218 protein-coding genes, 2 tRNA genes and 2 riboswitches are annotated in these 223,216 nt (G+C 57.6%); of the genes, 124 read left to right on the top strand and 96 right to left on the bottom strand.

What is annotated here, in order from left to right:
• Positions 1-97 precede the first annotated feature (97 nt).
• The 4 genes from ACN0TS_RS10490 to ACN0TS_RS10475 all read left to right on the top strand — a co-directional run bounded on the left by ACN0TS_RS10490 (position 98) and on the right by ACN0TS_RS10475 (position 2,345).
• Complete coding sequence (locus ACN0TS_RS10490; RefSeq protein WP_417259306.1) at positions 98-892, top strand: thymidylate synthase; 795 nt, start codon at positions 98-100, stop codon at positions 890-892.
• Between the two features lie 12 nt (positions 893-904).
• On the top strand, positions 905-1,426 hold the full coding sequence (locus ACN0TS_RS10485) for a dihydrofolate reductase (RefSeq protein WP_417259305.1): 522 nt from the start codon (positions 905-907) through the stop codon (positions 1,424-1,426).
• A 123-nt stretch (positions 1,427-1,549) separates the two neighbouring features.
• Positions 1,550-1,879 carry a hypothetical protein gene (locus ACN0TS_RS10480; RefSeq protein WP_417259304.1) on the top strand — a complete coding sequence of 110 codons (330 nt, stop codon included), beginning with the start codon at positions 1,550-1,552 and terminating at the stop codon, positions 1,877-1,879.
• Positions 1,880-1,940: 61 nt separating this feature from the next.
• Entirely contained in the window at positions 1,941-2,345 is a 405-nt protein-coding gene (locus ACN0TS_RS10475; RefSeq protein WP_417259303.1) for a DUF2177 family protein, read from the top strand.
• Here ACN0TS_RS10475 and ACN0TS_RS10470 read toward each other — a convergent pair whose 3' ends face one another.
• Positions 2,346-2,984: a GDSL-type esterase/lipase family protein gene (locus ACN0TS_RS10470; protein ID WP_417259302.1), complete on the bottom strand. Its 639-nt coding sequence runs from the start codon at positions 2,982-2,984 to the stop codon at positions 2,346-2,348.
• A 155-nt stretch (positions 2,985-3,139) separates the two neighbouring features.
• Between ACN0TS_RS10470 and ACN0TS_RS10465 the strand changes: the two genes are divergently transcribed.
• Positions 3,140-3,457, top strand: coding sequence for an arsenate reductase family protein (locus tag ACN0TS_RS10465; RefSeq protein WP_417259301.1), 318 nt, complete (start codon positions 3,140-3,142; stop codon positions 3,455-3,457).
• Here the strand turns inward: ACN0TS_RS10465 and ACN0TS_RS10460 are convergent.
• The 5 genes from ACN0TS_RS10460 to thrS all read right to left on the bottom strand — a co-directional run bounded on the left by ACN0TS_RS10460 (position 3,433) and on the right by thrS (position 8,090).
• On the bottom strand, positions 3,433-3,978 hold the full coding sequence (locus ACN0TS_RS10460) for a DoxX family protein (RefSeq protein WP_417259300.1): 546 nt from the start codon (positions 3,976-3,978) through the stop codon (positions 3,433-3,435). The two genes, ACN0TS_RS10465 and ACN0TS_RS10460, sit on opposite strands and share 25 nt — an antisense overlap.
• Positions 3,975-4,700 carry a DNA-binding domain-containing protein gene (locus ACN0TS_RS10455; protein WP_417259299.1) on the bottom strand — a complete coding sequence of 242 codons (726 nt, stop codon included), beginning with the start codon at positions 4,698-4,700 and terminating at the stop codon, positions 3,975-3,977. The genes ACN0TS_RS10460 and ACN0TS_RS10455 overlap by 4 nt, the downstream gene beginning before the upstream one ends.
• The gene (locus tag ACN0TS_RS10450; RefSeq protein ID WP_417259298.1) at positions 4,697-5,560 is read right to left on the bottom strand and encodes a DUF692 domain-containing protein; all 864 of its coding nucleotides are present in this window, start codon (positions 5,558-5,560) and stop codon (positions 4,697-4,699) included. Before ACN0TS_RS10450 ends, ACN0TS_RS10455 begins: the two co-directional genes overlap by 4 nt.
• A 67-nt stretch (positions 5,561-5,627) precedes the next feature.
• On the bottom strand, positions 5,628-5,927 hold the full coding sequence (locus ACN0TS_RS10445) for a DUF2282 domain-containing protein (RefSeq protein WP_417259297.1): 300 nt from the start codon (positions 5,925-5,927) through the stop codon (positions 5,628-5,630).
• 210 nt (positions 5,928-6,137) lie between these two features.
• A complete protein-coding gene (gene thrS, locus ACN0TS_RS10440; protein WP_417259296.1) occupies positions 6,138-8,090 on the bottom strand; it encodes a threonine--tRNA ligase in 1,953 nt (650 codons plus the stop codon).
• A 269-nt stretch (positions 8,091-8,359) separates the two neighbouring features.
• Here thrS and ACN0TS_RS10435 point away from each other — a divergent pair, with 269 nt between their 5' ends.
• Together ACN0TS_RS10435 and ACN0TS_RS10430 are read left to right on the top strand one after the other, a co-directional pair.
• On the top strand, positions 8,360-9,121 hold the full coding sequence (locus ACN0TS_RS10435) for an alpha/beta fold hydrolase (RefSeq protein ID WP_417259295.1): 762 nt from the start codon (positions 8,360-8,362) through the stop codon (positions 9,119-9,121).
• A gap of 93 nt (positions 9,122-9,214) precedes the next feature.
• Positions 9,215-9,928 (top strand): alpha/beta fold hydrolase, encoded by a 714-nt coding sequence (locus ACN0TS_RS10430; protein WP_417259294.1) that lies wholly within the window; start codon positions 9,215-9,217, stop codon positions 9,926-9,928.
• 74 nt (positions 9,929-10,002) lie between these two features.
• Here the strand turns inward: ACN0TS_RS10430 and phaZ are convergent, their stop codons facing one another.
• Positions 10,003-11,277 (bottom strand): polyhydroxyalkanoate depolymerase, encoded by a 1,275-nt coding sequence (phaZ, locus tag ACN0TS_RS10425; RefSeq protein WP_417259293.1) that lies wholly within the window; start codon positions 11,275-11,277, stop codon positions 10,003-10,005.
• Positions 11,278-11,422: 145 nt separating this feature from the next.
• On the opposite strand from phaZ, the gene phaC reads away from it, so the two are divergent.
• The 4 genes from phaC (at position 11,423) to ACN0TS_RS10405 (ending at position 15,568) form a co-directional block, all read left to right on the top strand.
• Positions 11,423-13,216: a class I poly(R)-hydroxyalkanoic acid synthase gene (gene phaC / locus ACN0TS_RS10420; protein ID WP_417259292.1), complete on the top strand. Its 1,794-nt coding sequence runs from the start codon at positions 11,423-11,425 to the stop codon at positions 13,214-13,216.
• A gap of 159 nt (positions 13,217-13,375) precedes the next feature.
• On the top strand, positions 13,376-13,852 hold the full coding sequence (locus tag ACN0TS_RS10415) for a phasin family protein (RefSeq protein ID WP_417259291.1): 477 nt from the start codon (positions 13,376-13,378) through the stop codon (positions 13,850-13,852).
• 149 nt (positions 13,853-14,001) lie between these two features.
• Positions 14,002-14,553, top strand: a complete 552-nt coding sequence (gene phaR, locus ACN0TS_RS10410) for a polyhydroxyalkanoate synthesis repressor PhaR (RefSeq protein WP_417259290.1) — start codon at positions 14,002-14,004, stop codon at positions 14,551-14,553.
• 55 nt (positions 14,554-14,608) lie between these two features.
• Entirely contained in the window at positions 14,609-15,568 is a 960-nt protein-coding gene (locus tag ACN0TS_RS10405) for a LysR family transcriptional regulator (protein ID WP_417259289.1), read from the top strand.
• 53 nt (positions 15,569-15,621) lie between these two features.
• On the opposite strand, the gene ACN0TS_RS10400 is transcribed toward ACN0TS_RS10405, so the two are convergent.
• The 9 genes from ACN0TS_RS10400 to ACN0TS_RS10360 form a co-directional block, all read right to left on the bottom strand.
• The gene (locus tag ACN0TS_RS10400) at positions 15,622-16,824 is read right to left on the bottom strand and encodes a DegT/DnrJ/EryC1/StrS family aminotransferase (RefSeq protein WP_417259288.1); all 1,203 of its coding nucleotides are present in this window, start codon (positions 16,822-16,824) and stop codon (positions 15,622-15,624) included.
• Between the two features lie 130 nt (positions 16,825-16,954).
• On the bottom strand, positions 16,955-17,659 hold the full coding sequence (locus ACN0TS_RS10395) for a type 1 glutamine amidotransferase (RefSeq protein ID WP_417259287.1): 705 nt from the start codon (positions 17,657-17,659) through the stop codon (positions 16,955-16,957).
• A 10-nt stretch (positions 17,660-17,669) separates the two neighbouring features.
• Positions 17,670-18,497, bottom strand: a complete 828-nt coding sequence (locus ACN0TS_RS10390; RefSeq protein WP_417259286.1) for an ABC transporter permease — start codon at positions 18,495-18,497, stop codon at positions 17,670-17,672.
• Positions 18,494-19,372 carry an ABC transporter permease gene (locus ACN0TS_RS10385; protein WP_417259285.1) on the bottom strand — a complete coding sequence of 293 codons (879 nt, stop codon included), beginning with the start codon at positions 19,370-19,372 and terminating at the stop codon, positions 18,494-18,496. The genes ACN0TS_RS10390 and ACN0TS_RS10385 overlap by 4 nt, the downstream gene beginning before the upstream one ends.
• A gap of 51 nt (positions 19,373-19,423) precedes the next feature.
• Positions 19,424-20,140 (bottom strand): transporter substrate-binding domain-containing protein, encoded by a 717-nt coding sequence (locus ACN0TS_RS10380; protein ID WP_417259284.1) that lies wholly within the window; start codon positions 20,138-20,140, stop codon positions 19,424-19,426.
• 23 nt (positions 20,141-20,163) lie between these two features.
• On the bottom strand, positions 20,164-20,967 hold the full coding sequence (locus ACN0TS_RS10375) for an ABC transporter ATP-binding protein (protein ID WP_417259283.1): 804 nt from the start codon (positions 20,965-20,967) through the stop codon (positions 20,164-20,166).
• 133 nt (positions 20,968-21,100) lie between these two features.
• Complete coding sequence (locus ACN0TS_RS10370) at positions 21,101-21,892, bottom strand: phosphate/phosphite/phosphonate ABC transporter substrate-binding protein (RefSeq protein ID WP_417259282.1); 792 nt, start codon at positions 21,890-21,892, stop codon at positions 21,101-21,103.
• Positions 21,889-22,332, bottom strand: coding sequence for a TerB family tellurite resistance protein (locus ACN0TS_RS10365; RefSeq protein WP_417259281.1), 444 nt, complete (start codon positions 22,330-22,332; stop codon positions 21,889-21,891). Before ACN0TS_RS10365 ends, ACN0TS_RS10370 begins: the two co-directional genes overlap by 4 nt.
• Positions 22,333-22,410: 78 nt before the next feature.
• Positions 22,411-23,004 (bottom strand): LysE family translocator, encoded by a 594-nt coding sequence (locus tag ACN0TS_RS10360; RefSeq protein WP_417259280.1) that lies wholly within the window; start codon positions 23,002-23,004, stop codon positions 22,411-22,413.
• A gap of 194 nt (positions 23,005-23,198) precedes the next feature.
• On the opposite strand from ACN0TS_RS10360, the gene ACN0TS_RS10355 reads away from it, so the two are divergent.
• A complete protein-coding gene (locus ACN0TS_RS10355; RefSeq protein ID WP_417259279.1) occupies positions 23,199-23,840 on the top strand; it encodes an FMN-binding negative transcriptional regulator in 642 nt (213 codons plus the stop codon).
• A 59-nt stretch (positions 23,841-23,899) separates the two neighbouring features.
• Positions 23,900-25,270, top strand: coding sequence for an L-serine ammonia-lyase (locus ACN0TS_RS10350; RefSeq protein ID WP_417259278.1), 1,371 nt, complete (start codon positions 23,900-23,902; stop codon positions 25,268-25,270).
• Positions 25,271-25,336: 66 nt separating this feature from the next.
• Here ACN0TS_RS10350 and ACN0TS_RS10345 read toward each other — a convergent pair whose 3' ends face one another.
• A complete protein-coding gene (locus ACN0TS_RS10345; RefSeq protein WP_417259277.1) occupies positions 25,337-26,980 on the bottom strand; it encodes a CTP synthase in 1,644 nt (547 codons plus the stop codon).
• Between the two features lie 157 nt (positions 26,981-27,137).
• Positions 27,138-27,503 carry a preprotein translocase subunit SecG gene (gene secG / locus ACN0TS_RS10340; RefSeq protein ID WP_417259276.1) on the bottom strand — a complete coding sequence of 122 codons (366 nt, stop codon included), beginning with the start codon at positions 27,501-27,503 and terminating at the stop codon, positions 27,138-27,140.
• A gap of 325 nt (positions 27,504-27,828) precedes the next feature.
• Between secG and ACN0TS_RS10335 the strand changes: the two genes are divergently transcribed.
• On the top strand, positions 27,829-29,124 hold the full coding sequence (locus ACN0TS_RS10335; RefSeq protein ID WP_417259275.1) for an adenylosuccinate synthase: 1,296 nt from the start codon (positions 27,829-27,831) through the stop codon (positions 29,122-29,124).
• A 9-nt stretch (positions 29,125-29,133) separates the two neighbouring features.
• Positions 29,134-29,376 (top strand): DUF2842 domain-containing protein, encoded by a 243-nt coding sequence (locus tag ACN0TS_RS10330; RefSeq protein WP_417259274.1) that lies wholly within the window; start codon positions 29,134-29,136, stop codon positions 29,374-29,376.
• Positions 29,377-29,464: 88 nt separating this feature from the next.
• Here ACN0TS_RS10330 and ACN0TS_RS10325 read toward each other — a convergent pair whose 3' ends face one another.
• Positions 29,465-31,975 carry a hypothetical protein gene (locus tag ACN0TS_RS10325; RefSeq protein ID WP_417259273.1) on the bottom strand — a complete coding sequence of 837 codons (2,511 nt, stop codon included), beginning with the start codon at positions 31,973-31,975 and terminating at the stop codon, positions 29,465-29,467.
• A gap of 139 nt (positions 31,976-32,114) precedes the next feature.
• On the opposite strand from ACN0TS_RS10325, the gene ACN0TS_RS10320 reads away from it, so the two are divergent.
• Entirely contained in the window at positions 32,115-32,777 is a 663-nt protein-coding gene (locus ACN0TS_RS10320) for a thiamine diphosphokinase (RefSeq protein ID WP_417259272.1), read from the top strand.
• Positions 32,778-32,789: 12 nt separating this feature from the next.
• On the opposite strand, the gene ACN0TS_RS10315 is transcribed toward ACN0TS_RS10320, so the two are convergent.
• On the bottom strand, positions 32,790-33,158 hold the full coding sequence (locus ACN0TS_RS10315; protein ID WP_417259271.1) for a YbaN family protein: 369 nt from the start codon (positions 33,156-33,158) through the stop codon (positions 32,790-32,792).
• 181 nt (positions 33,159-33,339) lie between these two features.
• Here ACN0TS_RS10315 and rpiA point away from each other — a divergent pair, with 181 nt between their 5' ends.
• The 5 genes from rpiA to ACN0TS_RS10290 all read left to right on the top strand — a co-directional run bounded on the left by rpiA (position 33,340) and on the right by ACN0TS_RS10290 (position 39,588).
• A complete protein-coding gene (gene rpiA / locus ACN0TS_RS10310; RefSeq protein ID WP_417259270.1) occupies positions 33,340-34,122 on the top strand; it encodes a ribose-5-phosphate isomerase RpiA in 783 nt (260 codons plus the stop codon).
• 140 nt (positions 34,123-34,262) lie between these two features.
• Positions 34,263-35,636 (top strand): glutathione-disulfide reductase, encoded by a 1,374-nt coding sequence (gene gorA / locus ACN0TS_RS10305; protein WP_417259269.1) that lies wholly within the window; start codon positions 34,263-34,265, stop codon positions 35,634-35,636.
• A 152-nt stretch (positions 35,637-35,788) separates the two neighbouring features.
• Positions 35,789-36,943: an FtsH protease activity modulator HflK gene (gene hflK / locus ACN0TS_RS10300; RefSeq protein WP_417259268.1), complete on the top strand. Its 1,155-nt coding sequence runs from the start codon at positions 35,789-35,791 to the stop codon at positions 36,941-36,943.
• The gene (gene hflC, locus ACN0TS_RS10295) at positions 36,943-37,824 is read left to right on the top strand and encodes a protease modulator HflC (protein WP_417259267.1); all 882 of its coding nucleotides are present in this window, start codon (positions 36,943-36,945) and stop codon (positions 37,822-37,824) included. The genes hflK and hflC overlap by 1 nt, the downstream gene beginning before the upstream one ends.
• A gap of 273 nt (positions 37,825-38,097) precedes the next feature.
• Positions 38,098-39,588, top strand: coding sequence for a Do family serine endopeptidase (locus tag ACN0TS_RS10290; protein WP_417259266.1), 1,491 nt, complete (start codon positions 38,098-38,100; stop codon positions 39,586-39,588).
• Between the two features lie 83 nt (positions 39,589-39,671).
• Here the strand turns inward: ACN0TS_RS10290 and ACN0TS_RS10285 are convergent, their stop codons facing one another.
• Complete coding sequence (locus ACN0TS_RS10285; RefSeq protein WP_417259265.1) at positions 39,672-40,244, bottom strand: peptidoglycan-binding domain-containing protein; 573 nt, start codon at positions 40,242-40,244, stop codon at positions 39,672-39,674.
• A gap of 254 nt (positions 40,245-40,498) precedes the next feature.
• Between ACN0TS_RS10285 and ACN0TS_RS10280 the strand changes: the two genes are divergently transcribed.
• The 3 genes from ACN0TS_RS10280 (at position 40,499) to purU (ending at position 42,567) form a co-directional block, all read left to right on the top strand.
• Entirely contained in the window at positions 40,499-40,822 is a 324-nt protein-coding gene (locus ACN0TS_RS10280; protein WP_417259264.1) for a 2Fe-2S iron-sulfur cluster-binding protein, read from the top strand.
• Positions 40,822-41,547 carry an FG-GAP repeat domain-containing protein gene (locus ACN0TS_RS10275; RefSeq protein ID WP_417259263.1) on the top strand — a complete coding sequence of 242 codons (726 nt, stop codon included), beginning with the start codon at positions 40,822-40,824 and terminating at the stop codon, positions 41,545-41,547. Before ACN0TS_RS10280 ends, ACN0TS_RS10275 begins: the two co-directional genes overlap by 1 nt.
• Before the next feature lie 135 nt (positions 41,548-41,682).
• Positions 41,683-42,567 (top strand): formyltetrahydrofolate deformylase, encoded by an 885-nt coding sequence (gene purU / locus ACN0TS_RS10270; protein ID WP_417259262.1) that lies wholly within the window; start codon positions 41,683-41,685, stop codon positions 42,565-42,567.
• Between the two features lie 448 nt (positions 42,568-43,015).
• Here the strand turns inward: purU and purD are convergent, their stop codons facing one another.
• Positions 43,016-44,278, bottom strand: coding sequence for a phosphoribosylamine--glycine ligase (gene purD, locus ACN0TS_RS10265; RefSeq protein WP_417259261.1), 1,263 nt, complete (start codon positions 44,276-44,278; stop codon positions 43,016-43,018).
• Between the two features lie 84 nt (positions 44,279-44,362).
• Here purD and xseA point away from each other — a divergent pair, with 84 nt between their 5' ends.
• Positions 44,363-45,811 (top strand): exodeoxyribonuclease VII large subunit, encoded by a 1,449-nt coding sequence (xseA, locus tag ACN0TS_RS10260; RefSeq protein WP_417259260.1) that lies wholly within the window; start codon positions 44,363-44,365, stop codon positions 45,809-45,811.
• Between the two features lie 9 nt (positions 45,812-45,820).
• Here xseA and ACN0TS_RS10255 read toward each other — a convergent pair whose 3' ends face one another.
• Both ACN0TS_RS10255 and ACN0TS_RS10250 read right to left on the bottom strand, forming a co-directional pair.
• Positions 45,821-46,216: a hypothetical protein gene (locus ACN0TS_RS10255; protein ID WP_417259259.1), complete on the bottom strand. Its 396-nt coding sequence runs from the start codon at positions 46,214-46,216 to the stop codon at positions 45,821-45,823.
• Positions 46,217-46,271: 55 nt separating this feature from the next.
• The gene (locus ACN0TS_RS10250; protein WP_417259258.1) at positions 46,272-47,330 is read right to left on the bottom strand and encodes an alkane 1-monooxygenase; all 1,059 of its coding nucleotides are present in this window, start codon (positions 47,328-47,330) and stop codon (positions 46,272-46,274) included.
• Between the two features lie 70 nt (positions 47,331-47,400).
• On the opposite strand from ACN0TS_RS10250, the gene ACN0TS_RS10245 reads away from it, so the two are divergent.
• The 5 genes from ACN0TS_RS10245 (at position 47,401) to ACN0TS_RS10225 (ending at position 51,508) form a co-directional block, all read left to right on the top strand.
• Positions 47,401-48,054 carry a lysoplasmalogenase gene (locus tag ACN0TS_RS10245; RefSeq protein WP_417259257.1) on the top strand — a complete coding sequence of 218 codons (654 nt, stop codon included), beginning with the start codon at positions 47,401-47,403 and terminating at the stop codon, positions 48,052-48,054.
• Between the two features lie 58 nt (positions 48,055-48,112).
• Positions 48,113-49,465, top strand: a complete 1,353-nt coding sequence (gene ftsY, locus ACN0TS_RS10240; RefSeq protein ID WP_417259256.1) for a signal recognition particle-docking protein FtsY — start codon at positions 48,113-48,115, stop codon at positions 49,463-49,465.
• Complete coding sequence (locus ACN0TS_RS10235) at positions 49,465-49,899, top strand: hypothetical protein (protein ID WP_417259255.1); 435 nt, start codon at positions 49,465-49,467, stop codon at positions 49,897-49,899. The genes ftsY and ACN0TS_RS10235 overlap by 1 nt, the downstream gene beginning before the upstream one ends.
• 78 nt (positions 49,900-49,977) lie before the next feature.
• Positions 49,978-50,880, top strand: coding sequence for an EamA family transporter (locus tag ACN0TS_RS10230; protein ID WP_417259254.1), 903 nt, complete (start codon positions 49,978-49,980; stop codon positions 50,878-50,880).
• A gap of 16 nt (positions 50,881-50,896) precedes the next feature.
• Positions 50,897-51,508, top strand: a complete 612-nt coding sequence (locus ACN0TS_RS10225; protein ID WP_417259253.1) for an inner membrane-spanning protein YciB — start codon at positions 50,897-50,899, stop codon at positions 51,506-51,508.
• Here ACN0TS_RS10225 and ACN0TS_RS10220 read toward each other — a convergent pair whose 3' ends face one another.
• Both ACN0TS_RS10220 and ACN0TS_RS10215 read right to left on the bottom strand, forming a co-directional pair.
• Positions 51,509-52,606 carry an alpha/beta hydrolase gene (locus tag ACN0TS_RS10220; RefSeq protein WP_417259252.1) on the bottom strand — a complete coding sequence of 366 codons (1,098 nt, stop codon included), beginning with the start codon at positions 52,604-52,606 and terminating at the stop codon, positions 51,509-51,511.
• A 50-nt stretch (positions 52,607-52,656) separates the two neighbouring features.
• Complete coding sequence (locus ACN0TS_RS10215; RefSeq protein WP_417259251.1) at positions 52,657-53,361, bottom strand: glutathione S-transferase N-terminal domain-containing protein; 705 nt, start codon at positions 53,359-53,361, stop codon at positions 52,657-52,659.
• A 167-nt stretch (positions 53,362-53,528) separates the two neighbouring features.
• Positions 53,529-53,605, top strand: a riboswitch (SAM riboswitch).
• A 43-nt stretch (positions 53,606-53,648) separates the two neighbouring features.
• On the opposite strand from ACN0TS_RS10215, the gene metZ reads away from it, so the two are divergent.
• The 3 genes from metZ (at position 53,649) to ACN0TS_RS10200 (ending at position 57,602) form a co-directional block, all read left to right on the top strand.
• Entirely contained in the window at positions 53,649-54,833 is a 1,185-nt protein-coding gene (metZ, locus tag ACN0TS_RS10210; RefSeq protein WP_417259250.1) for an O-succinylhomoserine sulfhydrylase, read from the top strand.
• 82 nt (positions 54,834-54,915) lie between these two features.
• A complete protein-coding gene (gene folE2 / locus ACN0TS_RS10205; protein WP_417259249.1) occupies positions 54,916-56,022 on the top strand; it encodes a GTP cyclohydrolase FolE2 in 1,107 nt (368 codons plus the stop codon).
• Positions 56,023-56,153: 131 nt separating this feature from the next.
• Positions 56,154-57,602 carry a TrkH family potassium uptake protein gene (locus tag ACN0TS_RS10200; RefSeq protein ID WP_417259248.1) on the top strand — a complete coding sequence of 483 codons (1,449 nt, stop codon included), beginning with the start codon at positions 56,154-56,156 and terminating at the stop codon, positions 57,600-57,602.
• Between the two features lie 92 nt (positions 57,603-57,694).
• On the opposite strand, the gene ACN0TS_RS10195 is transcribed toward ACN0TS_RS10200, so the two are convergent.
• Positions 57,695-59,455 carry a trypsin-like peptidase domain-containing protein gene (locus ACN0TS_RS10195; RefSeq protein ID WP_417259247.1) on the bottom strand — a complete coding sequence of 587 codons (1,761 nt, stop codon included), beginning with the start codon at positions 59,453-59,455 and terminating at the stop codon, positions 57,695-57,697.
• 386 nt (positions 59,456-59,841) lie between these two features.
• On the opposite strand from ACN0TS_RS10195, the gene ACN0TS_RS10190 reads away from it, so the two are divergent.
• The 8 genes from ACN0TS_RS10190 to glmM all read left to right on the top strand — a co-directional run bounded on the left by ACN0TS_RS10190 (position 59,842) and on the right by glmM (position 70,512).
• Positions 59,842-60,783 carry a glycine--tRNA ligase subunit alpha gene (locus ACN0TS_RS10190; protein WP_417259376.1) on the top strand — a complete coding sequence of 314 codons (942 nt, stop codon included), beginning with the start codon at positions 59,842-59,844 and terminating at the stop codon, positions 60,781-60,783.
• Positions 60,783-61,310, top strand: coding sequence for a DUF6446 family protein (locus ACN0TS_RS10185; RefSeq protein ID WP_417259246.1), 528 nt, complete (start codon positions 60,783-60,785; stop codon positions 61,308-61,310). The genes ACN0TS_RS10190 and ACN0TS_RS10185 overlap by 1 nt, the downstream gene beginning before the upstream one ends.
• A gap of 3 nt (positions 61,311-61,313) precedes the next feature.
• The gene (gene glyS / locus ACN0TS_RS10180; protein ID WP_417259245.1) at positions 61,314-63,542 is read left to right on the top strand and encodes a glycine--tRNA ligase subunit beta; all 2,229 of its coding nucleotides are present in this window, start codon (positions 61,314-61,316) and stop codon (positions 63,540-63,542) included.
• 88 nt (positions 63,543-63,630) lie between these two features.
• Positions 63,631-66,180 (top strand): putative PEP-binding protein, encoded by a 2,550-nt coding sequence (locus ACN0TS_RS10175; RefSeq protein ID WP_417259244.1) that lies wholly within the window; start codon positions 63,631-63,633, stop codon positions 66,178-66,180.
• Positions 66,181-66,374: 194 nt separating this feature from the next.
• Positions 66,375-67,064 (top strand): cell wall hydrolase, encoded by a 690-nt coding sequence (locus ACN0TS_RS10170; RefSeq protein WP_417259243.1) that lies wholly within the window; start codon positions 66,375-66,377, stop codon positions 67,062-67,064.
• A gap of 148 nt (positions 67,065-67,212) precedes the next feature.
• Positions 67,213-68,136 carry a dihydroneopterin aldolase gene (locus ACN0TS_RS10165; RefSeq protein ID WP_417259242.1) on the top strand — a complete coding sequence of 308 codons (924 nt, stop codon included), beginning with the start codon at positions 67,213-67,215 and terminating at the stop codon, positions 68,134-68,136.
• Between the two features lie 10 nt (positions 68,137-68,146).
• Positions 68,147-69,160, top strand: a complete 1,014-nt coding sequence (gene folP / locus ACN0TS_RS10160; RefSeq protein WP_417259375.1) for a dihydropteroate synthase — start codon at positions 68,147-68,149, stop codon at positions 69,158-69,160.
• Positions 69,157-70,512, top strand: a complete 1,356-nt coding sequence (gene glmM / locus ACN0TS_RS10155) for a phosphoglucosamine mutase (protein ID WP_417259241.1) — start codon at positions 69,157-69,159, stop codon at positions 70,510-70,512. Before folP ends, glmM begins: the two co-directional genes overlap by 4 nt.
• A 79-nt stretch (positions 70,513-70,591) precedes the next feature.
• On the opposite strand, the gene ACN0TS_RS10150 is transcribed toward glmM, so the two are convergent.
• Both ACN0TS_RS10150 and ilvC read right to left on the bottom strand, forming a co-directional pair.
• The gene (locus tag ACN0TS_RS10150) at positions 70,592-70,993 is read right to left on the bottom strand and encodes a hypothetical protein (RefSeq protein WP_417259240.1); all 402 of its coding nucleotides are present in this window, start codon (positions 70,991-70,993) and stop codon (positions 70,592-70,594) included.
• 88 nt (positions 70,994-71,081) lie between these two features.
• A complete protein-coding gene (gene ilvC, locus ACN0TS_RS10145; protein WP_417259239.1) occupies positions 71,082-72,104 on the bottom strand; it encodes a ketol-acid reductoisomerase in 1,023 nt (340 codons plus the stop codon).
• A gap of 160 nt (positions 72,105-72,264) precedes the next feature.
• On the opposite strand from ilvC, the gene ACN0TS_RS10140 reads away from it, so the two are divergent.
• Entirely contained in the window at positions 72,265-72,723 is a 459-nt protein-coding gene (locus ACN0TS_RS10140) for an Lrp/AsnC family transcriptional regulator (protein WP_417259238.1), read from the top strand.
• Entirely contained in the window at positions 72,720-73,175 is a 456-nt protein-coding gene (locus tag ACN0TS_RS10135) for an Lrp/AsnC family transcriptional regulator (protein ID WP_417259237.1), read from the top strand. Before ACN0TS_RS10140 ends, ACN0TS_RS10135 begins: the two co-directional genes overlap by 4 nt.
• Positions 73,176-73,186: 11 nt before the next feature.
• Here the strand turns inward: ACN0TS_RS10135 and ACN0TS_RS10130 are convergent, their stop codons facing one another.
• The 3 genes from ACN0TS_RS10130 to pepN all read right to left on the bottom strand — a co-directional run bounded on the left by ACN0TS_RS10130 (position 73,187) and on the right by pepN (position 77,083).
• The gene (locus ACN0TS_RS10130; RefSeq protein ID WP_417259236.1) at positions 73,187-73,798 is read right to left on the bottom strand and encodes a cytochrome b/b6 domain-containing protein; all 612 of its coding nucleotides are present in this window, start codon (positions 73,796-73,798) and stop codon (positions 73,187-73,189) included.
• Positions 73,799-73,821: 23 nt separating this feature from the next.
• Entirely contained in the window at positions 73,822-74,280 is a 459-nt protein-coding gene (locus ACN0TS_RS10125; RefSeq protein WP_417259235.1) for a c-type cytochrome, read from the bottom strand.
• 247 nt (positions 74,281-74,527) lie between these two features.
• Positions 74,528-77,083, bottom strand: a complete 2,556-nt coding sequence (gene pepN, locus ACN0TS_RS10120; RefSeq protein ID WP_417259234.1) for an aminopeptidase N — start codon at positions 77,081-77,083, stop codon at positions 74,528-74,530.
• Between the two features lie 245 nt (positions 77,084-77,328).
• On the opposite strand from pepN, the gene ACN0TS_RS10115 reads away from it, so the two are divergent.
• The gene (locus ACN0TS_RS10115) at positions 77,329-78,093 is read left to right on the top strand and encodes a gamma-glutamyl-gamma-aminobutyrate hydrolase family protein (protein ID WP_417259233.1); all 765 of its coding nucleotides are present in this window, start codon (positions 77,329-77,331) and stop codon (positions 78,091-78,093) included.
• Here ACN0TS_RS10115 and ACN0TS_RS10110 read toward each other — a convergent pair.
• Positions 78,090-78,554 (bottom strand): GNAT family N-acetyltransferase, encoded by a 465-nt coding sequence (locus ACN0TS_RS10110; RefSeq protein ID WP_417259232.1) that lies wholly within the window; start codon positions 78,552-78,554, stop codon positions 78,090-78,092. The genes ACN0TS_RS10115 and ACN0TS_RS10110 overlap by 4 nt on opposite strands.
• A 46-nt stretch (positions 78,555-78,600) precedes the next feature.
• Between ACN0TS_RS10110 and ACN0TS_RS10105 the strand changes: the two genes are divergently transcribed.
• The 6 genes from ACN0TS_RS10105 to ACN0TS_RS10080 all read left to right on the top strand — a co-directional run bounded on the left by ACN0TS_RS10105 (position 78,601) and on the right by ACN0TS_RS10080 (position 84,931).
• On the top strand, positions 78,601-79,059 hold the full coding sequence (locus ACN0TS_RS10105; RefSeq protein ID WP_417259231.1) for a methyltransferase family protein: 459 nt from the start codon (positions 78,601-78,603) through the stop codon (positions 79,057-79,059).
• A gap of 112 nt (positions 79,060-79,171) precedes the next feature.
• Positions 79,172-80,743 carry a Re/Si-specific NAD(P)(+) transhydrogenase subunit alpha gene (locus ACN0TS_RS10100; protein ID WP_417259230.1) on the top strand — a complete coding sequence of 524 codons (1,572 nt, stop codon included), beginning with the start codon at positions 79,172-79,174 and terminating at the stop codon, positions 80,741-80,743.
• Between the two features lie 13 nt (positions 80,744-80,756).
• Positions 80,757-82,184, top strand: a complete 1,428-nt coding sequence (locus ACN0TS_RS10095) for an NAD(P)(+) transhydrogenase (Re/Si-specific) subunit beta (RefSeq protein WP_417259229.1) — start codon at positions 80,757-80,759, stop codon at positions 82,182-82,184.
• A gap of 152 nt (positions 82,185-82,336) precedes the next feature.
• Positions 82,337-83,053 (top strand): cytochrome c biogenesis CcdA family protein, encoded by a 717-nt coding sequence (locus tag ACN0TS_RS10090; protein ID WP_417259228.1) that lies wholly within the window; start codon positions 82,337-82,339, stop codon positions 83,051-83,053.
• 19 nt (positions 83,054-83,072) lie between these two features.
• Positions 83,073-83,495, top strand: a complete 423-nt coding sequence (locus ACN0TS_RS10085; protein WP_417259227.1) for a thioredoxin family protein — start codon at positions 83,073-83,075, stop codon at positions 83,493-83,495.
• 146 nt (positions 83,496-83,641) lie between these two features.
• A complete protein-coding gene (locus tag ACN0TS_RS10080) occupies positions 83,642-84,931 on the top strand; it encodes a DUF3422 family protein (protein ID WP_417259226.1) in 1,290 nt (429 codons plus the stop codon).
• On the opposite strand, the gene ACN0TS_RS10075 is transcribed toward ACN0TS_RS10080, so the two are convergent.
• The 6 genes from ACN0TS_RS10075 to ACN0TS_RS10050 form a co-directional block, all read right to left on the bottom strand.
• Positions 84,864-85,928 (bottom strand): YeeE/YedE family protein, encoded by a 1,065-nt coding sequence (locus tag ACN0TS_RS10075; protein ID WP_417259225.1) that lies wholly within the window; start codon positions 85,926-85,928, stop codon positions 84,864-84,866. The two genes, ACN0TS_RS10080 and ACN0TS_RS10075, sit on opposite strands and share 68 nt — an antisense overlap.
• Before the next feature lie 221 nt (positions 85,929-86,149).
• Positions 86,150-87,073 carry an ABC transporter permease gene (locus ACN0TS_RS10070; protein ID WP_417259224.1) on the bottom strand — a complete coding sequence of 308 codons (924 nt, stop codon included), beginning with the start codon at positions 87,071-87,073 and terminating at the stop codon, positions 86,150-86,152.
• Between the two features lie 10 nt (positions 87,074-87,083).
• On the bottom strand, positions 87,084-88,091 hold the full coding sequence (locus tag ACN0TS_RS10065) for an ABC transporter permease (protein ID WP_417259223.1): 1,008 nt from the start codon (positions 88,089-88,091) through the stop codon (positions 87,084-87,086).
• Positions 88,092-88,173: 82 nt separating this feature from the next.
• Positions 88,174-89,874 (bottom strand): peptide ABC transporter substrate-binding protein, encoded by a 1,701-nt coding sequence (locus ACN0TS_RS10060; RefSeq protein WP_417259222.1) that lies wholly within the window; start codon positions 89,872-89,874, stop codon positions 88,174-88,176.
• A gap of 78 nt (positions 89,875-89,952) precedes the next feature.
• On the bottom strand, positions 89,953-90,945 hold the full coding sequence (locus ACN0TS_RS10055; protein WP_417259221.1) for an ABC transporter ATP-binding protein: 993 nt from the start codon (positions 90,943-90,945) through the stop codon (positions 89,953-89,955).
• The gene (locus ACN0TS_RS10050; protein WP_417259220.1) at positions 90,938-91,942 is read right to left on the bottom strand and encodes an ABC transporter ATP-binding protein; all 1,005 of its coding nucleotides are present in this window, start codon (positions 91,940-91,942) and stop codon (positions 90,938-90,940) included. Before ACN0TS_RS10050 ends, ACN0TS_RS10055 begins: the two co-directional genes overlap by 8 nt.
• A 298-nt stretch (positions 91,943-92,240) precedes the next feature.
• Between ACN0TS_RS10050 and ACN0TS_RS10045 the strand changes: the two genes are divergently transcribed.
• Entirely contained in the window at positions 92,241-93,401 is a 1,161-nt protein-coding gene (locus tag ACN0TS_RS10045; protein ID WP_417259219.1) for a M20 aminoacylase family protein, read from the top strand.
• A 175-nt stretch (positions 93,402-93,576) separates the two neighbouring features.
• Here ACN0TS_RS10045 and moaA read toward each other — a convergent pair whose 3' ends face one another.
• Genes moaA through glmU form a run of 4 tightly spaced genes read right to left on the bottom strand, consistent with a single transcriptional unit; the run spans position 93,577 to position 98,449 of the window.
• Positions 93,577-94,590: a GTP 3',8-cyclase MoaA gene (gene moaA / locus ACN0TS_RS10040; RefSeq protein ID WP_417259218.1), complete on the bottom strand. Its 1,014-nt coding sequence runs from the start codon at positions 94,588-94,590 to the stop codon at positions 93,577-93,579.
• A 40-nt stretch (positions 94,591-94,630) separates the two neighbouring features.
• Positions 94,631-95,275 (bottom strand): DNA alkylation repair protein, encoded by a 645-nt coding sequence (locus ACN0TS_RS10035; protein ID WP_417259217.1) that lies wholly within the window; start codon positions 95,273-95,275, stop codon positions 94,631-94,633.
• Complete coding sequence (glmS, locus tag ACN0TS_RS10030; RefSeq protein ID WP_417259216.1) at positions 95,272-97,095, bottom strand: glutamine--fructose-6-phosphate transaminase (isomerizing); 1,824 nt, start codon at positions 97,093-97,095, stop codon at positions 95,272-95,274. Before glmS ends, ACN0TS_RS10035 begins: the two co-directional genes overlap by 4 nt.
• A 1-nt stretch (position 97,096) precedes the next feature.
• Positions 97,097-98,449 (bottom strand): bifunctional UDP-N-acetylglucosamine diphosphorylase/glucosamine-1-phosphate N-acetyltransferase GlmU, encoded by a 1,353-nt coding sequence (glmU, locus tag ACN0TS_RS10025; RefSeq protein ID WP_417259215.1) that lies wholly within the window; start codon positions 98,447-98,449, stop codon positions 97,097-97,099.
• A 157-nt stretch (positions 98,450-98,606) separates the two neighbouring features.
• Here glmU and ACN0TS_RS10020 point away from each other — a divergent pair, with 157 nt between their 5' ends.
• The 25 genes from ACN0TS_RS10020 (at position 98,607) to ACN0TS_RS09900 (ending at position 122,125) form a co-directional block, all read left to right on the top strand.
• Entirely contained in the window at positions 98,607-99,272 is a 666-nt protein-coding gene (locus ACN0TS_RS10020; RefSeq protein ID WP_417259214.1) for an HAD-IA family hydrolase, read from the top strand.
• Positions 99,269-100,465, top strand: a complete 1,197-nt coding sequence (locus ACN0TS_RS10015; RefSeq protein ID WP_417259213.1) for a DegT/DnrJ/EryC1/StrS family aminotransferase — start codon at positions 99,269-99,271, stop codon at positions 100,463-100,465. The genes ACN0TS_RS10020 and ACN0TS_RS10015 overlap by 4 nt, the downstream gene beginning before the upstream one ends.
• A gap of 316 nt (positions 100,466-100,781) precedes the next feature.
• On the top strand, positions 100,782-101,147 hold the full coding sequence (locus ACN0TS_RS10010) for an NADH-quinone oxidoreductase subunit A (protein ID WP_417259212.1): 366 nt from the start codon (positions 100,782-100,784) through the stop codon (positions 101,145-101,147).
• A complete protein-coding gene (locus tag ACN0TS_RS10005; RefSeq protein ID WP_417259211.1) occupies positions 101,138-101,671 on the top strand; it encodes a NuoB/complex I 20 kDa subunit family protein in 534 nt (177 codons plus the stop codon). Before ACN0TS_RS10010 ends, ACN0TS_RS10005 begins: the two co-directional genes overlap by 10 nt.
• 11 nt (positions 101,672-101,682) lie before the next feature.
• Entirely contained in the window at positions 101,683-102,300 is a 618-nt protein-coding gene (locus ACN0TS_RS10000) for an NADH-quinone oxidoreductase subunit C (RefSeq protein WP_417259210.1), read from the top strand.
• A 162-nt stretch (positions 102,301-102,462) separates the two neighbouring features.
• Entirely contained in the window at positions 102,463-103,677 is a 1,215-nt protein-coding gene (locus ACN0TS_RS09995; RefSeq protein WP_417259374.1) for an NADH-quinone oxidoreductase subunit D, read from the top strand.
• Positions 103,677-104,831 (top strand): NADH-quinone oxidoreductase subunit E, encoded by a 1,155-nt coding sequence (locus tag ACN0TS_RS09990; protein ID WP_417259209.1) that lies wholly within the window; start codon positions 103,677-103,679, stop codon positions 104,829-104,831. Before ACN0TS_RS09995 ends, ACN0TS_RS09990 begins: the two co-directional genes overlap by 1 nt.
• 77 nt (positions 104,832-104,908) lie before the next feature.
• The gene (locus tag ACN0TS_RS09985) at positions 104,909-106,003 is read left to right on the top strand and encodes a hypothetical protein (protein WP_417259208.1); all 1,095 of its coding nucleotides are present in this window, start codon (positions 104,909-104,911) and stop codon (positions 106,001-106,003) included.
• A 22-nt stretch (positions 106,004-106,025) separates the two neighbouring features.
• Entirely contained in the window at positions 106,026-106,244 is a 219-nt protein-coding gene (locus tag ACN0TS_RS09980) for a DUF5337 domain-containing protein (RefSeq protein WP_417259207.1), read from the top strand.
• Positions 106,245-106,257: 13 nt separating this feature from the next.
• The gene (nuoF, locus tag ACN0TS_RS09975; protein WP_417259206.1) at positions 106,258-107,556 is read left to right on the top strand and encodes an NADH-quinone oxidoreductase subunit NuoF; all 1,299 of its coding nucleotides are present in this window, start codon (positions 106,258-106,260) and stop codon (positions 107,554-107,556) included.
• Positions 107,557-107,564: 8 nt separating this feature from the next.
• Complete coding sequence (locus ACN0TS_RS09970; RefSeq protein WP_417259205.1) at positions 107,565-107,822, top strand: hypothetical protein; 258 nt, start codon at positions 107,565-107,567, stop codon at positions 107,820-107,822.
• Positions 107,823-107,826: 4 nt separating this feature from the next.
• Positions 107,827-108,246, top strand: a complete 420-nt coding sequence (locus ACN0TS_RS09965; protein WP_417259204.1) for a DUF5333 domain-containing protein — start codon at positions 107,827-107,829, stop codon at positions 108,244-108,246.
• Positions 108,247-108,364: 118 nt separating this feature from the next.
• Positions 108,365-110,383 carry an NADH-quinone oxidoreductase subunit NuoG gene (gene nuoG / locus ACN0TS_RS09960; RefSeq protein ID WP_417259203.1) on the top strand — a complete coding sequence of 673 codons (2,019 nt, stop codon included), beginning with the start codon at positions 108,365-108,367 and terminating at the stop codon, positions 110,381-110,383.
• A gap of 14 nt (positions 110,384-110,397) precedes the next feature.
• Positions 110,398-110,817 (top strand): hypothetical protein, encoded by a 420-nt coding sequence (locus ACN0TS_RS09955; RefSeq protein WP_417259202.1) that lies wholly within the window; start codon positions 110,398-110,400, stop codon positions 110,815-110,817.
• Between the two features lie 11 nt (positions 110,818-110,828).
• Positions 110,829-111,869: an NADH-quinone oxidoreductase subunit NuoH gene (gene nuoH / locus ACN0TS_RS09950; protein WP_417259201.1), complete on the top strand. Its 1,041-nt coding sequence runs from the start codon at positions 110,829-110,831 to the stop codon at positions 111,867-111,869.
• A 3-nt stretch (positions 111,870-111,872) separates the two neighbouring features.
• Positions 111,873-112,364 (top strand): NADH-quinone oxidoreductase subunit NuoI, encoded by a 492-nt coding sequence (nuoI, locus tag ACN0TS_RS09945; RefSeq protein WP_417259200.1) that lies wholly within the window; start codon positions 111,873-111,875, stop codon positions 112,362-112,364.
• A gap of 30 nt (positions 112,365-112,394) precedes the next feature.
• Complete coding sequence (locus ACN0TS_RS09940) at positions 112,395-112,802, top strand: carboxymuconolactone decarboxylase family protein (RefSeq protein WP_417259199.1); 408 nt, start codon at positions 112,395-112,397, stop codon at positions 112,800-112,802.
• The gene (locus tag ACN0TS_RS09935; RefSeq protein WP_417259198.1) at positions 112,799-113,407 is read left to right on the top strand and encodes an NADH-quinone oxidoreductase subunit J; all 609 of its coding nucleotides are present in this window, start codon (positions 112,799-112,801) and stop codon (positions 113,405-113,407) included. The genes ACN0TS_RS09940 and ACN0TS_RS09935 overlap by 4 nt, the downstream gene beginning before the upstream one ends.
• Before the next feature lie 95 nt (positions 113,408-113,502).
• Entirely contained in the window at positions 113,503-113,808 is a 306-nt protein-coding gene (nuoK, locus tag ACN0TS_RS09930; RefSeq protein WP_062219307.1) for an NADH-quinone oxidoreductase subunit NuoK, read from the top strand.
• Positions 113,809-113,814: 6 nt separating this feature from the next.
• Positions 113,815-115,926: an NADH-quinone oxidoreductase subunit L gene (gene nuoL / locus ACN0TS_RS09925; protein ID WP_417259197.1), complete on the top strand. Its 2,112-nt coding sequence runs from the start codon at positions 113,815-113,817 to the stop codon at positions 115,924-115,926.
• A complete protein-coding gene (locus ACN0TS_RS09920; protein WP_417259196.1) occupies positions 115,926-117,491 on the top strand; it encodes an NADH-quinone oxidoreductase subunit M in 1,566 nt (521 codons plus the stop codon). Before nuoL ends, ACN0TS_RS09920 begins: the two co-directional genes overlap by 1 nt.
• Before the next feature lie 12 nt (positions 117,492-117,503).
• Complete coding sequence (gene nuoN, locus ACN0TS_RS09915) at positions 117,504-118,940, top strand: NADH-quinone oxidoreductase subunit NuoN (protein ID WP_417259195.1); 1,437 nt, start codon at positions 117,504-117,506, stop codon at positions 118,938-118,940.
• Positions 118,930-119,676: a biotin--[acetyl-CoA-carboxylase] ligase gene (locus ACN0TS_RS09910; protein WP_417259194.1), complete on the top strand. Its 747-nt coding sequence runs from the start codon at positions 118,930-118,932 to the stop codon at positions 119,674-119,676. The genes nuoN and ACN0TS_RS09910 overlap by 11 nt, the downstream gene beginning before the upstream one ends.
• Complete coding sequence (locus tag ACN0TS_RS09905; RefSeq protein ID WP_417259193.1) at positions 119,676-120,467, top strand: type III pantothenate kinase; 792 nt, start codon at positions 119,676-119,678, stop codon at positions 120,465-120,467. The genes ACN0TS_RS09910 and ACN0TS_RS09905 overlap by 1 nt, the downstream gene beginning before the upstream one ends.
• On the top strand, positions 120,464-122,125 hold the full coding sequence (locus ACN0TS_RS09900) for a ribonuclease J (protein ID WP_417259192.1): 1,662 nt from the start codon (positions 120,464-120,466) through the stop codon (positions 122,123-122,125). Before ACN0TS_RS09905 ends, ACN0TS_RS09900 begins: the two co-directional genes overlap by 4 nt.
• A 167-nt stretch (positions 122,126-122,292) precedes the next feature.
• On the opposite strand, the gene ACN0TS_RS09895 is transcribed toward ACN0TS_RS09900, so the two are convergent.
• The 4 genes from ACN0TS_RS09895 to ACN0TS_RS09880 all read right to left on the bottom strand — a co-directional run bounded on the left by ACN0TS_RS09895 (position 122,293) and on the right by ACN0TS_RS09880 (position 127,601).
• The gene (locus ACN0TS_RS09895; RefSeq protein WP_417259191.1) at positions 122,293-123,903 is read right to left on the bottom strand and encodes a DEAD/DEAH box helicase; all 1,611 of its coding nucleotides are present in this window, start codon (positions 123,901-123,903) and stop codon (positions 122,293-122,295) included.
• Positions 123,904-124,064: 161 nt separating this feature from the next.
• Positions 124,065-124,880: a hypothetical protein gene (locus ACN0TS_RS09890; protein WP_417259190.1), complete on the bottom strand. Its 816-nt coding sequence runs from the start codon at positions 124,878-124,880 to the stop codon at positions 124,065-124,067.
• A gap of 30 nt (positions 124,881-124,910) precedes the next feature.
• A complete protein-coding gene (locus ACN0TS_RS09885) occupies positions 124,911-126,518 on the bottom strand; it encodes a peptide chain release factor 3 (RefSeq protein ID WP_417259189.1) in 1,608 nt (535 codons plus the stop codon).
• A gap of 51 nt (positions 126,519-126,569) precedes the next feature.
• On the bottom strand, positions 126,570-127,601 hold the full coding sequence (locus tag ACN0TS_RS09880; RefSeq protein ID WP_417259188.1) for a Hint domain-containing protein: 1,032 nt from the start codon (positions 127,599-127,601) through the stop codon (positions 126,570-126,572).
• 341 nt (positions 127,602-127,942) lie between these two features.
• Here ACN0TS_RS09880 and ACN0TS_RS09875 point away from each other — a divergent pair, with 341 nt between their 5' ends.
• The 3 genes from ACN0TS_RS09875 to ACN0TS_RS09865 all read left to right on the top strand — a co-directional run bounded on the left by ACN0TS_RS09875 (position 127,943) and on the right by ACN0TS_RS09865 (position 131,018).
• The gene (locus ACN0TS_RS09875; RefSeq protein ID WP_417259187.1) at positions 127,943-128,722 is read left to right on the top strand and encodes an SDR family oxidoreductase; all 780 of its coding nucleotides are present in this window, start codon (positions 127,943-127,945) and stop codon (positions 128,720-128,722) included.
• 63 nt (positions 128,723-128,785) lie between these two features.
• Positions 128,786-129,829 carry a methyltransferase domain-containing protein gene (locus tag ACN0TS_RS09870; RefSeq protein ID WP_417259186.1) on the top strand — a complete coding sequence of 348 codons (1,044 nt, stop codon included), beginning with the start codon at positions 128,786-128,788 and terminating at the stop codon, positions 129,827-129,829.
• A 55-nt stretch (positions 129,830-129,884) separates the two neighbouring features.
• Positions 129,885-131,018 (top strand): ABC transporter ATP-binding protein, encoded by a 1,134-nt coding sequence (locus ACN0TS_RS09865; RefSeq protein ID WP_417259185.1) that lies wholly within the window; start codon positions 129,885-129,887, stop codon positions 131,016-131,018.
• A gap of 4 nt (positions 131,019-131,022) precedes the next feature.
• Here the strand turns inward: ACN0TS_RS09865 and ACN0TS_RS09860 are convergent, their stop codons facing one another.
• Both ACN0TS_RS09860 and ACN0TS_RS09855 read right to left on the bottom strand, forming a co-directional pair.
• A complete protein-coding gene (locus ACN0TS_RS09860) occupies positions 131,023-131,760 on the bottom strand; it encodes a helix-turn-helix transcriptional regulator (protein ID WP_417259184.1) in 738 nt (245 codons plus the stop codon).
• 3 nt (positions 131,761-131,763) lie between these two features.
• The gene (locus ACN0TS_RS09855) at positions 131,764-132,075 is read right to left on the bottom strand and encodes a hypothetical protein (protein ID WP_417259183.1); all 312 of its coding nucleotides are present in this window, start codon (positions 132,073-132,075) and stop codon (positions 131,764-131,766) included.
• A 215-nt stretch (positions 132,076-132,290) separates the two neighbouring features.
• Here ACN0TS_RS09855 and ACN0TS_RS09850 point away from each other — a divergent pair, with 215 nt between their 5' ends.
• From ACN0TS_RS09850 to ACN0TS_RS09835, 4 genes are all read left to right on the top strand, one after another.
• On the top strand, positions 132,291-132,506 hold the full coding sequence (locus tag ACN0TS_RS09850; RefSeq protein WP_417259182.1) for a twin-arginine translocase TatA/TatE family subunit: 216 nt from the start codon (positions 132,291-132,293) through the stop codon (positions 132,504-132,506).
• 81 nt (positions 132,507-132,587) lie between these two features.
• Complete coding sequence (gene tatB, locus ACN0TS_RS09845) at positions 132,588-133,235, top strand: Sec-independent protein translocase protein TatB (RefSeq protein WP_417259181.1); 648 nt, start codon at positions 132,588-132,590, stop codon at positions 133,233-133,235.
• Positions 133,232-134,152 (top strand): twin-arginine translocase subunit TatC, encoded by a 921-nt coding sequence (gene tatC / locus ACN0TS_RS09840; protein ID WP_417259180.1) that lies wholly within the window; start codon positions 133,232-133,234, stop codon positions 134,150-134,152. Before tatB ends, tatC begins: the two co-directional genes overlap by 4 nt.
• Positions 134,152-134,994: an ATP-binding protein gene (locus ACN0TS_RS09835; protein WP_417259179.1), complete on the top strand. Its 843-nt coding sequence runs from the start codon at positions 134,152-134,154 to the stop codon at positions 134,992-134,994. The genes tatC and ACN0TS_RS09835 overlap by 1 nt, the downstream gene beginning before the upstream one ends.
• Positions 134,995-135,070: 76 nt before the next feature.
• Here the strand turns inward: ACN0TS_RS09835 and ACN0TS_RS09830 are convergent, their stop codons facing one another.
• The 3 genes from ACN0TS_RS09830 to surE are packed head-to-tail and all read right to left on the bottom strand — an operon-like array spanning position 135,071 to position 137,743.
• On the bottom strand, positions 135,071-136,261 hold the full coding sequence (locus ACN0TS_RS09830; protein WP_417259178.1) for a LysM peptidoglycan-binding domain-containing protein: 1,191 nt from the start codon (positions 136,259-136,261) through the stop codon (positions 135,071-135,073).
• Between the two features lie 58 nt (positions 136,262-136,319).
• Complete coding sequence (locus ACN0TS_RS09825; protein WP_417259177.1) at positions 136,320-136,958, bottom strand: protein-L-isoaspartate(D-aspartate) O-methyltransferase; 639 nt, start codon at positions 136,956-136,958, stop codon at positions 136,320-136,322.
• Positions 136,955-137,743 carry a 5'/3'-nucleotidase SurE gene (gene surE, locus ACN0TS_RS09820; RefSeq protein ID WP_417259176.1) on the bottom strand — a complete coding sequence of 263 codons (789 nt, stop codon included), beginning with the start codon at positions 137,741-137,743 and terminating at the stop codon, positions 136,955-136,957. Before surE ends, ACN0TS_RS09825 begins: the two co-directional genes overlap by 4 nt.
• Before the next feature lie 91 nt (positions 137,744-137,834).
• Here surE and ACN0TS_RS09815 point away from each other — a divergent pair, with 91 nt between their 5' ends.
• Positions 137,835-138,230: a VOC family protein gene (locus tag ACN0TS_RS09815; protein WP_417259175.1), complete on the top strand. Its 396-nt coding sequence runs from the start codon at positions 137,835-137,837 to the stop codon at positions 138,228-138,230.
• 76 nt (positions 138,231-138,306) lie between these two features.
• Here the strand turns inward: ACN0TS_RS09815 and ACN0TS_RS09810 are convergent, their stop codons facing one another.
• The 14 genes from ACN0TS_RS09810 to pyrC form a co-directional block, all read right to left on the bottom strand.
• Positions 138,307-138,975 carry an SDR family NAD(P)-dependent oxidoreductase gene (locus tag ACN0TS_RS09810; protein WP_417259174.1) on the bottom strand — a complete coding sequence of 223 codons (669 nt, stop codon included), beginning with the start codon at positions 138,973-138,975 and terminating at the stop codon, positions 138,307-138,309.
• Between the two features lie 57 nt (positions 138,976-139,032).
• The gene (locus ACN0TS_RS09805) at positions 139,033-139,554 is read right to left on the bottom strand and encodes a DUF2199 domain-containing protein (RefSeq protein ID WP_417259173.1); all 522 of its coding nucleotides are present in this window, start codon (positions 139,552-139,554) and stop codon (positions 139,033-139,035) included.
• Entirely contained in the window at positions 139,554-141,023 is a 1,470-nt protein-coding gene (purF, locus tag ACN0TS_RS09800; RefSeq protein ID WP_417259172.1) for an amidophosphoribosyltransferase, read from the bottom strand. Before purF ends, ACN0TS_RS09805 begins: the two co-directional genes overlap by 1 nt.
• A gap of 123 nt (positions 141,024-141,146) precedes the next feature.
• Positions 141,147-141,767 carry a class I SAM-dependent methyltransferase gene (locus ACN0TS_RS09795; RefSeq protein ID WP_417259171.1) on the bottom strand — a complete coding sequence of 207 codons (621 nt, stop codon included), beginning with the start codon at positions 141,765-141,767 and terminating at the stop codon, positions 141,147-141,149.
• Between the two features lie 121 nt (positions 141,768-141,888).
• Entirely contained in the window at positions 141,889-142,443 is a 555-nt protein-coding gene (locus tag ACN0TS_RS09790; protein WP_417259170.1) for a CvpA family protein, read from the bottom strand.
• A gap of 81 nt (positions 142,444-142,524) precedes the next feature.
• Positions 142,525-143,895, bottom strand: a complete 1,371-nt coding sequence (gene radA / locus ACN0TS_RS09785; RefSeq protein WP_417259373.1) for a DNA repair protein RadA — start codon at positions 143,893-143,895, stop codon at positions 142,525-142,527.
• 79 nt (positions 143,896-143,974) lie between these two features.
• Entirely contained in the window at positions 143,975-144,412 is a 438-nt protein-coding gene (locus ACN0TS_RS09780; protein ID WP_417259169.1) for a paraquat-inducible protein A, read from the bottom strand.
• A gap of 99 nt (positions 144,413-144,511) precedes the next feature.
• Positions 144,512-145,327: a DNA repair protein gene (locus ACN0TS_RS09775; protein WP_417259168.1), complete on the bottom strand. Its 816-nt coding sequence runs from the start codon at positions 145,325-145,327 to the stop codon at positions 144,512-144,514.
• 185 nt (positions 145,328-145,512) lie between these two features.
• Positions 145,513-146,262, bottom strand: a complete 750-nt coding sequence (locus ACN0TS_RS09770; protein WP_417259167.1) for an ABC transporter ATP-binding protein — start codon at positions 146,260-146,262, stop codon at positions 145,513-145,515.
• Positions 146,259-147,050, bottom strand: coding sequence for an MlaE family ABC transporter permease (locus ACN0TS_RS09765; protein ID WP_417259166.1), 792 nt, complete (start codon positions 147,048-147,050; stop codon positions 146,259-146,261). The genes ACN0TS_RS09770 and ACN0TS_RS09765 overlap by 4 nt, the downstream gene beginning before the upstream one ends.
• Positions 147,047-148,087, bottom strand: a complete 1,041-nt coding sequence (alr, locus tag ACN0TS_RS09760; RefSeq protein ID WP_417259165.1) for an alanine racemase — start codon at positions 148,085-148,087, stop codon at positions 147,047-147,049. The genes ACN0TS_RS09765 and alr overlap by 4 nt, the downstream gene beginning before the upstream one ends.
• Positions 148,088-148,169: 82 nt before the next feature.
• A complete protein-coding gene (locus ACN0TS_RS09755; RefSeq protein ID WP_417259372.1) occupies positions 148,170-149,693 on the bottom strand; it encodes a replicative DNA helicase in 1,524 nt (507 codons plus the stop codon).
• Positions 149,694-149,937: 244 nt separating this feature from the next.
• Positions 149,938-150,618 (bottom strand): orotate phosphoribosyltransferase, encoded by a 681-nt coding sequence (locus ACN0TS_RS09750; RefSeq protein ID WP_417259164.1) that lies wholly within the window; start codon positions 150,616-150,618, stop codon positions 149,938-149,940.
• Between the two features lie 40 nt (positions 150,619-150,658).
• The gene (gene pyrC / locus ACN0TS_RS09745) at positions 150,659-151,699 is read right to left on the bottom strand and encodes a dihydroorotase (protein ID WP_417259163.1); all 1,041 of its coding nucleotides are present in this window, start codon (positions 151,697-151,699) and stop codon (positions 150,659-150,661) included.
• A 188-nt stretch (positions 151,700-151,887) separates the two neighbouring features.
• Here pyrC and ACN0TS_RS09740 point away from each other — a divergent pair, with 188 nt between their 5' ends.
• Positions 151,888-152,259: a lysozyme inhibitor LprI family protein gene (locus tag ACN0TS_RS09740; RefSeq protein WP_417259162.1), complete on the top strand. Its 372-nt coding sequence runs from the start codon at positions 151,888-151,890 to the stop codon at positions 152,257-152,259.
• A gap of 38 nt (positions 152,260-152,297) precedes the next feature.
• Here the strand turns inward: ACN0TS_RS09740 and ACN0TS_RS09735 are convergent, their stop codons facing one another.
• The 4 genes from ACN0TS_RS09735 to ACN0TS_RS09720 form a co-directional block, all read right to left on the bottom strand.
• Entirely contained in the window at positions 152,298-152,684 is a 387-nt protein-coding gene (locus ACN0TS_RS09735; RefSeq protein ID WP_417259161.1) for a hypothetical protein, read from the bottom strand.
• A 40-nt stretch (positions 152,685-152,724) separates the two neighbouring features.
• Positions 152,725-153,900 (bottom strand): hypothetical protein, encoded by a 1,176-nt coding sequence (locus tag ACN0TS_RS09730; RefSeq protein WP_417259160.1) that lies wholly within the window; start codon positions 153,898-153,900, stop codon positions 152,725-152,727.
• A 175-nt stretch (positions 153,901-154,075) separates the two neighbouring features.
• Positions 154,076-155,086, bottom strand: a complete 1,011-nt coding sequence (locus tag ACN0TS_RS09725; RefSeq protein WP_417259159.1) for a phosphoadenosine phosphosulfate reductase — start codon at positions 155,084-155,086, stop codon at positions 154,076-154,078.
• Positions 155,087-155,445: 359 nt separating this feature from the next.
• Positions 155,446-155,661, bottom strand: a complete 216-nt coding sequence (locus ACN0TS_RS09720; RefSeq protein WP_417259158.1) for a hypothetical protein — start codon at positions 155,659-155,661, stop codon at positions 155,446-155,448.
• A gap of 209 nt (positions 155,662-155,870) precedes the next feature.
• On the opposite strand from ACN0TS_RS09720, the gene ACN0TS_RS09715 reads away from it, so the two are divergent.
• Both ACN0TS_RS09715 and ACN0TS_RS09710 read left to right on the top strand, forming a co-directional pair.
• A complete protein-coding gene (locus tag ACN0TS_RS09715; RefSeq protein ID WP_417259157.1) occupies positions 155,871-156,140 on the top strand; it encodes a DUF2312 domain-containing protein in 270 nt (89 codons plus the stop codon).
• Positions 156,141-156,174: 34 nt separating this feature from the next.
• Complete coding sequence (locus ACN0TS_RS09710; protein WP_417259156.1) at positions 156,175-156,873, top strand: hypothetical protein; 699 nt, start codon at positions 156,175-156,177, stop codon at positions 156,871-156,873.
• Between the two features lie 21 nt (positions 156,874-156,894).
• On the opposite strand, the gene ACN0TS_RS09705 is transcribed toward ACN0TS_RS09710, so the two are convergent.
• The gene (locus ACN0TS_RS09705) at positions 156,895-157,770 is read right to left on the bottom strand and encodes a hypothetical protein (protein ID WP_417259155.1); all 876 of its coding nucleotides are present in this window, start codon (positions 157,768-157,770) and stop codon (positions 156,895-156,897) included.
• 138 nt (positions 157,771-157,908) lie between these two features.
• Here ACN0TS_RS09705 and ACN0TS_RS09700 point away from each other — a divergent pair, with 138 nt between their 5' ends.
• The 6 genes from ACN0TS_RS09700 to ACN0TS_RS09675 all read left to right on the top strand — a co-directional run bounded on the left by ACN0TS_RS09700 (position 157,909) and on the right by ACN0TS_RS09675 (position 164,233).
• On the top strand, positions 157,909-159,603 hold the full coding sequence (locus tag ACN0TS_RS09700) for an ABC transporter permease (protein ID WP_417259154.1): 1,695 nt from the start codon (positions 157,909-157,911) through the stop codon (positions 159,601-159,603).
• Positions 159,604-159,610: 7 nt separating this feature from the next.
• Positions 159,611-160,138, top strand: coding sequence for a gluconokinase (locus ACN0TS_RS09695; RefSeq protein ID WP_417259153.1), 528 nt, complete (start codon positions 159,611-159,613; stop codon positions 160,136-160,138).
• A 21-nt stretch (positions 160,139-160,159) separates the two neighbouring features.
• A tRNA-Thr gene (locus ACN0TS_RS09690) sits at positions 160,160-160,235 on the top strand.
• Between the two features lie 330 nt (positions 160,236-160,565).
• A complete protein-coding gene (locus ACN0TS_RS09685; protein ID WP_417259152.1) occupies positions 160,566-160,691 on the top strand; it encodes a hypothetical protein in 126 nt (41 codons plus the stop codon).
• Between the two features lie 194 nt (positions 160,692-160,885).
• The gene (locus tag ACN0TS_RS09680) at positions 160,886-162,178 is read left to right on the top strand and encodes an HlyD family secretion protein (protein ID WP_417259151.1); all 1,293 of its coding nucleotides are present in this window, start codon (positions 160,886-160,888) and stop codon (positions 162,176-162,178) included.
• A 3-nt stretch (positions 162,179-162,181) separates the two neighbouring features.
• The gene (locus ACN0TS_RS09675) at positions 162,182-164,233 is read left to right on the top strand and encodes a glycosyltransferase (RefSeq protein WP_417259150.1); all 2,052 of its coding nucleotides are present in this window, start codon (positions 162,182-162,184) and stop codon (positions 164,231-164,233) included.
• 56 nt (positions 164,234-164,289) lie between these two features.
• Here ACN0TS_RS09675 and ACN0TS_RS09670 read toward each other — a convergent pair whose 3' ends face one another.
• Positions 164,290-166,785 carry an ATP-binding protein gene (locus ACN0TS_RS09670; protein WP_417259149.1) on the bottom strand — a complete coding sequence of 832 codons (2,496 nt, stop codon included), beginning with the start codon at positions 166,783-166,785 and terminating at the stop codon, positions 164,290-164,292.
• Between the two features lie 4 nt (positions 166,786-166,789).
• Positions 166,790-167,527, bottom strand: coding sequence for a response regulator (locus ACN0TS_RS09665; protein WP_417259148.1), 738 nt, complete (start codon positions 167,525-167,527; stop codon positions 166,790-166,792).
• Positions 167,528-167,769: 242 nt separating this feature from the next.
• Between ACN0TS_RS09665 and phnD the strand changes: the two genes are divergently transcribed.
• The 10 genes from phnD to ACN0TS_RS09615 all read left to right on the top strand — a co-directional run bounded on the left by phnD (position 167,770) and on the right by ACN0TS_RS09615 (position 176,742).
• Positions 167,770-168,753, top strand: coding sequence for a phosphate/phosphite/phosphonate ABC transporter substrate-binding protein (gene phnD / locus ACN0TS_RS09660; protein ID WP_417259147.1), 984 nt, complete (start codon positions 167,770-167,772; stop codon positions 168,751-168,753).
• Positions 168,754-168,818: 65 nt separating this feature from the next.
• A complete protein-coding gene (gene phnC, locus ACN0TS_RS09655) occupies positions 168,819-169,592 on the top strand; it encodes a phosphonate ABC transporter ATP-binding protein (protein ID WP_417259146.1) in 774 nt (257 codons plus the stop codon).
• A complete protein-coding gene (gene phnE / locus ACN0TS_RS09650) occupies positions 169,589-170,380 on the top strand; it encodes a phosphonate ABC transporter, permease protein PhnE (protein ID WP_417259145.1) in 792 nt (263 codons plus the stop codon). The genes phnC and phnE (ACN0TS_RS09650) overlap by 4 nt, the downstream gene beginning before the upstream one ends.
• The gene (gene phnE, locus ACN0TS_RS09645; protein WP_417259144.1) at positions 170,377-171,174 is read left to right on the top strand and encodes a phosphonate ABC transporter, permease protein PhnE; all 798 of its coding nucleotides are present in this window, start codon (positions 170,377-170,379) and stop codon (positions 171,172-171,174) included. The genes phnE (ACN0TS_RS09650) and phnE (ACN0TS_RS09645) overlap by 4 nt, the downstream gene beginning before the upstream one ends.
• A 121-nt stretch (positions 171,175-171,295) precedes the next feature.
• Entirely contained in the window at positions 171,296-172,180 is an 885-nt protein-coding gene (locus ACN0TS_RS09640; RefSeq protein WP_417259371.1) for an HAD-IIA family hydrolase, read from the top strand.
• A gap of 125 nt (positions 172,181-172,305) precedes the next feature.
• A riboswitch (TPP riboswitch) is annotated at positions 172,306-172,412 on the top strand.
• A gap of 7 nt (positions 172,413-172,419) precedes the next feature.
• Positions 172,420-173,013 (top strand): YkoF family thiamine/hydroxymethylpyrimidine-binding protein, encoded by a 594-nt coding sequence (locus tag ACN0TS_RS09635; RefSeq protein ID WP_417259143.1) that lies wholly within the window; start codon positions 172,420-172,422, stop codon positions 173,011-173,013.
• A 38-nt stretch (positions 173,014-173,051) separates the two neighbouring features.
• Positions 173,052-173,819, top strand: a complete 768-nt coding sequence (locus ACN0TS_RS09630) for an ABC transporter permease (protein ID WP_417259142.1) — start codon at positions 173,052-173,054, stop codon at positions 173,817-173,819.
• Positions 173,806-174,540: an ABC transporter ATP-binding protein gene (locus tag ACN0TS_RS09625; RefSeq protein WP_417259141.1), complete on the top strand. Its 735-nt coding sequence runs from the start codon at positions 173,806-173,808 to the stop codon at positions 174,538-174,540. Before ACN0TS_RS09630 ends, ACN0TS_RS09625 begins: the two co-directional genes overlap by 14 nt.
• A 4-nt stretch (positions 174,541-174,544) precedes the next feature.
• Entirely contained in the window at positions 174,545-175,525 is a 981-nt protein-coding gene (locus ACN0TS_RS09620; RefSeq protein WP_417259140.1) for an ABC transporter substrate-binding protein, read from the top strand.
• Positions 175,522-176,742, top strand: a complete 1,221-nt coding sequence (locus ACN0TS_RS09615) for an NtaA/DmoA family FMN-dependent monooxygenase (protein WP_417259139.1) — start codon at positions 175,522-175,524, stop codon at positions 176,740-176,742. Before ACN0TS_RS09620 ends, ACN0TS_RS09615 begins: the two co-directional genes overlap by 4 nt.
• 36 nt (positions 176,743-176,778) lie before the next feature.
• On the opposite strand, the gene arsB is transcribed toward ACN0TS_RS09615, so the two are convergent.
• From arsB to ACN0TS_RS09600, 3 genes are read right to left on the bottom strand one after another with little or no spacing between them, the layout of a single operon-like run.
• Positions 176,779-177,846, bottom strand: a complete 1,068-nt coding sequence (gene arsB, locus ACN0TS_RS09610) for an ACR3 family arsenite efflux transporter (protein ID WP_417259138.1) — start codon at positions 177,844-177,846, stop codon at positions 176,779-176,781.
• A 25-nt stretch (positions 177,847-177,871) separates the two neighbouring features.
• A complete protein-coding gene (locus ACN0TS_RS09605) occupies positions 177,872-178,381 on the bottom strand; it encodes an arsenate reductase ArsC (protein WP_417259137.1) in 510 nt (169 codons plus the stop codon).
• A gap of 9 nt (positions 178,382-178,390) precedes the next feature.
• Positions 178,391-178,723 (bottom strand): ArsR/SmtB family transcription factor, encoded by a 333-nt coding sequence (locus ACN0TS_RS09600; RefSeq protein ID WP_417259136.1) that lies wholly within the window; start codon positions 178,721-178,723, stop codon positions 178,391-178,393.
• Positions 178,724-178,971: 248 nt separating this feature from the next.
• On the opposite strand from ACN0TS_RS09600, the gene ACN0TS_RS09595 reads away from it, so the two are divergent.
• A complete protein-coding gene (locus tag ACN0TS_RS09595) occupies positions 178,972-179,640 on the top strand; it encodes a MarC family protein (protein WP_417259135.1) in 669 nt (222 codons plus the stop codon).
• 184 nt (positions 179,641-179,824) lie between these two features.
• Positions 179,825-180,106, top strand: coding sequence for a hypothetical protein (locus ACN0TS_RS09590; RefSeq protein ID WP_417259134.1), 282 nt, complete (start codon positions 179,825-179,827; stop codon positions 180,104-180,106).
• A 129-nt stretch (positions 180,107-180,235) separates the two neighbouring features.
• Here the strand turns inward: ACN0TS_RS09590 and ACN0TS_RS09585 are convergent, their stop codons facing one another.
• Positions 180,236-180,517 carry a DUF2218 domain-containing protein gene (locus tag ACN0TS_RS09585; protein WP_417259133.1) on the bottom strand — a complete coding sequence of 94 codons (282 nt, stop codon included), beginning with the start codon at positions 180,515-180,517 and terminating at the stop codon, positions 180,236-180,238.
• A 123-nt stretch (positions 180,518-180,640) separates the two neighbouring features.
• Here ACN0TS_RS09585 and ACN0TS_RS09580 point away from each other — a divergent pair, with 123 nt between their 5' ends.
• Genes ACN0TS_RS09580 through ACN0TS_RS09565 form a run of 4 tightly spaced genes read left to right on the top strand, consistent with a single transcriptional unit; the run spans position 180,641 to position 184,196 of the window.
• Positions 180,641-181,519, top strand: a complete 879-nt coding sequence (locus ACN0TS_RS09580) for a siderophore ABC transporter substrate-binding protein (protein WP_417259132.1) — start codon at positions 180,641-180,643, stop codon at positions 181,517-181,519.
• Positions 181,520-181,535: 16 nt separating this feature from the next.
• Complete coding sequence (locus tag ACN0TS_RS09575) at positions 181,536-182,513, top strand: ABC transporter permease (RefSeq protein WP_417259131.1); 978 nt, start codon at positions 181,536-181,538, stop codon at positions 182,511-182,513.
• Positions 182,503-183,447 (top strand): iron chelate uptake ABC transporter family permease subunit, encoded by a 945-nt coding sequence (locus ACN0TS_RS09570; RefSeq protein ID WP_417259130.1) that lies wholly within the window; start codon positions 182,503-182,505, stop codon positions 183,445-183,447. Before ACN0TS_RS09575 ends, ACN0TS_RS09570 begins: the two co-directional genes overlap by 11 nt.
• A complete protein-coding gene (locus ACN0TS_RS09565) occupies positions 183,444-184,196 on the top strand; it encodes an ABC transporter ATP-binding protein (RefSeq protein ID WP_417259129.1) in 753 nt (250 codons plus the stop codon). Before ACN0TS_RS09570 ends, ACN0TS_RS09565 begins: the two co-directional genes overlap by 4 nt.
• A gap of 9 nt (positions 184,197-184,205) precedes the next feature.
• Here ACN0TS_RS09565 and ACN0TS_RS09560 read toward each other — a convergent pair whose 3' ends face one another.
• The 5 genes from ACN0TS_RS09560 to ACN0TS_RS09540 form a co-directional block, all read right to left on the bottom strand.
• Positions 184,206-184,718 (bottom strand): hypothetical protein, encoded by a 513-nt coding sequence (locus ACN0TS_RS09560; protein ID WP_417259128.1) that lies wholly within the window; start codon positions 184,716-184,718, stop codon positions 184,206-184,208.
• 151 nt (positions 184,719-184,869) lie between these two features.
• On the bottom strand, positions 184,870-185,904 hold the full coding sequence (locus ACN0TS_RS09555; protein WP_417259127.1) for a fatty acid desaturase: 1,035 nt from the start codon (positions 185,902-185,904) through the stop codon (positions 184,870-184,872).
• Positions 185,905-186,050: 146 nt separating this feature from the next.
• Positions 186,051-186,776 (bottom strand): glycosyltransferase family 2 protein, encoded by a 726-nt coding sequence (locus tag ACN0TS_RS09550; RefSeq protein WP_417259126.1) that lies wholly within the window; start codon positions 186,774-186,776, stop codon positions 186,051-186,053.
• On the bottom strand, positions 186,776-188,341 hold the full coding sequence (locus ACN0TS_RS09545) for an ArnT family glycosyltransferase (RefSeq protein WP_417259125.1): 1,566 nt from the start codon (positions 188,339-188,341) through the stop codon (positions 186,776-186,778). The genes ACN0TS_RS09550 and ACN0TS_RS09545 overlap by 1 nt, the downstream gene beginning before the upstream one ends.
• Positions 188,341-188,613, bottom strand: coding sequence for a lipid-A-disaccharide synthase N-terminal domain-containing protein (locus ACN0TS_RS09540; RefSeq protein ID WP_417259124.1), 273 nt, complete (start codon positions 188,611-188,613; stop codon positions 188,341-188,343). Before ACN0TS_RS09540 ends, ACN0TS_RS09545 begins: the two co-directional genes overlap by 1 nt.
• 116 nt (positions 188,614-188,729) lie before the next feature.
• Here ACN0TS_RS09540 and ACN0TS_RS09535 point away from each other — a divergent pair, with 116 nt between their 5' ends.
• Positions 188,730-189,389, top strand: coding sequence for a response regulator (locus tag ACN0TS_RS09535; protein ID WP_417259123.1), 660 nt, complete (start codon positions 188,730-188,732; stop codon positions 189,387-189,389).
• Entirely contained in the window at positions 189,386-190,750 is a 1,365-nt protein-coding gene (locus ACN0TS_RS09530) for a sensor histidine kinase (RefSeq protein ID WP_417259122.1), read from the top strand. Before ACN0TS_RS09535 ends, ACN0TS_RS09530 begins: the two co-directional genes overlap by 4 nt.
• On the opposite strand, the gene dhaL is transcribed toward ACN0TS_RS09530, so the two are convergent.
• From dhaL to ACN0TS_RS09515, 3 genes are all read right to left on the bottom strand, one after another.
• Positions 190,747-192,492 (bottom strand): dihydroxyacetone kinase subunit DhaL, encoded by a 1,746-nt coding sequence (gene dhaL, locus ACN0TS_RS09525; protein WP_417259121.1) that lies wholly within the window; start codon positions 192,490-192,492, stop codon positions 190,747-190,749. The two genes, ACN0TS_RS09530 and dhaL, sit on opposite strands and share 4 nt — an antisense overlap.
• A 1-nt stretch (position 192,493) precedes the next feature.
• The gene (locus ACN0TS_RS09520; protein ID WP_417259120.1) at positions 192,494-193,312 is read right to left on the bottom strand and encodes a sugar phosphate isomerase/epimerase family protein; all 819 of its coding nucleotides are present in this window, start codon (positions 193,310-193,312) and stop codon (positions 192,494-192,496) included.
• Between the two features lie 226 nt (positions 193,313-193,538).
• Positions 193,539-196,079, bottom strand: coding sequence for a Hint domain-containing protein (locus ACN0TS_RS09515; protein WP_417259119.1), 2,541 nt, complete (start codon positions 196,077-196,079; stop codon positions 193,539-193,541).
• A gap of 297 nt (positions 196,080-196,376) precedes the next feature.
• On the opposite strand from ACN0TS_RS09515, the gene ACN0TS_RS09510 reads away from it, so the two are divergent.
• Complete coding sequence (locus tag ACN0TS_RS09510) at positions 196,377-198,287, top strand: Hint domain-containing protein (protein WP_417259118.1); 1,911 nt, start codon at positions 196,377-196,379, stop codon at positions 198,285-198,287.
• Here the strand turns inward: ACN0TS_RS09510 and ACN0TS_RS09505 are convergent.
• The 7 genes from ACN0TS_RS09505 to ACN0TS_RS09475 all read right to left on the bottom strand — a co-directional run bounded on the left by ACN0TS_RS09505 (position 198,279) and on the right by ACN0TS_RS09475 (position 204,790).
• Positions 198,279-199,217: an AEC family transporter gene (locus ACN0TS_RS09505; RefSeq protein ID WP_417259117.1), complete on the bottom strand. Its 939-nt coding sequence runs from the start codon at positions 199,215-199,217 to the stop codon at positions 198,279-198,281. The genes ACN0TS_RS09510 and ACN0TS_RS09505 overlap by 9 nt on opposite strands.
• A gap of 1 nt (position 199,218) precedes the next feature.
• Entirely contained in the window at positions 199,219-200,013 is a 795-nt protein-coding gene (locus tag ACN0TS_RS09500; protein ID WP_417259116.1) for an MBL fold metallo-hydrolase, read from the bottom strand.
• The gene (locus ACN0TS_RS09495) at positions 200,010-200,801 is read right to left on the bottom strand and encodes a TatD family hydrolase (protein WP_417259115.1); all 792 of its coding nucleotides are present in this window, start codon (positions 200,799-200,801) and stop codon (positions 200,010-200,012) included. Before ACN0TS_RS09495 ends, ACN0TS_RS09500 begins: the two co-directional genes overlap by 4 nt.
• A gap of 38 nt (positions 200,802-200,839) precedes the next feature.
• Positions 200,840-202,000: a DNA polymerase III subunit delta' gene (locus ACN0TS_RS09490; RefSeq protein WP_417259114.1), complete on the bottom strand. Its 1,161-nt coding sequence runs from the start codon at positions 201,998-202,000 to the stop codon at positions 200,840-200,842.
• Positions 201,997-202,629, bottom strand: a complete 633-nt coding sequence (gene tmk, locus ACN0TS_RS09485) for a dTMP kinase (protein ID WP_417259113.1) — start codon at positions 202,627-202,629, stop codon at positions 201,997-201,999. The genes ACN0TS_RS09490 and tmk overlap by 4 nt, the downstream gene beginning before the upstream one ends.
• Positions 202,630-202,635: 6 nt before the next feature.
• Positions 202,636-203,802, bottom strand: a complete 1,167-nt coding sequence (locus ACN0TS_RS09480; protein WP_417259112.1) for a D-alanyl-D-alanine carboxypeptidase family protein — start codon at positions 203,800-203,802, stop codon at positions 202,636-202,638.
• Between the two features lie 70 nt (positions 203,803-203,872).
• Positions 203,873-204,790 (bottom strand): SPOR domain-containing protein, encoded by a 918-nt coding sequence (locus ACN0TS_RS09475; protein ID WP_417259111.1) that lies wholly within the window; start codon positions 204,788-204,790, stop codon positions 203,873-203,875.
• Positions 204,791-205,057: 267 nt separating this feature from the next.
• Between ACN0TS_RS09475 and ACN0TS_RS09470 the strand changes: the two genes are divergently transcribed.
• Together ACN0TS_RS09470 and ACN0TS_RS09465 are read left to right on the top strand one after the other, a co-directional pair.
• Positions 205,058-205,147 (top strand) — tRNA-Ser (locus ACN0TS_RS09470).
• Positions 205,148-205,294: 147 nt separating this feature from the next.
• Positions 205,295-206,629 (top strand): DUF6538 domain-containing protein, encoded by a 1,335-nt coding sequence (locus tag ACN0TS_RS09465; protein ID WP_417259110.1) that lies wholly within the window; start codon positions 205,295-205,297, stop codon positions 206,627-206,629.
• A gap of 55 nt (positions 206,630-206,684) precedes the next feature.
• Here the strand turns inward: ACN0TS_RS09465 and ACN0TS_RS09460 are convergent, their stop codons facing one another.
• Positions 206,685-206,951 (bottom strand): hypothetical protein, encoded by a 267-nt coding sequence (locus tag ACN0TS_RS09460; protein WP_417259109.1) that lies wholly within the window; start codon positions 206,949-206,951, stop codon positions 206,685-206,687.
• 596 nt (positions 206,952-207,547) lie between these two features.
• Here ACN0TS_RS09460 and ACN0TS_RS09455 point away from each other — a divergent pair.
• The 3 genes from ACN0TS_RS09455 (at position 207,548) to ACN0TS_RS09445 (ending at position 209,314) form a co-directional block, all read left to right on the top strand.
• Positions 207,548-207,682 (top strand): hypothetical protein, encoded by a 135-nt coding sequence (locus tag ACN0TS_RS09455; RefSeq protein WP_417259108.1) that lies wholly within the window; start codon positions 207,548-207,550, stop codon positions 207,680-207,682.
• Between the two features lie 4 nt (positions 207,683-207,686).
• Positions 207,687-208,928: an AAA family ATPase gene (locus ACN0TS_RS09450; protein ID WP_417259107.1), complete on the top strand. Its 1,242-nt coding sequence runs from the start codon at positions 207,687-207,689 to the stop codon at positions 208,926-208,928.
• A gap of 71 nt (positions 208,929-208,999) precedes the next feature.
• Entirely contained in the window at positions 209,000-209,314 is a 315-nt protein-coding gene (locus ACN0TS_RS09445) for a hypothetical protein (protein ID WP_417259106.1), read from the top strand.
• Positions 209,315-209,476: 162 nt separating this feature from the next.
• Here ACN0TS_RS09445 and ACN0TS_RS09440 read toward each other — a convergent pair whose 3' ends face one another.
• A complete protein-coding gene (locus ACN0TS_RS09440) occupies positions 209,477-211,447 on the bottom strand; it encodes a hypothetical protein (protein WP_417259105.1) in 1,971 nt (656 codons plus the stop codon).
• Complete coding sequence (locus tag ACN0TS_RS09435) at positions 211,444-212,184, bottom strand: hypothetical protein (RefSeq protein WP_417259104.1); 741 nt, start codon at positions 212,182-212,184, stop codon at positions 211,444-211,446. The genes ACN0TS_RS09440 and ACN0TS_RS09435 overlap by 4 nt, the downstream gene beginning before the upstream one ends.
• A gap of 1,065 nt (positions 212,185-213,249) precedes the next feature.
• On the opposite strand from ACN0TS_RS09435, the gene ACN0TS_RS09430 reads away from it, so the two are divergent.
• Both ACN0TS_RS09430 and ACN0TS_RS09425 read left to right on the top strand, forming a co-directional pair.
• Complete coding sequence (locus tag ACN0TS_RS09430) at positions 213,250-214,032, top strand: 2-oxo-hepta-3-ene-1,7-dioic acid hydratase (protein WP_417259103.1); 783 nt, start codon at positions 213,250-213,252, stop codon at positions 214,030-214,032.
• Positions 214,033-214,048: 16 nt separating this feature from the next.
• Complete coding sequence (locus ACN0TS_RS09425) at positions 214,049-215,500, top strand: NAD-dependent succinate-semialdehyde dehydrogenase (RefSeq protein WP_417259102.1); 1,452 nt, start codon at positions 214,049-214,051, stop codon at positions 215,498-215,500.
• A 58-nt stretch (positions 215,501-215,558) separates the two neighbouring features.
• On the opposite strand, the gene ACN0TS_RS09420 is transcribed toward ACN0TS_RS09425, so the two are convergent.
• The gene (locus ACN0TS_RS09420; protein ID WP_417259101.1) at positions 215,559-217,499 is read right to left on the bottom strand and encodes a glycoside hydrolase family 127 protein; all 1,941 of its coding nucleotides are present in this window, start codon (positions 217,497-217,499) and stop codon (positions 215,559-215,561) included.
• A 197-nt stretch (positions 217,500-217,696) separates the two neighbouring features.
• Between ACN0TS_RS09420 and ACN0TS_RS09415 the strand changes: the two genes are divergently transcribed.
• The 5 genes from ACN0TS_RS09415 (at position 217,697) to ACN0TS_RS09395 (ending at position 223,082) form a co-directional block, all read left to right on the top strand.
• The gene (locus ACN0TS_RS09415) at positions 217,697-218,977 is read left to right on the top strand and encodes an ABC transporter substrate-binding protein (protein WP_417259100.1); all 1,281 of its coding nucleotides are present in this window, start codon (positions 217,697-217,699) and stop codon (positions 218,975-218,977) included.
• Positions 218,978-219,263: 286 nt separating this feature from the next.
• Positions 219,264-220,139 (top strand): carbohydrate ABC transporter permease, encoded by an 876-nt coding sequence (locus ACN0TS_RS09410; protein WP_417259099.1) that lies wholly within the window; start codon positions 219,264-219,266, stop codon positions 220,137-220,139.
• A gap of 5 nt (positions 220,140-220,144) precedes the next feature.
• On the top strand, positions 220,145-221,038 hold the full coding sequence (locus ACN0TS_RS09405) for a carbohydrate ABC transporter permease (protein WP_417259098.1): 894 nt from the start codon (positions 220,145-220,147) through the stop codon (positions 221,036-221,038).
• Positions 221,039-221,064: 26 nt separating this feature from the next.
• Complete coding sequence (locus ACN0TS_RS09400) at positions 221,065-222,141, top strand: ABC transporter ATP-binding protein (protein ID WP_417259097.1); 1,077 nt, start codon at positions 221,065-221,067, stop codon at positions 222,139-222,141.
• Positions 222,138-223,082 (top strand): DMT family transporter, encoded by a 945-nt coding sequence (locus tag ACN0TS_RS09395; protein ID WP_417259096.1) that lies wholly within the window; start codon positions 222,138-222,140, stop codon positions 223,080-223,082. Before ACN0TS_RS09400 ends, ACN0TS_RS09395 begins: the two co-directional genes overlap by 4 nt.
• The last annotated feature ends 134 nt before the right edge of the window (positions 223,083-223,216 follow it).

Below are 223,216 nucleotides of genomic sequence, written 5' to 3'. Positions count from 1 at the left end.
CCCTATCAGGCAGGTGCAGTCCCGATATAGTAGGGTTTGATTCGACACCGAAATCCTCGCATGTGCGCGATTTTAGGGACTGACAAAGGGCGACGCCATGAAACAATACCTCGACCAACTGCGCACCATTCTTGACCACGGCGTCGAGACGTCTGATCGCACGGGCACGGGCACGATTTCATATTTCGGGATGCAGGCACGTTATCCCTTGGCCGAGGGCTTCCCGCTTGTCACAACCAAAAAACTCTATCTGCGCGCCATTATCCATGAGCTGTTGTGGTTTATCGCGGGCGACACCAACATCAAGTATCTCAAAGACAATAAGGTCACGATCTGGGATGAGTGGGCCGATGAAAATGGTGATCTTGGTCCTGTCTACGGGCGTCAGTGGCGCAAATGGCCCGGAGGTGAGCGCGGCACGATTGACCAAGTGGCGAACCTGATTGAGGCGATCAAGGCCACGCCCGACAGCCGCCGTTTGATTGTGTCGGCATGGAATCCCGCCGATGTGCCCAATATGGCGCTACCGCCGTGTCATACGCTCTGGCAGGTGAAAATCCTGGGCGGGAAACTGCATCTGCAGCTCTATCAACGTTCTGCCGATATGTTCCTCGGGGTGCCGTTCAATATCGCTTCCTATGCGCTCCTGCTCAAAATGCTGGCGCAGGTGACTGGGTATGAGGCGGGGAATTTCATCCACTCCATTGGCGACGCACACATCTATTCCAATCACTTGGATCAGGTGAACCTGCAACTCTCACGCACGCCAAAGGCGCTACCGCAGATCCGTCTCAATCCCGATGTGAAAAGCCTGTTCGATTTTACCTTCGATGACTTCGAGATCGTGGACTATGATCCCGATCCCGCGATCAAAGCCCCCGTGGCTGTATAAGGAGCATCAGACATGATTTCGCTCATCGTCGCCCGTGATCGCAACGGGGCTATTGGCAAGGGAAACGATATTCCGTGGCATCTGCCCGCCGATTTGCGTTTTTTCATGCGAGAGACCTTGGGCGGGGCCGTCATCATGGGGCGCAACACGTGGGACAGTTTGCCTGTCGTTGCAAAGCCGTTGAAAAACCGCCTCAATATCGTGGTGTCGTCCCAAGGCGTCGAGCATGACCACGTTGTCTCAACGATTGAAGAGGCCGTGGCATTGGCGCGAACGCAGGGGCGGGCGCGGATTTATGGTATGGGCGGCGCAGGGATTTACAAGGCGATGTTGCCTCTGGCGGATCGCCTGTTGATCACCGAAGTGGACCTTGCCGTCGAGGGGGCCGATACGTGGTTTCCGTCCTTTGACGAGAGCGAATGGCGCGTCTCGGACCGGATCGCATTGGCGGACGTCGCGGGTGAGGGTGGTGGCGCAAGTGCGCCGCGCTGTGAGGTAGTTGAGCGCATCCGTGTGTCCAATTGGCAGAGATAATCGGTATTGTTCTCAAATTCGTAACAATCCAAGTCCTTGTGGAATGTCTGTTTGACCACACAAGCCCTCGTGGGTTAACCTTGCGCAAAGACACATTTGGCGGTCTGTTCAGGAGTTTTCAATATGGTTAAATCCGCACTTGCCGCGGCAGTTTTGGTGGCCTTCGCAAGCCCCGTTTTCGCCGCTGATTATCAGCCCGCACAGCGCGGCGTGACACAGTTTGCCTATGAGCAAAACGTCGACAACTACTGCCCTGCAGGGCTTCAGCCGATCCGCTACAACGGCGTTGTGTGTTGCGGTGAGCCAAATGCGACGGGCTATTCCGAAGCCCCCGTTGTGCGCCATCGTGCCGTGACACGGAGCTACGCGCAGTCCACAGATCCCAAATCCCCCGGTTACGTGCCTGAGCGTATCCCTATGGGAAAATCGCCGGACTCTATGGACGGTAGCTAATTCAGCGCCTGATGTGATCCAAACCTGTGTCACGCGCGTAGTCTTATTAAAGGAGACGCGTGTGTTACAGCTTTTGACCCTCTACCTATCGACAGCCCTTGTTTTTCTCGGTGCGGATGCCGTATTCCTGAAAAACGTCATGCGTCCCGTGTTTGAACGCCACATTGGCGACTGGCTGCTCGATGAGTTCCGTATTCTTCCTGCGGCTGTCTTCTATCTCTTTTACATCGCGGGTGTTTTGGTCTTCGTCTCGGTTCCAGCCTTGGCGGGCGGATCATTGTTCGCCGTGGCCGCAAAAGGGGCGTTGTTGGGCGCCTTGGCCTACGGAACCTTTGAGTTCACATCCTACGCCGTGTTGGAGCGGTGGTCGGCCGAGATGGTCATCGTCGACGTGGCTTGGGGCGCTGTGGTCACGGGATTGGCGGCTGTGGCGGGCGTGATCATAACGCGCGCCATTCACGGCTAATCAGCCCCGCTCAATCTCCGATGATATAAAATCCGCCACAGCGCGTCCGAGGGTCTCATGAGCAGCGGCGTCGAAATGGATGCCGTCCACGTCCGAGCATGAAATCATGGTGCCTGCGTCAAAGAACCCGACATCGCGTTTTTCGGCCTCGGCGGCGTAGAGCGCAGCGAGGTTACGGGCTTTCGATTTCGCCCCTTCAAATTCGTCGATGAAAACACCCGTCTCAAACGGTGCAGGTGGCGCAATGAGAAACGGCTCGAACCCGCCGTGCTTCGACTGCATATCCTCCGATAAGGCAATATCGAGCAAAAAGCCGACATCCTCAGCGATCTGCTCTGCACTCGCCTCAAAATGTGCTTTGAAATCATTGGTGCCAAGCATGATGGCAAGCGCATCAATCGGCCCGTGGCTTTCGAGCGCAATGAATAGCCCGATACGTCCGTCCATATGCGGCCCCATGATGGGGCAAGGACGTGCTGTGGTGCGCCCGGGCAGGCCCTCTTCGGTCAGCTCCCACTCTAAAGCATCGGCGCAAACCACGGGCCACCGCCGCTCGATACGCGGTAGACCTGCGTCAAACGCGGGCAATGGCTGTGTGCCGTAGGTATTGCTGTCGCCAAAGCAGAGCAGTCGGGGCATCGGGCATCCTTCCCTGAGACAGGGATCATAAAACAGCTTCCAGCTTGGGGCGAGAAACCTGAAATTACAAGTGGAATTGGTTGGGGGCTTTCGGGGTGCCATTTCGGAGCCAATCGCGCAAACTAGGCGCAACAATGACCAAAGGCGAGAATGATATGACAGTGATTTATGGCATTAAAACCTGTGACACCTGCCGCAAAGCGGTGAAGGCGCTTGGCGCACCGTTGCATGACATCCGCGCCGACCCGCTATCCCCCGCGCAGCTGGCGCAGTTCTATGAGACTTTCGGCGCGGCGCTCTTGAATACGCGCTCGACCACATGGCGCGGGCTATCAGAGAGCGAGCGTGCGCAGGCGCCGCTTGATCTCTTGGCGTCGCATCCGACCTTGATGAAACGCCCCGTGATTGATGTCGACGGGACGCTGTATCTCGGGTGGGGCAAAGACGTTCAGACGGCACTTTCGGGCGCATAGCCTTTGCGCGTCAGGCGCGATTTAAGGGCGGAATCCAGCGAGAACATCCCTCCGCCCATGCCGACCAAGGTGATAAAGACAAACACCCAAAACGTGCGTTGATCCATGATGAGCGCATCAGAGGCACGGTCGAACCAAGCGCCGACCGTGACCGCATCTGCCTTGTGCCCTATGATGTCGGTGAGGGACTGCACGACAGTAAAACCGATCATGCCTAGGGCTGCGAGCCGTGTGAACAGGCCGACGACGATAAGGGCGGGTAGGATGAACTCCGCGTAGGTGCCGCCCATGACGACAAGCCAATGAAACGCCCCGAACTGGCTCACGTCATAGCCTGCGGCCTCCATTTGGCGTGGAAAAATTTGGGCGTAAGCGCCAAGCGAGGGAGTGAACAGCCCGTCGAGTTTGGTCAGGGCCGAGCCCCAGAAATAGCGCAGCAAAACGGCGGCAAAGGTGAGGCGGGCGAGAAGCGGCAAAAAGCGTGTTGAAGCCAAGGTGATGCGATCAAAGATGTCAGTCAAGCTATGTCCTCCAAATGGGTGATTGCGCCGCCCGACAGGAGTGCGCCGATAAAAGAAGTAAGATCAAGGGATTGTGGTGCATGCTCTATCGCCGCGCCTAATGTCTCGCCCGCGTGCAGCGCATCAATGACTGCGGCAGTTCCGCTTGGAAAGGGTGTAACTATAGGATCAAATTCGGGCCGCGTGATGAGCGCATCTTGTGCGCCGCCTTTTGGGGCAGGGCCACCAAAAGCAGCCTCACGGATATCACAAATAGGATAGGCCGAGCGCACCATTTGAACCGCGGGGGCGAGGGTGACGCGGGCGAAGAAGGCTTCTGGATCGGTGAGGCGATCGGCGGCGACAGGGGCGGCATCAGCGGCGTGATAGGCCTGACGCATCGCCCATTCGAGGCGGGCCACATCCGCCAGATAGGGCAGGCTGGCTGCGGGAGGGAAGGTAGCGATGAAGGCGGGAAAGGCGGCGCCGAACTCCGTCATGAGCGGGGAGGTGGGGGGTGATTGGCGCACGCATTCGCCCGCCATCGCGTCGAAAAAGGCATCTCCAACGAGCGATTTGACGGCGGGAAATCCTGTGGCCAAAGCGTCTTTCAATCCCACTACGATGTTGTTGCGGTAGACGTTAAACCGTTTGGTGGTGGGATGGCCATCCGCGCCGACAATGCCGTTTGGTACGGGGGCCGTCGGATCGAGGGCAGCGGCGATGAATGCGCTGTTTGTCATGCGGGCACCTGTGTGAGCAGCGCGTCGGCGCGGGCCGCTTCGGCCGCAAGCACGTCCCATGCGGGCACGTCATTGTCCCACTCGATGAGGCTCGGTTTCGGGCCGCCGACGGAAATGGTATGCGCATAAAGTGCCCAGACGGGGTCGGCCACTTCGCGACCGTGGCTATCGATCAAAAGTGGCGCACCGTGGTCGTCCTCATCCTCGTCATGGCCGCCAAGGTGGATTTCTCCGACGGCATCATGGTTGAACGCATCAATATAAGCGCGTGGGTCAAGCTGCATATTGGTGGCGGAGACAAAGACGTTGTTGACGTCGAGCAACAGCCCACATCCTGTGCGCCGTGTCACTTCGGTCAGGAAGGCAACCTCGTCCCACGTGCTTTCTTCAAAGGCCAGATAGGAGGATGGATTTTCGAGCAGCATCCTGCGCCCGAGCGTGTCTTGGACTTCGTCCACGTGATCGCAGACGTGGGACAGCGTGGCGTCGGTATAGGGCAACGGCAGCAGGTCGTTGAAATAAGCGCCTGCGCCGTGAATGTCGTGGGTCGACCATGCGAGATGTTCAGAAAACGACGCAGGGTTGAGCCAAGACATCAGATGTTTGAGGCGGGCGAGGTGATCAGGGTCAAGCTGTCCTTCGCCGCCAATCGACAAGCCGACGCCGTGGACGGACAGGGGAAAATGCTCCGATAACGCACGCAGTTGCGCCAGTGGTCGTCCACCTGCGCCCATGTAGTTTTCGGCATGGATTTCCAACCATTCGACGGGTTCGGCATTCTCCAAAATGTTCGAAAAGTGCTGAGGTTTATATCCGACACCCACGGTATTGGGCAGGGTATTGGCGGTTTTGTGCAACATGTCGTGCATCCTGTTTTCCCGTATGCGTGGTCGGGACGGCACGCGAATGCCGCCCCGATTTGTCGCCTTACATTGGCAAGTCGCGGTCAAGCGCTTCGAGGGAGCCCATGCGCTCGGTGCCGTCCATTGCTGCGGGGATCTCGATTTCGGCGCAGGTGCCGGCGGGGACGAGTGTCCATGCGTTGCCTTGGTAATCCACCTTGGATGTACCTGCACAGGTTGTGCCTGGACCAGCGGCGCAATCGTTTTCGCCAGCCAAGGATACGCCAAAGCATTTTTCCTGCTCTTGAGCGGATGCAGTGGTGGCGTGGGCGGAAAGGGCTGCTGCGGCTGCTGCGGCGAGGGCGAGTGTTTTGGTATGTTTCATGTGTGTCTCCCGAAAGATCATGCGTTTCTTCCGCCGTTGTGGCGGTGAGGACACCTTGACCGTAAAGGGTGATCACAAGCCACTCACGAGCCTGTGTGCGCACGACCCTGTCAGGGATTGAAACAAACGAAAACGTGAGTTGAAGGGGTGTAAATGTAAAACGCCTCCCTGTTTGGGAGGCGTTTTTCGGTTTTGTTTCAGAGGTTTGGTCTATTGTTTCAAATCAGGGGCCAAGGCCTCTTGTTTCAATGTGCGCACGATCTCGTCGAGGGTCACAACCGAGGTTTGTTTCTCGCCAAGACGGCGAACTGAAACAGTTTTCTCCTCGACCTCGCGACCACCCACGGCCAAAATAACAGGGACTTTACCCAAGGAGTGCTCGCGGACCTTGTAGTTGATCTTCTCGTTGCGGATATCGGCCTCGGCACGCACGCCTACCGCCTTGAGTGCTGCTACGACCTCATGCACATAATCGTCGGCGTCCGAGATAATCGAGGCGACAACAACCTGACGAGGGGCAAGCCAGAAGGGCAGTTTGCCTGCGTGGTTTTCGATCAAGATACCGATGAACCGTTCAAATGAGCCGAGGACCGCACGGTGCAGCATCACGGGGCGGTGTTTGTCGCCATCCGCACCGATGTAGCTGGCGTCAAGACGCTCGGGCAGGTTGGGGTCAACCTGAAGCGTCCCACATTGCCAGTCGCGACCAATGGCGTCGGTGAGGGTGAACTCCAGTTTCGGACCGTAGAATGCGCCTTCGCCTTCCAGAACTTCGAACTCGTATCCCGCAGCGATGCAGGCTTCGCCGAGTGCTTTTTCGGCTTGATCCCAGCTTTCATCACTGCCGATGCGCTTTTCGGGGCGCGTGGACAGTTTGATGGTCCAATCGGTAAAGCCCAGATCGGCGTAGATCGCGGCAAGAAAGTCGATGAACTTTTTCGTCTCGGCCTCGATATCCTCATTGGCGCAGAAGATATGCGCGTCATCTTGGGTAAACCCGCGCACACGCATGATGCCGTGCAGCGCGCCCGAAGGCTCGTAACGGTTGCACGAGCCAAATTCGGCCATGCGTAGCGGCAGGTCGCGGTAGGATTTGAGGCCTTGGTTGAACACTTGCACGTGGCAGGGGCAGTTCATGGGTTTGAGTGCGTTGATCGTTTTTTCGCGCGCATGTTCCTCGTCAACCTCAACGATGAACATGTTTTCTTGATATTTGTCCCAGTGGCCTGAGGCTTCCCAGAGTTTGCGGTCCACGACCTGCGGTGTGTTCACTTCGACATAGCCGCCGCGTTCCTGTTGGCGGCGCATGTAGTCTTGCAAGGTGGTGTAAATGCGCCAACCGTTCGGATGCCAGAAAATCTGACCCGGGGCCTCTTCTTGCATGTGGAACAGGTCCATCTCGCGGCCCAGTTTGCGGTGATCGCGTTTGGCGGCTTCTTCCAACATGGTCAGGTGGGCTTTGAGCGCCTTGGGGTCTTTGAACGCCACGCCATAAATCCGTTGCAGCATCGCGTTGTCGCTATTGCCGCGCCAGTATGCGCCCGCCACAGACATCAATTTGAAGCTGTTGTTGGGCACTTGGCCCGTGTTTTGCAGGTGCGGTCCGCGGCACAGGTCTTGCCAGTCGCCGTGCCAATACATGCGGATCGGTTGCCCGTCGTCGGGGATCATGCCCACCAACTCGACTTTATAGGGTTCCCCCGATTTCTCATAGTGGGCGATGGCCTCTTCGCGGCTCCATACTTCGGTGCGTACGGGATCGCGGGCGTTGATTATCTCTTTCATCTTGGCTTCAATCTCGCCGAGATCTTCGGGGGTAAACGGCTCCTCGCGGTCGAAGTCGTAATACCAGCCGTCCTTGATGACGGGGCCGATGGTCACTTTGACATCGGGCCAAAGCTCCTGCACCGCGCGCGCCATGATATGCGCGAGATCGTGACGGATCAGCTCAAGCGCTTGTTCGTCGTCCTGCATGGTGTGGATGGCGATGGAGGCATCGGCCTCAATGGGCCACTGCAAATCCCAATGCGCACCGTTCACGGTAGCAGAGATTGCTTTTTTACCAAGAGATGTCGAGATGGATGCGGCGACCTCGGCGGCGGTGATGCCTGCCTCATAGTCGCGTGAATTGCCATCGGGGAAAGTAAGAGAGACTAGGGACATCAATGGTCCTCCTCGTCAGTTTGGCGCCCACGGAACGCCCGGTTGCGGGTATTGGTTCGCGCACTATGTGCTTTAGGACAGGGTGGGAAGTCAATGTGAAAAGGCACGCGGACAAGCGGCGAGTTGCCACGGCTAATCCTGTTCGGAATGGCCTGAAAAACAAGCGGGGTGAGCGGATAGGTTCTTTTTCATGCTCCGAGGAGAGCTGTATATTTGCAATGACGCGGACGGCGCGTTACCTCTTTTGGTGAATAAGAACGGAGCTGAAGATGACCGAATTTCTCGATGCGCCAACGGGGCGTCGCATCGCCTACAACCGCGTCGAGGGGGAGGGCCTTGGCATCGTGTTTCTGGGCGGGTTCATGTCCGATATGGCAGGGACAAAGGCCGTCGCACTTGAACACTGGTCCCGTGCCCAAGGGCGTCCGTTCTTGCGGTTTGATTATTCCGGTCACGGTGAAAGCGCAGGGCAGTTCGAGGACGGGTCCATTGGTGACTGGGCCGAGGATGCGCGCGCGGCGATTGAGGCGCTAACCCTAGGTCCGCAAATCCTTGTCGGCTCGTCGATGGGCGGGTGGATTGCGCTGCTTCTGTCCAAGCGGATTCCCGAACAGATCGCAGGACTGGTGGGCATCGCCGCCGCACCGGATTTTACCCAAGACGGGTTCTGGGCGGGGTTTGATGCGGAGCAGCGGGAGACTTTGGCGCGTGACGGCGTGGTCTATCTGCCCTCGGGCTATGACAGCGATTATCCGATCACCAAACGGCTCATTGAAGATGGCCGAACGCAGCTTGTCTTGCGCGAGCCGCTTTCACTGCCGTTTCCCGTGCGGTTGATGCAAGGGACGGAGGATTCATCCGTCACGCGCGAGACGGCCTTGCGTTTGTTTGATCACATCGACGGTGAGGATGTGCGGTTGAATTTTGTCAAAGGGGCTGATCATTCGTTTTCGACTGCCGCCTGTTTGAAGATGATTGAGGATGCGATTTCGGATGTGTTGGACCAGGTGGGCGATGCTCCCTCGGTGTGATGCGCACGTTGGAGAGCGGCCTCTTGAGAACGTTATTGGACATGGGCAGGGAGATCTGGTCGAACAGAATATTGAACAAAAGAGGTGGGCTAAATGAGTGACGCATTGGTTTTTCTGCCTGGGTTCTTGGCAGATGGGCGCATATTTGCGGATCAGGTGTCAGGCCTGAGCCGCGACTTTGCCGTGATGGTTGCGCCGTTAAAGGGCGAGAGCGTTACCGACATGGCCGAGCATGTGCTGGCCCATGCGCCCCCGCGTTTCTCGGTCGCTGGACATGATTTGGGCGCTTCCGTGGCTGCCGAAGTTCTGCGTCGCGCCCCTGACCGTGTGGAACGTATCGCGCTGATCTGCGCCAATGCGCAATCAGAGCCCCCAAATGCAGCCGCAGCGCGCGAGCCGCGTATGGTGCGGGCAAAATCCGGTCGATTGGGTGAGGTTCTGCTCGAAGATTTGCCAATCGGTGCCTTGGCCGAAAGCCCGCATCGAAACGCCATTCGCGACTACTGGATCGACATGGCGCTTGAGGCAGGGATAGAGACCTATTTGCACCAGTCTCGTGTGATGCAGCGCCGTCCGGATCAGCAAAACATCCTGCGTCGGGCACGTCTCCCCGCCTTGGTGGTCGGCGGAGAACACGACACAGTATGCCCTCCACGACGTCAGGATTTCATTTCCCAACTTATGCCGCGAGCGCATTTGGAGATCATTGAGGGGGCGGGGCACTTGCCGATGTTGGAGACGCCGCAGACCGTCACGCGGATTTTGAGGACATGGTTACAGGCCCCTGCGCCTCTGGTTTTGACCTGAATATCATCCTCAAACACCAACGGCGCCGCTCGAAGGAGGGCGCCGTTGTCGTTTTATTGCAGAAGGTTAGGGTTCTATCCTGCCTTTTTCTGCGCGTCTTTTCCTGCGATTACGCGTGGCCCTGAGTTCTGGTCGATAAAGTCGAGAACCAGAGGGCGAATGTTGTTGCGCCAGCTACGGCCCGCGAAGATCCCGTAGTGACCCGCGCCTGGTTCAAGGTGTGCGGCCTTCATGCTGTCAGGTAGACCGGTGCAGAGGTCGAGTGCCGCAACGCATTGACCTGGTGCGGAAATATCGTCTTCTGCCCCTTCGACCGTTTTGACGGCCACATCCGTAATCTTGCCAATATCCACCTTGCGACCAGCCACAGTGAATTCGTTCTTGGCGATCTCGAGGCCTTTGAAAATCCGCTCAACCGTGGACAGATAGAACTCCGCAGTCATGTCCATAACGGCGAGATATTCATCGTAGAACTTGTTGTGCTTGTCGTGTTCAGAGGCTTTGCCCTGCGCCGTGCGGTTAATCTGATCAGTAAAGGCTTGGGTGTGTTTTTCGCTGTTCATTGCGATGAAAGACGACAGTTGCAGCAAGCCAGGATAGACCTTGCGCCCCGCTCCTTTGTATTTGAAACCGACACGTTGAATCATGCTCTCTTCGAGTTGTCCCATCGTGACGCGGTTGCCAAAATCGGTAACGTCGGTGGGGGTCGCGTCAGGGTCAATCGGCCCGCCGATCAAGGTCAGGGATCGCGGCTGTGCCGTGGGATCTTCCTCGGCCAGATAGGCCGTGGCAGCAAGGGTCAGAGGTGCGGGTTGGCACACGGCAATAACATGGGTTTGCGGCCCCATATATTTCATGAAATCAACGAGGTAGAGTGTGTAGTCCTCAATGTCGAACTTGCCCTCCGAGACGGGAATGTCACGCGCGTTGTGCCAGTCGGTGATATAGACTTCGCAATCGGGCAATAGCGAGACAACGGTGGAGCGCAAGAGGGTTGCGTAGTGCCCTGACATCGGGGCGACGAGCAACACTTTGCGCGGCATTTCCTCGCGGCTTTCGACTTTGAAATGGATCAGATTGCCAAAGGGTTTGGAGACTTTGGTGACGACATCAACAAGGTGGTCACGCCCATCTTTTCCGACAACGGATTGGATATTCCAATCGGGCTTTGTGACCATCCGTGCAAACGAGCGTTCCGTGACTTCGCCCCACGCGGCCAACCATTGAAGGGCGGGGTTCGGGGTGATGGCAAACGCAGGGTAGGAGCCAAGGGCCTGCGCCGAGGCGCCGAGCCATTGGTTCGTGTTACGAACCGTTTCCATCCAGTCATAGCTTGCCATGAAACGCATGGGTCTCTCCTAATAAGGTCACTGCGCGAAGGTAATTATTGTGCGCCAAACAGCTTTCCAGAGTTCAACTGTGTCGCTATCCTACTTACATACTCTTACAGCAAAATGTAATGCTGCAAGTGCAAAATAAACGGGAGGCGGCAAAATGGCTCAAGATGATTCCGTGGATACCAGCGACGAACATGCCGATCTGGACAAGCTCAATAAGAACATTGAGAGGATCGAAAGCCTGTCGAAAAGGTTGACGGCGGCCCTTGCACGTAAAAAGCCGATCCCCGCCGCCCTACAGGGGCCAAGTCAGGATTTGTATCTGAAGGCGGCCAATGCATACCTGTCAGAGATGATCAACAATCCCGCGAAAATTGTGGATCATCAAATCGGTTACTGGGGCAAAACGCTTAAACATTACGTTGAGGCCCAACAGCGCCTCGTGAAGGGCGACCTGACCCCGCCGCCTGATGATAGCCCGAAAGATAGACGGTTTTCGAACCCGTTGTGGGACTCCAACCCCTATTTCAACTTTCTCAAACAGCAATACCTGACCACAGCAGAGGCGATTGAGACGACGGTTGATGAGCTCGATATGGAGGAGCACGAACGCAAGCGGATGGAGTATTTCACCCGCCAGATCGTCGACATGCTGGCGCCGACCAACTTCCTCGCGACCAACCCCGAGGCTTTGGAGCGTGCTGTCGAGACGGAAGGCGAGAGCCTTGTCAGGGGCTTGGAAAACCTCGTGCGCGATCTTGAGGACCATGACGGTGAGATGATCGTCAACCTTGCCGATAAATCTGCCTTTGAGGTGGGGAAAAACATCGGCACAAGCAAAGGCTCGGTGGTGTTTCGAAATCGCATGTTTGAGCTGATTCAGTATGCACCCTCGACCGAAACGGTCCACGCCACGCCGCTTTTGATCTTTCCTCCATGGATTAACAAATTCTACATTCTGGACCTCAAAGAGCAGAATTCCTTGATTAAATGGGTTGTTGATCAGGGCTATACTGTCTTCGTCGTCTCATGGGTGAACCCCGATGAGAGTTACGCCGATGTGGGGCTCGATACCTATATCGAAGAGGGATATTTCACCGCGATTGAACAGGTCAAGGCGATCACGGACCAGAAAAAGATCAATGTTGTCGGCTACTGTATCGCAGGCACGACCTTGTCCATTGCACTCGGGTTGCTGAAAAAACGCGGCGACAAATCTGTAAACTCTGCAACCTTCTTTACCACGCTCACCGACTTTTCGGATCAGGGCGAGGTCGGGGTGTTCCTCGATGATGATTTCATCGACGGGATTGAGGAGGAGGTCAACAGATCGGGCATTATGAAGTCGCTGTATATGTCGCGGACTTTCTCATACCTGCGCTCCAACGACCTCATTTATAAACCCGCGATCCGGTCATATATGTTGGGCGAGGCCCCCCCCGCCTTTGATCTGCTTTATTGGAATAGCGATAGCACCAACCTGCCGGGACGGATGGCGGTGCAGTATTTGCGTGGGCTGTGTCAGCGCGATGAGTTGGCCACAACGGGGTTCGAGATCTGCGGCGAGACGGTCCATCTGTCGGAGGTGACTGTGCCGATGTGCGCAATCGGATGTGAGACCGACCATATTGCCGCGTGGGATGCCTCCTATAACGGGGTGCGCAAAATGGGGTCCAAGGACAAGACCTTCATCCTGTCGGAGTCCGGTCATGTCGCTGGCATCGTTAATCCGCCGTCGAAAAAGAAGTATGGCCACTACACCAACGACGATATCACGCTCCCTCCCCAAGAGTGGAAGGCTAAGGCCACATTCAATGAGGGCAGTTGGTGGCCACGGTGGGAAGCATGGCTGAAGGCGCGCTCGGGGGCGCAAATTCCCGCGCGCGTTGAGGGTGATTCGGGTCATGAAATCCTCGCGCCCGCTCCGGGTACTTACGTTAAGTCATCCTAAGAGATTGAAAATGCCATGCTTTGCGGGCAATTGCTGCGCTGCAGCATTAGGTCTTGATTTTCTGCGTTGCAGCATGCATATTGTGTGCAGACGCAGAAATTGGCGGCGCCCAGAGTTTCTTGGACGTGCGCTCACGTTAGCCACCAAGGAGTAATACCAATGGCCAAGACCGATGACATGACAAAGATTATGAAAGACATGATGGGTGCATTCCCCGTAGATATGTCTTCCCTTCAAGAGACATTTAAAACCCAAGCGTCGCTTGGTGACAAAATGTCCAAAGTAGCTGTTGAAGCTGCTGAGAAATCCACCGAGTTGTCCTCCAAGTGGACCAAAGCAACGCTTGCTAAAGTTGCTGAATTCTCTGCAGTGAAAGACGAGCCAACGGATTATACAAACGCAATGACCGCGTTTGCCTCCGCTCAGGCCGAGCTTGCAACCGAGAATATGGCTGCTTTCGCTGAAATCGCGAAAAAAGTTCAGATGGAAACTGTTGAGCTGATGCTTGCCGCTGGCAAAGACATGGGCGACGACATGACCGCAGCTGCAAAAAAAGCAACTGAAGAGCTGTCCTCCGTTGCGAAAAAAGCAACTGACGAAGTGACTGCTGCCGCGAAAAAAGCGACTGCGAAATAATCGCACTTATAGCTTTCTTGTTCTTCTCTTCATGAGGGGAACGCGGATTGCGAGACGGGCTCCTCCTATGGGTGGGGCCCGTTTTCTTTTGCTTTTGGCAATTCCATCGCTTAGCGTTTTCTGCAACGCAATAAGGGAAGGGGAACCCAATGGCCGAACAAAAAGAGCCTTTGCTGATCAAGCGCTATGCATCGCGTCGTCTCTACAATACCGAGACATCCGACTATGTGACGCTTGAGGATATCTCCGGTTTTATCCGCGATGGCCGTGAGGTTCAGATTGTGGATTTGAAATCGGGTGATGATCTGACGCGTCAGTATCTACTTCAAATCATTGCAGAACATGAAAGCCGCGGTGAAAATGTCCTGCCGCTGAATGTGTTGACCGATCTGGTACGCAGCTACACCACGGATGTGACATCAGCGGTGCCGCAATTTCTGGCACAGAGTTTTGAGATGTTCCGCGACGGACAGGAAAAGATGATGCAGGGGTTGGGTGGCACCATTCCCGGTTTAGGTGCTGTGCAAGCGCAGCAAGAGGCGTTTGTCAAAGCGATGACTGGCGGGATGGGAAGCCTTGGTGCGCCATGGTCCGCTCCAAAATCAGAAACCGATAAAGAGGCATCCCACGAGGGAGAAGACCTCGACGCCATCAAAAAACAGCTTTCCGAGCTTCAGGAAAAGCTGTCCAAACTGACCTAGGACTCTGCCCGCGCATACCTGACTTGGAGTGCGCGGGGCAAATCGAGGGAAATCCATGAGCGACTCAGGCGGACGATTGACCCTTTGGGGGGTGGAGGTATTTTTGGCTGCCGCCGAAGAGGGCTCCGTGTCCGCCGCGGCTCGCCGTCTTGGTGCATCGCCGTCTGCCATTTCTCAACAAATCACCAATCTGGAAACGGCGCTTGGCGCGGAGCTTTTGAACCGTTCAAACCGCCCGATGACGCTCACCCCTGCGGGGCGTGTTTTGCGTACTCGTGCGCAGGTGATCCAGTCGGAGGCCGCCCGCGCGCGTTCGGAGATTGCAGGGCTGGATTTGACCCAGTTGGGGCAATTGCGCCTTGGCATGGTTGAGGATTTCGAGGCGTCCGTCACGCCAACCTTGATCGCGGATATGGCCGATAGCTTGTCAAAGACCCGCTTTGAGTTGCAGACGGGACCATCGCATCGCTTGCTCGATAAACTTGAACATCGCGCATTGGACATCGTCGTGGCCGCCGATCTTGGCCCGCCTGCCGCGTGGATGGACGTGCGTCCCTTGTTGCGTGATCCCTTCGTGATGGTGGTGCCAAAGGGACATGAGCGCAGCTTGGATGCACTCACCGAGTTGCCCTACATCGAATACACCAGCCGTCACGCGATGGGCCGCGCCCTGTCGGCGCATTTGACCGAGCAAGGTGTGCGCACGCCCCGCCGGTTTGAATTGGACAGTTACCGCGCAATGCTTGCGATGGTGGCGGGGGGCAGGGGATGGACCATCCTGACGGTATTGGGCGCCCAGCATGCGGGGCGCTATGCTTCCGAGGTCGAGGTGCATCCGCTGCCTGTGGCCCCTCTGTCGCGCCAATTGTCGCTCTACGCCCATACAGACGGGATGCCCGATATGGCGGACGATATCGCCGCGCGTTTACGCCCCTTGATTCAAACCCGCGTTGTTGCGCCCGCCGTAGAGACATGGCCGTGGCTTGCGGGACAGATTGACCTGACCGAGACGTAAAACGCCGCCCCCGAAGGCGCGGCGTTTGATCTGTTCGGCAGTTTGGCGCGCGCCTATTCGGCGGCCAGTTTCGCCGCACTTGCGATGTTTGCGGCTTCGATTAGCGCATCCGCGATGAAATCGAGATCGGCCTTTTGCAGACGAGCGGGCAAGCGCGTGTCGCAGGCTTTCGATAGCATTTCGCGGGTCATGGGCAATTCTGGCGTCTCGCCCAAGAATTTCCAGTTCCAAAACGCACGGGCATTGTCGGTGGACAGGCCAAAGACCTGAACAGACACGCCGCGCTCTTTGGCGGCCTGTTGAAAGGCTGCCGCTGCATCGCTGTCAAAATCGACGAGGTTGAATTGCAAGCTGTCGGGCGCGCGCACTTCTTTTTCCAGTTTGGCAGGCACGGTGAGGTGCGGGCAGGCCTCAAGGCGGGCGGCGACATAATCATGGTTGGCGCGGCCATCACGCACACGGCGCGGCACTTCGGCCAATTGCGAACGCACGATCGTGGCGGACATATTGGATAGGCGCGTGTTGTAGAGCGGCAGTTGGTTTTGCCACGCATCAAAGGCTTCTTGCAGGGCGTTGTCGCGTTGGGTGTTGTGCTTTTGCCAGTTGTGCTCATAAGCGCCGGACATGATCACGGCGCGGGCGTAGATATTTGGGTCATCGGTGATCATGATGCCGCCCTCGCCTGCGTTCAGCAACTTGTAGGACTGGAACGAGAAGCAGCCGATTTTGCCGATGGTGCCAATGTTTTTGCCATCCCAAACCGTACCAAGCGAGTGTGCGGCGTCTTCGATCAGGGGGATGCCCTTGGCGTCGCAGGCCGCTTTGATTGCGTCCATGTCGGAAGTGTGCCCGCGCATGTGGGAGATCAAAACCGCATCGGCATCGGCCATTTTGGCGTGAAAGTCGTCTAGATCGATACGGTAATTGTCGCCGCATTCCACAAGGACGGGAATGCAGTCAGCGTGCACGACCGAGGATGGCACGGCGGCAAAGGTGAAGGCGGGGATCAACACTTTCGCGTCGCGCGGCAAGTTGAGTGCTTTGAGTGACAAGAATAGGGCTGCGGAACACGAGGCCACGGCGAGCGCGTATTTCGCGCCGATCATCTGTGCGAACTCTTGTTCCAGAAGCGTTACAGGGGCGTCTTTAGCGGCGGTGTAGCGGAACAAATCGCCACTCGTCAAAAGCCGTTCAACCTCGGCGCGGGCGTCCTCGGGGATCGGCTCTGCATCGTAGACGTTGGGCGCGTTGGTCATGACTTTCACCATTCTTAAATTCTATCTTCGGAATATCTGTAAACTCTAGAAGGTCGAAAATCTATGCTTTCCTGATCCGACAGGCGAAATTTCGCAAAGGTGTTACATGCTGTAGGGGAGCGGTGGCCGCTTAGGACGCAGTTTGTATCGCGCTACGTCCCTCGCGCAAGAATGTTGCGATCTGGGCCGCGATGCGGGCTTCGTCGTTTGGTGCGTTCAGATACGGACGCGCCGCGTCAAGCACGCCTTCAGGGTACACGCCATCGGGCCATGCTGCGTCGAGATAGGTGGCAATAACGGGGGCGGATAGCTCGGGGTGGGGCTGCACGGTGTAAATGGTATTGCCATACAAAAGGGCGGCATTGGCGCAGGTTGGCGACGTGCCGACGACCTCTGCCTCGGGCGGCAACTCCACCACCTGATCTTGGTGCCATGCGTTGAGATGCACCGTGCCAAGCCCGTCTATGGCATAGGATTTACGCCCAATGTTCCATCCCCCCGCAAATTTCTCCACGCGTCCGCCCATGGCCTGCGCGATGATCTGGTGGCCAAAGCAAATGCCAGTGAGGCGATGGTGGGCGGCATAAGAGGCGCGGATGAAGTTCTCGAGCGGAGCGATAAAGGCGTGATCCTCGTAAGCGCCATGTTTGGAGCCTGTCACGAGCCACGCGTCGGCGTCGCTGACGCTCTCGGGAAAGTCCATATCAACCACGCGCCACGTCTGTGTCTCGATACCATGGGGAGCGAAAAGGTCGTTGAACAGTGCGGCAAAATCCCCATGTTTGGAGAGAACCGTTGCGGGGGGATCGCCGCAGAGCAAGATGCCCAATTTCATTGTGGTAGCCTTAGCGGATCAACATCATCCGCGCACGTTTTGGACGTTGAGCGGAGGAGGGAAGGTGACGATTGAGGTGCCGTCCGATCTGACCAAACACCGTAATCACGACGATCGTTAACACCACAAAGAACCCTGCTACGATGGGGTAGGGCACAAAGGGGTTGAAGGTCTTTTCGGCAAAATAGGACGCATAGTAGAGCGCGTCGCCCTTTTGCTGCCAGGCTGGGAAGCCCGAGAAAAAGACGAGCGCCGTCGCATGGAACAAGAAGATCGCCTCGTTTGTATAAGCTGGCCACGCAAGGCGCAGCATGGTGGGCCAAGTGATGCGACGAAAACGGGTCCATCCGACCAAGCCATAGGCATCAGCGGCCTCGATATCGCCCTTGGGCACTGAGCGCAGCGCACCGTAGAATATCTCGGCGGAATAGGCAGATGTGTTGAGGAACAAGACGACCAACGCCCCTGCCCATGCGCGGGTCAGGTTGCCTGTGGCCAGTGTCATGCCAAAAATCTCGATCCCTGCTTTGGGGAGGGACACGAACAATTCATAGGCTAAAAAGAACTGGATAAAGAGCGGAGATCCGCGGAACAAAAAGATGAACCATTCGGCGGGTTTGCGCAGCCATTTGTTCGGCGCGGCTTTGGCCATCGCCAAAGCGGTTGCAAAAACAAAGCCGAACAACAACGCCAGAACGCCAAAATAGATGTTCCAGATCATGCCTGAGCCGATCAGCGTCACCTGTTCGCACAGTGTGATATCTGCTTTCGGGAGAAGGCGTTCGCCGAACCCAATGGAGCGCAGCGCGTAGTCGGAAATGGTTTGGGCGCAACTCATGTGGCTTTCCTCATCTCTTCGCCTACCAAGGTGGCTTGTCCATGAGACAGTTTACGGGTGAGGCGCTCCAGAACCAGTTCGGAGATGCGGGTGAAGCCGAGGTAAAACACCAATAGCGCGAGGAAATACCATAGCCGCCAGTCGGGGTGCGGATAGGCGTATTGCGTTGTTTTTGTCCCTCCCAATTCGCGCGCCCAGTAAACGATGTCTTCGACCCCCAACAGGAACAAGAGTGGCGTGGCTTTGATCAGGATCATCCACAGATTGCTCAGCCCAGGCAGGGCGAAAATCCACATTTGTGGCACGAGAATACGCCAGAACGATTGGCGGTGCGACATGCCGTAGCTTTCGGCCGTCTCGATCTGGGCGTGGGGCACGGCCTTCATTGCGCCGGCCAACACATTGGCGGCGAAAGCGCCGAATACGATGGAAAAGGCCAGAACCGCGAGGGTGAAGCCATAGAGTTCATGGACTGATTGCGGCGCGGAATTTAACGGTAGTTTGGCCTCGGCGCAGACAAGAAAGTCGTTGCCCTGCCGGATCGGTTCGGACCAATCGGGGCACTTCACCTTATGGCGCAGCCACTCGAACGCTTGGTCCATTGCGAGGGGGACAAACAAAAAGAAAACGATGTCAGGAACTCCGCGCACCATTGAGGTGTAGAGTGTCCCGAGCCAACGGATCGGGGCGAAATGCGCCCGCGAGGCCATGGCTCCCGCAAAGCCCAACGCAAGCGCTGCCGGCGCGGTAATAGCCAGAAGCGACAGGACAACAAAGAAGGACTTGTAGAACAGCATATGCTTGCCCGTTGTCAGATAACAGGCGAGCCAGTTCAGGCCATCTATGGCGGAGGGATCAGCGCAGGATTGAAACATGTCAAATGACAAGAGCAGGGCCAGTGCGAAACCGGCCCTGCTCTCTATGTCTTAGTACGTGGTGGTTTCTTCGCCGAAGTACTTGATCAAAAGCGCGTTCAGGGAACCATCCTCTTTCATGGAGTCGATGGCTGCGTCGAACTTGGCGATGAGGTCGCCGTCGCTTTCACGCAGACCCATGCCGATGCCGCCGCCGAGCGGAATATCGTCGCCAACAAACTCGAACCCGTTCTCTTCTACGAATGGCACAAGCGCGTCTTTGTCGGCAAATACGGCGTCCACTTCGCCGTTTTTCACAGCTGCAATGGTGTCGTCGAGTGTCGCAAATTCAACAAGTGTTGCGCCTGTTTCCGCGACATAGCCTGCCTGAATTGTGGAGGTCTGTGCAGCAATAACGCCACCTGTGAAATCGACATCAGCCGACAAAGCTGCGTAGGCGGAAGCCGTTGGTGGGTAGTAGTCTTGCGTGAAATCAATGACTTCGTCGCGTTCGTCGGTGATCGACATGCCCGCGATGATGGTGTCGTAGTTGCCTGATACGAGGTTCGGGATGATGGTGTCCCACTCGTTCGTTACCCACTCACAGGTCAGTTCGGCGCGGGCGCAAAGCTCGTCGCCCACTTCGCGTTCAAAGCCTGCAACTTCGCCGTTGTCGTCGATGAAGTTGTAGGGAGGGTAGGCGCCCTCGGTGCCCATGCGGATCGTGTCGGCAGTCGCAGCGCCAGCCATAAGGGCCAATGCGGCAGCGGAAAGGATAAGTTTGTTCATTTTGTTACTCCCAAGTTTATTTATTAGGCTGAGACAGTTGCACTAAGGAACTGCCCGAGCCGTTCGGTTTTTGGTGCGCCAAAGAGGTCGGCGGGTGCGCCTTCTTCTTCGATGCGACCTTGATGGAGGAAAACGACGTGATCGGACACATCATTTGCCATTCTCATATCGTGGGTGACGATGATCATCGTGCGGCCTTCTTCGGCCAATGCCTTGATCACCTTGACCACCTCTTGTTCCAATTCGGGGTCGAGCGCCGATGTGGGTTCGTCAAACAGCAGCGCTTTGGGCTCCATGCACAATGCGCGTGCGATGGCGGCGCGTTGCTGCTGCCCGCCTGACATTTGTGCAGGATAGACGTCGCATTTGTCGCCGATGCCGACCTTGTCGAGATAGGCGCGTGCGGCTTCTTCGACTTCCTTTTTGGGGCGCCCCAAGACGGTTACGGGCGCTTCCATCACATTCTCGAGGATCGACATATGGGCCCAAAGATTGAACTGTTGGAACACCATCGACAGGTTGGTGCGGATGCGCATCACCTGTTTGCGATCAGATGGCCGACGGTTCAGGCCTGTGCCCTTCCATGTGATCGGCTCGCCCTCAAACAGAATCTCGCCTTGCTGACTGTTTTCCAACAGGTTGGCACAGCGTAACAGCGTGGATTTCCCAGAGCCAGAGGAGCCGATAAGCGAAACAACATGACCGCGGGGGGCAGTCATGGAAACACCCTTGAGCACCTCAAGATCGCCATACGACTTATGAAGGTCGCGGATCTCGATCACAGGCGTGTCTGCGGGCGGGTTTGAATTTGAATCCTTGGTCAACATCTGAAGGAGTTAGGGCGAATTCTTAAGCAGATGCAACAAACAACATCAACTTGACCCTGCGTTGAGCTGTTAACCTAGCCAAAATGGCGGGGATTTTTGCGAAAATGGCGAAAAAAGCGCGCCTAAAGAAACTTTAGCCCGCTTCGGAGGGCCAATGCGTGGCAAAGAGATTCGCTGCGACATGGGGCTCTTGAGGCAGCGGCAAGTCATAGGCTTGGGGGCGCAGACGCACGATCCCTTTGAGACCCAAGGTCGCCTTGTGCATACGGGACAAATGCGCAATCGCCTCGGAGATCGCCGCGAAATAGGGGGCGGGATCGGCACCGTAAGCCGTGCAGAAGGTTTGCCCCGGAGAGACGTCGGTCACGCCGATTATCCGCAGGCGTCGGGTTTGTGGAAGATAAAGCCGCAGATCACGCCATGTTTGCGCATCTATACAGGCAAAATCGACCTCCCCTGACAGCACGGCCGCGGCAGAGGTCGCATGCGCTCCCGTATGCAGTATCGGGTTGAACGTCACGCCACAGTTCAGCGCCCAAAGCATTGGTGCGCCCCATCCCGAATGCGACCCTTCATCATTATAGGCCATGCGGGCGCCGTCCAACTGTGTGGGGCGGGTTGCCCGGTGATCGTCGCGTACGACAAAATAGCTGCGGTAATATCCTGCGGGACATTGCGCCAAACCGTAGTCGCTCGCACCTATCAGGGTCACTTTGCCCTTGAGGGTACTGCGCAGCGGAAGGTTACAAACTTGAGAGAGGACCAAGTCGGGGCGCCGCCATGCGTGGTCATAGGGCACAGAGGTGTCGAGCCTGTCGGGGGCGTCGATTGCACGGGCGCGCAGCCCATCACGGATCAGTCCCCAGAGTGCCGTATGTGCGGCTGCGTTTTCACGCCACCAATACATCGGCAGCTGCGCGATCATGACTGTTTGGCTTCAACGCGTTGACGTGCCAATGCGCTATCTCGGTCATTGACGCCGAGCAGGTTGGCGACGAGACGCAACAGCGTGTCTTCGTCGTGGTCGCGGGTGCCATCCGCCAAAACAACGGCCCATAATCCCTCTATGACGCTTTCACGATCCTCATAGGGCACTGCGTCCTTGATCGCACGGGTGAAGCGCACAGTGTCGGGGGCTTCCTCTTCGAGGGTTTCAGCCTGTGTGCGGAGCGCCGTGGCCTCCGCTGGGGGGAGACCATATCGGTCCTTCAGCACTGTTTCGATCTTCTCGATTTCTGCGGGATCGTACTGGCCATCGGCTCGCGCCACGCGCACCAAAAGGGCGGCAAGGGCGAGACGTGCATCAACATCCGCAAGGCGGGGCGGGTTCGGCTGAACGAGCTTTTTGAGGAATTCTGCAAACATAGGATTGATATAGACCCTCGTGCAGGAAAATGAAACGGTTGCACGCAACCGTGATTGAAGTGGCTGCGGCGAAGGGTGTTAGTGAAACAAAATGGGCAGGAGCGACGCCACCAGCAAGGTCGCCATGCTCCAGTTAAACACTGTGAGACGCCGTGCATTGGTCAACAGGCGGCGCACTTCGGTGCCCAACCACGCCCAGACTGTGATGGCGGGAAAGTTCACCATAAGAAACCCGATCCCCACAAGTGCCGCCGAGGTCCATCCCTCACCTTGGGCGTAATTGGTCTGTGCGCCAATGGCCATGATCCATGCTTTGGGATTGACCCATTGAAAGGCTACGGCTTGTAGGAACGTGAATGGTTTGCCGCCCGCTTTGCCCTCTTTGGGAGCGGCGGCATGGGCGATTTTCCATGCGAGCCAGAGCATGTAGGCGATGGAGACCACCACGAGGATGCGGCGCAGAATGGGCAGGGTCTCGAACATCTGTGCCAGTCCCAGACCGATCACAAACACCATGAACGAGTGCCCAAGTGAAATGCCAAGCATATGCGGCAAGGTGCGGCGAAACCCGAAATTGGCCCCAGAAGCAAGTAGCATCAGGTTGTTCGGTCCCGGTGTGCCTGAAGCCACAAAGGCAAAGACCAGCAGGGCGAAAAAGAGTGTCATATCCATGGGGAGAGCCTATAGCGGATTTTTTGTGGATGTTGCGCGCTTTTTGGTGATGGGGCCAATGACGTGGTGCGATGAAAGGGCTGTCTATCTGCGGACCGATGGCGGGGCCTCGCTCATTGGGGAGCGATGCGCGAATGCCTGTTCCCGCCGTGCTATCCCCATGGTAGGCGAAAGAAAACGCGCGAGGCAGCCCCATGTACCGACCCGATCAAACTGGCATCGACGACCCAAGCGTGTTGCGTGCCGCCATGCACGAAGTCTCTTTCGGGGCCCTCGTGACGCCGCACGCGGAGGGGATCGAGATCACCCATGTGCCATGGCTTGTGCGCGAAGAGGGTGGGAAAACCTATCTCGAAAGCCACATCGCACGGCCTAATCCGCATTGGAAATTGGCGGGACAGGGGCAATCGGTGGTGATGTTCCAAGGGCCTCACGCTTATATCTCGCCCTCGTTTTACCCGTCAAAACAGATCCACGGCAAAGCTGTTCCGACATGGGGCTATATCGTCGCCCACGCGCATGGCACGTTCGAGGCGATCCAAGATGGCGATTGGTTGGGCGCACACCTCGCCGCATTAACCCAACGCCACGAGGCAGGCCGCGCCGCTCCGTGGGCTGTTTCAGATGCCCCCGTTGCCTATATCGCCGCCCTCAAACGCGGCATTGTTGGCTTGCGGTTCGAAGTGGCGCGGATGGAAGGCAAATGGAAGATCAACCAGAATAAATCCGAGCAGGATCGCAGCGGCACTTATTCAGGTTTGATGGCCGAGGGAGGCGATATGGCGCGTGATTTGGCCGAAGCGCTTGAGTTCTTTCCAAAAGGCGACGATCAATAGAGGGGACCACATCGTGACGCCACACAGGTCGCGGCACTGATCATTTTGGGAGGGATGAGATGTTCTTGAGTGTTTTTGAGATGTTCAAGATTGGCATTGGTCCGTCCTCGTCGCACACGATGGGGCCAATGGTCGCCGCGGCGCGGTTCATGCAGGCGCTTTCCCAAAAAGATGTAAGACCTGCGCGTGTGCGTGTGCGGCTGCTCGGATCGCTCGCCTTTACGGGCAAGGGCCACGCCACGGATCGGGCGTGTATTTTGGGATTGGCGGGGTTCAGTCCCGAAACCTATGACGCCGTGCAGGCTGAGGCAGCCTTGGCTGAGATCGCGGCGCATCATGTTTTACCTGAGACGCAGATTGCCTTCGATCCCGCCACCGATTTGATATTCGATTATGACACCTCATCCAATGGCCATGCCAATGCGATGGAGATCACCGCATTGGATGTAGCGGGGGGCACGGTTTTGTCCGAGGTGTATTATTCCATCGGCGGAGGATTTGTCCTAACGGTATCCGAGTTTGAGGAGGCCCGACACCAAGACGCTTCGGCGCGGTCGGATGTGCCCTATCCGTTTCAATCCAGTCTTGAGATGTTGGATATGGCCCAAACGGCTGGTCTGAGCATCGCCCAGATGAAGCGGGCCAACGAATTGACGCGGCGCACGAGCGACGACCTTGATGCGGGAATCGCCCAGATATGGTCGGTGATGAACGCCTGTCTCACGCGGGGTCTGACCGCCGAGGGGATCTTGCCCGGAGGGTTGTCGGTCAAACGCCGTGCGCGGGGAATTTTCGACAGTTTGGTGGAGCAACAGCATAGCAATCTCGCCCCGCCCCATATCGTCAACGACTGGATTTCAGCCTATGCGATGGCGGTGAACGAGGAGAACGCAGCGGGTGGTCAAGTGGTCACGGCGCCCACCAATGGCGCGGCAGGTGTGATCCCTGCGTGCATCCGCTATTGGCTTGATCATGTGCCAGAGGCTGATCCCGTGTTGATCCCTGATTTCCTTTTGACAGCGGCGGCGATTGGCGGGTTGATCAAACACAACGCATCGATTTCCGGGGCTGAGTGCGGCTGTCAGGCCGAGGTTGGATCTGCGTCTGCGATGGCGGCGGCGGGTCTGTGTGCTGTCTTGGGTGGCACGCCTGCGCAGGTGGAAAACGCCGCCGAGATTGCCCTTGAGCATCATCTTGGCATGACCTGTGATCCGGTGGCGGGTCTGGTGCAGGTGCCGTGTATCGAGCGCAATGGCCTTGGCGCGATCAAGGCGGTCGCTGCGGCGTCACTGGCGTTGCATGGCGACGGATCGCACCTTGTTCCCCTCGACAGCGCGATTGCGACTCTGTGGCAAACGGGGCGCGATATGAGCCACAAATACAAGGAAACAAGCCTTGGTGGCTTGGCCGTGAATATTCCAAACTGTTGAACGCGGCTCTGCAAAACGAAACGGGCCCCCGAAGGAGCCCGTTCAAACCGTGTGCTTTGGTGCTGTTCAGACCAAGCGTGAATTTTCCTTCGCTGCGCGGATGAAATCCTTGAACAGGGGCGCGGGGGCGAAGGGTTTGGATTTAAGCTCGGGGTGGAATTGCACACCGATATACCACGGGTGGTCGGCCACCTCGACGATCTCGGGCAGGCGTCCATCAGGGGACATGCCAGAGAAGATCAAGCCACAGCTTTCGAGTTTTTCGCGATACTTTGTGTCCACCTCATAGCGGTGGCGGTGGCGTTCTTCGATCTCGGTGGTTCCATAGGCCGCCGCAACGCGCGACCCCTCTTTGAGTGTGGCCGTATAGGCGCCAAGACGCATGGTGCCGCCTTTGTCGTCATCAGCTTTGCGGCGCACGGTCGAGTTGCCTTGGATCCACTCCTTGAGGTGGTAGACGACGGGCTCAAACCGTTTCGCACCTGCCTCATGATCGAACTCTTCGGAGCCCGCTGTTGGAATGCCGGCCAAGTTTCGGGCGGCTTCGATAACGGCCATTTGCATACCCAGACAGATGCCGAGGTAGGGCACTTTATGTTCGCGGGCAAATTGTGCCGCTTTGATTTTTCCTTCTGTGCCGCGTTCGCCGAAGCCGCCGGGCACGAGGATCGCGTGGAATCCTTCGAGATGGGGCGCGGGGTCTTCTTTTTCAAAGATTTCCGCGTCGACCCATTCCACTTTGACCTTCACACGGTTGGCCATGCCGCCGTGAGTGAGGGCTTCCGCGATGGATTTGTAGGCGTCTTCGAGCTGGACGTATTTGCCAACGATGGCGACTTTGACTTCGCCCTCGGGATTGAACACGCGGTCGGCCACATCGTGCCAGACCGTAAGGTCGGGCTTGGGCGCAGGGGAAATGTCAAAGGCATCGAGAACGGCCTGATCAAGCCCCTCGCGGTGGTAGGCCAAGGGGGCCTCGTAGATGGATTTCAAATCGGGAGCCGCGATCACGTCTTCTTTGCGCACGTTACAGAAGAGCGCGATTTTCTCGCGTTCTTTTTCGGGGATCGGATGCTCGGAACGGCAAACCAAGACGTTTGGCTGAAGGCCGATGGTGCGTAGCTCTTTGACCGAGTGCTGTGTCGGCTTGGTTTTCAACTCGCCCGAAGCCGCGATGTAGGGCAGCAGCGTCAGGTGCATGAAGATGCACTCGCCGCGTGGCTTGTCTTGGGCGAACTGGCGGATCGCCTCAAAGAAGGGCAGACCTTCGATGTCGCCAACCGTGCCGCCGATTTCGCAGAGCATGAAATCAACTTCGTCGTCGCCCACATGCAAGAAATCTTTGATTTCGTTGGTGACGTGGGGAATGACCTGAATGGTTTTGCCCAGATAATCGCCGCGGCGCTCTTTTTCGAGCACGTTGGTGTAGACGCGCCCCGACGAGATCGAGTCGGTGTTGCGCGCGGCGACACCCGTGAAACGCTCGTAGTGACCAAGGTCGAGATCGGTTTCCGCGCCATCGTCCGTGACGAAAACTTCGCCATGTTCAAAGGGGCTCATCGTTCCCGGGTCGACGTTGAGATAGGGGTCAAGTTTGCGCAAGCGTACGGAAAATCCGCGGGCTTGCAGGAGGGCGCCGAGTGCTGCGGAGGCGAGGCCCTTGCCCAAAGAAGAGACGACACCGCCGGTGATGAAAACGTATCGTGCCATGAGTTGAGAGGCTCCCGTGAGTGTCCAAAAAAGAGTGGGACACGCGAAAAAGTTTCGCATGTATCACGGGATTTGAGAGCTATCAGATTCGGTCGTCCCGCGCAACCAAACCGCTACATGTTGCGGAACTTCTTTCCACAACGCCCATGTTTTGGGGTTAGTCGACGCTTGGAGGCGCGACAGGAGCGTCTGTGGCCTTAGGTGGCAGCAGGCTTTCACCCGTTGGTAGCGCTGGCGTCGTCGCCGTGTCATCTACCGTCTCTGTCGCTGTGATGCCGTCGACAACCGAAGAGACGTTGGCCTCTTTGCGCGCCAGAACTGTGAGCGTGATGGAGGTAATGATGAACCCGATTGCAAAGATCCAAGTCATTTTGGACAGTGCCGATGCGGCACCGCGTGCAGACATTGCGTCACCCGCGCCGCCCCCCATACCAAGACCGCCGCCTTCAGAGCGCTGAAGAAGCACGATGCCGATCAGGCAAAGGGCGATGATGAGGTGGACAACAAGAACAACGTTTTCCATGGATCCGCTTTCGATTGGTTAGATGCGGCTACTTAAGATGAGATTGGCACAGGCGCAACCCCGCGTGTGGGTCAACAGGCAGATTCATGGCTCGAATTGTGACGTGAGGGGTTCAGTTGCGGCACTGAGGGCGTTTCTTCCCACATCCATGACCACGATCTGCGTCTTCTTGTTCATGGGCCATCGGCCGTAAATCGGGTGCGGATGCGAGAATGTCGCAGGCTGTTGCGCTGCGATTGCCACTGTGTTCACGCGTTTTGTGGTTCCCTCACCGACGCTGCGGCGCTATACGGGCGCGGGTTTCAATCCAATCAAAGGATTCATCATGGCTAACGTCGTCGTTGTCGGCGCCCAATGGGGTGACGAAGGTAAAGGCAAGATCGTGGACTGGCTTTCGGAGCGTGCAGATGTGATCGCACGCTTCCAAGGTGGCCATAATGCGGGCCATACGCTCGTCATCGATGGTAAGGTCTACAAACTGCATGCGCTGCCTTCGGGTGTTGTGCGCGGCGGCAAGCTGTCGGTGATCGGTAATGGCGTTGTGCTTGATCCGTGGCATCTGTTGAGCGAGATCGAAACGATCCGCGAGCAGGGCGTCGAGATTACCCCAGAGACATTGATGATCGCGGAAAATACGCCGCTGATCCTGCCGATTCACGGTGAATTGGACCGCGCCCGCGAGGAAGCTGCATCCAAAGGCACCAAGATCGGCACTACGGGGCGTGGCATTGGCCCGTGCTATGAGGACAAAGTTGGGCGTCGCGCTATTCGTGTGGCCGATCTGGCGGATGACGCCACATTGGAGGCCCGTGTGGACCGTGCCCTTCAACACCACGATCCGCTGCGCAAAGGCTTGGGCTTCGAGCCTGTTGATCGCGATGCACTGATCGCCGCCCTCAAGGAGATCGCCCCAAAGATTCTACCCTATTCCGGTCCCGTCTGGAAGGTGATGAACGAGCAGCGCAAAGCGGGTAAACGGATCTTGTTCGAAGGCGCACAGGGCGCATTGTTGGACATTGATTTCGGCACCTATCCTTTTGTGACCTCCTCCAACGTCATCGCGGGCCAAGCGGCCACGGGCGTCGGCATCGGCCCGGGCTCCATTGATTACGTCCTCGGGATTGTCAAAGCATACACCACCCGCGTTGGCGAAGGTCCGTTCCCAACCGAATTGGATGATGCGGATGGTCAGCGCCTTGGCGAGCGTGGCCACGAGTTCGGCACCACCACGGGGCGCAAGCGCCGCTGCGGTTGGTTCGATGCAGCCTTGCTGCGTCAGACCTGTGCGACCTCGGGAATGAACGGTATTTGCCTGACCAAGCTCGACGTCTTGGACGGTTTCGAGACATTGAAAATTTGCGTGGGCTACGATCTTGACGGCGAGCGCCTCGATTATCTGCCGACTGCTGCCGAAGATCAGGTCCGCTGCGTGCCCGTGTATGAGGAGATGCCCGGCTGGTCCGAAAGCACCGAAGGGGCGCGGACATGGAACGAGCTTCCTGCGAATGCGATCAAATATGTGCGTCACATCGAAGAACTGATTGATTGCCCCGTCGCGTTGCTGTCCACGTCGCCTGAGCGCGAAGACACGATCCTCGTTACTGATCCGTTTGCGGACTAAGCGAAACTGATGGCCCTGTCCTATAAAACCCGCCGCCGATTGGCTCTGTTGATCCTCGTTGTCGGCTTGCCGGCCTATATCATCGTGGCGATCAAGGTGGTGAGCCTGTTTGATCGCCCGTCGATTTTGGTCGAGCTGGCGGTCTATATCGGGCTAGGTGTCCTGTGGGTGTTCCCGCTGAAATCAGTGTTTCGCGGGATTGGGCAGGCGGACCCTGATGCGGCGCCAAAGCCGTATGACGACGAGCGCTAAACGCGAGCCTCTTGGTTTTGTGAGAGTTGCTTTAATATAGAAAAGGCCGCCCGGTTGGGCGGCCTTTTGTGTTTGGTCGGAGACTGTATCAGCCGTGAGCGCGGGTCTCGGGTTTGAAACGTGACGCGTCGGAGACTTGGAACTGGCCTCGGGCGATCTTCTTGATCTTGCCTTGGCGCAGAAGTTGCCCAAAGGAGCGCAGGCGCTCTTCAAGTGGCTGCTCGTCTGGCATGGCCTCAGCGGCCAAGCGCATGATCTGTGGACGCGATACGGTTTTCTTGCCTTCTACGTGATTGGCATAGGCCGCAGCCGCTTCGAGCAACTCGGACAATCCCTGTGCGCCCATTGTTTCGGCGTAGTCGGCAAAACCCGTGGCATCTGCGATCACGTCGTCATGGCTCACCTCGGCCTCTTCGCTCAGCGCAACGGCGGCTGCGGAAATGCGACGTGGGCGGACCGGTGAAATATCGGCACCTTTGTGCACATCCTGAGGCGTGTCGATGCGCTGTTCGGACACCAACATCAGCGGAGGCAGGTCGCGACGCGAACCTTTGACGCGCTCGGGGCGTTTGGGGCGCACAATGCTTTCGAGGTCTTTGCGGTAGATGTTACTTTCTTCGTCGTCATTGTCCTCTGTATTTCCTGCAGCGCGGTCAGCCCGTTTGGACATTACAGCGGCTTTGAGGTGCTGAATGGCCGAGCGACGGCGCGACGTGTCGTCCTTTTCCATCTCGCGCTCGGTCTCGTCGAGAATGCGGGACATGTTGTCGTCAGCGGACGCGGAGAAGATGTTGCGTGTGGCGTCACTGTCGGATGTGGTCTCCGCGTCATCCTCTTCGGCGTCAAATGTCTCATCCTCAAGGGAGACGCCATCGGACGCAGTGTCATTGAGCAGCGCTGCAATGTTGTCGAGGGTGTCGGCATCGTCCACGTCAGCGGGCTCGGCGTCAGACGACGCGACTTCTTCTGCGGTGTCGGCAGACTCGTCGTCAGAAGGGGTGTCCTCTTCAACGGACAGGTCATCGGCGATTGCCGCCACATCAATGCCCGTGTCAGTTTCGGTTTCTGTGTCGTCGGACGCGATGTCTTCAGTGGTCTCTGCGATGATTTCGGCGTCCATGCTTTCAGCAGCCACAGCCGCCAATTCGCGCATTAGGTCGTCTTCGTCATCCTCGGAAAGCGACGACGATCCAAGCTCGCGGCGCAAGACGGAGGTGAGGTCGATCGGGTCTGATTCCGTGTGATCCGTCTCGGCCTCTTCGAGGTCTTCGGTGTAGATCGCTTCGTCGTCAGTTTGGTTCTGATCGTCGTCGATGGCGGCCACAGCATCGGCTGCATCCGTCTCTGCGACTTCTTCATCAACGAGCATTTCGTCTTCGCTGGTCTCGGTCGCATTGGCGGCATTCTGTTGCGCGGCCTGCTGCTCGGCAATTTCCGCCTCGTAGTCGGCGCGGCGCATTTTGATAACGCGGGCACGGACACGGGTCAGCGGGTCTTGCGGTGCGGGCGCGTCCTCCACTTCGGGCATACTTGTTGCCTCGGCGATGTCGGCGGCGAGGTTGGGGTCCATCTCATGCAGAGCCGCAGCGCTGTCGTCCAGGGTGTCCGCGTCGGAGGCAATTGCGTCGTCTAGAGTTTCATCTTCTGCAATGGCATCGGCACTGTCCGTTTCTTCGGATGCGGCTTCATCATCGACGGTTGTCTCATCTGCTTCGATAAGAACGTCGCTTTCGTCGGCACCTTTGAGCGTTGCGGTCTCCATGACAGCGTCGATATCAATCTCGTCGTCGGTGGTCTCCGTGACGTTTGCCGTTGTGGCCTCGTCTTGGGCATCCGCGATCATGTCTTCGGAAACGGTAGCCTCAGGGTCGGCAACGGCCTCGACATCGTCATGGCTCTCATCAGTTTCATCGGCGGCGACGATTTCCTCAACAGGGGCGAGGTCGGCTGTGTCTTGGTCTTGGATGTCTGCAACGAGATCTTCCGTATCGCCTGCATCCTCGGCGCCAAAAGCGTCAGCGGCGTGCTGGTCTTCGGCAAAGGGGGCCTCGTCGCGTTTTGCAACGGCGGCGCGGATACGGGCAAGTTTTTCCGCAATGGACCCCTCGGCAAGGGCGGCTCCTGCTGTGGCTGCGGCACCCATTGCTGCGGCTGGCGCAGCTTTCACGGGCGCGTCGTCTTGTTTGGGGGCCTCGACAGGGGCAGCAACAGACGCAGCAGCGGGGGCAGCCTCTGCGGCAGCGGTTTGTTCTGGCGCAGTCGAGGGGACGGGCGCTTTTGTGATGGGGGCAGTTGTGAGAGGAGCCTGTGGGGCAGGGGCCGCGATGTCGCCATTTGGCGCACCTTCGACCTGGCGCAGGATCATCCCGTTTTCTTCCATCTTCGTTTCAACACGACGTTGGATTTCGCGCTCGGCGATGGATTGAAGCATCTGGGGGTCAGGCGTCGGAGGCTCCGCGCCGAAGTACCGATCTTCCGATGCGAGATCGCGGAAATACTCTGCGATTGACCTCATTGTATTGAACGGGTCGTCAAACCCCTCCAACGTACATGAGAAGGTCCCGTAGGAGACCGTTAGAATTTTGCTGTCCGTAACCATGCCGAAACTCGCTTTCTGCCCTTGCTTATCGACACCTTATTTACCATGAATTGGTTCTCAATTCGGAACGAAACAAGGAAAACAGCGTGATTATTTCCTGTCCAAAATGTGGCAAAGACACCTGAGGGGAGAGCGGGACATGGCGATTCCAGTGATAAAGAGCGCCTCGGGCGTGACTGTGCTCGGGAGCGGAAACGCCACGCCCGCTTTGCTTTCGCGGGCCCTGACACAGGCAAAACCCCTCATTGCTGCGGACGGATCAGCTCAAATCGCCCTTGATTGGGGCCATATGCCCGATGCGGTGATTGGCGACTTCGATAGTTTGGACAATAAGGCACGTGCCCTTATTCCTTCGGACCGATTTTACCATATCCCCGAGCAGGACAGCACCGATTTCGAGAAATGTCTGACGCGCATTGATGCTCCCTATGTTTTGGGCGTGGGCTTCATGGGTGCACGGGTGGATCACGAATTGGCGGTTTTGAGCGCGATGGTGCGATTTGCGGACCGCCAGATCGTGCTTTTGGGAACGCATGACATTTGCGTGCATCTCTCGTCTCCCTTGACGCTGACCTTGCCCGTTGGTTGCCGCGTGTCGCTGTTCCCCATGGCCCCTGTGACAGGGCGGTCAACGGGATTGAAGTGGCCGATAGAGGGGATCGACTTTGCGCCTGATGGTCGTGTCGGCACATCGAATGAAGCCAGTGATACACAGGTGCATATCGAGATGGACGGCGCGGGAATGCTTTTGTTTCTGTCGCCCGAGGCTTTGGACGCGCTTTTGGCGGGCCTAGGAATCTAAGGGCTCCGCGCTTTAGGAATTCGGGCGGGTCAGGACATAGGTTGCCGCCGCACTCATACAGACGGCCTGAATAATCAGTACCTTGGCGGGCAGGGCAAAGAGAACCGAGGCCAAAAACGTCACCGCCATCATGCCCACGGCAAATCCCTTATACTTCGGCGCGATGGAGCCTGTTTCTTCCCATGCGCGGATGGGCGGGCCGAAATGGGCATGCTCCATGAGCCAGTGGCGCAGGCGGGGTGAGCCTTTGGTGAAAAAATACGCCGCGAGAATCAGGAATACGGTGGTCGGCAGCAATGGCAAGACTGCGCCGATGAGGCCCAAGGCCACGCAAAGCCACCCGAGGGCCAGATGAAGATATTTGTGCAACGCATCCGCCATTTCGTCGTCCTAAGGTTGGCCTCTGTTGAGACCATGTAGGGAATCCTTCGTCCAAGTCGAGCGCCCTGTCACCTGTGTTAGCGCTAATAGGGGCAATTCGCACCACAAACTGTCTATCGCCCGTGGGGGCGCTCTTTTATAAGCGAGCCGACTCATACACGCTTCTGGGGAGATGCATCAAATGTCCGAGACCCTTTCGCCGATTGATACCGCCAAATTTGTCGCCTCTAAACGCGCCGTTGAATTCGTTGAGGATGGCATGAAACTGGGCCTTGGCACGGGGTCAACCGCGGCATGGATGGTGCGGTGTCTGGCCGAGCGCATTCGCGAAGAGGGGCTCAAGGTTGTGGGGGTTCCAACCTCCACCCGCACCGCCGAATTGGCGCGGTCCTTGGGGATCAAGGTGATCTCGCTCGATGAGGCCAAGTGGTTGGACTTGACCATTGATGGCGCCGATGAGTTTGATCCCGAGTTGAACCTGATCAAAGGCGGCGGTGGTGCGTTGTTGCAAGAGAAAATCGTGGCGACGGCCTCGGATCAGATGATCGTCATCACCGATGCGGCAAAAGAGGTCGACCACCTCGGTGCCTTCCCGTTGCCGATCGAAGTGATCCCGTTTGGATGGCAAACCACCAAAGCTCTCGTTGAGGAGACGCTTGGCTCGATGGATGTTTTGGGGCAATCATCAACCCTGCGGATGAATGGCGATGTGCCGTTCATCACCGACGAGGGCAACCATATCGTTGATTTGCATGTCAAACGCATCGGTAATGCGCGGCAATTGGCGCTCGTACTCAATCAGGTGCCTGGTGTGGTGGAAAACGGCCTGTTTATCGACATTTGCGATAAGGTCATCATCGGCCACGGTGATGGTCGCGTTCAGACCAAAGACATCATCACGGGCGAGGATTCCGAGAGCACAATCGAGTTTGCCGAGACCGACAATATCTTTGCCGACCTGTGAGCCGACGCATAACCCCACGCTAAATTGATCTTATGAGACCCCGTTTGCAGTCGCAGGCGGGGTTTTCCTTTGGTGATAAAGCCCCTACATCTATTCCCGACTTTAGATTTCTTCCAAATAGTTAAAGACAGGCGGGACAAATGGCGTTTGATTATGATCTCTTTGTAATCGGTGGTGGCTCTGGCGGTGTGCGTGCGGCACGTTTGACTGCTGCGGACGGACACAAAGTGGCAATGGCCGAAGAGTACCGCATGGGCGGCACCTGTGTGATCCGTGGCTGTGTTCCTAAAAAGCTGATGGTCTTCGCATCCCAGTACTCGGCGGCTGCGACCGAGGCTGCGGCCTACGGATGGGATGTGAAGCTCGGTGATTTTGAATGGCCCCAATTCCAAAAACGCCTCAAGGCCGAGTTGACCCGTCTTGAGGGCATCTACACCAAGAATGCAGGCAATGCGGGTGTTGAGATCATGGCTCAACGTGCGACGGTAAAAGACCCGCATACGGTTGCTTTGGCCGATGGCACAGAAGTCACCGCGAAGCATATCCTTGTGGCGACGGGGGGCACGCCCTTCGTGCCTGATACCGTTCCGGGGATCGAACATGCAATCACGTCCAATGAGATTTTCGACATTGAGACGCTACCCAAGCGTATCTTGATCGTTGGCGGCGGCTATATCGCCAGTGAGTTTGCCTGCATCTTTAACGGCTTGGGATCGGACACGACGCAATATTACCGTGGGGCGCAAATCCTGCGCGGCTTTGACGACGAGGCGCGCGGCCATATCGCAGAGCTGATCGCGGGGCAGGGCGTGAACCTACACGTCGGCACCGATGTGGAGCGCATCGAGAAACGCGACGGCGGGTTGTGGGTCAAAGCCACCGACGGGCGCGAGGAGATGTTTGACTTGGTGCTCTATGCCACGGGCCGCAAACCCAACACCGCAGGTCTGGGCCTCGAAGGCGCGGGCGTCAAACTGGGCCGTGCGGGCGAGGTTATCGTGGATGACTACGGCCAGACCAATATCCCGTCGATCTACGGCGTGGGGGATGTGACCAACCGAATCCAACTGACCCCTGTGGCGATCCGCGAGGCGGTGGCCTTCCACGAGACGGTGTTCAAAGGCAATCCGACAAAGCCCGATCATGTGGCCGTTCCGTCCGCGATTTTCACGCAGCCTGAATATGGCGCTGTGGGGATGACCGAGGAGCAAGCTCGCGATGAACGCCCCGTTGAACGCCCCGTTGAGGTCTACACTGCGGCGTTCCGTCCGATGCAAAACGCCTTTATCGAGAAAAACGAACGCGTCTTGTTCAAGCTCATCGTCTGTGCCGAGACGCGCACGGTTCTGGGCTGTCACATCATCGCACCTCATGCGGGCGAAATGATCCAACTGGCGGGCGTGGCCGTGAAAATGGGCGCCACCAAAGAGGACTTTGATGCGACTGTCGCGGTTCACCCGACAATGGCCGAAGAGATTGTTTTGATGAAAGAGCCCACGCGCGTTCACAAGTAAGACGATTTAGGGCGCGAAAGCGGGACAGGGCGTCGCATAAGCGGTTTACGCCCCTTGAAAACCGTGCTCAGAACGAACAGGTTACGTTAAAGCCTTGTTCGGGCGCGGTTCGCGCGCTCGCATTAGACATATACGAGAGAGGACACACCTTCATGGCCAGCAATAATGGCGGACCTTGGGGCTCGGGCGGCGGTGGAAACCGTGGCGGCTCCGGCGACGACAACAATGGCGGCAATCGCGGCACTGGCGGACGTCGTCCGAATGATCCCCCGCAGTTGCCTGAAATCGACGAGCTTTTGGGCAAAGGCAATGAATATCTGAAAGTGCTCATGGGCGGCAAAGGCGGCGGATCAAACGGCACCGGCGGCGGCAATACGGGCGGTGGTGGACCACGGTTTACCCGCTCCACTGTGGGCGTCGGCGTCTTGATCGCTGCGGGTCTGTGGGCGTTGAACTCGTTTTACACAGTCAAACCCGAAGAGCAGTCCGTTGAATTGTTCCTTGGTGAGTTTTCCTCCATCGGCAATCCAGGTCTGAACTTTGCGCCTTGGCCGCTTGTGTCCTACGAGAAGGTCGTGGTGACAGGCGAGCGTACCGAAGCCATCGGCATCGCGGGCACCGGTGAAACAGGCCTGATGCTGACCACCGACGAGAACATCGTCGACATTGACTTCCAAGTTGTGTGGAACATCTCCGATCCTGCGAAGTACCTGTTTAACCTCGCCGACCCGCGCACCACCGTTCAGGCCGTGTCGGAAAGCTCCATGCGCGAGATTATTGCCGCCTCCGAATTGGCGCCGATTCTCAACCGTGACCGTGGGTTGATCGCCGATACCGCGATGACACTGATTCAATCCACTCTTGATAGCTATAACGCAGGGATCAACGTGATCCGCGTCAACCTTGATAAAGCCGATCCGCCCACCGAGGTGATCGACGCCTTCCGCGACGTTCAGGCCGCCGAGCAAGAGCGTGACCGTCTCGAACGTCAGGCCGATGCCTATGCCAACACGGTTCTCGCGGGCGCACGCGGGTCTGCTGCTCAGTATCTCGAAGAGGCCGAGGGCTACCGCGCACAGGTCGTCAACGGCGCACAGGGTGAGGCTTCGCGCTTCTCCGCTGTTTTGACCGAATACAAACTCGCTCCCGAAGTGACCCGTAAGCGTCTCTATCTGGAAACCATCGAAGAAGTGTACGGTGGCGTTGAAAAAATTATCCTCGATGAAGCGGGCGATGGTGGGCAGGGTGTTGTCCCTTATCTGCCGCTCAACGAGTTGAGAAAATCTACAAATGAGGGGTCGAACTGATGAAACGTCTTCAAATCCTTTTCGTCGCCCTGATCATCGCTGTGGTCGTTGTTTTGTCCTCGGTCTTTGTGGTGGACGAACGCCAAAAAGCGCTCGTGCTCCAGTTTGGCCAGATCAAAGCGGTCAAAGAAGAGCCCGGCCTCGCGTTCAAAATCCCTCTTATTCAGGAAGTGGTCTATTACGACGACCGCATTCTGTCGCTTGAGACCCCCGAAATCGAAGTCACCCCGTCGGATGACCGTCGTTTGCTCGTAGATGCCTTTGCGCGCTACCGCATTTCGGATGTTGTCCGCTTCCGTCAGGCTGTGTCCACAGGCGGTATCCGCCTCGCAGAGGATCGCCTCCAAGGCATCCTGAACGCGCAGGTGCGCGAGGTTCTCGGCTCTGACACCGTGACGTCGAACACCATTCTGTCGTCGGATCGTTCCGAATTGATGAACCGTATTCGTGAGCAAGCCCGCGTTAGCGCCTTGCCTCTCGGCGTCGAAGTCGTCGACGTGCGTCTCAAACAGACGTTCTTGCCCGATCAAAACCTTGAAGCCACCTTTGCGCGGATGCGTGCCGAACGTGAACGTGAGGCCGCCGACGAGCGGGCACGTGGTGAAGAGGCGGCGCAGCGTGTTCGTGCGCAGGCCGATCGTACCGTGGTCGAGCTGACGTCCGATGCGCAACGCCAAGCCGAGATCGTCCGAGGGGAAGCAGACGCAGAGCGTAACAAAATCTTTGCCGAGGCCTATGGCGCGGACCCTGATTTCTTTGAGTTTTACCGCTCTTTGAACGCCTACCGTGAAAGCCTCAAAGGCTCGAACACCACGATGGTGATCTCGCCAGATAGTGAATTCTTTGACTATCTGAAATCCGATACCGGTCGCGAAGAGTAGACCGCAGGATCTGATCTACGCGTTCGGAGCAATGATTGAGAAAGGGGCTGACCCACGGGTTGGCCCTTTTTGCATTTGGATAGCGGAATAGAGCTAACGTGTTGCATTTGACGGCATGACATAGGGAAATCGCGTCACGTTTCGCTCACATCCAGTTGAGCAAATGCGATTTATATTGAGTTGTGGCTCTGCGTGCCTATCTTTACGCCAGTAGCTAGTTATTAGCGAACATCGGTCTAAAAAGGTGCTCGCACAGAAGGAGGAACTTCACCGATGACGACGTCAATCGTCCTTTCACCCCTCACTACAAGGTCACACCGTGCCACGCTGTCTTTGCGAACACTTGCCGTGACCCTGATCGGCGCCTTTGCGCTCTTGCTTCAGGCCGTTGCGGCCGATGCGCGCGGAGCACCAGAGAGCTTTGCGGACCTGGCCGAACGATTTAGCCCTGCCGTTGTAAATATCACCACAACAACGGTGGTTAAAACCTCTACAGACCTGACCCCGATTGTCCCCGAAGGCTCGCCGTTTCAAGACTTCTTTGAAGAGTTCATGAACCGCAATGGACAAGGCTTCGGGCAACCTCAACGCCCGCGTAAATCGCAAGCGCTTGGTTCAGGGTTCGTGATTTCCGAAGATGGCTACATCGTCACGAACAATCACGTGATCGAAGGGGCTGACGAGATTGAAATCGAGTTCTTTGAAAAATTCACCTTGCCCGCCAAACTGGTTGGCACCGACCCCAAAACGGATATTGCGCTCCTTAAAGTGGAAAGTGATGAGCCGTTGAAATTCGTGTCCTTTGGTGACAGCGACGTCGCGCGTGTCGGCGATTGGGTCATGGCAATGGGCAACCCGCTTGGTCAGGGCTTTTCCGTTTCCGCAGGGATCATCTCGCAGCGCGGTCGTGCCTTGTCAGGTATCTATGATGATTTCATCCAGACCGACGCCGCTATTAACCGCGGCAACTCGGGTGGCCCATTGTTCAACATGGATGGCGAAGTGATCGGTGTGAACACGGCGATTCTGTCTCCCAACGGTGGTTCCATCGGGATCGGTTTCTCGATGGCTTCCAATGTGGTGTCCAAAGTGGTCGACCAGCTTCGCGAGTTTGGTGAGACCCGTCGGGGCTGGCTTGGTGTGCGTATCCAGAATGTCTCTGACGATGTTGCCGAGGCGATGGGCCTCGCCGCTGCCAAAGGCGCGTTGGTCACTGATGTGCCTGAGGGGCCATCCAAAGAGGCTGGCTTGCAAAGCGGTGATGTGATCGTCTCTTTCGATAATAAAGAGATCGAAGATCCAGATGCGCTTGTGCGGACTGTTGGCGACACCGAAGTGGGTAAAGCGGTGCGCGTGACGGTGTTCCGCGATGGCAAAACTAAAACGCTGATGGTCACGCTTGGCCGCCGCGAAGATGCCGAAAACACCTCCATGCCGCAAGATGGCGGCTCACCCGTTGCTCCTAAATCGGTGGAGTTGATGGGGCTGACCTTGCAACCGCTGAACGATGAGTTGCGCGAGCAGCTTGGTGTACCTGCGGGGGCAAACGGATTGGCCGTGCTTGAGGTGGACGAGACCACCGAAGCCTTTGAGAAAGGTCTGCGTGCGGGTGATGTCATCACCGAGGCAGGACAAGAGAAAGTCACAACCGTGGCTGATCTCGAGGCCCGTATCGAAGCTGCGCGAGATGCAGGTCGCAACACGGTTCTGCTCTTGGTACGTCGCTCCGGCGAGCCGCGTTTTGTGGCCATCGGTGTGAACTAACCCTATTTTCACCACCAGTGAAATGAGAAGGGCGGCCCCGTGTGGGCCGCCTTTTTGTATCGAGACGGGAGTGGCCCCAGTTGTTACTGGCTGCGTTCGACGGCTATGAGCCCCAGTTTTCGAGCTGCCGCGAGGGAGAGAACGTCACTGTCGACGCCTTGGTCCTTTTGGTAGGCGCGGATGGCTGCGCGTGTGGCGCGGTCCATGTGTCCCGTCGTGGGACCGATGTAGAACTCACGCGCGGCCAATGCCCGCTGCACAGAGGCGATGAACTCGGCTGTCAGTTCTTCGTCACACAGGGTCTCGAACCAAAGCTCTTTGCGTTCGCGCACGATGTTCTGGCGGGTTTCGGTGCGGTAGACGGCGGGATAGGTGACGGAGCCATCAGATCCGATTTGCGGCGGTTGCACCAAGACTTGTTCTGTCACGGTCTCAATGATTGCGGGCGTGACGGTGCGGGCATAACAGCTATCGGGATCAGCGCCAGGCGGGGCGGTTTGAGCGTCGCGAGCGCGCAACACTTGCGTGCCGGTGTCGGGCGATGTCCCTTGGCATGCACTTAGCGCCACGCAGGTTGCGAGGCCCCAAAGGATCGCTCGGCTGCGATTGGATGCGCGGGGGATGGACCCTGTCGTGGGTACGGTATGGATTGTCATTGCTCGCTCGTCTCACCTGTCCGCGCTTTGATCGCGGCTCTTTGGGGCGACTGTAACGCGGATTTGGACCCGCTCCAAGCACTTGCGAGTTTGCCTGCGTGACGGTCGTCAACAGACCCACAGCCCTGTCCACAACCATCCCGTTGCCTCTCAAGACTGCGTGAGCGCGTGCACGGGCCTGTTCGCCCTCTTTTCATCGTGCTGTAAGCGAGGTACATCATGGCCCGAATGACAGATCAACAAAGGGACAAAAAATGGCGAAAATCACTTATGTCGAGTTTAATGGCACCGAGCATGTCGTAGATGTCCCTAATGGCCGCACCGTCATGGAAGGGGCCCGTGATAACGGCATTCCGGGAATTGATGCCGATTGTGGCGGCGCTTGTGCCTGTTCGACCTGTCACGTCTATGTCGCTCCCGAGTGGGTGGAAAAGCTGACAGCAAAGGACGCGATGGAGGAGGATATGCTTGATTTTGCTTATCAACCTGATCCTGTGCGCTCGCGTCTGACCTGTCAGATCAAAGTGACGGATGACATCGACGGTCTCGTCGTGAATATGCCCGAAAAGCAGATTTGATGAAGGCACTGGTCGCAGCGCTCGCCATTGTCGCGGCGCCCGCGTTGGCGCAAACCACCCAGCCAGTTATCACCTCGGCCCGCTACGTCGAGCCAACCGATTCTTATGGTCATGGCGCTGTGGCAAATGGCGAATATGCCGCCCTTGAGGTCATGTTCTCGGATGGGGAGCGCCGCACGATCCGATGGGGCAATGCGGTATTCGAAGATACAACCCCGCGCTTGCATGATTTTGACGGTGATGGTGCGCCCGAAGTGGTCACGGTTCTGTCTAACACAACGGGTGGCGCACATATTCAACTGATCAAAGCAGTTGATGGTCTGTTGAGCGCCGCAGGGGGCAGTGTGCCTATCGGCAGACGCAACCGTTGGCTGGCTATCGCGGGTATCGCCGATTTCGACGGTGATGGCCTTGACGAGATTGCCTATATTGATCGTCCGCATCTGGCCAAAGAATTGGTGGTTCTCACTGTCGACATGTCCGCCCCCAAGACCAGATTGACCGAAGTTGCGCGGACGCGTGGTTTGACCAACCACCATTTTGGAAGTGCGGTGATCGAGGGCGGTGTGCGGACATGTACGGGCGAGGCGGGTGTTGTGTTGACCGCCAATGGCGATTGGTCACAGATCATGGAGACGCGCGTGGTGCATGGGGAGCTGATCTCGATCCCTGTGGCGCCCTATGATGGCCCTGAGAGTTTTGTCCCCTATATGCGGTGCCCGTGACGCCTTTCGGAAACTTTTGGTCACGTCGATCTGGCGCAAGCGATGCTTTCGCGTCGTTTTGGGGCTGTCAAACGGTGCGCCACATGGCAAAACGCGCAGCACACCTACTATAACTCGCCCAAACGGAGCACGCCCATGAGCAGCCATGTTCTTACCGTTACCTGTCAGTCTCAACGTGGAATCGTTGCCGCCATTTCGGGCCAACTGGCTGAGCTTGGCTGTAACATCACCGATTCCGCGCAATACGATGATCCTGAAACCAAACAGTTCTTTATGCGCGTGAGCTTTGTCTCCGAGCAGGGTCTTGATCAAAGTCAGATCATCGAAGGTTTCGCCCCCGTGGCAGAGCGGCTCAACATGCAATGGGCGGTGCATGACGAGAGCAAAAAGATGAAGGTCGTGGTTATGGTGTCGCGCTTCGGGCATTGTCTCAATGACCTGCTGTATCGCGTGCGTATCGGCGCTTTGCCGATTGAGATTGTCGCAGTGATTTCCAACCACATGGACTACCAAAAGGTCGTCGTGAACCATGATATTCCGTTTCACCACATCAAGGTGACAAAGGAAAACAAAGCCGAGGCCGAAGCGCAAATCATGCAACTGGTTGAGGACGCAGGCGCGGAATTGATCGTTCTGGCCCGCTATATGCAGATCCTGAGCGATGATATGTGTCAGCGTATGAGCGGACGTATCATCAACATCCACCACTCGTTCCTGCCGTCATTTAAGGGGGCTAACCCTTACAAGCAGGCGTTTGAGCGGGGTGTGAAGCTGATCGGGGCGACCGCGCACTACGTGACCGCTGATCTGGATGAAGGCCCGATTATCGAGCAGGACACGGTGCGTGTCACCCATGCACAAAGTCCCGAGGACTATGTGTCGCTTGGACGTGATGTCGAGGCGCAAGTCTTTGCCCGTGCGATCCATGCGCATATCCACCACCGCGTATTTATTAACGGCAATAAAACCGTCGTGTTCCCCGCGTCGCCGGGTGGCTATGCCAGTGAAAGAATGGGGTGAGGCGCGGTCCCGCATCGCGGGATTTAAAGGTCTAGTAGACCTTTAAAAGCGCCGAACGCCCGAGCACACTTGCGAGGGCAGGGCCTTAGGGTGTTGCCCCCACATCGCCGGATTTAAAAACCCAATAAACCTTTAAAAACGCCGAACGACTAAGCACACCTGCGAGGGCAGGGTCTTAGGGCTTTGTCCCAGCTACTTGTACCCCAAAAAGAAAAGGCGTGCCGTTCGAGCACGCCTTTATTCTGTCGCGACAGCATATGGAGCTTTGCACCCTCTAGACCACGGTGAGGTGGTCCAATCCGTTGGCCGTTCGAGCCGTTGGTGCGTTTCGCTCCTGTTTTATCGCTCGTTAGGGTTAATATTGCTCTAACGTCGATCCAAAGAAACGCGCCCCCAAGTTTGATTGTGGGGCGCGTTTTTGTGTTGGGTCTATGGTTGGAGAGGCGTCTTAAAGCGCGCGCCACCCGATATCACTACGGTTGAAGCCTTCGGGCCAGTCGACTTTGTCGATCATTGCATAGGCGCGATCACGGGCTTCTTGGAGTGTTGCGCCACGGGCCGTCACGTTCAACACGCGACCACCGTTGGCGACCAGAACGCCGTCTTTTTTGGCCGTGCCCGCATGAAAGACCATGTTGGAACTGTCTTCGGGCAGCGCGTCCAGACCACGGATCTCGGTGCCTTTTTCATAGGTGCCCGGATAGCCGTTGGCGGCCATGACGACGGTGAGAGCGTGATCGTCGGCCCAATTGACGCGAGCGGTGTCGAGCGTGCCGTCTGCTGTGGCGAGCATCAGGTCAAGCGCCTGCGCGCCAAGACGCATCATCAGCACCTGACACTCCGGATCGCCAAAGCGACAGTTGTATTCCACAAGGCGGGGTTGGCCGTCTTTGATCATAAAACCCGCATAAAGCACGCCTTGGTAAGGCATCCCGCGCTTGGCCATTTCGGCCACGGTGGGTTTGATGATCTCATTCATCGCCTTTTCAATAACGGATTCGGTCATCACGGGCGCAGGGGAATAGGCGCCCATACCGCCAGTGTTCAGCCCTGTGTCGCCGTCGCCGACGCGTTTGTGGTCTTGGGCTGTGCCAACGGGCAGGACGTTCTCGCCGTCGCACAGGATGAACCACGAGGCCTCTTCGCCGTCCATAAACTCCTCGATGACCACCTCAGCGCCCGCTGCGCCAAACTCGCCGCCAAACATGTCGTCAATGGCGTCGAGCGCGGTTTGTTCGTCCATTGCCACGATCACGCCCTTGCCTGCGGCCAGACCGTCGGCTTTGACCACAATGGGCGCGCCTTCAGAGCGGATGTAGGCTTTGGCTTTTTCGGCATCGGTGAAATGCGCATAGCCCGCAGTCGGTGCGCCTGAGGCGTCACAAATGTCTTTGGTGAAACTCTTGGAGGCTTCCAGTTGGGCTGCGGCTTTGGAGGGACCAAAGGTCAGCACCCCGATCTCGCGCAGCGCATCAGCGACACCTGCGGCCAAGGGGGCTTCGGGGCCAATGATGACGAATTCAATCGCATTTTCGGTGACAAATTCAACCACGGCCCCGCCGTCATTGATGTCAAAGGTGGCGCATTCGGCGATTTTTGCGATGCCTGCATTGCCCGGCGCGACGATCAGCTTGTCGCACTTGGGGTTTTGGAGCACGGCCCATGCCAGACTGTGCTCGCGTCCGCCTGATCCGAGAATGAGAATGTTCATGGGGTCTCTCCGCTTCACCTTTGGTTGCCCGCGTTCTAAGGTTACTTCCAACGCGACACAAGCTTGAGCCAAAAAGAAACGCCCATGTCCGATATCTTCGAAGACGATCCCGCCGACAACCGCTCCAACGCGCCCGAATTTTCGGTCTCGGAACTCAGCGGCTCGATCAAGAAAACGCTTGAGGGCGCATTCGGGCGGGTGCGGGTGCGTGGTGAGATTGGTCGCGTGATGCACGCGCGGTCGGGGCATCTGTATTATGACCTCAAAGACGACAAGGATGTCATCGCCTGCAACACGTGGAAGGGGCAGGCGGCGCGGCTGTCGGTCATTCCCGAGGAGGGGATGGAGGTCATCGTCACGGGGCGGTTGTCCACCTTCGGTCCGCAGTCGAAATACAACCTCAATGTAGACGAGGTCGAGGTCGCGGGCGAAGGCGCGTTGATGGCGATGCTTGAAAAGCGCAAGAAAGCCCTTGCCGCTGAAGGCCTGTTCGACCCTGACCGCAAACGTCCCATTCCTTATCTGCCCGAGGTGATCGGCGTGGTCACATCGCCCTCAGGCGCGGTGATCCGTGACATTTTGCACCGTCTGCGCGACCGTTTTCCACGTCATGTCCTGTTGTGGCCTGTGGCTGTGCAGGGGCAGAACTGCGCTGCCGAAGTGGCAGCAGGGATCAAAGGCTTTAATGAACTGCCCGTAGGCGCGGCAATCCCGCGTCCCGATCTGATTATCGTGGCACGTGGCGGTGGATCGACCGAGGATCTTTGGGGCTTCAACGAGGAGATCGTGGCGCGGGCAGCCGCAGCCTCCGATATTCCGCTGATTTCCGCGGTGGGGCATGAGACGGACACAACGCTGATCGACTACGCTTCCGACAAGCGTGCGCCGACTCCGACTGCTGCTGCCGAAATGGCCGTGCCTGTGCGTCGAGAGTTGTGGGTGACGCTGCAAGAAATGGGCGCACGTAATGAGCGCTCACTTATGGGCGGGCTTGAGCGGCGGCGGCAACGTCTGTCCGATATGTCCCGCGCCATGCCAAAGATCACGCATCTCTTGGACGGGCCGCGTCAGCGTGTCGATCAGGCTGATGTGCGTCTGGGCCAAGCGCTTAAAAACGGGGTCCATAAACGTGTGTTGGACCTGTCGCGCCTGTCTGGAAGGTTGCAGCCCGCAACCCTGCGCGGACGGCTCGACCGTCAAACGGATCGGCTTGATAGCCTGTCGCGACGGTTTGAGCGGGCGGGCAAAAGCAACCTCGACGCTTGGCGCAACACGCTTGAGCGGCGCGGCGCGATGTTGGAGGCCTTGTCACATAAGGCCACAATGGCGCGGGGCTTTGCGCTTGTGTTCGACAGTGCGGGCGAGTTGATCAAATCCACCAAGGACGCCGACCGCATGGCCGAAGTGCAGTTCGCGGACGGGCGTGTGGCGATCGGGGGCGGTGCGCCTGTTGCGGCTCCTGCCAAACCCAAGCCCAAGCCTAAAGCGAAGACGTCAAAACCTGACAGCTCCGACCAAGGCAGCCTGTTTTAAGCGCGGCGCTCAAACTCCGATCTGCGGGCCTGTGCATTGCAGCGGGCGATCCGACGTCCATGCTTCATAAAGCTCCGTGCCACTGTCCCCGACAAATACGGCGCGCAGTTTGTTGTCTTCGAGAAAGAACTGCCAACACTGCGGCGTCCTCCCGTCTTCATAGAGAAAACAGATGTTCTGGTCTTCTTGATACCAAATCCCGTCAAGGCATTCGCCATTGTCAAAGGCCCATTTGACCTGATTGTCGGGGTAGTATTCTTCGATGCCGTAAGGCGTGCCCTGATCCGCGTAGGTGAGGGTTTTGCCTTGGGTGTAGGCGTCAAACTCTTGTGCCGTGAGCGGCTCGCCTGCAAAGGCGGGCAGAGCGGTAAGCGCGGCGAGGATGAGGGCGATGGTTTTGAACATGTCCAGACTATGCCACAGGATGCAGCGTGCGTGAATTCACAATCCCGAGCGGGGCTTATTGTGCGTTTCTGTCGGCGGTTTGCCGCGCGACGATCCGGGCCACGCGCGGGTCCATGACGCGCCGCCAGAGCGTTGGGATGAGTGCGAGCGTGGCCATTGCGGGCAAAGAGCGTGGCAATTGCGCCATCTCGTCAGTGATCTCAAGCGCGGGGTAGGGTTTCATCGGATGGGAGTGGTGATCCGAGTGGCGCGGGGCGTTGAGCATCATGAACGAGGTAAACCAGTGCGGCGCATTCCACGAATGCAGCGGGCCGACAGGTTCAAATACGCCCTTCGCGATCTCGCGCCGCCGTAGCCCGTAGTGTTGCACATAGTCCGACAGCATCAGTTGTGCGGAGGAATACCCTGCAAGCAGCACATATTTGAATACGCCTTCCCATGCGCCAATGACGTAAGCCAAGATCAGACAGGCCAATCCGCCGCCGACGTAAAGCACGTAAGGGTGCAGCTCGCCTGACTTGCTTGCTTTGCGGCGCATGGCGTTTTCGGCGGCCAGCCCCGCTTTGAACGAGCCGATCCATGCGCGCGGTAAAAATCGGTAGTAGCTCATGCCAAGCGGGGCAGAGTTGGGGTCATGCGCGGTCGCGGCATGGACGTGGTGGACTTTGACGTGGGCCGTGGCGTGATGGCCGAGCAGCAGTGAAATATAGACCCATGTGCCCAGACGGCGCAGGGTTGCATCGGCGCGGTGGACCATTTCGTGAGCATTGGAATTGGACACTTGGCCAAAGAACAGACCATGCGCAAAAAAGATGCACAGACGTTCCCACCAGACATTCTGCCCGTTGGACAGCGCCCAAACGGCGAGTGGCAAAAGCGCGAAATGCGAGAGTGCGAGGACGACCGAGAGCGCATTGGCGTCTGGGAATTCGGCCTGCGGGTTTTCGGGGCTGCGTGCAAAGGCCACCAGTTGATCCAACGAAAAGGCCAATACGGTGATGTAGGCGAGGGCCGCGATCGACCAAATGCCGCCAAAGATCGAGGCAAGGGCCAAGAGGCCCACAGGGGTCAGAGCGGCAATTGAAAAATAGCGGATAGTGTGGGGAGTTTTCATAGCACTTGTAAGCCCTTGCGATTTGCGGCGACTATAGCGTGCGGCATTTGGGACGCAAAGGGGGATAGCCATGGGGGCTGATGTGGAACGGGTCTTTGCGAGTGGTGGCGTGTCGACGGGGCTGGGGATCGTGGCGGGCATCGCGGCGATTGCCTATCTTTGGCTCACGGAAGCCCCCACAAGCACGCGGCGCACAGTTATTAAAGCCACGCCATTATTGGCCTTCGCCGCCATTGCGGCTTTGAGTGGTGCTCCCGTTTTGCTCGTCGTGGCGCTTGTGTTGTCCGCTGTGGGCGACGTTGCTCTGTCGCGCGATGGGCAACGGGCGTTTTTGGTGGGGCTTGTGGCTTTTGCCATAGCGCATTTGGGCTACCTTGCAGTGTTCGCGCCGCGGGTTTTGCAGTGGCAATTCGCACCGATCATTGTCTTGGCGGGAGCGGGATTTCTGGCCATTCTCAAAGTCATCCCCAAACGCGATCCGTTGACATGGCCCGCGCGGGCCTATGCCGTTATCATTTGCTTGATGACCGCTGCGGCAGTGTCACTGCCCGTAGGGTTGCGTGTCGCCGCGCTCGGGGCCGTGCTCTTTTTGCTGTCCGATTTGATTCTGGCGATCCGTATGTTTCATCTGAAAGAGGGAAGCCCGCGATCCCGTCTGGCCAGTTACGTCCTTTGGGTGTTTTATGTCGGTGGGCAGGGGTTAATCCTTTTTGCCTTTCTTTGAGGTGCGGGGCTTTTCTCGCAGGCCAAGAAGGATTAAGTGAGCGTGGAACGGAGGCCTCATGTCGCTATTTGGAAAACTCAAGAAACGCTTGTTCAAATCCTCGTCAAAGATCGACGAAGGGTTGGAAGCCATCGTGGCAGATGGCGGCGTCGATAGTGGCGCGGAGGAGGCCTATGTCGAGGAGGTTGTCGGTAGCGCGCCTGAGGCGGCTCCCGTAGAGGCCCCGATTGAGGTTCCTCAGGAGCCCCCCGTCGAAGCGCCAGTTGAGATACCCGCCGAAGAGCCAGTAGAACCGCCGGTTGAGACGCCCGTCGCGCCCCCCGTGGAAGAGCCTGCGCCCGAACCGGAAATCGCGCCGCAGGTTGACCCCGAGATCGTGCCAAGCCCTGCGCCCGACGCACCTGTTGTCGATGCGCCTGCACCTCAAATCGAGGAGGCTCCGATTGAGGATGCCCCCGTGTCTGATGCGCTTGAAGAGATTGTAGAGGCCACTGTTGCGCCGTCGCCCGTTGAGACCCCTGTGAAAAAGGGATTTTTGGGGCGTCTTATGGGACGCAAGGAGACCAAGACGGTTGTCCGTCGCGCCCTTGATGACGACATGTTGGAGCAGCTCGAAGAGTTGCTGATTTCCACCGATATGGGTGTGGATACCTCGCTGCGGGTTACTGCGGCGATGGCCGAAGGGCGCTTTGGCAAAAAGCTCTCGGTTGAAGAGATTAAACGCCTGATGGCCCAAGAAATTGCCCGCATCATGGAGCCCGTTGCGAAACCGATGCCGCTGTACCCGCAAACGCCGCAAGTGGTGCTTGTGGTGGGGGTGAACGGGTCGGGAAAGACCACGACCATTGGCAAGCTGGCCAGTCAGTTCAAAGCCGCAGGAAAATCCGTCGTGATCGCCGCAGGGGACACGTTCCGCGCCGCTGCTGTTGAGCAGTTGCAGGTGTGGGGCGAGCGCGCAGGTGTGCCTGTTTTGACAGCGCCCGAGGGCTCCGATCCCGCCTCGCTTGCTTTTGATGCGATGACCAAGGCACAGGAAATTGGTGCCGATCTTTTGATGATCGATACCGCAGGGCGATTGCAAAACCGCACCGATCTGATGGAAGAACTGGCCAAGATCGTCCGCGTGATCCGGAAGAAAGATCCGACTGCCCCGCACAATACCTTGCTGGTGCTTGATGCGACCACGGGTCAGAATGCGCTGAATCAGGTTGAAACCTTCCAGAAAATATCCGATGTGTCCGGGCTTGTAATGACGAAACTCGACGGCACCGCCAAAGGCGGTGTTCTGGTGAGCCTCGCTGATAGGTTTGGCCTGCCGATCCATGCGATCGGTGTCGGCGAACAGATCGACGATCTCGCGCCGTTCGATCCCGAAGAATTTGCCGCGGCCCTGACGGGTCTGGAGGTTTAATGTTAGAACTGCACAAAGCGAATGGTCCCGACAGTTGGCTGACGGGGAGCCGTGCCCTTGCCCGTCGCGAAGCCATGCAGGATTTGTTTTTCGATTATCCCGTACGGCCCGAGCAAACGAGCGAGGATTGGCCCGAAGACCGTTGCCTGCATTCCGAGATGGTGATCACCGATGGTGATAAGGTTGTTGCGACGGCCATGCTTGTGGTGGACGAGAACCGTGGCGACTGTCCTGCGCGTATTTGGGGAATGGGTATTTTGCCGTCCTACCGCACTCCTTTTATCGTTCAGTCTCTCGAAGAGGCGCTGTTGCGTGATGGCGCGTTTGAGATTGAACAGGACTTTATCGAGGGCGCAGACGGGCGGTTGATCCCGAACCCCTATGTCGATTTCGACATGATGCTGTCGGGGAGCGTTCCCTCACACGAGGCCTAAGCACGATGGGGCGGCGAGATCGGGACATCTTGATCGGCGCAGACCAAACACCGATTAAAACATTGAAAGACGCATAGCATGAGCGCGTGGATCATCTCCCTTGAGGGCACCGAAGCGGGACATCATCTTGCGATGATCCTCGCGCTCACGGCGGCATTCCTGCACGCTTTGTTCGGGGCGCTGCAAAAGGGCCGCCACGATCCGTGGCTGTCACGTGGTGCGATTGATTTTTCCTACGGACTAATCGCCGCCCCGTTTGCGCTTTTCGTCGTGCCGTGGCCCGAGCCGCATATGTGGCCCATCTTTGCGGGCATGTTTGTCATTCACCTCGGCTACAAAATTGCCCAAGGCTACACCTACACCAAAGGCGCCTACACGGTCGTCTATCCCGTGGTGCGCGGCACAGGGCCGCTCTTTGCCGTGATCGGTGCGGGGATCGTGTTCGGCGAGCATTTCTCTGCGGTGCAATGGTTTGGGGTGTTCACGCTTGTTGCGGGGATATTTGGCCTTGCGATCTATAACCTGCGCACCATCACCGTGGGCCGCGAAACGATGGTGCCCGCTCTTATGCTCGCCGTCCTGACAGGCGGGTTTGTGGCGCTCTACACCACCTATGATGCCTATGGCATCCGTGCGACGGCGGACCCGTTCACCTTTCTGGCGTGGTTCTTCTTCATTGACGGACTCGTGATGCCAGTGGTCGCCGCTGTGCGCTACCGCTCCCTTGTCGAGAAGCCCGCAGTCGGTCCGCTGATGTTGCGTGGCTTGATTGGCGGCATCGTTGCGTATTTTTCCTTTGGGTTTGTGATGCTTGCGACCCGACTAGACAATGTGGGCGAGGCGGCAGTGCTGCGCGAAACTTCGACCGTTTTCGCCGCTCTTATCGGCTGGCTGATGCTCGGAGAAGGGGTCGGGCCGCGCAGGCTTGCTTTGATGGCTTTGATCGCTCTTGGTGCTGTGATAGTCGAAATGGGCGGATGACAAAGGACAGGATGATATGAGCGAGAAGCAGATCAAACCGTGGGTGAAAACCGCGCTCGACATGGGACCGATCATCGCGTTCTTCGCGGGCTATGTCCTGCTCAAGGACCATGATTTTGTCATTGGCGGCCAAACCTATTCTGGGTTCATCGTGATGACGGCTGTCTTCATCCCGCTCATTGCCTTGTCGTCTTTTGCTCTGTGGCGTTTGACGGGCAAGCTTTCGGCGATGCAGATCATGACGCTTGTGTTGGTGACGGTCTTTGGCGGTCTGACGATCTGGCTCAATGACGAGCGGTTTTTCAAGATGAAGCCGACGATGATTTATCTGATCTTTGGCGGCATGCTGGCCTTTGGCCTGATGCGCGGGCGCAGCTATTTGCGCGTCGTCATGGGGGAATTGATGCCCTTGGACCATGACGGGTGGATGAAGTTGACCCTGCGCATGATGCTGTTGTTCTTCGGTCTTGCCGTCGCCAACGAATTGATCTGGCGTACCATGTCCACGGATGCGTGGGTCAAGTTCAAGACCTTTGGCCTGCCCATCATCATGTTCGGATTTTTCATGTCACAATCGGGACTTATGGCACGCCATTCCACGGCTGAGGACGATACGCCCGAGGCATGATTAGATGCCCGTGACCGTGTAGGGCAGGTAGGCAATCGCCAGTGCCGCCGTACTGGTCAGCGCCAAACTATCGACCAGAATGTCCTGACCGGGGGCTCCAGCCACAACCATTTCGGCCAGTTCACCAGACTTGATGATGGCGAGCAATTCGGGGGAGGACATAAAGGTGTCGTGCCCCAAAACGTCCCCCATCGGAGCACCGCTTACGTCAATCAAAACTGCGCCTGCTTTGCGGATCGCCTCGACCGAGGAGGCGTCGCCCGCACGGGGGTGGCCGCCCGTGATGACGGACGAGAATTTCAATGCACGATCGCGGCGCGAGCCAATAACGGCGACCCCGAGTGGATAGTCTCGCAGATCGTTCATTTGTTCGACAAAGACATCCAGATCAATGTCGGGCTGCACCAAGATCACACCATTGACCGCCTTGAGCGTGGTTGTGTCCTCCTGAAGCGCCAAACGTTTGAGCGCCTCCATCGTCAAAAGTCCGCCCATTGAATGCGCAAGGATTGTGACCTTACCCGTCGTGCGGGCCAGAAGTTGGATTGTCTCAGCGAGGGCAGCGCGCGCGTAGAGAACGCTGTCGCGGTCATAGGCGTAGCGGGCCAGTTTGCCCGCCGAGGGCCATGAGAACAGGGTCACGGGGTTCTTGAACCCGAAGTCAGTGGCGATCTGTGCCGCGCGAAATACCGCACCCGGATAGGAGACGTTGAACCCGTGGACAAACAAAACGGTGCCAAGGCCCGCATCATCGTTCTGGGCGACGGAGCGCGCGAACTCTGCGGGCGCGTCGAACTTTTGGGTGCGGGTGACAAAGAACTGTTTTTGCGCGTCTAAAGGTTTGCGGGGAAACGAAAACTCCCCTGGCTTGCGGTCCGGCGGAATGGAGATGGAGTAGTCGAGATAGGAGACGCTTGTGGTGCGCTCGCTCTCGTATTGCAGCAGCGGATCGGGGGAGACATGGCGATTGGTCGCCACAAAGACCCGTCTTTGAACCTCGGAGGCGGCGGTGCCGTCGGTGTCGCTATACAGGCGCGGCACGGAGCAGCCCGTTGCCAGAGCTGCTGCCGAGGTCGCGATAAAGGCGCGTCTATCCACAATATCCCCCCAAGGACAACTTGTTAAACGGCCTGAGATACCGTGGGGCGTTAGCGTTTGAACAAGGTGTTCTGCGCTGCCTTGTCCTTGCTTATATCACCGCGTTTGTCTGCGCCAAGGGCTCGTCCACGCTTCACGGCGTCGCGGGCACCAACGGTGTCGAGCCACCGCGCCATATGGGGTTTGTCGTCAAGGGTTTGCTGTTGGCCTTCCCAAAGGGACGCCCAGCCCCAAATGGCCATATCCGCGATGGAGTAGAAATCGCCTGCGACGAATTCATGTTTGGCCAGTTGGCGATCCAGAACACCGTAAAGGCGTGCGGTTTCAGAGCGATAACGGTCCTTGGCATAGGGCAGGTCGTTGGGCGGGTCCATTGCGGGGGCATATTTGAGGAAGTGATGCGCCTGTCCCGCCATCGGGCCAAGGCCGCCCATTTGCCACATCAACCATTGGTCGACGGCAATGCGGTCGCGCTCGGTTGGTCCGCAAAACTGTCCCGTTTTACGCGCAAGGTATTGCAAGATTGCACCGCTTTCAAAGATCGACACAGGCGCACCATCTGGGCCATCCGGGTCGATGATCGCGGGCATGCGGTTGTTCGGGGAAATCTTGAGGAAGTCGGGAGAGAATTGGTCGCCCGCTCCGATGTCGACAAAGGTCGTCTCATAGGGCAATCCCATCTCCTCTAGAGCGATGGAGATTTTCCAACCGTTTGGAGTGGGCCAGTAGAACAGGTGAATGGGGGCTTGTGACATAAGGCGTCCTTTCGAGGTTGTGGCAAAGATGGGCAGTTTGACGCGCCATGACAATGCAAAACCTCACTTATCTACTCACATATATGACATCGTGATGAGGGATATCTAAATTATTGAGCGCAGCCTCGCGCAGCTTATGTTGACTCAAAGTCACAGTATTTGTACGCCAATCGCATCGTGGTGATTTGTTACCGGATTGCGGGCCACGGAAAATACACCGCTAAAAGGTCGAGACGGCCACCGTTCTTGATCCACGGGAATTTATTTGGAACGAGGGCGCGACAGACATGGGCAAGACCGACTGGAAACCACAAACACAACTGATCCACCAAGGCAGCCGCCGTAGCCAATATGGCGAAGTGTCCGAGGCGCTCTTTTTGACGCAGGGCTTTGTCTACGACAGCGCCGAGGCCGCAGAGGCGCGCTTCGTCAATCAGGGCGAGGATGAGTTTATCTACGCGCGCTACGGCAACCCGACCACACGGATGTTCGAGGATCGGATGGCGGCAATTGAAGGCTGCGAAGATGCCTTTGCCACGGCCTCTGGCATGGCGGCGGTGTCAGGCGCGTTGATGGCGATTTTGCAATCAGGTGACCATCTTGTGTCCTCGCGGGCGTTGTTCGGGTCGTGTAACTATATTGTCTCCAATATTTTGCCGAAATTTGGCGTTGAGACCACATTGGTTGACGGGCGCGATCTCGACGCGTGGAAAGCTGCCATTCGCCCCGATACCAAAGCGGTGTTCTTGGAGAGTATTTCCAATCCGACGCTTGAGGTGATCGACCTCAAAGCGGTGTGCGAGATGGCTCATGCCGTGGGCGCCTTGGTGGTTGTCGATAATGCCATGTGTACGCCAATTTTCACCTATGCGAAAAAGGCCGGTGCAGATTTGATCATCTACTCGACCACCAAACATGTGGACGGGCAGGGGCGCAGCCTCGGCGGGATCATTGCGGGCGATCGTGAATTGATCCGTGGGCCCATCGAGATGTATGTCAAACACACAGGCGGGGCGATTTCGCCGTTTAATGCGTGGCTTCAACTGAAATCTCTCGAGACGCTCGACCTGCGCGTGCGCCAACAGGCCCGCACGGCAATGGCTGTTTGTGATGCGGTCGAGAACCACCCCGCGCTCAACTTTGTGCGCTATCCATCGCATAAATCGCATCCTCAATATGACCTTGCGATTTCGCAATCGGAGGCGGCGGGCACCGTGATCACCATTGATCTCAAGGGCGGCAAGGATGCGGCGTTTAAATTCCTCAATGCGTTGGAGGTCTTTACGATTTCCAATAACTTCGCTGATGCCAAATCCATTGCCACACATCCCTGCACAACGACACATAAAAACGTCCCCGTCGAACAGCGCCCCGAAGTGGGTCTGACGGATGGGCTTGTGCGGTTGTCTATGGGCCTCGAAGATCCGCAAGATATTATCGACGATATCGTGGCCGCGCTCGACGCGGTTTGAATTCCCCCCTGCCGTGGCCGTATCCATTTGGTGATCGGGGACAAACACCCTATATGAGGGTGACAACGGCGGGGGATTACCCATGACCATTCAGACGGGTACTATGGACAGACAGAGCAAACGAGACGCCGCAAAGGCCGCTCTACAGGCGTTGCGCGACTGGGCGGCAGAGGCCACACCCACGGAAGTGGCCGAGCTTGATCCTGCCATTTCGCGGCTCTTGCCGCAGGCGGATGATTTTGCCAATTACCCGGCGCTGCGCCGCGCGTATCCCGAGGACTTTCAGGCCGACGAGGCCTATCGCGACACGCTGCCCGATCTACAGAACGGCCCTGAGAGCCTGATCAAGGGGGCGCGTCAGCAAATTCAACATGTGGGCATTTCCAATTTCCGTCTGCCGATCCGTTTTCATACCCGCGACAATGGCGATCTGACCTTGGAAACCTCGGTGACGGGGACGGTGAGCCTTGAGGCGGAGAAAAAGGGCATCAACATGTCCCGCATCATACGCTCGTTCTACAAACACGCCGAACAGACGTTTTCGTTCGAGGTGATTGAGGCCGCGCTTGATGCCTATATGTCTGATCTCGACAGTTTTGACGCCCGTATCCAGATGCGGTTTTCCTTTCCTGTGAAAGTGCCCTCGTTGCGTTCTGGCCTTGAGGGGTTTCAGTATTACGACATCGCGCTTGAGCTCGTGGAAAAGAATGGCGTGCGTCGCAAATTCATGCACCTTGATTATGTCTACTCTTCGACCTGCCCGTGTTCGTTGGAGTTGGCGGAACATGCTCGCCGTACACGCCAACAACTGGCCACGCCGCATTCGCAGCGCTCCGTGGCGCGGATTTCGGTCGAAGTGCTGCCCGACCAGAAATGCCTGTGGTTCGAAGATCTGATTGATCTCGCCCGCTCGGCGGTGTCCACCGAGACGCAAGTGATGGTGAAGCGTGAGGACGAACAGGCCTTTGCCGAGTTGAATGCCGCCAATCCGATCTTTGTCGAGGACGCCGCGCGTTTGTTTTGTGAAGCCTTGCAAGGTGACCCTCGGGTGGGTGATTTCCGCGTCGTCGCCTCACACCAGGAGAGCTTGCATTCACATGACGCCGTGTCCGTCCTGACCCAAGGCGACGCCTTTGATGCCGAAAGCCTTGATCCGCGCTTGTTCGCGAGCCTGTATCACGTCGGCTAATGGCCCATCCGCATCGAGTCAGGCTGTGTGACGTCGGTGGTTCAAGTCTCGCCACAGTTTTCAATTGTGTAGGTGGTTGACGTTGCATGCCTGCTTGACTTGCGCCGCGCGCGAGGCCAAGCCTTGGCGTTATGACTGATATTCGTCCTGTCCTCTATGTTATCGGCGTGCTTGTGGCTCTCTTGGGCCTGACGATGCTCGTGCCGATGTTTGTCGATATCGGCTTTGGCCGTGGCGAATGGCAGGTCTTTCTTCGTGCCGGTCTCATGACCTTTGCCTTTGGCATGGCTCTTGCGATTGCCACCCAGAACGGTCAGCAACAGGGGCTGACAATTCAGCAAATGTTTCTGTTGACCACGGCAATATGGCTCGTGCTGCCTATTTTTGGCGGCATTCCTTTTATCTTTGCGGAAACAGATGCCTCGCTCACGGACGCGTTTTTCGAAGCCATGTCGGGGATGACCACTACGGGATCCACAGTGTTCACGGGTTTGGATAATCTGCCCGAAGGTATTTTGCTGTGGCGCTCGATGTTGCAATGGTTCGGTGGTGTCGGGATCATTGTTGTTGCGATGGTGTTCCTGCCCGAACTCAAAGTGGGCGGCATGCAGGTGTTTCGCTCGGAAGCCTTTGAAACGGACGGAAAAGTCCTGCCACGTGCGGGTGAGATCGCCTCGCGTATTTCAGTTGTCTATGTGGCGCTCACTATCGCCTGTTTCGGGGCGTATGTGGTGGTCGGCATGTCGCCCTTTGATGCGCTCAATCACGCGCTGACCACGCTCTCGACGGGAGGGTTTTCGACCCGAGACGCCTCTTTCGGCGCGTTCCAAGGGCCTGCGGAATATGTGTCGTCTTTCTTTATGATCCTCGCGTCACTGCCCTTCGTTCGCTTCGTGCAATTGCTCGCGGGAACGGCCAAACCGATGTGGCGGGACACGCAGATTCACGCCTACCTCGGGGTTATAAGTGTGCTTGTCCTCGCGTTTTCCGTCTACCGTTTCGTCGTAGATGGCGATGCCTTTGAGCATTCGATCCGCGAAGGGTTGTTTAACGTCACGTCGATCATTTCAGGCACGGGCTATGCCTCGACCGACTACCAACTTTGGGGCGCGTTTCCCGCTGTGGCCTTCTTCTTTATCGGGTTGGTTGGTGGTTGTGCGGGATCAACGGCCTGTTCGGTCAAGATATTCCGCTATCAGTTGTTGATTGCGTCTATGACTGCGCAAATCCGCAAGATCCACAGCCCTCACGGCGTATTCACCCCCCGCTATCAGGGACGCCCTGTCGGTGAGGATGTGCTTTCCTCGGTCATGGCGTTTTTCTCGCTCTTTACGGTGACACTGGGGGTCACGTCCTTGTTGTTGGCCGCTACGGGTCTGGATCTCGTGACGGCGGTTTCGGGCGCTGCGACAGCCTTGGCCTGTGTCGGTCCTGGCCTTGGCGACATCATCGGTCCCTCGGGCAATTTCGCCTCACTCAATGACTCGGCGAAATGGATTTTGGCCATTGCCATGCTCATTGGTCGCCTCGAAGTGATGTCTGTATTTGCCCTCTTTACCATACGATTTTGGCGCAGCTAAGGAGCATCAAGACGCCTTCAAAAAAGACAAAGAAAAACCCCGCACCGTGAGGCGCGGGGTTCAATGTTTCTATTGGCGCGTGATACTTGCGCTTAGTTCCAGCAGCTCACCAGAACCGTCATGTCGCGCGCTTGGCTGATCAACTCTTCGGAGGAGAGGTCCGTGTCGCTTTGTGCCGCCGCAATGGAGACGCCATTGCCCGACAGGAAGGTCGCGAGTTTTTCCATGTCATAGGCAAAGGCGACATCCTCGGGCAGGGCGCGGCTGCCCGTGTCGAGCGTGGCGAGCATTCCGATCACGCCGCCAGTGGTGGCCATGACGGGGGCGCCTGCTTCTGATGGGCGTGTGGACATGTTGAGGCGTAGCACGTCAGCTTCGCCATTGAGACCTGCGTGTTCTTGCATCGTGCCGAAGTTGAGCGTGGGTGTGCCAAGACGTCCGTCATAGGCATAGCCCGCTGCGGTCACATCCGCTTGCAGGCGGGGCAGGCGGCTATCGAAGGCGGCAAAGGCAATGGGGGCCAATGTCTCGGTCGGGGCCAAGAGGGCCAAGCCATCGTCAGTGGCAACCACTGTCGCGTCATAGGTATCGTCGAGCGTGACGCGGGCACAGCTCTCGATCGTGGCCGCAGAGGTCGCGACGCGGCCTTCTTTGTCGACGTAAAAGCCTGTGCCATTGCGTTCGGCGCGGCGAATTTCGAGGCCGGAGAGTAGGTCGATGTTTTGCTCGGCGCCTTCCCCATAAGCATCGGGCAGCACAGCATCTCGCAGCGGGGTGAAGCTCTGCTTCATCGCGTCGAGGGCCATTTTGCGTTGCGTTTGGTCGCCAGAGGTCGGCCAGATCAGTGCCCAACCTTTGACCGTGCCCCCAGTGAGGGTCGCCTCGATATGGGTGGTGATCTCGGCGTCGCTGCCCGTGAGAACAAAGCTCGTTTTCTTGCGAGAACGTTCGCCTTCGACGGGGACGATTTTGAGGGTTTGCAGGATTTCATAAAGTCCGCCAAGCGTGTCTTCATCGCCGCTTTGCGAGATTAGCATGACCTGAACATCCGAGTCGTCTTTAGATTTGAACTTGGCGAAGGGCGGTGTGTAGGCGTCAAAGGTGACAAGGCCGAGCGGAAGGTCGATTTCGATTCCTGCGGTCTCGTCGGTGACGCGGGTGATGCTGAGTTTGTCAACCACGGCTTGGTAGGCGGCGAGAACGGCGTTGCGTTGTTTGGTGGTCAGAACGCCCGTGGCCTCATGGCCATTGGCCTCTTGCCACGCGCTCATCGCACGGCGCGTGCCGTTGCCAAAGGCCCCGTCGATAGAGGAGTTGTAGAACCCAGCAAAGCGCAGCGCGACTTGCAGAGCCATGCGGGCGTCGCGGTCAAGCTCACGCTCGGAGGCGCGAGCCTGTGCAGGCGTCTCGTCAAGCGGCTCTTGGGGCACAACGATTTCGGGAACGGTTTCTTCTGTGGTGGGTTGAGCGACCTGCTCAACCGGCTCTTCGGCCATCTGCGGGGCGGCTTCGGGGATTGTGAACGAGGCGCCGACAGGGAAAAACGGCGTGCGGTACTCGGTGCCGTCGGTGGTGTAGCTGTCACGCGGGATCAACCCTTGGGCGCGTAGTTGGGTCAATGTGGCGATGGCCTCGGCCTCTGTCGCGTATGGACCAAGGGCGATGGCATGCCAACGGCCCGATAGTTCAAAGCCCATAACGTTTGGAAGTTGCGTGGCGTAGTCTTGCGCGGCTTTGGTGGCCTGCGTCAGTGATGGTTGCGCTTCGATTTGGACCCAGGCATCGGCCAGTGCGGTGCTTGCAAAAAGAGTGGCTACCAAGCTAAGCGGTAGCGCGGCTGAAATACGTGTCATGAAAACCCTATGCTTCGATATGACGGGCTTTTCGCCCGTTTTGTTTCCCTTATGCGTTTCGCGAGAAAAATGTCAGACGGCTCCTTGCGAAACGCTGTGTCAGATAAAGTTGTGGTCTGCGCCTCAAGCGCCGTGTGTGCGCCACGACTAAGGCGAAGTGCTTTTGCGACAAGAAAACAAGTCCTTGCCAAGGTCAACAGTTTGAGGCCGTATCACAGCACAAAGTGATCGCAAATCCTCAAAGTTGGGACGAAATCGCGCAGTTTTCTCCCGCCTCGCGCCCTTTGGGGTCATTGACGCCCCCCTCGGGCTTCCCTATTGAATGGCGCCATTAGAAGTGCTGAAAAAAGCAAGGTTGCCCCATGTCCGATACCGCGTCCGAGACGATGACCCAAACGACCGATAAACCGCGTTCCTTTCAGGACATCATCCTGCGCTTGCAAGCCTATTGGGCGGCCAAGGGATGTGCGGTGTTGCAACCCTACGATATGGAAGTGGGAGCGGGGACGTTCCACCCTGCGACGACCCTACGCTCGCTCGGCTCGACGCCGTGGGCGGCGGCCTATGTGCAGCCCTCGCGTCGCCCAACGGACGGGCGCTACGGCGAGAACCCCAACCGTCTTCAGCACTATTACCAGTTTCAGGTGGTCATCAAGCCAAGCCCGCCCGATCTTCAAGACCTCTACCTCGGCTCGCTCAAAGCCATTGGCATCGACGCCGAGATGCACGACATCCGCTTTGTCGAGGATGACTGGGAAAGCCCAACGCTTGGCGCTTGGGGCCTTGGGTGGGAAGTGTGGTGCGACGGGATGGAAGTCTCGCAGTTTACCTATTTCCAACAGGTTGGCGGCCATGATTGCCGTCCCGTTTCGGGCGAGCTGACCTACGGTTTGGAACGTCTGGCGATGTATGTGCTTGGCATCGATCATGTTATGGACATGCCGTTCAACAACCCCGACGCGCCGATTGCCCTGACATACGGCGACATTTTCAAACAAACCGAAGAAGAGTATTCGCGCCACAACTTTGACGCAGCCAATACAGAAAAACTTCTGACCGAGTTTGAACGTGCCGAAGCCGAGTGTCACGCGCTCTTGGCGTGCCCCGCTGAAGACCCCAAGACGGGCAAACGTATCATCATGGCGCACCCCGCGTATGACCAGTGTATCAAGGCCAGCCACGTCTTTAACCTGCTCGACGCCCGCGGCGTGATCTCTGTCACCGAGCGGCAGGCCTACATCGGTCGTGTCCGCGCACTCGCCAAGGCCTGCGCCGATGCCTTCGTGCAGACCACAGCGGGCGGCTACGTGCCGCAGGCGGCTGAGTGATGAACGGCAAATTTATCGTAGGTGGCATCGTGTTAACTGCAATCGTCTTTGGGGCGGGCCTCTATTATTCACAGGTCTATGCCTATTACGAAAAGCTCGACGCCTCTGCACCGGAAGCCACCGTGCAGTTGATGACCTTTGATGGTGTGGCCGAGGACATCCTTGCCTCCGATTATCAGGGCATTGACGCGGATACCTCCCCCATCCGTTACCGCGCCTGTTTCACCACCCCGCTGTCTACCGCGATGATGACGGAAACCTTTGTGCCCTATGAGAACGCCGAGCCACTGATCGCGCCGAGCTGGTTCGAGTGTTTTGATGCCGAACAGATCGGTGCAGACCTTGAGAAGGGCAACGCCGTGGCCTTCTTGGGGGCGGAAACCGTGCATTACGGAGTCGACAGCGTGATCGCCGTCTATCCCGATGGCCGCGCCTACTCGTGGCACCAAATCAACCCATGTGGAGCCGCCGTATTCGACGGCGAACCTGCACCGACGGGCTGTCCCGCAGCCCCGCAAGGACAATAAGCCATGCCAGACCTGCTGATTGAACTCTTTTCCGAAGAAATCCCTGCCCGTATGCAAAAACGGGCCAGTGAGGATTTGAAAAAACTCGTCACCGATGGTCTGGTCGATGCGGGTCTGACCTATGCCTCCGCAGGGGCCTTTGCCACACCGCGCCGTTTGGCGCTGTCCATCGAGGGTCTTCTGGCCGCGTCGCCCACCACAGTCGAAGAACGCAAAGGCCCGCGTGTTGATGCGCCCGAAAAGGCGATCGAGGGGTTCTTGCGCGGGGCAGGCGTGAGCAAGGACGATCTTGAGATCCGTGACGAGAAAAAGGGCCAAGTCTATGTGGCCAAGATCACCAAGCAAGGCCGCCCGGCCGCCGAAATCGTTGCGGAGGTGCTTGAAAAAACCATCCGTAATTTCCCGTGGCCCAAAGCCATGCGGTGGGGCAACGGATCGCTCAAATGGGTACGCCCGTTGCATTCGATCCTGTGCATCTTGACGACTGAGGAAGGCGCCGAAGTTGTGCCGCTCGACATCGACGGGATAAAAGCGGGCAACACGATCTTTGGTCACCGCTTTATGTCGCCCAAGACCTTTGCAGTGTCCTCCTTTGACGACTACACCACCAAGTTGAAACAGAATTTTGTGATGTTGGACGCCGCTGAGCGGGCGGAACACATCTGGCACGACGCCACCAATCAGGCCTTCGCCCAAGGTCTTGAAGTTGTGGAAGACGCAGGTCTTTTGGCCGAGGTTGCGGGGCTCGTGGAATGGCCTGTCGTGTTGATGGGCGAAATTGCCGAGGACTTCCTCGACCTGCCGCCCGAAGTGCTGCAAACCTCGATGAAAGAGCATCAGAAATTCTTCTCCGTGCGCAATCCCAAGACGGGCCGCATTGAGAAATTCGTGACCGTCGCCAACCGCGAAACTGCCGACAATGGCGCGACCATTCTGTCGGGCAACCAAAAGGTGCTGTTCGCCCGCCTGTCTGATGCGAAATTCTTTTGGGAAAATGACATTCGCACGGTTGAGCGCGAGGGCTTTGAAGCCATGTCCGCGCCGCTTGCCAATGTCACCTTCCACAATAAACTCGGCTCCCAAGCCGACCGCATTGCCCGCATTGCCGCTCTGGCCCGCGAGATCGCGCCGATTGTGGGCGCCGATGCGGAAGAGGCGGAATTGGCCGCGAAGGTGGCCAAGGCCGATCTATCCTCCGAGATGGTCTACGAGTTCCCCGAATTGCAGGGCATCATGGGGCGCTATTACGCCAAAACCGCGACGCTGTCCGACGCCATCGCCGACGCCTGCCGCGACCACTACAGCCCTCTTGGTCCCTCGGATGATGTGCCGACCGAGCCTGTTTCCGTGGCCGTTGCACTTGCCGACAAACTCGACACGCTGACAGGGTTCTGGGCGATTGATGAAAAACCGACAGGATCGAAAGATCCGTTCGCGCTTCGTCGTGCGGCGCTTGGGGTCATTCGGTTGGTGTTGACCAATGATGTGCGTGCGCCTCTCGACCATTTCATCGACAGACAGCTCCTCGTGCAAAAAATTGCCGTTGCAGATGAAAACGATGGCGTCATTGATACGCTCAAGGAAATCCTTGAAGAGATTGCGGAAAAGGGCGTTTTCGGCGCGGCATTCGATGCCATCACTGACAGGCTTGACGATGCAGCGACGGATGCGGCCAAGGCGGCGACGGGCAATTTGCCTGATACATCAGCCGACCTCCTCTCCTTCTTCCACGACCGTCTCAAAGTCTTCCTCAAAGACGAGGGCATTCGTCACGATGTGATCGACGCCTGCCTCGCAATGGACGGGTCCGACGACATCACGCTTTTGGTTAAACGCGCCCGTGCGCTGTCCGCGACGCTTGCCACCGAAGACGGTCAGAACCTGATCCAAGGGTTCAAACGCGCCAATAACATTCTCTCCCAAGCGGAGGAAAAAGATGGTGTCGAGTATTCCTATGGGGCCGATATCAAATACGCGGAGATGGACGAGGAACGCGCCCTTTTCGCTGCGCTTGACGTGGCCGAGACCAAGATCAAACCCGCGATGGAAGCCGAAGAGTTTACGGCCGCTATGTCCGCAATGGCCGACCTGCGCGGCCCTGTGGATGCGTTCTTTGAAGCGGTTCAGGTGAATGCCGAAAACGATGTGGTGCGCCGCAACCGTCTCAACCTGTTGGGTCGTATCCGTGATATCTGTTTGGGCGTGGCGGATTTGACCAAAATCGACGGGTAACGTCGCGACGAAAAGGGGAGGCGCACCAACGTTTTGGTTGCGCCGACCCCTGCGCCCCGCGTAGGCTCCGCGTCAAAGGAGCGCCGCAGTGCAGCAGACAGTCGAAAGCCTTGGATTTACGCGAATAAAGAGAGTGGCGCCAATTGCGACAACCACTCACGGTGGGCGCGCAAAATGTTTGCAGCGTCTGATCCGTCTTGATCTGCCTGTTCCCAAAACCGTGGCGCTGAGTTTCGACGCCGTTCACGCCCTCGCCGAAGGGCAGCAACCGGATATGAAGGCGCTGTTAGAGGTGTTCGGGGAGAAGCAATTGCTGTCCGTGCGCCCATCGTCGGAAGTGGCCGATTGGGGCGGGCCGAATGCCGTCCTCAATATCGGTATGAACGCAGAGCGCCATGCCGAGTTGGTTCAGACACTAGGTCAGGATGCTGCCGACACGCTTTATCTTCGATCTGTGCAAGCCTATGCGGTCCATGTTGAAAAGCTCGACCCTGAATTGTTCGAATTTGACAACTCAATGCCAACCTCGGATCAACTCAAAGCGGCGCTTGCGGCCTATGTCGATGAGACAGACGAGGATTTTCCACAAGAGGTCGAGGTGCAGCTTTTGCAGGTGCTGCGCTCCATGGCGCGGGCTTGGGCGGGCACAACCGCGCGTCTGTTGCGTCAGGCCAAAGGGGCGCCCGCAGACGCAGGCCTCGGTTTGGTTGTGCAGGCGATGGCCTTCGGCTTGGGCAGTGGCGATTATGGGACGGGCGTGATTCAACTGGTCGACAACGAGACGGGTGAACCGATCGTCAAAGGACGGTTTGTCCGTCAAAGCCAAGGCCGTGAGACCCAAGTCAACGAACGCAATGTCATTTACCTGACCAAAGATGAGCGTGGCTCGTCCCTTGAGGAAGAATTGCCCGAGGTCTACGAACAACTCGTCGCAGCCGCAAAGCTGTGCCGCGTCAAGTTGCGCGAAGAGATGGAAGTAAAATTTACCATTGAAGACGGTAAGTTACACATCATTGATGCGATCCGTGTTCCGCGGTCGTCGCGTGCGGCCCTGCGCATTGCTGTGCAGTTGGCCGAAGACGAAATCATTTCGAAGGACGAGGCTCTGTGCCGTGTCCCTGCGCGGTCACTGACCGAGCTGCTGCACCCACAGGTAGATCCCGCAGGGGCGCGTGATGTCGCGTGCCGTGGTATTGCGGCCAGCCCTGGCGGTGCGGTGGGTAAAGTGGTGTTCAGCTCATCGGCGGCACAGGCCAGTGAGGCGCGCGGCGAGCCGTGCATTCTGGTGCGTCGCGAAACCGCTCCTGAAGATATTCGTGGTATGCACTCATCGGTTGGTGTGTTGACCGAGCGCGGTGGTGTGACCTCCCACGCGGCTGTGATCGCGCGTGGCATGGGGGTACCCTGCGTCGTTGGGGCCGATGTCCGGATCAATTCACGCGCTCATACCCTCACCTTACCTGACGGGCGAGAGGTGAAAGAGGGCGATGTGATGACGTTGGATGGCTCCGCGGGCGAGGCCTTGTTCGGGGCCGTTAAAATGCTGCCTCCGTCAAAAGACTATTGGTATCTGCAACTTATGGAGTGGGCCGATGCGATCCGCGATATCGGTGTGCGCGCCAATGCGGACACGCCTGCGGATGCGGCCATGGCGCGTGGGTTCAAGGCGCAAGGGATCGGCCTGTGCCGAACCGAGCATATGTTCTTTGAAGGCGACCGTCTGACTGTGATGCGCGAGATGATTTTTGCGGAGACCCATGAGGATCGCCGCGAGGCCATTGCGCGCCTGTTGCCGATGCAGCGCGGGGATTTCACCGCGTTGTTCGATATTATGCACGGCAAGCCCGTGTGCATTCGTCTGTTCGATCCGCCCTTGCACGAATTCCTTCCATCAGATCGCGCCGGTGCCAAGGAATTGGCCGAGGCGCTTGATCTCCCGTTGTCAAAGGTGACGCGTCGCATTGAGTGGTTGTCCGAGTTCAATCCGATGCTCGGGATGCGCGGCGTGCGGCTTGGGATCACCTTCCCCGAGATTTACGAGATGCAGGCCCGCGCCATTTTCGAGGCGACGGTCGAAGTGTCCAAGCACGGCGACCCTGTTGTGCCGGAAATTATGATCCCCTTGGTCTCGGCCAAGCGCGAGGTCGAGTTGGTCAAGACACAGGTTGATGGTGTCGCCGCTGCTGTGCGTAACGAGACAGGGTGTGATTTCACCTACCGTTTGGGCGTGATGGTCGAGACGCCACGGGCTGCGCTGCGGGCTGGCGATATTGCGCAACACGCTGCGTTCCTGTCGTTCGGCACCAACGATCTGACGCAGATGACCTATGGCTTGTCGCGCGATGATGCCGGGCGGTTTATGAACGCCTACGTGCAGCAGGGCGTCTTTCCTGAGGACCCGTTTCACACGCTTGATGTCGATGGAGTGGGCGAGTTGCTGGACATCGGCGCTGCCCGTGGACGGGCCGTTTCACCCAACGTGACCTTGTCGGTGTGTGGTGAGCATGGCGGCAACCCCGAATCTATCGCTTTTTGCCGTGCGGCGGGCTTTGACTACGTGTCATGTTCGCCGTTTCGGGTGCCCGTTGCGCGCTTGGCGGCTGCGCAATTGGTCGCAGAGGAGCGACGCCGACGATAGTCGTCTTAATGGATTGATTTTGAATTAAAAAACCCGTGTTTTCTGCCGGTTTTGACGCGTGTTCGACGTGGCGTTCTTCGCGTTTCAGGGCTGCCAAAATCGCGCTAAGGTGGACCAATCCGAATATTTGGCATAGATAGCGCCTCAACAACTGACCGTGAGTCTCGGATTTCGAGACGCAAGGAGAGGCACTAATGAAAGTATTCACCGGACTGAAAGCGTTTGCGCTTGCGGCTACGCTCGGCGTTGTGGCTGAACCGTATGCGGTAAGCGCATCCGAGACGCTCAGCATGTCGAACGCCCCTATGGGGGAGCTGACCGCCGAGTTGTCCGTGCTCTTTGCGCAAGAGCGCGAGGCCATGACAGGTGTTAGTGCAGATGCCGTGGCCGTCGTTCTGTCCAACTACCGTCCCAAAGCAAAACCGACACCCCCTGTGAAGGTGGAGTATAGCCAGCCGTTTCTTGCCCAGCTTCCCAAAGCAACCGGGGGCGAGGCGTGGGAGTGTCTGTCTGAGGCGCTTTATTTCGAGGCCCGTGGTGAAAGCGTCAAAGGTCAGTTTGCCGTGGCTGAGGTCATTCTCAACCGCGTGTCATCGCCCGCGTTTCCCGATACGGTTTGCGGTGTGGTCAATCAGGGCACGGGTAAAAAATATCAATGCCAATTCACCTACACCTGTGATGGTCATGCCGAAGAAATCCACGAACCAAAGGCCTACACCCGTGTGGGAAAAATCGCGCGTTTGATGTTGGATGGCGCACCCCGCCGCCTGACGGAAGGCGCGACGCACTACCACACAACGGCGGTAAATCCGCGGTGGGCGCGTAAATTCCCGCGCACAGCACAAATCGGTGTCCACTTTTTCTACAAGATGCCGCGCGCCTAATTTTGCGATTCTGTAACATTTCGAGACCCCGTCGGCGAAAATTGGCGGGGTTTTGACGTGTTTGGGCCTGTTATAGATTGGCGAAGGTTGGACGTGCCTTGCAATCTGCTGTAGCAGAAGGCGACCTTTGACCATAGACGAGGCTTTTATGGTGTCTGATATCCATCTCGCGTTCGATCATCCTGAGGCCCGCGCCGCAGCGACGTCCTCAGATGTGCCGCACGATCGCATTTCACTTCGTGATCATGTGGTCGAGGTTGATATCGGTGCGTTCCAATCCGAACGTGGCGTGACGCAGCGTGTGGCTTTCAACATCGTGGTTGAACTGACGCCGCTGTCGGGGCCGATTGATGACGATGTGGACCGTATCCTGTCGTATGACCGCCTCACCGAAGCAATCCGTATCGAGCTGGACGCCGAGCGGATGAACCTTCTTGAAACCCTTGCCGAACGTATTGCGGATCGCATCCTGACGGAGCCGCGGGCCTTTCGTGTGTTTGTACGCGTAGAGAAACTCGACCGTGGATCGGGGGCCTTGGGGGTGGAAATCGTCCGCACAGCAGGGCAGGCGGCTGATCGCGCCCATGAGATGAGCGCCCCCGCGCCGCATCCCGTTGTGCTGCATCTGAGTGCAGACGCGTTGGAACAAGCTGACGTGACTGCGTGGATCGATGCCTTGGAAGCCGATCCACGTCCCGCGATTGTCACCGTTGGCCTGCCGCACGGGACATGGCCCAAGTCCGCGACCAAGCTGACACAGCGCCGAATTGATCTGTTGGCGATTGAGCAAAACGCATGGGTTTTGGCGGGGCGCGACGCGCGGTGTGTGGTTCGCTCAACGCGCACGGAGTTGGATTGGGCTATGAAGAATGGCCACATCTCGGTTTGGGCGCCTTCGAAAATGGTGCTTGATGCCGTGCATCGACCAACGGGTGGTCCACTGGATTTGGTGGCTTGGATGGCGGAGGAACTGTCAGCCTGCGACGTGATCGTCCTTGGGGGCGAGGCGCTTCAGACCTGTTCTGCTCCTGTGCGCGTTCTGTCTGTGGATGCGCCTGCGGTGTTGGGGTGAGCCTATGACTGTGCTCTATTATCGTCCTTGCGTTCAAACCGACCCCCTGCGGTCGCCACAGGCCAAGACCCTTGCGGGGGGATGGGCGTGGTTTGATCGGGTTGAGGTGTTGTCACGCAATGCTGAGCCGCGCCTTATCCCTATCGCTGACGTGCCTGCGGACGTTCTGGCGCGGTTGTGCGCGCCTCGCGAGACGATCGCAGGATTGGATATGTCGCGCCCCAACCTGATGGGCATTCTCAATGTGACGCCCGATAGTTTTTCCGACGGGGGGCTCTACGTGAACCCCGCTGATGCGACCCGTCATGCGTTGGATATGGTGAATGAAGGCGCGGATATCATCGATATTGGCGGTGAAAGCACACGACCTGGCGCGAGTTATGTCCCCGACGACGAGGAAGTTGCCCGCACCGCCCCCGTGATCGCCGCGATCCGTGACGCGTCTCCTGTGCCCATCTCCATCGACACCCGCAAAGCCGTGGTGGCCAAACACGCGCTCGACGCGGGGGCTACACTAATTAACGATGTGTATGCCTTCACCCATGACGCTGCACTGGCGGGGGTTGCCGCACGCAGTGGGGTTCCCGTCTGTCTGATGCATGCGCAGGGCGACCCTGAGGTGATGCAGGATAACCCTCATTACGACAATGTGGTGTTGGATGTGTATGACTTTCTCGAAGATCGTATCAAAGTGGCTGAGGCCGCCGGGATTGACCGCGCACAGATCATCGTCGATCCGGGCATCGGTTTTGGGAAAAACATGGCGCATAATCTGGCGCTTCTTAATCGGATTTCGGTGTTTCATGGCCTCGGCTGTGGCGTCCTTTTGGGCGCTTCGCGTAAACGATTTATCGGCACGATTGGCAATGCGCCTGACGCCAAAGGCCGCGTGGCGGGATCTGTCGCCGTTGCATTGGCGGCTGTGGCGCAAGGTATTCAGATTCTGCGGGTGCACGATGTTGCACAAACAAAACAAGCGCTTGCAGTATGGCAAGCCGTAGCGAGTGGAGAGTACGCGACATGACACGTAAATTTTTTGGAACCGATGGGGTTCGCGGACGCGCCAATTCAGCGCCGATGACCGCGGAATTAGCGCTGCGTTTGGGCGCGGCCGCAGGGCGTTATTTCCGACGCACTGATGGTGGAAATGAGCACCGTGTGGTGATCGGTAAAGATACGCGCCTGTCGGGCTATATGTTCGAGAATGCTTTGACCGCTGGGTTCACCTCGACGGGGATGAACGTGTTCCTGCTCGGTCCTGTGCCGACCCCTGCTGTGGGGATGTTGACGACTTCCATGCGTGCAGATGTGGGCGTGATGATTTCCGCCTCGCACAATCCCGCTGAAGACAACGGGATCAAGTTCTTTGGCCCCGACGGGTTCAAGCTCTCCGATGAGGCCGAGATGGAGATCGAGCGGATGCTGATCGAGGGGGTCGAGCCTGCGCAGGCCCGCAATATCGGTCGCGCCAAACGGATTGATGACGGGCGGTTCCGCTACAATGAGCGGATCAAGGGCACTTTGCCGCGTGGCATGTCGCTTCAGGGGCTAAAGGTCGTGATCGACTGCGCCAATGGCGCGGCCTATCGCACAGCTCCGGAGGTTCTTTGGGAACTTGGTGCCGAGGTGATCCCTGTAGGCGTGACGCCGAATGGTTTGAATATCAATGACAAATGTGGCTCCACCTACGTGAGCACAGCTGCGGAGGCGGTTGTGGCGCATGGTGCGGATGTCGGGATTTGTCTCGATGGAGACGCCGACCGTGTGATGATCCTCGACGAGACGGGCGCGGTGGCGGATGGCGACCAATTGATGGGCCTGATGGCCAAGCGGTGGGATGATCAGGGACGCTTGTCGGGCGGCGCATTGGTTGCCACGGTGATGTCCAACCTTGGCTTGGAGCGCTTTATGGAGGAGCAGGGGCTCAAACTGGTGCGCACAGCCGTGGGCGACCGCTATGTGGTTGAGCGGATGCGCGAAGGTGGGTTCAACCTTGGCGGCGAACAGTCCGGTCATATCGTGATGACGGATTACGCCACCACGGGCGACGGGCTTTTGGCGGGATTGCAATTCCTTGCGGGCATGGTTGAGACGGGCAAGAAAGCCTCCGAACTGACCAAAGTGTTCGACCCCGTGCCGCAGCTTTTGAAAAACGTGCGTTATGGCACGGGGCAAATGCCATTGGATAGTGCCGGCGTTAAAAAGGCGATTGCGGATGCCGAGGCGAAATTGAACGGAAACGGGCGGCTCCTGATCCGCAAATCTGGCACCGAACCGTTGATCCGCGTGATGGCCGAAAGTGTGTGCGAAACCACATTGAACGGCGTTGTGGACAGTGTGGTCGAGGCGGTCGAAAGCGCGACGCGCTCCGCCTGAGTGTGCGATAGAGACAAGAAAAGGCGGCTCATCGGGCCGCCTTTTTCATTTTGCAATGTGCCTGTGTGGTTTGGTGCGTTTACTGCCCTGCCACGTAGGGTGAGTAGACAAGCACCGATGCCGCGCCCAACAACGTCCAGATCACCCCAATCACACGCAGTGTCATTCCTGCATTTCCTTTCGGCTTGGCGACAGCAACAGCGCGGGCCACGGCCAAAAGATAGATGCCGAAGGCGACAAAGGAGGCGCTCAAGACGGGGCTGAAAAACGGAATGAAAGAGGCGAGCGCGAGCAAGACGATCATCACGCCCAAATAGAACAACCCCGCGAGATAGTTCCCCGCCCAGAAGGTATCTCCCAGACCTTCATTGCCCTTGAGCAAGCTGATCCAGAAGGCGCGGGTAAACATGCGCTGGCGCTGCTGTGCGATCTCTTCGAGATTTTCGGGGGTCAAGTCTTTGGGGAGATGGTCGTCGGACATTCGGGGCCTCACTTTCGCGGGTATTTGCGCATGAAAAAGGGCGCCCCGCAAGGCGCCCTTTCCCGATTACGGTGTGACGAAAGCGCGCTTAGTTGCGCTCTTTGTCGACCATTTTGCCTGCGGAAATCCATGGCATCATGCCGCGCAGTTTCGCACCCGTTTCTTCGATCAGGTGTTCGTCGTTTGCGCGACGAGACGCTTTCAGGGTTGGCTGACCAACAGCGTTTTCCAACATGAAGTCGCGCACGAATTTGCCGGACTGGATGTCGGACAGAACGCGTTTCATTTCGGCTTTGGTCTGATCGTATGGAACGACGCGTGGGCCTGTGACGTACTGACCGTACTCGGCGGTGTTGGAGATGGAGTAATCCATGTTCGCGATGCCGCCTTCGTAGATCAGGTCCACGATGAGTTTCACTTCGTGCAAGCACTCGAAGTAAGCCATTTCAGGGGCATAGCCCGCTTCGACCAGAGTTTCGAAGCCGCAACGGATCAGTTCGACAAGGCCACCGCACAGAACAGCTTGTTCACCAAAGAGGTCGGTTTCGCACTCTTCGCGGAAGTTGGTTTCGATGATGCCGGAGCGACCGCCACCGATGGCGGAGCAGTAGGACAGGCCGATTTCGAGAGCTTTACCCGTAGCGTCTGTGTCGACAGCAACGAGGCAGGGTACGCCGCCGCCTTTGACATATTCACCGCGCACGGTGTGGCCTGGGCCTTTTGGCGCCATCATGATGACGTCAACGCCTTCTTTTGGTTCAATGAGACCGAAGTGGACGTTCAGACCGTGGGCAAATGCGATGGCTGCGCCGGGCTTGATGTTGTCGTGGACGTATTTCTTGTAGGTTTCGGCCTGAAGTTCGTCGGGCATGGTGAACATGATCACGTCACACCAAGCTGCGGCTTCGGCGATGCCCATGACTTTGAGGCCTTCAGCTTCGGCTTTTTTCGCGGAAGGCGAGCCGTCGCGCAGGGCAACAACAACGTTTTTTGCACCCGAGTCGCGCAGGTTCAGCGCGTGGGCGTGACCTTGCGAGCCGTAGCCGAGGATGGCAACTTTGGCTTCTTTGATGAGATTTACATCGCAATCGCGATCATAATAAACGCGCATGGTGGGCGCTCCCTATTTGCAATGTCGATACTTATGGCACCGACGGATTAACATTGGTGGTAATATGCTTTGAACTTGGCGTAAAAGCGTTTCAAAAATTGACAAATTTGCCAAAAACTGCGCATAGCTATGCGGAAAAGTATAGGTATGTGAAAAAATCATGCAGATTGATGATACGGATCGACGCGTTTTGCGACAGTTGCAGGCAGACCCTGATGCCCCTGCGTCGGAATTGGCCGAACGGGCAGGGGTGACACCTGCGACTTACACGCGGCGCGTGGCAGCGATGCGCAACGCGGGGGTGATCCGTGCGATCCGTGATGAGGTAGATTGGCGGGCCTTGGGGTATTCGGTCGAAGTGTCGCTGAGGTTTACATTGGACAAGACCGATCCGCGAGCATTTGATGAATTCATCGCGGCCGCGCGCGCCGTACCAGAGGTGATTTCGATCAGCACGTTTTTGGGACAAGTGGATGTGCGGCTTTTGATCATTGCGCGTGACATGAATGATTATCAGCGGCTCTTTCGGGAGCACATTCTGACGCTGCCGCATATCTCTGACATTGAGGCGCTCATGCATGTGGCGCAGGTCATTGATCGTCACTCGGTGCCACTATGATCGAGTTGGACGAGATCGATCGCGCACTGGCGCGGGCGCTGTGCAAGGACGCGACGCGCTCGGCGGGTGCGCTTGGACGGGAGCTTGGTTTGAGCCAACCCGCCGCGTGGCGACGGATCAAGCGGTTGCGGGATGCGGGGCTCTTCGGGCCGCGCCGTGTCGATCTGGACCTTGAAAAGGTGGGGTTCGGGGTGACGGTTTTTCTCGGCATCAAACTGGCCACCAAGGGGCGCGTGTCCTTGGAGGACTTCGAGCGGGCTGTTGCGGCGATCCCAGAGGTGCAAACGGTGCAGCACGTGCTTGGCGTTTATGATTACCGCCTGCGGGTGGTGGCCACGGACCTGCCCGATTTCGAGCGTGTGTTGCGGCGGCGCATTATGACGCTGCGCGGTGTGGGTAATGTCGAGGCCAATGTGGTGCTGTCCGAAGAGCGTCTGGCGGGGCCGTTGTGACCCCTGACGGCTTATGCCCGTTTTGAACTTGCGGCTTTGACCGCTTCGGGCGGCAGATCGGCATAGCCCGTGATCATCGGTTTGACGAGGTTCTCGCCCTTGCGTTTCTTGTACCAAAAGATCGCGCCGATGTGGCCAATGACCATGAGCAACAAGAGGGTCGAGAGCGGTTCGTGTAGCGACAGAGCTTTGCGGGCCAGATCAATCGACACGTATTGCGCCAATGGACCTGTGTTGATGTAATCCTCGGGGTCGGCAAAAAGCCCCGATGCGATTTGAAGCGACAAAACAACGAGAACGCCAACGACAAACAGAGCGCCCACGGGATTATGGCCGTAGCTGCGCGATGGGTTTCGTGAGGGTAGGGTGCGGGCATAGGCGGCGATCTTGCGCGGTCCTTTGACAAACTGGGTGAAACGCGCGGTGCGGTAGCCCAACACGCCCCACAGCAGGCGCAAAATGACAATCGTCGCCACTGTGTAGCCTGAGTAGAAGTGGAGCGTCATGATGTCTGGCCCGAATTTTCCCAAGCCCCAAGAGGTCGCAAATGCGATCACGAGAGCCCAATGGAGAACCCGTACAACGGGGTCCCAAACGTAGGTTTTTTGTAGGGGTTCGGACATCCTGACGCTCCTTTTTCTTCTGATTAGAAGTCTTTAGCGCGGAAGTCGTCGTGGCAGGCTTTGCAGGTGCCGCCGATTTTCCCGACCGCAGGGCGCAGCGCGTCAAGGCCGTTGCCCGCAGCGTCGTTCAAGTCCACAACAGCCTGATAAAAGGCGGCGCTTTTCTCTTGGAGGCCGGCCGTGTCGGCCCAGATGTCTGCTTTGGCACGGGTTTCACCAGGCAGGTCTTCGTTGGACGTGCCTTCGGCAAACAGGTCGGCGTTGGTGTAGGAGGCCAGCGCCAAAAGGTCTTTTGCGGCGGCTGATGCGGCGTCGGCATCGTAGTCGATTTTGCCCTGTGCCATTCCGCCGAGTGTCGCCATTTCATAGTTAACGAGCGTGAAATACGCGCGGCGTGCTTTCGCGGTGTCCGAGGCGGATTGCGCAAAAGCCCCCGTGGCGGCGGTGGCGGCAATGACGGTTGTGAGAAGAAGTTTACGCATGGATATGTGTCCTATTATTGTGAACTGGTATCGACTTCGGGTCGCGCGTCTCATTCAGTATTACGATTATGTTCTTTGAGTTAAACGCGACAAATGCTCTTTTCCGTCGCGGTTATGAGAAATTGATGTTCAACTTTTTGTGATGCCGCGGCCATGGTGCGAACCGTTGGACATGTCTCCCCGCAGATGCGGGGAGTTTGTTTATGTGTTTCAGATGGTTATCAGGGGCAGCTTGCGACCTTTCGCCTTATCCGCCGAGAATGCGTGTGACCATTTCGGTGGTGTCACGGGACAGGCCGTCCGTGGCAAGCATCCGGTCCAGTTGGGCGCGGATTTTGGCCTGTCGGACGCTGTCGTAGCGGCGCCATGTTTCAAAGGCGGCGGACATGCGGGCGGTGGTTTGCGGGTTCAATTTATCTAGCGAAATGAGGTTCTTAGCTAGAAGGTCATAGGCCGCGCCGCTGTCGTGGTGGAAGCCTGCGTGGTTGGATGTCAGCGCACCGAAGACCGCGCGGAAGCGGTTGGGGTTCTTCATCGTAAAGGCAGGATGGCGGGTGAGGGCCTCGGCGGTGGCGGCAGCCGTGTCAGGGGCGGCGAAGGCCACCTGCATCATGAACCATTTGTCCATCACGAGGCGGTCTTCTTTCCATTGCTTTTCAAAGGCTTGCAACTCATCTGTGCCGAGCCCCGCGGCCAAGAGCGCCTGAAGGCTGCCCTCTTGTTCGGTCATGTTATCAGCGGCGGCAAAGAGCGTACGGGCGGCTTCGCCATCGTCGAGCAGGGTGAGCAAGGACAGCACCGAGAGGCGCAGAGCGCGTTTGCCCGAGCCGTCGGCGTCGGGCTTGAACTGCGGCGTTTCGTGCTGTCGGAACAGCGTCGGCAAGATGTCGGACATGTGTCGGGCAAGTGCGCGTCGCAGCGCCTCGCGGGCCTCGTAGATTTTCTGCGGATCAGGCGTCTGGCCCGCATCGAACAAGGTCTGCGCAAGGTCGTCTTGCGAGGGCAGGCCAAGGACCAAAGCGCGGAACGCGGGGTCGAGGCTCTCGTCGCTCAACACGGTTTTGAGTGCGTCGAGGTAGTCGGCGGCGGGCGTGCCGCTTGAGGTGATCATATTGATCAAAGTGTCCTTGGACAGCATCCGCCCCATTTCCCATTTCTGGAACGGGTCGGTGTCATGGGCGAGCAGGAAAGCGCGGGTGGCGGCGTCCATGTCGCGCTGCAAAATCACAGGGGCGGAGAAGTCGCGTAGGACAGAGGCCACGGGACGCGCGCCCAATCCCTCAAAGGTGAAGCTCTGCTCGGCTTCGGTCATCTCCAAAACGGTGGTGGGCAACACCTCGTCGCCGTTGGGGCCGATCAGACCCACGGCAATCGGAATCACCTGCGGGTTTTTCTCGTCCTGACCCGGGGTGGGCGGTGTCGATTGTGCGAATGTCAGGGTGAGCGTGCCGTCAGTCCACTCTTCGGACATCGTCAGGCGCGGCGTGCCGGCTTGACTATACCATTGTGCGAAATGTGAAAGATCGCGACCCGTGGCATCCTCGAATGCTTTTAGCCAATCCTCGATTGTGACGGCCTGACCATCGTGACGCTCGAAGTAGAGGTCGCAGCCCTTGCGATAGGCCTCATCGCCCACAAGGCGGCGCAGCATGCCGATGATTTCCGCGCCCTTTTCATAGACGGTGGCGGTGTAGAAATTGTTGATTTCGACAAAGCTCGCGGGGCGCACGGGGTGGGCGAGGGGGCCGTTGTCCTCGCGGAACTGACGCGCCCGCAGGGTCAGAACTTCTTCAATCCTTTTCACGGGATGGCTGCGCATGTCGCCCGAGAACATCTGGTCACGGTAGACGGTCAGCCCCTCTTTCAGGCAAAGCTGGAACCAGTCGCGGCAGGTGATGCGGTTGCCCGTCCAATTATGGAAATACTCATGGGCAATAATGCCTTCGATGCGTTCGAAATTGGCATCGGTCGAGGTGGCTTGCGAGGCCAGAACGCAGGAGGAGTTGAAGACGTTCAGCCCCTTGTTCTCCATCGCGCCCATGTTGAAGTCGTCCACGGCCACAATGTTGAATATGTCCAAGTCGTATTCGCGCCCGTAGGTCTTTTCATCCCACGCCATCGCGTCTTTGAGCGCCTGCATCCCGAAGGCGCATTTGTCCTCGTCGCCTTTGCGGACATAGATGTTCAACTCGACGTCTTTGCCTGATTTGGTGGTGAAGCTGCCCGCGTGGTTGACCAGGTCGCCCGCGACAAGCGCAAAGAGATAGGCGGGTTTGGGCCACGGGTCATGCCATTCGGCCCAGCCATCCCCCGAGGCGACAGGGTTGCCGTTGGACAAAAGCACGGGATAGTCGCCCTCGGCCCGCACCGTGAAGGTCGCCATGACATCGGGGCGGTCGGGGTAATAGGTGATCTTGCGGAAGCCCTCGGCCTCGCATTGGGTGCAATACATGCCGTTCGACATATAGAGCCCTTCGAGCGCGGTGTTGTCCTCTGGGGCAATCTCGACCTCGGCCTCGAAGGTGAACGGTTTTTGCGGCAAGTCGGCGGATTTGATGCGCAGGTGGGTGTCGCTCACCTCCATCGGCACAATCGCACCGTCAACGGTCGCGGTAATCAGGGTCAGCTCCTCGCCATTGAGGATCAGATCACCGCCGTTTTCCGCGTTGGGCACAAAGGTGATGCGCGACAGCACGCGGGTGGCCTTGGGCGCGAGGCGGAAGGTCAGATGGACGTCACGCACCCAGTGGTGCGGCTCGGTGTAATCCTTGAGATAGATTGTTTCGGACGCAGCGTCTGACATGGGGAACCTTCCGTGGGCTATGATCGGTGAGGCCTCGGACGTTAGTGCGCCGCGCGCGGGGGTTCAATACGAACCCGCGGGCAATGGCGGGAAAATACCGGTGCATATCGGGGCATGGTCTGTGCAGTTTTCGGGCGCCTGTCGTGCGGAGGTGATGTTTTTGCGATCTCACTGTCAACTGTATGGATTTGGCCCTTTTCCTCGCCGCTCAAGTCGGTAGGCTACGCGCGTCAAAGGAGGCATTCATGGCGCGACCCGTTGTTGGAATTATTGGGAATACCGACCTGTTAAACGGGACATATCCCGCGTTTACAGGGGGGCAGATGAACGCCGAGGCGATTTCCGATGTGTCGGGCTGTCTGCCGTTGTTGATCCCTGCGCATCCGCGTTTTGTCAGCACCGAGGAGTTGATGGCGGTCTGTGACGGGTTCTTGTTCACGGGGGGGCGGCCTAATGTGCATCCCGAGGAATATGGCGAGCCCGAAACGGAGGCGCATGGCGCGTTTGATCGCTGCCGTGATGCCGTGACCTTGCCGTTGATCCGTGCCTGTGTCGAGGCGGGGCAGCCGTTTTTGGGGATTTGCCGTGGCTTTCAGGAAGTGAACGTGGCGATGGGCGGCACGCTCTATCCCGAGATTCGCGATCTGCCGGGGCGGATGAACCATCGGATGCCGCCCGAGGGCACCATCGAGGAGAAATTCGCGCAGCGCCATATCGTGCGTTTGGCCAAGGGCGGCAAGTTCGCGCAGGTGTTCGGCGCTGATGAAGTGATGACCAACACGCTGCACGGGCAGGGGATCAAGCAGCCGGGCAAGCGGATTGTTGTCGAGGGCTACGCGCCGGACGGGACGCCCGAGGCGATTTATGTCGAGGGGGCCAAGGGCTTTACGATGGCTGTGCAATGGCATCCCGAATGGCGGGCGGGCGAAGATCCCGTGTCGCGGCCTTTGTTCGAGGCTTTCGGTGCGGCGGTGTGGGAGTTTGCGGCGGAGCGGCGTGCGCAGGCTTAAAGTACTTTGAACATCCTGAAATTGTCGATGCCCACGCCGTCGCGAATGACGGTTTGGCGGGCGTCCGTCACCCAACCGCGCTTGGTGAAAAATCGCTGCGCGAGGTGAGAGGCCTCGGTGGTCATGATCTCGAGGCCAAGAGCGCGGGCGGTGAATTCGCAAGCGTCATAGAGTGCGGTGGCGGTGCCTTTGCCCATGTCCTCAAGTGCGACATAGGCGAAGTCGATGTGCCCGTCGTGACCCATGGTGAAGAACCCCGTGATGGTGTCGCCCGTGGTGGCACAGATGGCAAAGCCTTCGGTCAGTTGGCTGCGCCAAGTGTCGGGGTCACGGGGGCGCGGCGGGGCCCATGCGGCGCGTTGGGCCGTGTCATAGAATGCGCCCGTGCCGCCATGCACTGTGCGGTGGAACAGAGCGTAGCAGGCATCCGCATCGGAAGGGGTTAGGGGCCGTAGGTTCATATCTCCCTCCTAGCGCGACGCGGCGCGCTCGCCTAGAGTGGTTTGCATGGAAACCCGTATCAAATTCTCCCTCGACTATCCGCCCGTTTGGCTCGTCGGATTCATCGCACTGGCCTATCTGACTCGGAATGTGATTGGGTCGTTAGCGCAAACAGAAACAGTGTTGGCGCTATCATATCTGTTGATCGGGATTGGTGTCGGATTGATGTGTGTGGCCGCTTTTACCATGTGGCGGCATAAAACCACTTTTATTCCACATAGATACCCGCAACGCCTCGTGACCACGGGCATCTTTCGTTACTCGCGAAACCCGATTTACCTCGGAGATGCCTTTACACTTGTTGGCTTTTCCTTACTTTACGGCAGCATTATTGGGCTGCTCTCGGTTCCTGTCTTTATGACGGTGATCTGGTGGCGGTTCATTCGTAAGGAAGAAGAAAAACTCAAAGGATCGTTCGCACAAGACTACGATACTTGGGCAAAGAAAACGCGCCGCTGGATGTGACCTCCCGTCACAGAGTGATGATTGGTCGAGCAATAATGTTGCGCTACAATCCTCGCTCTGTGTAAGAAGACGTTCAGATTAAGCGCATTGGACTGGGGAAAAGGACAAACTCGTGAAATTCGGTGTTCCTAAGGAAGTGTTCGAGGGAGAAGCGCGTGTCGCGCTGACCCCCGATAGCGCCAAGCAAATTCAGAAGCTTGGCTACGACGTGGTTGTGGAAACGGGTGCGGGTAAACGCGCCGGTTTCTCTGACGCGGATTACAAAGAGGCGGGTGTCGAGGTGGTGAAAACCGCAGCCGCACTTTGGAAGGCCAGCGACATCGTCGCCAAGGTCCGCCAGCCCGATTCTACGGAACTCAAACGCCTGCGCAAAGAGCAGACGCTGATTTCCTTCTTCAACCCTGCGGGGAATGAAGCAGGCATGGAAGCCGCCAAGAAATCCGGTGCCAATGTCATCGCGATGGAAATGGTTCCACGGATTTCTCGCGCCCAGAAAATGGATGCGCTGTCCTCTATGGCCAATATCGCGGGCTACCGCGCTGTTATCGAAGCAGGCAACAACTTTGGCCGCTTCTTTACAGGTCAGATCACCGCTGCGGGTAAAGTGCCGCCCGCCAAGGTGCTCGTCGTGGGTGCCGGTGTGGCAGGTCTTGCCGCGATCGGGACATCGACCTCGCTCGGCGCGATTACCTATGCGTTTGACGTGCGGCCCGAAGTGGCTGAACAGGTCGAATCGATGGGCGCGGAATTCGTCTACCTCGACTTTGAAGAGGAGCAACAGGACGGCGCGGCCACGGGCGGTTACGCTTCTGTTTCTTCGCCTGAGTTTCGCGAAGCCCAGCTTGCCAAGTTCCGTGAGTTGGCCCCCGATATGGACATCGTGATCACCACGGCGCTCATCCCCAACCGCGAAGCTCCCGAGCTTTGGACCGAAGACATGGTTGCCGCGATGAAACCGGGTTCGGTGATCGTCGATCTGGCTGCTGAAAAGGGCGGCAACTGTAAGCTGACCGTAGCGGACGAGAAAATCGTCACCGATAATGGCGTGACCATCATCGGCTACACCGATTTCCCATCGCGCATGGCGGCACAGGCCTCGACGCTCTACGCCACCAACATCCGTCACATGATGACCGACCTGACCCCAGAGAAAGACGGTCAGATTGTTCACAACATGGAAGATGACGTGATCCGTGGTGCGACCGTGACACATGCGGGCGAAATCACCTTCCCACCACCTCCTCCGAAAGTGGCGGCGATTGCAGCCAAGCCTAAAGAGGTTGTGCCTGAACTGACTGCCGAAGAGAAACGCGCCGCTGAAGTGGCCGCGTTCAAAGCGCAGACGAAACAGCAGGTCACGCTGATTGCGGTGGGGGCTGTGTTGCTTCTGTCCGTGGGTCTTGTGGCTCCTGCGAGCTTCATGCAGCACTTCATCGTATTTGTGCTGTCCGTGTTCATCGGCTTCCAAGTGATCTGGAACGTGTCGCACTCGCTGCACACGCCGCTGATGGCTGTGACCAATGCGATCTCCTCGATCATCATTTTGGGTGCATTGATGCAGATCGGCTCTGGCTCGTTCTTGGTGATCCTGTTGGCCGCCTTGTCGGTCTTTATGGCAGGTATCAACATTTTCGGTGGCTTCCTCGTCACACGGCGCATGCTTGCCATGTTCCAGAAATCGTAAGGAGATCGGGATAATGGAATTCGGATTTACAACAGCGGCCTATGTGGTCGCAGCCGTCCTCTTCATCCTCTCCTTGGGAGGTCTGTCGGGACAAGAAAGCGCAAAACGCGCTGTATGGTATGGCATTGTCGGCATGGCCTTGGCCGTGTTTGCAACGATCATCGGACCAGGCTCTGGGCTGTGGCTTTTGTCACTGATCCTGATCGCGGCTGGTGGAGCTATCGGCTATATGGTCGCGACACGCGTCCAGATGACCGAGATGCCACAGCTTGTGGCCGCGATGCACTCGCTCGTCGGTCTGGCAGCGGTCTTTGTCGGCTATAATGCGCATTTGGTTATGGGGCAGGTCGCGGGTCTGCACGGTGGCGAAGACCTCGGCACCTTTGCCGCACTCGTCGCGCACAAGTCTCCGGTCGAGTTGAACATTCTCAAGGTCGAGCTGTTTTTGGGCATCTTCATCGGGGCGGTGACATTCACCGGTTCCGTGATCGCCTATGGCAAACTGGCGGGCAAAGTCTCCTCCACGGCCAAGAAACTGCCTGGTGGTCATGCGCTCAATGCGGGTGCGGCTGCGCTCTCGCTGATCTGCCTGATCTGGTATTTCAACACGGGCGGCTTCTTCCCGCTCTTCGTGATGACCTTGGCTGCGCTGTTCATCGGTTATCACCTGATCATGGGCATCGGCGGTGCGGATATGCCTGTCGTGGTCTCCATGCTCAACTCCTACTCTGGCTGGGCGGCTGCCGCGATCGGCTTCTCGCTCTCCAATGATCTCCTGATCGTTGTGGGCGCACTGGTTGGCTCCTCGGGCGCGATCCTGTCCTACATCATGTGTAAGGCGATGAACCGGTCTTTCATCTCGGTCATTCTGGGCGGCTTCGGCGGCACGAGTGGTCCGGCGATGGAAGTCGAGGGCGAACAGGTGGCTATTGACGCCGATGGTGTGGCAACGGCACTTAACGAGGCCGACAGCGTGATCATCGTTCCGGGTTACGGCATGGCCGTGGCGCAGGCGCAAGCTGCTGTGTCGGAGCTGACCAACAAGCTGCGCGCCAAGGGTAAGAATGTGCGTTTCGCCATTCACCCCGTGGCGGGCCGTTTGCCCGGTCACATGAACGTGCTGCTGGCCGAGGCCAAGGTGCCTTATGACATCGTGATGGAAATGGACGAGATCAACGAGGACTTCCCTGACACAGACGTGGTCATCGTGATCGGCTCCAACGACATCGTGAACCCCGCAGCCCAAGAAGATCCGAACTCCCCGATTGCGGGTATGCCGGTTCTCGAAGTCTGGAAAGCGAAGCAGGTCTTTGTCTCCAAACGCGGGCAGGGCACGGGCTACTCGGGTATCGAGAACCCGCTGTTCTACAAAGAGAACACGCGCATGTTCTATGGCGACGCTAAGGACAGCATGAACGCGCTGTTGCCAAAGCTCGACTAAGGCAAGTGATCAAACCAAAGTCAAAGGGCGTCCCATGTGGGCGCCCTTTGTTGTTTCCGCCTCCCTTTTGTTACAACGCCCTGACACCCATGTGAGGCGGCGTCAGGGGATCGTTGGGTGACAGTGGTCACGCCCTGCGCCACATTATGCGCATGGACATTTTACTCGCATATGGCGCGGGACTGCTGACGTTGATTAACCCCTGCGTTTTGCCGATCCTGCCAATCATTCTGGCCACGTCTCTACAGGCGGGGCGCATCGGACCTGTGGTTTTGGCGGCGGGGATGAGCGTCTCCTTCGTGGGCTTTGGCCTGTTCGTCACAACCATCGGCTATTCCATCGGCCTCGACCAAGAGCGCCTGAGCCAGATCGGCGCGATCCTCATGGTGGTCTTTGGCCTGATCCTGTTGATCCCGCCCCTGTCGGCGCTCTTTACCCGCGCCACATCGTCCTTCGCCGCCCGCGCTGATGCGCGTATTGATAGCGTCGATCGTTCTGATCCTGTCGCAGGGCAGTTTTTCGCGGGGCTGCTCCTCGGCATCGTGTGGAGCCCCTGCATCGGGCCAACGCTTGGCGGGGCCATTGCCCTTGCCTCCCAAGGCGAAGGGCTGGGCCAAGCGGCGCTGATCATGGTGGGCTTTGCGATGGGGGTCTCGACGCTGATCCTCGGCCTGTCTTACGGCGCACGCTCGGCGCTGCAACGTCGCCAAGCGCTGATGCGCCGTTTGGCTGACAAATCCCGTCCGATCCTTGGCGCGGTGTTCCTCGCCGTTGGCCTGATGATCCTGTTCCGCATTCACCACATGATCGAAGCATGGGCGGTTCAATCCCTGCCTGCATGGCTGATTGATCTCTCTGTCTCGCTCTAATTCCCGAAAGGAAACGCACATGAAACGTCGTGACTTTATCCTGACTGCCGCAGCCGCCACGGGTGCGCTCGCGTTCTCGCCCGTGGGCGCAACCGCCGCGCCGATGGCCTTCACCCCCGGCCTTGTGGCCAAGGAACTGGCCGCGGGCAAAACCGTGTTCCTCGACTTCAAAGCCTCGTGGTGTACGACCTGTGCAGCACAAGAGCGGGTGATCAACGCGCTCAAGGCCGCCAACCCCGCCTATGAGCAACATATCACCTTTATCGACGTCGATTGGGACGACTACGGGCGTCACGCCTTTACCAAGGGTTTGAACATTCCGCGCCGTTCCACATTGGTGGTTCTCAAAGGCGAACAGGAGCTTGGCCGTATCGTTGCCCAGACGGGTGAGAGCGAGATCAAGGCGTTGATGGACACCGCTTTAGACGCCGCCGGGATGTGAGTGCGGGGCGCCACAGGGCTGTGGCGTTTCTGCCAGTATACGATTGTATTCCCTCAAGGCATTGATAATGCGACAAATACGCCCTTTGAGATGAGGGGCCTGGCCGCTATGGTTGCGAAAAGATATTGCACCAAAGGCGGCCCGACATGGCACCACTTTGTGATCACCCGCGCCGCTACGAGCTGGCCAACGAACTTCATGCCCGCCCTTTCCCACGGGTCCAGTCGCCAGGACAGGCGGCCTATCTGGCGATCCGTGCGGAGGGTGATGCCGCGCGTCGAGATCGCAGCCTTGATCGCGCCCATCTCATCGCGCTTCTGGATCGCTACGGAGCCGCGCACCCCGCGCCCGATGCCACGCATTACATGGGCGAGATCGGCAAATACCGTCTCAAATGGGAAAGCCATACCGAGTTCGTGACCTATACCGTTTTTGCCGACGGGGTCGGGGAGCGGGCCTATGACAAGTCGGACTTTGAGGTCTTCCCCGAAGACTGGCTTGAGGAGGCTCCGGGTCAGCGGATCACTTCCGCGCTGATCCGTATCGAGCCTGCCGACAGTCATGAGGTGATGAAAGAGCGCCTGAGCCAGTGGTTCGAGCATGAAAGCCTTGCCGTGGCGCATGTGCTTGACGAGGCGCTTGTGGTGGCGTCGGATTTTCGCATCGACGAGGCGGGGCATATGCGCTTTGCCGTGTTCCCGCGTCCCGATACAGGTGAGCAGCGCATTGGCCGTGTGGTGCAACGGCTGTGTGAGATCGAAACCTACAAGGCCATGTCGATGCTCGGCCTCGTGCAGGCGCGTAAAGTCGTGGCGGAGTTGGCCGAGATCGAAACCGAACTGTCACGTCTGATGGCGGCGATGTCAGAGGAGGGTGCGGATGTGGCCGAGGACGGTTTGCTCGATGATATTTTGCGTCTGTCCACGCGGATCGAGACGCTTGTGACGCGGACCAACTTCCGCTTTGGCGCGACGGGGGCCTATGAGGCGATTGTGACGCAGCGCATTGAGGTGCTGCGCGAGACGCGGTTTCACGGGCGGCAGTTGTTCAGCGAATTTATGATGCGCCGTTTTGATCCTGCCATGCGCACGGTGAAAGCCGCCGAGCGACAGCTCGACGGCGTGGCAGAACGCGCAGCACGGGCGGCAGATTTGCTGCGCACGAAGGTGGATGTGGCGCGACAGGCGCAGAACCAAGCTTTGCTGTCGTCGATGGATCGCCGCGCCGATTTGCAACTGCGTTTGCAAGAGACGGTCGAGGGGCTGTCGGTCGTGGCGATCAGCTATTACGCCTTGGGCCTTGCTGGCTATGCGGTCTATCCGTTTCTGGAACCGCTTGGCCTGACAAAGGGGATGGCGCTCGCGATCCTTACGCCGCCTGTGGTGCTGATGATGTGGCTTGGTCTGCGGCGGTTGAAGAAACACCATCTCCAATAAGGCGGGCGGTCAAGGCACCGCCGACACCGATGGAGAGGAGCGCCAAGACTGCCGCGATGGACAGTGTTGGCACGCCTGACAGGCCTGCGCCGATGGTGCAGCCGCCTGCAAGCACACCGCCCACGCCCATAAGCGCCGCACCGCCAAGGTAGCGGCCCGTTTGTTGGGGGGAGGAAAAGCTCTGCCACTCAAAGCGGCCCGAGATGAGCGACAGGACCAATGCGCCTGCGATCACGCCCCCCAAGAGACCCACGCCAAAGCCTGCTGGAATGGCGCTTGAAGCGACGGTCCAGAATAGGGCTTCGGTGGCGGGAGAGGTGAAGGAGATGCCTTCGAGGGCGATGGGGTCGAATTCGTCGAACAGGACGTAGCCCGTGCCGATCCATGCGGCGGGGACCAACAGGCCGATGAGCGCACCGAGGAGGAGGTTGCGGCGGTTATCGGCAAAGCGCCACGCGGCAAGGGCTGCGGCCCCTGCGATGAGTGCGGTCCAGATCAGCGGCGATCCGGGCAGGGCGGCGGAGGAGAGCGGCAGGGTGACGCCAGAGAGCGCGGTGCGGATCGGGGTCAGCACGCCTTTGAGGGTTGCATGGGCGATCACCGCAAAGGTCAGCAGCACCAGAACAGCCCGCAGGTTGCCCGTGCCCGCCAGAACCGTCAGACGCGCGACGCAGCCGCGTGTCAGCACCATGCCCGCGCCAAAGATCAGCCCGCCGACAGCGATGGCCACAACGGGAATATCCGCGACCATGAAGCGATGTTCGTCAAAGGAGATCAGCCCTTGGGCTACGGCGAGTTGCGTGCCGATCACGGCTGTGGCCAGACCGGCGAGCCAGACACCAGCCGCCGATTTGCGTTCGTGAAGAGGGCCCGCGATGGCGCGGCGGAAACAAAAGCGCGACACTTCGGCCATGGCACCAAAGGCGAGGCCGATGAGAAGGCCGAGAAGGATGGAGGCTTCGCGGGGCGAGATGTCTAGTCCAAGCTGTTCATACATAGCGCGTCTTCTTCTGATGCAGGATTTTGTCCCACATAGAGGGGAATCCGCGGCAGGATCAAGAGGCGGAACAGGTCGAAAGGGCGCAATTGCGAGAATATTGTTCCTTGGCGCTGCACGCCACGGGACAGCGTTCGTGGGCGGCGGCGTAGCGGCAAAACAAACGCAAAGTGCGCCCTGATGAGGGGCGCACTTTCGGTCTTATTTGAATGTGTGCAGGTCTAGCGGCCGCGAATCCGTGGATCGAGCGCATCGCGCAGCCCGTCACCGATATAGTTGACCGACAGCACCGTAAGCGAGATCGCCAAACCGGGCCAGATCACCCGCTCGGGGTATTGCTGGATCATGTCCTTGGCGTCGAACAACAGCCGTCCCCATGTGGGATAGTCGGGTGGAAAGCCGAGGCCGAGGAACGACAGCGCACTCTCGGTGATGATCGCATTGGCGATGCCGAGCGTGGCCGAGACCATGATGGGCGACATGATGTTGGGCAGGATATGACGCGACACCACACGGCGGCTCGGCGTGCCGATGGAGCGGGCGGCCAATACGTATTCGCGTTCCTTGAGAGCCAGAACATCGCCGCGCACAATCCGCGCCGTTTGCATCCAAGAGGTGATGCCGATGACAAAAACGATGAGAATGAAGATCCCCATCTCAAGGCCGAAGACTTTGCGCAGCGGATCGCGGAACAACATGATGATGACGAGCAGCAGCGGCAGCAGTGGCAGGGCCAGAAACAGGTCGGTCAGGCGCATCAGCAACCCGTCGAGACGTTTCCAGTAGCCCGCAATCACGCCGACAAATGTGCCCACGACAAGAGAGAGCAGCATGGCGGTGAGGCCCACGGAGATGGAGACCTGTCCCCCTGTGAGCATCCGCGCGAGGATGTCGCGACCCAGTTGGTCCGCCCCGAAGGGATGCGCCCATGACGGGCCTTGGTTACGGGCGCGAATGTCGATGTAGCTTGGATCAATGCGCCACAGGTAGGGGCCGAGATAGACAGCGGCGACAATAAAGACAAAGAAGATCAACCCTGCCATTGCGCCTTTGTGGGTTTTGAACTGATCCCAAACATCCCACCACTGATTGCGTGGGGGGCGCGGGGTCTCGGTTGCGGGGGTGAGGACGGGGGTGTTGCTCATGACTCTCTCCTCAATCGTAGCGGATGCGCGGATCAAGGATGCCGTAGAGGACATCCGCGATCAGGTTAAACAGGACGATGAGCACCGCGAAGATAAAGGTCACGGTTTGCACCATCGGCGCGTCGGAGGCGTAGATCGCAGTGATCAGGAGCTGGCCAAGGCCGTTCACCTGAAACACCTGCTCGGTGATGATCGCGCCGCCAAAGATGTTGGGCACGCCGAGGGCGATAACGGTCACAACGGGGATCATCGAGTTGCGCACAACGTGTTTGAGAACCACAACCTGCTCGGACATCCCCTTGGCGCGGGCGGTGCGCACGTAGTCCTGGTTGAGGTTGTCGAGCGTCGAAGCCCGCATAAAGCGCGAGACCTGTGCGGCGTTGTAGAGCGTCAGCACAAAGACGGGCATGGCCATCTGTTGGAGTTGTTTGACGAAGCTGGACCAGTCATTGACCACGAGGGTGGTGTCGTAGATCGACGGGAACCATCCAAGGATAACCGAGAACACGACGATCAGAAGCACGCCCGAAAAGAAGGTGGGGATCGAAAAGCCGATCATCGAAATAAACGTCCCGATCTGATCGAACCATGAATACTGGCGGTAGGCCGACAGGATGCCGATGGGCAGGGCGATCAGGGTGGCAAAGACATAGGACAGGCCGATGACCCACAGCGTTTGCGGCAGACGTTGGTAGACGGTGTCCATCACGGGGGCGCGGTTCTGAAACGAGATGACGCGCTGCATACCTTCGGAGAAGTCCGTGCCGAAGATGCTGTCCCACATCACCATTGGCTCGACGATGAAGAACTGTTTGAGCCAGTGCAGGTAACGGATGTGGACAGGCTCGCCGAGGCCGAGCGCCTCGCGCATCCGCTGTTTGACCTCATCAGGTACGGTGAGCGGAATGGAGGACATCGGATCGCCAGGCGCGAGGTCCAAGAGCATAAAGATCACCAAAGAGATGAACAGAAGCGTCGGGATGGATAGGAGAAGCCGACGGATCGTGAAATTGAGCATGTGTGACGCCTCGGTTCAGGTCTTTGTTCGGGGTGGAGGGAAGGGGTGCCGCGCAAACGGCACCCCTCGATGGTAGGGTAGCTTACTTGACGCGATACCAATCAGCGGCATTCCAAAGCTCGGAATCCCATGTGTTGAGGATCACACCGCCAAGGGCGTTGGAGCGACCGGACACACGACCACGGTCAACCAGTGGGATGATGGCATACTCTTGCATCAGCATGTCGTTCATCGCTTTGGCCAGTTCGGCGCGTTTCTCCAGTTCGCCTGTGCCTGCCATTTCGGCAACCAGTGCGTCATACTCTTCGGAACAGAAGCGTGGCATGTTGTTGCCCTGCCATTGTGTTTCAGGACGTGGAGCCTGCTTACACTCCCAGTTGGCCATATAGGCTTCAGGGTCTGTGCCGTCGAAGTTGTTGGCGTACATTTCAACGTCCGCAAAGAACTTCTGGAACGTGTCAGGCGAACCTGCATCGCCGCCAAAGAATACGGAACCGTCGATGTTGCGCAACTCGGTTTCTACGCCGATTTCAGCCCACCACTGTTTGATGATCGCTTGGAAATCCTGACGCACCGCGTTGGTGGAGGATTGGAACAAAAGGGCAAGTGGTTTGCCGTCTTTTTCGCGGATGCCGTCACCATCGGTGTCGACCCAGCCAGCCTCTTCGAGGAGGGCTTTGGCCCCTTCGATGTCTTGAACGAGGCAGGCGTCGTTTGCGGTCGAGTTGTAGATCGCAGGAGCCGGCAGAACGTTACAGGTCGGACGACCTGCGGTGCCGTAGCCGATCTCGGTCAGAAGCGCACGGTCGATGGCCATAGAGAGCGCTTTACGCACTTTGATATCCGACAGGATGGGGTGCGGATGCGCAGCGGTGGCGCGCTCGTCGCCCAACTCGGGTGACGGATCGGTGAAGTTCACCATGATGCGCTCAACGAGCGTCCCGAAGGCGGAGATCACCTTGCCTTTGCCCTTGCTTTCCATATCGGCAAGCACATCGGGGGCCAGTTGCAGGTTCCATGCGTAGTCGAACTCGCCTGTTTCCAGAACGGCACGGCCAGCAGCAGCGGCATCACCGCCCCCTTTGAGCGTCGCGGTTGCAAACGCGGGTTTTGCAGGGTCGCGGTAGTTCGGGTTGGCAGACAGGGAGGCTACGTCGTTGGTTTTGAACTCGTCAACGACGAAGGGGCCTGTGCCGATAGGTGCGAAGTTTTCGTCTGTGCAGGACGCCATTGCGGAGCCTGTGCAGTTTTCAAACTGGGCTTTCTGGATGATCGGGGCCTGAGCGCCGACAAACGGACCGTAGGGGAAGGGCTTGGCAACGCCGAATTTGACCACAACGGTCAGATCGTCAGGCGTCTCAACGGCGACCACGTCGTTGTATTTCTCGGACTGCGAGCAGCCGCCACCCTCAGAGGTGCAATATTCCCAAGTGAATTTGACATCCTCGGAGGTCAGGGGCTTGCCATCGGACCATTTCAGGCCCTCTTTGAGCTTCCATGTGATCTGCATCAGATCTTCGGAAACGCCGCCGTTTTCAACCGTCGGAACGCTCTCGGCGAGGTATGGCACCATGGCGCCGGTTTCGTCGTAGCGTGCGAGAGGCTCAAGCACGAGCGAGGCAGCTTCGAGTTCTTTGGTGCCGCCCGACAGATAGGGGTTCATCGACGAGGGGGCTTGCCAATAGATGATGTTGAGGTGGCCATCGGCCCCGCGTTCCGCGAAAGCCGCTGGGGCGAACGCAAATGCTGCGGCGGCGCCCAGTAGGGTTGCTTTGAAATTCATAGTTTAACCTCTCCTTGTTGGTTCTTCGTGTGGTGCATCCGGCCTCTTTGGATAGAGGCTCTTTGCTATGGTTATGTGTTACATTTGGTGCAGGTGGCAGGCCGACATATGACCCGGGGCGACCTCGACCACCGGCGGCTCCTGCGTTTTGCAAATCTCCATCACCTTCGGGCAGCGGGTGCAAAAATTGCAACCCTGCGGCGGGTTTGACGGGGAGGGCACATCGCCCTGCAATATGATCCGCTCGACCTTTTCCTCGACCCACGGGTCGGGTTCGGGCACGGCGGACAGGAGGGCTTGAGTATAAGGGTGTGCGGGCGTCTCATATAGACGCTCGCGGTCAGCCAGTTCGACGATCCGCCCAAGATACATCACCGCCACGCGGTCGGCGATGTGGCGCACCATGCTCAGGTCGTGCGAGATGAACAGATAGGTCAAGCCCAACTCTTCTTGCAGGTCTTCGAGCAGGTTCACCACCTGCGCCTGAATAGAGACGTCGAGGGCGGCAATCGGCTCGTCGCAGACGATGAATTTCGGATTGAGCGCAAGCGCACGGGCGATGCCGATCCGCTGACGCTGACCGCCTGAAAACTCGTGCGGGTAGCGGCCTGCAAAGTCGCGGTTGAGACCGACAGCATCCATCAATTCCAAGACCTTGGCCCGCTTTTCGGCGCGGCTCATCTTGGTGTGCTCATCAAGCGGCTCCCCGATGATGGAGGAGACCTTCATACGCGGGTTGAGCGAGGCTTGCGGATCTTGGAACACCATTTGCATCGTGGTGCGCATTTCGCGCAATTCGGGCTGCGGCGTGTCGCCGATCTCGCGCCCGTCAATCACAATCGAGCCTTCGGTGATGTCATAGAGACGCAAAATCGCCCGTCCTGCGGTCGATTTCCCACAGCCGCTTTCGCCGACAAGTCCAAGGGTCTCGCCCTCATAGATGTCGAACGAAATCCCGTCGACGGCTTTGACTTCGCCTACACGTTTGCGCAACAGGCCCGCGTGGATGGGGAAGTGCATTTTCAGGTCACGAATTTCGACCAGAGGTGTCTTTTCGCCCGCATCAAGCATTGCGTGGTCCTCCCGTCTCGAAGTCATAAAAACAGGCTGCATCGTGGCCGTTATCCAGATCGAACCGCGGCGGGTTCTCGTGGTCACACCGCTCGAAACGATAGGCGCATCGGTCGCGGAAGGGGCAGGCGGTCGGGTGCGCGTGCAGGATCGGCGGTTGGCCTTCGATAACCAAAAGACGATCTTCGCGCTCGCTGCGCACACTCGGGACTGTCTGCAACAGGGCGCGGGTATAAGGGTGAGCAGGGGCCTTGAACAACTCGCGCACGGGCGCATGTTCGACAATCTGGCCGCCATACATGACCAAAACGCGGTCGGCGATTCCTGCAACCACGCCGAGATCGTGAGTGATCCAGATCACCGCCATGCCGAGTTTTTCACGCAGCTCGTGCATCAGTTCCAGAATTTGCGCCTGAATGGTCACGTCGAGCGCGGTGGTCGGCTCGTCCGCGATCAACACTTCGGGATCACAGGCCAGCGCCATTGCGATCATAACCCTCTGGCGCATCCCGCCCGAGAATTGGTGTGGATAATCTTTGAGACGGCGTTCGGCATCGGGAATGCCCACAAGCTCCAACAGTTCCTTGGCTCGCACGCGCGCTTGCGCCTTGTCCATCCCCATATGTTTGCGCAGCGGCTCCATCAATTGAAAGCCGACGGTGAACACGGGGTTGAGCGAGGTCATGGGGTCTTGGAACACGAAACCGATCCGCGCGCCGCGAATGGCCCGCAATTCGTCCTCGGAGGCGGTCAACAGGTTTAGGCCGCCAAAGCTGACGCCCGTTCCCGTGACCTGAGCAGGCGGGGAGGGGACAAGGCCGATCAGCGACATCATCGTCACGGATTTGCCCGATCCACTTTCTCCTACGACACCTAAAAGTTCACCGGATTTGAGAGAGAAGGTGACGGAGTTCACGGCGTGAACGGACCCACCGCGTGTCTCAAACACGCATGTCAGGTCCCGTACATCTAATACGGAAGCGGCCCCATCGGCCATATGTGAATCCCCCAAGTTATTATACTTGTTAGTTTTTTATTATCTCGCACCTGTTTTCAGGCATCGAATTAGATAAACGGTAGCAGGTTGACGCAATGGGGCAAGGGGTGACGTGACGATTATTTGATTTTTTAATCTTTTGGTAAATTAATAGGCATGTGTGCTTGACGAAGGGCAGGTAGGCGCTCAATTTGAGCAAGAATAGCATGGATCCAGATGCCACACTTGCAACGCGCCCGATTGGCTCGTTCAGTGGGCGTGAATCGGTCCACCACACTCACCCACCAAGGAGCCACCCATGCCCGTCAAAAACCGCATTGCGCAAATGTTGCCCGAGATCACCGAATGGCGACATGACATCCACACCCATCCCGAATTGATGTTCGAGGTGCACCGCACGGCGGCGAAGGTCGCCGACCTGTTGCGGGCGTTTGGCTGTGACGAGGTGGTTGAAGGCATCGGCAAAACCGGCGTGGTCGGCGTGATCAAAGGCAAATCAGCAGCCTCTGGCCGCACCATCGGTCTGCGGGCCGATATGGATGCACTGCCTATTTTGGAAGAAACAGGCGTCGAATATGCTTCGCAAACGCCGGGTGTGATGCATGCCTGTGGCCATGACGGTCACACTTCCATGTTGCTCGGCGCGGCCAAATATCTCGCCGAGACCCGCAATTTCGACGGCACTGCCGTGGTGATTTTCCAACCCGCCGAAGAGGGTGGCGGCGGCGGTCGTGTGATGTGCGAAGAGGGCTTGATGGAGCGCTTCGGCATCGACGAAGTCTACGGGATGCACAACTGGCCAGGCCATGAGGTCGGCAGCTTTGCCATTCGCTCCGGTCCGTTCTTTGCCGCCGCCGACGAGTTTGTGATTACGATCGACGGCAAGGGCGGTCACGCCGCTAAGCCGCATGAAACGGTGGATAGCACGGTTGTGGCCTCGCATGTGGTGGTCGCGCTGCAAACCATCGCCTCGCGCAATGTCGATCCGACCGAGCAGGTCGTGGTCTCCGTCACCTCGTTCGAGACCTCATCGAAAGCGCATAACGTCATTCCGCAAAGCGTGACACTCAAGGGCACAGCCCGCACACTCGACGCCGCGATCCGCGATCAGGCCCAAGAGCGCATCACCGCAATCGCGAATGGCATCGCCGAAAGTTTTGGCGCGACCGCTACGGTGGAGTATCATCGCGGCTATCCTGTGATGGTGAACCACGAGCGCGAAACCGAATATGCCATCGAGGCCGCAACCAAAATCGCGGGCAAATGTGAGCATTCCCCACTGGTGATGGGGGGCGAGGATTTCGCCTATATGCTGGAAGCGCGTCCTGGCGCGTATATCCTTATCGGCAACGGCGATAGCGCCCCGGTCCACCACCCCAAATTCAACTTCAACGACGAGGCCATTCCCGCAGGGTCGTCATGGTATGTTGAAATGGTGGAAAGCCGTCTGGCGGGCTAACACCCTCAAATCGCGAGATGATAAAGGCGCGGCCCCTCGGGGCGGCGCCATTTTATTTGGGGAGCCGCTCGCGCGGCGCGTGGCGATGGGGTAGTCTCTTATAAACCGGCGCGGGTAGGGGTACCCGCGCGTTCGGCGCTAAAAACAGTCCACTGGACTGTTTTTCGGGCGCGCCTCACCCACCCGTGTGGGACATGTGGCGTGATACCTGACCGTCGGCACGCTGGCGCGAATAATCGAAATCATGGCCCTTGGGCTTGTTGGCAATCGCGGCCTGAATGGCGGCAATCAGCGGGCCATCATCCTCAGGGGTTGCCCGCATGATGTCGCGCAAAGACGCATTGTCCTCTTGCCCGAGGCACATATACAGCTCACCCGTGCAGGTCATGCGCACGCGGTTGCAGCTTTCGCAGAAATTATGGCTCAGCGGCGTGATGAACCCGATCTTTTGCCCTGTTTCCTCAAGGCGCACATAGCGCGCAGGGCCGCCCGTGCTTTCGGGCAGGTCCGTGAGAGTGAACCGTGTGGCCAGATCCCCGCGCAGATCGTCAAGCGACCAGTATTGCCCGACGCGATCCTCATTGCCGAGATCGCCCATGGGCATCACCTCGATAAAGGTCAGGTCCATATCTTCGCGGGCGCACCAGTCGGTTAGGGCAAAGAGTTCGTCCTCGTTAAAGCCTTTGAGGGCTACGGCGTTGATCTTGACCCGCAGGCCTGCATTGCGGGCCGCGTCGATGCCGCGTAGCACCTGATCGAGCCGTCCCCAACGGGTCACGCGGGCAAACTTGTCGGCGTCGAGCGTATCGAGCGACACGTTGATGCGCCGCACACCCGCCGCATAGAGATCAGTGGCATAGCGCTCCAGTTGCGAGCCGTTGGTGGTGACGGTCAATTCCTTGAGCGCCCCGCTGTCGAGGTGGCGGGTCATGCTGTTGAAAAAGGTCATAATCCCGCGCCGCACCAAAGGCTCCCCGCCCGTGATGCGCAGTTTTTCGACGCCAAGCCCGATGAAGGTCGAACACATGCGGTCCAACTCTTCGAGGCTCAAAAGCTCCTTTTTGGGCAGGAAGGTCATGTTCTCCGCCATGCAGTAGACACAGCGGAAATCACAGCGATCCGTCACCGAAACCCGAAGGTATGTGATCGCGCGGGCAAAGGGGTCGATTAAGCGAGGGGCGTTTGTCATTCGGTGAGCCTACGCGCAGGCCGCACAAGTGCCAAGTGGCTCACACATCACTTTTACGCATCTCGACCACACGGCGTACCATCTTGGCCCGTTTGCTGTCGTGTTTGCCGAGGGCACGCACCCACGTGTCAGCGGTGCGGGCCACATCCTTGTCTGCGTCTTGCAGGGCGTGGGTGAGCCAGAATAACACATCGTCGATGGCGTTGAGTTCGTCTTTGCTCGGATGGGCCAGTTTGGCGAGCGGCGTGCTGAGGATCATTGCGGCGCGGCGATCCAGAGCGCGCTCCGAGGTGGCAAGGTCGTGGACCATCGCCATGCGGCTCAGGTCGACGATAATGCGACGTCCACCCGCAGCGCCAAGCGCGTCAATCTCGGCCCAGTTGCGGGCTTGAGCAATCCACGCGCAAATCTGGTCCCAAATCTCGGCGTCGTCTTTTATGCGGGCTTGGGTCAACAGTTTTGCTGCCATGACGCGGGCGTCAAAGATGTCGCTTTCCCAAAGCGCGCGGGCCAGATCCAGACGTTCGGGAAAGGCCACGTCCTGCCGCCATGTGCGGGCGATCTCTTCGAGGCGGGCAGGGGCGACTCCGATATAGTCCCCTGCGCCGAAACGCGTGGACAGATCAGCGGCGCGGGTGGCGTCGCCTTCGGATTGGAGCGCGGCAAGCGCCTCTTGTGGGGTCATTCGACAGTCACCGATTTTGCAAGGTTGCGGGGTTGATCCACATCCGTGCCTTTGGCAACGGCGGTGTGATAGGCGATCAATTGCGCAGGAAGCGCGTAGAGAATTGGGGCGAAGAAGTCAGAGACAGCAGGCATTTGCACTGTTTTCCAGACGCCGTCAGACGCAATGTCCAACCCCGCCTTATCCGACACCAACAAGACCTTACCGCCACGGGCCATGACCTCTTGCATGTTCGAGACGGTTTTGTCGAACAGGGCGTCATGCGGTGCAAAGACGATCACAGGCATATGAGCGTCGATCAGGGCGATGGGGCCGTGTTTAAGTTCGCCGGAGGCATAGCCCTCGGCGTGGATGTAGCTGATTTCCTTGAGTTTCAACGCGCCTTCGAGGGCAAGCGGGAACATCGCGCCGCGCCCGAGGAACAATACGTCTGAGGCCTCTGCAAGCTCTTGGGACAGATCGTTGAATTGCGCGTCGAGGTCGAGTGCGCGGGTCATCAAGCCGGGAAGGGTGCGCATCTCGGCCAGATGTTTGGCGAGCCCTGCGTCGTCAATCTCGCCGCGTGTATGAGCCGCGTGCAGCGCCAAAAGGCCGAGCACGGACAGCTGACAGGTAAAGGCCTTGGTCGAGGCCACGCCGACCTCAACGCCCGCCAAAATGGGCAGCGCCAAATCGCTTCCGCGGGCAATAGAGCTTTCCGTCACGTTCACCACGGAGATGATTTTGGCGGCTTTGCCAGACATATAATTCAGGGCGGCGAGGGTGTCGGCGGTTTCGCCCGACTGGCTGACGAAAATGGCCAGAGTGCGTGGCGAGACAGGTGGTTCGCGGTAGCGGAATTCCGAGGCCACGTCGATTTCGACGGGCAGGCGAGCGATCTGTTCAAACCAGTATTTCGCCGTGAAACAGGCGTAATAGGCCGTGCCACAGGCGACCATGACGATGCGATCGAAGTCGGAGAAATCGATCCCGTCATCGGGCAGGACAATGCCGTTCCCGTCGGCGGAGAGGTAGTAGTTGACGGCCTCGGAGATCACCGTGGGTTGTTCGGCGATTTCCTTTGACATGAAGTGTTTATGGCCCGCTTTCTCGATCCGTGTGGCGTCGAGTTTGATCTCGCGGCGTATGCGCTGTACCTGCGCGCCGCTCGCGTCGAAAATGTCGAGGGAGCTGCGGGTCAACACCGCGCGGTCGCCTTCGTCAAGGTAGGTGATCTGGTCTGTGAGCGGGGCAAGGGCAATGGCGTCGGAGCCGACATACATTTCGCCGTCCCCGTGACCGATGGCCAAGGGCGAGCCTTTGCGGGCGGCGACAAGCAGGTCGTCTTCGCCATCGAAGAGGAAGCACAGGGCAAAGGCCCCGTCGAGCGCGTCGATGGTGGACATGGCCGCTTCCACAGGGGATTTGCCTGCGTCGATAAAGCTTTGGGCGAGAAGGGCCACGGTTTCCGTGTCGGTCTGGGTGATAAAGTTATAGCCCTTTGCCGCCAAATCCGCGCGCAGCTCACGAAAGTTTTCGATGATGCCATTGTGGACAACTGCCACAGGCCCCGCTTGGTGCGGGTGGGCGTTTTCGACCGTGGCGGCACCATGGGTGGCCCAACGGGTGTGTCCGATGCCGGACTTGCCAGCGAGCGGGTTATGCACCAATTCGTCGCTGAGGTTCACCAGTTTTCCAACGGCGCGACGACGATCGAGTTTGCCGTTGCTCACAGTGGCGATGCCTGCGCTGTCATAGCCACGGTATTCGAGGCGTTTGAGGGCTTCGACCAGAAGTGGCGCGACTTCATGGGTTCCGAGAACCCCTACAATTCCACACATTTTAAGACCCTTTTTGCGATTTTTTCTTCGCAGACTTTAACTTTTCGAACATTCGTACCGCGAGACCCGCTTTGTTGACCTGACGCGCACGCGCGATGGCCAAGGCACCGGCCTCGACATCTGTTGTAATCACCGAGCCGCTCGCCGTCATGGTGTCATCGCCGAGGGTGACAGGAGCGACGAGCATGGTGTTTGAGCCGATAAAGGCGTTTTTGCCCACGGTAGTTTTGTGTTTGAACACGCCGTCATAGTTACAGGTGATCGTGCCTGCGCCGACGTTGGTGCCATCGCCTATTTCGGCGTCCCCGATATAGGTGAGGTGATTGACCTTGGTGCCTTCGCCGATCTTTGCATTCTTGATCTCGACGAAGTTGCCGACATGGGCGTTGTTGGACAGCTCCGCTCCGGGGCGCAGGCGGGCAAAGGGGCCAACCGTGCTGCCCATCGAGACATGACAGCCTTCAAGATGGGAAAAGGCGCGGATGCGGGCGTTGGATTCGATGGTCACATTGGGGCCAAAGACCACGTTGGGTTCAATCACCGCGTCGCGGCCAATGTAGGTATCAAGCGAGAAGAATACAGTTTCCGGCGCGGTGAGGGTGACGCCGTTCTCAAGCGCCTCGGCGCGTTTGGAGGCTTGGAATAACCCCTCGGCGCGGGCCAGTTCGGTGCGGGTGTTGATGCCGAGCGTTTCTGCCTCATCGCAGGACACTGCAGTGGCAGTCTTGCCCATTTTCCATGCGATTTCAACAATATCAGTGAGGTAGTATTCGCCCGAGGCATTGTCATTCCCGACCGCATCAATGAGCGCAAAGAGCGTGGCGGCATCGGCGCAGACCACGCCAGAGTTGCACAGCGTGATGGCGCGGGTGGCGGCATCGGCGTCTTTGAACTCGACGATGCGTTCCAATCTGTCACCATTCACCACGAGGCGGCCATAGCGTGCGGGGTCGGCAGCCTCAAATCCGAGGACGACAACATCATGGGTGGCGCGGGCGGAGGTCATGCGTTCGAGCGTCTCGGCGGAGACAAAGGGTGTGTCGCCATAAAGCACGAGCGCGTCGCCGTCGAAATCGGCAAGGGCATCGCGGGCCTGCGCCACGGCGTGAGCGGTGCCAAGTTGTTCGGTTTGGCGGGCGACCGTAATGGTCTCGTCGATCTTGCGTGCTGCGGCCTCAACCAAATCACCACCGTGTCCGACCACCAATACGGTCTTCTCGGGGGAAAGGGCGCTACCCGCGGCCAACGCATGTGCAAAGAGCGGCGCGTTGCCGACCTCATGGAGCACTTTGGGTAGGTCCGAGTTCATACGGCTGCCTTGGCCTGCGGCTAATATAATGAGGGCGGTTGGCATGTAATTGTCCTAATCTTTACTTTAATTTATTCGTAAGCCGTTTTACCGATGCGTGGTAGCACCGCAAGGGGTGGGGCTTCACTAATTTTGTCGCCACATTACAGATGGGCGGCGCAAGTTTGCCGACGATGCGGCAATTCAGCGAAAGAGGGTCGTGATGCGGACAGTGATTTTCGATTTGGACGGGACGCTTGCGGATACCTCTGCCGACCTGATTGCCTCGGCCAACGTGTGTTTTCGCGCGCTCGGGTATGGGGATGTTCTTGATCCTGTTGCCGATGCGCGCACGGCCTTTCGCGGTGGGCGGGCGATGCTCACCTTGGGGTTCGAGCGAGTGAAACCTGCATTTACGGCTGAGGATGTCGCGACACAATATCCCATTTTGATCGACGCCTACGGGGAGGCTATCGACGTGCATACGCGGCTTTATGACGGGGCGGCGGAGGCGGTCGAGGCGTTGCGTTCGGATGGATATGCGGTCGGCGTGTGCACCAACAAGCCCGAGGCCTTGGCGGATCGGCTGTTGGTTTCACTTGGCATTCGCGATCTGTTTGCCTCGATGATCGGAGCACAGACCGTAGGTGTGAGCAAACCTGATCCCAAACCCTATATCGCTGCTGTCGAGGAGGCGGGCGGTGTAGTGGCGCAAAGCTTTATTGTCGGTGATACCGAGACGGACCGCGAAACAGCGCGGGCGGCGGGGGTGCCTTGTGCGCTTGTGACCTTCGGGCCTGATGGGGCAGGGGTCAAGGATCTCGCGCCTGAGGCATTATTGCATGATTACAATGACCTTGGGCGTTTGACGCGGGAGTTGATCGGATGAGCGACGAGGTGTTTCGCGGCAATTTCACTCAACAAGAGCCGATTCCAGAAGAGGCGATAGAGGCGGCGGTCGCGGTGATGCGATCAGGGCGGCTGCATCGCTACAATGTCCTGCCCGATGAGGTGGGCGAGGTTGCGCTTCTGGAGGAAGAGTTTGCGGCCTACACAGGTGCGAAATATGCGCTCGCTGTGGCCTCTGGCGGCTATGCGCTTGGCTGTGCATTGCGGGCTGTGGGTGTTGGCGCGGGTGACGCGGTTTTGACCAATGCCTTTACACTCGCCCCTGTGCCGGGCGCGATTGCCTCGGTGGGGGCACGGCCGATTTTCGTCGGGGTGACGGACGGATTGGTGATCGACCTTGATGATCTTCAGGTCAAGATTTCCGAAAGTGGGGCACGGGTGTTGATGCTGTCGCATATGCGTGGCCATATCGTGGACATGGATGCGCTGATGTACATCTGTAATGGCGCAGGCGTGACGGTGATCGAGGATTGCGCCCATACGATGGGTGCGACGTGGGACGGGGTTCCATCGGGGCGTCATGGTGCGGTCGCCTGCTATTCGACGCAGACCTATAAACACATCAATTCTGGTGAGGGCGGTTTGCTTGTGACCGACGATGACGAGGTGGCCGCGCGGGCCATCATGTTGTCGGGTTCGTACATGTTATACGGGGCGCACACGGCGCGACCACCCGTCGAGGTGTTCGAAAAGGTGAAGTATGACACGCCCAATATTTCGGGGCGTATGGATCATTTGCGGGCAGCGATCCTGCGGGTGCAATTGCGGCAGCTTGCGATGCAGGTGGATAATTGGAACGCCCGTTACCGTGTTGTCGAGGAGGGGTTGCGCGATGTGGCGGGGCTAACCCTGATCGAGCGGCCGCAGCAAGAGGGCTTTGTCGGCTCGTCGATCCAGTTCCTGTTACTTGATTGGAGTGATTCACAGATTGAGGCTGTCGTGTCGCGGTGCAAGGCGCGGGGGGTCGAATTGAAATGGTTCGGAGCGCCCGAGCCTGTGGCCTTTACCTCGCGCTATGATAGTTGGCGCTATGCCGACCCGCAGCCCTTGCCCGAGAGCGATCGTGTGTTGCGGGCGATTGTGGATATGCGCTTGCCGCTGACCTTTAGCCTTGAGGATTGCGCCCTGCTTGCGCGGATCATTCGTGATGAGGTTTTGCGCGCTGGGGACTGAAAGGGATGTGACGGGCGTCTTATTCGTGTGGCTTGTCGTTGCGTCATCACATAAATCCAAGAAAAACAGTAAGGTATAGCTGCGCCCCTCCTGTGTCGAATCGACTTTTGCGCCTCATATCGGGCTCAGCGCTGCCTTTTCGAAAGGCGCTTTGATTAAAGTCAGGGAAAACCCGCCAAACACTGGAAAATACGGGGATAAAAAACGGCGCGTTTGGTTGACCACAATGACGCAGGGGTCTAAACCACGTGCAGCTTAAGCCAAGCGCCGCGCCGCTATCCAAGCCAAGCGTGGGCGCAACTCTAAGGAGCCGCTCGTGGAAGACTTGCTTCGGGACTACCTTCCCATCGTCATTTTCCTAGGCCTCGCCATCGTGCTGGGTCTCGTGTTCATTTTCGCCGCCCTGATCGTCGCCGTTCGCAATCCCGACCCTGAGAAGGTGTCGGCCTACGAATGTGGCTTTAACGCCTTTGACGATGCACGCATGAAGTTCGACGTGCGGTTCTATCTGGTGTCGATCCTCTTCATTATCTTCGATTTGGAAATCGCTTTCCTCTTTCCTTGGGCCGTCGCGTTCAAGGATGTTGGTATCGTCGGGTTTTGGTCGATGATGGTGTTCTTGGGCGTTCTGACCGTAGGCTTTGCCTATGAGTGGAAGAAAGGAGCGCTGGAATGGGCGTGATGACTTCGCAGAATACGGCGGGTGTGGACAAAGAACACTCCACGCAGGTGCTCAACAAAGAGTTGCAGGACAAAGGGTTCCTGCTGACCTCCACCGAGGACATTATCAACTGGGCCCGCACGGGCTCGCTGCACTGGATGACCTTTGGTCTGGCCTGTTGTGCGGTCGAGATGATGCACACCTCTATGCCGCGCTACGACCTTGAGCGTTACGGCACAGCGCCACGTGCCTCCCCACGTCAGTCCGACCTGATGATCGTTGCGGGCACGCTGACCAATAAAATGGCTCCCGCGCTGCGTAAGGTTTACGATCAGATGCCTGAGCCACGCTATGTGATTTCGATGGGATCGTGTGCGAACGGTGGCGGTTATTATCACTACAGCTATTCGGTTGTGCGCGGTTGTGATCGTATTGTGCCAGTGGATGTCTATGTTCCCGGTTGCCCGCCCACAGCGGAAGCCCTGATGTACGGCATCTTGCAACTGCAACGCAAAATCCGCCGCACTGGCACGATTGCCCGATAGGAGGGGATGAGATGACTGAAGCACTTCAGGAGCTTGCCGCTCATATTGAACTCAAACGTCCCGATGATGTGGTCTCCACCGAGGTTGCCTTTGGCGAGCTGACGGTGACGGTGCCCGCGTCCAGAATCGTGGATTTCGTCGAGTTCCTCAAATCCGACGCGACGTGCAAATTTTCCACCTTGGTCGATATCACGGCCGTGGATTATCCCGCACGGGCGCAGCGTTTTGATGTCGTGTATCACTTCCTCTCGATGTATCAGAACCACCGCATCCGCGTCCGCGCGGCGGTGCGTGAGGACGAGACGATTGCGTCAATCGTTGACGTGCATCCGTCGGCCAACTGGTTCGAGCGCGAAGTCTTCGACATGTTCGGGATCATCTTTTCGGGCCACCCCGATTTGCGTCGTTTGTTGACGGACTACGGGTTCCGCGGCCACCCGCTGCGCAAGGATTTCCCGACCACGGGTTACACCGAAGTGCGCTACGACGAAGAGTTGAAGCGCGTGGTCTATGAGCCCGTGTCGCTCACACAGGAATACCGCCAGTTCGACAATCTCTCTCCGTGGGAGGGTGCGCATTATATCCTTCCGGGTGACGAGAAGGGCGACGGCGAAAAGGCGGGAGCGTAATCCACATGGGTTGCGCCCTCACAGCGTCGGGGACACTCGGCGTACAGGAATGACGAACGTTGCGGCGTCGCGGGGGCTCCTCGCGCCGCTCACACGTTTTTGGTGACAAGACTTTTGATCGACAGCCAGAGCGGCGAGGGTCAATTGGAGAAAGGTCTGATGATGGACGGTAACTTCGACGACGCACTTTCGGGCGAGCAGAAGATCCGCAATTTCAACATCAACTTCGGCCCGCAGCACCCTGCGGCGCACGGGGTGCTTCGTATGGTTTTGGAGCTTGATGGCGAGATCGTAGAACGCGCTGACCCGCATATCGGCCTGCTACACCGCGGCACCGAGAAGCTGATGGAAAGCCGCACCTATCTGCAAAACCTGCCCTATCTCGACCGTCTCGACTATGTGGCGCCGATGAACCAAGAGCATGCATGGTGCATGGCCATTGAACGTCTCGCAGGGGTTGAGGTGCCACGTCGTGCATCTCTCATCCGCGTGCTGTTCTCCGAGATCGGTCGTGTGTTGAACCACCTGCTCAACGTCACCACGCAGGCGATGGACGTGGGCGCGCTTACGCCGCCACTGTGGGGCTTTGAAGAGCGCGAAAAGCTGATGATTTTCTACGAGCGGGCCTGTGGTGCACGTCTTCACGCTGCTTATTTCCGTCCCGGTGGTGTCCACCAAGACCTGCCAGAGTCATTGCTTGACGACATTGAGGCATGGGCCGACCACTTCGCCAAGCCGCTCGCCGACATCCACACGCTGCTCACCGAAAACCGTATTTTCAAACAGCGTAACGTCGACATTTGCGTCATCTCCGAACAGGAAATCCTCGATTGGGGCTATTCTGGTGTGATGGCGCGCGGGTCGGGCCTTGCGTGGGATCTGCGTCGTTCGCAGCCATATGAGTGCTACGACGAATTCGATTTCGAAGTGCCTGTGGGCAAGAACGGTGACTGCTATGACCGTTACCTGTGCCGCATGGAAGAGATGGCGCAATCCACCTCGATCATCAAACAGGCCATTGCGAAACTTCGGATGCCCGAGAACCAAGGGGACGTTTTGGCCCGTGGCAAGCTCACACCGCCCAAACGCAGTGACATGAAAACCTCTATGGAGGCGCTCATTCACCACTTCAAACTCTACACCGAGGGTTTCAAACTGCCCGCAGGTGAGGTCTACGCCGCAGTCGAAGCCCCCAAGGGCGAGTTCGGCGTTTACATGGTTTCTGACGGGACCAACAAACCCTACCGCGCCAAGCTGCGCGCCCCGGGGTATCTGCATCTTCAGTCGATGGATCACGTTGCACATGGCCACCAGTTGGCCGACGTCGCCGCCATCATCGGCTCCATGGACATCGTATTTGGGGAGGTGGACCGCTAATGCTGCGCCGTCTGCATCACGAACAGCCCGAGAGCTTTGAATTCACGCCTGCCAACCTTGAGTGGGCGCAGGGTCAGATCACGAAATACCCCGAGGGTCGCGCGCAATCTGCCGTGATCCCGCTCTTGTGGCGTGCCCAAGAGCAGGAAGGGTGGTTGACCAAGCCTGCGATTGAATATGTTGGCGACATGCTTGGCATGCCCTATATTCGCGTGCTCGAAGTGGCGACCTTCTACTTCATGTTCCAACTTCAGCCCGTTGGCTCCGTGGCTCACATTCAGGTCTGCGGCACCTTGTCGTGCATGATCTGTGGCGCTGAAGACTTGATCGCGGTCTGTAAGGACAAAATCGCGCCGAACCCCCATGAGCTGTCTGCGGATGGCAAGTTTTCGTGGGAAGAGGTCGAATGTCTGGGCGCCTGTTCCAACGCGCCGATGGCGCAGATCGGTAAAGACTATTACGAGGATCTCACCGCCGAGAATTTTGGCAAGTTGATCGACGATATGGCCGCAGGCCAGGTGCCTCTGCCCGGTCCGCAAAATGGTCGCTACGCTGCCGAGCCTTTGTCGGGCCTGACCTCGCTCACCGAGCATGAAAGCGGCAAGACACAGTATAACGCCTCTGCGCAACTGGCCGCCGATCTTGGCGACACGCTCAAACGGATTGATGGCACCGAAGTGCCGATCCTGACTCCATGGGTTGTTAAAGGCGGCAAGAAAGCAGCCTCGGCCAAGAAGACACCGCCGAAGCCTGCGCCAGTGCAAAAATCCGCTGTGCAGCAAGCCGCAGCCGCCAAGAAGGCTGCGACACCTGCTGCAAAAGCAAAAACGACCAAAGCGCCTAAGGCTGCTGCTCCCGCTGGTAAAGCAGCTGCGCCCGTAGGCAAAAAGCCCCGCACCATGAAAGCTCCGCGCAAAGCAGGAGCGGATGATTTGAAAATGCTCAAAGGCGTTGGTCCGAAACTGGAACAAACGCTCAACGCATTGGGCTTTTACCATTTCGATCAGGTTGCCAAATGGACGGCAGAAGAGATCGCATGGGTCGACGACAATTTGAATTTCAAAGGCCGCATTGAACGCGATGGGTGGGTCGAACAGGCCAAGATTCTCGCTTCAGGTGGTCAAACCGAGTTTTCCAAACGTGCAAAGTACTAAAAAACGCCCATAATTGGCCAAAGAGCCAGCGGCCGAAGAGCCAAAGGGCAATAGGGAATAGGGACTAGGAGTTTGACATGAGTGAGACGAATTCGGGAAAGACCTCAAAGATTTGGCTGATTTCAGCCATCTGTGGTGTGTTGGCGTTTCTGGCGCTGTTGTTTATCGCAAGCTATTCGACAGTTGCATCATTGATCATCGGCGTGCTTGTGGCATTGCTGGTGGCAATCTTGTTGTGGATCGGCTGGTACGAAGAGCCCGTGAAAGACAAATCGGTCTCTGAGGACCGCTCGTCTGGCGTTTCCGCGTCAAGCACAGGTGCTGTGACAGGTTCTGTACCTGCGGCGTCTGCCTCTGCTGAGGCCGCGTCCTCTTCGGCGGCTGCGACGTCCACGGGATCCACGGCAGCTGCGGGCCTGATGTCTGGCTCCACTGCGACAACATCGGAGGCTCCTGCCAAACCGGCAGCGAAGAAAGCAGCGGCGAAGAAGCCCGCGGCTAAAACCGCCATCGCTAAAACCGCGACTGCGAAGGCAAAACCCGCCAAGGCGGCAACGGCAAAAGCTGACGGTAAAGCCAAGGCCCCTGCGGCGAAGAAAACGGCCGCGAAGACAACCAAGGCGAAGGCTGCAACCACCTCGAAAGAGGCAAGTGCTGCGCCCGCGAAAGCGAAAGCACCCGCGAAGGCCAAAGCGCCAGCCAAGGCGAAGTCCGCAGAAAAATCAGCTGCCAAGGCCACAACGACAAAGGCCAAGGCCGCGACAACCAAAGCGCCAGCAAAGGCTAAAGCTGCAACGACTAAGGCACCTGCCAAGGCGAAAGCTGCAGCCAAGCCCAAAGCTCCTGCTAAAGCGAAAGCGGCGGCAACTCCGAAACGGGCACCTGTCGCGGCTGACGGCAATCCCGCAGATGTGCTGCTCTCGGCACCGCGCGGTGGCAAGCCTGACGACTTGAAGATGCTCAAAGGTGTCGGTCCAAAGATCGAAGCACAGCTCCACGCGCTTGGCTTCTATCACTTTGATCAGATCGCCTCGCTGCGCAAAAAAGAAACCGCATGGCTCGACGAGAAACTCGTTGGGACGTCGGCACGTCAGATTGAGACATGGAAACCCGATGCGAAGACGCTCGCGGCGGGTGGCCAAACCGAATTCTCCAAACGCGCAAAATACTAAGCGCGTTCGGGGGTAAGACAAGATGAGTTCCGAAACGGAAATCCGTCTCGCCAGAAAGGCCCGCTTCGTCGGGTTCGTAATGGCCGCAACGATGGTGATCTGGTTCGGAGCTCAGTGGGTCGGGGGAGAAATGGGACTGCCAGTGCGGTTCGTTTTTCTCTTTGACCTCGCAGCGCTCGCGGCATTTGTCTGGGCGTTTGTGAATATTTACCAGATCTGGCGTGCGCGCCAGCAAGGCTGAAGGAAGTAGACCAATGCTTAAGGATCAGGATCGGATCTTTACCAATATCTACGGGATGCATGACCGCACCCTGAAGGGCGCGCAGGCGCGTGGACATTGGGACGGCACGGCCGCCATCATCAAAAAGGGCCGCGATTGGATCGTGGACCAGATGAAGGCGTCGGGTCTGCGTGGCCGTGGCGGTGCGGGTTTCCCCACCGGCCTCAAATGGTCCTTTATGCCTAAGGAAAGCGACGGTCGTCCGTCCTACCTCGTCATCAACGCTGATGAATCCGAGCCAGGTACATGTAAAGACCGTGAGATCATGCGCCATGATCCACACACATTGATCGAAGGCGCGTTGATCGCTTCCTTCGCGATGAATGCGAATGCGGCCTATATCTACATCCGCGGCGAATACATCCGCGAAAAAGAAGCGCTGCAAAACGCCATCGACGAGGCCTATGCGGCTGGGTTCCTTGGCCGCAACGCGTGTAAATCCGGCTACGACTTCGACCTTTATCTGCACCACGGTGCGGGCGCGTATATCTGTGGCGAAGAGACTGCATTGCTTGAAAGCCTTGAGGGCAAAAAAGGCATGCCACGGATGAAGCCGCCGTTCCCTGCGGGCGCGGGTCTTTATGGGTGTCCGACCACGGTGAACAACGTTGAATCCATTGCCGTCGTACCGACGATCCTGCGGCGTGGGCCTGAGTGGTTTGCGGGGTTTGGCCGTCCGAACAATGCGGGCACCAAACTGTTCGCAATCTCGGGTCACGTCAACAACCCCTGTGTGGTTGAAGAGGCGATGTCGATCTCCTTTGAAGAGCTGATTGAAAAGCACTGCGGCGGTATTCGCGGCGGGTGGGACAACCTCAAAGCGGTGATCCCCGGCGGGTCTTCCGTGCCCTGTGTGCGCGGCGAAGACATGAAAGATGCGATCATGGACTTCGATTACCTGCGCGGCGAGCTTGGCTCTGGCCTCGGTACTGCGGCTGTGATCGTGATGGACAAATCCACCGACATCATCAAAGCCATTCACCGCCTGTCGAAGTTCTACAAACACGAAAGCTGTGGTCAGTGTACGCCATGCCGCGAAGGTACGGGGTGGATGATGCGCGTGATGGATCGTCTGGTTAAAGGCGAGGCTGATCCCGAAGAAATCGACATGCTGTGGGATGTGACCAAGCAGGTTGAGGGCCACACGATTTGTGCGCTCGGCGATGCGGCCGCATGGCCGATCCAAGGTCTGATCAAAAATTTCCGCGACGAAATCGAAGATCGTATCAAAACGCAAAAGTCGAGCCGCGTCGGTTCGATCGCAGCGGAGTAAGAAACGCTATGTCCCGTCATATCACACAGACCACAGCAGGGCGTCGATTGACGTCTGCGGCTGACCTGTGCGTGACGGGCGCAGGGGCCTATCGTGCCGTGCTGCGTGGCGATCAAATCGGGCACAAGCCCACCTTGGACGAGGCGCTCGAACGCCTTGCCGACAAAGAAAACCATGGGGACGACGATCTTGCCTTTGGCGGATCGTATCTGACAGAGGCCGCGCCATGTCGCATGACATGCGCTGTGCCCAGTATGGCGGAGTAACCCCATGACAGTATTAAAACATATCGCATCCCGTATCGGCGTGAGCCTTGCGCTTCTCGCCGTCCCGCTTTCGGCTTCGGCCTTGCCGCCGCTGTCGAGCGTGGAAGAGATCGACAACAATATGCTCTTTGTGGCCATTGCTATCGAGATCAGCGACGAGTGCCCGACGATTGATGCACGCAAACTCAAGGGTCTGAACTTTCTTTGGACGCTAAAGGCCGTGGCTTCGGAAATGGGCTACTCCAATGAGGAGATTGAGGCCTACGTCAAAAGCAAGGATGAAAAGGCCCGCATCCGTGCCAAAGGGGCGGCCTATGCACGTGCTCACGGCGTGGACCCGACAACGACCGCAGGGCTGTGTGCCTTGGGGGAAATGGAAATTGCAAAGGGCAGCGTGATTGGATCGCTGCTTCGCGCGAAGTGAATGTGCGCGTTTGTGGTGACACGGGCGCGAATGACAGAAAACGACTGATTGGGCGCAAGTGCGTCTGAACTGGCCGCACGGGACACTCCCACTGGCCGCGAAGAACAGGTGATTGACTATGGCAGACAAGCGCAAAATCATCATTGACGGGACCGAGGTCGAAGTCGATCCGGCGATGACCATCCTTCAGGCCTGCGAAGTTGCAGGCATTGAGGTGCCCCGTTTTTGCTACCACGAGCGCCTCTCGATTGCGGGCAACTGCCGCATGTGTCTCGTAGAGGTTGTCGGTGGTCCGCCAAAGCCCGCCGCAAGCTGCGCGATGCAGGTCAAAGACATGCGCCCCGGCCCAGAAGGTCAGCCGCCTGTTGTGAAAACCAACTCGCCGATGGTCAAAAAGGCCCGCGAAGGCGTGATGGAATTTCTGCTCATCAACCACCCGCTTGATTGTCCGATCTGTGACCAAGGCGGCGAATGCGATCTGCAAGACCAAGCCATGGCTTACGGCGTGGATTTCTCGCGCTACCGCGAACCCAAACGGGCCTCGACCGAATTGAACCTCGGACCACTCGTGGGCACGGCAATGACCCGTTGTATCTCTTGCACCCGCTGTGTGCGCTTCACAACCGAGGTCGCGGGTATCACCCAAATGGGCCAAACGGGTCGCGGTGAAGACAGCGAGATCACAAGCTATCTCGATCAGACGCTCAAATCGAACCTTCAGGGCAACATCATTGATCTGTGCCCCGTCGGTGCGCTGACGTCCAAGCCTTACGCCTTTACTGCGCGCCCATGGGAGTTGACCAAGACCGAGACCATCGACGTGATGGACGCGCTTGGCTCCAACATCCGCGTGGATACCAAAGGCCGTGAAGTGATGCGCATTCTGCCGCGCAACCATGATGGCGTGAACGAAGAGTGGATTTCCGACAAAACCCGTTTTGTGTGGGACGGTCTGCGTCGTCAGCGCCTTGATTCGCCTTACGTGCGTGAAAACGGCAAGCTGCGCAAAGCCACTTGGGCCGAAGCGCTCAAAGCGGCAGCAGCAGGCCTCAAAGGCAAAAAGGTTGCCGGTCTCGTCGGTGATCTGGTCCCCGTTGAAGCCGCCTTTGCGCTCAAGCAACTGGTTGAAGGGCTCGGCGGCAACGTCGAATGCCGCGTCGATGGCGCGAAACTGCCTGCGGGCAACCGCTCCGGCTATGTCGGCACGGCGTCCATCGCGGACATCGACAATGCCGAGTATATCCAACTCATTGGCACCAACCCGCGTGATGAGGCTCCTGTGCTGAACGCGCGTATCCGCAAAGCATGGTTGAACGGCGCTAAAGTCGGCCTGATTGGCGAAGCGGTTGATCTGACCTATGACTATGTCCACGTCGGCACCGACCGCGCCGCTCTCGAAGAGTTGGCCGATCACACCTCTGGTCCAGTCGATGACGCGAACTCCGTGATCATCGTGGGGCAGGGCGCTTTGACCGAGGCTGATGGCGAAGCGGTCTTGTCGCTCGCAATGAAAATGGCCGAAGCCACCAAATCGAAACTGATGATTCTGCACACTGCTGCGGCCCGCGTGGGCGCGATGGATGTGGATGCGGTGACAAAGGGTGGTCTGGCCAAGACTCTTGATGGCGTGGAAGCGGTCTACAACCTCGGTGCGGACGAAGTCGAAATCGGTGATGGTGCCTTTGTCGTTTACCAAGGCTCGCACGGCGACCGTGGCGCGCACCGCGCTGACGTGATTCTGCCTGGTGCCGCTTACACTGAGGAAGGCGGCCTGTTCGTAAACACCGAAGGTCGCCCACAACTCGCACTGCGTGCTTCCTTCCCTCCAGGTGAGGCGAAGGAAAACTGGGCGATTTTGCGGGCCTTGTCGGCGGAACTCGACGCGACACTGCCGTTTGACAGCCTTGCCGCCTTGCGCCGCGATCTCATCGCAGCCGTGCCGCATCTCGCGCAGATTGACCAAGTTGTTGAGAACAAATGGAAAGCCATTGCCGCCAAGAAGCCCGCGAAAGCCGACTTCCGCAACGCGGTGAAGGATTTCTACCTCACCAACCCGATTGCCCGCGCATCGGCCTTGATGGCTGAATTGTCAGCAGGGGCCAAAGCGCGCGCCACAGAGAGCGTGGCAGCCGAGTGATGAACGCCCAAGGGATGACATATCGCCTTATGGGGACGGGAGCCGCACTTGCGGCAACCGCACTCCTTGGTGCGTGTGTTTCCCCGACGGATGGCGGGTCCGCAAATGGATCGGTCACACAGGGCGAAAAGGTCTACCGTGGCGTGGAAACACGTCTTTTGGACGGTGATCTGGTGAATTTCGATGTTTCCATGTCGGGAACGGAGAATAAAAACGACGTGGCTGACTACGCGCAATGCGCAGCGGCTCAATATGCGCTGATCCGTGGTTTCGGATTTGCGCGTCATGTGCGCACAAATGTCGCATATGAGGGTGGAATTTGGCGCGCGGATGCTGTTTACACCATCTCGTCAGCGCTCCCCGAAGGTTTGCGAACAATCGACGCCGAAGTCGAAGTCGCACGCTGTAGGGACAACAAGATACCGACGGTGTGAAAGGCTGAAAAATGGTCGAATTTTTCACGACAACAAATCTCGGGATAGCTCTCCTGATCCTCGGGCAATGCCTGTTGCTTCTGGTGCCGCTATTCTTGGCGCTCGCCTTCCTGATGTGGGGCGACCGTAAGGTCTGGGCAGCTGTGATGATGCGGAGAGGGCCCAATATTGTGGGTGCTTTCGGTCTGTTGCAGTCCTTCGCCGACTTTATCAAATACATCGTCAAAGAGGTGGTGGTGCCTGCGGGGGCGGACAAGTTTGTCTTTTACCTCGCGCCGATGATCACCTTTGTGACCGCCTGTATCGCTTGGGTGGTGATCCCGTGGAACGACGGATGGGTGATTGCCGACCTCAATGTCGCGATCCTCTACATCTTCGCTATCTCCTCCCTTGAGGTGTACGGCGTGATTATGGGTGGTTGGGCGTCCAACTCCAAATATCCGTTCCTCGGGTCGCTCCGCTCTGCGGCGCAGATGATTTCCTATGAGGTCTCTATCGGCCTGATCATTATTGGTGTTGTGATTTCGTCGGGTTCGATGAACTTCAGCGAGATCGTCGCAGCCCAAGACGGTCGTTTCGGGATTTTCTCATGGTACTGGGTGCCGCATTTCCCGATGGTCATCTTGTTCTTCATCTCTGCACTGGCTGAAACCAACCGCCCACCATTCGACCTTCCCGAAGCGGAATCGGAACTGGTTGCGGGGTATCAGGTGGAATACTCGTCGACGCCGTTCCTGCTCTTTATGATGGGCGAGCTGATGGCCGTGGTTTTGATGTGCGCGCTCGTGTCGCTGCTCTTCTTCGGCGGGTGGCTGTCCCCCGTGCCTGGTTTGCCTGATGGCATCCTGTGGCTCGTCATCAAAATGCTGTTCTTCTTCTTCATCTTCGCGATGGTGAAGGCGATCACCCCACGCTACCGCTACGACCAACTGATGCGCATTGGTTGGAAAGTCTTCCTGCCGCTCTCGCTCGCTTGGGTTGTTCTGGTTGCGTTTTTTGCTCAATACGGTGCTTTCGGCGGGGCCTATGCCCGCTGGGCGATTGGAGGCTAAGCCATGGCAATGGATTATAACCGCGCGGTTAAATACTTCTTGATGGCCGACATTATCTCCGGCTTTCGCATTGGCCTGCGCTATTTCTTTGCGCCGAAGGTGACGATCAACTACCCGCACGAAAAGGGGCCTTTGTCCCCACGTTTTCGCGGCGAACATGCCTTGCGTCGTTATCCCAATGGCGAAGAGCGCTGCATCGCATGTAAATTGTGTGAGGCAATTTGCCCCGCACAGGCGATCACCATCGACGCCGAACCCCGTGAGGACGGTTCGCGCCGCACCACGCGGTACGACATCGATATGACGAAATGCATCTATTGCGGGTTTTGCCAAGAGGCCTGTCCCGTGGATGCAATCGTCGAAGGCCCGAACTTCGAGTTTTCCACCGAGACCCGTGAGGAGCTGTTCTACGACAAAGAGAAGCTGCTTGATAACGGGGCGCGTTGGGAGGCTGAAATTGCCCGCAACCTCGAATTGGACGCGCCTTACCGCTAAGGCCAGAACACCAGGACCGCGATACCTTTGATGACCGACTTTACGAAACTCTTTGGACAGATGATGGAACAGGGCCAGAAAATGGCCGCTGAGATCAATCCGTCTATGGCGACGTTTACGCCAGAGGGTTTCGATAAGCTGTTCCCGACCATGACCAAAGAGTACATGGACATGTTGTGGGGCAATGCGTTCAACAAAGACGGCCTTGATGCCAAAACACGGCTCTTGGTGATGCTCGCGGGTTTGACGGCCCAAGGCGTTCAGGCGCCCGATCCGTTCAAAATGACGGTGCGCCATGCGCGTGAGGCGGGGGCAAGCCAACAAGAGATCGCTGAAACGATCTACCAAATGTCGATGCTGGGCGGTTTGCCCGCAATGTCAAAAGCACTGGATCTCGCCAATGAGGTCTTTTCTGATATGCAGGAGGACAGTGAATGACTGTCGTTGATTTCGCATTCTATTGTTTCGCCATCCTGATGCTGACGGGAGCGCTGTTCACGGTTGTGGCGCGTAACCCTGTGCATTCGGTGCTGTGGCTGATCCTAACCTTCCTCTCGGCCTCCGGTCTCTTTGTGCTTTTGGGCGCAGAGTTCGTGGCGATGCTCTTGGTCATCGTTTACGTCGGCGCGGTGATGGTGCTGTTCCTCTTCGTCGTGATGATGCTCGATGTGGATTTCGCCGAACTCAAGGCGGGCATGGCGCGGTATCTGCCCTTTGCCTTGCTCATGGCGATTGTGGTCCTGCTCCAGTTCGGGATCGCCTTCGGTGATTGGCACGCCGCCGAAGGAGCGCAGGCGCTTCGCGGCGCGGTGACACCCGAGGATGTGCATAACACCGCTGCATTGGGTCAGTTGATGTATGACGACTACCTGATGCTGTTCCAACTCGCAGGTCTGATCCTCCTGGTCGCTATGATCGGCGCGATTGTGTTGACCCTGCGCCACCGCGAAGACGTCAAACGTCAGAACGTAATGACACAGATGCACCGCGATCCGGCCAAGACGATGGAACTGAAAGACATCAAACCGGGGCAAGGGCTTTAAGGGCGCTTGCACCACGATACGAATACGGAGCGACGCTAAGGCCGCTTCGAGCCAAAGCCGCGATAAGCGGCGACAGATAAGAACTGAGGGACGACATGGTCGGACTTGAACATTACCTAGCAGTCGCAGGAGCGCTGTTTGTGATCGGAATTTTCGGGCTCTTTTTGAACCGGAAGAACGTCATCATCATCTTGATGTCCATCGAGATGATCTTGTTGTCGGTCAATATCAACCTTGTCGCCTTCTCCTCCTTCGCGGGGGATCTTGTCGGGCAAATCTTTACGATGTTGGTTCTGACCGTGGCGGCCGCCGAGGCTGCGATTGGTTTGGCCATCCTCGTTGGCTTCTTCCGCAACCGCGGCACGATCGACGTCGAAGACGTCAACGTGATGAAAGGGTAAGGGCACATGGAAACGATCATCCTCTTCGCCCCATTGGTGGGTGCCATTATCGCCGGCTTCGGTTGGCGCGCGATCGGGGAGCGCAACGCGCAAGTCCTGACCACGGGCCTGTTGTTTCTCTCGGCCTTTCTGTCGTGGGCTGTGTTCCTCGGCTTCGACGGCCAGACACAGCATGTCTCCCTGTTCAGATGGATTGAAAGCGGATCGCTCTCGGTCGACTGGGGTATCCGCCTTGATCGTCTGACCGCGATCATGCTCATCGTTGTGACGACCGTCTCCGCCGTCGTTCACCTCTATTCCTTTGGCTATATGGCCCATGACGATCAGTTCGGTGATGACGAGCCCTACCGCGCTCGCTTCTTTGCCTTCCTGTCGCTCTTCACCTTCGCGATGCTGATGCTCGTGACCGCCGATAACCTCGCGCAGATGTTCTTCGGTTGGGAAGGCGTGGGGCTCGCGTCCTACTTGCTGATTGGCTTTTATTTCAAAAAGCCCTCTGCCGGTGCCGCGTCGATGAAAGCCTTCATCGTCAACCGCGTGGGCGACTTCGGCTTCGCGCTTGGCATCATGGGGTTGTTCTTCCTCACCGATAGCATCAACCTTGACACGATCTTTGCCCAAGGCCCTGCCTTGGCCGAAACACAGCTTCATTTCCTGTGGACCGAATGGAATGCCGCCAACCTGTTGGCCCTCCTGCTCTTCGTCGGGGCCATGGGGAAATCGGCGCAACTGTTCTTGCACACATGGTTGCCCGACGCGATGGAAGGCCCGACACCTGTGTCGGCGCTGATCCACGCCGCGACCATGGTGACGGCAGGGGTGTTCCTCGTCTGCCGTATGTCGCCGCTGTTTGAATACGCACCACAGGCCCAGACCTTTATCGTCTACCTCGGCGCATCGACAGCCTTTGTCGCCGCAACAATCGGTCTGGTCCAGAACGACATCAAACGCGTCATCGCTTACTCCACCATGTCCCAGCTTGGCTACATGTTCGTGGCCGCAGGCGTTGGGGCTTACGGCCCTGCGATGTTCCACCTTTTGACGCACGCTTTCTTTAAAGCGATGTTGTTCTTGGGCGCGGGCTCCGTGATCCACGCGATGCACCACGAACAGGACATGCGCAACTACGGTGGCCTTCGCAAGAAGATCCCCGCGACCTACTGGGCCATGATGGTCGGCACGCTCGCCATCACCGGTGTCGGTATTCCGCTCACACACTTCGGCTTCGCGGGCTTCCTGTCGAAAGACGCGATCATTGAAAGCGCCTATGCGTCCGGTGTTGGCTATGCCTTCTGGATGCTTGTGATTGCGGCGCTGTTCACCTCCTTCTACTCATGGCGTCTGATGTTCATGACGTTCTACGGCAAAGCCCGTGGCGATCAGCACACCCATGATCACGCCCATGAAAGCCCGATGGTCATGCTTGTGCCGCTCGGCGTTCTCTCCCTCGGCGCGATCTTCTCCGGTATGGTCTGGTATGGCTCGTTCTTTGGCGACCATGACAAGCACAACGCCTTCTTCGGCATTCCAGCCCACCACGCCGAGGCGGACGCCGCCCACGGCGAGGCCGCAACCGACGCGGCACATGGTGACGCTGCTGCGGATACCGAACATGCTATGGCCGAGGAAACACATGATGACGGTCACGCAATGGCGGGTGAAGCGCCCCAAGGGGCACTCTTCATCTCTGCTGACAACACGGTAATGGACGACGCGCACCACGCTCCCGCGTGGGTCAAAGTCTCGCCGTTTATCGCCATGGTGATCGGCTTCATAACTGCTTGGATGTTCTATATTAAGGACACCCGTCTGCCGAAACGCCTCGCTGCGTCTCAGCCCGTGCTCTACGACTTCCTGCTTAACAAGTGGTATTTCGACGAGCTGTATGACCGCATCTTTGTCCGTCCTGCATTGGCCCTCGGCCGCTTCTTCTGGAAGCGTGGCGATCAAGGGACGATTGACGGCACGATCAACGGCGTGGCTCTCGGCATCGTTCCCTTCTTCACGCGCCTCGCAGGCCGCGCGCAGACGGGCTATCTGTTCACATACGCATTTGCGATGGTATTGGGGATTGTGATCTTGATTACCTGGATGTCGATCGGCGGAGGGTCCCACTAATGGATAACGTCCTTTCTTTCGTTACCTTCCTTCCGACAATGGCGGCTTTGGTCCTCGCGCTGTTCTTGCGCGGAGATGACGAAGTTGCACAGCGAAACGCCAAACGTCTGGCGCTCTTTGCGACAGTCATCACGTTTCTGATCTCGCTGTTCATTCTGGCGAAATTCGACCCGGCCGACACAGGCTTCCAGATGGTCGAAGAACGCAAATGGATCATGGGGTTGAGCTACCGCATGGGCGTGGACGGGATTTCCGTTCTCTTCGTCCTGCTCACCACCTTCCTGATGCCACTGGTGATCTGGTCGGCATGGGGTGTGACCACGCGGGTCAAGGAATACATGATCGCGTTCTTGCTGCTTGAGACGCTGATGCTCGGCGTGTTCTGTGCGCTCGACCTCATCCTGTTCTACCTCTTCTTTGAAGCGGGTCTGATCCCGATGTTCCTGATCATCGGCATATGGGGCGGCAAGGATCGCATCTACGCCGCGTTCAAATTCTTCCTCTACACCTTCCTCGGTTCCGTGCTGATGTTGGTCGCGATGGTTGCCATGTACCTCGATGCAGGCACGACCTGTATTGGCGGCTGTGGCGAAGCGACGTCGCTGATGACCCACACCTTCTCCTCGGAGACGCTGTCGGTCTTGGGCTTCCAAGTGGTCGGCGGGATGCAGACGCTTGCCTTCCTTGCATTCTTTGCCTCCTTCGCGGTGAAAATGCCGATGTGGCCTGTCCACACATGGTTGCCTGACGCCCACGTTCAGGCGCCGACCGCAGGTTCTGTGGTTCTGGCGGCGATCATGCTCAAAATGGGGGGCTATGGCTTCCTACGCTTCTCGATCCCGATGTTCCCAGTCGCGTCCTACCATCTCGCGGACTTCGTGATGTGGTTGTCGGTGATCGCCATCGTCTACACCTCGCTCGTCGCGATGGTGCAAGAGGATATGAAAAAGCTGATCGCTTATTCCTCCGTTGCCCACATGGGCTATGTGACCGCAGGGATTTTCTCGCTCAACCAACAAGGGGTCGACGGTGCGATCTTCCAGATGCTCAGCCACGGCTTCGTCTCTGGTGCGCTCTTCTTGTGTGTTGGCGTGATCTACGACCGCATGCACACACGTGACATCGACGCCTATGGCGGCCTGATCAACCGGATGCCCGCCTATGCCTTGGTGTTCATGTTCTTCACAATGGCCAACGTCGGCTTGCCTGGTACGTCTGGCTTTGTCGGGGAATTCCTGACGCTGATCGGGATGTTCCAAGCGAACACTTGGATTGCCGCCGTGGCCACCACGGGTGTGATCCTGTCGGCCTCCTACGCGCTGTGGCTCTATCGCCGCGTCATGCTCGGGGATCTGATCAAGGAAAGCCTGAAAGCGATCACCGACATGAGCGCCCGCGAGAAAATGATCTTTGCGCCGCTCATCTTTATGACGCTTTTGCTTGGTGTGTATCCATCGCTTGTGACCGATCTGATCGGCCCGTCGGTGGGCGCATTGCTCGATAACTATAACGCCGCTCTGCCGTCTGATCTGGTTCAGACAGCCGCAGCCGCAACCAGCCATTAAGGGGACGGACCAATGACCGCTCACGATTTCTCAATCGTCCTTCCGGAAGTCCTCCTTGCCGTCTACGGCATGGCCGCGCTCCTGTTCGCCGTTTACACGGGCAAGGACGCGCTTGCCAAAACCATCACTTGGGTGACGGCAGGGGTCTTTATTGTCATCGCACTGATGATTGCCATGTCCGGCTCGGGGGCTGACACGGCCTTTGACGGGATGTTCGTTGACGATGCCTTCTCCCGCTTTGGCAAGGTTGGCGCTTTGCTCGCAGGGGCCGCCGTTTTGGTCATGTCCGTGGACGTGATGGAAAAACGCGAAATGCTCAAATTCGAGTATCCGATCCTCGTGCTTTATTCGACCATCGGCATGATGGTGATGGTCTCCGCTGGCGACCTGATGGCGCTCTATCTCGGCCTCGAATTGATGTCTCTGGCGCTCTACGTCATCGCATCCTTCCGCCGCGACAGCCTCAAGTCCTCGGAATCGGGCCTGAAATACTTCGTGCTTGGCTCGCTCTCCTCAGGGCTGTTGCTCTACGGTGCGTCGCTGACCTACGGTTTCTCGGGCACAACGAATTTCGCAGGGATCATTTCCGTGATTCAGGACGATGTGCCGCTCGGTGTTCTCTTTGGCCTCGTCTTCATCATCACAGGTCTGGCGTTCAAAGTCTCCGCAGTGCCGTTCCACATGTGGGCGCCCGATGTTTACGAAGGCGCGCCGACACCAACCACAGCCTTCTTCGCCACCGCGCCGAAACTGGCGGCAATGGCTCTGTTCGCCCGCGTTCTGCATGATGCCTTTGGTGGCATTGTCGGAGATTGGCAGCAGGTCCTCGCCGTTATCGCCGTGGCCTCCATGTTCCTCGGTGCCGTCGCAGGGATCGGCCAAACCGACATCAAACGTCTGATGGCTTATTCGTCGATCTCCCACATGGGCTTTGCCCTTATGGGGCTCGCCGCAGGCAACGCAGAAGGCGTACAGTCCGCGCTGATCTACATGGCGATCTATGTCGCGATGAACATCGGCACCTTTGCCTTCATCCTGACAATGGAACGCGATGGCAAGCCTGTCACCGATCTGGCGTCCCTGAACCGCTACTGGCGCGTCTCACCATCAAAGGCCCTGGCGGTCTTGGTGCTGATGTTCTCGCTCGCAGGTGTGCCACCTATGCTTGGCTTCTTCGGTAAGCTGGCAGTGTTGCAAGCCGCATGGGGCGCAGGTCTCGTCTACCTCGCCATCTTCGGTGTGATCGCATCGGTGATCGGTGCTTTCTACTACCTGCGCATCGTTTACTACATCTACTTTGGCGCTGAACAAGAGCCGCTCGACAAAGTGTCGAGCCCCGCGGCGACCATCATGCTCATGGCCTCCGCCCTGATCATGATCTTCGGTATCATCAACTTGTTTGGTGTGGGTGACTACGCGGCAATGGCGGCGGACGCCCTTGTCAAATAAGGTCCACAACTGGCCCGAGGGGGTAGGGCGTACCGTTCTTGCCTCCACGGACAGCACTATGACAGAGGCCGCCCGCGTGGCGGCCTCTTGTCCTTTTCCGCAATGGATCATGGCGCGTGAGCAAACCGCAGCGCATGGCCGTCGTGGCCGCGCGTGGTCCATGCCTAAAGGCAACTTTGCCGCCACGCTTTTGCTCTTTCCAACCGAGCCGCCCGAGATCGTTGCGCTTCGTTCCTTTGTCGCCGCGCTTGCGTTGCACGATACCTTTGTAACCGTCTCGGGACGTCCAGAGAGCTTTGCGCTCAAATGGCCCAATGATGTGCTGCTGAACGGTGGCAAGGTCGCGGGCATTTTGCTCGAACGGGGCAAGGGGCATCTGTCCATAGGGATTGGCGTCAACCTCGCAGAGGCGCCGAGTGCGGCACAGGTTGAGGCGGGCGCTGTGGCTCCTGTGTCCCTGTTGTCGGAGACGGGCGCGGGAGTGCCTCCCGAAGAGTTCCTTGATATCCTTGCGCCCGCTTATGCCCATTGGGAAGCGCAATTTACCACCTATGGCTTTGCCCCGATCCGCAACGCGTGGTTGGACCGCGCCGCCAAGTTGGGCGAGATCATTCGTGCCCGCACCGTCACCGAGGAACATCACGGCACCTTTGAAACCGTTGATGCCTTTGGTAATCTCGTTCTCAAAACGGCCAAGGGCACGCTTTCAATCCCCGCAGCGGAGGTCTTTTTCTGATGCTATTGTGTATCGACACGGGCAATACCAACACGGTTTTCTCCATTTGGGACGGAACCGAATTTATTGCCACATGGCGCACCTCCACTGAAACGCAGCGCACGGCGGACCAGTATTACGTCTGGCTGTCCACCTTGATGCATTTTCAGAAGATCGAGGCCAATATCACCGAGGTGATTATTTCCTCCACGGTGCCGCGGGTGGTGTTCAATCTGCGCGTTTTTGCCAACCGCTATTTCGATTGCCGCCCGCTAGTGGTGGGCAAGCCCGAGTGCCTCTTGCCCCATGCTCCACGCGTAGACGAAGGTACGACGGTCGGCCCCGACCGTCTGGTCAATACCGCCGCGGCCTATGACAAGTTCGGCGGCGATTTGATTGTCGTGGATTTCGGAACAGCGACGACATTTGACGTGGTGGCCGAAGACGGGGCCTATGTCGGTGGGGTGATTTCACCAGGGGTGAATACCTCCCTCGAAAGCCTTCACCTTAAAGCCGCCGCGTTGCCGCATGTTGACGTGACAATGCCGGAAAAGGTAATTGGAACGAATACCGTTGCGTGTATGCAATCGGGCGTCTTTTGGGGCTATGTTGGCCTCGTGCGTGAGACATGCAACCGTATCAAAGCGGAATATGAGCGTCCGATGCAGGTGATCGCGACAGGTGGGCTTGCGCCGCTGTTCAATCAGGGCCACAAGCTTTTTGACGCATTTGATGAACTGTTGACAATCCACGGCCTCGTCGTGATCCACAACTATAACAAAGACCACAACACAGAACTGGGTAACATATGAGCGATCGACTTTTATACCTGCCGTTGGGCGGCGCTGGCGAGATTGGCATGAACTGCTACGTCTACGGCTACGGACCCGCAGGGCGCGAGCGCTATATCGTGGTGGACCTCGGTGTGACCTTCCCCTCTATGGACGGCACTCCCGGTGTCGATCTGATCTTTGCCGATGTGTCGTGGCTGGAAGAACGCAAAGATCGCATCGACGCGATTTTTATCACCCACGCCCACGAGGACCACGTCGGGGCTGTTGGCCACCTTTGGCCGCGCCTCGGCGCTCCGATCTATGCGCGGACCTTTACGGCTCACCTTGCGCGCCTCAAGTTCGAAGAGCACGGCCATGACGAGCTTCAGATCAAGACTGTCGCAGTCTGGCCCGAGCAGGTCACAGCTGGCCCGTTCAAGGTCGGCTTCCTGCCCGTGTCGCACTCCATCCCCGAAAGCTCCGCACTGGTGATCGATAGCCCCGCAGGGCGTGTCATCCACACGGGCGATTTCAAAATCGACGAAACGCCTGTTGTTGGCGAGGCTTTTGACCGCGCCCTTTGGGAGAGCGTGTCCAAGGACGGTGTTAAAGCGCTCGTCTGTGACAGCACGAACGTCTTTACCCACACACCCGGGCGCTCCGAGAGCGAAGTTATCGAACCCCTGACAGAGCTGGTTGCCTCGCTCGACGGTATGGTTGCGGCAACGACATTTGCCTCCAACATCGCCCGCGTGAAGTCGCTGGCCGAGGCAGGCGCCAAAGCGGGCCGCTCCGTGGTCCTTCTGGGCCGTGCGATGCGCAAGATGATCACCGCAGGGATCGAAACAGGGATCATTTCTGACTTCCCCAAAACTATTTCCCCCGAACAAGCGGGCGACATTCCACGCGAAAACCTGATGCTGCTGACCACGGGCTCGCAGGGCGAATACCGCGCCGCCACAGCGCAACTGTCGCGCGGCAAGTACCTCGGGTTGAAAATGTCGCAAGGCGACACCGTGATCTTCTCGTCCAAGACCATTCCGGGCAATGAAGTCTCCGTCGCGCGCATTCTCAACAATTTCTCTGAGTTGGGTGTGTCCTGCATCACGGGCCGCGATGACATTCACGTGTCCGGCCACGCCAACCGTCCCGACTTGACGCTGATGCACGAGGTGGTCAAACCGCAGGTTGTGATCCCGATGCACGGCGAACACCGCCACCTGACCGAACACGCCGCCTTGGCGGAAAGCAATGGCTTCAACGCGATTGTGGCTCCAAATGGTGTCGGTGTGGACATCACAGGCAATGCGCCCAAGATCGTGGAATATGTCGAAACGGGCCGCACCTATTTGGATGGTAAGGTTCAGATCGGCGCGACCGATGGCGTTGTGCGTGACCGTATCCGCATGGCGCAATATGGTTTGGTCGTGGCGACCGTGATTATTGAGGACGACGAGCCGTTGGGCGATTGCTGGTGCGAAGTGCGCGGCTTGCCAGAAATCGGTCTGTCGCGGGCGCCGCTCGTTGACGTGTTGGAGGCAGATGTGAATCAGTTCCTCAACCGTGCGGGCAAAAAGACATTGCGCGATGATGGTAAACTCGAAGAAGACATGCGTCGCATTCTGCGGAAAACAACCAATGATGAGACGGGCAAGAAGCCTGAAATCCAGATCGTGATTTCGCGCCTGTCGGCCTGATCCATCGCTCGGGGAAAGAGAAGGGGGACACTTCGGTGTCCCCCTTTTGCGTTGGTATGCCCCGATTCCGGAGGGCAAGCAGGAGGCATTCCTCAACGAAAACGCGCCACGACTGAGGTCGCGGCGCGTTTGTATGGGATAGGGTAAAGCCAGTTGGTTTTGGCCGATTAGTTGCCTTCGGCCTCGCGGCGCTCTTCAAAGCTCATTGCAATGAACGAGGGCAGGTGATCACCAAGGCCCAAGACCTTGTTGTCGTCATCGCGGCTACGGCCCCGACCACGACCGCCACGTGACCGAGAGGCTCGTTTGTCGTCGCGGTTATCGTCCCGTTTGTCGTCACGCCGTTCCGTGCGTGTGTCTTGGCGTGGCTCGGATGCGGTCTCCCGTGCGGCGGGGGAGGTCTCTTCTTTTACTTCTGGTGCCGCCTCTTGGGCTGCGGCGTCCACAGGGGCCTCTGTTTGCACAGGTGTCACTGCCTCGGCATCCACTTTGGGCGTATCTGTTTTCGGTGCTTCGGTTTTGTCCGAGCTACGACGCGACCGCGTCCGAGTGCGCTTTGGCTTTTCGGCGCTTTTGGTCTCGTTGGCCTCTGGGGACGCGGCTTCATTTGAGGGTGCAGCGGAGGAGGTCCCAAGCGGGTTGTCGAGACGAGGAATGTCTTTGCCGATCAGGCGTTCCACATCAGCGAAGTTTTTCTCGTCGCGTGGCTCACAGATCATGATCGCTTTGCCATCGCGACCCGCACGACCTGTACGGCCAATGCGGTGGACATAGTCCTCGGCGTGACTTGGCACGTCGAAGTTGAACACGTGCGTGACCGATGGCACGTCAAGACCACGAGCTGCCACATCAGAGGCCACAAGGATTTTGAGTTCGCCATTGCGGAACCCTTCGAGGGTCGCGTTGCGTTTGCTTTGGTCGAGATCGCCGTGGATCGGCGCGGCGTCGTACCCGTGTTTCGATAGCGATTTCGCCACTATATCCACATCCATCTTGCGGTTGCAGAAAATGATACCGTTTTGAAGCGTCTCGCCCTCGGCGTCGATCAAGGCACGCAAAAGATCGCGTTTCTCGGTCGCGGCCCGTTCCCGACGCGAGCCTTTGAACATCACCACGTTTTGTTTGATGTTCTCGCCCGAGGTGGCCTGACGCGCCACTTCGATGCGGGCAGGGTTCGACAGGAAGGTGTTGGTGATCCGCTCGATCTCAGGGGCCATTGTGGCCGAAAAGAACAGCGTTTGACGCGTAAATGGCGTCATGCCGAAAATCTTCTCGATATCGGGGATGAAGCCCATGTCGAGCATCCGGTCCGCCTCATCGACGACCATGATTTTCACGTCTGACAGGATCAACTTTCCGCGCTCGAAATGGTCGAGCAAGCGACCGGGAGTGGCGATCAGAACGTCCACGCCCTTGTCTATCAACTGGTCTTGTTCTTTGAACGATACGCCGCCGATCAACAGAGCTTTGGTGAGCTTGTGATACTTAGTGTAGGTGTCGAAGTTTTCGGCAACCTGAGCGGCCAATTCACGGGTCGGACACAGCACCAAAGAGCGTGGCATACGTGCGCGAGCACGGCCACGGCCCAAAAGGGTGATCATTGGTAATGTAAAGGAGGCGGTTTTGCCTGTCCCCGTCTGCGCAATGCCGAGGACGTCGCGGCCCTCAAGGGCGGGGGGAATCGCTCCCGCTTGAATCGGGGTGGGTTCTTCGTAGCCCGCGTCAGCGATAGCCTTTAGAACTTTTTTGTCGAGATTAAGGTCGGTAAACTTGGTCAAATTGTGCCTTTCGAGATGTGCGGCTGTTAAATCGGCCGCAAATACCCCGCGCGGCCCGTTCGGCCGTATTGCCGAAACGTATTCTTGCTCGCGTCATACGCTGCAACTGCTAAAAGGTCAAGATCGCGCAGTCTTTGCCGCTGTGTCACGAGCGTTTAAGGCTAAGAATCGTCGGCTGAATCGGCCTCGGCGCGGTTTCTCTGAAACTTCTCGCGCAGGACCATGAGGCGGCGGAAAACGGTTTTGGGGCAGGCATTGATACGCGCCAAAACATCCGCGCCCAAAACACTCGCGCCGCGTCCTTCGTCGGTGGCGCTTAGGGCCTCTACCGTTTCATGGAGTTGGAGCAAAATATGTGCGTCCAGATCGCCCCGAGCGACAGTGTAAGAGGCTTGGCCTAAGGACACGGGTCCTGTCTTGCGGCGTCCCAGAGGAAAGGGCTCGTCGGGGCCGTATCCCGAAAAGCTACGCTCGGTATCCGCGAGTTTCATCAGGCCTGTGGCGAGAAAAAACTCGCGTCCCAATCGCCGTTCCAACTCGGAGCGGCCATAGGCACCAAAGGTGCGCAGTGCGGAGATTTTCCATCGGATGTCGAGATGCTCGGTGAGAAACGCGGCCTCCTCGTCCCACAGGCGAAACCACAGGGCCAAGACCTCTGGCGGAACGTTGTCCCGCCGTGTGATCATCACCAAACAGCCCATGAAGTGGCATAGCTCGGGCTTCCCTTTGAAAAACTGGCGCAGCCACAAGACGTTGCCCTTGTAGTCGGTCAGAAACGGGTCGCGCCCTTCCCACGTCTCGGAGCGGGGGATGATGGAGTCTTTGAGCGGGGCAAAATCTACGTCCGCGGCGGGCAAGTCTCCCTCGACAAGAAAGAACGGGTCTTGACGGCGCTTGATCGGCGCCATCAGCCCCTCGAACCCTTGCGGATAGGTGCAATCAGGTTGCGGCGCGGGTGTTTGGCGAACCTTTTTCATGCCGAAAGCCTATCCCGTAAAGGTCAAAATTCAACGCATCATTTCTTTGGTCGCCGCAAGGGTCAGCGCGGGGAAATCGCGCTCGATCCGGTCGATGTCCCATTGTAGTCGCGTCAGGAATACGGGGTCGCCATCGTGATCATAGGAGATGTGTTGTTTGTTGGTGTTGACGAACTTATCAATCTCCGCCTGCGGGCCTGTGACCCACCGTGCAGAGGAGAATTGCGAACTGTCGAACCGCACGGGCAGGCCGTATTCCAATTCGATGCGCGAGGCGAGCACCTCGAACTGCAACGCGCCGACAACGCCGACGATAAAGCCGGATCCAATCGCGGGTTTGAACACTTTGGCGGCCCCTTCTTCGGCAAACTGCATCAGCGCCTTTTCCAAGTGCTTTGACTTCATCGGGTCGCCTGCGCGCACCCCTTGGAGCAATTCGGGCGCAAAAGAGGGGATGCCCGTGACGCGGATATCTTCGCCCTCGGTGAGGGTGTCGCCGATGCGCAATTGGCCGTGGTTGGGGATGCCTATGATGTCGCCTGCCCATGCCTCTTCGGCGAGTTCGCGGTCCGAGGCGAGGAACAAGACGGGGTTGGAGATCGCCATCGGTTTTTTGGAGCGCACATGGGTGAGCTTCATACCGCGTTTGAAATGGCCCGACGCGAGGCGGACAAAGGCCACGCGGTCGCGGTGTTTGGGGTCCATGTTCGCTTGCACCTTGAACACAAAGCCCATGACTTTGGTTTCATCGGCGCGGATCGGGCGCGGTTGGGCCTTTTGCGGCTGTGGCACGGGGCCGTATTGCGCCATGCCGTCCATCAATTCCTTGACGCCGAACGAGTTGATCGCTGAACCGAACCAGATGGGCGTCAGCGTCCCGTCGAGAAAGGCCTCTTGATCAAAGGCAGGCAGCAATTCGCGGGCCATTTCGACCTCTTCGCGCAGTTGCTCAAGCAGGTGCGCAGGGATGTGGTCGTCCAGTTTTGGATCGTCGAGCCCGTTGATTGAAATGCTCTCGGCCACCTTGTTACGGTCGGCGCGGTCCATCAATTCAAGACGGTCGTGCAAAAGATCATAGCATCCCAAAAACTCGCGCCCCACACCGATCGGCCATGAGGCGGGGGTGACGTCAATCGCAAGGTTTTCCTGGATTTCGTCAATGATATCGAGCGTATCGCGGCTTTCGCGGTCCATTTTGTTACAGAACGTCAGGATCGGAAGATCCCGCATCCGGCAGACTTCAAAGAGTTTTTGTGTCTGGCTTTCCACACCTTTGGCTCCATCAATAACCATGATGGCAGCGTCCACAGCAGTCAGCGTGCGGTAGGTGTCCTCGGAAAAATCCGAGTGGCCGGGAGTGTCGACCAGATTGAAACGGTGGCCGTCATAGTCGAATGACATGGCCGAGGCCGACACGGAAATCCCGCGGTCTTTTTCCATCTGCATGAAGTCGGAACGCGTACGACGCGCTTCGCCTTTGGCGCGAACCATGCCCGCCATCTGAATCGCCCCACCATAGAGAAGGAACTTCTCGGTGAGTGTTGTCTTACCCGCATCGGGGTGAGAGATGATGGCAAAGGTCCGGCGCCGCGCGATTTCGGCGGGCAGATCGAGGGAGGTGTGTGCGCTATCTGACATGCGCTCGCGTATATCTGTGAGATGGGTGTTGGGCAAGCGTCGAAGGGTGCGTTAACCGCGGGAGGCGGCACGCAACAGAATGGCGGCATTGGCGCTATCTAGCGCTCCGTCGACGATATCGAGGGCACGTGGACGTTCTCCTGACATGTTGTGACCCGTCAGTTGCGCGTGGAGTTCGGAGGGCAGGTAGGTTTTGACCTGACTGTCCACGAACATGCTCTCGGCGGCGATGCCCTCGGCATAGATGATCTCGTGTTGATCGAATAACAGTTGGAAATAGTCGACAAATCCGCCGTCCGATTGCACCACATCGACACCATTCACCAACAGTCGCGCCTTGACTAAAACCTCCGCGCGGCCCGCTTTGATGCGATCGCTGCGTTGGTAGATAAAGATACGGTGGTTGGGGCTGACGACCAGATCGTCGGCATTGTTGAGTACGCCCTTTTTGATCATAATCGGGGCAAAGGCGCCCGTGGCGCGCATGGTTTGTTGGCCGATCCAGCGAATCTCGCGTGGCCCGTGATCGCGGGTCAAAACGCGGTCGCCGACGTTGAGGTCTTCGATTGCGACCTGCATGCCATTGGCCATGGTGATGCGGGTGCCGCGGGTAAAGGCGACACAGGCGACCTCGGCTAGACGGGTGCGCGCATTGTCGCGGTCAATCGTCACCAAGGTGTAGGCCTGCTTTTCCTGAATCGGAGCAAAGGGCAACAGGTAGGTTGCCTCAAGGTGGCCATCCGCATCGGTTTCGACCACGATCAGGGCCTCAACGGTGGAGCCGCTAGGCGTCATAAATGTCGCGGCGCAATCGAGGTGTAGCTGCGCGCCAATTGTGCCGATTTCCGATCCATGTCCGACGCTGAGGGTATCGTCGCCCATTTGCAGGGCGAGCCGAATCCGCTCGGCGTTCGCGGAGAGCATATAGGTGTCGTCCAATTCGAGATCGTCGGCAGGGCCGATGGCATCGCCCAAATTGGCCCCATCGGTGACGCGAAACATCTCAGCACGGTAGACTGACAGATTCTGGATGGGCACCACGCCAGCCTCTATCTGCTGGTGTGGTGTGCTGAGTGCCGTCATTTCAAAAGGTTCTTTTCCATTGGCTGAGGCAAAGTGCCCCTCTCCACCTGTGTGGAGCGTTTCTACACTATGTAACATTATTATCCACTGATCATGCCGCAAGGGAAAGGCCCCAATCGCGGGTCGTTGTTAGAACGCTACCGAGAAACAATGGCGGCATTTGGGCGAAATTGGAGAAAATATGCGCCATCGCCACGCATTTGTTTCAACTGTCACCTATTTCAACCCCTGTCAAACTTGCGTGAGGTGAGAGCGGGGTCTGCACCTATGGCGAAGTGACAAGTGCACGGTTGCCCCTTACAACACGGGAAATCGACAAAATAACCGTAAAGGAACGCAAAATGGATCTTGGCATCAAAGGGAAAAAGGCACTGGTTTGTGCATCCTCCAAAGGCTTGGGATTGGGCTGTGCGCAGGCGCTGGCCGAGGCGGGGGTAAATTTGGTGATGAACGCCCGTGGAGCCGAGGCTCTTGAGGCCGCTGCCGCCGATATTCGCGCCAGATACGGCGTGGCGGTCGATACGGTTGCCGCCGATGTCACCACCGAACAAGGCCGCGCACAGCTTTTGGAGGTCGCGGGGCAGGTCGATATTCTCGTCAATAACGCCGGAGGTCCTCCTCCTGGGATGTGGTCCGACTGGGAGCGCGACGATTTCATTGCTGCACTTGACGCCAATATGCTCACTCCGATTGCGCTGATCAAAGCGCTCGTGCCGCATATGATCGAACAAGGGTGGGGCCGTGTGGTCAATATCACCTCCGTCTCCGTCAAATCGCCCATTGCCGTGCTGGGGCTGTCCAATGCCGCGCGTGCGGGACTCACGGGCTATGTCGCGGGCACAGCACGCCAGATCGCGCCCAAGGGCGTCGTGATGAACAACCTGTTGCCCGGGCTTCATGCAACAGATCGCACCGTGAGCCTTGATACAGCGGCAGCACAGACCTCGGGCAAAAGCATTGACGATGTGCGTGCCGAGAAAGCGGCCGCAATCCCCGCAGGCCGCTATGGGACACCTGCCGAGTTCGGAGCAACCTGCGCGTTCATGTGCAGCCAGTTCGCCGGCTTTATGGTCGGGCAAAATATCCTGCTCGATGGCGGAGCAACCAACACGACGATGTGAATGGCGTGTCCCTCTCTCAATGCTATGGATATGTGATCCAAAAATTGAGGGAGGGGCCGCACCATGAGCCACGAGGATGTTCAAGACTATTACGGCAAGGTGTTGCAGGGCAGCGCGGATTTGCAGACCAATGCGTGTTGCACACCCGACGAGATGCCCGATCACGTCAAAGCCGTTTTGTCACGCGTCCACGACGAGGTTTTGATGCGCTACTACGGTTGTGGCCTGATCGCGCCCTTGGTGCTTGAAGGCGCTCGGGTGCTTGATCTGGGCTGTGGCGCGGGCCGCGATGTCTATGCGCTGAGCCAGATGGTGGGCGAACAGGGCGCGGTCGTCGGCGTTGATATGACCGAGGAACAGCTGGAGGTCGCACGGCGGCACCAAGCGTGGCATGCCGAGGCCTTTGGTTATGCTTCCTCCAACGTCACCTTCCATCACGGCTACATTGAAGAATTGAACAAGCTGCCACTTGAGGCAAACAGCTTTGACGTGATCGTTTCCAACTGTGTGCTCAATCTGGCGATGGACAAACGCGCAGTCCTTAAAGAGGTCTATCGCCTCCTCAAGCCGGGTGGAGAGATGTATTTCTCCGATGTCTACGCCGACCGTCGTGTGCCTGATACCTTGCGCGCTGATCCGGTTTTATATGGCGAATGCCTGTCTGGTGCGCTCTATTGGAATGACTTCGAACATATGGCACGGGCAGCGGGGTTTGGTGATCCGCGCTTGGTCACGCACCGTCCGCTGACAATTGAGAACGCGGAGCTAGAGGCCAAAGTTGCGCCGATATCCTTTTCCTCCGCGACCTACCGTCTGTTCAAACTTGACCTTGAACCCGAGTGTGAGGACTACGGCCAAGCGGTGATCTACAAAGGCACGGTCCCACATGCCCCACATCATTTTGTCCTCGACGGGCATCACGCGATGGAAACAGGTAAAGTGTTCCCCGTGTGCGGTAACACATGGAAAATGCTCGCAGAGACGCGGTTCGCGGAGCATTTCGAGTTCATCGGTAATTTCGACACGCATTACGGGATTTACGCGGGCTGTGGTGGGGTGTCGCCCTTCTCGGACAGCCAAGAGAGCGGCGCGGACTGTGGTTGCTAAGTGTTTTGCGGGCTGTTAGGACGCTTGGAGCCTTAGAGTTTTTGTCGGAAACGCCGTGACCCCTACATCTGCGCCTCAAAAATCGCCATCCCATCCAACGCCAGATCCTGCCGTGCGTTTGGAAGTCCGAAATCTGCGCCGCGAATACGCGGGGCGTGAGGTCGTGTCGGATGTCTCGCTCAAAGTGACCCGTGGCCAAGTGACCTGCCTTCTTGGTCCTTCGGGCTGCGGCAAGTCCACAACCCTGCGCATGATTGCAGGGGTTGATATGCAAGACAGCGGCGAGATTTATGTCGACGGAAATCTGGTCTGTGACACGATCTACCGTGTGCCACCAGAGGGGCGATCCATCGGTTTGATGTTTCAGGACTTTGCACTTTTCCCGCATTTATCGGTCGCTGATAACATCGCCTTTGGCTTAAAAGGATCAAAATCGAACAAACGCGCCCGTGTTGAAGATTTGCTGGAAAAAATCGACCTGACCCGCGCCATAGATCAGTTCCCGCACGAGCTTTCTGGCGGTGAACAGCAGCGTGTGGCGCTCGCACGTGCCTTGGCTCCGCGCCCGTCGATCATGTTGATGGATGAACCCTTTTCAGGGCTTGATGAGCGGCTGAAGGATGAAATTCGCGACAGCACCTTGGATGTGCTTAAGGCCGAAGGGACTGCTGTTCTGCTCGTTACCCATGAACCCGACGAGGCCATGCGCATGGCCGACGAGATTGCGCTGATGCGCGATGGGCGGATCGTGCAGCAGGGCGCGCCTTATAACATCTACAACGCGCCAGTGGATAAGGCCGCCGCGGCTTTCTTTAGCGATATCAATGTGATCCGTGGCAAGGTCAAAAACGCGATGGTCGATACGGCCTTCGGCGCGTTCCTTTGCCCGGGGCGTCCTGATGACACCGAGGTGGAGATCGTCATCCGCCCGCAACATCTGCGTATTGATTTCGATCGCGGCGGACGTGGCCCCGCGCCGACACCGCAAGACGGCACACCCGCGCGGGGTGTTGTCGAGCGGGCGCGTTTCATGGGCCGCGAAAGTATCGTGGAATTCCGTATGGATTTTGACGGATCGATTTTGCACGCAACCGTGCCGAGTGTGTTTTTGCCCAAGGCTGGCACGCCCTTGTGGCTGATGCTGCGCCGCGAGCGCTGCTTTGTTTTCCCTGTTCCAACAAACGGTTAGTGCTCTACGCTGAGGTGTCGGAAGGCATTCCTTTCGCCTTTTGATAGGCGATGAAATCCGCAAGGCTCTTGCCCGATTCCTCTTTGAACGAGGCGCCCGTGTCGATCACGCTGTCGATGCGATCCACCCGAAAAGTGCGAAATCCCTCACGCAATTCGCACCACGCGCTGAGCGTCCAAACGCGCCCCCAGTAGTTGAGCTGTATCGGGCGTATAAGGCGCGAGGTTTTCTCCCCTGACAGAGACAAGTAACTGATGCGCAATACCTTTTGCTCCCTCACCCCGTCGCGTAACAGCGGCATGTGCTTGAACCCCGCACGGGCGTCAGCAAAGGCATAGGGGTGGACGGCGTAGCCCCATCCCGCGCTTGGCGGGCCTGTGTTCTCGGGCAAGACCGCGTCGATTTTCTCGGCCAGTGTCTTGGCGTTTTGGGCCAGTTCGGGATCGGTGGCCTCGCCCAAAATGGCTACCGCCAAATGCAAGGCCTCAAGCTCTCCCATTGTAAGGTTGATCGGGGGCAGGGTGATCGGAGATGTCACCATATAACCGACGCCACGCTCACCCTCGACGGGCACACCAGAGGCCTTCAGCGTCGCCATGTCGCGCCAGATCGTGCGCTCGGACACTTCGACACGCTGCGCCAACTGACGGGCGGTGTGCAATTGACCGTCACGCAAAATCTGAATGAGGTCGAACAGGCGGTCGCTGCGCCGTATGCCGGTTTGTTTGCGACCGCCTGCCATTCTCTATGCCGCCTTGGCGAACAGGGCAGGGGTCTTGTGCATGGTCACGCTGTCGCGCTCCACGAGCGACATATAGGCGGCTGCGGCGGGACGGGCCCGAAAGCCCGCATCTGCCGCCGCGACCGAGGCCTCATCCGCCCATGACAATTGATCCATCCAAAGGCCCTCCGCCGTCTTGTAAACGACGCGACCACGGTAGCCGTCACACGTCGAGAAATAGGATTCCAGCCCCTCGATAGCGGTCTGAAACTGGTCGTCGCTAACGTCCTTTCGGGTGCGAAAGGTAAAAGTTTCAATGATTTGAATATAACTCATGGTGTTCTCCGATTCGAGTTTCGATCTTCAAATCATGGGGCGTTCCAACTGACATAAACCTGTCAGTTGTCTTTTTCCACCTGTAAATCACGCGCCAATGTTGTGCAGCGGTGCGATTCCGCGCGTTTTTCCCTTTTCTCCCCGTCACGAGCCGCCTAATCCTATGATCGCAAGTTTATCGGGGCCGAGATTGCGCCCCCTACGGGAGAGACATCATGCTCAACAATATCGGCCTTCCCGGCCTTCTACTCATCGCCGTCGTGGTTTTGGTCCTTTTCGGCCGCGGCAAAATTTCGGGCCTCATGGGCGAAGTCGGCAAAGGCATTTCGTCGTTCAAAAAGGGCGTCTCCGAAGGCACCAAAGAGATCGAAGACGAAGCTGCCCAAGTGGCCAAAGACGTCAGCCCGGAAGAGGACAAGGACAAGGTTTAATCCCTTGTCCGGTTCCGTGACCTTTGGTTGTGACACAGCGGCCTGTGTCGCTGTCGCGTGCGTTTTTGAAAGGCGATTCCCATGTTAGATATCGGCATGTCCGAACTTCTTGTGATCGGCGTCGTGGCGTTGATTGTGGTCGGCCCCAAAGACCTTCCTGGCATGTTCCGCACGTTAGGTCGGTTTACGGCACGGGCGAAATCCATGGCGCGGGAGTTTTCCTCCGCGATGGAAGCGGCGGCAGACGAGGCTGGCGTGAAAGAGGCAAGCGACGCACTCAAGGGGGCAGCGAATCCGAAGAAATTCGGGCTCGATAAACTCAACGAAGCGGCGGACGGGTTCGATAAGTGGAACCCGATGGACAAGATCGACAATCCCGCTGCGACCAAAACCCCCGAACTCGATTCAAACCGCGCGGAAATGGCCAAGGTCATTTCGGAGGCCACAGCGAAAAAGGCGAGTGAACGTCAGGCCCGCGAGGCCAAAGCAGCGGAGAAGGCTGCGACGAAAGAGGCAAGCGCGGGAACGGCCAAGACGGCAACCACCAAGACCCCCGCCGCTAAGAAAACCGCGTCGTCCAAAACAGCGACGAAGAAGCCTGCCGCGAAGAAAACGGCGCCAGCGAAGACGACAGCGGCGAAGTCCACTGCGGCCAAGAAGGCCCCAGCGAAAAAGCCAGCCGCAAAAGCCGCATCGAAAACAATCAAGACGAAAAAGGGTGACGCATGAGCCAGACCGACACCACAGACACTTCGGATGTCGAAGACAGCTCTGCACCTTTGATCGAGCATCTGGCAGAGCTACGTACCCGTCTCATCAACGCCGTGTTGGCCTTTATCGTCGGCATGGTCATCGTGTTTTCTGTCGGCGGGCATGTGCTTGATTTCCTGCTTGTCCCGATTGAGAACACCATGCGGTCTCTCGGCAATACCAACCCCGTGATGCAATATACCGCGCCGCAAGAATACTTCTTCACATTGATCCGCATCTCAATGGTGGGCGGTCTCATGGTATCCTTTCCCGTGATTGCCTATCAGCTTTGGCGCTTTGTGGCTCCGGGACTGTATCGCAACGAGAAAAACGCGTTTCTTCCCTTCCTGATTTCCTCGCCCTTGCTCTTCTTGGCAGGCGCAGCCTTTGCCCACTTCATCGTGGTGCCGCTCGCAATGGCGTTCTTTCTGGGCTTTGCGGACCTTCCGTCCTTTTTGGGCGCGTTGGTGGCAAATTCAGGCGATGCCGTAGCGGCCTCCCAAGATACGGGCATCGACATCGTGTTTAACGGCAAGGTCAATGAAAGCCTTGATATTACACTGAAAATGATCGTGGCCTTCGGGCTTTGCTTCCAGCTTCCTGTGCTTTTGACCCTAATGGGCAAGGCAGGATTGGCGAGCGCCCACGGGCTTCGGAACATGCGTAAATACGCCGTTGTCGGTATTTTGGTTGTCGCCGCTTTGGTGACGCCCCCCGATGTGACGACGCAGTTGATTTTGTTTGTCGTTGTCTACGGTCTGTATGAAATCTCTATTTTCCTCGTCGCCCGTGTTGAGAAAAAACGCAATGACAGCTTGCGGGAACAAGGGTTGCTTGATGAGGATGAAGACGACATTTTCGCCGAGTTCGATGAGGACGGCGAGGATGATAAATAATGGCAAAGAAAACACTTAAACGGATCGCAGCGGCGCTTGAGCGCATGGCCCCCGCGCCGCTGTCTGCGCCTGATTTTCACGAGGCGGATGCCTTCGTGTGGCAGACTGAACCCGATGCCTTGGTGCCTGTCACCCGTGTCTCTCGTGTGGACCTGTCCATGCTTGTGGGGATCAACCGGTCGCGCGATACGCTGTTGGAAAACACCCGTCAGTTTGCGCGTGGGTTTCCTGCCAACAATGCCCTGTTGTGGGGCGCGCGCGGGATGGGGAAATCCTCGCTGACGAAGGCCGTTCATGCCGCTGTGAATGCCGAAGGAACACCGCTCAAAATCGTTGAGATGCAGCGCGAAGACCTGCCCTCCGTAGCGCGTCTGTTGAACCTTCTGCGCAGTTCCGAGCATCGGTTCTTGCTGTTTTGTGACGATCTGTCGTTTTCGCATGATGATCAGCACTATAAATCGCTCAAGGCAGTGCTAGACGGCGGGATCGAAGGACGCCCTGAAAATGTGCTGTTCTACGCCACCTCCAACCGTCGCCACTTGATGCCGCGTGACATGATTGAAAACGAGCGCTCCTCGTCAATCAACCCGTCAGAGGCGGTTGAGGAAAAGGTGTCTTTGTCGGATCGGTTCGGTCTTTGGCTTGGCTTCCACCCTTGTGATCAAGACGATTATCTCGCCATGATCCGTGGCTATTGCGATGCCTATGGGGTCGAGGTTGATGACGACACTCTGCGGGCGGAGGCCATCGAATGGCAGGCCACGCGCGGGTCGCGTTCGGGCCGTGTCGCGTGGCAGTTCTTTGTGGACCTCGCGGGGCGCAAGGGCGTGAAGCTGTCGTAAGCACCACTTTTCGAGCTATACATGTAAAACGCGCGCCCTGACTAGGACGCGCGTTTTTTCGTTTCTGTGACGGGGCTTAGTTCAAATAGGGCGACGGATCGACCGTCTGTGTGCCCTTGAAGACCATGAATTGCAGCGCGTTGAATTCGTTGGCTGTGACCTTTGCAATGGTCTGGCCGCGTTTGACGCTGTCGCCCTTCTTCACGGAGATGTTGTCGATGAAGCTATAGGCCGTCTGCAATCCGCCACCGTGATCTACGACCATGATTTTCACGCCGTCGGCATTGGTGGAGATCAGTTTGACGGTGCCGTCTTTCGCCGCTTTGACGGGTGTGCCCGACGGTGCGGAGAACAGAACGAATTTGGACTTGGCTTTGTCGTAATCGCGAATGATCGCGCCTGCGACGGGTTTGGTCATTTCCGAGGTCGTTGTCTGCGTCGCGCCAAGGTCCGTGGACGGTTTGGTCGTGGCGGGCGCAGGTTTGGCGTCCTCGGGATCGGGCAGGGGAGCCGCAGCCGAAGGAGGCGTTGGCGTAACTGTGCCTTGGCCGGGTTGGGTGGTTGTGGTCACAGAGGCCTGTTGTTGGCTGCTGTCGGCGGCATCTGACGCCTTTACCGGGATCAGGAGATAGCGGCCCTCTTGGACAGCCAGATCCGACCCAAGCCCGTTCCAATCGGACAGGGCGCGCACCGACACGCCGTATTTGCGGGCGATGGAATAGGCGGTTTCGCCGCGCATCACTTGGTGGCGCACAGGTTCCATGCCTTCGATCGGATCGGAAGGTGTCGTGCTGAGAGGTGTGCTTGTCGTCGAAGTGGATTGCGTTGCACCCGCGTCGTTCAACGCCTCATTGGCCAATGTGGTCACGTCAATCCGCTCGCCAGAAGCGATGGTGCCGGCTTGTGTTGGTGAGGCTGTGCTGTCGCCAACGCGGCGGGGCAGGGCGATGACTTCGCCATTGCGCAACGTCGTATCTGCGGAAATGCCGTTGTAACGGGCCAGTTCGGTGGCGGACAGGCCTGTGCGTGCGGCAACACTGGCAATGGTGTCGCCTTTTCTGGCAATCGCAACTTGGTAGTTGGGATAGGAAATCACGCCATTGGCGTCGGGTTTGGGACGGGCTGCTGTGCGCGCCTCAGTGGCTGCATCGGCAGTGCTGAACCCATCGGCCAACCCGCGAAGGTCAAAGTCGACGGGAGTTTGACACGCGGTCAGCGCAACCAATGCGCAGCCTGCCATGAAAGCTCGGGGGAAAGATGTTGTCATTGCTCTGTCGTCCTCGTTGTTGGGGCGCTTCCGCCCTCTTGCCCTCTTTGTGGGGCACTTACTCTTGACCAATTCCCTCCAACAAGGGAACAAAACGCACGGCACGTAGTTCATCATAGTCGAACCCGTTTTCCGTCCGTGTGACTTTAATTAGGCTTTGGACCGCATCGGATTGGCCCACGGGTACCACCATGATACCGCCCGTTTTCAATTGCGCCAAGAGGGGGCCGGGGGGGTCTTCGGCGGCTGCGGTCACGATAATGCGATCAAACGGGGCTTGTTCGGGCAATCCGAAGCTCCCATCGGCGGTAAATGCGGTGATATTGGCCAAGCCCATCGTGTCGAATGCTGTCTGTGCCTCGCGCACAAGGCGGGCGTGGCGATCCACGGTATAGACGCGGCGGGCCAACTGGCTCAGCACAGCGGCCTGATAACCACTTCCGGTCCCCACTTCGAGCACCTTGTCGCGCGGCTGCACGTTGAGCGCTTGGGTCATCAATCCCACCACGGAGGGTTGCGAAATGGTCTGGCCGCAGGAAATTGGCAACGGCATATCTTCGTAAACGCGTTCGGCAAACAGGCCCTTGACGAAGAGGCCGCGGTCGACCTTCTCCATCGCGGTGAGTGTCCGCGTGTCTGTCACGCCCTTGGAGCGGAGCGTGAAGAGAAATTGCATTTGCGCTTCGGCGTCCATCATTTAGCGAGCGCCTGTGCCAGCCCTGCGATGGCGTTGTGATCGGTGAGATCTGCACGCATCGGTGTCACCGAAATGGCCCCTTTGAGGTTGGCGGAGACATCGGTCCCTTCGCCCGTTTCGACAGACTGATCAGAACCGCGCACCCAAAGGAACCTGCGCCCCGTGGGAGATGTCTGCGCCTCGATCCCGAACCCGGATGTAGGGCGTTTGCCCTGACGGGTGGCCACGATATCCCCCGTTTGGTCGGCGGGCAGTGGCGGGAAATTCACGTTATAGAACAAGGCGTAATCGCTCCCGTCGCCCCAATCGGCATGATCGAGAAGCTGACGGATAACGCGGGCACCATGTGCCGATGCACTCTCGAACGGGTCGTCGAGCGCGGCGTTGTCAGGGCTGAAAAACTGCGATAGCGCGATGGCTTTTACGCCTTTGAGCGCGGCCTCCATGGCACCGCCGATGGTGCCTGAATACATCACGTTTTCGCCCGCGTTGTTGCCACGGTTCACGCCCGACAAAACGAGGTCCGGCTTTTGTGGCAAGATGTCGTGCAATCCCGCCAGAACGCAATCTGCGGGGGAGCCTTCGGCGGCCCAACGGCGCTCGCCCATTTGCGAGATCATCGTCGGATGGGTGTAGGAAATGCAGTGTGCAACACCCGATTGCTCGAACGCAGGTGCCACCACCCAGACCTCTCCATCGGGACCTGCGATCTCGGAGGCTATGGCCTCCAATGTGACCAATCCGGGTGCGTTGATGCCGTCGTCGTTCGTGATGAGAATGCGCATGGATGGCCCGCCTTTTCCTTGCTGTTGTCTCTTCCATAAAGCAGGCTTCGAATCGCGGCAAGTCACGCCCTGTTTTTATGAGGAGAAACCTATGGGAAAACCTGTTTTAGACGCTGTTGCCGTGAGCGCCGCTGATATTGAGCGGGCCAAAACGTTCTATGCGCTCTTGGGGTTTGATTTCGAGGGTGAGGGTGCGTTCCATTCTGACGACCATATGGAGCCTGTGCGCGGGGCGGGGGAACCACGGTTGATGATCGACAGTGCCGCCTTGATGGAGAAGCTGACAGGCGAAGCGCCGCGCGCGCCCAATCATTCCTCCTTTGCGATGCTGTGCGACAGCCCTGCGCAGGTTGATGCCCTTGCGGCCAAGGTTGAAGTGGCGGGGTTCACCGTTTTGGTCGCGCCTTGGGATGCCTTTTGGGGGCAGCGCTACGCCACTGTGGCGGATGCCGATGGATACCGCGTCGATCTCTTCGCGCCGCTCTAGATGTTCGAATTGTGTAAGTTAAAGGGCGCACTGATATATTCCAGAGCGCCCTTTGTTGTATTTGTTATCGTCTGATTTAGAGAATGCCAGCCAGTTCGAGCAGACGGGCGGCCTCATCCTTGGGGTGGGCCAATCCGTCTTTGGCTTCGCCCGGATAGAACCGCGCACGGGTGGCGGTGGGCATGGGCGCAGGTGTCAGGACATGAATGCGCGGGGCTTTCGTGCTGTCCTTTGTCTCCTGATGCCAGCTTTTTGCCATAGCAATCTGCGCCGCTTTGGAGGCACCGTATGCGCCGTAGAACTTTTCACCCGCGTGGGCATCATCAAAAAACAGAACGTCTGATTGCGTCTCGCCCATATTCAACAGTGGGGCGACCATCGGGATCAGTTTGCCCGTAGCCACCACATTTGTGTTCATGGTGCGGTCGAAATCTTTGGGGTCCATGTGGTCGGCAGGAGACAGCAATTGCGCGTAAACGGCGGTATGCGCCCACAGGTCGAGATGGCCCCAACGGTCGTAGATGCCACGACACAGGTGCGCCATTGCATCGACATTGGTCACATCCATCGGGGCAAGCGTGGCTTGGCCGCCCTTGGCCTTGATGCGATCATCAAGCTCCTCAAGCGCGCCTGTGGTCTTGGCCACGGCGACGATGTGATAGTGGGGGGCCAAAGCCTCGGCGAGGTGGAAGCCGAGGCCGCGCGAGGCACCTGTGACGAGTGCTATTTTTGTTTGATCTGTCATGGGCGAGTGATGCCGTTGAAATCCCTGCGGGTCAAGTGGGCTTAAACGCCCCTGCGCTCATCCGTCGCTTTGCTGCGTGTTTCGCAGATCATCACGGGTCAGCGTCCCGCTGGCCTCATAGAGTGTGATCAGATCGTCGAGGGACATATCGACAGTTCCCGCAAGTGTGGCCGCAGGCCGCGCGGTTCCCTCGCCAAAGTCGAGCGACAAGCCTGCGCCAAGCTCTGCAATCGGAGGCAGGTCATTGGCGAGTGTGGCGACGGTTGCGGCGGGCGCGGGGCTTCCCTCGAAGGTGTCGAGATAGGCGTAGAAGGTTGCGGGTGCGGCCTCGACCCAAATCGCAATACCAACGGTGTCATCAGAGCCACGAATGGGCAGGGTCAGAGCCGCGCGGATATAGCGGGACGTGCCAACGCGGCACAGCTCGGCTGTCAGTTGATCCTCGCCCGCTTTGACCAAAGGCTGTTCGTCGCGGGCTGCGTGGGGCCACTCTGAAGGATGGTCAAAACCGATATCAATCACGCCACCGCGCGCCATAAGCGCCCGCCAACGTGGATCGAGATCAAGAACGGAGGCCACTATTCCGCTGCGTCTTTGAGTTTGAAGCCCTTGTCGATCATGTCCGACGGGACCACAGGATATTCGCCAGAGAAACAGGCGTCACAGTAGCGCGGCGCATTGGCATCGCGCCCGTCTGCCTCACCCGCAGCACGATAAAGGCCATCAAGCGTGATGAATTGCAGACTGTCGACGCCAAGGTGGTCGCGCATTTGCTCGATGCTCATGTGCGCAGCCAGAAGTTTGTCGCGGTCAGGCGTGTCTACACCGTAGAAACAGGGCCACATGGTGGGCGGTGAGGCAATGCGGAAATGCACTTCGGCCGCCCCTGCATCAAGCAACATATCTTTGATCTTTTGCGATGTGGTGCCGCGCACCACAGAGTCGTCGACAAGGATGATGCGCTTGCCCTTGATCAAGGCGCGGTTGACGTTGAGTTTGAGGCGCACGCCCATGTTACGGATTTGCTCGGACGGCTCGATAAAGGTGCGGCCCATGTATTGGTTGCGAATAATGCCCATGCCGTAGGGAATGCCGCTTTCGTGCGAAAATCCGATGGCGGCGGGGGTGCCACTATCGGGAACGGGACAGACGAGATCGGCATCGACAGGGGCTTCGCGGGCCAGTTCCACACCGATTTGACGGCGGGTCTCGTAGACCGAGCGACCGCCAAGGATGCTGTCGGGGCGCGAAAAGTAGACGTGTTCAAAGATACAAAAGCGCGAAGGCACTTGTTCGAAGGGTTTGGAACTGACCACTTTCCCGTCCGAGATGACGACCATCTCACCGGGTTCGATTTCACGCACAAACTCGGCACCAATGATGTCGAGCGCACAGGTCTCCGACGAGAGGGCATAGCCCTTTTCGCCAACCTTACCCAAGACGAGAGGGCGCACACCGCGCGGATCACGCACGCCGACTAGTTTGGTGCGGGTCATGGCCACGACGGAAAAGGCCCCTTCGACACGGCGCAGCGCATCTTTCATCCGCTCGGGGATGTTGCGTTGCAGGGAACGGGCCATCAGATGGATGATACATTCGGAATCCGAGGAGGATTGGAAGATCGAGCCACGATCAATCAACTCGCGGCGCAGCGCATCGGCGTTGGTAATATTGCCGTTGTGGGCAATGGCAGCTCCGCCCATGGAAAACTCGCCGAAGAAGGGCTGCACATCGCGGATCGCGGTGTTGCCTTTTGATCCAGCGGTCGAGTAGCGCACGTGACCGATGCCAATCTCGCCAGGCAGGGTCTCCATAACTTTCTGGCTCGTGAAGCTGTCGCGGACATAGCCAAAGCGTCGTGCCGATTGAAAGCCTGCGTCGCGGTCGTAGGTGACGATGCCGCCTGCTTCTTGGCCACGGTGTTGAAGGGCGTGAAGGCCGAGGGCGATGAAGTTTGCAGCATCGGCCATGCCTACAACGCCGAACACGCCGCACTCCTCTTTTAGTTTGTCATCATCAAACGGGGTTGCGGGGGGCATCTGGCGCATTGGCTACAGGCTCCGATTCCAAAGGGGTGCGTTTAACTTCTCCTTTACGGCTTTGCGCGCCGAGTGTCACGAAAGGATCATAAAACTTATCCCATTTGGGCGCGTTTTTTGCCGTTGCGTTGCCTATGTGGGCTTGCGTGCGATGATAAAAACGGAATCGTGGCCCTCTGGCTGCCAGTTTTCTTCGACGATGAGGCCGTTCTTCTCGATCTCCGCAACCAAGGCCGCGCGTGAGATGCGGGCGACAGTGGGCAGGACGGGCAGGAGATTGACGAGCGACAAAACGGCCCGCATTTTGGTAGGCATTGTGTCGATGGTCACAGTGGATGAGACGAAAATCCCACCGGGGCGCGTCAATTGCGCTGCTTTGCGGATGGCGGATGTCCAGTCGGGGATCAGATGGATGACCGAGAGCATCAGCACCGCGTCAAAGGATGTCTTGGTGTCGATGTCGTCGAGGGAGGCCTCAACAAACTCGACGTTCTCGATGCCCTCATTGGCCGCACGTGTACGCCCGTGTTCCAACATAGGACCGCAAAAATCATAGGCGGTGATGTGTTTGACATAGGGCGCATGGGTCAATGCGGTGTTGCCCGAGCCACAGCCGATCTCGATCATGGACCAGTCGGGGCGAAGCGCACGACGGGTGCGTTCCAGCTTTTCTTGATAGATTTCTTCGTTGGCAACGGGGGAGGCAATATAGTTGCGTGAGATGAGTTTCCAAAAGAACGGTGTGTTGGCCATGACGATCCTGTCCCATATCTATTGTATGTTAAATAAATTTACATTCATGTCTCTCCATATGGAAAGGACGGCCATGCAGTTCAAGCAGGCCGCCCCAAAAAGTTTGTCGATACGGAACGTGTTACTCTGAGCAGCTGCTCACAAGAGCTTCGTAGCGCTGAGTGATCCAACCGGGCGCGTCTTCGGGCAAATTGCTTTCAAGGCGCTCTTGGGAGCGGGCAAAGACCTTTGCCGTGCGCGAGTTTTCCAGGATTTCAATCGGATCGCCCGTGGTGACACGGTCAACAATGATGAGGGCAATCGCCACAAGGATGATGCCGCGGATCACACCGAACAAGAACCCGAGCCCTTGGTCGATCCCGCCCAGAGCCGAACGTTGGATGGCCGAGGAGAACAACGGTGTAAAGATCGACACGACGATGAGGGCCACGGCGAAGACCGCAAAGAAGCCCGTGAGCGTCGATAGTTCACAACTGTCACGAATGTAATCGCCCAGAACAGGGACTTCGGAGACCAATGGCACAGCTTTGGGCCCGAATATGTAGCCCAAAATCGCCGCTACGATCCAACCTGCGATGGCCATGCCTTCGCGCACAAAGCCACGCGAATAAGCCAAAAGCGCAGATACGATGATCACAAGTGCGACGATTCCGTCGATAAGTGTAAAGCCTTCCATGCCGTCCCGTTCCTTATTTGGCCCCTGTGGGGCAGTCTTTTTGACGCTTTATGTTGCGTCGTATCGTTCTTTCGGTCGCGCTTAACCCGCGCCAAAGACCTCGCCGACGAAATTGACCAAATCGGACATTTCTCGGAGCGTCATACCGCTTTTCTCTGCGGCTTTCGAGCGCGCAGGAACGATTGCGGATGAAAAACCAAGTTTTTTCGCCTCTTTCAACCTGTTTTCGGTCTGGTTAACTGGTCTGAGGCTGCCTGACAGCGACAGTTCCCCGAAAACCACACAATCTTTGGGCACCGCAACATCTTCGCGGGCGGATAGCAGGGCGGCGGCCACGGCCAGATCGGCGGCGGGTTCGGAGACCTTCATGCCACCCGCAACGTTGAGATAGACGTCCAATCCTGCAAAGGGAATCGAGCAGCGGCTTTCCAATACAGCAAGGATCATGGCCAATCGCCCTCCGTCCCATCCCACCACGGTGCGGCGGGCTTGGGCGTGTGGTGAGGGGGCGACGAGGGCTTGGAACTCGACCAAAACGGGGCGTGTGCCTTCAATCCCTGCAAACACAACGGAGCCAGGGGCGGGGTCGTCGCGCTCGGACAAGAATAGCGCCGAGGGGTTTTTTACCTCGCGCAGTCCGTCGCCCGTCATCTCGAACACGCCGATCTCATTGGCGGGACCGAAGCGGTTCTTGACCGCGCGCAACAGGCGGAATTGGTGTCCGCGTTCGCCTTCGAAATACAGCACGGTGTCGACCATATGTTCGACCACACGCGGCCCTGCGAGTTGCCCGTCTTTGGTGACGTGGCCCACAAGGATCACCGAAACGCCACGGGTTTTGGCGAATGTCGTCAACTCATGGGCGGCTGCGCGGACCTGCGACACCGATCCGGGGGCGCTGTCTACATTGTCGGCCCACATGGTTTGAATGGAGTCGATGATCACCAGATCAGGTTCCTCGGCCTCCATTGTGGTGAGAATGTCGCGCAGATTGGTTTCTGCGGCCAGCTTGACCGGCGCTTGTCCAAGGCCAAGACGTTGCGCACGCATCCGCACTTGGGCGGCGGCTTCCTCGCCAGAGACATAGATGACTTTGAGCCCTTCGGCAGCGAATTGGGCGGCTGCCTGCAACAAAAGCGTTGATTTCCCGATGCCGGGATCACCGCCAACCAAAATCGCCGACGCAGGGACCAGGCCGCCGCCTAATACGCGGTCCAGTTCGGCAATGCCCGATGAGGTGCGTGGTGGCGGGGTGTCTTTTGTCGACAGGTTGGTCAGGGGCACGGGCTTGCCGCGCATCCCGCCTAAGCTTTTCTTGGTGGGGCCAGAGGCGGTCAGCGGTTTTTCTTCGGCGATGGTGTTCCATTCGCCACATTCGTCACAGCGTCCTGACCATTTTGTCGTCACAGCGGCGCATTTGCTGCACACGAAATTCTTTTGGGCTTTGGCCATATCGGCTCCTGTGGCTGCGCGAGGGTCGCGGTCGGACATCAGTCGGTCCCGCTGTTCTACCCGCGCAGGGCGGCCCGCTTCAAGCCCGCTTATGGCCGCTTGCGATACTCAGAGCCAAGGAGGCCAAAACACAGGCGCTAAACAGGTACAATCCCCAAGCAACCTCAAGGCGGCCCATGCCGATGCCTTTTGCCACGGTGATGTAGATTGCGATCAAGAAAACATCCGCCATCGCCAAACGTCCCAGATGGAACAGCCATGGTTTCAGACGGGCGGGCAATCGGCCAGACATCAGCCCCTCAAGGGCGAGAACCTTGGCGATGGGGGCGATAATGGCAAAGAATACCACGACGAGAGACAGGAAAATATCCGTGTCCCAAAGGCTTATAACGCCAGACAGGACGGAAATTTCCGACAAGCCGAACAGAGGCAATAGCCCTGCACGCATCAGTGGGGCAACCCACGCGATGGGGAAGAGAATAAGGAGGGACAAGTTGGCGAGGCGCAATGGTGACATTCCTCCCAGATGCCTCCCGCGCCTCGCCAGTTCAAGTGCAGAGTTCAAAGTGCCCGCAACCATGCGGCGGATTTTGGCCCGCCAGAGCAGTCCTACACTTTAATTCGGACGTTCTTTCGAACCTCCTGTGCCGCCCTGCAGCGACACAACCTTGTGGTCGTCATCATCGACGTGAGGGATAGGGTCATCCAACTCATACCCCAGAGACGGTAGAACTTCGCGCAGGTCTTTTTCCAACACGTCCATCTGGCGGTTGGCCTCGCGCTCGGAGGCTTCGACATCGTTTTGCCAACGGCGCAACTCTTCGGTGACGCGCAGCGCCATTGCGAGTTTTTCCTGGAACGCGTCCAGTTCATGTTGACGTTCTTTGAGGAAGGCTTTGGCCCGTTCTATGCGCACATCGGAGTATATTTTTGCAAAATCGCGGGATGCGTAGGACATCTGCGCGGCGAGTTCCAATATCTCAGGTTCCAAACGGGCCAGATCGGGATGCTCACGCATGTGAAGCAGCCGTTCGCGCACTGAGTCAAATTCGGCAGAAAGCGCGAAAAGTTGCCCGCGATCGGCTTGATGGCTGATTTGATACGCGCGGACAACATCATCCATCGTGACCGAAAAGGTGCGATGTGAGCGCTCCAGTGCCAACATCCGCGTCACGCTTGGCAGATAGGTGCATAGCGCAGTTAACAAAAGCGCGATCCCCGTTTGAACATAGGGGCCAGCGTCGATCACATTGCCCTCACCAAACCGCATATCGAGGCCGAGCCAAGGCCAAACTCCTGCGGCCGAAGCGATGACCGCGCCCCACGCGGCCAAGGTTGCGATGATCAGACACCACATGGTCATGGTTTGAAAAATGTGTTGCAAGAGCGGTCCGGTTTCCCAACCGTCGCTTTGCTGTGCGTCAGCAGACATTATCGTTACCCCCAGAATACTAAGAAGGTTAATTTTTGCGGCTTAGCGTATGAAAATCAACACCTTAATGCCATGTTTCAACGCGTTTGCCGCACCTATGTGGGGAATCTGATAAATTTGTTTCCGCAAGGGAAACAGTGACGATGATATTGCGCACCTTTGCGTTGTGGCAGATGTGTATGGGGTTAGCGGACGGTTTCGATGGGGCCCTCGGCAGAACCCGTGATGAACTGGTGCAGGTAGGGATCGCTCGCGCTATCCATATCGCCCACAGGGCCCGCCCAACGGATTTTACCCGCGTGCAACATCGCCACTTTATCCGCAATGGCGCGCACCGAAGTCATGTCGTGGGTGATGGTCATTGCCGTGGCGCCCATCTCCTCAACGATCTCTCGGATCAGATCATTGATGACACCCGCCATGATCGGATCGAGGCCCGTGGTCGGTTCGTCGAAAAAGATAATTTCGGGATCGGTGGCAATGGCGCGGGCGAGACCTACACGTTTTTGCATGCCGCCCGATAATTCAGCGGGAAAGAGATCTGCGACATCAGGGGTCAGGCCGACGCGGCGCAGCTTCTCGATGGCCAGATCTTTGGCGTCGTCCATGGGGCGTTTGAGCGATCCGCGCAGCAAGCGAAAGGCAACGTTTTGCCAGACGGGGAGGCTGTCGAACAGGGCCGCGCCCTGAAACAGCATTCCGAAACGGGCCAGAAACGCATCGCGGTCGCCTGTCTTTGCCACATCCTCGCCATTGACGCGAATGATACCCTGATCGGGTTGGATCAGACCAAGCACGCATTTGAGGGTGACGGATTTCCCCGTGCCAGAGCCGCCGATGATGACAAGGCTTTCGCCCTTATCCACCGATAGGTTGACGCCCCGCAAAATTTGTTTGGTGCCAAAGGATTTATGAACGTTCTCTAACTCTATCATGCTGCAAAGAACGCCTGTGTCAGGAGGAAGTTGGCCGCAAGGATCAGGATGGCAGCAGCGACAACCGATGATTTTGTCGCCTGTCCTACACCCTGTGCGCCGCGTCCCGAGGTCATGCCAAAATAGCAGCCCATCAAGGTGGCGATCCCGCCAAAGACCGAGCCTTTGACGAGTGAAGAAACGATATCGGGCACCTCAAGGAAATCTACGGTGTTGCGCAGGTAGGTGATGGCGTTGAAGTCGAGCGATTTCGTGGCCACGACCCACCCGCCGAAAATGCCGATGATATCGCCGATGCCAACCAGCACCGGCACCGTCAGCAATCCCGCCAATACGCGCGGTGCTGTGAGATATTTCATCGGATGGGTGGAGAGTGTAACGAGGGCGTCGATCTGTTCGGTGACTTTCATGGTGGCGATCTCGGCGGCGACCGAGGCTGTCACGCGGGCCGCGACCATGAGGCCGACCAAGACGGGACCTAGCTCGCGCACCATGCCGATGGCCACGATCTGCGGCACGACTGCCTCGGCAGAGAACCGCGATCCCCCTGCGTAGATTTGCAAGGCCAATGCGCCGCCTGTGAAAAATGCGGTCAGCCCGACAACGGGCAGGGACAGATAGCCCACATGCAACAGCGCGTTGAGAAACTCGCGGGTGTAAAACGGTGGCGTGACGATATGGCGAAACGCGGAGAGCGTGAACAAAGTCACTCGACCGATCAGCGCCAAGGCGCCCAAGACCGTAGCGCCCAAGCCTGCCAAGGGTCGTGTGAGAATGTTCAGGCTCATCCGATGTAGCGCCTTGTATACCGTTCTCCCAAAGAGGTCAGGATTTCATAACCGATGGTGCCCGCATTTTGCGCCAATTCGTCCACCGTTTGATGCGGACAGATGAGATCAAGGGCGTGTGGCGTCTGCGGCAGATGCGTGACATCTACGGTGATGAGGTCCATCGACACGCGCCCGATCAGCGGGCAGGGTGTGTCTCCGTCAAACAACACGGCGTTGTTGGAAATGGCGCGCATAATTCCGTCGGCATAGCCCGCTGAAATCGTTGCGATCCGTGCGGGGCCTTCGGCGCTCCATGTGTTGCCATAACCCACGGTTTCGCCCGCGGCCACTTCGCGCACTTGGATCACGGGGCATTCGATGCGCACGACGGGTTGAGCGTCCTCGAACGGCAATCCGCCATAAAGACCAATTCCGGGGCGCACGAGGTCGAAATGGTAATCGGGGCCAAGCAGAATACCGCCCGTAGCCGAAAGTGCGCGGCGCACATTGAGCCCATCGGTCATCTCGCGAAAGCACGTTAATTGTTGTGCGTTCATGGGGTGGTCGGGCTCGTCGGCACAGGCCAGATGGCTCATCACAAGGCGTGGGCCTGCCTGCATCACGATCTCTTTGATCGCGTCCCATTCGTTGGGTTCAAGACCAAGACGGTTCATTCCGGTATCAAGCTGGATACCGAAAGGATGTCCGGGAAGCGCCTCGAAATGGCGGGTGGTTTGTGCGAGCGAATTGAGCATCGGCGTTAGCTGCATATCGGCGATCATGTCGGTATCGCCCGCCATATGGCCGCTAAAAACGCCAATTTCGGGTGAGGGGCCGAGGGCTTCACGAAGGGCGACGCCTTCCTCGACGGCTGCGACAAAGAAGGTTTTGACACCTGCTTTTTGCAAGGCGCGTGCTGCCTTGGCCGCGCCTGTGCCGTATGCGTTGGCCTTGACCACTGCGGCGGTTTCAACGTTTGGCGCAGATAGCGCATCAAGCGCACGCCAGTTATCGCGCAACGCATTCAGATCGATATGTAAAACAGATGTACCCATGACGATGTGTTTTGACGCCGCTAACCGCGTGACGCAAGGCAAAACTGAGACGCCTTGGTCATCGCAAGAGGGCGTTGATTCCTTAGTATTCTTCGGGGCGCTCTTGCCACGGTTGTGCGAGGTTGCCGAAGCGGGTGAACTCCGCTTCGAAACTGAGGCCAACGGTCCCGATCGGGCCGTGACGTTGCTTACCCAAAATGACCTCCGCCTTGCCGTAAAGGTGGTTCATTTCTTCCTGCCATGCGGCGATGGCTTCGTGGTTGTTGTCGTCCGGCTTTTCGCGCTCTTTGTAATACTCGCCGCGATAGACGAACATCACCACGTCGGCGTCCTGCTCGATCGAGCCGGATTCTCGAAGGTCGGATAGCTGTGGACGTTTGTCCTCGCGGCTTTCCACCATACGTGACAGCTGTGATAGGGCGATCACGGGGACGTTGAGTTCCTTGGCGATGGCTTTCAGGCCCATCGAAATTTCGCCAATTTCCTGAACACGGTTGCCTTGGGTGCTTGGCGAGCCGCGCACCAGTTGCAAGTAGTCGACGATCAACAGATCAAGCCCGTGCGTCCGCTGCAAGCGACGGGCGCGGGCGGCGAGTTGCGAGATCGGCAACGCAGGCGTGTCGTCGATGTAGAGCGGGCAGGACTCGAGCGTCTTGGCGGCATCGACAAAGCGACGGAATTCATCCTCGGTCATGTCCCCTTGTCGGATCTTGTGCGACGAAATCTCGGAGGCTTCCGCCAGAATACGCGCGGCCAATTGCTCGGCGCTCATCTCAAGCGAATAGAAGCCAACAACACCGCCCTCGACGGCGCCAACGCTCCCGTCTTGCAGCGTGCCTTTTTTGTAGGATTTGGCGACGTTGTAGGCGATGTTTGTCGCAAGGGAGGTTTTCCCCATCGACGGACGTCCCGCAAGAATGATCAAGTCGGATTTGTGCAAGCCACCCATTTTCTTATCAAGATCAGAGAGTAGCGTGGCAATGCCCGCCATACCGCCGCCGCGCTCATAGGCGGTGTTGGCGGTTTGGACGGCTTCGGTGACGGCGGATAGGAAGGATTGGAACCCTGTGTCGCTCTTGCCTTGTTCGGCAAGAGAATAGAGACGCGCTTCGGCGGCGATGATTTGCTCCGTAGGGTCTCGCAAATCACTGCCCGAGGCGGCAGCCCCCGCAATTTCATGGCCCAAGTCGATCAACTGGCGGCGCAAGAACAGGTCGTAGATCAGCTGCGCATAGTCGCGCACCGCGTAGGTCGAAATGGCGGAGGCTGCGAGTTTGGCCAGATAGGACGGTCCACCAAGTTCGCGCAGACCGTCGTGGTCTTCCATATAAGCTTTGAGCGTTACGGGAGAGGCGAGCATGTTTTTGGAAATACGCTCGGCGGCCTTGTCGAAAATGTCGCGGTGAACCGGATCGAAAAAATGCTCGTTCGTGATGATCGAGGCGATTTTGTCGTAGACTTCGTTGTTGGTCAGCAGAGCGCCGAGAAGCTGTTGTTCGGCTTCGATATTGTGCGGCACCGCCCCTTCGTAAGAGGAAATAATGGCCCCTTTTGTCTCGGCTGCGGGCAAGGGATCCGGCGGGGAAGTGGGCTCACCTTGGTCCATTGGGCTTGGTTCGCCCCGATCCATATCCGCGTAATCGTCCATCATGCCGTTCCCCGAATCTCTATCTACGCGACTCGCCTGTGTCACAGTGTTCGATGGTCTTAACGCTCTGCGCGCGCGGTTTCAAAATGTATGTTTTGTGGATAACTCCAAAGCGAGATGAAGGAGCCAATCTAACAGTGCCATTCCAAAGGAAAAAGCCGCGCCTTACGGGCGCGGCCAAATATTAACCTTTAGAATGTCCTTAGGCCTTTTTGTGGGCCTTTTGCCACTCGCGCGGCGCGTTCAGAAATTTTTCCACCTCGGCCAATGTCGCCTTGTCGAAGGCTCCTTGAACTTTGGCTTCGGCTAGAACATCCCACCATGTGCACAGCGAAATCAGGCCGACACCGTGATCGCCCAACGTCTTTTCTGTTTCGGGGAAGATGCCGTAGTAGAAAATAACCGCGGTCCATGCGCAGCTCGCGCCTGTGTCGCGGATCGCGTCGACAAAAGAGAGTTTGGAGCCGCCATCGGTGGTGAGGTCTTCGACCAAAAGCACGCGTTGACCTTCGGACATATCGCCCTCGATCCGTGCGCCGCGACCGTAGCCTTTCGGCTTCTTGCGCACATAAGTCATCGGCAGGGCCATGCGTTCGGCCACAAGGGCAGCAAAAGGAATGCCCGCTGTTTCGCCGCCAGCAATGTTGTCGAAGGCCTCAAAGCCCGCCACGCGCATGGTTTCCACAGCGAGGAAATCCATCAAGGTGGAGCGGATGCGCGGATAGGAGATCAGCTTGCGGCAGTCGATATAGGTGGGTGAGGGCAAGCCCGACGCCAAGATGAACGGGTCTTCGGGGCGAAAATTCACGGCACCGATTTCAAGCAGCATTCGCGCGGTCAGGCGGGCGATTTCCGTGCTATCGGGAAAGGAAGATGGGATCATGGCGTGGTCCTTGGTCTAATCTTTGGGTTGGAGCGCGGCCTCAGGCCTCGACACTCCAATGGAGCGGCATTTGGGGGTCGAACAGGGTCAGTTTCCCGTCCGGCGTGTCGATTTTGTCGGGGTAGGGGACAGGGTCACCCTTGGTCAGGGTGATTGTCGTTTCGTTGATTGGTAGCCTGTAGAAATTGGGGCCATTGATCGAGGTGAAGGCCTCCAAGTTATCGAGTTTACCCTCTTTTTCAAAGACTTCCGCAAGGATCGACATTGTGTTGGTCGCGGTGAAACACCCCGCGCAGCCACAAGCGTTTTCCTTTGCGCCATCCAGATGTGGGGCGCTGTCGGTGCCAAGAAAGAACGTACTGTCGCCCGAGGTCGCCGCCTCGACAAGGGCCAAGCGATGCGTTTCGCGTTTGGCAACAGGCAGGCAGTAGTAGTGCGGTTTGATCCCGCCCACGAGGATGTGGTTGCGGTTGATCACGAGGTGATGGGTGGTGATCGTCGCGCCAAGCGTGTCGCCGCCTGCACGGGCATAATCGACGCCATCCTTAGTGGTGATATGTTCCATTATGACACGCAGGTCAGGAGTGGAGCGCCGCAGCGGATCAAGAACCGTCTCAATGAAGACCTTTTCGCGGTCGAAAATATCAACGTCAGGTGTGACGACCTCGCCATGGATGCACAAAGGCAAACCGATTTCGGCCATTTTTTCCAACACGGCGCGGACGTTCTCAAAGTTTGCGACACCTGAGGCGGAGTTGGTTGTGGCCCCTGCGGGGTAGAGTTTGACCGCTTTGATCAAGCCGCTGGCATGGGCCATTGCCACGTCCTCGGGGTCGGTATCCTCGGTGAGGTAGAGCGTCATCAAGGGTTCGAACGTGCCAACACCGGGGGCGGCGGCCAGAATGCGCTCGCGGTAGGCGCTGGCATCGGCGCTCGTGACCACGGGCGGGACGAGGTTCGGCATGATGATGGCACGGGCAAAATGACGTGCGGTTTCGGGCAGGACAGCTTTCAGCATTGCGCCATCGCGCAAGTGCAGATGCCAGTCGTCGGGGCTGCGGATCGTGAGAATGTCAGTCATGGCACTCGCTTAGCGCGTTCGCGCCAAAAGCACCAGTGGTCGGCGAGGCCATTTATTTGAGCGTTTGGTCGAAAATTCACTCGTGAGCGGTGTTTTGCCCCTTCGATTGCGCAACAAACGGCTCGACACAGGGACAGGGGCGGCGCTACGATTTGTGCGACTTATTTTGACCTTTCGGGAGCTTGCCAATGCGCCACTTTTTGACCCTTTTGACCGTTCTTGTCGCAACCTCTGCACAGGCTCAAGAGATCGATTGCGCGGACCCCATGACGCCAGATGAGATGAACCATTGTTCGTATCTGGACTACCGTGAAGCTGATGAAGAACTCAACTTCACTTACGAGTGGGCGATGGATACGGCCAAGGGATTGAGCGACGCCGCGGCTCAAGCATTACAAGCGGCGCAACGCGCATGGGGTCCTTACCGCGATGCGGCTTGTGAAGCCGAGGCCGTGTTGTATGAGGGCAAACCGCTCCAGCCGTTGATTAGAAACAGTTGTATGGAACACCTCACGCGCCAACGTACTGCAGACATGCACGGCTTTTACCAAGAGCATTAACCGCGAGGCACATCTATCCGGAGACCTGTCATCAGATGTTATTGCACGCTGATGAGACGAGGGGTTGTGCCACGGGACTCGTGATCAATCATGGTGCCTACGGCAGCCTGCGAGGTCGGGGGGGTGCCGACGTTATCGCGTGTGAGGCGCAACGGAGTGTCAAAGCGCGGCTCGACCCGCACATTCGTGACGACGCGTGTCGACAAAAATTGCGGGTCGTCGCGGATATGCGCGGGTAGCTTTGTGATGTCAAAGACGTCTTGCATACTACGCTCAACGCGTACATTGGCGCGATAACCGCGAAACACGCCTGTGTCGCTGGTCTGAAGAAAGGCGTCTTCCAACATGCGTTCTCGCACACGCAATTCGGTGATCTTGCGACGCAGGGTGGCAAGTTCGTCAACGGGGGAGTGGTTAAGGTCCATAGTCTGTCTCCTTCTGGATCAGGGTGGACGGGAACGGAAGTTAGTCGTCGTGGTTTGCAGCGCGGCGTGAGGCAAAAGCTGCTTCGACCGCGTCTTCGCTCTCTACTTGTTCGAAACCGAATGGCTTTGGGGTGGACGGGGCGCGCAAGTCCGCGATGTCTTCGCCTGCATCAACGCAGGCTGCGATGGCGTCTACTTTGGCTTCGAGGGCTTGGGCCTCTTCGATGTCCTTCGTCATTGGAGGGGTGTCGAGCGGGGCATCGGCATCGGCCAGAACGGCGGCGATATGTTCATCGTGCAGGCCCGCGAGTGGTTGCAGCGTTGCTATTTGTGTCGGCTTGAGATCGCGAGGTGCGGGACGTTCCAAGATGTCGGCGATGGTATTGCGAAGCGCGTCAGCCTCATGGGAGGATGGGTGTGCATCCGGCTTAGCGTATGGCTCCGCACCTGCATTTCCCTGCGCGGGAGATGTTTGGGCAGTGAGACGCAAAATGGCTTTGGTCAGTAGAAAAGGCGCGGTGTTATCTGTCTCGTGATGTGGCGCTGTGGAGGTATCTTGCGCGTTGTTCACTTTTTCGGGCTGATCAGCGTTAGACAGGTCGGCTGTATTGCGGCTTGGGCCTTGCGCAAAGATGTTTGTGATTTCTGCCTCGCGCCGAAATTTGAAGCTATCCTCGCCCAAAGTGGCATCGTTAGCCTTATCAATAGAGGCATCCTGTTCGATTGGCGTCTCAGGCGTTGTGATCGGGGCGTCGGTCAATGGCGGTTCGTTTGGTGAGGTGGCGATTACGGCCGCTTCATTGCCATCTGTTTCAGCGAGGGTGTTATCGCGAAGATCGCCCGAGGCGTCATTTTGTGGCGCATCGGAGCGTTCCGTTTCCAACTGTGCCGTCTGTGTGCGAGCCTTCGGCCAGATCAACACATGGATCAACCGATCGTTCCGGTACATTTCGGGGTTGCTTATGATTTCAATGGGGAGCTTGGACATATCAATGCGGCGGGGGCGACGGGTCTCGATCACCGCATCGGCTGTTGTGCCGCGGACCCGTGTGTCGCCTTGCTCGGTCGCGCAGGCTCGGATTTCATCGCAAAGCTCGGCTTCGCGGCATTTGAGCGCTGCGATTTGTGCGCGAACCTTTGCGAGGTCGTCAACCGCTGAGGGGGCCTCAGCGTCATTCGGCGCAGTCTGGGGGGCAGCATTGGGGTCAATCATCATCAGGTCTCCTTGGACCCAATGTGCGACAGAGTCGGTTAACAAAGCCCAAAGAGATTCTGAAAGATCCGCGCGATGGCGTAATCGGGTTTAAACAGGTCGCACCAAGTTTGGCATGTGACGGGTGGCCATGTCGTGGGGGAGGTGCGGGCCTGCGATGAGACGTGGCCCGCAGGCCTTAAGCGGTTTCGGTCTGGTCTGCTGATTTCGGCGTGGTTTTATCCGACTGGGAGCCAATAGCGCGTTGCGCTGCTTTGAGAGCCATTCGAAAGCGGCGAGCTGTTGGGACCCGTGCCGTAACCGCACGACACAGCGTGACGACGCGATGGGGGTTGCCGTGAGCTTCAACTTCTCGAAGCAGGCGGCGCAGGTAGGGCATATTATGGCGACGTGCCCGCAACAGGCGGGTCAGTACGGCAGGTGTCAACGTGCCTTCCATCGCATGGATCAAAAGCGGCTCAAGGATGTCCATGTCGACCAAACTGGTCTCGATGTCAGCGCCGAAGTGCGGCACGGGCCGGCGGGTCACATGCGGAGCGTTGAACAGCGCTGCGTGCATCGCATCTTCGGTTTGATAGGGGTCGTAAAGCACCAATGCCGCCTGTGCGCCCTCAATCATGTGTGGAGCAAAACCATAGCGCGAGGTGAAGTCGGCGCGCCGTGTCGAAGGGAAGCGATTATCCCACGAGGTCAGGCGGCTGTCCAAAGTGGCTTGTGGAGCAAGGGCGATGACCGTGGCGCCTGGTGCGGTGACGCTATAGGCACATGCGGCATAGCCATTGGGGCCCGCGCCGTAAAACACCACGCGGTCGTATTCCTCGAAGAACCCGTCATCGACAAGGCGGTCGAAATAGTCGTAGACGGCGGGGCTGCGAAACCACTTGGCTGCGGCAGGGCCATTGTGGGCGAGGATCGACAGATGTGACCACCCGTTGTCGAGCGCAAGATTGAATGCCTCCGGGTAGCCGTTGGCGCTTGTCTTTGTGCTGCGCTCAAAATTGTCGAACGACACGAGAAGCGTGTCGTTCCCTTCGATAAAGGCACAGGCGTGATCACGTCCCAGTTGCTCAAAATACCCTAACTCTTCGGCGGTATCATCCAAGGCTGCACACCACGCATTGCGGGGCAGTTTGGAAATGTCGTCGAGATCGGCGGATGCCAGTGTGGGGTGCGCTGTTTTTCCAGTCATTTGAACTCTGTGTCACTTTCGATGCGTGAAATGGATCCCCTCGGGGCCGCATGTCTTAACTTGGAGCAAAATGGTTAACGCTCCAAGGAGGAACTAGGGCGTTCTGCGGGTAATAAAAAGTAGGATAGCGGGGAATGTGTTTCATTGTTGACTTGGGCGAAACAATGCGGCGGAGGTCCGCGCATTTTAAGGCGAATTGGAAACGCAAGCCTTGGAAAAGCCATCAACTGCCGGTTGAGCAGATGGGAACTGTGGCCTCTGACATCGGTGACAAAAGGTGTCGGGGGAATCAAGGCGCTTAGAAGGAGCGAGTGCTGCGCGATGAAGGTTCGGCTGCGCACAATGGCACCGCTTCCATCTTAGCCTAGAATAATACCGACAGTGACCGCCGCCAGACCGAGCGCAGAGGTCATTAAAGCCAACAGGTTGAGTGGAACCACCTTTTGCAGGCGTGCGCGGATCTCGTCGTCGGAGCCGCCAAGTTTCTTTGCCTTGAGGGCGGCCATGATGCAGTAGACCAAAAGAGCCACACCAAAGAGCGTCAACAGGGCGCCTACCCAAATCATCCAAGCCATGCTGTGTCCGTCCTTTGCCGTGTCACGTTGAGAATGCGCCCCTCATATCTGCTCGCGGGCGGGGGCGCAATCATGTGCGGTCTATAGGATGATCCGTGTGGTCGTGGCTATGTTTCACGAGCGGTTCGACGTATGCGCGGGGCTTGCCTTGATCGCGGGTGCGCGGTAGGAAACGGGCCTGATGCAATCCAGATAAAAAGGGTCACTCCATGATGGACGACACCACTTCAGGCTCCGATGCAACCTACCGTGTGGCCGCCGACGAACTGCGCTCTTTTGTCGAACGCTATGAGCGTCTCGAAATGGAGAAAAAGGACATCGCTGACCAACAAAAGGAAGTGATGGCCGAAGCAAAGGGACGTGGCTACGACACCAAGGCCCTGCGCACTCTCATTGCCCTGCGTAAAAAGTCTTCTGATGAAATCGCCGAACAAGAAGCCGTTCTGGAGATGTATAAAGAAGCCTTGGGCATGACCTGAGATCAGCGATGGGACGCTCGGGGATCAGTGAAATATGACACGGCGGGTCGCGCGACGTGTGGTCTTGTCGTTCATTGCCCTGCTTCTTGGGTTGGGGATCGGGTTGGTCGTGTTGGGATTCACCCCCGCATTGGCCGCAGCCTGTCCCGCCTGCTTCGGCTTCACCAAGGTGGCCGAGGGACTGTATTCCGAAACCGACGATCCGATGGTGACGCCCGAGTTGGTGCGCCGTCTTGAAGTGGCCGAGGCCCGTGTTGAAGCGGCCTTTGGCGAGGTGCATCGCCCCCGCATTCTGGTATGCTACACCGATACTTGCCATAGAATGATGGGAGATATCGAACCCTTGGCGATGACCTATGGCTCGCTCTTGTTCTACCTGTCACCGCACGGCCATGGCACCGATATTATCGCCCATGAACTGGTCCATTCGACCCTGCACAAAAAACTCGGGGCCAAGCTACAGGCGGACTTTCCCGTATGGTTGGACGAGGGGATTGCGGTCTATGTGTCCCAAGACAGTCGTTTTGACACCAATGCCAACAGCTGCAAGGCAGGGGATGATACACTGCCCGCGACGGGCGCCGAGTGGCTCGAATCCAATTCGCAGCAGGATTTTTCGGCCTATGGGCGGGCAGGGTGCCGCGTGGCGCAATGGCTCGAAGCTCATCCTGAAGGCTCGCCCGATGGTGGCCTCGACGGGCTTATTCGGGCTTATCTGCCAGCACAGGACTAAAGGCCGCTTTGGAGGACGGGCCTAGCTGATGAAGGTCACGCCCGGCAGGCCTTCGATCAGATAGAGATCATCCTCATAGGTGGCCGTCAGCCGCTCGATCAAGGCGTCATCCCAATCAGGCAAATCAATCTCGTCTTCCATCATCGCGGGATCGGCATATTTGTCGAGAAACGCCCCAAGGATACGTTGGAATTGTAGCTCGTTCTTGGGTTTATGCGTTTCGAGATAGGCGCGAAGGCGCGTGACCCCTTCGGGCTTCATCAGTGTGGCGATCATGTCGAGCGCCCCCGCCAACGGCACGGACCCTTTCACGCCTGCAACCTCGCGGATCAAACGCCCCCAGATTACGGGAGTGTCTTCAAAGGCGTAGACCTTGAACGCGACATCGGGGCAGACCGCGCGGATCATGGTGATCAGGCGCGACCATCTCAGGTGATCCAGATCGGCATTTTGAATGAAGTCCGAGTAGCGACGTTTCCCGCCTTCCAAGGCAAAGGCCGCGGGAATGAAGCTGGCGGGATTGCGCACCCCGAGGACGAATTCCATTTGGTGATCGGCAAAGACATTGCGCAGCCACGACAGACGAAATTCGGCTTTGGCGTAGAGCTTGCCGTCCGCAAAAATGCCCTGCGGCATACAGATCACATCCTCAAGGCTCATCACCAAACGGTCGCAATTTTCGGCCTCCGTGATCTGATCGAGGATCATTGCTTGGGTGTCTATGGAGGCGGGGGCACCTTTGACCTTTTTCATCACGTCGGGAATGATCGTGCGGTAACGGGCAGGGCCGGGGACCACTATGCCATGCTCGGCCAGTCGTCCCGTGTTCTTAAGCAGTCCCCGCATTAACGCACCGCCAGCTGTGCAATGTGCGCCGATATGCATGGAAATGATCATGGACAGCCCACCCGTTCCGTTCCCCGACCAGACGTCGAAGGTCTATCTAGATTGTGTTTCACAAAAAACGCTTTAATCCCCTCATCATATGCACTTTTGTGGACAGGGAAACATGTTTCGCGTATGCGGTGGGGCGAAATGACCGACCAAATCACTCAATTACCGTCCGCCCCCGAGAATGCGGCCCCCAAATTGCGCCGTGTACGGCGGGCAGAGCCGTGGTCTGTTGGCGCAGTTCTGATTGCCGCTGTGGTCTTGATGCCGTTGATCGCCGTGGTGTGGATTGCGCTGCATCCGACCGACAATATCTGGCCGCACCTGCTGTCCACAACCTTGCCGCGCTATGTTGGCACGACGGCGGTGTTGACGCTTGGCGTGGCGCTTTTGGCTGCCTGTGTCGGCACAGGGGCCGCGTGGCTCGTTACCATGTATCGTTTCCCGCTCAGCCGCGTGATGGAATGGCTTTTGCTTTTGCCTCTGGCCATCCCCGCCTATGTGGGGGCTTACGCGTTGGTCGATTTCTTCGAATACGCAGGGCCCGTGCAAACCGCCATGCGTACCGTGTTCGGGTGGCAATCTTCGCGCGATTATTATTTCCCCGAAATTCGCTCCATCGGGTCCGCGATTATCGTCTTGGCTGCGGCTCTGACCCCTTATGTCTTCCTCATGGCCCGCTCGGCATTCCGCGAACAATCGGGATCGGTTTACGAGACGGCGCGTGCCTTGGGCGCGGGGCCGTTTGCACGGTTCTGGCGTGTTGGCCTGCCGATGACACGTCCCGCCATTGCCGCAGGCACCGCGATTGTGATGATGGAAACTGTGTCGGATTATGGCACCGTGTCCTATTTTGCCGTGCAGACCCTTACCACGGGTATCTTCTCCACATGGCTTGAGGGCGGAAATGCCGGCGGCGCGGCGCAGATCGCTTCTGTGGTGTTGCTTGTGGTGTTCTTGTTGGTGGCCCTCGAGAAATCCTCACGCGGTAAGGCGCGTTTCCATGCGGGGGCCCGTCATCCGCGCCCCATTATGCCGATCCGCCTCACTGGTCTGCGCGGGATCGTTGCCCTCGCACTTTGCGCCATACCCTTCCTCGTGGGCTTTGTTCTGCCCATCGGGGTGATTGGTGTCCACGCGATGGGCGAGCCCGAACAATGGGCTGCTCCGGGCTTGCTGTCCGCGCTCAAAAATACTCTCACCGTTGCGGGCCTCGCTGCGATTATCACCGTCACCGCCGCCCTGTTTATGGTCTACGGCGTGCGCCTCACGGGACGCAAATTGCCCAAACTGCTCTTGCCCTTCACCACTCTTGGCTATGCCGCCCCCGGGGCCGTGTTGGGCATTGGCATTCTGATTCCGATGGCGGGACTTGATCACATCATTGCGGATGCGTGGGAGCGCTTCACTGGGCGCGACATCGGCTTGCTCCTCACAGGCTCGTCCTTTGCCATCATTCTGGCCTATGTCGTGCGCTTTTTCGCGATTGCCCAAGGGGCCGCAGACGCTGCGATGGGCCGTGTCGCCCCCTCGTTGCCAATGGCCGCGCGATCATTAGGGCAAAGCCTGTCGGGCACGCTACGCCGCGTCTACGTGCCGCTTATTCGCGGCTCGGTCGGCACGGCTCTTTTGCTGGTGTTTGTGGATTGCGTCAAAGAACTCCCTGCGACGCTTTTGCTGCGCCCGTTCAACTACAACACGCTTGCCACCCGCGTGCATGAAAAGGCCTCGCTTGAGCAGCTTGAACAAGCCTCTCCCGCCGCCCTCTTGGTTGTTGCTGTGGGCCTGATCGCTGTCATTCTCATGGCGCGCTCTGAAAGCGCCTCCGATCTGACATAGGGACCCCATGCGTACACTCGACATCATCATCGTTGCAGGCGTCTCAGGATGCGGTAAATCCACTGTCGCCAAAGCCCTTGCCGAGACCACAGGCTATCCGTTTCTTGAGGGCGATGAATATCACCCCGCAGAGAACGTCGCCGCAATGGCGGCAGGAACGCCACTGACCGACGAGATGCGGTGGCCGTGGTTGCGCAACCTTGCCGCCTCTGCCGTGGAAAAGGCCAGCAGGGCAGGGGGCGCCGTGATCAGTTGCTCCGCCCTCAAGCGCGCCTATCGTGACCTGCTGCGCGCCCAGACGGGCGGGTGTCGATTTGTGATGCTCACAGGGGACCGTGACTTGATCTATGAGCGCATGTCAGCGCGCACCGACCACTACATGCCGCCGACCCTGCTCGACAGTCAGTTTGCCGATCTTGAAGGTCCGGATGCGACTGAAACCGACCTCATCGAGGTCGCAATCGACGGCTCATCGGCGCAGGTCATAAAACAAGCACACGTGATGCTAAATTTTGACTTGCACCCTAAAGAATGACTCTCTAAACGGTCCCCCAGTGCCCCTATAGCTCAGCTGGTAGAGCAACTGATTTGTAATCAGTAGGTCCGCGGTTCGAGTCCGTGTGGGGGCACCATTTCACCATCCGAAAACATCCAAAGACATGCGATAAGCCCTTTGTTATAAGGGTTTTGCGATGTTCCTTTGTCCGATAGCGTTTTGTGCTGTCCGAAGGAAGCCCCCAGTATTGGGGGGCTTTTTGGGGGCTTCGTGATTTTGTGAAAAGTGCGAGGCCCCCAGATGCCTTTAAGTGATTCCCAACTTCGGTCTCTCAAGCCACATGAAAAGCTCCATACAGGCACATGCCTAAAAAGTTTGGGACTTTGAAGGCCTGTATATCTTGGTAAAGCCAAGCGTCTCGAAGCTTTGGTAGGTCAAATACAGACCGCACAGGCGAGAGCGGTTTTTGTCGATTGGACAGCACCCTGAGGTATCGCTTTCACAGGCAGGTTGGACCAAATATGTCGCGCGATCGCAGGTGGCCGGAGGCATTGATCCAAGCGAAACCCAATCTGTACATCCGCCCCGCTAGTTCAGCCGATATCTAGCGAACGAAGGCGTGCCCAAAATTTTTGCGTTAAATGCGGTCACATGTGCCCCAGTAATGACAGAATAGAATGAAAGGATGTCTCAACCATAAAAATACTGGAAGATCGCGCCGCACAATCTAAGGTAGAATATGGAGATTCCGACATACTTCGTGTTGCTGCCAAGAAGGGGCTACAAATGCCAATTACTCTACTCCGTGTTCTCATAGCGACAATTCTTCTGGTTGTGGTGGGCTTTACGGTTGCCCCCTATGCGACCAGTTACGTGTCGACATCCGCAGTCGTGAACGCACCCTTAATCAACATCAGTGCGCCGTTCAGTGGAATTATTGCCCAACCGACCAAGCCTGTTTCTGCAATTGTGGAAACAGGTGAAACACTCATCGAATTAAAAAACTCGCGTAGTCAACGCGGCACACTGCAAAATGCACAGACGAGGCTCGGCTCTCTCAACGGCGAGATCGTCGGCATGGAAAAGCAGATGCGCGATTTGGCCAGTTTACGTGCCAATCTCATTGATCGGCGAGACGCGCTTGTCGCCGCGCGGACGGCATGGTTCGTTCCACGTCTCGAAGAAGCTAAAGCCAATATCAGCCGCGCGAACACTGCTGTCTTGAAGGCGCAGAGAAACATGCAGCGCATAGAGCAACTGGTGAAGAGCGGCTCCACGACCCAGACCGTTGCGTTGGATGCCGAGACAGAGCTCTCCGCAGCCCAAGCCGATCTGGCTCAGCAACAGGCCGCGTTTAATCAGCTGCAAATTGAGCGTGACACGCTCGATGGCGAGATGGGGATTGATTTGACGGCCAACGGGTTTGAGCAAATTGAATACCGCTTGAATGAAATTGATGTGCGCCTCGCAGATATTAATGCGCAGTTGCTCGAACGGCAGGCACAACGCGCAGGCCTCAAAAATCAGATTTCGACATTAAGCATAGAGGCCATGCGCCAAGAGCGATTTAGCCCCAAGGTGACAACATCGGGGATCATCTGGGAAGCGTCTGCCCGTGAGGGTGCCACTGTAGCAGTTGGTGAAAACGTCGCGAAGGTTCTCGATTGCTCACGACGTTTCCTTGAGGTCCAATTGCCTGAGCGGCATTTTGAGAACATTCCGACGGGCACCACTGCAACGGTTCAACTCAAAGGATCGACAGAACGGTTCACCGCTCAAGTCCTCGCGGCCTACGGCAGTGGAGCACGCCCGAACCGCGACATGCAAGCCGCCAGCCCAAGGATTGAAACAAATGACGGGTTCAGGGTCATTGTCGGGCTTGGGGAGGCAGATTTGAACGATGCAATGGCCGCAGGGTCATTCTGCGATGTCGGGCGAACCGCCGATGTGCGCTTTGAACTGCACCAAGACAGCCTCTTGTCGCGCATTTCACGCCTGTTCGAGGGGTTAGGCGGCCATGATCCCACCAGTCCGGCACTGACGTCTGGCGAGAAGACTGCTCCGATAGCAACGGAGTAAATCATGCCAGATTTTCTTGTCCCAATTGCGTTGGTCGTGGCTTTGGCCTTGCTCATACCACGGCGATGGATGTCGGGAACCAAAATGCGCCCCTTCGCAGTCAGGGTGTTGTTTCTAGCGACTTTAGCTGTGATCGTTCGTTATCTTATGTGGCGTTTTACAGAGACCCTACCTGTGCCAGGGACAGGATGGGCCGAGGCGACCTTCGCGTGGTTCTTGATCGTTGTTGAATCGCTTATATGGTTCGATACGGCGGTCCTGTTTTTGATGCTGTCACGCAGGCGGTACAATACCGATGCAGCCACGGCGGGCGAGACGAGACTTCGCCAAACAAACCCGCGTGACCTGCCCAAGGTCGATATTTTTATTGCAACCTACAACGAAGATCTCGAAGTGCTCGAAAAAACGATTGCGGGGGCCATCGCTCTTGATTGGCCCAAAGATCGTTTTACCGTCTACGTTCTGGATGATGGTAAACGGGATTGGCTCAAATCGTATTGCGCACAAAAGAGCATCGAATACTTCACGCGTGACAACAACGACCATGCGAAGGCGGGGAATATCAACGCAGCGATAGCGCGGACTGAAAACCCGTATTTCATGGTCCTCGACGCGGATTTCGTCCCGCAACAAAACTTTCTCTATCGCGCTATGGGTCTTTTCGAAGATGAGAGGGTTGGCATCGTCCAAATCCCCCATAATTTTTACAATGCAGATCCGATGCAAAACAACCTCGGTTTGCGCAAGGTGATGCCCGACGACCAGCGGCTCTTTTTTGATGCAATCATGGTTGGTCGTGACGGTTGGGATGCTGCATTTTGTTGTGGCTCGAACTCAATCACACGCCGCACAGCGATGGAGGCCATCGGAGGAGGCCTGCCGACAGGGTCGATCACCGAGGACATGCTGCTCACGCTGGCACTTCTGCGTAAGGGATATGTGACGCGCTATCTCAATGAACGTCTTGCTGTAGGCCTTGCGCCAGAGTCGCTTTCGGCAATGTATGTCCAACGTGCCCGTTGGGCGCGTGGGGCCATTCAAATGCTTTACCTGCGCGACGGCCCGTTGGGGCCTGGCCTGAAACTACGGCATCGCCTGATGTTTCTGCCCCTGACGTGGATCGTGCAACCCTTCATGGTGATTGCAACCATCCTGACCCCCATCATCTGCCTGTGGACAGGATGGTCGCCACTTGCCACCGCAAGCGCGCAGGAAATACTCTCGTTACAAGTCCCCGCTATGCTCGCGACATTGGCGACGTTGCGGTTGGTTGCTCCGAAATCCTTCTTCCCGTTGGCCTCAACAGTGCATTCAGCGCTCCACGCGCCGCGTATCCTGCCCACCGTCATCACCACTCTCATCAAACCACATGGACATGCCTTCCAAGTCACTCCGAAAGGCAGCGCGGCAGGTGGCGGGGGGATCGACCGTACAATGATCTTTTGGCCGATTGCCCTCATTTTGGTCGCTGCTTTGGGCCTTTATGTGAATTCGGATATTGATAGTCGAATTGTTCTGGATAACGGGCAAATCCCCATACTTGCCTTCTGGACGGTCATTAGCATGATATTGCTTTCCATCGTTCAGGCCGTTGCTGTTTCCCCGCATACAGAGCAGCGCGAAGAACGGTTTGAATTCAATCAGCCCTGCACAATTGCAACCAAAGCCAACGAGTCCCTCACCGCACAGGTTGAAACACTGTCCTTGGCCGGGGCGCGGATCGGACTCCAAGACGAAACTCAGGTTCCACCCAATATCAGATGGCTGCTAGTCGACATTCCCGAGATTGGGTCTATCGCTGCAAACGTCATCAAACACAAAGGGCTTCAGATCGAGGTCAGTTTTCATTTGCCGACCGGAGAACAGCGCGACCATCTGATGCGCATCCTCTTTACGATGGGGCGGGACAACTCAACACAGGCGGAAGGTTCAATCGCTCTGGCGCTTCTGTCGAGCATCTTTACCACAAACGAAACATCCACACCCTCGCGCACACCCTCGACAGAACCGCCGCCTTGGTTGGCGAAATCCATGCGCGAAAGGTTGAGTGACTAACCGGCGCGATTGGCCTAGGGGAGGCGTGTCTGATGATACGGTGCCATAGTCATCCGCTATTCCCCGCGTTTTTCGGAAATTGCGTCGAAGAGATCATCTTTGGCGACGGGTTTTGTGAGCATTGCGAAACGGCTGCGATACTCTTTGAGAACGGGGGCTCCGACTGGCAGGCGCGATGACATCAATATGGCGCAGGACTGCGGGTTTTGTTCCAGAAGGGCATTGATCAAAATGAGCCCTGACTGGCCATGGTCGAGATTAAGATCGGACACCAATAGGGTAATGTCGGGTCTGTGTGTGATGGTGGTTCGTGCTTGCGAGAAACTGGTCGCGACCAAGGTGTCGTACCCGAGCGATGCGAGTGCGGTCTGTAACGACGCAGCCGTGTCGGGATTGTCGTCAACCACCAAGGCTGTGCCTGTGAATGGCCTCTTCGACGGCGTTTGAGGTGGCGCTTTCGAGATGGGAAACCGGATCAGGATCGTTGTGCCTTGTGATATCGCGGAGCGGATATCCAAGCTGCCGCCGGATTGGGTGACAAATCCATAGACCATCGACAGGCCTAGCCCTGTGCCTTCGCCATTGGGACGGGCCGAAAAGAAGGGTTCAAAGGCATGGCGGCGGGTCTCTTCCGACATACCTGCCCCATCATCTTTGATGGAGAGAACCGCTTGCCCGTCCTGCTCGGAGAGACTGATCCAGATGTTCTCAGCATCGGCGGGGGCTTGCGCGGCGTTCATGCAGACGTTCAGGAGCGCACTTTCAAACTGGCCCGGGTCGAGAGTGACGTGCAAGGCGAGGTCGCCGAGATCCAGATGCAGTTTGACGGTTTGGGGCAGGGCGATGTCCAGTAGGTCTTGCATCCCTTCAACCAGAGAGCCAACATCTACGACTTCTGGTTCAAGGTGTTGTTTGCGAGCGAATGCGACCAAACGTTCGGTGAGAGACACGCCTAAATCGACGGCCGTTCTGATCCGCCTGAGACGGGTCGGGGCTGCGGCTGCGTTTGCGGTTTCCAACAGGTGAAGGTTGCCGGAAATAGTCGAAAGGATATTCCCGAAATCATGCGCCACTTCGCCAGTGACCTTGCCGAGGGCTTCAACGCGACGAATTTCTTCGAGTCGGTCCTCAATGCGCTTGCGCTCGGTTGTTTCCGACAAAAGCCAAACGGATCGACCATCAGGCAGTTTTGACGAACGCACTTCGATAACGTCGCCCATCGGGTTTGTATACTCATCGAAGCCACCGCGGTCATCGGCGCCATTTTGACGGCGAAAGGCCGATAGAGCCAAGAGGTCTTGCATTGTTTGGGCCGGAGTGTCGGCGTCGCGCGGAATATGTAAGAGCGCCCGCACGTTATCATTCTCAGCTTCGATAAAGCCCTCGGGTGTGAGGATCGCAACACCGTCTTTGATGCTGCGAAACACACTGGAAAACAGAGTGTTTTGACGCGTGATCTGTGCGGCTCTTCGATCAAGTTTCTGCGCATTGGAGCGAAACACGCCGAAAGCGTGAAACAACCGGCCGATTTCATCTTGGGATTTGTCTTTGTACGGCAATGTCACGGTGTGGTCGCCGGACGCAAGTTGATGCATCCCGTCTGCAATCAGGCGCAGGTTTCGCGTCACATAGCGGGAGACGAACAGCGCCGAGATGATTGCGACGCAGGCGCTAAAGAGCGCTAGTAGCGCAACGCCGGTCTGCGCCAGTTTCAAATTGCGGGAGGTCTGCATCCGCGCCGCGCGCAAACGTTCCTGTGCGGCCTCAACCCGTAGGGCCGCATAGTCGCTGATATCGCTCGACAGTTGGCGTATCCGAAACAGTGCATTCTCGGCATCAAGTGCTGCCGTCAAGGAGTGATACTTCAGTTGAAACAGGTCGTCAGGATGGCTCATTAAAATGGCGTCAATATCCTGTATTCCGCGCTCTGCGATGGGGCTAGAAGGCATGGCCGCACGAATTTGCGTAAAGTGGCGGTTAATCTCGCCCACCTCCAAAATTTCCTTCGCACGGGTTACGCTGCGCGCCTCGCTGGCAAGGCGTCCGAGCGCGGCCCAGGTCAAGCGGTCGTCTAGCGTGGCATCTGTTGAATTGGCTTGGCGTTGAAACCTGTCCTGTAGGCGTGCAAGTTCCGTATCCATTTTCGCGATTTCGGCTTGCAGGGCGCTTTGAGGAGAGGACACACGCAGTAGGTTGGCAATGGCTACGCGCACCCGAGCAAGAGGCAAGGCAAGGTCGTCTTTGCCCTCCGACAGGCTGTCGAGGCGATCAATGGTCTGCAAAATCTCACCTGCATCCACCTGACGTTGGTAGGGCACCTGAACCGTCAATAAAAACGGAGCGGCTGTCGCGAGGTCTGCCGCGTTCCGCGACAAGTCCAACGCTTGGGACACTTCAGACAATGTGTCCCGATGGATCGTATCGAGCCAGTTTTCGGCGTTTCGCAGCATTAAGAGGCTGACAACCGCAATGACCAACGTGACCGCGCACAGGGTCAGGATGGCGATGGAAAGCCGCGCTTTGACGCTCATGGATCGAAGGAAAGACAACACCGCGTTATCCCGCGTCCAGCTTGAAGAAATATCCCTGCGAGCGTCGTGTTTGCAGGTGTACGGGTTTGGACGGAGTGTCCTCAATTTTACGGCGCAAACGCAAAATGAGGACATCAATGGTACGATCGACATAGCGCTCCATGTCGGAGCCCAGTTCGGATAGGAGTTCCGGCCTCGAGATCACCCGCGACGGATTGCGCGCAAGATATTCCAAAAGGCGATATTCCCCGTTTGTCAGTGGAATTTCATGGCCTGATTGGTCCAGCAAGATGCGGCTTTGCAAATCGATCTGTTTGGTTCCAAAGGCAATTGTGTGCTCTGGCAACGATGGTGCGCGGTTCACGCCATGCCCGTATCGGCGCAGCACCGAACGAATGCGGGCGACCAATTCGCGTGGGTTGAACGGCTTCATCAGATAATCATCCGCGCCTGTTTCGAGGCCGATGATTTTGTCGATTTCGTCCCCGACACCCGTCAACATAACTATCGGCAACGCATATCGCGCTCCGATCTGGACGGCCAGATCCAGACCGGATTCTCCACGCAAACGCAGATCAATGATTGCCAGATCAACAGCGGGCGGTTCGCCAAGTGCCAAGAAATCGGCGCTGCTTTCGCAGGCGATTGGTGTAAATCCACTGCTGCTCAACAGTTCGCACAGGGTTTCTCGTACCTCGTGATCATCATCGACAATCGCGATAACTGGCGGTGTCTGGTTCTGGTTTTGGTTTTCGAGTGTCACCCTGATCCTCCCCGATACAGCGCTATGTCAATTTTTGTCCTAGTTTGCCCTAGGTTTAAAGAGAAAGACGGTGGGTGGGGCCTGTCTGTAATATTGTTAACATTAAATCCGTCCGCCGTAACGGTCGGTTAACACAGCCAGCCTCGCGCTCGGGGCATTGATGCTCTTAGGCTAGGGACGTCGCGTGGTAGCGTTTTGGAGGACACTGCCAGAGGAGCGCGATCAATTTTAGGGAGAATTACATGACTTTCAAAGTGACAAATGCAGCCGTGGCTGCAAGCCTTATGGTGCTCGGTAGCGTTGCTGCCGCGAGCGCTCAAGACTGTGCAGAGCGCGGGGCGTTGGATGCGCTTTACTGCGATGCGAACGGTGATTTGGTGGCTGATACCCCCACCGATCCAGCCGAGCTGAACGATCCGAATACATTGGTATTTGCATATACACCGGTCGAAGATCCGGCTGTCTACGCTGATATCTGGGCGCCGTTTATTGCCCACCTTGAAGACGTAACAGGCAAAGATGTGCAGTTCTTTGCGGTGCAATCCAACTCGGCTGAGGTCGAAGCCATGCGCTCGGGTCGTTTGCACATTGCAGGCTTCTCGACGGGTCCAACACCCTTTGCGGTGAACCTTGCTGGTGCTGTGCCTTTTGCAATCATGGGCGCAGAAGATGGACAGTTCGGCTACCGTCTTCAGGTGTTCACCCAAGCGGATAGCGATATCAAAGAGGTCTCTGATCTCGCGGGTAAACGCGTCGCACACACATCGCCCACGTCAAACTCAGGCAACCAAGCGCCACGCGCGTTGTTCCCAGGCCTTGGTGTGATCCCTGATGAAGATTATGAAGTGGTCTATTCCGGCTCACATGACCAGTCCATGTTGGGTGTTGTCGCAGGTGATTACGATGCAGCTCCTGTTGCGTCTGAAGTTGTGGATCGTATGGCAGAGCGGGGTCTTTATGATCCGGCAGACGTGCGCAAGATTTGGGAAAGCGACCCATTCCCGACAACGTCTTTCACACTGGCTCACGATCTAGAGCCTGCGCTTGCAGCGAAAATCCAGGAAGCCTTCTTTACGTTTGAATTCGAAGGCACCGCTCTTGGTGACGAGTTCGAAGGCGTCAGCAAATTCATCCCGATTACCTATAAGGATCAATGGGCTGTCATTCGTGAGATTCAAGCGTCCAACGGCGTTGAATACACACCTCAAGGCCTCGCAGCCAATTAACCCTCCCCCCGCAGAATGCGGCTCCGATCTCTTGGTCGGAGCCGCTCGCACGTTTGAGAGGCAACATGCTAGAAATTAAGAATCTCGTGAAAAGATACGGGAAAGGTGCGCCTGTCTTGAAGGATTTGAACCTTTCGGTTCAAGGCGAACAGTTAATGTCGATCATCGGATCGTCTGGTGCCGGTAAAAGTACGCTATTGCGTTGCGTAAACCGTCTGGTCGAACCGACATCCGGCAGTATCACACTCAATGGCACTGATTTCACGACACTAAGTGCAAAAGAATTGCGTAAAGCGCGTCGTCGGGTTGGCATGGTATTTCAGAGCTTTAATCTGGTGGACCGTTTGAGTGTCATGGAAAACGTCCAGTCCGGACGGTTGGGCTACATCTCGACATGGGCCGCTGTGACACGCCGCTATCCTGCCGAAGATATTGAACGCGCGTTCGAATTGATGGAACGCGTGGGCATTGCGCAATATGCTGACAAGCGGGCAGACGAGTTGTCGGGTGGCGAACGTCAACGCGTTGGCGTTGTACGTGCCTTGATGCAACGTCCAGAAATTTTGCTTGCGGATGAACCTACGGCGTCGCTTGACCCCAAAACATCCGAACAAATCATGTCTTTGTTGCGCGACCTTGCGCGAGAACTGAACCTGCCTGTCATCATTAACATTCACAACGTGACCGAGGCTAAAGAGTATAGTGACCGGATCGTTGGCATGCGGTACGGGCGGATCATTTTTGACGATAAACCAACCGCGCTCGATGCGGCGCAGATGGACGAAATCTACGCAGGTACGCCATCGGAGGATCGTCAGGAAATGGGTGCAGTCGCATGACCACCCGAACAGTTTGGCGCAAACAGCCGTTTATCAAATCTCCCGTTCTCAGATGGGGGGTCTACATCGCCGTCGCCGTCTATGTGATCGGGACAATTGCAACCTTGCCAATTGATTGGGAGCGCACGTCACAAGGGATGACACGTGCCGCGCGCATTTTTAATGGTGCTTTTCCGCCCAGCTTTGATCGGTCTGGCCTCCTGATCTCGGGTTTCATGGAGAGTCTGAAAATCGCGATTCTTGCGACGACCCTTGGAATGATCTTGTCCGTGCCGTTGGCGTTCATGTCGGCTCGCAATATCTCACCCAAGCCCGTCTATCTTCTGGGGCGTGCGACCTTCATTCTCGCGCGCAGCTTCCACCCCGTGATCGTTGCAATTATCTTTGTGAAAGCCGTGGGGTTCGGTCCTTTGGCAGGGGCACTGACGCTGACGATCTATTCCATCGGGTTCGTGGCCAAGCTGCTCGCCGAACGGATCGAAGAAATTGACTTCGGACAGGTTGAAGCCATGCGGTCCGTCGGTGCGCCGTTTTACAGTACGATGATCTACGCAATCCTGCCGCAGATCATGCCACGTTTGGTTGGGCTTGGGATCTATCAGCTTGATAGTAACCTGCGGGCCTCGGCTGTTGTTGGTATCGTCGGTGCGGGTGGCATCGGGGCAACCCTTGCCAATGCGTTTGGGCGCTACGATTACGATTTCGCGCTTGCCATCACAATGGTCATCGTCGGCGCGATCCTGATTTCCGAAGCCGTTAGCGGTATGATCAGAAAGCGGATGACATGACACAGAACCTCACACACGAATGGGCGCGGTTTACGCCCGCACAACGTATGAAACGCTATGTGGGATTGCTGACCGTGACCTTGGTCGTCGTCTGGGCTTTGGGCAGCATCAATGTGATTTGGGAATGGGTCTGGGATGCGCCATTTCAGTTGGCCGATCTGTTCGCACGTATGGTGCCACCTGATCCGACCAACTTGCCTTCCATCCTGGAGGCCACGTGGCAAACGATTAACATCGCGACGATTGCGACGATGTTTGCCATCGTGCTGTCTTTGCCCGTTGCTTATATCTCGGCGCAGAACACGACCCCGAATGTCGTTTTCCTTTGGCTTGGCCGTTTCATCCTGGTGTCGTCGCGTTCCGTCAACACAATCATCTGGGCGCTGTTGTTCGTGGCTATCTTTGGGCCAGGGATCATCGCTGGGATCATCGCAATCATGTTCCGGTCCATCGGTTTCCTTGGCAAATTGTTGGGGGAGGCGATTGAAGAAATCGACCCTGCTCCGGTTGAGGCGCTTGAGGCGTGCGGTGCGTCAAGGTTCAAGGTTGTGATGTACGGGATTGTCCCGCAAGTGATGCCCGCCTTCTTTGCGATCAGCATCTTGCGTTGGGACATCAACCTGCGTGAATCCACCGTTCTCGGCCTTGTTGGCGCAGGTGGTATCGGGGTGATCCTGCAAGGTGCGATTGATACCTTCCAATGGCAAGAAGTGTCGATGGTTTTGCTCACGATCCTCGCACTTGTCATCGCGGGTGAAGTTATCTCTTCTACGCTACGCAAGAAACTTCTGTAAAAACAGATGAGCGCCGCGCCGTTGTGTGACTGACGGTGCGGCGTTCATCGCGCTATGCAAACTGCCGATTTCCAACAAAAGGAACAGACACGTGATTGATAGCGAACCTCGTCTGGGTGGCATGCTAACAACGCAAACGATTTTTGATCGCTATGAGGCCGTCCGTGAAAGATTACCTCAAGTCGTTGCTCAAGGTGAGACGACTGAAATCCAATCACTACTGGATATAGCCGATCAGGTGGACGCCTTTGTGTTCGATGCCTTTGGTGTATTGAACGTTGGCGAAACACTGATCCCTGGCGCGGATAGACGTTTGAATCAGCTCCGTGAACGTGGGTGCGCCATTCGCATCCTGACCAACGCGGCCAGCTATGATCATGACGGTGCCATTGCAAAGTTCAAACGCTTGGGACTGAAGGTCGAGGATGATGAGATCATCACCAGTCGGCAAGCCACGCTTCAAAACATGGGGGCAGGGCATTGGGGCGTGATCTCCGCCGATGCCGATGATCTGAGCGATCTGCCAGAAAACATAACCCGTCTGAAAGACACTGCCGAAGACTACGACACGGTCGATCAGGTGTTGTTTCTATCAACCACTGACTGGACATCCGCACGTCAGGAGATGTTGGAAGCGTCACTTCAGCGCCACCCTAGACAGGTGTTGATCGCAAACGCCGATCTCGCGGCTCCTCGTGATGACGGATTTTCCGTGGAACCGGGATATTTCGGCCATCGCATCGCCGATGCCCTCCCAGAGTGCGTTCGCTTCTTCGGAAAGCCATTTCCCGAAGTTTACGATTTGATTGAAGCGTCACTGCCTAGCGTGGCGCCCATCCGGATCGCGATGTGCGGAGACACCTTGCATACTGATGTTCTAGGCGCCGCAGCTCGTAATTGGCGTACGGTGCTCGTCACTCAAGACGGGATGTTTGCAGGCTGCGATACGCAACCATTTGCCGAGCAGTCCCGCCTCTTTGCCGATTGGCGTCTCAATAGAATCTGAACATTGCAACCATGAGCGACGCGGCGCATGGCTTTGGTCATCGTCGTATTATGCGAACCAGTTCATTGGCTACAACGCATAAAAGCCGACTTGACGGGCAGCGACATCCAGTCCTATACCTCGTGACACATAACCAGGGGTGCTCTGACCAGAGCTGAGATGCGCGAGACTGCGTGAACCCTTTACAGCTGATCCGGATAATGCCGGCGGAGCGAGGGAAAATGTTTATAGGCGCGCAAGTGTCACTTTATCCAATGACGTCCGATTTTGTGACTGTCATTATGTCGGGGCTCGACGCCCTCACACCATACAAAAACAAATTGCGCATCGAGACCGACGATATGTCGACCTTGATGGTCGGTGCGCCCGATCCGTTGATCGACGCGATCCGTGATCTGTTTGCCGCCACCGCGCGGATGCCCGATCACGTCACGATGCATGTTACCTTGTCGCGTGGCTGTCCGGGCGAGCCTGACGATCCAACCTGCCGGTGCGAGACGCTGACCCGTGCGCAAGATCAATCTCTTGAGGAGCGCAAGGCGCTCGCGCTTGAGGCGGTTCACTCCGCCCCCGAATTGGGCGTTCAGATCGACATCCAGTTCTCGCTCTATGTGCTTGGACAGGATCGGCACATGGATGAAATCTACGGTTGCATCGACTTTCTAAAGGGGTCTGGCACGTTCTTGAAATCCAAAAACTTCTGCACCCGCCTGCGGGGCGATGCAGGGGCGGTGTTCGAGACAGTGCGGCAGGCATTCTTGCGGTTCGGTCCTGCCGAAGGCCATGTCACCCTTGATCTGACAGCTTCGGCCAACAGCCCGAGCCTCGTCTAAACCTCCCATTGCGCGTCTCTTCGCGCTCGGAGTCCCCCATGCATTCCTTGCGTCATATTTTGCCGACCGTGCTACTTGCGTCTGCGCTTCTGCTGGCGTGGCAACTCTATTGCACGCTGGCCGCTGTGTCGCCGCTTGTGCTGCCCGCGCCGAGCCATGTGTTGCGTTCGCTTTTTGTCGAGCGCGAGCGGATCGGGCCACATGCGCTCAGCACCATCTGGGTGGCGACGTTCGGCTTCTCGACCTCGGTTGTGTTCGCCTTTGCCGCCTCTGTCGCGCTGCATTTTAGCCCGTGGCTTCAACGTGGCTTGATGCCGCTCCTCGTGGCAAGCCAGACGATCCCGCTCGTCGCTTTGGCTCCGCTGATGATCCTGTGGTTCGGGTTCGGTCTGTTGCCCAAGGTTTTGTTGGTCATTCTCGTCACCTTCTTTCCGATCCTTGTCAGCTTGTTGTCGGGTTATGCGCAGGTGCCGCAGGCCTATCTGGATTTGTTGGTTTCCATGCGGGCGCGGCCGTGGCGCATCTTTCGCCGCGCGACCATGCCCATGGCGCGGGCGTCCTTTTTCGCGGGTCTGAGGATTTCGGCCACCTATTCAATCGTTGCGACGATTTTCGCGGAATATGCAGGGGCGCGGCAGGGCTTGGGTATTTACATTCTGACCGCCAAGAACAGCTTTCGCGCGGATCTGGTTTTGGCCGCTGTCGTGGTGTCCGCCTGTCTGACGCTTTCGCTTCTTGCTGTGCTGCGCCTGATCGAGCGGCTCACCGAACACGGCCATAAAGGAGGACGCAATGCTGTCCGTTGAGGCTCTCACGTTGCATGTGGACGGGCGGACGCTCGTCACGGATTTCGCCTGCGATCTCGCCGTGGGGGAGATCACTTGCCTGATCGGCCCCTCGGGATGTGGCAAAACGTCGGTCCTCAAACATCTGGCGGGCATTTTGCCGCCGCAGATCTTCGCGCAGGGCAAAATGGCGCTCGACGGCACCCCCATCCAATGCCCGCATCCCGACATTGTTTATCAACCGCAAAGTGACGCTTTGTTCCCCTGGCTGACCATTGCGGGCAATGCGGCGCTCGGGCTTGAAATGGCGGGTGTGCCTGCCAAAGCGGCCCGCGAAACCGTTGTGGCGCAGTTCGAGGCTTTCGGCCTTGCGGGCTGCGAAAACCTCTATCCCGAACAGATTTCGGGCGGTATGCGCCAACGTGCGGCCTTTCTGCGCACCATAGTGCAAGACAGCCGCTTTGTTCTTTTGGACGAGCCGTTTTCAGCCTTGGACGCGGTGACACGGTTGCGGATGCAGGGCTGGCTTTGCGCCCGTTTGGCCGAGACGCCGCGCGGCGTGTTTATGGTCACGCATGATCTTCACGAAGCGACACAGATGGCCGACCGCATCCTTGTGATGTCCGCTGGCTCAGGTCCGCTTTTGGCCAACATTCCCATCCCGACACCGCGTGCAAGCCGCAATGAGGCTGCGCTGGCCGATATTCGTACAACCCTAAAAACCCTACTTCTGGAGACGTAAACTCATGTTCCGCACTCTTATGCTTACCGCCTGCCTGACGCTGCCAATCGCCGCCGAGGCCCAAGACAAAGTGACCATCGCCCTCGATTGGATTTTGAACACAAACCACGTCGGGCTGATCGTTGCTCGTGACAACGGCTACTTTGAACAGGCGGGACTCGAGGTGGACATCCTGCCGTACTCCGACACAAGTTCGACCGCTTTGTTGGCGGCGGGTGTAGCGGATTTCGCCTATATGACCTCCCTTGGATTTATGAGCGCGCGTGGCGCGGGGGCTGACATCACAGCACTTTGGGCGACGATGCAGCATGAAACAGGGCGGTTGGTTTATAATAGCAATAATACAGACATCACCCGCCCTGCGGACCTGTCGGGCAAAACCTATGCGGGGTTTGGCAGCGCATGGGAAGATGCGCTGATCGGCACGATGATCCGCAACGACGGCGGTGATCCGACCTATGATACGGTGACATTGGGCACAGGGGCCTATGAAGCGCTTGCGGCAGGTCAGGTCGATTTCACCCTTGAAGTTGCAACATGGGAAGGTGTGAACAGTGAGCTGTTGGGCCGCGAGCAATCTTCCTTCTCCTACGCTGATTATGGCATTCCCGATCAACCGAACGGCTACATTGGCACGCGCTCCGAGGTGTTGCAGGACAATCCCGACATGGTGGCGTCATTTATGACGGCGACACAGAAGGGATACGAATGGGCCGCAGATCATCCGCAGCAGGCGGCCGAGCTTTTGATCGCAACGGGCGAATTTCCGAACCCTGAACTGGTGCGCGGCTCCATGCAGAGCATCGTTGATGGTGGTTACCTGCGCGATGGCGAGACCCCCGTGGGCAAGATCGACACGGATCGGGTGGCCGAGATGGCCGCGTTCCTGTTCGAGAGCGGCGTGCTGCGTGATGCCAACGGTGCGCCCTTGGCATGGTCGGGGGATGTTTCCGATTGGATCGACCAGAGTTGGATGACTGAATGATCCTGAACGCGGTCCTGTTCGGCCACGGAAGTCACGAAGCTGCGTGGCGCAGTCCAAACATGCGAGCCACGGCTCCGCTTGAGCTGTCGCATTGGGTGGACTGCGCCCGTTTGGCGGAGGAGGCAGGGTTTGATGGGGTGTTTCTCGGTGACATACTGTGTCTTCAAGACAGGCCAGAGCAGCACCCCTCCGAGGCTCTTGATCCGCTTATGGTCTTGGCGGCACTTGCGGGTGTGACGGATCGCTTGCGGTTGATCGGCACCGCGTCGACCAGTTTCAACCATCCTGTTCATCTGGCGCGGCGTCTTCTCACGCTCAACCATTTGAGCGGGGGGCGGGCGGGATGGAACATCGTCACCTCGTCCTACCCGCAAGAGGCGCGGTTGTTCGGTTGGCCTGAGATGCCTCCAACGAGAGAGCGCTACGACCTTGCCGAAGAGGTCGTCAGCGCAGTCCAATCGCTGTGGTCCGCATGGGATGACAGCCATAGGACGGCGGATAAAGCGACGGGGCAATGGCTCGATATGGCCCCAAAAGAGGTGCAGCTTGAGGGCGGTTTCGGGCGGATCGACGGCGCACTCAATCTGTCACCCGCACCCTATGCGCGACCACTCTTGGCGCAGGCAGGGTCGTCGCCAACGGGACTGCGCTTTGCGACGCGTCACGCCGATCAGGTCTTTACGGTCCAGTCCGACATCAACGGCGCAAAAGCGTTCCGCGCTCAAGTGCGTCAAGGGGCCATAGAGGCGGGGCGACATCCCGACGCTGTCCGTGTCTTGCCCGGTCTTGTGCCTTTTGTCGCAGAGACGAAGCAGGCCGCAGAGGCAGACCTGGCCGATCTGACGCGGCTCATCGGTATGGCGCATATCCTTCCCAAGCTCGAACGCTTTACGGGGCTGTCCTTTGCGGATCTCGATCCCGATAGCCCGTTGCCCTATGGCCCGAATGACGTGTCAGAGATCACGTTTAGCAACTCGCGGGCGCATCTGTTGGTTGCCCAAGCCGAGAGGGAAGGGATGACTTTGCGCCAATTCGCCGCCCGTTTTGCTGCGGGGCGCGGGCATTTGTTGGTGGTCGGGACAGGGCGCGATGTGGCCGAGACGATGCAGACGTGGGTTGATGTGGGGGCGGCTGACGGGTTCAACATCATGCCGCCGTTGCTTCCATCGGGAATTCAAACTTTTGGCACACATGTCATGCCACATCTGTCGCGCTGAGGCGCCCCGATAGAGAGGCGCCTCAACCGTTGTGCTTTAGGACGATTTGTCGGCTGACGGGAACCAGTGCTGCGTCTTGTTGGCGAAGGCGACAAGCGAGAGCATCACGGGCACTTCCACGAGGACGCCGACAACCGTTGCCAAGGCGGCTCCCGATCCGAGACCGAACAGGCTGATGGCGACAGCGACGGCCAACTCAAAGAAGTTGGACGTGCCGATCAGCGCACAGGGGGCTGCCATGTTGAAGGGCAAACGCCAGACCCGTGCGGCGAGATAAGCCAGAAAGAAGATACCGTAGGACTGTAGCAACAACGGCACCGCGATCAGCGCAATGACCCGTGGACGCTCAAGGATCACTTCGCCCTGAAAGGCAAAGAGCAGCACAACAGTCACCAGAAGGCCGATGACAGAGAAGGGCTGCACACGGGCTTTGAAGTCATCAACGGCAGCTTCGCCTCCCGCAGCGACCAAGCGTTTGCGCGTCATATAGCCAACCAAAAGGGGCAGGAGGACATAGAGGCCGACCGACAGCAGCAGCGTGTCCCAAGGCACAACGATATCCGTTGCCCCGAGGAGGAACGCCACGATCGGCGCGAAGGCAAAGATCAGGACGACATCATTCACGCTGACCTGCACCAAGGTGTAGGTCGCATCACCGCGAGTGAGGTTCGACCAGACAAAAACCATCGCCGTACAGGGCGCGGCTCCCAACAGGATGACACCCGCCAGATAGGCCTGTGCGTCGTCTGGCGGGATCATCCCCGCGAAAACGTGGTTAAAGAACAGCACCCCGAGGGCCGCCATAGTGAAGGGCTTGATGAGCCAGTTCACCACCAGAGTGATGACGAGGCCCTTTGGATTGTCGCCCACTTGACGCAATGCGCCAAAATCCACGCCGACCATCATCGGGTAGACCATGGCCCAGATCAGCACTGCAACCGGCAGGTTGACAGAGGCAATTTCAAGCGCGGCCAGTGCCGCGAAGGCATTCGGAAAGAGATTGCCAAGGAGCAGCCCTGCACCGATGGCAAGGGCCACCCATACGGAGAGCCAACGTTCAAAGAGGCCAAGGCCCGCAGCGGCGGGAGAGGATGTATCGGTCATAGTGATCTTTCAAATTTGGGGGAGATTAGTCAGCCGTGGCAGGGGTTTGGCCGATATCGTCAAGGTTGCGTTGCAGCGTCATCTGATCGAGAGAGCCGATGGGCAGATTGACGAAGATTGAAATACGGCTGCGCAGCATCCGATATGTGTCCGAAAAGGCAAAACGGCGCGCGGCATCGGTGCCTTCGACCTTCACGGGGTCGGGCACGCCCCAATGTGCGGTCATCGGCTGACCGGGCCAATAGGGGCATTCCTCGGCGGCGGCATTGTCGCAGACGGTGAAGACGAAATCCATCTTCGGGGCATCAGGCCTTGCGAATTCGTCCCAACTTTTGGAGCGCGCAAAGCTCGTATCGTGGTTCAACCCTTCCAGAAGTTCGAGTGTGAACGGGTGGGGGGCTGGTCCGGGATTTGATCCGGCGGAATAGGCTTTGAACTTTCCCATTCCCTCGCGGTTCATGATCGCCTCGGCGATGAGGGAGCGCGCGGAATTTCCGGTGCATAAAAACAGGACGTTGTAGGGGGCGGTGGTCATGGCAGGCTCCTAGCAGGCACAGGCAATTTCATTGATGACGGGTTGGCAAAGTTCGGGTTGGCCGCCGCAGCACTCTTCCATCAGGAAAGCGAGCAGACCGCGCATTCCGTCCATGTCGGCAAAATAGCGGATGCTGCGCCCCTGGCGTTCATTGCGGATCAGGCCCGCGCGGGCGAGGATCGACAGGTTGGTCGACATCGTGTTCTGGCGCACACCGAGGGTGTCGCTGATGTCACCCGCGAGCATGCCGTCGTCTCCTGCTTTGATCAGCAGACGAAAGACATCCAGTCGGGTTGATTGACTAAGGGCGGCGAAGGCGTCGAGGGCATTATTTTTATCCATACATCTGGAATTATAGATATTTCGTGTTGTGATCAACCCCTAATCGCGCTGATCCCAATTTGATCTGTGATTGCGGTCTATTTTGCGGTTTTGATGGCTTGGAGTGAAAATGTTTGCCTGTGGCCCGTTCAAATTTACGAGTGGAGTCATTATGTTGTGACCGTTATGCAAATTTTTACACGCGGTCGCTAATGTGCTCCATACAATAGGCACCGCCATCACCCTATAAGCGAGAAAGCCGCAACGCGATGGACTGGGCGCCCCTGATTAAAGAACTGGTTACTTTGTTCGTCGTGATCGACCCTGTTGGCTCAATCCCCGTTTTTCTCTTTGCGGTGCAGCGTGTGCCGCGTCGCTTGCATCGTCTATTTGCGCTGCGTGCGGTTTCTATCTCGGCACTCGTCTTGCTCGCCTTTCTTGTGGGCGGGCAGTTCTTGTTGGAAACTCTGGGTCTGCGTTTTGGATCGTTCCAGATCGCAGGCGGGATCATTCTGTTTCTGTTCGCGATGACGATGGTCTTTGGGGACTCCAAGCCCGCCCGAGAAATCGAAGAAGCCGGGCGGGATCACCTTGCAGGGGCAGTCTTCCCTCTCGCGATGCCCTCGATCGCTTCGCCAGGGGCGATGTTGGCTATTGTGATCCTGACCGATAACCACACCGAGTCGATTGCCGATCAGGCCATAACGGCGGGTCTGTTGATCCTTGTTCTCCTGCTGACATTGATGTTGTTGCTGGCTGCGAGTGCCGTCAATAAAGTCATTGGCAACACGGGCGCGAGCGTCATTAGTCGGGTGATGGGGATTGTCCTCGCCACCATTGCCGTCGACTCGATTGTGGGCGGGCTGAACACCCTTGGCGTTCTGAACCTTGATCCCATGCCCATTGAAAGCCCGATGACGCCCGTAGAGCAGAACTAGCGCTCTGACGAAGTCGTGCGTTTGGCGGGCATGGTCGCGACGCCTCATGTCCTGAGCTGTTAAAAAAGTTAAAGCACTTTCTGCGAAATGATATATGGCATTATCAAACGCGATGGTCCTGTGGACCGTGTGCCAATACGCGTCGCGCAAACGCACATCACGTGAATGACCTCAGGAGAGCGCAATGACCGATACGTCCGATACCAATGTGAAGGTGCATTATATCTGCCAGACTTATGTCAAAACCAAGAGCGGTCCTGATGGGCAATTCGGGTTAAAAGTCGACAAGCAAATCGAATATTCCACCGCCCATGAGGCGGAATACCGTGCAGAACGTGAAAGTCGTTTAGACGGCTGTGCGGGCGCGGATGCCTATATGGTGAGCGAAGATTCGGGCTCGGGTGAGGTGGGGGAGCCGACCTTTATCGCACGATTTGGAGCCGTTCCCGATACTGACGGATACTAGGCCGCAGACGCTGTAAGTTCCCATGCAGGCGCATCTCAAAAGAACGCTGATTTGGGAGAGGTCGCATAAGGCCCGCAAATGTGTTGCGCGCCGTTTTCTAACGCACTGTCCCGTGATGCGACGTGGCCCTTAGGACCACGTCATGGCTTCGAAATTCTCGCGGAATGCGAATTTGGCCAGATGCTTGTCGATGACATTGTGGAACATCTCGACCTGTTCGGCCTTCTCAAGATCGCATTCCACCGTGAGCCCCGCATCCGTCGCATTCAGCACCGCCGTGCCAAAGGGAAAGGTGCATGTCCCGTCCGTTTCGGTGAATTCAACGTCAATTTTATGGGCAAAATGTTTGCACAACTGTTGCAGGTATTTGGAGCCGTTCGCGGTGGGGTAGGTGCCTTTGGCTTTGATCATATGCATATCCTATTTTTTTAGTCGGTTATCTCTGGACTCGCCTGAAATCTTCACATAGTCAAGCCCGAGTTAAATTGTAAGGCTTTCAAATCAGATCGCTGACAGCAAAACTTGGAGACGCATATGCTCAAACATCTCACCTGCGCGCTCGCCCTCATGGCGGCCCCCGTGTTCGCGGATACTGTGACCGTGGAAACCTATACAGGCCCCGCAGAGGTGCCTGCCAATCCCGAGACTATTGCGGTTTTTGATATTGCGGCCCTCGACACACTCGATGCGCTCGGCGTCAAACCTGCTGGCACAATCGGCAACGCGTATGTCGATTATCTGAGCACTGAGGGCACCGAAACTGTTGGGTCGTTGTTCGAACCCGATTACGAGGCCCTCGCCGCATTGAGCCCCGATCTCATCATCGCAGGTGGTCGTTCTGCCAAGGTGGTGCCTGAGCTTGCGAAAGTGGCGCCCACTATAGATATGACGATTTGGGAAGACACCTTGGGGCAAAGTCTTGATCGTCTTGACGCCTATGGAAAGATTTTTGACAAACAGGATGAGGCTGCTGCCCTCAAAGAGAAAGTGGACAGCAAACTTGCCGCAGCCAAGGAGGCCGCAAGCACCGCAGGGTCGGCGCTGATCGTGATGACCAACGGGCCAAAGGTGTCGGCCTATGGCTCTGGCGGGCGATTCGGATGGCTGCACTCTGCTGTTGGCCTGCCCGAAGCTGTGGAGGCTGTTGAGCAAACCACCCACGGCGAGGCTGTCAGTTTCGAGTTTATCCGAGACGCCAATCCTGATGTGTTGATCGTCATCGACCGTCTGGCCGCCACGGGGCAGGAGGGGGCGTCTGCCCAATCCACACTCGACAACGCATTGGTGCAGGACACAAACGCATGGAAGAACGACAAGGTTCTATACCTTGATGCAGCGCGTCTTTACATCGCGGGGGGTGGCATTCAGGCCCTCATGTATACGCTCGACGAGTTGACCGCTGGCCTTAAGTAAGGGGCCATAGCGCAAGATGACGACAGTCACACGCATAAAACCGAGTGCTGCATGGCTTTGGGCGGGTGCCCTTATCGGCCTTGCGGTGCTCTCCCTTTTCGTTGGTGTTACGTCGATCTCGTTGCGCGATGTCTTTACCGATGCTGAGGCTACAAAACTCTTTTTCGTCAGTCGCTTGCCGCGCACTCTTGCGGTATTGATTACGGGGGCTGCCCTCGCGGTCAGCGGTACAGTGATGCAGATGCTTGTGCGCAACCGTTTCGTCGAACCAATGACCGCAGGCACAGGTCAGGGCGCTGCCCTCGGCATTCTTTTGTCGGTCACGGTGTTTCCCGCAGCGCCTTTGATGGCCAAGATGGTCATTGCCTCTGTGACGGCTTTGGCCGCGTCGGTTGTCTTTTTGATGATCGTGCGCCGCTTGCCACCGCAACAACCGCTGCTCGTGCCGCTTGTCGGGATGGTTTATGGCGGCATCCTTGGCGCGATGGTTGTCTTTTTCGCCTATCAAACCGATCTGCTGCAATATGTCAGTGTCTGGATGAATGGCGAGTTTTCGGGTGTTCTCAAAGGCCGCTACGAACTTTTGTGGCTCGCCGCGATCACTGCCATTTTTTGCTACATCGTAGCCGATCATTTCTCGATCATAGGGATGGGGCACGAAATCTCTATCAATCTGGGACTGAACTACAAGCAGGTGATGTTGATGGGCTTGATCGCCATTTCCATCGTCTCCGCGCTAACTGTTGTTACCGTCGGGATGATCCCCTTTGTCGGGTTGGTTGTGCCCAATATCATCTCGCGGCGCATGGGGGACAACCTGCGTGCCACCTTGCCAGCAACCGCGATGATGGGTGCGGGGATGGTTTTGGCCAGTGATATCCTCGGTCGTTTGCTGCGCTATCCGTTCGAGATTCCCGTGGGGAGTGTTTTCGGTGTGATCGGTGCGGTGATTTTCTTGTGGCTTTTGTATGCGCCGGCCCGCCATGCACGCTAAACGTCTTGCCATACTTGCCCTCGTTCTGGCGCTGAGTTGTCTGGCCTATATGACCGTCAATGCACGTGGGAACTGGGGCTTTGTTCTGCCGTTTCGCGGCCTCAAACTGGTGGCGCTGATCTCCGTTGGTGTGGCGGTCTCCACCTCAACGGTTGTGTTCCAGACCGTGACCCGCAACCGCATCCTGACGCCGTCGATCATGGGGTTCGATAACCTGTTTGTCTTGCTCCTGACGGCTGCCGTTTTTCTCTTCGGCGGGCAGGCTTTGGTGCGTCTGCCAGCATGGATGCCATTCCTGACGAGCCTGACTTTGCTCATCGGTGCCTCGCTTGCGCTCTTTGGCACGCTTTTGGCCAGCCCGCGTCAAGACCTGATGCGGCTCGTGCTAACGGGGATCATCTTCTCCACGCTGTTTCGTTCTCTGACATCCTTCATGCAGCGGATGATCGACCCGAATGAATTTGCTGTGGTTCAAGTGTCGTCCTACGCCCGTTTCACCCAAGTCGATATGGACCTTCTGTGGATTTCCGTGGCGCTGATCATCGTTACCCATCTGGTGATCTGGCGCATGCGGCATCGGTTGGATGTGTTGGGGTTGGGGCATGAGCCCTCTATCAACCTCGGCATTTCTCCGAAACAGACCCAGTTTATCGCGCTTACCTGTGTGGCGGTTTTGGTCTCGGTGGCCACGGCATTGGTGGGGCCGATTGCCTTTCTCGGGCTGCTCGTCGCCTCCATCGCCTATCTGGTCACACCGAGCGTCTACCACGCTGTCTTATTGCCAAGTGCTGCTCTCATCTCCGCCTCCACATTGGTTGCGGGCCAGACCGTCATGGAGCGCGTGTTTCATCTGGAAACGCCGCTGACCACCGTGGTGGATATGATCGGCGGGGCCTTGTTTCTCTTTCTTCTGCTCAAAAGAGGTCGCTCATGATCCGCATCGAAAACCTGTCGCACAAAATTGGCGAGAACCAAATCCTCGATGATATTTCTCTGGAGCTTCCCAAGGGCGGGATCACCGCATTGGTCGGGCCGAACGGGGCAGGGAAGTCGTCGCTTCTGGCGCGGGTGGCGCGGTTGGAGCCGATCCAGTCGGGCCGTATCTTTGTGGACGAGTTGGAAATCGGGCACTGTGCAAATGATGTGTTGGCCCGCCGTCTTTCGATCCTGCCGCAATCCGGGTCCATTGCGCCGCGGCTCACTGTGAAAGAGCTGATCGGCTTCGGGCGCTATCCTTATCACAAAGGTCGTCCCACTGAAGCAGATCGTGCGATGGTCGAGGCCGCAATTGCGGCGTTTGACCTTGGCCCGCTTGCCGCGCGGCCACTCGACACGCTATCGGGAGGACAGAAGCAACGCGCACTTGTGGCGATGACCTATGCCCAAGATACCGACTACATTCTACTTGATGAGCCGCTCAACAACCTCGATATCGCTGCGTCCCGCCAGTTGATGCTCTTGCTGCGCGATCTTGCGGGCAATCACGGAAAAACCATCGTTATTGTGCTTCACGATCTCAACGTTGCCTGTTCCTATGCCGACCATCTCGTCGCGATGGACGGTGGACGGGTTGCGACTACGGGCACTCCACGCGACATCGTTAACCTTGATTTGGTGCAGTCGGTTTTCCTCACCGATGCTGCCGTCCATCATATTGATGGCCGCCCTGTCGTCGTGGTGTGAGGGGCAGGCTTACGCCTTTTCGAGGAAGCGGTAAGCGTCCAGAATAGTGGTGGTGAGCCCGTCAAAAAATCCCGGCGCGCTTATGTCGATAAGACGTGCGGTCTCCTGTGCCTCTTCAGAGGCAAGGGCATCGGCGGTTTTTACGGAGAACAGAGTGGGCGGGCTGGCGAGCAATTCGCGATAACTTGCGCCTTTCCCATGCTTTAGAACGTTGATGGCGAGATAGTATTGGTGGAACCGGTCTGCGAGGTCCGTTTTGTCCGCGGCCAAAAGCTGGGCTTTCAATTTGCGCGAGAACGGCCCGCGTTTGAAATGGTGCTGCATACGGGCTTCGAACAGGGTGAAGATATCCACCGCAGCGGCTTCAAGCGCACTGATCGCATCGGACAATTCGGCCATTTGGGTTTGGGTGCCTTTTTGACTGCTCGTTTGCGCCAAAAGCTGCGCCACACGATCTTCGATTGGCTTTGCTTTGGCCTGCGTGGCCGCAACCAATTCAACGACGCTCTGTGATGCTTCCATCGTGTTTCTCCTAAATATCCCATATTCCATACGCTATGTGGCGCGGAATGATAGGGCTATGATCTGTATTCTGAGGATGTGGGGGCCGCGAGCGAAGGAAAAACGACCCCATCAGAGATGGGGCCGGTTTGTTTTTCACAAGCTGTCAGGTTTAGCTATAGAGCGCCTTGGCTTGGGTAAAGGACAGTAGCCGTTTGCTCTTGCTATCCCACAGGTGCAGTCGTGCGCTGTGCAGGCTTTCACGGATGGTCATGCGATTGATCTGCGCCAAATCCGCGTGATCGCGTAGCACTTCTGGCAATCTGTAGAACGGGATGCGGGCATAGAGGTGATGCACGTGGTGGATGCCGATATTGGCGCTCAGCCATTGCAGCACGGGGGGCAGGACGTAGTAGGAACTGCCCTCAAGGGCGGCTTCGTGCATCTGCCAGTCTTCCTCAACGGACCAATGCGTAGTCTCGAATTGGTGTTGCACATAGAACAACCAAACGCCTGCGGTTGCCGCCAAAAGGGTGGAGGGAAGGAAGATCAAAAAGACCGCAGAGGCGCCGCCGAAATGCCAGATCAACACGAGGCTGATCAGGATCGCCGCATTGGTGCTCATGGCGCTGACCCAGTATTTCGCACGCGCCATCAGGCCCAAGGGCAGGCGGTTTTGCAGCAAAAACAGATAGCCAGGTCCAAGACCGAACAAGACGACGGGATGGCGGTACAGGCGGTACATCAACCGTTTGCGCGGTGACAGGTCGCGATATTCGGCAACAGTGAGCGTATGCACATCACCAATGCCACGCCGTGCCAGATTGCCCGCAGAACTGTGGTGCATGGAGTGTGAGCTGCGCCAGACGTCGTAGGGCGTCAGGGTCAGCACGCCAAGGACACGCCCGAGCCAATCGCTCGCCGTGCGGCTTTTGAGGAACGATCCGTGTCCGCAATCGTGTTGGATGGCGAACAGACGCAACAGGAAAGCGGCATTGATAACGGAAATTCCGAAGGTGAGCCAATAGCTTATGGCGAGGGCTTTCCACGCCAAAATCCACAAAAGGACAAACGGTCCGAGAGTGACGGCAAGTTCAAAAACGCTACGAAGCGTGTTTGGATCTCGATAACCGGCAAGGACGCGTACCCATTCTTTAGCAGCAGGAAGGACGGAAAGCTTTTCGGAGGGCTGGGAATTTTCGGACATGCGTCTACTTTTTATGAGTGTATCAGGACACCATACCCCATACCTCGGCCATATCATATGGCGCATTTCGCCTGTTTGAGAAAAACTACGTCATTGGCGGGTTATGTCGCAGGGGCAGCATGGGCTGCCTGATGTGGTGTGGCGCTTTAACCGTGGCGGGGCGGGCCTTTGCGACGAATGAGCCATGCCGCGCCGAGCAGGTCAGGAATGCCAACAAGACCGCGACGCAGGTTGTTGTATTTCGACTGCCCACCGTGGCGCTCTTTGTGTGTGACGGCCACGGTTTGCACATCCCATCCTTCGCGTAACATCATTGCGGGCATAAAGCGGTGGATGTGGTCGAACCACGGCAGGTCGTCATAGGCCGTGCGGCGAAATGCCTTGAGGCCACAGCCGCTGTCTCGCACGTTGTCATGCAGCAGGGCACCGCGCAGCCAATTGGCAAAGCGAGAGGCATAGCGCTTGGCGCGGGTATCCTGACGTTTCATCCGCTCTCCTTGAACGAGGCCAAGGGCGGCGGTGGTCGGGGCGTTGCTCTCAAATGGCGCAATGAGCGGGGGAATTTGATCAGGCGGGTTTTGTCCGTCGCCATCCAAGGTGACGATCAACGCCCCTCGCGCTGCGCGGACGCCACGGCGGATGGAGGCGGATTGTCCGACAGAGGTGTCATTGCGCAGGCTGTGCAGCCACGGCAAACGGGTGCATAACTCATCGAGTTTGGCATGCATTCCATCGGTGGAGCCGTCGTCGACCACGATCACTTCAAATGCCCTTTTCCCAAGGGCGTCTTTGATGCCGTAGACCAAGGGGCCAATGGCCACGATTTCGTCTTTGGCGGGGATCACAACGCTTATATCGGGAGGATTTTGCATCAGTTCTGGTCCTTTTGGGAAAGGGTCGCCACGGGCCAAAAGCCGTAGGGACGATCACGAAAGATCACGGTGTCAGCGGGTGTTTGGCGCAGCGGGGTTTGGTCCAGCCGTCCAACGATGACACCGTTTGGATGTGCTGTTTGCCACGCGAATAGGGCGTCGGCGGTTTTCGGTGTGGCTATGGGGCGGGTGGCGCGTGCGGCAAAGTTGAACTCGGCGTGATAGGTGGGGGTGAACACGGCGATGCCTTCCCCCTCGAAGGGCGCGATGTATTGCCCGATGGTGCGGGCGTCGTAGGCGTCATAGAGGTCGGTGAACCGCACCGTCAGGCCCATGCAAAGCAACAGGCCAAGCGACAGGATCGCCCCTGCGCGCAGCATGGAGTAATTCAAGGCCAAACCGCAGAAGGCCAAGAGCGTGAACCCGACCGCCAGAAGAGTGATCCGCGGTGTCAGCAGGGCGGTGGCCTGTGTGGCGTCCAATACGCCCAAACCCGCAAGGCAGACCGTAACGGCAAGAGCCCCGACGATGCTGATAGGAATCCAAAGGCGGGTCTCACCAAACGAAGGACGCAGGCGTGCCACGATCAATGCTACGGCGGGCAATTCCGGTATGAGGTAATGCAGTTGTTTGCCGCTGATAAAGCTGAACAGGACAAACGCGGAGAGGCTCCAGACAAGAGCAAGGCGCAAGCCCGTCTCGTTCCATTTTGCCTGCGCGGCTGCCCTCCATAGGTGCGGAACAAATATCCACGGGAACAGCATCACGGGCAATAAGGCCGCATACCAATAGGCAGGACGTGCATGGGCAAAGGACTGCGTGATCCGTCCCGCGCTTTGTTTCCATAGCACGGCATCGCGGTATTCAGTGCCGCCTGCGAGGATGGCGGGGACCAACCATAGAGCCACAACCGCAAGGCCGGTTCCAATGGCCAAAACCAGTCCTGCACCCAGACGAGGCAGACGCACAGGGGCTAAAGAGCGGGCCCAAAAGGGTGCGAGGAGGACGGCAGGCAACAGGTGGACGAAGATCACGGGGCCTTTGGCGACGGCACCAAGGGCAAGGGCCGCACCCAAGCCCGCCCAATAACGCCATAGTCCCGTTTTGATAGCCGCGACGAGGGAGATCATCCCAAGGAGCGTCGCTGTCGCCAGAGCCGTGTCGAACATGGTCGCGCCACCGTAAATGGCAAAGGAAAACGTACCGGCCAAGGCCCAGACCGCGCGGCCCGCGATACCTGTGTCCTCTGGCCAAAGCTGTCTGGCTAAACGCCCCGTGAGCCAAAGCGCGGCGACTGTAAACGCAGGCGCGGCAAGGCGGGCGAAATATTCGGATACGCCGAACACGGCCCAAAGCAGGTTGATCAACCAGAACAGCAGCGGCGGTTTGTGAGTGTAGAGATCAAAGTTCTTGGTCGGGACAAGGTAATCGCCTGTTACAGCCATATCCCATGCCACGCTGACATAGCGTGTCTCGTCAATTGGCAAAAGCGGGCGCAGCGTGATCCCGATCAAGGTCACGACCACGAAGAGGGCGAGCGCGGTAAAGGTGCGAGGGTGTCCCATTACTGTGCATTCCGTTTGGCGGTCTTGGCCAGTAGCATCAGGTTGCGCACATAGATGAAAAGGCCCATGCCCTGACCCAGAATGAACACAGGGTCTTTGCGCCAAAGGGCGTAGGCCAGAAGCGTTGAGCCTCCCGCTAGGCTGAACCACCAAAACGCATGGGGTACCACGCTCTCGCGTTTGCGCTCGCTCGCGATCCATTGCACCAGAAAGCGCGACGTAAAGAGCAGTTGCCCCAAAAATCCGATGGTGATCCAAAAGCTGTCTGGCATAAGCGCTCCATTCCAATAACGACATGTTTTGAGGTGCTATGGAGATCGCGCCTTACGAGAACCTGACGGCTGCCTTATAAGGGGGAGGACATGAACAGCGGCGAGGCGGCTGAGCGATGCGATTATTGGTGATAGAGGACGAGGTGGGCTTGGGAGAGACAATCTGTGCCTACTTGCGCAATTCGAGCCATGCGGCCGATCACGTTACCGATCTGGCCTCGGCGCGGGCCAGTATGGCGGGCACGCAGTACGACTTGCTATTGCTCGATCTCGGGTTGCCTGACGGGGATGGCATTGCATTCCTGCGCGAACTGAGGCGCGGAGGTTTTACGCCGCCCGTGTTGATTGCAACCGCCCGTGATCGTATATCGGAGCGAATTGAGGGCCTCAAAGCGGGTGCGGACGATTATCTCGTTAAGCCATTTGATCTCTACGAAATGGTGGCGCGCATCGAGGCCAATCTTAACCGCCTCACGATTGCCGCCACGCCCGTGCGGGCTTTTGGCGCTGTGGTCGTTGATCCTGCCACGAAATCTGTCACCGTTGATGGGCGTGCGGTTGATCTGACGCGCCGCGAATGGGGCTTGATCGACCGTCTGTCGTCGCGCCCCGAAATGACCTTTTCCAAATCCGATCTGGAGGACACGCTTTACGGCTACGGCTACGAGGTCGAAAGCAACGCCATTGAAGCCCACGTCAGCCGTGTGCGGGCGAAACTCGGCAAGTCGGCGGTCGTGACTGTGCGCGGCATTGGCTACAAAATGGGGCGCGCATGAGAGCTTCACAAAGCCTGTCGCGCCGTGTGGCGCTCTTCACAAGCCTCGGATTTGCCGTGGTTGTGGTGCTGTCTGTTTTGGTGATGGCCGCCGTGTTGCGCGTCGAGTCGGATGAGCAACGTGATGATGCCCTGCGTGAGATGTCCCCCTTTGTCATGGCCTTGTTAACACGGGCGGCGTCTCTCGACGGGCAGACGGAAATGGATGCGGTGTCTCCTGCGTTGAGCGATCTTGACGGGCATGAGACGATATTGGTCTTTGCCCTTGTGGACCAAAACGGCGTGGTGCGGGCCTCATCACAGGATCATGTTGCGTTTCCCTACCCGAAATCGGTTGGCACCAATCGCTTTTATGAGGATGAGACCTACCGTTATTTCATCAGTCCTCCCAATGAGAATGGTGCGGTTGTTATCCTTGGTGACGCTTTGGGTGAGCGGGCGGAATCCGTGTTTGAAAGCCTGCTCGGCTTTGTAGGGCCAATGGTGCCGCTTGTGGCGATTTCCTTCCTTTTGGTGCGATGGGTGACGCGCTCGGCCCTGCGCCCGCTAAATCATTTGCGCGATGAAATTGCGGCACGGGATCGCGGATTGTTGTCGCCCGTGGATAGCGCAGGGCTTCCAAGTGAATTGCACACGGTTGTGGCTACTTTGAACGGGTTCATGTCGCGCTTGTCCAAAGCTCTGGATGCAGAGCGGCACTTTGCCACCAACGCGGCTCATGAGTTGCGCACGCCACTGGCTGTGGCTTTGGCAAAGGTCCAGCATCTCAAGTCGCGCCAAGCGGGCAGAGATGTGACGGAGATCGAAGCGGTGGAGCAGGCCCTCAAACGCATGAGCCGTCTGGTCGAGAGATTGCTGCAACTGGGCCGCGCCGAGGCGGGGGCCGGGACACTGGATAAGGCAATTGATCTGCGCGAGGTTTTGGAATTGGTGGTGGATGAGCGGGCGGGGGCCAATCCCGAGATTGCCGCGCGGTTGGATGTCCACCTGTCCGATGCGCCCGTGATGTCAAAGGTCAGTGCCGATGATTTTGCCATTGTGGCCTCGAACCTGATCGACAACGCGCTGCGCTACGCGGCGCCGAATAGCCCCGTATCGGTCGTGCTTGAAGCAGGCGCATTGACGGTGTCGAACGCGGGAGAGGTGATTGCCGCTGACGAGCTTTCTACCTTGACCACGCGGTTCAAACGCCATGACGCACGGGGCGGTGGTTTGGGCCTTGGTCTGTATATCTCCGATACGCTTGCCCGCAATCTCGGGGGCGATTTGACGCTTCAGTCTCCCGCAATCGGGGCCCGCGATGGGGTGAGCGCGGTGTTTACCTTTCCCCGCGACGAGCCGCGAGAAAATGTGAACGACTAAAGCCCCGCTGCGGCGTCGCGAAGCGCTACAAAGATGATATGCGCCGAGGCGGCTCCTGGGTCGATATGGCCGACGGAGCGTTCCCCGAGTTTCTTCGAACGCCCGCGTTTGCTTGTCATTTGCGCAGTTGCGTCACGCCCGATCTCGGCTCCTTCGGCTGCGGCTGCAAGACAGGCATGGATGTCGCCACCCTTGGCGAGTGCTTCTTTGGCGGCGGTCAGAGCGGGAACATAGGCATCAACCATCGTTTTGTCGCCGACAGCCGCGCCTCCGCGCGTCATGATGCCCTCTCGCAAACCGTCGAGCCACGCGACCATCGCGCCCGCATCGAGATTGAGACGGTCGCGCACCGCGGCTCCCGCTGCCTGAAACGCCGAGGCGTAGAGCGGTCCCGATGAGGCACCCACCGCGTCGAGAAAGGCCTTGCCCATGCGGTCGGACATCTCGGTGATCGTCTCGTCAGCTCCGTCCGCCAATTCCGTGCGTACCGCTGCAAATCCAATGTCCATTGTGATGCCGTGATCGCCGTCGCCAATGACGCCGTCTAACTCCGATAGCCAGTCGCGGTTGGCAAGGATTGCATCGGCGGTGGCAAGGATCATCGCGCGGAAGTCTGCGGGTGAGATGGCTCCCTCAGTGATGAGCGCATTGCGATCTTGGGCCGTTTTTGCGGCCTGATCTTTGTGGTTGCGCGTTGTGTGTTGGCCCTTGGGGGGCAATGCGCCCGCAACGGTCAGCGCGGGGGTGCGGCACGGCGCATCCAATAGCGCCTTGAGGTCATCGTCGAGCTTCATCAGTGTCACGGAAGCGCCCGCCATTTCCAATGACGTGCAATATTCCCCCACCCATGAATGGTGGATTTTGACGCCGCGCTCGGCCAGAATGTGTGCGACACGGCGGTGCAGAATATAAAGCTCCAATTGGCCCGTAGCGCCAAGCCCGTTGACCAACACAGCCACCTCGTCGCCCGCGCCAAGCTCAATATCGCCAAGGATCATCCCCATCAGCTCGTCGGTCACGGCATCTGCGGTCTCAAGTGTCCCGCGCCGCATGCCCGGCTCGCCGTGTATTCCCATGCCGATTTCCATCTCGTCAGCACCGATCTCGAAATTTAATTTGCCTGTTTGCGGCATGGAGCAGGCGGTGAGCGCCACACCCATCGAGCGGCAATTGTCATTGGCATGACGGGCCGCGGCGACACAGGCGTCGAGGTCGCGCCCCTGTTCGGCTGCGGCTCCGGCGATTTTGAAGACAAAGAAATCCCCCGCGATGCCGCGCCGTTCCTCTTCGCGTCCCTTGGGGGCGGAGGCCACATCATCGGTCACTTGGAACGAGCGGGCAGGGATGCCCAAATCTTCGCAGGCCTGTGCGGCCATGTCGAAATTCATCACGTCGCCTGTGTAATTGCCGTAGAGAAACAGCACGCCTGCGCCGCCATCTACTGCGCGTGCCGCGTCGAGGATTTGCTCGGGGGCGGGGGAGGCAAACACATTTCCCACAGCCGCAGCATCGGCCAATCCGCGTCCGACATAGCCTGCAAAGGCAGGTTCGTGACCTGATCCGCCGCCGATAATCACGCCGACTTTGCCGTCACGCGGCCCGTCTTTGGCGACCACCGCGCGGCCCGTGTCGCCCTTGATCATGAGCATGTCGGGGTGGGCGGCGATCATGCCCTCCAGAGCTTGCGAAATTAAATCTTCGGGGGCGTTGATCAGCTTTTTGGTACGGATGTCGTCAGTCATTTCAGCGTCCCTTCACAAAGGTCTTGGCGGCGGCCACAGTGGTTTCAATCCATGGCTGTTCTTTGGCGATAGCGGCGTTTAATCCGCCGTCGTCCAACATCAGCCAATGTTCCAAAATCACGCTCATGTCGGCGGGGCAGTGGGCGAGTTGGTCGAGCGTCCATGCAATCGGCGCACGCCCCTGTCCAAGTGGCACGCCGTGGATGCGAAAGCCAACGCCGTAAGGGTCTGGGGTGATCTCGTAATCCTTCAGGTGAAGGTTGATCGTGTAGGGCGCAAGCATCGCGATGGTGTCCTCGGGCCATTCGCCCGCACAGATCGAATTGGCCACATCAAGGCAGACGCCGAGATGGTCGTCGTTCACGGCATCGAGCAGTTCGACCATACGCGGAGAGGGGTAATTGAAGTGGTTCTCGATGGCGATTTTCATGCCCTTGGCGCGGGCTTTGTCGACACGGGGGCGCAGTTGTTCGGCGAGCGTGCCTACGGGGACGTGGCTGTCGGCTTCGTCCAAGGCGACGCGCATGATTTTCGCGCCAAGCCGTTGGCCAATGTCGAGATAGCGATCCACCTCATCCGCGTCAAAACACTGGGTGCCAAGCTCTAGCGTCAGACCCTTGTCTTGGGCCTCCTCATACAGGCGATGGTGATCGGCCTCGGAGTAGAGATCAAGCGGCATGTTGTCGGCGTATTGCACCACATCGAGGCCAAGCGCCTGTGCGCGATCCAACAGGTCAAAGGCTGTGAGGGGTGTGGTGGGCACCTGATCTTTGATTCCGATGGACCACCGATAGGCGTAGCTGCCCAGTCCGAGTTTCATACCGTCTCTCCCCCAATATGCGCGCGCCGACGCGTTCCCTTGCTTTGATCCTAGCCAAGGAGGGGCCAGACTGAAACGGAAAGATGCGAGATGGCAGTGAAGAATTGCTTCACATAGGGTTTAGCTGAATTTGGGCCGTGTCGCTGGCAAACGGTGAAGACCGCGTTGGAAAAAGAAAATCCCCGCCAAGCGGCAGGGCTTTCTGTGTTTTAGATCAATGTGTTGACTAGGCAATCAACAGTTTTGCCTCATAACCTTTGAGGCATCGCCGTGCGGTTGGGTGATCGGCATAAGGCATAGCGCGTAGTTCAGGGAAGACGTGAAACAGCTCCTCGCGGGCGGCCGCTTCCACAGAGCCCAGCGTGTGCGCGGACGGGTAGAGGCTTTCGGAGGGCGCGCCCTCGGCAAAGACCACTTCGTGTCCGTCGAACATCATATGGAAATACTCCACCATGCCGCCTTCGATGCGGCGGATCGTGTCGCCATTTTCCAAATGGATCGCTGCGGTAAATACCTGTTCGGCGTCAAACAACATCTGGGCCCGCCAGTCCTGCATCAACATGCGGTGTTGTTGCGACACGATGAGTTTCTCCGTGTTCCCCAATGCGCCAGCGGCGAACTCAATCGGGGCAAATGTTCCGACAGCAGGCACTTCGCGGGAGCCGATCCACCGCAAAGGTTGTGGGCCGTGATCCATCGTCAGGATCAGATCGCCCGCTTTCAGGCTCTCGATAGGACGGGGGCCGTAAGGGGTTTCAATGCGTGTGCCGCGTCCGAAACAAATGATGGTTTCGATATTGGAGAAGTTGATGACCGTGCCATCCGACAGCGTAATCGTGCCGTTTTCCTGATCGGGGGTGGAATAGACAGCAGACCCTGGGGTGTAGAGGCCTGGCCCCAGCAGCGAGAGGTCAAGGACATCGCCCATGCCGCTGTCGTTGGTTTCCTCACCATCGATGGTAATGGGGGAGCCGCCAACCTGCGAGGGGTCGATAAAGACGGTGTCCGAGCCGTCGCCGCCCACAACCGTGTCGCCGCTCCCTGCGGTGATGATGTCATCGCCCAGACCACCGTAGAGGTTGTCGGCACCTGCGCCGCCATCAATGGTGTCGTTACCCGCGCCACCGTAAATCGTATCGTCGCCCGAGCCACCGTCGATGTTGTCTTCGCCCGTGCCGCCACCGATGGTGTCATTGCCGTCGCCACCCAAGATGGTGTCGTCGCCTGCGTCGCCGTACAGCTCGTCATCGCCGCCCGCGCCGTCGAGGTAATCGTTCCCGTCGCCACCGTAAAAGATGTTGGTATAGCCTGCGATCGGGTCAGTACTCATACCGTCAAAGCCGATCAACGTGTCGTCAAAGTCCGAGCCGATGATGCCGTCTAGGCCGCTACCTGTGTCGCCCTCAGCGTAACCACCCGAATAGGTGCCCAAGGCAAGATCGACGTTAACGCCCGCATCCGAGCCGGAATAATCGATGGTATCTTGGCCTGCGCCGCCATTGTTCTGGTCCGCGCCAACCCCACCGATGATGGTATCATCGCCGTTTCCGGCGTTGATGATGTCGTCGCCAAGGCCCGCGTCAATAATGTCGTCACCGTCGCCCGCATCGACCACATCGTCGTAATCGGGGTAGACAGCGTCAAACGCCACATCGGAGAGCCAGACCCCTTGTGTGCCTGTGCCTGTGTTGTTGTAGTCAATGACGATGGAGGCCACGGGTCCCGTGATGTTGATCAACAACGAGCCTGAGGCGTCATAAGGGTTCGAGGCGGCTGTGCCGGTCACTGTGTTGCCGGACACCGAATAGGCAGACCCCGCGTCGAAATCTACAGGGACTTCGTTGCCGAGTGCGTCATAGGCGCGAATAGTCAAAACGTCGGTAAAGGCACCGTTCACCTTGTCGAGGTCGTTGACGCGGAACGAGACATTGCGGACTTCGTCGCTCAAACCGCTAGACGGGTCTGTTGCGGAGAACGCCATGTTCATGGTTAGAGTGTCAGTGCCTGCGCCGCCTGTGCGGTTCCCGAACAAGAAGAAGCTGCTATCAGGGTCGAAGACTTCGCCTGACTCTGTGTAGACGTTGTTATCGTAGCCTCCATTCGTGGGGTCATAGGCTATCTGTCCAGGGCCTTCGTCGACTACCCCAAAGGATAGGGTCATGCCCTCAGATGTGAGCGACCCTGTGCCGCCCATGTAATTCACTTGATTGCCCAGATCGTTCCAACGGAATACGCCGCCGTTGAGGATGCCATCGTCGACTTGTTCGCCTTCGGGATCGCCCTCATAGGAGGTGTCGATGGTATCGTCGCCGCTCGTGCCGTCAATCACGCCATCTTCGTAGAAGGAGTAGATAAACCCAGGGTCATCGGTGCCGCCATCGGGAATGGAGTTGTAGGAGGTAACTGTATAGTCCGTGCCCGCGATCAGCGGGGCCTCGGACAGCATGATCCATGTCGATGAGCCGCCTGTGACGACCTCTGCGGCCACCACGTTGAACTCTTGCCCTGTGGAGGGATCGGTCAGGGTCCAACTGATCTCCGCGTCGATATCAACGCCCGAATAGGAGACCCCGCCGAGCGTAATGTCAGTCGTCGCGTTTTCACCACGGTTGTCATCGTCCAAAGCAGCGCCATCGTTGCCCGACTGGTTGTCCGTGATGACGGCCTCACCAGCATAGCTGCTCGGTCCAGTATACGTGAATACGCCCGACGAGGGGAAGTTCCCATTGGGATTATAATCGTAATACTTGATCGTGTACGTTGGCATTCGGAACCTGCAAAATTAGTTAATCGTCCACACTCTGATGGTGAGGATTTGCTCACGGCGAGTTCTATGCCGAAATGTGTTGGGAATGCGGCACTTATTCGTTCATTCGACGAAATGGCGGGAGTTTTGGAAATTTGTTTCCATTGAGGCACAGTTTTCATACCTGCGGCACTTGGGATGTCTGTCCACAACCGGAAAATTTGAGTTGTATTTTAGGGAATTAGGCCACCTCATATACGCTTTGTTTGTGAAATCTCTTTAGGGTCAACGACAGATTACAGAGTGAATTCTAGTCCAATGGCCACATATACCCTCCACGGTTACGCGACATCTCAGGTGTCAACGACGTCTGGAAATCTGTCGGCCGGTTTTGGAGATATTTGGCGGCTTGATCCGCTCTGGGACAACTCCGAAGACCATCTCACATATACAATCACTGATGATGATTCCGCGTTTAACGGCGATAGTAATACGGACGAAAGCGGCAATGATGCCTCACAAAGTGTCGTCGTCACGAATGCTGATGGCAACACAGTCGCCACGGGGCAGATATACCTTGAAAGCCATTTTACGCTAAGCGATGGCGATGGCCACCTTGTTGAGGTTTATACCGTTGAGATCAACGGGTGGGAAATCGGCATCGTGACCGTTCCCGAAATGGTGCCGGGTGTCGCTTATGAGATTACAGGAATCGAAAACGTCATTGACACAAATGCGCCCGATTACGCATCGCTAGCGTGGCCGACTTACGATCCCGACCTCGCACAGACCTATAACGGGGGCGCGTTCGATGACGAAATCGTCGCGGGCGATGGCGACGATACGGTTTCCGGCGGTGCGGGTGACGATACGATCTACGGTGGCGACGGCGAAGATACCTTGTCGGGTGGCGCGGGCACCGACAGCCTCTCGGGCGGCAGTGGCAATGACACCTTTATGGTCGTTGAAACAGATGAGGTCACCAATCTCTATGGGGATGGTTGGTGGGATATCGCCAATTTCAAGGAGGATGAAACCTCGTCGGGTGTGGATATCACCTATACTGGTGCGACATCGTTCACCTATGAGTATAATGCTACAGCGGCGAATGGCACAGCTGAGAGTATCGAGCAGATCGATGGGACCTATGGCGCTGATATAATCGATGCCACCGCGAATACGCATGACTCTATCTACAGCACTCTGGATGGAGACGATGTGGTGTTGGGCGGGAGCGGTGACGAGGATATCTATACAGGCGATGGTGACGACGCCATCACGGGAGGAGCTGGGGACGACACGATTGAAACCGGCGATGGGCAAGACTCATTGGTGCTCGGTGACGGCTTCGGCCACGATACCATCACCGATTTCGATCTCTCCGATAGCGACGGTGACGGGTTCACCGACGATCAATTTGATGTCTCCTCTCTCACGGATGCAGATGGAAATCCCGTTGATACGAGGGATGTAAGTGTCAGCGAGGATGGCGAAGGCAATGCGGTGCTTACCTTTCCAAATGGTGAGAGTATCACCCTTGAGGGCGTGACGCCGTCACAGGTGGATAGTGCCTCGGAACTACACGCGATGGGCATCCCCTGTTTCGTGTCTGGCACACGGATCATGACACTTTCGGGCGAGCGCTTGATCGAGGACTTGCAGTGTGGCGATGTGGTGAGCACCCTCACAGCGGGACCACAGCCGATCCTCTGGGCGGGGCGCACCACGGTGACCCGTGCGCGACTTGCGTTGCAGCCCGAGTTATCGCCCATCCGTATCCGTGCAGGGACCATCGGGAACACGGGCGACCTTTGGGTTTCGCCACAACATGGGCTCGCGTTACCGGACCATTCGCATCACGCGGAGGCCCGCGTTTTGGTTCGCGCTAGGCATCTGTTGGAATACGGAGATGGGCGCGTGCGTCGTGCGCAGGGGTGTCGCGATGTGACCTATCATCACTTGCTCCTGCCTCAACACGCGCTGATCCTGGCAAATGGATGTGCGTCGGAAAGCCTGTTTCCGGGACGGTATGCCCTGTCCGGTTTTGATCGTGCGGCAAAGGCCGAATTGTTCGACCTTTTCCCTGCGCTCGAAACGATTTTGATGACGGGTGCTCCAACGACCTCAGCCGTGCGCATGTATGGCGAGACCGTTCTGCGCTTTGCTAAGGGGCGTGATTTGAGGGCAGGGCATGTGCGCTTGCCGGCGCGAGGCGGGTCGCTAGGGTAAAATTGCGAGCCAGACCCATGATGTGACCACAGTGAGGGCGGTAGCGAGCAGGACCGACGTGGCGGCCACACGTTTCGCTGATCCATACATGTTGGCGAACAGGTAGGCGTTGACCCCGGGGGCCATTGCGGCGGTGATTGTTGCTGACCGCAACGCGCCGGTTTCCAAGTGGAAAACGAAATGTGCCAACACATACGTGACGAAGGGATGCACCATCAGTGAGGCGGTTATAGCCCACAGGATCATTCGCATGTCCCCCTCAGGCTTGTAACGCACCAGAACACCGCCCAAGCCGAACAGGGCAGCGGGAATGGCGGCCCCTTTCATCATGTTGACCGCATCCCACGCGAATTGCGGCAATTCGATTTGGCCAATGTTGACGATCCACCCCGCAGCGATCCCCAAGACAAGCGGATTGCGCAGCACGGAGCGGGCAATCTGGCGCATCAGTTTGGCGGGCGACAGGCCGAGCCCTTGGGCTTTGGCGTATTCCATGAGGGCAATCCCCACCGAATAGATGATTGGCGCGTGGATGGAGAGAATCGCAAAGTTCCCGCCCAAGGCTTCTGTCCCGTAGGCGCGCTCGGTAATCGGGATGCCCAGTAGCAAAGAGTTTGAAAACAGGCCGACAAATCCGATGGCTATGCAATCGGTCAAGCTCCGCTTGAACAGATACCGCGCGCCGAAAAAGGCAAAGGCCCCACCCGAAAAGGCTCCCACGTAGAAGGACAACAACAGCGGCGCGTGAAAGTTCTGGCCAAGATCGATCTGCGAGATGCCCGAGAACAGCAAGAGCGGCACGGCAAAGTTCTGAGCAAAGGTCATCACCCCGTCGATGGTGGTCTCAGAGACCCATTTGCGCCATGCGGCGAGGTAGCCATATCCGACAATGAGAAAGACGGGCAGAACAACGTCGAAGAGAGCTTGCATATCAGTCTCCGAACACGATGGTCATGCCATCATAGGCAGGGCGCACGTGATCGGGAGTTTGTGCCGCCACGGTCTCGTAATCAATGTCGATATGCATATTAGTCAGCACCGCCGATGTGGGGGCGAGGCGGTCAATCCATTCCAATGTGCGTTCGAGATGGGCGTGCGAGGGGTGTGGCTTGTATCGCAATGCGTCGATGACGAAGTGGTTCAATCCTTCGAGTAGGGGAAAGCTGTCTTCGTAAATCTCAGATACATCAGGTATATAAGCCAGATCGCCAATGCGAAACCCGAGGGCGCCAATGCGTCCATGTTGCACGGGGATCGGCGTCAACGTAATCGCGCCCCCGGGGCCATCGACAGTGATCGGTCCGTTGATGGTGTGCAGGTCCAGAATTGGCGGGTAATCCGAACCGTGCGGTTGGACAAAGGCATAGGCAAAGCGCGAGATCAGATCGTTTTCGGTTTCACTATCGGCCCAGACCTTGATCCGTTCTTTCATCAGAAACACGACTTGGCGCAGGTCATCCAATCCGTGGACATGGTCGGCGTGCGGATGGGTGTAAATCACCCCATCAAGACGTGTCACCTGCGCCCGAACAAGTTGCTCGCGCATGTCGGGAGAGGTGTCGATCAGCACGGTTGTGGTGCCATTTGGGCCCTCGCGCTCAACCAGAGCGGAGCAGCGTTGCCGACGGTTCTTCGGGTTGTTCGGGTCGCACTCGCCCCATAGCCCGCCAATGCGCGGCACGCCACCCGACGAGCCGCAGCCCAATATGGTAAATCGCAGGCTCATAGGCGGGCCTTTGTGAACAGGCGGTCAAAGTTTGCTTCAGTCTGTGCGGCCAGTTCGGCCACATCCATGTCGAATGTTTCCGCGGCTTTGGCGGCGGTGAGTGCGACATAGGATGGCTCGTTGCGACGTCCGCGATGGGGCGGAGGGGCTAGATAGGGGCTGTCGGTTTCCACCAAAATGCGATCGCGCGGCACGGAGCGGAAAATCTCCCGCAACTCTTCGGATTTGGGGAAGGCGGTGATACCCGACATCGACAGGTAGAACCCCAAATCAAGAGCGGCCAGACCAAGCTCGCGCGACGATGAAAAACAATGCATGACGCAGGAATACGCGCCCGATTTATGCTCCTCGGTCAAAATCCGCGCCATGTCGTCATCGGCGGCGCGGGCGTGAATGATGAGCGGCAGACCTGTTTGACGTGCGGCCTCAATATGAAGCCTTAGGCTGTCTTGCTGCTTTTGCGCGCTCTCGGCGGTGTAGTGGTAATCCAGACCCGTCTCGCCAATGCCGACAAATTTGGGATGCTCGGCCAAGGCGACAAGCTCGTCCACAGTTGCCATAGGTTCCTCGGCCACTGACATCGGATGGGTGCCTGCGGCCCAGAATACGGGTGCGTAGCTCTCGGAAATTTTGCGCACTTGGTCCACGTTCTTGAGCTTGGTGCAGATCGTCACCATCCGTTTGACGCCCGCGTTCAAGGCGCGTTGCACAACCGCATCACGCTCGGTGTCGAAATCAGGAAAGTCGAGGTGGCAATGGCTGTCGGTGAGGGTCGGAAGCGTGGTCATGGAGCGCCTGTCGGTCTTGGGCCTCTCCGAATGCGCCCTTAGCGGGCGGCGACACGTGAGGCCGTGTCGTTGATCTCGAATATCATATCAAGGATCAGCGCGGCGGGGTCAAGGTTGACCGCCCTTGCATGGGCTGCACGCGCCGATAAGGTCTGTTGCAAAGTTGCCCATGCTTTGGCCGCTTGCCCCTCAGGGGCCAGTCGCGCCATCAATTTCGCCTCACCGTCTGCTGCTTCGACAAGCGGAGGGCGGCCTGCGCCCGTGCGGGCCAAGCGGATGAGAAAGCGGTCGATCAACCCGACGACCAACTCATAGCGCGTGACATTGGCGGCCCCGACGCAGCTTTCAGCCAGTTTGAGCGCACGCGGGCGGTCAAACTGTGGCATCTTTGAAAACAAGGCCACGATTTCGGTGTAGGCCTCAATCCCGTCTTGGTTTGTCAAACGCAACGCCTCTCCCACAGAACCACCTGCCAACTCGGCAAGCGCATCACTGCGATCTGCGGCATCAAACCCCGCCGCGTCAAGGGCTTGCGCGAGATTTTCAGGATCAAGCGGGCCAAGGCGAAGGGCGCGACAACGGCTTCGGATGGTGGGTAGAAGGCGCGATGGCTGATGTGATACGAGCAACAAAAAGGCGTTCTTTGGCGGCTCTTCAAGTGTCTTGAGCAGCGCGTTGGCTGCGGAGACGTTCATTTCGTCGGCTGCGTCCACGATCACCACACGGCGTCCGCCATCGGTGGCTGACATGTGGAAGAACGCATTGAGCTTGCGCACGTCTTCGACGGAAATTTGCGCGGCGTGTTTGCCCTTTTTGACGTCCCATGCGCGACGGATCAGACACAGACGTGGTTCAGCCAACTGCGCAGTGCGGCGATATACGGGCGTGTCGTGGTTGATTTCCAATGTGTCGGCATCGGGCAGGGCAATCGCATCGCCAAACATGCCCCCCGCGTCGTGATCCTCAAGGGGGCGATCCAATAAGAACCGCGCAATGCGCCAAGCCAATGTGGCCTTGCCGACGCCCTTGGGGCCTGTGATGAGCCACGCATGATGGAGGCGGTCTGCGTTGAACGCGTCGAGAAAATCGGCCTCTGCCTGTGCCTGACCAAAAAGTGTCAGCGTCTCGCGCGGATGAGGGACGCCTTCGATACGGTCGGCCTCGGGGGGCAGCTCCATCTCACCTGCGGGCGCTCTCATGTGGCGGCTCCACCGTAATGGGATGCAAGACGCGCGGTCACGGTTTCGGCCACATCCACGGCAATCGCGTCGATTTCGCGGCTTGCGTCGATGACGGCAAAACGGCTGTGCGCCTTGGCGAGGTCGAGAAAGGCTGCACGCACTTTGATCTGGAAATCCGCCCCGAAATCTTCGAACCGTTCTTCGGCGGTCTGGCGGGCTTTGGCGCGAGACAGACCCACAGTCGGGTCCATGTCGAATAGCAATGTCAGATCCGGTTCGACCCCGATCATTTCATCGTGCAGACGATTTACTTTGCCTTGTAGATCGCCACGAGTGACGCCCTGAAACACGCGGGTGCTATCGGCAAAGCGGTCACAGATCACAACCTTTCCTGCCTGCAATGCGGGGCGAATGGTCTTTTCAAGGTGATCGCGCCGCGCCGCTGTGAACAGCAAAATTTCGGTCTCCGCCGACCACCGATCCGGATCACCCTCAAGCACAAGCGCACGGATTTCTTCCGCGCCTTTGGAGCCTCCGGGTTCGCGGGTCAACACGACCTCGCGGCCCTGTGCCTCAAGCGTTTGCGCCAAGAGGCGGGCCTGCGTGGATTTTCCCGACCCGTCGATGCCTTCAAGAGTGATGAACATAAGGAGTTATTGCACGGCCAGATCGGCCTGTCCTTGGAGTTTGCGACGCAGCACAGTGGCGGCGGTGCGCAGACGTGGGCCAATTCCGCCGCGTTCAATGGTGCGGTCTGCCACGAGCGGGAAACGGGCTTCGGGCAAATCGTTACGTGCGACGACCAGTTCGGCCAACATGTCGCCTTGCTCAAAAGGTGCCTCGATAGGCCCAGTGTAAACTACCTGAGCGGTTAATCCATCAAGCTGTGTTCCGGGAAGGAGCAGCGACAGGTCGTCGGAGGCGACCAGTCCCACCTCGGTTTCGCTCCCCAACCAGACGGGCGCACGAGCAAATTCATGCCCTTCATCGGCTATGGATTTTTCGACGAATTGGCGAAAGGCCCAGTTAACGATCCGTTCCGCCTCTTGGGCGCGTTCGGCTTCGGAGCTCAGTCCTGTGATGACAAAGACGATGCGGCGGGTGCCTTGGGTAGCGGAGCCGACGAGACCGTAGCCGGCCTCTTGGGTGTGGCCGGTTTTAAGGCCGTCAGCGCCAATGCCCAGTTTGAGCAAGGGGTTGCGGTTGTGGCGATTTTGCGGGGCACGGTTGTCATAGGGGAATTCGAGCTGGCCGAAGTAGCCATAGTATTCGGGGAACTCGGTGATGAGACGCGTGGCCAACAGACCGAGGTCTTCCATCGACATGCGTTGTCCGGGGTTGGGCCAACCGCTTGAATTGGCAAAGGTCGAATTTTCCATGCCGATTTCGCGTGCGCGTTCGTTCATCAAGCGGGCAAAGTTGTCTTCTGTCCCTGCCAAGCCTTCGGCCACGGCAACACAGGCGTCATTGCCAGACAGCACGATAATGCCTTGGATCAACTCCTCGACCGTCGGGCGGTCGGTTTCGTTGAGGAACATGGTGGAGCCGCCCATTTGCTTGGCCCGTGTCGAGACGGAGAATTGCGTGTCGAGGGTCACGCGCCCGTCGCGCAGGGCCTCAAACAGCATGTTGATCGTCATCAGTTTTGACATCGACGCAGGAGGCAGCGGCGTTTGCGCCTCTTTGGACATCAACACGGTCTGCGTTGACAGATCATAAACCCATGCCGCACGGGCGCGGGTTTCAAACGCGGCAGCAGGCAACGCGAGGGTCAGCGCCAAGAAGATCAGACTGGAAAGGCGGGCGAATGTGCGCAACATCAGGCGGGGGTCCTTTGCTTGGCCGTAAGGGCAGGGAGGGGCAGCCCGAAGGCCGCACCCGTTCCTGTATTTAATGCGTGACTGCGTAGGCGTCTGTGAAGCCTGCTTTCTTCACATTTGCGAGAAGCGTTTTGCGCTCTGACGCATTCGTGGCAGGTCCGACAACTACGCGCCAGAAGGTTTTTCCCGCGCTTTCGCCTGTTTTAATCGTTCCGATCAGCCCTTGGCTCGCGAGCATTTCCTTGGTCCGGTTGGCATTGGCCTGTACCGAGAAAATCCCGATTTGAATGAATGGCTTGTCAAGCGATGAGGCCGCTTTCGGAGCTGCGGCGGGCTTGGGCGTCGGTGCCTTTTGGGCCGCAATCGGTGTCGACGCCGGCGTGTCGAGTGCATCGAGCGCTGCGGCAGCGTCGGCAATCGGGTCAAGCGGCGTGGCTGCAATCTCTTCGGGCGCGTCAATCGTATCGACCTGTGGCGCGGCGTTCTCTACGGGGACTTCTTCGCGGCGCAGGGCGGTGACGTTCAGTTCAACGGGGGAGCCTGCCAAAAGGCCAAGGGCTTCTGCCGCGTCGGAGGAGACCTGAATTTCAGGGCCAGGGGACGTCGCTTCACGCTTGAATAGCGCACCGATGACGAATTTGCCGTTCTTGGTGTTGCGGATGATGACGCGTTCGGGGTCTTTGACATCCGAGTGAGCCACCCAAACACCGCCCAGAGACGGGCGACCATCCCAAAGCCCCTTGTCGGTGACTTGGAAAACATCAGGAGCCTCGACGTCGCGCTCGACCAGTTTGGCCGAGGTCGCCGCCGCAGGGGTCGAACTGCCATCTTCGGAGGCTTTAGGTTTCATATTGTCGAAAAAGCCGGACATTTTTCCGTCTTCACAGCCCGTCAATGCGAGGGTTCCTGCAAACAAAAGGGCGATATTGCGCGCCTGTCTCTTTTTGCTCCCTACGGTTGTGCCCATCACTCCACCCGAATGTACCATGTGAGATTGCCCCTTGATCTCTCGTCGCGCGTTTGGCGCTGTGTGTCTGCTCATTGCCGTTCGGATCAGGTCTGCTTGGCGCATTCCACGTCCAAATCTGGCTTTGGCCGCAGTCTAACCATATGGTGGGGCTGTGGAAAGCCCCGCATATTGGAATGCGCGAATTTCAGCATGCACGGATTTCCGCGGTGCGAAACAAGGAGTTTGGGTCTTGGTGCAAGATGGGCTTTTAGAATCGCAACGAGGTCGCTAAACCCTGTCGCTGTCGGAGGCTTGGCAGAGTGGTCGAATGCACCGGTCTTGAAAACCGACGGGCGTGAAAGCGTCCCCAGGGTTCGAATCCCTGAGCCTCCGCCATTCAATCTTTGGGCGACATTATTTTTATTTCATCATATCAAGTTGTTAGCTTGGATACTTCCTCGATGGAGCCATCTGACTCCTTGATTTGCTACCCATTTTGCTCCACATTTTGCACCACACAGCGATGTTGTGAGGGATGTTGGCATGTCAAAACCTGTTCTGCGCGGCAAAACTTGGTATCTCAAGCGCCGGGTGCCCAAACGCTATGCTTCGGTCGAGCCTCGGTCCGTGGTTTGGGCGAGCCTTAAAACCGATTCCTACAGTGTAGCGGAGCAGAAATCAGCGGGTGTATGGGCCTCTTTCATTCAAGGCTGGGAAGCTCTGCTGGCCGGCAGGGACGGAAACGCGACTGAAAAATTCCGAGCGGCGCAACAGCTGGCGGATATTCGAGGATTTCCGTTTCTATCCATCGATCAGGTGGAGCGGGCTCCTTTGGAGGATGTCTTACAGCGTGTTGAAGCAACGCGCGGAGCAGATGGTGCTCCTGATGAAGTGATGGCCGCTGCGCTGCTTGGGACGGCCGAGGTGCCAAAGCTGCGGTTGTCGGGCCTCGTTGACCACATTGAACAGCTGTCTGCTTATGACAACCGTTACAAAAGTAGTGAGCAGATGCGCCTGTGGCGATCACCGCGCATGCGGGCAGTCAACAATCTGATTTCCGCTCTTGGTCGTGATCTGCCTGTGATTGAAGTCAGAAGCGCCGAAGCGCGCAAACACAAAAGATGGTGGCAAACACGGCGTGCCAAGGAGGGCCAGTCGGCTGAGACTGCAAACAAAGATTTCGCCTATATGGCCGGCATGCTGACCCGTTTCTATGAAGACCTCGAATATGAGGATCCGCCGCGCCCATATGCGAGAATTGCCATTCGTGATCGCCATGAAGAACCTGGGAAGAAACGCGAGGTGCCAGTGGATTGGATCATTGAAAAATGGTTTGCACCAGATGCACTTGCAGGTCTGAATAATGAAGCACGCGACATTTTGCTGATCTCCATCGAAACAGGGTGCCGCCAAAACGAGATTTATAATCTGCCGGCCTCTGCCATCTGTCTTGAAGATCCTATCCCGCATTTGCACATTGCACATGAGGACTCTGAGAACCCGGAAGAACGACGCGAGGTCAAAAACCTGCCATCGCATCGGGAGATCCCGCTGGTCGGAGTTGCTCTAGCCGCCGCCAAACGACATCCAGACGGCTTCCCGAGATACCGAAATAAGAGCAGCTATAGCGCATTGGTCAACAAATACCTGCGGAACAACGGGTTGTTGCCAGAAGGGGTCACCATCGGCGGGACGCGGCATAGTTGGGAAGGCCGCATGAAACGTGCGGGCTATGAAATGGATGACCGCGGCGAATTGATGGGACATTCGCTAAAAGCGCGCCGCGGGCGTGAGGTCTACGGGGATGGGATGACATTGTGCGACCGCCTTCAAATCGCGCAAAAACTTATGCTGCCCGTCCCTGAGCACTTGAAGTAAGGCGCTCCCCAAAGCGAACACCGATTTGCGCTCTCTACACGCGAGAACAAAAGAACTACGGTGACGGAGACGCGATCTCGTGGCGATCTGGCATTCTGCGAGGCGTTTCAACGCCAATGTCGGACCAACGGTCCTGCCCCAAACGCTGGCGCACGATCGCATGGGCGCGAGAGAGTGTGTCCTGCTTTTTTACCAGTGTTTCACGCTCTGCAAGCAGGCGTTCGAAGAGCGGCAGGTAGCGGTCGTCTCCGACAACCAATTGCGCGACATCGGCAATCGCCACATCGAGACGCTCAAGTGTAATTGCCTGCTCTTTGCGCATCACACCACGCCCCCTTTATGGAGGTTCCCGCTAAGGGGGCGGAAGTTTATGATGAAGTGCGCGGACATCGATGTTTTGTTCAGCTCGTCAGTTTGATTTCGTCATGAAACCATGATCCGCGTTTGCGATGTAAAGACCTATAGAAATGCGATCTGACGCGCGTCCTTTATGTGGATAACTCGCGTTTCAGGCTGTTTTGAGGTGGTTCTTGATGGTGGGGTCACAAGAGCCACGCCGCGTTAGGAAAATCTTTTTCCTAGATTTATGCGAACGCGCATTTCTCATCGTAGGCCGCAATTCTGTTTCGAAATCAGGTGAAATCGAATGTTCGCTTTTCCCAGAATTTTTTTAAGCAAAGAGAGCACTTTGTTATTAACATGCCTTGACCCGCCCTCGCACAATCCCCATATTTTGAGGCATGATGATGAAAAGCACGATCCACACCATACGCTGATCCGTTGATCAGCACTGCTTCCAACAACGGGAGTCAGCACAGGTGTGCGGTCGGGTCTTATACCCCCGAGAATTGGCGCCAGATGAGCGCGGACGGCCGAGTTCGATACTCGGGACTCCTACCAACATTAGGGGATGTCATCATGACGACTTCAAACAATACAACGCGTTCCGAACGCGACCTTTCTCTTCTGGCCATTGCCGCAGCGAACATGATCGTTCTGGCTGACGACCTGCTCGGCATCTTGTCCGATATTCTGTCGCTTTTTATGGGGTAGCGTCATGAAAAAAGTGACCTACAGAATCCGCGAGACGCGCGAGGAGGCGAAGGCCCGCATCTTGCAAAAATTTCTCCGCGCCTCACGCAAACGTTCATATACGCAAATCAAAACGGATGCTGCCGACCTCGGCATTCCGTTCGATGCGGTGTTTGACGTTGATATTGACGATGCAAGCCACGAGGTTCGCGTGTTTCAAAACCATGATGTCGATTTCGACAGCATCCGCATCCAGATCACGCAGCTTGCAACCTTGGCGTCTCCGGAGACAATGCGCACCCAGTCATACGACTTATCGTATCACCGCGCCTGCGCGATCATTGAAGATGCCATCAATCAATCGACTGCGCAGAAACAACGCATCCAAGTCAAGGCCTCGCGATACGCGCGGCGCTTCCCCACTGCACGTCAAATCTCCGCAAAGGCGGATACGGAGACGCTCAAACTCCTTAAATCCGCCTCGGGGCCGCTGCCCTACGGGGGACCGCGCACGGAGCACGAGATCGACGAGTTAATCGCCAAGCTCTATGCCGAAGCGCCCTGGCTACGGCGTCCTCTGAACGTGATCTGGGCGTCGCTGAAAGCACGGATGGCCGAAGACGGATTCTTTGGCCTGACACCCACGTTACTGGTCGGCGCGCATGGCACAGGGAAGTCGACAATTGCGCGGAACCTCGCGGAGAAGGCGGGGCTCCACCATGTCGAGATCGACGCCGGCGCAGGCACATCTGCGATGCGGATCGCAGGTATCGAGGCGGGTTGGTCGTCGAGCCAGATGGGTGAAGTTTTTCGTGCGGTGATCGACAGCCAATCTCCCAATCCCATGATCATCATCAATGAGATCGACAAAATCGGTGGAGGCCAACACTCAAGCAGCGGCTTCCGCAGTTCGATGTCTGATGCGCTGTTACCACTTCTCGAACGTTCCACGGCACGGCATTTCCGATGCCCTTCCACAGGCGTGACCGTCGATCTGGGCGACGTCAGCTTCGTCCTCACGGCAAACAACATCGGCGCGATTGACCCTGTTCTCCTGTCTCGCATGCGCGTCATCCAGATCCCGAGACTGACGATCGAGGACGTCATGTCATACGTAGAAACGCATCACGCGGACCTCGATCCAAGCGCCATTTCCGATCTGCGCATGGCCATCAGCCGCGGCTGGTCCAGCGCTGTCACCTTGCGCCACATCGATCGCATTGTCTCCGAGCTGAAAACCGCGAACGCACGGCCGCAGCTTCACTAATTCCATCATCGTTTAACAATCACGGCGGATGCCGTTTTGATTATTAACCGATCAACAAAATAGGACATCCGATGTTCGCATCACGCTACTCAGCCCTTCGCGCCCTCTCTATCGTTGTTGCAGCCTCACTGGCCTGGGTGATGCCGGCTCTTGCCTTTCTCGGCTACAATCAAACCTTCCATACAGATGCGGAACTGTATCTGCGCATTGGAATGGCGATCATCTGTGTCGTCTGGATGGTCGTCTGCATGCAAGATCTGGACGGGCCTCTCGCAGGGCTCGCCACATTTTTTTTCGTTCTGTGGAGCATCATCGCTGCTCTCTTTTTGCTTTTCGGAGCGTTCTTTGCTCTTATGACCATCTTCGGTATTCTGCGCGGATATTAAGGAGCACCCGCTTACGCTTTCCTGATGTTCTACGCCTGTGTCGGCGTAGCCTTCTCGAACATCTCGAACGCATAAGCTGGCGAGAAATTAATGAGCAAGGCCACTGTTGCCCCAAGTTGCGTGGCCTTGCTGAGAGTCAATCGCAATGTTTCCCGATTAGTCTCACCCCAGCCCCTCGATTTTCCACAGGTTCCGTCCTGCGCGCTTTTTCGAGGTGAGCCTGACGCCATTAAGATCGAGTCCCCTCAATTTCCCAAGGATAGCGGCGACACTGCGGTTCGTGAGCGTCGGATCAGAGTCCGAGATTTCGCGGATCAACTCGCCGAGTTCAACGCTCTCATTTATCGCCAAGCGCGCATCGTTCGCTTCAAAGTCCTCGCCCCCAATCACGTCAAAAAGCGCCGTGAGGAACGTCCGGTAGATCTCGTCATCGACTGCATTGCTCATCGCGTCCTTGAACAAGTCGAGCGGATCAAAGAGGCCGAGATCAGGCACCGCTTTCATCAAGCGCACAATCGGATCACGGACAAGTCGCGTCCAAGTTTCGAATGAGCCCAACGTACCGTTGAATGGCTTGTCGGGCCGTGCAGCCATGGCGATGCCCAAAGCAGCAGCGACGATCTCCGGACGAAAAAGTTTCGCTTCACCCTGTGGCGTAAAACCAAAATCCGCCGTGATGTGGTTCTCACAGGGCGGCCGCAGGTCGATGAGCAGATAACGGCGGCTCATACCTCTCGGGAAAGACATGTTTACGCCATTGGTGACGAGAAGCGCCGTGTTGCGGATACTGCCGCCTGTGCGACTCTCACCGAGGACACGGTCCGACCACACCGGCGTCGTGATAAACGACGTCAGAACTTCATTTCTGAATGTGCCATCCATGTTGTCATAGACCATGACCGGGTTTTGCTCGAGCAGATCTGCAAACAACAATTTACGCATTTCTGTCGAACTCGACCGCTCGACTGATTTCATTTTCGGTAGGTCGCCTGTTGCAATGACGCCAAGGGCTTGCGCGATGAATGATTTTCCCACGCCAATTTCGGGGCTCGTCACCGCGATCATCGGCGCCGTTTCCATCGCGGGACGCAGAACAGCCGTCAGAACAGCGGCAAGCATGGCCGTGCGCCCCTTGCGGTGGTCTGCAAAGCTGTAGCGGCGAAATGGTCCGAGGCAGGTCTCGACAAGCTCTTTAAGGCGTCCAGGATCGAACTCTGTTTCGATTTTCGAAAACCGCGCGACACCGTTCCGCACATAGATCCCTGTAGCTGCATCATACCCTGCCTTCTCGATCAATGTCCCGTCGGGGCGCAGCACCGGGTGATCCACGACCGCAGCAAGCTTGGGCAAGTTATCGACGAGCAGTTCATTCACCTGTTTGATGGTCCGTTGTGAAAGGGAACACCAATCTTTGACTATTGTGTCTTCATCACCACCTTTATTACCGTCGTCCTTTTTGATGTTTGGTACGTATGGAGCGACGAGCTTTGACAACTCGTAATCGAGGAGATTCACGGTCACTGGCCGCGCCACGCCGTTGCGAATGATGAACGGTGTCTGTCCAGACGCATAAAATGAACCTGCGTCAACAAGGGCATCCAGACAACTGTCTACTGTAGATGCTGGATCGAAGCGACGGATGGCGATCTCTTTTCGTGCCACCTTGCAATCCTCCACAGTCTCAAAAAGCTGATACCGTTTGCCTCCACTGGAGCAGCTGTCGAGATGCGGCTCATCACCTTTCAGGCGAAGTTTGCCGACGACCCGCGCTGCCGTAGAATCCGTCTCAATCGGATCGAATGCATCCCAACCGTCGAACACCGCCTTCTCCGCCAGAACTTCAGAGACAGAGTGTCTCCGCAGAGAGCCGGTCTTCGGGCATTTCAAGGACAGCACAAACGCGCCTGAAAGCACCCGATCATCAATGGCAAGCTCCAACGTCTTAAGCGCCACCGCCTCGGGCACCTCGGTCATGTCCTGAGCGCGCGTCGCAATCCACTCCTCCCGTTTTTCATCTGCGGCGGCCTGAACGGATTTAATTGCCTCCTCCCTCATTTTCTCTGCAAGTGCCATGGTTTCCTCGTCCACGGTGATCTTTTCAGCATCGAGAAATCTGTCTGACATATCCATCATACCAACTCCGGTGTTCCACGTTTCTGAATAATACCCTGGCCGGTGCTGGCACCTGCCGCGAAATCGAGGCGCGATGGCTGATAAACGCATTTATCAAAGAACGTTCTCTTCAATAACTGGCCGGCTTTGCTCACCATTATCGCCCCATGTCCTGCCGCCCACGCCCTGTCCCAGAGCGCGTCTGCAAGGTTGGGAATTTTCTGCGCATTGGACACCGGAACATAAAGCCGCTGTCCGCGCAGACCGCGAAGTTCGCGACCGTCATCTGTATAGATGTAGCTGCTCGACGAGGGATACCACAGCATTGGAACGTCGCTCAGTTCCGGTGCGATCTTACGCACAATCGCAATGGCGCTCTCTTTGCTGAGAGCAGGCCCGTCCTTCGGCGGATCGATATCAATCATAAAAATGCCAGGCCCGTTGGACCACTCGAAATGATCATTGGTCCGCGCGATATGCGCCTCGCGTTTTTCTTCGGACATACGCTCGAGATTGGATTTCGTCACAACCACACCAGCGGCGGGACCCTTGGGAATGCCGTAGACAAGAGCCTCATTTGTACGCAGCGCCCCGAGCATTTCCGAAAAGTCTGCGAGCGTCTCAAATGCGCGCACAGCATAGGTGCCGCGCACCATATGACCGCCCGCCTCGGTCATGAGTTCATCGCGCTTAAGCGTGATGCGTTTCGTCAATCGACGCGGCTCATCACTTGAAATTACCGTTACTTTAATCGCCATCTGCTCTTCCTTTATTTGTTCTCTACAACAAGGGAAGAAGGTCAGGCGGCGTCCCGCAAATGCTTTTTTTCACCAGATGAGGCGGAATCCTAGGATAAAAAATATCAGCTTTCTGAATTCACTACAGATTTTCGGATGGGGCGATTGAAACTTTTTTTGGCCACTCTAAAACCTGACCCGCCCAAGCCCAATTTTAGGAAAAAACATTTCCTAAAATGCAGGTGTAGTACTGTAGTGATTTACTGTTCTTGGGGAAATAAGAGTAAGGATGGCTGGAATGGTGTAGAAATGGGGCGGGCATCACTACATTACATCCCTGGAGCATGTCAGAGAAGCCAGGGCAAGCTTTGGCCAAATGCGCCCTCATGAGCATGCCTCTGGAGCGCAAGTTCTCTACTTTCCAACGCCTACAAGGCTACAGGGCACCTGGTTGGAGTTCGAGATGGCCAACGATAGGGAAGATGACATTACAGGTCGTCTTCGTGCATAACGACACGTAAGAGGTCGCGATTATCTTGATCTCTGCATGGATGCATTCGCCACGACCCTAGGTGGTTGCACTACCGCTTGTCAGGTTTCTGGAGATGTAACGGCAAAGGGAAAGCGTTTCCTCGTTCGGCGAGATCATCCTAAAATCGCAGCTGGTCAATGGGCACCCCATGTGTTCACATGCTTTAAAAATGGCGGTCAACTGTTCATCAGTACGGCGCGTCGCGCGTAATATGCGGCATCCGGTTATACGGTTTGGCGTAGTTCCGTCAGTCTCATCAGACGCGCGAGTTGGACCGAGGTTGACCGACGCCACTTCAACACATTTCGGTCTAGCAGCTGTCAATGGCGCACATCGAGTACACGCGCCCCAATGCGCTGACGTATCTTAAAGTCCCCCCCCATGGCGACAAGCATCTTGCCCCCTTCGCATACATCTGTGCGGTGGACAGTTTTTGTCGACACTCTGCCTGAATAGGGCGCTGAATTATGCGTTTCTACGTTATTCACGAAATATCTATTGATATTATGTTTATCGCCACTGTATATATTTGTCGACAAAATAGGAGAATACCGATGTTATCACATAAGCAACGATCTGACGCTGTCTCGACGCTGCTTGAGGCAGAGCGCACGCGGCAGCAGGCTGAACGTTTGTCGCAGGTCTATCCCCATATTGATATTGAAGATGCTTATGCGATCAGCCGCGACGTGGCTGCAGCGCGCGCAAAGTCGGGGGACAAATTGATCGGCCATAAGGTTGGATTGACCTCGAAAGCGATGCGCGCTGCGTCGAAAATTGATGAGCCTGATTATGGTCATGTGTTTGCGAGCATGCTGATTGAGGACGGTGCGACCGTCGCTCATGCAGACTTCTGCGTGCCGCGCGTCGAGCCAGAGTTGACGTTCATCTTGAAGGAACCACTACAGGGGCCAAGCATCGCGCTTGAGGATGTGCTGGCCGCGACCGAATGGGTCGTGCCGTCGATCGAGATCATCGATGCGCGTGTCACCGAGCCTCGTCGCATATTCGACACTGTGGCTGATAATGGCGCGGCGGCAGGTCTTGTGCTTGGTGCGAAACGGTTCCGTCCTGACGAGATTGACTGGCGTTGGGCGGGGGCTCTTTTTCGTCGCAACGGCGAGATCGAAGAGACCGGCATTGCTGCCGGTGTGATGGACCACCCAGCAAATGCAGTAGCGTGGCTCGGCAATAAGCTTGCCGAATATGACGGCAAGCTCGACGCGGGGCATATGGTGCTGTCAGGCTCGTTTACTCGCCCCGTTTGGGCGGACGCAGGCGACACGCTGGAGGCGGACTTCGGTCCGCTCGGCCTTGTCACCGTATCATTTTCATAAAGTTCAGGAGCATATGATGCCTACTTTAGAACCGAAGTATCTTATTGGCGACACATGGGGTACAGCCTCTGATCTGCCGCCGATGGCGGTGATTAATCCCGCGACGGGTGAGCCGCTTTATGACGTGCCATGCTGTAGTCCCGATCATGTGGCGCAGGCGTTGAAATACGCCGAGGCTGGATTTGCCGAATGGTCTGCCATTCCTGGGTGGCAGCGCGCGAAGTATCTGCGTCGTATCGCCGAAGAAATTGTCGAGCGTCGCGAAGAATTCGGGCGTGCCATTGCTACGGAAATGGGGCGCGTGCATACCGCCTGTGCGGGGGAAGCCGATTCTGCGGCAGAGCAATTCGTTTGGATGGCGGGCGAGGCCGAGCGTTTGTTCGGTCAAACCCTCACCTCGCGCTTCGGCGGGGAGCTGAGCATTGTGCCCGAACCTGTAGGGATTGTAGCGGCGTTTAGCCCGTGGAACTTCCCGCTTGGTCTTCCTGCGCGCAAACTTGCCCCCGCACTGGCGGCGGGCTGTGTGGTGATCTTGCGCCCTTCGGAGCAGACGCCACTGGTCGGAACGATCCTTGGTGAATGTTGTCAGGCGGCGGGGTTGCCCACAGGTGTGGTACAGGTACTGCAAGGCCACCCGGATGGCGTCTCGCCTGCTTTGATGGAGGCCGATGCCGTTCGCAAAATCTCCTTCACAGGCTCCACCCGCGTCGGTCGGTTGTTAATGGAACAGGCCGCTCCAACGGTGAAACGGATGTCTCTGGAGCTGGGGGGGCACGCGCCGCTAATCATTTGCCCTGATGCGGATGTGCCCGCAGCGGCCAAACTCGCCGCCAAGTTCAAGTTCATGAATACAGGCCAAATTTGTGGCTCTCCGAGCAGGTTCTTCCTGCATCACGATATTGCGGACGAGTTCACCGATGTCTTTATGACCGAGGCCAAAAACATTCGTATGGGCGACCCGATGTCACCAGAGACAACAATGGGACCAATGGCCAGCCCTGCGCAGATGGATAAGTTGGAGCGGCTCGTGGCGGATGCCGTGGATAAGGGTGCGACCTTGCGATTGGGCGGCACGCGTGCGCCGGATCAGAACAAAGGGTTCTTCTTCTCGCCCACGGTTCTCGAACACGTTCCTGATGATGCGGAAATCATGTCGGAAGAGCCGTTTGGCCCTGTGGCATCGCTCACCACATATACCGATTTGGGGGATGCTATCGCGCGGGCCAACAGCACGCAGTATGGTCTGGGTTCTTATGCCTTCACCCGCTCCGAAACGGTTGCGCGACGTCTGTCGAAGGAGCTTCAATCCGGCATGGTTGGGATCAACAACTTTTTGCTGTCACATTATGAGGCACCCTTTAGCGGTGTGAAGCACTCGGGTGTGGGGATCGAAGGCGGGCAGATGGCGATTAAGGAGTATCTGACCTTCAAGACAACCCATATCGACCTTGAGGTGGCAAGCGTTTGACCCTCCCCAAGCGCTAAGCTCAGGGGGCGCCGCAGTGATGCGGTGCCCCCTTTTGGTGTCAGCCTTTGAGCGGGAGCCAAACCGCCATCGTGTTATCCTCGCGATTGTTCCACGCAAAGTAGGGGATCAGTGTGACAGGCAGGCTGCCCTGATCTTGTGCGGCTAGAGGTGCATAGAGCTCTTGAGATGACCAACTTGGACGTCTGGGCATTGTGGTCCGCAGGAGCGTCATTCCGGCGAATAGACCCTCCCCCTTAAACGTGGAGAACTGCGCGTCTACGGGAAGGACGATCTCGTTAATGGTCACGCCCTCTGGCAGGTCTGCCCCCTCAAGACAATAGACAACAGGCCCCGCCATGACCGCGGCCTGATTGCGGGTTTCCTCGACCTCTGGTCGCGCGACAAGAATGCGCGGGCGGATATCCAGCGTCAGCGCAATCGTATCGCCCTTTCGCCAGTTTCGCGTCACGGCAAGGTAGCGGGGGCCGCAGCCTGACGTGTCGACGGTTTCGCCATTGACGCGCACAGTTGTCTCTTCACTCCAAGCGGGGATGCGCAGATGCATGGTGAATTCGCTGCTCGGTGCATCCTCGATCACCAATTGCACGTCGCCCGACCATGGTACCTCGGATGTCTGATGCAAGGCGACCCGCCCGTCTGCGAGATCGGTATGAAAGGTGTTCGACCCGTACAGGTTCACCCACACTGCATCATCCGCCGTAGAGTATGCCCAGCGATGCAACCCCGCAATAGTGCGTGTCACCTGCGGCGGACAGCAGTAGCACGTCCAGCGATCCCAGCGGCGCGGTGAATCATTGTTGCCAATAAAGTGCCCGTCGCCATTGAAACGCAACGGATTGGAGTAATTGAAGTGCGAGCCCGACAGCGAGACGCCGGACAGACCCGTGTTGTACATAACTTGTTCAATTACATCAGCGTAGCGCGCATCGCCCGTGAGTTGTAGCATCCGCCAGCTCCACATCGCGTTGGCGATATTGGCGCAGGTCTCGTTGTAGGCACTGTCGGAGGGGAGCTGATAGGGTCGACCGTAGCTTTCTGCAATCTGTTCATATCGCGGGTGGCTGCGCTCGGATGTCCCTTTGTGAAGCGCGCCGATGCCGCCTGTGATGTACATTTTCCGGTAGGTTGAATCCTCCCATATGCGCGTGATCGCTTCCATCAGCGCAGGCTCATCAGCCTCCATCAAGATGTCAGCTGCGCCGGCCCAAAGGTAGGGGCCAGTGACCGCGTGGCCAACCGCCTCGGTTTCTTCCAACACAGGCACGCGTGCTTGGCTTTGATCGCCGTTATTGCCGGGCATATCGGGATTGGCTCCGCGATTTTCGACGAATATACGGGCAAGCGCGAGATACCGGCCGTCTGAGGTCTCGCGATACAGTTCTACAAGTCCCATGATTTGCGACGGGTTAAAGCCGAAGCGCGCGAGGTCGGGGTCGCGTGTGATGAACGTCTCATAGAGATTGTTGGCGGCGCGTATAGCGATATCGAGAAACGTGCGCGTGCCTGTCACCTGATGATGCAAACAGGCCGTCGTGAAGAGATGGCCGAGGTTATACATCTCGTGATGCTCGATATCACTCCACCTCGCCAAGTCGGTCAGGGTGATCTGGGTGTTGAGATAGCCATCATCCTCTTGCGCGGCGGCGATCACTCCGATGTAGTCTTCCATACGCTGGGAGAGATCTGCATCAGGCGAAACGTCGGTCAACAACAGTATCGTCTCTAACGTCTTGTAGCAGTCCCCGTCACTCCAATAACGTCCGTGAAAGCGGCCGCCCCCCTCGGCCACGGTGCGAAAATTACCGAAATAGGCGGCATTAGTGGGGTCTTCCATAGCGTCAAGGGTGCTATGGATTGACGATGTGCGAACAAGATTTTGTTTCTCGGCCCAGAATCCCTTCGTCCAGCGAACAGACTTATCACTTGGGCGTCGTAGACGAGCGTGGATGCTTGTCGGTGTTGGTGTTCTTTTTGTCATCTATTTGAATTCTCTTTGTTTTACGCATTTTTTTCGTGGCGTAGGTGGGTGGCGCAGGGCCTCGTTAGGGCGATGGTCATGCTAAAAAAAATGGATTTTGATCCTGCTTGACGATGCGTCCGTAATCATAATATGTTTGATTTTGTCGACAAAAGGCAATATCAACGACAAAATAGAATCGTATGGAGGAGGAAAAAATGACAAATCTTAAACAGAGTGTGGCGAGTATGTGTCTCGGGCTCCCGTTGGCCTTCGGGGCTCTGACCTTGAGTACTGCGCCGGTCGCAGCGGAAGGGGTTGTAAACCTGTTCCACCGCTCGGCAGCGGAGCCTATGCGCAAGCCTCGCATGGCGATGTGGAACTACTGCGCCGATAAGCTTGATATCGAAATTATCGAGAACTATTCGCCGCCAAAGCAATATGAAGTACAGCTTCCTGTACAGCTGTCGAGCTCGACGCCCCCTGACATCTACGCATATTGGGCTGGCGGTCGTTCACAATTTCAGGCCTCGACGGGTAAGATCCGCGCGATGAATGATGTGTGGGACAACATCAAAGACAACTTCCCTGAGGGTGTGCAAGCGACGAGCACAGAACCTGATGGCAATATTTACACAATCCCCACCAATTTTCAGCCCAATGTTGTTTGGTATAACAAACGTGTTTTTGCCGAACACAATCTGAGCATCCCGCAAACCTATGACGAGCTTCTCGATGTTGCTGCCACGCTAAAAGAGGCGGGTGTCACGCCGTTTCTCCTTGGTTCCAAATCCGGTTGGGAGCCGCTTTTGTGGTTTGACTATTTCGTGCTCCGTGTCGCAGGGTCTGACTTCCGCACTGGGTTGATGGCCGGCACAGAAAGCTACCTTGATCCACGTGTCATCGAGGCGATGGAGCTCTGGCAGGACTTGTTGGAAAAAGAATACTTCAATGATCGCACTGCGAGCCTCGGTTGGCAGGAAATGGCAACCCGTTTCATTTCGGGCGAAGGCGCGATGGAAATCATGGGCACATGGACCGTGGGCAACTTCATCAGCGGTGGCATGGAGCCAGGTACAGATTTCGACGTGTTCGAATTCCCTCAGATCAAAGAGGGTATCGAAATGGCCGTAGAGGGCGTCGTTGAAGGTTGGGCCGCTAGTGGCGCAGGTGAAAACACCGAAAATGCTGTGGCAATGCTCCAGTGTATCACGGAGCGTGAGCCGCAAGAGTTGTTCTCGCGCCAGGCACAGCGGATGGCCGCGAACAAAAATGTCCCGGTTGAAATCTACGAACCCGCCTCATTCCAGCCGACCATTGAGAAATTCCATGACATGTTGGAATCTCCGTTCCACCAAAACCTCGAGATGGCCACGCATCCAGGTGTGACCGAGGTGGCTAAACGCGAATTGCCACGGTTCCTCGCTTACCCTGACCAGTACATGACTGTTCTGGAGCAGCTTGAGAACCGTCGTAAAGATGTCTTTGGTGACAACTAAATGAAGTGCCCCTGCGTGAGTTAAGTCGCGCGCAGGGGTAGTCGTACCTGTATCCCCAAATGGTGTTGTCGGAGCTTCGGGCTCTGGACCTGTCGTGCGCTACGATAGGACTTGTTGGGGGGAATTCAGGTGCGCGGTCGTAGAAAAGAATGCGCCGGTTCTAAAACTATGAGCCTGTCTCATTCACACACCACGGAGACGTTTTGGACATGCTTGATGCACCGTTCCACCAGAACTTCGAGTTTCACGCGCCCCTGTTCGGGCATCATACATGGAGGACGCTAAAATGAATGCTCGGCTCACGCCTTGGCTTTTCTTAATGCCCGCAATCGTGATCTACGGCATCTTTGGTGCCTATCCGATTTTCCAAACTTTTGCGATTAGTCTGACTGATCAAGTCGGGGTGGCCGCGCCTGGAAAGTTTGTGGGGCTCCAGAACTACGCGGCGCTTTTACATGACGATTACTTTCTAAATTCGTTGAAACACACGGGGATCTGGGTCATCGCATTCTTGTTGGTGCCTAATACGCTTGCCATTTCCATTGCGCTGTTGGTGAAACAGACTTTCTGGGGGGCGAGCCTCATTAAAACGGTCTTTTTCCTGCCGTTGGCGCTGTCTTTTGCGATCGTCGGCGTGATCTGGGGCTGGATTTATGAACCGGATGTTGGCCTTCTGGATCAACTCCTGATTGGCCTGGGTCTTGATGGCTTGATTGTGGAATGGCTCGGCCCCGACGCGGCCAATTATTCGGTGATCGCTGCTGCGGCTTGGCGTCAGACCGCCTTTGCTACAGTTATTTTCCTCGCGGGTCTTTCCGCGATACCGCAAGAGTTGATCGAGGCCGCAAAAGTTGACGGCGGCACGCGTAGACAGATCTTCTTCCGCATCACTTTGCCTCTGCTGAAGCCCGCGAGCACCATCGCCGTTTCCTCCGCGCTTATCCAAGCGCTGTTGGCGACCGAGATTGTGTTGACCATGACCGAAGGCGGCCCGTTCGGCTCCTCCGAAGTGGTGGGCTACCGGATGTATATGGAGACCTTCTGGAATTACAAATTCGGCTATGGCGCCTCAATCGGTGTGATTGTCACTCTGATGACCGCGGCATTCGTGGTGCCCTATGTGCGCCGCATGGCCAAAGCCCAAGAACGTGACTGGAGCTAAAGACCATGACCGATACAACAACACAAATGACGAACTCCCGTGCCGATGTGGTGAACCGTGGTTCCCTGCGTGAACGCATCGAAGAGCCCTTTATGCGCGGCGGGCAGATCGCCTTGCTGATCCTCTTGGCTTTGGTGTTCTTTCTGCCTGTAGCAGGGACGCTTCTCACGGCGATCCGCACCATCCCTGACATCACGCAGAACGGCTCATGGGCATTGCCGTCGTCCTACGAATGGAGCAACCTGAGCTTCGCCTTTATGAAGATGCTACCCTATCTCAAGGCGTCAGCGATCATCACTTTGCCGTCGGTGGCAGGAACGCTTCTCGTGTCGATGATGGCGGGGTATGCCCTGAGCCGGATGCGGTTCGAGGGGCGGATCTGGATGTTCCTGGTGATCGTTTCACTGAGCTTTGTTCCTGTTCACACCCAACTTATCCCCGTGTTCAAGTTGATGTCCGATCTTGGCCTACACGATACATTTTGGGCCCAGATTATTGTTCACATCATGCGCCAAATTCCTTTTGCTGTGCTGATCATGACCAACTTCTTTAACACGGTTCCGGGGGAGCTGCGGGAAGCGGGGCGGATCGACGGGGCCAGTGAATGGACAATCTTCCAACGTATTTATGTGCCTGTGGCACGACCTGCGCTTTCTGCGCTGATCGTTCTTGAGTTCACATGGATTTGGAACGACCTCCTTTGGGGCCTCGTGTTGACGCAAGGCGCAGGTAAGAAACCCGTCACTGTCGGCATTCTGGCCTTTCAGGGCGAATATGAAATTGCATGGAATATGGTTGCTTCGGGCGCGGTGATTGCCGCCATCCCGACGCTGATCGTCTTCCTCGCTTTCCAGAAACACTTCATCCGCGGGATGACAATGGGATCGGTAAAGGGCTGAGGCTCGCCCCGAAAAGGAGAAAACACATGGCACATGTTACCATTAATCAAGTCATCAAAAACTACGGCGCGGTGCAGGCGATCAAGGGCATTGACGTGAATATCGAGGATGGCGAGTTCGTCGCCCTCGTTGGCCCCTCAGGCTGCGGTAAAACCACGCTTCTTCGTATGATTGCGGGCCTCGAAGACATCAGCGGCGGCACGATCGAGATCGGCGGCAAGGTGGTGAACGGCTTGCAACCCAAGGCGCGCGACATCGCCATGGTGTTCCAGAACTACGCGCTTTATCCGCACATGAAAGTGGCCGATAACATGTCGTTTTCAATGCAGCTTGCAGGCGCGCCTAAGGATGAAATCAAGTCCAAAGTTCAGGATGCCGCGCGCATTCTGAACCTGGAACCCTACCTTGATCGTTACCCGCGCGAATTGTCGGGCGGCCAACGGCAAAGGGTCGCCATGGGTCGCGCTATCGTGCGTAATCCCAAGGTGTTTCTGTTTGACGAGCCGCTGTCCAATCTGGATGCCAAGCTGCGGGTGTCCATGCGGGCTGAAATCAAATCGCTGCATCAGCGTTTGGGCACTACCGCCGTTTACGTGACCCATGACCAGATCGAAGCCATGACCATGGCCGACAAGATCGTCGTGATGAGCGCTGGGCGGATCGAACAGATCGGCACGCCTCTCGAACTGTACGACGAACCCGCAAACCTCTTTGTGGCGGCATTTATCGGCTCCCCGTCGATGAACTTGTTGAATGCAGAGATCTGCGATGGTGGTGTGCGTTTTGCCGATGGTACAGTTCTGTTGCTATCGGGCACTGAGGCATTCAACACTGATCGCCGTGTGATTGCTGGCATCCGCCCTGACACCTTCGAGTTAGCCGAGCAGGGTCTGACGGTGCAGGTCGAAGTTACTGAGCCTACGGGCGCGGAGACGCAGGTGGTGGGACAGATCGGCGATACGCCTGTGACTTGCCTGATGCGCGAGAGGATCAGCGGGAGGTATGGCGATGTGTTGCATGTTTTGCCGCAGGGCCCAGTGCATTTATTTGACCCAGATACCGGTTTGCGGATTGGTACAGCACGCGCGGCGCTCAAAAATTGACCTGCGTATCTGAAACACCCGCGGGGGCGTCATCGGCCGCCCCCGCATCGCGCACGATGCTGATCGGCATCGGTCTGATCGTCCTTGCTGGTGGTTTGATGGCGGTTCAAGACGCGACGGTCAAAGAGATGACTGCGCGGTTGTCACCCTTCCAAATCTCATTTCTACGGTATGGCTGGCATGCTCTTTTCGTAGCCCTGTACCTGACGGCCACGGGGCATCGCTCGATCTATGTCTCGGCGCAATTTCCTCTACAGGTGGCGCGCGCGCTTACGCTGGTCGGCGGCTCGTTGGCTGTTCATGTGGCCATTTCGGTGATCCCGCTTTCGCAGGCGACTGTGATTTTGTTCCTTAGTCCCCTGATCGTGACGCTTTTGTCGGTGCTGTTCTTGAAAGAACGGATCGGGTGGAGGCGTACGACGGCACTGTGCCTTGGGTTTATGGGAGTGGTTGTGGTGATTGGCCCGCAACTTGATGGCGGAGCAGGGGTGTCATTGATCTGGCTGTTGCCACTTGTCGCTGCATTTGGGTCGGCGTGCTATGTGCTCCTGACGCGGCGGCTTGCGGGGCCATCTGAATTTGTGCCGGCAATGGCATTGATGCCGTTGCTGTGTTCGCTGGCATTGGTGCCCATGCAGCCTTTCGTATGGCAGCCCATCTCAACCAGCGATTTTATCGTGATTATGGGGCTGGGCGTCACGGGGACGCTGGCCCATGTCTGCATCCAGTTTGGAATGCGAGTGGCCTCGGCCTCGGTTTTGGCACCGTTCCTTTATAGCCAAGTAGTTTTTGCCGCCGTGTTGGGGTTGATTTTCTTTGATGAAGTGGTCGGCCTCGGCTTTGTCCTTGGCACACTTCTCATTGTCGGCGCGGGGCTTGTGATCTGGTGGATCGAACGCCCACGTCCCACTCCTGAAACCTGTCGGAAGGATATCGCATGATCGCTAAAAATATCGTTCTCTTCATCACGGACCAGTGGCGTTGGGATACCCTGAACACGCCGGGGCATCCGTGCAAGCTGCCTTATCTTCAGGCCTTTCGCGAAGAGTCCACCAACCACGTCAATGCCTTCACT

Origin of the sequence: Celeribacter sp., from assembly GCF_048266405.1 — a bacterium.
Taxonomy (GTDB): Bacteria; Pseudomonadota; Alphaproteobacteria; order Rhodobacterales; family Rhodobacteraceae; genus Celeribacter.
This window is presented reverse-complemented; position numbering and strand designations above follow the sequence as displayed.

What these genes read in the sequence shown, in the direction of transcription:
- ACN0TS_RS10490 (WP_417259306.1), top strand. Translation starts at nt 98, where the DNA reads ATGAAACAATACCTCGACCAACTGCGCACCATTCTTGACCACGGCGTC.
- ACN0TS_RS10485 (WP_417259305.1), top strand. Translation starts at nt 905, where the DNA reads ATGATTTCGCTCATCGTCGCCCGTGATCGCAACGGGGCTATTGGCAAG.
- ACN0TS_RS10480 (WP_417259304.1), top strand. Translation starts at nt 1,550, where the DNA reads ATGGTTAAATCCGCACTTGCCGCGGCAGTTTTGGTGGCCTTCGCAAGC.
- ACN0TS_RS10470 (WP_417259302.1), bottom strand. Translation starts at nt 2,984, where the DNA reads ATGCCCCGACTGCTCTGCTTTGGCGACAGCAATACCTACGGCACACAG.
- ACN0TS_RS10465 (WP_417259301.1), top strand. Translation starts at nt 3,140, where the DNA reads ATGACAGTGATTTATGGCATTAAAACCTGTGACACCTGCCGCAAAGCG.
- ACN0TS_RS10455 (WP_417259299.1), bottom strand. Translation starts at nt 4,700, where the DNA reads ATGACAAACAGCGCATTCATCGCCGCTGCCCTCGATCCGACGGCCCCC.
- ACN0TS_RS10450 (WP_417259298.1), bottom strand. Translation starts at nt 5,560, where the DNA reads ATGTTGCACAAAACCGCCAATACCCTGCCCAATACCGTGGGTGTCGGA.
- ACN0TS_RS10445 (WP_417259297.1), bottom strand. Translation starts at nt 5,927, where the DNA reads ATGAAACATACCAAAACACTCGCCCTCGCCGCAGCAGCCGCAGCAGCC.
- thrS (WP_417259296.1), bottom strand. Translation starts at nt 8,090, where the DNA reads ATGTCCCTAGTCTCTCTTACTTTCCCCGATGGCAATTCACGCGACTAT.
- ACN0TS_RS10435 (WP_417259295.1), top strand. Translation starts at nt 8,360, where the DNA reads ATGACCGAATTTCTCGATGCGCCAACGGGGCGTCGCATCGCCTACAAC.
- ACN0TS_RS10430 (WP_417259294.1), top strand. Translation starts at nt 9,215, where the DNA reads ATGAGTGACGCATTGGTTTTTCTGCCTGGGTTCTTGGCAGATGGGCGC.
- phaZ (WP_417259293.1), bottom strand. Translation starts at nt 11,277, where the DNA reads ATGCGTTTCATGGCAAGCTATGACTGGATGGAAACGGTTCGTAACACG.
- phaC (WP_417259292.1), top strand. Translation starts at nt 11,423, where the DNA reads ATGGCTCAAGATGATTCCGTGGATACCAGCGACGAACATGCCGATCTG.
- ACN0TS_RS10415 (WP_417259291.1), top strand. Translation starts at nt 13,376, where the DNA reads ATGGCCAAGACCGATGACATGACAAAGATTATGAAAGACATGATGGGT.
- phaR (WP_417259290.1), top strand. Translation starts at nt 14,002, where the DNA reads ATGGCCGAACAAAAAGAGCCTTTGCTGATCAAGCGCTATGCATCGCGT.
- ACN0TS_RS10405 (WP_417259289.1), top strand. Translation starts at nt 14,609, where the DNA reads ATGAGCGACTCAGGCGGACGATTGACCCTTTGGGGGGTGGAGGTATTT.
- ACN0TS_RS10400 (WP_417259288.1), bottom strand. Translation starts at nt 16,824, where the DNA reads ATGACCAACGCGCCCAACGTCTACGATGCAGAGCCGATCCCCGAGGAC.
- ACN0TS_RS10395 (WP_417259287.1), bottom strand. Translation starts at nt 17,659, where the DNA reads ATGAAATTGGGCATCTTGCTCTGCGGCGATCCCCCCGCAACGGTTCTC.
- ACN0TS_RS10390 (WP_417259286.1), bottom strand. Translation starts at nt 18,497, where the DNA reads ATGAGTTGCGCCCAAACCATTTCCGACTACGCGCTGCGCTCCATTGGG.
- ACN0TS_RS10385 (WP_417259285.1), bottom strand. Translation starts at nt 19,372, where the DNA reads ATGTTTCAATCCTGCGCTGATCCCTCCGCCATAGATGGCCTGAACTGG.
- ACN0TS_RS10380 (WP_417259284.1), bottom strand. Translation starts at nt 20,140, where the DNA reads ATGAACAAACTTATCCTTTCCGCTGCCGCATTGGCCCTTATGGCTGGC.
- ACN0TS_RS10375 (WP_417259283.1), bottom strand. Translation starts at nt 20,967, where the DNA reads ATGTTGACCAAGGATTCAAATTCAAACCCGCCCGCAGACACGCCTGTG.
- ACN0TS_RS10370 (WP_417259282.1), bottom strand. Translation starts at nt 21,892, where the DNA reads ATGATCGCGCAGCTGCCGATGTATTGGTGGCGTGAAAACGCAGCCGCA.
- ACN0TS_RS10365 (WP_417259281.1), bottom strand. Translation starts at nt 22,332, where the DNA reads ATGTTTGCAGAATTCCTCAAAAAGCTCGTTCAGCCGAACCCGCCCCGC.
- ACN0TS_RS10360 (WP_417259280.1), bottom strand. Translation starts at nt 23,004, where the DNA reads ATGGATATGACACTCTTTTTCGCCCTGCTGGTCTTTGCCTTTGTGGCT.
- ACN0TS_RS10355 (WP_417259279.1), top strand. Translation starts at nt 23,199, where the DNA reads ATGTACCGACCCGATCAAACTGGCATCGACGACCCAAGCGTGTTGCGT.
- ACN0TS_RS10350 (WP_417259278.1), top strand. Translation starts at nt 23,900, where the DNA reads ATGTTCTTGAGTGTTTTTGAGATGTTCAAGATTGGCATTGGTCCGTCC.
- ACN0TS_RS10345 (WP_417259277.1), bottom strand. Translation starts at nt 26,980, where the DNA reads ATGGCACGATACGTTTTCATCACCGGCGGTGTCGTCTCTTCTTTGGGC.
- secG (WP_417259276.1), bottom strand. Translation starts at nt 27,503, where the DNA reads ATGGAAAACGTTGTTCTTGTTGTCCACCTCATCATCGCCCTTTGCCTG.
- ACN0TS_RS10335 (WP_417259275.1), top strand. Translation starts at nt 27,829, where the DNA reads ATGGCTAACGTCGTCGTTGTCGGCGCCCAATGGGGTGACGAAGGTAAA.
- ACN0TS_RS10330 (WP_417259274.1), top strand. Translation starts at nt 29,134, where the DNA reads ATGGCCCTGTCCTATAAAACCCGCCGCCGATTGGCTCTGTTGATCCTC.
- ACN0TS_RS10325 (WP_417259273.1), bottom strand. Translation starts at nt 31,975, where the DNA reads ATGGTTACGGACAGCAAAATTCTAACGGTCTCCTACGGGACCTTCTCA.
- ACN0TS_RS10320 (WP_417259272.1), top strand. Translation starts at nt 32,115, where the DNA reads ATGGCGATTCCAGTGATAAAGAGCGCCTCGGGCGTGACTGTGCTCGGG.
- ACN0TS_RS10315 (WP_417259271.1), bottom strand. Translation starts at nt 33,158, where the DNA reads ATGGCGGATGCGTTGCACAAATATCTTCATCTGGCCCTCGGGTGGCTT.
- rpiA (WP_417259270.1), top strand. Translation starts at nt 33,340, where the DNA reads ATGTCCGAGACCCTTTCGCCGATTGATACCGCCAAATTTGTCGCCTCT.
- gorA (WP_417259269.1), top strand. Translation starts at nt 34,263, where the DNA reads ATGGCGTTTGATTATGATCTCTTTGTAATCGGTGGTGGCTCTGGCGGT.
- hflK (WP_417259268.1), top strand. Translation starts at nt 35,789, where the DNA reads ATGGCCAGCAATAATGGCGGACCTTGGGGCTCGGGCGGCGGTGGAAAC.
- hflC (WP_417259267.1), top strand. Translation starts at nt 36,943, where the DNA reads ATGAAACGTCTTCAAATCCTTTTCGTCGCCCTGATCATCGCTGTGGTC.
- ACN0TS_RS10290 (WP_417259266.1), top strand. Translation starts at nt 38,098, where the DNA reads ATGACGACGTCAATCGTCCTTTCACCCCTCACTACAAGGTCACACCGT.
- ACN0TS_RS10285 (WP_417259265.1), bottom strand. Translation starts at nt 40,244, where the DNA reads ATGACAATCCATACCGTACCCACGACAGGGTCCATCCCCCGCGCATCC.
- ACN0TS_RS10280 (WP_417259264.1), top strand. Translation starts at nt 40,499, where the DNA reads ATGGCGAAAATCACTTATGTCGAGTTTAATGGCACCGAGCATGTCGTA.
- ACN0TS_RS10275 (WP_417259263.1), top strand. Translation starts at nt 40,822, where the DNA reads ATGAAGGCACTGGTCGCAGCGCTCGCCATTGTCGCGGCGCCCGCGTTG.
- purU (WP_417259262.1), top strand. Translation starts at nt 41,683, where the DNA reads ATGAGCAGCCATGTTCTTACCGTTACCTGTCAGTCTCAACGTGGAATC.
- purD (WP_417259261.1), bottom strand. Translation starts at nt 44,278, where the DNA reads ATGAACATTCTCATTCTCGGATCAGGCGGACGCGAGCACAGTCTGGCA.
- xseA (WP_417259260.1), top strand. Translation starts at nt 44,363, where the DNA reads ATGTCCGATATCTTCGAAGACGATCCCGCCGACAACCGCTCCAACGCG.
- ACN0TS_RS10255 (WP_417259259.1), bottom strand. Translation starts at nt 46,216, where the DNA reads ATGTTCAAAACCATCGCCCTCATCCTCGCCGCGCTTACCGCTCTGCCC.
- ACN0TS_RS10250 (WP_417259258.1), bottom strand. Translation starts at nt 47,330, where the DNA reads ATGAAAACTCCCCACACTATCCGCTATTTTTCAATTGCCGCTCTGACC.
- ACN0TS_RS10245 (WP_417259257.1), top strand. Translation starts at nt 47,401, where the DNA reads ATGGGGGCTGATGTGGAACGGGTCTTTGCGAGTGGTGGCGTGTCGACG.
- ftsY (WP_417259256.1), top strand. Translation starts at nt 48,113, where the DNA reads ATGTCGCTATTTGGAAAACTCAAGAAACGCTTGTTCAAATCCTCGTCA.
- ACN0TS_RS10235 (WP_417259255.1), top strand. Translation starts at nt 49,465, where the DNA reads ATGTTAGAACTGCACAAAGCGAATGGTCCCGACAGTTGGCTGACGGGG.
- ACN0TS_RS10230 (WP_417259254.1), top strand. Translation starts at nt 49,978, where the DNA reads ATGAGCGCGTGGATCATCTCCCTTGAGGGCACCGAAGCGGGACATCAT.
- ACN0TS_RS10225 (WP_417259253.1), top strand. Translation starts at nt 50,897, where the DNA reads ATGAGCGAGAAGCAGATCAAACCGTGGGTGAAAACCGCGCTCGACATG.
- ACN0TS_RS10215 (WP_417259251.1), bottom strand. Translation starts at nt 53,361, where the DNA reads ATGTCACAAGCCCCCATTCACCTGTTCTACTGGCCCACTCCAAACGGT.
- metZ (WP_417259250.1), top strand. Translation starts at nt 53,649, where the DNA reads ATGGGCAAGACCGACTGGAAACCACAAACACAACTGATCCACCAAGGC.
- folE2 (WP_417259249.1), top strand. Translation starts at nt 54,916, where the DNA reads ATGACCATTCAGACGGGTACTATGGACAGACAGAGCAAACGAGACGCC.
- ACN0TS_RS10200 (WP_417259248.1), top strand. Translation starts at nt 56,154, where the DNA reads ATGACTGATATTCGTCCTGTCCTCTATGTTATCGGCGTGCTTGTGGCT.
- ACN0TS_RS10195 (WP_417259247.1), bottom strand. Translation starts at nt 59,455, where the DNA reads ATGACACGTATTTCAGCCGCGCTACCGCTTAGCTTGGTAGCCACTCTT.
- ACN0TS_RS10190 (WP_417259376.1), top strand. Translation starts at nt 59,842, where the DNA reads ATGACCCAAACGACCGATAAACCGCGTTCCTTTCAGGACATCATCCTG.
- ACN0TS_RS10185 (WP_417259246.1), top strand. Translation starts at nt 60,783, where the DNA reads ATGAACGGCAAATTTATCGTAGGTGGCATCGTGTTAACTGCAATCGTC.
- glyS (WP_417259245.1), top strand. Translation starts at nt 61,314, where the DNA reads ATGCCAGACCTGCTGATTGAACTCTTTTCCGAAGAAATCCCTGCCCGT.
- ACN0TS_RS10170 (WP_417259243.1), top strand. Translation starts at nt 66,375, where the DNA reads ATGAAAGTATTCACCGGACTGAAAGCGTTTGCGCTTGCGGCTACGCTC.
- ACN0TS_RS10165 (WP_417259242.1), top strand. Translation starts at nt 67,213, where the DNA reads ATGGTGTCTGATATCCATCTCGCGTTCGATCATCCTGAGGCCCGCGCC.
- glmM (WP_417259241.1), top strand. Translation starts at nt 69,157, where the DNA reads ATGACACGTAAATTTTTTGGAACCGATGGGGTTCGCGGACGCGCCAAT.
- ACN0TS_RS10150 (WP_417259240.1), bottom strand. Translation starts at nt 70,993, where the DNA reads ATGTCCGACGACCATCTCCCCAAAGACTTGACCCCCGAAAATCTCGAA.
- ilvC (WP_417259239.1), bottom strand. Translation starts at nt 72,104, where the DNA reads ATGCGCGTTTATTATGATCGCGATTGCGATGTAAATCTCATCAAAGAA.
- ACN0TS_RS10140 (WP_417259238.1), top strand. Translation starts at nt 72,265, where the DNA reads ATGCAGATTGATGATACGGATCGACGCGTTTTGCGACAGTTGCAGGCA.
- ACN0TS_RS10135 (WP_417259237.1), top strand. Translation starts at nt 72,720, where the DNA reads ATGATCGAGTTGGACGAGATCGATCGCGCACTGGCGCGGGCGCTGTGC.
- ACN0TS_RS10130 (WP_417259236.1), bottom strand. Translation starts at nt 73,798, where the DNA reads ATGTCCGAACCCCTACAAAAAACCTACGTTTGGGACCCCGTTGTACGG.
- ACN0TS_RS10125 (WP_417259235.1), bottom strand. Translation starts at nt 74,280, where the DNA reads ATGCGTAAACTTCTTCTCACAACCGTCATTGCCGCCACCGCCGCCACG.
- pepN (WP_417259234.1), bottom strand. Translation starts at nt 77,083, where the DNA reads ATGTCAGACGCTGCGTCCGAAACAATCTATCTCAAGGATTACACCGAG.
- ACN0TS_RS10115 (WP_417259233.1), top strand. Translation starts at nt 77,329, where the DNA reads ATGGCGCGACCCGTTGTTGGAATTATTGGGAATACCGACCTGTTAAAC.
- ACN0TS_RS10110 (WP_417259232.1), bottom strand. Translation starts at nt 78,554, where the DNA reads ATGAACCTACGGCCCCTAACCCCTTCCGATGCGGATGCCTGCTACGCT.
- ACN0TS_RS10105 (WP_417259231.1), top strand. Translation starts at nt 78,601, where the DNA reads ATGGAAACCCGTATCAAATTCTCCCTCGACTATCCGCCCGTTTGGCTC.
- ACN0TS_RS10095 (WP_417259229.1), top strand. Translation starts at nt 80,757, where the DNA reads ATGGAATTCGGATTTACAACAGCGGCCTATGTGGTCGCAGCCGTCCTC.
- ACN0TS_RS10090 (WP_417259228.1), top strand. Translation starts at nt 82,337, where the DNA reads ATGGACATTTTACTCGCATATGGCGCGGGACTGCTGACGTTGATTAAC.
- ACN0TS_RS10085 (WP_417259227.1), top strand. Translation starts at nt 83,073, where the DNA reads ATGAAACGTCGTGACTTTATCCTGACTGCCGCAGCCGCCACGGGTGCG.
- ACN0TS_RS10080 (WP_417259226.1), top strand. Translation starts at nt 83,642, where the DNA reads ATGGCACCACTTTGTGATCACCCGCGCCGCTACGAGCTGGCCAACGAA.
- ACN0TS_RS10075 (WP_417259225.1), bottom strand. Translation starts at nt 85,928, where the DNA reads ATGTATGAACAGCTTGGACTAGACATCTCGCCCCGCGAAGCCTCCATC.
- ACN0TS_RS10070 (WP_417259224.1), bottom strand. Translation starts at nt 87,073, where the DNA reads ATGAGCAACACCCCCGTCCTCACCCCCGCAACCGAGACCCCGCGCCCC.
- ACN0TS_RS10065 (WP_417259223.1), bottom strand. Translation starts at nt 88,091, where the DNA reads ATGCTCAATTTCACGATCCGTCGGCTTCTCCTATCCATCCCGACGCTT.
- ACN0TS_RS10060 (WP_417259222.1), bottom strand. Translation starts at nt 89,874, where the DNA reads ATGAATTTCAAAGCAACCCTACTGGGCGCCGCCGCAGCATTTGCGTTC.
- ACN0TS_RS10055 (WP_417259221.1), bottom strand. Translation starts at nt 90,945, where the DNA reads ATGCTTGATGCGGGCGAAAAGACACCTCTGGTCGAAATTCGTGACCTG.
- ACN0TS_RS10050 (WP_417259220.1), bottom strand. Translation starts at nt 91,942, where the DNA reads ATGGCCGATGGGGCCGCTTCCGTATTAGATGTACGGGACCTGACATGC.
- ACN0TS_RS10045 (WP_417259219.1), top strand. Translation starts at nt 92,241, where the DNA reads ATGCCCGTCAAAAACCGCATTGCGCAAATGTTGCCCGAGATCACCGAA.
- moaA (WP_417259218.1), bottom strand. Translation starts at nt 94,590, where the DNA reads ATGACAAACGCCCCTCGCTTAATCGACCCCTTTGCCCGCGCGATCACA.
- ACN0TS_RS10035 (WP_417259217.1), bottom strand. Translation starts at nt 95,275, where the DNA reads ATGACCCCACAAGAGGCGCTTGCCGCGCTCCAATCCGAAGGCGACGCC.
- glmS (WP_417259216.1), bottom strand. Translation starts at nt 97,095, where the DNA reads ATGTGTGGAATTGTAGGGGTTCTCGGAACCCATGAAGTCGCGCCACTT.
- glmU (WP_417259215.1), bottom strand. Translation starts at nt 98,449, where the DNA reads ATGCCAACCGCCCTCATTATATTAGCCGCAGGCCAAGGCAGCCGTATG.
- ACN0TS_RS10020 (WP_417259214.1), top strand. Translation starts at nt 98,607, where the DNA reads ATGCGGACAGTGATTTTCGATTTGGACGGGACGCTTGCGGATACCTCT.
- ACN0TS_RS10015 (WP_417259213.1), top strand. Translation starts at nt 99,269, where the DNA reads ATGAGCGACGAGGTGTTTCGCGGCAATTTCACTCAACAAGAGCCGATT.
- ACN0TS_RS10005 (WP_417259211.1), top strand. Translation starts at nt 101,138, where the DNA reads ATGGGCGTGATGACTTCGCAGAATACGGCGGGTGTGGACAAAGAACAC.
- ACN0TS_RS10000 (WP_417259210.1), top strand. Translation starts at nt 101,683, where the DNA reads ATGACTGAAGCACTTCAGGAGCTTGCCGCTCATATTGAACTCAAACGT.
- ACN0TS_RS09995 (WP_417259374.1), top strand. Translation starts at nt 102,463, where the DNA reads ATGGACGGTAACTTCGACGACGCACTTTCGGGCGAGCAGAAGATCCGC.
- ACN0TS_RS09990 (WP_417259209.1), top strand. Translation starts at nt 103,677, where the DNA reads ATGCTGCGCCGTCTGCATCACGAACAGCCCGAGAGCTTTGAATTCACG.
- ACN0TS_RS09985 (WP_417259208.1), top strand. Translation starts at nt 104,909, where the DNA reads ATGAGTGAGACGAATTCGGGAAAGACCTCAAAGATTTGGCTGATTTCA.
- ACN0TS_RS09980 (WP_417259207.1), top strand. Translation starts at nt 106,026, where the DNA reads ATGAGTTCCGAAACGGAAATCCGTCTCGCCAGAAAGGCCCGCTTCGTC.
- nuoF (WP_417259206.1), top strand. Translation starts at nt 106,258, where the DNA reads ATGCTTAAGGATCAGGATCGGATCTTTACCAATATCTACGGGATGCAT.
- ACN0TS_RS09970 (WP_417259205.1), top strand. Translation starts at nt 107,565, where the DNA reads ATGTCCCGTCATATCACACAGACCACAGCAGGGCGTCGATTGACGTCT.
- ACN0TS_RS09965 (WP_417259204.1), top strand. Translation starts at nt 107,827, where the DNA reads ATGACAGTATTAAAACATATCGCATCCCGTATCGGCGTGAGCCTTGCG.
- nuoG (WP_417259203.1), top strand. Translation starts at nt 108,365, where the DNA reads ATGGCAGACAAGCGCAAAATCATCATTGACGGGACCGAGGTCGAAGTC.
- ACN0TS_RS09955 (WP_417259202.1), top strand. Translation starts at nt 110,398, where the DNA reads ATGACATATCGCCTTATGGGGACGGGAGCCGCACTTGCGGCAACCGCA.
- nuoH (WP_417259201.1), top strand. Translation starts at nt 110,829, where the DNA reads ATGGTCGAATTTTTCACGACAACAAATCTCGGGATAGCTCTCCTGATC.
- nuoI (WP_417259200.1), top strand. Translation starts at nt 111,873, where the DNA reads ATGGCAATGGATTATAACCGCGCGGTTAAATACTTCTTGATGGCCGAC.
- ACN0TS_RS09940 (WP_417259199.1), top strand. Translation starts at nt 112,395, where the DNA reads ATGACCGACTTTACGAAACTCTTTGGACAGATGATGGAACAGGGCCAG.
- ACN0TS_RS09935 (WP_417259198.1), top strand. Translation starts at nt 112,799, where the DNA reads ATGACTGTCGTTGATTTCGCATTCTATTGTTTCGCCATCCTGATGCTG.
- nuoK (WP_062219307.1), top strand. Translation starts at nt 113,503, where the DNA reads ATGGTCGGACTTGAACATTACCTAGCAGTCGCAGGAGCGCTGTTTGTG.
- nuoL (WP_417259197.1), top strand. Translation starts at nt 113,815, where the DNA reads ATGGAAACGATCATCCTCTTCGCCCCATTGGTGGGTGCCATTATCGCC.
- ACN0TS_RS09920 (WP_417259196.1), top strand. Translation starts at nt 115,926, where the DNA reads ATGGATAACGTCCTTTCTTTCGTTACCTTCCTTCCGACAATGGCGGCT.
- nuoN (WP_417259195.1), top strand. Translation starts at nt 117,504, where the DNA reads ATGACCGCTCACGATTTCTCAATCGTCCTTCCGGAAGTCCTCCTTGCC.
- ACN0TS_RS09905 (WP_417259193.1), top strand. Translation starts at nt 119,676, where the DNA reads ATGCTATTGTGTATCGACACGGGCAATACCAACACGGTTTTCTCCATT.
- ACN0TS_RS09900 (WP_417259192.1), top strand. Translation starts at nt 120,464, where the DNA reads ATGAGCGATCGACTTTTATACCTGCCGTTGGGCGGCGCTGGCGAGATT.
- ACN0TS_RS09890 (WP_417259190.1), bottom strand. Translation starts at nt 124,880, where the DNA reads ATGAAAAAGGTTCGCCAAACACCCGCGCCGCAACCTGATTGCACCTAT.
- ACN0TS_RS09885 (WP_417259189.1), bottom strand. Translation starts at nt 126,518, where the DNA reads ATGTCAGATAGCGCACACACCTCCCTCGATCTGCCCGCCGAAATCGCG.
- ACN0TS_RS09880 (WP_417259188.1), bottom strand. Translation starts at nt 127,601, where the DNA reads ATGACGGCACTCAGCACACCACACCAGCAGATAGAGGCTGGCGTGGTG.
- ACN0TS_RS09875 (WP_417259187.1), top strand. Translation starts at nt 127,943, where the DNA reads ATGGATCTTGGCATCAAAGGGAAAAAGGCACTGGTTTGTGCATCCTCC.
- ACN0TS_RS09870 (WP_417259186.1), top strand. Translation starts at nt 128,786, where the DNA reads ATGAGCCACGAGGATGTTCAAGACTATTACGGCAAGGTGTTGCAGGGC.
- ACN0TS_RS09860 (WP_417259184.1), bottom strand. Translation starts at nt 131,760, where the DNA reads ATGGCAGGCGGTCGCAAACAAACCGGCATACGGCGCAGCGACCGCCTG.
- ACN0TS_RS09855 (WP_417259183.1), bottom strand. Translation starts at nt 132,075, where the DNA reads ATGAGTTATATTCAAATCATTGAAACTTTTACCTTTCGCACCCGAAAG.
- ACN0TS_RS09850 (WP_417259182.1), top strand. Translation starts at nt 132,291, where the DNA reads ATGCTCAACAATATCGGCCTTCCCGGCCTTCTACTCATCGCCGTCGTG.
- tatB (WP_417259181.1), top strand. Translation starts at nt 132,588, where the DNA reads ATGTTAGATATCGGCATGTCCGAACTTCTTGTGATCGGCGTCGTGGCG.
- tatC (WP_417259180.1), top strand. Translation starts at nt 133,232, where the DNA reads ATGAGCCAGACCGACACCACAGACACTTCGGATGTCGAAGACAGCTCT.
- ACN0TS_RS09835 (WP_417259179.1), top strand. Translation starts at nt 134,152, where the DNA reads ATGGCAAAGAAAACACTTAAACGGATCGCAGCGGCGCTTGAGCGCATG.
- ACN0TS_RS09830 (WP_417259178.1), bottom strand. Translation starts at nt 136,261, where the DNA reads ATGACAACATCTTTCCCCCGAGCTTTCATGGCAGGCTGCGCATTGGTT.
- ACN0TS_RS09825 (WP_417259177.1), bottom strand. Translation starts at nt 136,958, where the DNA reads ATGATGGACGCCGAAGCGCAAATGCAATTTCTCTTCACGCTCCGCTCC.
- surE (WP_417259176.1), bottom strand. Translation starts at nt 137,743, where the DNA reads ATGCGCATTCTCATCACGAACGACGACGGCATCAACGCACCCGGATTG.
- ACN0TS_RS09815 (WP_417259175.1), top strand. Translation starts at nt 137,835, where the DNA reads ATGGGAAAACCTGTTTTAGACGCTGTTGCCGTGAGCGCCGCTGATATT.
- ACN0TS_RS09810 (WP_417259174.1), bottom strand. Translation starts at nt 138,975, where the DNA reads ATGACAGATCAAACAAAAATAGCACTCGTCACAGGTGCCTCGCGCGGC.
- purF (WP_417259172.1), bottom strand. Translation starts at nt 141,023, where the DNA reads ATGCGCCAGATGCCCCCCGCAACCCCGTTTGATGATGACAAACTAAAA.
- ACN0TS_RS09795 (WP_417259171.1), bottom strand. Translation starts at nt 141,767, where the DNA reads ATGGCCAACACACCGTTCTTTTGGAAACTCATCTCACGCAACTATATT.
- ACN0TS_RS09790 (WP_417259170.1), bottom strand. Translation starts at nt 142,443, where the DNA reads ATGGAAGGCTTTACACTTATCGACGGAATCGTCGCACTTGTGATCATC.
- radA (WP_417259373.1), bottom strand. Translation starts at nt 143,895, where the DNA reads ATGGCCAAAGCCCAAAAGAATTTCGTGTGCAGCAAATGCGCCGCTGTG.
- ACN0TS_RS09780 (WP_417259169.1), bottom strand. Translation starts at nt 144,412, where the DNA reads ATGTCACCATTGCGCCTCGCCAACTTGTCCCTCCTTATTCTCTTCCCC.
- ACN0TS_RS09775 (WP_417259168.1), bottom strand. Translation starts at nt 145,327, where the DNA reads ATGTCTGCTGACGCACAGCAAAGCGACGGTTGGGAAACCGGACCGCTC.
- ACN0TS_RS09770 (WP_417259167.1), bottom strand. Translation starts at nt 146,262, where the DNA reads ATGATAGAGTTAGAGAACGTTCATAAATCCTTTGGCACCAAACAAATT.
- ACN0TS_RS09765 (WP_417259166.1), bottom strand. Translation starts at nt 147,050, where the DNA reads ATGAGCCTGAACATTCTCACACGACCCTTGGCAGGCTTGGGCGCTACG.
- alr (WP_417259165.1), bottom strand. Translation starts at nt 148,087, where the DNA reads ATGGGTACATCTGTTTTACATATCGATCTGAATGCGTTGCGCGATAAC.
- ACN0TS_RS09755 (WP_417259372.1), bottom strand. Translation starts at nt 149,693, where the DNA reads ATGGACCAAGGTGAGCCCACTTCCCCGCCGGATCCCTTGCCCGCAGCC.
- ACN0TS_RS09750 (WP_417259164.1), bottom strand. Translation starts at nt 150,618, where the DNA reads ATGATCCCATCTTCCTTTCCCGATAGCACGGAAATCGCCCGCCTGACC.
- pyrC (WP_417259163.1), bottom strand. Translation starts at nt 151,699, where the DNA reads ATGACTGACATTCTCACGATCCGCAGCCCCGACGACTGGCATCTGCAC.
- ACN0TS_RS09740 (WP_417259162.1), top strand. Translation starts at nt 151,888, where the DNA reads ATGCGCCACTTTTTGACCCTTTTGACCGTTCTTGTCGCAACCTCTGCA.
- ACN0TS_RS09735 (WP_417259161.1), bottom strand. Translation starts at nt 152,684, where the DNA reads ATGGACCTTAACCACTCCCCCGTTGACGAACTTGCCACCCTGCGTCGC.
- ACN0TS_RS09730 (WP_417259160.1), bottom strand. Translation starts at nt 153,900, where the DNA reads ATGATGATTGACCCCAATGCTGCCCCCCAGACTGCGCCGAATGACGCT.
- ACN0TS_RS09725 (WP_417259159.1), bottom strand. Translation starts at nt 155,086, where the DNA reads ATGACTGGAAAAACAGCGCACCCCACACTGGCATCCGCCGATCTCGAC.
- ACN0TS_RS09720 (WP_417259158.1), bottom strand. Translation starts at nt 155,661, where the DNA reads ATGGCTTGGATGATTTGGGTAGGCGCCCTGTTGACGCTCTTTGGTGTG.
- ACN0TS_RS09715 (WP_417259157.1), top strand. Translation starts at nt 155,871, where the DNA reads ATGATGGACGACACCACTTCAGGCTCCGATGCAACCTACCGTGTGGCC.
- ACN0TS_RS09710 (WP_417259156.1), top strand. Translation starts at nt 156,175, where the DNA reads ATGACACGGCGGGTCGCGCGACGTGTGGTCTTGTCGTTCATTGCCCTG.
- ACN0TS_RS09705 (WP_417259155.1), bottom strand. Translation starts at nt 157,770, where the DNA reads ATGATCATTTCCATGCATATCGGCGCACATTGCACAGCTGGCGGTGCG.
- ACN0TS_RS09700 (WP_417259154.1), top strand. Translation starts at nt 157,909, where the DNA reads ATGACCGACCAAATCACTCAATTACCGTCCGCCCCCGAGAATGCGGCC.
- ACN0TS_RS09695 (WP_417259153.1), top strand. Translation starts at nt 159,611, where the DNA reads ATGCGTACACTCGACATCATCATCGTTGCAGGCGTCTCAGGATGCGGT.
- ACN0TS_RS09680 (WP_417259151.1), top strand. Translation starts at nt 160,886, where the DNA reads ATGCCAATTACTCTACTCCGTGTTCTCATAGCGACAATTCTTCTGGTT.
- ACN0TS_RS09675 (WP_417259150.1), top strand. Translation starts at nt 162,182, where the DNA reads ATGCCAGATTTTCTTGTCCCAATTGCGTTGGTCGTGGCTTTGGCCTTG.
- phnD (WP_417259147.1), top strand. Translation starts at nt 167,770, where the DNA reads ATGACTTTCAAAGTGACAAATGCAGCCGTGGCTGCAAGCCTTATGGTG.
- phnC (WP_417259146.1), top strand. Translation starts at nt 168,819, where the DNA reads ATGCTAGAAATTAAGAATCTCGTGAAAAGATACGGGAAAGGTGCGCCT.
- phnE (WP_417259145.1), top strand. Translation starts at nt 169,589, where the DNA reads ATGACCACCCGAACAGTTTGGCGCAAACAGCCGTTTATCAAATCTCCC.
- phnE (WP_417259144.1), top strand. Translation starts at nt 170,377, where the DNA reads ATGACACAGAACCTCACACACGAATGGGCGCGGTTTACGCCCGCACAA.
- ACN0TS_RS09640 (WP_417259371.1), top strand. Translation starts at nt 171,296, where the DNA reads ATGCTAACAACGCAAACGATTTTTGATCGCTATGAGGCCGTCCGTGAA.
- ACN0TS_RS09630 (WP_417259142.1), top strand. Translation starts at nt 173,052, where the DNA reads ATGCATTCCTTGCGTCATATTTTGCCGACCGTGCTACTTGCGTCTGCG.
- ACN0TS_RS09625 (WP_417259141.1), top strand. Translation starts at nt 173,806, where the DNA reads ATGCTGTCCGTTGAGGCTCTCACGTTGCATGTGGACGGGCGGACGCTC.
- ACN0TS_RS09620 (WP_417259140.1), top strand. Translation starts at nt 174,545, where the DNA reads ATGTTCCGCACTCTTATGCTTACCGCCTGCCTGACGCTGCCAATCGCC.
- ACN0TS_RS09615 (WP_417259139.1), top strand. Translation starts at nt 175,522, where the DNA reads ATGATCCTGAACGCGGTCCTGTTCGGCCACGGAAGTCACGAAGCTGCG.
- arsB (WP_417259138.1), bottom strand. Translation starts at nt 177,846, where the DNA reads ATGACCGATACATCCTCTCCCGCCGCTGCGGGCCTTGGCCTCTTTGAA.
- ACN0TS_RS09605 (WP_417259137.1), bottom strand. Translation starts at nt 178,381, where the DNA reads ATGACCACCGCCCCCTACAACGTCCTGTTTTTATGCACCGGAAATTCC.
- ACN0TS_RS09600 (WP_417259136.1), bottom strand. Translation starts at nt 178,723, where the DNA reads ATGGATAAAAATAATGCCCTCGACGCCTTCGCCGCCCTTAGTCAATCA.
- ACN0TS_RS09595 (WP_417259135.1), top strand. Translation starts at nt 178,972, where the DNA reads ATGGACTGGGCGCCCCTGATTAAAGAACTGGTTACTTTGTTCGTCGTG.
- ACN0TS_RS09590 (WP_417259134.1), top strand. Translation starts at nt 179,825, where the DNA reads ATGACCGATACGTCCGATACCAATGTGAAGGTGCATTATATCTGCCAG.
- ACN0TS_RS09585 (WP_417259133.1), bottom strand. Translation starts at nt 180,517, where the DNA reads ATGATCAAAGCCAAAGGCACCTACCCCACCGCGAACGGCTCCAAATAC.
- ACN0TS_RS09580 (WP_417259132.1), top strand. Translation starts at nt 180,641, where the DNA reads ATGCTCAAACATCTCACCTGCGCGCTCGCCCTCATGGCGGCCCCCGTG.
- ACN0TS_RS09575 (WP_417259131.1), top strand. Translation starts at nt 181,536, where the DNA reads ATGACGACAGTCACACGCATAAAACCGAGTGCTGCATGGCTTTGGGCG.
- ACN0TS_RS09570 (WP_417259130.1), top strand. Translation starts at nt 182,503, where the DNA reads ATGCACGCTAAACGTCTTGCCATACTTGCCCTCGTTCTGGCGCTGAGT.
- ACN0TS_RS09565 (WP_417259129.1), top strand. Translation starts at nt 183,444, where the DNA reads ATGATCCGCATCGAAAACCTGTCGCACAAAATTGGCGAGAACCAAATC.
- ACN0TS_RS09560 (WP_417259128.1), bottom strand. Translation starts at nt 184,718, where the DNA reads ATGGAAGCATCACAGAGCGTCGTTGAATTGGTTGCGGCCACGCAGGCC.
- ACN0TS_RS09555 (WP_417259127.1), bottom strand. Translation starts at nt 185,904, where the DNA reads ATGTCCGAAAATTCCCAGCCCTCCGAAAAGCTTTCCGTCCTTCCTGCT.
- ACN0TS_RS09550 (WP_417259126.1), bottom strand. Translation starts at nt 186,776, where the DNA reads ATGCAAAATCCTCCCGATATAAGCGTTGTGATCCCCGCCAAAGACGAA.
- ACN0TS_RS09545 (WP_417259125.1), bottom strand. Translation starts at nt 188,341, where the DNA reads ATGGGACACCCTCGCACCTTTACCGCGCTCGCCCTCTTCGTGGTCGTG.
- ACN0TS_RS09540 (WP_417259124.1), bottom strand. Translation starts at nt 188,613, where the DNA reads ATGCCAGACAGCTTTTGGATCACCATCGGATTTTTGGGGCAACTGCTC.
- ACN0TS_RS09535 (WP_417259123.1), top strand. Translation starts at nt 188,730, where the DNA reads ATGCGATTATTGGTGATAGAGGACGAGGTGGGCTTGGGAGAGACAATC.
- ACN0TS_RS09530 (WP_417259122.1), top strand. Translation starts at nt 189,386, where the DNA reads ATGAGAGCTTCACAAAGCCTGTCGCGCCGTGTGGCGCTCTTCACAAGC.
- dhaL (WP_417259121.1), bottom strand. Translation starts at nt 192,492, where the DNA reads ATGACTGACGACATCCGTACCAAAAAGCTGATCAACGCCCCCGAAGAT.
- ACN0TS_RS09520 (WP_417259120.1), bottom strand. Translation starts at nt 193,312, where the DNA reads ATGAAACTCGGACTGGGCAGCTACGCCTATCGGTGGTCCATCGGAATC.
- ACN0TS_RS09515 (WP_417259119.1), bottom strand. Translation starts at nt 196,079, where the DNA reads ATGCCAACGTACACGATCAAGTATTACGATTATAATCCCAATGGGAAC.
- ACN0TS_RS09510 (WP_417259118.1), top strand. Translation starts at nt 196,377, where the DNA reads ATGGCCACATATACCCTCCACGGTTACGCGACATCTCAGGTGTCAACG.
- ACN0TS_RS09505 (WP_417259117.1), bottom strand. Translation starts at nt 199,217, where the DNA reads ATGCAAGCTCTCTTCGACGTTGTTCTGCCCGTCTTTCTCATTGTCGGA.
- ACN0TS_RS09500 (WP_417259116.1), bottom strand. Translation starts at nt 200,013, where the DNA reads ATGAGCCTGCGATTTACCATATTGGGCTGCGGCTCGTCGGGTGGCGTG.
- ACN0TS_RS09495 (WP_417259115.1), bottom strand. Translation starts at nt 200,801, where the DNA reads ATGACCACGCTTCCGACCCTCACCGACAGCCATTGCCACCTCGACTTT.
- ACN0TS_RS09490 (WP_417259114.1), bottom strand. Translation starts at nt 202,000, where the DNA reads ATGAGAGCGCCCGCAGGTGAGATGGAGCTGCCCCCCGAGGCCGACCGT.
- tmk (WP_417259113.1), bottom strand. Translation starts at nt 202,629, where the DNA reads ATGTTCATCACTCTTGAAGGCATCGACGGGTCGGGAAAATCCACGCAG.
- ACN0TS_RS09480 (WP_417259112.1), bottom strand. Translation starts at nt 203,802, where the DNA reads ATGTTGCGCACATTCGCCCGCCTTTCCAGTCTGATCTTCTTGGCGCTG.
- ACN0TS_RS09475 (WP_417259111.1), bottom strand. Translation starts at nt 204,790, where the DNA reads ATGGTACATTCGGGTGGAGTGATGGGCACAACCGTAGGGAGCAAAAAG.
- ACN0TS_RS09465 (WP_417259110.1), top strand. Translation starts at nt 205,295, where the DNA reads ATGTCAAAACCTGTTCTGCGCGGCAAAACTTGGTATCTCAAGCGCCGG.
- ACN0TS_RS09460 (WP_417259109.1), bottom strand. Translation starts at nt 206,951, where the DNA reads ATGCGCAAAGAGCAGGCAATTACACTTGAGCGTCTCGATGTGGCGATT.
- ACN0TS_RS09455 (WP_417259108.1), top strand. Translation starts at nt 207,548, where the DNA reads ATGACGACTTCAAACAATACAACGCGTTCCGAACGCGACCTTTCTCTT.
- ACN0TS_RS09450 (WP_417259107.1), top strand. Translation starts at nt 207,687, where the DNA reads ATGAAAAAAGTGACCTACAGAATCCGCGAGACGCGCGAGGAGGCGAAG.
- ACN0TS_RS09445 (WP_417259106.1), top strand. Translation starts at nt 209,000, where the DNA reads ATGTTCGCATCACGCTACTCAGCCCTTCGCGCCCTCTCTATCGTTGTT.
- ACN0TS_RS09440 (WP_417259105.1), bottom strand. Translation starts at nt 211,447, where the DNA reads ATGATGGATATGTCAGACAGATTTCTCGATGCTGAAAAGATCACCGTG.
- ACN0TS_RS09435 (WP_417259104.1), bottom strand. Translation starts at nt 212,184, where the DNA reads ATGGCGATTAAAGTAACGGTAATTTCAAGTGATGAGCCGCGTCGATTG.
- ACN0TS_RS09430 (WP_417259103.1), top strand. Translation starts at nt 213,250, where the DNA reads ATGTTATCACATAAGCAACGATCTGACGCTGTCTCGACGCTGCTTGAG.
- ACN0TS_RS09425 (WP_417259102.1), top strand. Translation starts at nt 214,049, where the DNA reads ATGCCTACTTTAGAACCGAAGTATCTTATTGGCGACACATGGGGTACA.
- ACN0TS_RS09420 (WP_417259101.1), bottom strand. Translation starts at nt 217,499, where the DNA reads ATGACAAAAAGAACACCAACACCGACAAGCATCCACGCTCGTCTACGA.
- ACN0TS_RS09415 (WP_417259100.1), top strand. Translation starts at nt 217,697, where the DNA reads ATGACAAATCTTAAACAGAGTGTGGCGAGTATGTGTCTCGGGCTCCCG.
- ACN0TS_RS09410 (WP_417259099.1), top strand. Translation starts at nt 219,264, where the DNA reads ATGAATGCTCGGCTCACGCCTTGGCTTTTCTTAATGCCCGCAATCGTG.
- ACN0TS_RS09405 (WP_417259098.1), top strand. Translation starts at nt 220,145, where the DNA reads ATGACCGATACAACAACACAAATGACGAACTCCCGTGCCGATGTGGTG.
- ACN0TS_RS09400 (WP_417259097.1), top strand. Translation starts at nt 221,065, where the DNA reads ATGGCACATGTTACCATTAATCAAGTCATCAAAAACTACGGCGCGGTG.